The organism is Paenarthrobacter sp. OM7 (assembly GCF_029873575.1).
Taxonomy (GTDB): domain Bacteria; phylum Actinomycetota; class Actinomycetes; order Actinomycetales; family Micrococcaceae; genus Arthrobacter.
Window position 1 is genome coordinate 2805176 of the sequence record NZ_CP123579.1, and the last position, 230686, is coordinate 3035861.

Genomic DNA, 230686 nt, shown 5'->3' on the forward strand with positions numbered 1-230686 from the left:
ACTGAGCTGCGCCCGTCTCCCCCACAGCAACCACCCCGCACACGGCACCGCGGAGTCCTCAGATACCCCGTCGTGCGGCAACTGGCCCGCTTCGCCGGAGTCGGAGTGGTGTGCACGGCAAGCTCGCTGGCCATTTACGCGTTGTTGCGTCCATGGATTGACCCTCAGCTGGCCAACGCCGTGGCACTGATTGTGACGTCCCTGATGAATACTGCGCTGAACCGCCGGCTCACGTTCAAGATCACGGGAAAGAACAAACGCACCCGGGACCACCTCAGTGGCGTCATAGTGATCGCCATTGCCTTGGTCATCACGGGAGGCAGCCTGGGCGTCCTGCACCTCATCAGGCCGGAAGCCACAGTCACCGAAGAATTGTGGACTACTACGTTGTCCGGCTTCGTGGCCACAGCGGTTCGGTTTACCCTGCTGAGGCACTGGATTTTCCGGCGCGCCCGGCACGTGTAACCCGTCGTACTGCGGCAACCGGCCACAGTGCAGCTATCCCGCTTGCGGGGATGCCAGGTTCCGGACGCGTCCGACGGCGGTTTCCACGGCGTCGGCGGCCTGCTCCAGTTCTGTTTCGGTGACAGTCGAGGTGAAGCTGAAGCGCACGGCCGTCTGTGCCGTTTCAGGTGCGATGCCCAGGGCCACCAAGACAGGTGACGGAGCATCGGATCCCGCAGCGCAGGCCGAGCCGCTGGAACACACTACGCCAAGGCGCTCAAGCTCCAGCAACACCGATTCTCCACTGGTGCCCGGGAAACAGAAGGACGCCACCGATGGCAACCGCTGCAGCCGGTGGCCAGTGACCACAGTGCCCGCGACACCAGCCCGGATCCGTTCAATGAACTGATCCCTCAAGCCTGAGACTCGAGCGGACTGCTCTGGTTGCTCCGCGCTGGCCAACGACAACGCGGTGGCCAATGCCACGGCGCCAGCCACGTTCTCCGTACCCGAGCGCTTACCCCGTTCCTGGCCCCCACCGTGAACCAAGGGCTCCACCCGGAGCCGCCCTTTGGTGAAAAGCACACCGGATCCTTTGGGGGCACCAAGTTTGTGTCCGGACATGCTCAGGGCATCCACCCCGAGCGCCTTGACGTCCAAGGTCAACCACCCGGCAGCCTGGACGGCATCGGTGTGGAAGGGGACGCCGTGTTCCCGCGCCACTGCTGCCAGGGCTGGAATCGGCTGGACCGTTCCGATCTCGTTGTTCGCGTACATGATGCTGACCAATGCCGTTTCGGGCCGCACCACGGCCCTCAGCCCCTCAACCGACACCAGGCCCTCAGCGTCCACCGGCAGCACATCCACGATGAAGCCGTGCACCCGCTCCAAGTACCTCGCCGATTCCTCCACTGCAGGATGTTCGATCGCGCTGATGACCACCCTGTTCAGTGTCGGATCAGCCGACCGCCGGGCCAGCGCGATGCCTTTGACGGCCAGGTTGTCTGCCTCAGTGCCTCCGGAAGTGAAAGTGACCTCCCCCGCACGGCAATTGAGGATCTTCGCGACGCCGGCACGCGCCCCGGCGAGCGCTGCTGCTGCCGCTTCACCCAGGGTGTGGTGGCTGGAGGGGTTGCCGAACTCACCGCTCAAGTACGGCCACATGGCCTCAAGTGCCTCGCGGCGTACGGGGGTGGTGGCTGCGGCGTCGAGGAAGATCATGGGACCGTCAGGCTGTCTCTAGGACAACGTCGAGGCCGAGATCGAGGGCGCTCACGCTGTGGGTCAGGCCCCCAATGGAGATCACGTCCACGCCGGCCGCGGCTATTTCGGTGACGGTGGTGACATTGACGTTGCCGCTGGCTTCCACCATGGCCCTGCCGTCCACCTGCTTGACCCCGGCCCTGAGTTCCTCGATGGAGAAGTTGTCCAGCATGATGGTGTCCACGCCGGCCGCCAGCACGGGTTCGATCTGCTCAGCGCGGTCCACTTCAACTTCGAAGTGCGTGGTGTGGCCCAGCTGGGCTTTGGCAGCAACCAACAGCTCAGTGAGCTTGGTGGAGTCGCCGCCGGTCATGACGGCCAGGTGGTTGTCCTTGGCCAGCACGGCATCGGACAGGCTGTAGCGGTGGTTCGCTCCCCCACCACAGCGCACAGCGTAGCGTTCAAGGACCCTCAGGCCGGGCGTGGTCTTACGGGTGTCCGTAATCCTGGCGCGGGTACCTTCCACGAGCCGGACAAATTCGGCGGTCTTCGTAGCAATGGCACTCATCCGCTGCACCAGGTTGAGCCCAACGCGTTCAGCGAGGAGCACGGAGCGGGCGCTGCCGCTGACCCGCGCAAGGTGCGTGCCGGCGTCGAACGCTTCACCATCGGCGAGCAGCAGTTCCACGTCGGTATCAGGGTCCACAAGCTTCATGGCATCGCGGAACACGGTTCCGCCGCTGAAGACACCGGGAACCCGCGCGTTCAGCACGGCGGTTGCCCGGGCGTCAGCGGGGATCAGCAACTGGGAGGTAATGTCCCCGCTGGGTGCGTCCTCCGCGAATGCCCGCTCCAGGATGTCCCGGACAGGGGCTGCGGGGAGGGTCAGGTTAGTCATGGACGAGGCTCACTTTCCGGCTCATGGTGTAACGCTTGTCAAAATCGTCGACGGCGGCTGGTTCCCCCACGCTGTCGCTGCGGTAATGCGCCCCCAAGGACTCCCGCCGTTCCCGGGCCGCCCGCACGAGCAACTGGGCAGCCAGCAGAAGGTTGGAGTCCTCATGTTCCCGGACATCGAATGAATCAGGAACATCCAAGGGCAGAACCTCACCCTCCCAAGACCCAAGAGTTTCCGCGGCCTCAGCCAACAACTGACCATCACGCAACACGCCCGCTTTGGCTGTCATGAGGAGCCGCAGCGCATGGCGTGAGAACCCACTGGAGGAGGCAGGGTGGGCGAACGGATGACCCTCCAACAATTCCAGCGGTGCCGGAGGCCTCGACAGCGCCGTTGTCGCGTGAGCGCCCGAACCGGCCGCCGAGCTTGCGAGGCGATCGCCGGTTCGAGGCGCGAGCGCAGGCGCCAAGGGGCCGGCGGTGCCGTCAGGCGACTCACCAGAGAGAAAAACGTCAACAGCCCGCCGCCCAAACACCAGCCCCTCAAGCAGGGAGTTACTTGCCAAGCGATTGGCCCCTTGCACACCGGTACAAGCCACTTCGCCTGCAGCCAAGAGCCCAGGAACAGAGGTGCGGCCGTAGAGGTCGGTCACCACCCCACCCATCCAGTAGTGGGCCGCCGGCGCCACGGGGACCAGTTCCCGGGTCCAGTCGACGCCTGCTTGGCGGGTCCTCTTGCTGAGGGTGGGGAAGCGCTTGGCCAGGAAGCCGCTGCCCCTCTGCTCTTCGATCACGGTGGCGTCGAGGAACACATGGCCGTTGGGATCGCCGAGTTTTGCCAGATGCAGGGCGATGCTGCGGGAGACGACGTCCCGGGGTGCGAGTTCGGCGTCCGGGTGGTAGCCGGGCATGAACCGGTGACCCTGGGCGTCCACGAGGACGGCACCTTCCCCGCGGACGGCCTCGGAAATCAGCAGGGGGTCGTTGTTGCCTTCCACCTCCCGGGCTTCGGCCGGAAGGACCATGCAGGTGGGGTGGAACTGGAAGAATTCAAGGTCGGCTACGGCCGCGCCGACGCGCCAGGCGAGCGCCAGGCCATCCGCTGTGGCGACGGAGGGGTTGGTGGTCTGGGCGAAAAGTTGTCCGGCGCCCCCGGTGGCCAGCAACACGGAGTCGCCATGGACGCCGAGGTGGCGCCCTTCGTGGAGGAAATTGGCCCCCACCACACGGCCACCATGCTGTCCGCCCAGCGAGAGCGACGTGACGTGGGCGTGCCCGATGACCTGGATCTTGCCGGCTGCCTGAAAGTCCAGGACAGTGCGGATCAGTGCGGCCGCCACCCCGGCGCCGGTGGCATCGCCGCCGGCGTGCAGGATCCGTGGAGCGGAGTGGGCGGCTTCAAGACCCAAGGCGGGGTCGCCGTCGTCGTCAAGGTCGAACTCGACGCCGAACCGCCCCAGCCCGGCGATGTCCAGCCGCGCCTCGGTGCACAACACCCGCACTGCCTCTTCATTGCAGTGCCCAGCACCGGCTGTGAGGGTATCGGCAATGTGGGCGGCAACAGTGTCTCCGGGAGCAGGCTCGTCCAGCACAGCCGAGATGCCACCTTGGGCGTAGTAGGTGTTGCTGTCTGCAAGGGCTCCCTTGGTCAGCAACACCACTTCCGCCCCGGCTTCCGCGGCCAGCAGGGCTGAGTACAGTCCTGCGATGCCGCTTCCGACGACGATCAGCCGCTGGGGCCCGGGGCCGCGAGCAAGGCTCTCTGTAGTCATATGGGGCTCGATTCGGCTAGTCCGTTGGGGTATGCCCGACCGTTAGGCAGGCTTGGCTGCCAGCATGCGCTCCAGCGCAATCTTGGCGTTGTCCTGCACGGAGTCGTCCACGGTAATGCGGTTGACCACTCGTCCTTCCACCAGCTCCTCAAGGACCCAGGCGAGGTAGCCCGGGTGGATGCGGTACATGGTGGAGCACGGGCAGATGACCGGATCCAGGCAGAAGATGGTGTGCTGCGGGTTTTCCGCAGCGAGCCGGTTCACCATGTTGATCTCGGTGCCGATGGCGAAAGTGGTGGGTTCCGTGGCAGCTGCTATGGCCTTCTTGATGAAGTCCGTGGATCCGGCGGAGTCGGCTGCGTCCACTACCTCCATAGGGCATTCGGGGTGGACGATCACGTTGACGCCGGGGAAGTCCTGGCGGGCTTTTTCGATCTGGCCCACGTTGAAGCGCTTGTGGACCGAGCAGAAGCCATGCCACAGGATCACCCTGGAGTCGAGCAGTTGCTGTTCATCGTTGCCGCCCAGTTCCTTACGCGGGTTCCACATGGGCATCTGTTCCAGCGGGACTCCAAGCGCCTTGGCAGTGTTGCGGCCCAGGTGCTGGTCGGGGAAGAACAGGACGCGCTGACCACGCTCGAAGGCCCATTCAAGGACCACCTTGGCGTTGGAGGAGGTGCAGACGATGCCACCGTTGCGGCCACAGAAAGCCTTCAGCGCAGCAGAAGAGTTCATGTAGGTGACGGGGATGACCGGCACGCGGCCTGATGCGTCCGGCTCGGTGCCGAAGATCTCCTCCAGCTGTTCCCAGCACTCCTCCACGGAGTCTTCGTCCGCCATATCGGCCATGGAGCAACCCGCTGCGAGGTTGGGCAGGATGACAGCTTGCTCCGGCGTGGAAAGGATGTCGGCGGTTTCCGCCATGAAGTGCACGCCGCAGAAGATGATGGCTTCGGCGTCCGGCCTGGTGAGGGCCGCATTGGCAAGCTGGAAGGAATCGCCGACGAAGTCGGCATACTGAATGACCTCATCGCGCTGGTAGAAGTGCCCCAGGATGACGGCGCGGTCCCCGAGTGTTGCCTTGGCGGCCCGAATCCGGGCGTCCAGTTCGGCGTCGGAGGCTTTTTTGTACTCCTCCGGCAACTGGCCCTGGCGTGGCGTGGCCTTGGGGGCGACGTCGCTGCTGGAGGCACCGGGCCCATACGCGGGCTCGCCGGCGAGGGCTTCGGCAAGGTCGTATTCCCATGGGCCCCTGGCCAAGGCCGGGCTGCACGTGGACCCTGCGCGGGAAAGTCCCTTCTCGGCTTCCTCGCGAGTGATCAGCTGGACGGCAGTGTTGACGCTGCTCATGGTGTACTCCTGTTATCTGGCCCGAGGCCGGGCGTGCCGGTGAAGCGGTAGAGGCGGGGTGGGCGGTGTTTGCCGCCTTGAAGGTATTCACCGGTTTCTTCGATTTCCGGTGTTGCCTTGACGTGTCGGCGGAAGTTTGCGGGATCGAGCTGACGGTCCAGAACGGCCTCATAGACTTCGCGGACCTGGGCGAGGGTAAAGAATTCGCCCAGCAGGTGGTAGGCGATGGACCCATAGGCCATCTTGTTGCGGAGCCGCCATAAGGCGTAGTCCACGATTGCGTTGTGATCGAAGGCGAGTTCACCGAGCCGGTCGGCCCGGAACCACCGCACATTCTCTGACTCGTCGGCCAAAGCAGCTTCGGTGGGTTGCACCAAAGCCCAGTACACGATGGAGACAACACGCTGGGTGGGCGACCTGTGAAGACCACCGAAAGCGTAAAGCTGCTCAAGGTACTGCGGGGTCAGCCCGGTGGTCTCACGGAGGTTTCGCGACGCCGCGTCCTGGAGGGACTCGTCGTGGGCCAACGGGCCGCCCGGGAGGGCCCACATGTCCTTGTAGGGCTCGCGGATGCGCCGGACCAACGGCAGCCACAGCGTAGGGCGGCCGGACTTCTCGCTGGGGCGAAGGGCGAAAATCACCGTAGAAATAGCCAACGACGGCGGTGCAAGCCGCCTTTCGGCGACGTTCGCTGAGTTGGTGTTCACGGCGTTCACCTCGCTTCATCGCCGCCTGGAGCGCTCCACCAGTAACTTGGAGAACTAGTTAAAGTCATGTTGACTAGAACTAATGGTACGACTCAACAGGCGCTTGGCAAAATGCCTGACGTCACACTGTCTTGGCTGCTGCCTCCATCAGCGGCAGGGTGCGGCCTTGGATGTGACTGTTGAGCACGATGACCGACGAACACCGGACCACCGACTTTGTGGCGATCATGGCATCAAGGACGCGCTGCATGTCCGGGTTGGAACGTGCCGCAATCCGCACCATGAGGTCCGAGTTCCCCGTGACGGTATGGACCTCGATGATCTCGGGAATGGCGCTTAGGCTTTCAATGATGGCGTCGTGGCCGATCTCCTGGGTGATGGTGACCGAACAGAACGCCACTACCGGAAAACCAAAATTGGCCGGGTCGGGCTGCGGTACCCACGAGCCGATGACCCCGTTCTCAATCATTCGATCAATCCGGGACTGCACGGTAGCCCTGGCAACCCTGAGCACGCGGGAGGCCTCCAGCACGGAAGATCGCGGTGAATCCGTGAAGAAACGTACAATTTTTGCATCAAGCGCATCGACCAGCATCAAAGTTCCTGTCCCCGGGGATCCATACCCATCACATCGCCACAGCAAAAAGTGATGTATCTTACAAACTGCGAGAATTATTCCACGGCTCTTGCTGCGTCGTCGACGCCCGCGTGCCAAGCCCATGAGGCCCACACGCCAAACCAGCATGCAATCCATAGAAGGTAGACACGTATGACAACGAAGTCCATCGCGGCTCCTGCCCCAACATCCGGCCTCGGCCATTCGCTCAAACCGCGCCAGCTCACCATGATGGGGCTCGGCAGTGCGATCGGAGCAGGCCTCTTCCTCGGCTCGGGCGCCGGGGTCCAAGCTGCAGGTCCGGCCGTGCTCATTTCCTACCTCGTCGCCGGCACGCTGATCATCCTGGTCATGTGGGCCCTCGGTGAGATGGCGGCTGCCAACCCCAACAGCGGCGCGTTCTCCGTGTACGCAGAGAAGGCCATGGGCAAGACCGCCGGCGGAACCATCGGCTGGCTGTGGTGGCTCCAACTGGTGGTGGTCATTGCCGCAGAAGCCATCGGCGCGGCCGGACTGTTGTTCTCGATCTGGCCCGTGATTCCCGTATGGATCCTCGCCCTGGTGTTCATGGTGGTCTTCACCGGCATCAACCTCGTGGGCGTCCGCAACTTCGGTGAGTTCGAGTTCTGGTTCGCCATCCTCAAGGTCGCCGCTATCGTCATCTTCCTGCTGATCGGCGCAGCCCTGCTCTTCGGATGGCTGCCGAACGTCCCCTCCCCCGGGCTCTCGACCTTCGGCGACTTTGCCCCCAACGGCATCGGTGGCATTGCTGCAGCACTGTTCGTCGTGATCTTCGCCTTCGGCGGAACCGAAATCGTCAGCGTTGCTGCCGCCGAAACCGAGAACCCCGCCCACAGCGTGGGCAAAGCCATTCGCACCGTGGTCTGGCGCATCCTGGTCTTCTACATTGGCTCCGTCTTTGTCATCGCAGCTGTTCTCCCGGTCGGTTCGGACGGACTGAAGTCTCCGTTCGCCGGAGTCCTGGACCTGGCCGGCATCCCGGGCGCCGGCGCTGCCATCACCCTGGTGGCCGTCGTCGCCTTGCTCTCTGCACTGAACGCCAACCTGTACGGCGCTTCCCGGATGATCTTCTCCCTCTCCGAACGCGGGGAAGCTCCCCGGTTCCTGTCCCGCCTGAGCGCTTCCAAGGTTCCGGTCGCCGCCGTCGGAATTTCCGTCGCTTTTGGCTTCATCGCAACGGTCCTGGAACTGCTGTTCCCCGAGAAAATCCTGCCCGCGCTGCTGAACCTCGTGGGCTCGACCTGCCTGGTGGTCTGGGGCACCGCCTTGGTGTCGCAGCTCATCCTGCGCCGCAGGGCTGACAGGGAAGGCACAGAACTGCCGCTGCGCATGAAGGGCTTCCCCGTACTCACCATCATTGGCCTCATCCTGCTCGGCATCATTCTGGTGGTGGGCTTCGCCAACCCGGAAAGTGCCGGACAACTGATCGGAACGTTCATCCTGATCCTGGTCATCGCCGCCGGCTGCTTCATCAACGCCAAGTCCAAGGCCGCCAAGCAGCCCACACTCGTGGAGTAAACCGACTGTTCATCACCATCAAGAAGCCCTGCACAGTTTGTACTATGCAGGGCTTCTTTATGTACCCAAATTGTGCAAAGTGTTTCCTATCAGCTGTGCTGTTTGCGCACAGCTCTACTGGGTGACTAGGGTCACAGCATGACGACCAAATCTGTGCTGGCCGCCGTCGATGACGACGCGGCCCCGCTCACCCACCATCAACTCCGTGAGCTGTACACGCTGATGGCAGCAGTCCGGCACCTGGACACCTCAGCCGTGGCCTGGCAGCGCCAAGGCATCATTCCCGGTTATGCCCCCGGGCTCGGCCAGGAAGCCGCGCAGGTAGGCAGCGGCTACGCCGTGGACCGGACCCGCGATTTTGTGTTCCCCACCTACCGCGAAATGGGCGTAGCCCGGGCCATGGGCCTGGACATGGTGGGCTACATGGCCACCCACAAAGCCACCTGGCATGGCGGCATGTACAACCCCTTGGAGTCCAGGTTCGCTCCCATCCAGGCTGTCGTGGCAGGCTCCGTCCTGCATGCTGTGGGATGGGCGCACGGCCAAACCCTCGCCGGCAACGCAGAGGGTGACCTGGGCGTCGCCATGACGTACTTCGGCGACGGCGCCTCCTCACAGGGTGACGTCCACGAAGCCATGAACTTCGCCGCCGTCATGAAGGCCCCCGTAGTGTTCTTCATCCAGAACAACGGCTGGGCCATCTCAGTCCCCACGGAACGCCAGGTGGCCGGCGGCTCCGTCGCGGCGCGCGCGGCCGGATACGGCATTCCGTCCCTGCAGGTGGACGGCAACGACGTGGTGGCTGTCTTCGAAGCGACCCGTTCTGCCTTCGCGCACTGCCGGGCAGGAAAGGGCCCCGTTGTGATTGAAGCCATGACCTACCGGCGCGGCCCTCATTCCACCGCTGATGACCCGGGACGGTACCGCACGCTGGAGGAAGAACGCCTGGACGCCGGCGAAGATCCGCTGGAGCGGTTCAAACAGCGGCTGCTCACGGACGGCGTGGCCGACGAGGCCTTCTTCGCGGACGCGCAGCGATTGGCCGCAGAAGAAGAAGAGGCCGTCCGGGCGGGCATAGCGGACCTGGGTCCAAGGCCCGGCGCCGAAATGTTCAGCCTGGTCTTCCAGGAACCAACGCCAGCCCTTCAATCCCAGGCCACCGCGTGGCGCGAGGAGTCAGAACATGCCTGAGACCATCACCGATCTGCGACTAAAAGACAACAGCACGGAAACGGCTGCAGCCGGCGTACAGCAAGTGTCCATGCAGCAGGCGCTGAACCGTGCACTGGATGAGATCCTGGCCGAGAACCCCAAGGCCGTCATCTTTGGCGAGGACTGCGGACGGTTGGGCGGCGTGTTCCGCATCACCGATGGGCTGCAGGCCAAGCACGGCGAAGCACGCGTCTTCGACACTCCCTTGGCTGAGTCCGGCATCCTGGGCATGTCGGTTGGCCTCGCCATGGCCGGCTTCCACCCCATCCCCGAGGTCCAGTTCGATGGCTTCGCCTACCCGGCCATCAACCAGATCGTGTGCCAGATCGCCCGGATGAACTACCGGAGCCGTGGGACCCTGCCGATGCCCATCACGCTGCGCGTCCCCAGCTTCGGTGGCATCCGCGCACCCGAGCACCATGGTGAAAGCCTGGAAGCCCTGTTCGCCCATGTACCCGGCCTCAAGGTGGTCTCCCCTTCCACCCCGCACGACGCGTACCACTTGCTCAAGTACGCTGCCACGCGTCCGGACCCGGTGATCTTCATGGAGCCGAAATCCCGTTACTGGCAAAAAGGGCCTGTGGACGTCACCAACCCCACCCCAGGCACAGCAGCGCACGTCGACGGCGGCCTCACCGGCGCCCGCGTGGCCAGGGAGGGCCGGCACCTGACACTCATAGCGTGGGGTGCCATGGTTTCGCGGTGCCTGCAGGTTGCTGAACTGGCAGCAGAGGACGGCATCGACGTCGAGGTCCTGGACCTGCGCTGGTTGAAACCGATTGACGCCGAAGCACTGGCGCGGTCCGTCGGGAAGACACGGCGCGCCGTCGTCGTTCATGAAGCGCCACTGACTTCCGGCCTCGGCGCAGAAGTTGCCCAGCTCATCACGCAGAGCTGTTTCGCAACACTCAAGGCGCCGGTGGAACGGGTCACCGGCTTCGACGTCCCCTACCCCTCCGGCGACCTCGAAGACGAGCACATTCCGAACATCAATCGCATCCTCTTTGGGATCCAACGCGTACTGGAGTACCGCCGTGGCTGAAATTTCCTTCCCGCTTCCCGATTTGGGCGAAGGCCTCATCGAAGCGACCGTGCTGGACTGGCTGGTGGAACCGGGCCAGCAGGTGGAACGCAACCAGCCCATCGTGGAGCTGGAAACCACCAAGTCCGCCCTCGAATTACCCAGCCCACAGGCGGGTAAAGTGGTGCGTATTCACGGTGCGCCAGGTGACACGATCAACGTTGGCGAACCGCTGATCGTGTTCGAGGTCCCGGACGACACCGCCGGGATCGTGGGCACTGTTCCGAAGGACGAAGCACCCAAGCGCCGGGTCCGCCTGAGCGCCGTACTCGATGAGGACTGACACCATGACCGGCAGGCACACCGTGGAACAGCAGCGGCACACAGTGGAGGGCACCGATCCCGGACTGTTCGTCGAAGTCCATGAGCCGGCTGCCGATGCCGGGCTGCGGCCTGTCCTGTTGATCCACGGTTTCTCCTCGTCCAGCAAACTCAACTGGCAGGACAGCGGCTGGATCACCACGCTCCAGGACGCCGGCCGCCGGGTCATCACCGTGGACTTGCCGGGCCATGGGCGGAGCCACTCCCCCGAGGACCTGGACTCCTACACGCCCAGCCGCATCCGCGCGGATCTCCTCCAAATCGTCACCGACGCCGGAGCGCGGCCGTTGCGCGATGGCGACCCTTCAACGGGACTGGATGTGATCGGATACTCGCTGGGCTCGCGGCTTGCGTGGGAATTCGGAGCCACCCAGCCAGACCTGGTGCACAGGATCGTCCTGGGCGGACCAAGCTCCGCCGATCCCTTGGCAGCTTTCGACCTCGTTGCCGCACAACGCTACCTGGCCGACGGCACACCCATCGAGGACTCCTCCACGGCCGGACTGTTGAAGATGGCGCAGATGCTGCCCAGCAACAACCTGTTCGCCATGTTGTCCCTCATTGAGGCCATCAAGGGAGAACCTTTCGATCCCGCCGAGGCTGCCCCGCACATGCCCCTGTTGCTGGTTGCCGGCGAGAGGGACGAGCGCGCGGCGAGCATGCCGGAACTGGCCTCCATTGCCGGCAAGCGTGGCGGCATGGTGGAAACCTTGGTCATTCCCGGACGGACGCATACGAATGTCATCACCAGCCGGGCCTTCAAGGACGCTGCGCTGGAGTTCCTTGGCGTCTAGTGCTGCAGCCCGCGGCGGCTGGTCCGGCTGACAGCAGTCAGCGGGCCAGCCGCTCCGCGTTAAGGCTCATGCGCTCCAGTACGCTGAGGGCCATTGCGTACTCGTCAATGCCAATCCCCATGGACAGGTCCTGCCGCGCTGCTTCCACCAACCGCTGGGCTTCGTGGTATTTTTCCCGTCCCCGGTCACTCAGGACCAGCCGGTCATCGACCATGGTGATCATCCCCCGACCAACCAGTGCCGCGAGTTCCCTCTCCCGCATCCGGATATCGTTACCCCACAACGGGTGCAGGGATTCCTCCAGTTGGTCCGGAAGCATGGCGCCCTCGGACAGGACACTGAGGGTCTGCCATTGACGGCGGCTGAGCTTAATCCTGGCCAGGATGCTGTCCAGTTGGGCTTCCAGCGCGGCATCCAGCCTCTTGATCCAATATCCGATGGGCTTGTTCACAAGCCCATGCTTTCAGCGGAGACCCTGCCGGGCAAGGTCTGGACGGTAGGCTTGGAACTGCAACGGATTTCGTGGAAGTGGAGCAGATGGGCATGCGTTTCAAGGACCGCGCGGAAGCCGGTCGACGCCTGGCTGAAGCCCTCCCCCAGCTAAGGGAGCAGCCGGACACCATCGTGTTGGGCCTTGCCCGCGGTGGAGTTCCCGTGGCCGCAGCAGCAGCAGCAGAGCTGTACCTGCCTTTCGGCGCTGTCCTGGTACGCAAGCTCGGCATCCCGGGCCGCGACGAAACCGCCTTCGGTGCCTTGGCCTGGTCGCAGGGGGATGTCCTCCGTATCGTCAACAAACCGTTGAGGGAACTCATCCTCACCCACGGAATCTCCCAGTCCGCGCTTGATGCTGTGGAAGCCCATGAACGCGCCGAGCTTCTCCGGCGGGCGCAGGAATACCCTGGCACTGGCCACGACCTTCGCGGAAAGACTGTGGTCCTGGCCGATGACGGACTCGCCACAGGTGCAACCATGCGGGCGGCTGTGGAAGCGGTTCGTTCTGCAGGGGCGCGCACTGTCATAGCCGCAGTGCCGGTTGCATCGCTGGAGGCCTCTACGTCGTTGGCGCGGGTGTGTGACGCGGTGATAGTCCTTCACACGCCCGGTAAATTCCATGCTGTCGGCGCTTTCTATGAGCGGTTCGAACAACTCTCCGACCCTGATGTGGTGGGCCAGTTGGCAGGTGCTGCCGCTGGCGGCCGCAAGTAGCCGGCGTCGCACCTCACGCAAAAGCGGGTGCGGTCCGCTATGGACCGCACCCGCTTTTTCTTGTTGCAGCTTCTAGTGGTGAACGCTGTAACCCAGCGGCCGTCCACGGGTTTCCTTGGCGAGGATCACGCCAATTGCAGAGATGACGCACAGAACCATGATGTAGATGCCCACCGAGCCGGACCATTTGGTGGTGTCCAGGAGTGCCTGGGCGATGAGCGGGGCAAAGGCACCACCCAGGATGGCCCCCAGTGCGTATCCAATGGAGATTCCGGAGTAGCGGACCTGGGCCGGGAACATTTCTGCGTACATGGCGGACATCGGACCGTAGGACAGTCCCAAGCCGATGGTCAGGACGAACAAAGCGGTTCCGTAGAGCACGATGTCCTTGGAATCGATCAGCACGAACATGGGGATCATCCAGGCAAAGACCAAACCATAACCGATCAAGAACGTCTTGACGCGTCCGATCTTGTCCGACAACCAACCGCCCACCATGGTGAAGATCAGCCAGCCGAACGAGGCGATGGTGGTGGCAAGCAGGACCTGCGGAGTGGGCATCTTCAATGTACGCGTGGCGTAGGAGATGAAGAAGGCGATCAGCAGATACCCGGCGGCATTGTTGGCGATGAAGATCAACGCAGCAAGGAGAACTTCCTTTTTGTTCTTGCGGAAGAGTTCGCCCAAGGGCGCCTTGCTTTCGGCCTTGCGCTGGGCGATTTCCTTGAAGACAGGGCTTTCACCCACGGCCCGGCGGATGAGGTAGCCCACCACAATCAGGACCACCGACAACAGGAATGGCACGCGCCATCCCCATGAGGCGAAATCTTCCTTGGACATTCCCGACTGGAGCAGGAACAACAGGCCGGTGGCCAGGATCATGCCGATGGGAACACCGATCTGTGGGTAGGCGCCGAAGAGCCCGCGCTTCTTGAGCGGCGCATGCTCCACAGCCATGAGTGCAGCACCGCCCCACTCACCACCGGCGGAGAACCCTTGGACTACGCGCAAGGTAATCAGCAGGATGGGAGCCCAGACGCCGATGGTTGCGTAGGTGGGCAGCATGCCGATCAGCGCAGTAGCTGCACCCATCATGACCAGCGTCATGACCAGGACGGCCTTGCGGCCCATCCTGTCGCCGAGGTGCCCGGCAACGAAAGCCCCCAGGGGACGGAAGAGGAAGCTGATGCCGATCGTGGCGAAGGACAAAAGCTGGGCGACTCCCGGGTTGGACTTCTCCAAAGGAGAGAGGAACAGCGGCGCCAGAAGGGTCGCCGTGAGCTGGGCGAAGATAAAGAAGTCGTACCACTCAATGGTGGTGCCCACCAGTGTCCCGGCCAGAACCCGGCGCTCTTCGCGCTTGCTGCTGGGTCCTGACGGAGAGTCGACAGTGGAAGTTGCGGTCATTGGAACTCCATGGGGGTGAGGGTGACTGGTCGGTGCTTGACTTGCATTAACCGACAGAACGGTCAGTTAGGAAAGAATACTACAGTCTGTGACCCAAAGCACAGCCCCCTGGAAGTTCGCGCCAACATAGGATGGGTCGCATGAATCCCCGCAGCGATGTCCACCCTCCAACGGAAGCGGCGATACCAGCTCCGCCGTCTCAAACCCTCTCCCGGGGAATCCGCGCCCTCGAGATCCTCGCTGCGGCAGACAAGCCGCTCAGTATTGCCGAACTCACCGAAGCTCTGGGCGTTCACCGCTCCGTGGCCTACAGAATCCTCCGGACGCTGGAAGACCATTCCCTGCTGGTACGCGACGACTCAGGACGGCTGCAGCCCGGACCCGGATTGGCCGTCCTGGCCAGCGGCGTCTCACGGAACCTTCAAACCGCGGCACTGCCCGAACTGACCCAACTCGCCAACGCCTTTCACATGACAGCCTTCGTCGCCGTATGGGACCACCAGGAATGCGTCACCCTGGTCACCGTTGAGCCACGACACTCAGGCGCTGCGCTCGCCCAACACCCCGGAAGCCGCCATCCGGTCAGCACAGGAGCTCCCGGAATAGCCATCCAATCCACCATGACCGAGGAACGCTGGCAGCAAGTCGGCTCAGGGAACCCCTACCGCCCCGAAGCCCATGAGGCGCGCCGACTCGGCTACGCCACCAGCCATGACGAGGTCATCGCCGGCCTGTCCTCCATCGCCGCCCCCATCCAGGTTCCGGGTGGACGGCCGGCCGCGATCGCCGTCGTCTACATCCGGCTCGATCAGGACGCCGACGCCGTCGGTAAAGCGCTCGCAGCCAGTGCGGCCCGGATAGAAAGCCAGCTGGCCTGAACTTTTCCCCAGGGCTGAACCTTTCTTTGCAGGTCAAGTGACGTGCCCCACAGCACAAGACGATGGCCGCGACGAAGCGAATACTCGAAAGAAGGACCGGACACGCCGTCCGGTCCTTCATTCGAGTCCAAGAAGGAACCCATGAGCCTGAATCTCCTCGACACCTCCAACTGGCTGCCACTGGACGGACTGGCCCCCGGCTTCGACGCCTACAAGGCACCCACAGTGCAGGACCTGGCAGGAAAACAGTTCTCCGTCCGCAATGACGGCGGCCCCATGACGTTCAGCTTCGACGACGAAGAGGTCCAATGGGCTGCGGCCGGCCACTCAGGAACCGCCCCTTATGAGGCCTTCCTCGTAGCCGAGGGCCTGTTCTACGCCCAATGGCAGAGTCAGGACGCTCCCGATCTCGCCGTTTCCCTGGTCCTGGACCTGCTGCATGGCAGGGCGCTCTACATTGGCGCCGCACTCGGCAGGGCAACAGCCTCCAGCGTCGCCGTCCACCACGATTTCCGCCCAGGAACGCTCGACGGACACGACACCACGGGGGCGGCAATCTCAGAAAGCAACGCCCTCATTGGTCGCCGCGTTGAATGGGCGTACAGCGAATCCCACGCTTATGAGCACATCTACCTCAGCCCCACTTGGTACACATGGCAGTGCCTGGCCGGACCGGAGCGCGGATTGGCAGACACGGATTCCAACACCGTGCTACAGATCCGCCCGGGAATTTTTGTGTTCACCTGGCGCGAGAAAGTCATACCGTGCGGCTCGGTCACCATCGCCGACCACCGCGATCCCCACGCCATCAGGTCCCACGGCAGCCTCTTCGGGTGGGACGAGGCAGGCACGGAACCCGTGCACTTCACCTTCGGCGCCCGCGGACGCCTGATCAGCATCAGCCGCCACAGCCCGGAACTCGACCCTGCTGCGGAGATGTAGCCCACCGGAACAGAACATCAACGGAAGACACGGAAGCCCCGGCGAGAGGAACACTCGCCGGGGCTTCCGTAAGTTTCGCCGGGATTCAGTCCTCGGCGCCGTGGCCAATCCGGGCGTACAGTGCCGGCTGCGAGCGCCGCAGGCGCAAGCCCCAGATGACACCAACAACTCCGGGCAGCAACACCAGCATCGGAAGGACAAACGTAGCGGCCGTGGACTCGGCCTGTCCCAGCAAGACGTTGAAGTTGGTCATGATGAGCACGAAGACGATGGACAGAAGCACGAACCCCAGCCCAGGAGCGATCACCCTGACCCACAAGCTTGCCCCGTGCTGCTGCCGGCGGAAGAAGCCGATCACAGCCACCGACACTACGGTCATCAGCAGGACGAGGCCCATCGCGCCGCTGTTGGTGAGCCAGGTGAACATGGTCAAGACGGGGTACAGCCCGCCCAGTTCGGACCCTGCGCCGGCAATGGCGAAAGCGATGGTCACGACGACGGCAATCACCGTCTGCGCCAGCGAACCGGCGAAGGGCGCCCCGCTTTCTGTCCGCACCTTGGCCAGCACCGGCGGCAGGACACGCTCGCGGCCGAGGGAGAAGAAATAGCGGGCTACTGCGTTGTGGAAGCTGACGAGTGCTGCGAAGAGGCTGGTCACGAAGAGGACCTGGGCGATGTCGCTGAGCAGTACGCCTCCGTTGGCACCAAGGAACGCGAACATCATGTCCGGCCCGCTGGCCGCCGCTGATTCGACCACAGCAGAGGGGCCGGCGCCCACGGTCATGGCCCAGGCTGATACGGCGTAGAACACTGCGATGATTCCCACGGCTGCGAACGTCGCCCTGGCAACGGTGCGCTTGGGGTCCTTGGATTCCTCACCGTAAATGGCAGCGGACTCGAAGCCCATGAAGGCAGCGATACCGAAGGACAGGACTGCTCCGATCCCGGGAACGAACAGGCTTTCGGGGCTGAACGTTGCTGCACTCATGCCTTCGGGGGCCACAGCAAGGCTGATGACGTCATACACAATGACCACCAGGAACTCCAAGGCCACCAGAACGCCAAGCACCTTGGCGGACAGGTCTACCCGGTTGACTCCCAGCCACCCAACAATGGCGATGCAGACCAGCACAGGGATCCACCAAGGAACACTGATGCCAAGCCGCGCAGACAGGAGCGAGGACACGGTGAAACCGAACAAGCCATAGATACCCACTTGCATGAGGTTGTAAGCCATGAGGGCCATCAGTGATGCTCCCACGCCGGCCGGCCTTGAGATGCCCTGCGCAATGTAGGCGTAGAACGCCCCAGCGTTGGTGACGTACCGGCTCATGGCGGCATACCCCACAGCGAAAAGCGCCAAAATTCCACCCAGAATCAGGAAAGACAGTGGCACCCCGGTGACACCGGTGACCGCGAAAGTGGTGGTGACGCCGCCTGCGAGCACGGTCAGCGGCGCCGAGGCCGCGATGATCATGAAAGTTACTGCTGGTACGCCGAGCCGCCTTTTGGTGCCTACGGCTCCGGCCGCCCTGCCCTTGACGGGGTTGTCCACGCTCATAGTGTGCTCCTGCCTCGGTGCCGCGGGAGAATGCGCGGCACGATGTCTGTCATTCCGCAATCTTCCACCGCAGAAGCATGGCGTGACTTGTCTCACACGGCAGGGTGTTTGTCGGTCCACGCATGCACGGTCCCGGCCTGGTCCCCGGTGTAGAATCGTGGGCAAGCTCACGTCCGCCCAACCGACATTCCCGCCCCAGTGGCAGCGGCGCCGCGGGCCACTGAAAGGGAGTTTGATGACCGTCGCGGCTGATACGGGCCCCGCAACCGTGGAAACCATCGTGGCGGAGTCGTTCCAGGAGTGGAGCAAGGCAATCTCCACCTCATTCGTGCCCTTGTTGGCAACGGGTCCCACCAATTCGTCCTTCCAAGGCTCAGCCTTCCACGGCACTATGCGTGCACGCGTGCTGGGGCAGATCTCCGTGGTGGAGGTTACCGCCGGACCCCACACCGTCCAGCGCACACCCGAGCTGATTGCCAGGTCCACGGGCCGCTTCTTCAAACTCAGCATCCAGCTCGCTGGATCGGGCCGCCTGGTTCAGGACGAACGCGAGGCCGTGCTGCACCCTGGTGATCTCTCCATTTATGACACCTCCCGCCCTTATCAATTGACGTTCGACGACGACTTCCGCACCTTGGTGCTGATGTTCCCGCACGTTTTGCTGGACCTGCCGGCCGAGGCCATGGGCCATGTCACTGCCTTGCGCATTCCGGGCGATGAGGGCCTAGGCCAACTCATCAGCCCCTTCCTGGTAAGACTGGCCGACAATCTTGAAGCCCTGTCGGGCACCAATGGTCTCCGGCTGGTGCATAACGCGCTGGACCTCGTGACCACACTCTTCAATGGCGAGCTTGACCAGCTGATCGAGACCGGACGGGATCCGCATCTGCTGCTGCTGGGGCGTATCCACGACTACATCGAGGCGAACCTCGGTGATCCCGAACTCTCGCCCGGAACCATTGCCGCTGCCCATTACATCTCGACCCGGCACTTGCACGATCTCTTCCAGGAAATCGGTACCACCGTGGCCTCTTCCATCCGGCAACGGCGGCTCGAACGGTGCCGGCGCGACCTGAGGGACCCTGTGCTGACCGATCGCCCCGTCACCGCCATCGCAGCACGGTGGGGGTTTACCGACGCCGCCCATTTCAGCCGCATCTTCCGGGCAGCCTTCGGGAACTCCCCCACCGGCTACCGCAACGAGGCCGTGTAGCAACTACGACTGAGGCCGGCGCTTCATCACCAGGGACGTCACAACGCCCAGCAGCAGCAGGCCAGCCGCGGCGGCCATGGAAACGACGAAGGCTGCACCCGGCCCCTGCGTCTCGGCCAGTTGCCCAGCCAGGTACGCGCCCAGTGCCGTACCAGCGACAATTCCGCTGGCGAGGGCTGTCATGACCGTTGCCATACGGCCGGCCGGTGCCACGACGCCGCCAATGCTGAAGACCGTGACCATCACAGGCCCCACCGGAATACCCAAAATCAGCAAGACAAAGACCATCGGCCAAATACCGCCGGGCAAGAGCAGCAAAAGCGACAAGGCCGACATCGCCAGCGCGGCCGCAACCCAGCGGGAGGCCAGGCTGAACCGCTGTGGCCAGAACGCGACCGACAACGCAGCCACCGCAGAGCTCAAGCCCATCACCGCGTAGAGGATCCCCGCGATTTCGGCGGTGGCGTACTGGGCAGAGAATGCACTCAACGCATTTTGCGTCGCCCCAAAGAAGGTACCCATGCAGACCATTGCCAGCACAGGTACGGCAACCACAGCACCGGCCCAACGATTGCGGCGCTGCGGACCAGCCTGCGCGGGCTGCTCCTCGGAAGGCACGACGCCGGAAGCCGCCTTGCGAGGCGCTGGAACCACAGCATGCTGGCTGGGGTGGACGGCGAAAGCCGGCACCAACGTGATGGTCATGACCGCAGCCAGGGCAAGCGGCAACCATGGGGCCACCATGCTGGCCAGGACACCCACCAGCGCCGGGCCAAGGACAAAGGTGACCTCGTCCGCGGTGCCCTCGTAGGACAGCGCGGTATCGAGGTCTGCGCGGTTTGCTGCCACGCTCCTGCTGCCGTTGGCTGCCGAGGGGGCAAGGTTCCGGGTAGTCAAAGCCATCCACCGCACCCGGGCCATCGGGCCGACTTGCGGGCAGCTGGCACCGGCAAGGAATGACGCGATGAGGACACCGACAGCGTCGCTTGCGGAACCGTAGGCCGGCGTCAGGTAGGCCGCCGCAAGAAGTCCGGCGACCGCCAAAGCGTTCATGACAGCGGCGACCAGGAGCACGATCCGCTGCCCTGCGCGGTCGGCCAGGGAGCCGAGGACAGGGGCACCCAGGGCCGAACCAATGCCTACAGCTCCGGCAGCCATGCCACCGATGGCGTAGGACTGGCTGACGGCCGTGACGAGGGTGAGGGTTCCGACGGTGAGCATGGCCAGCGGAAGGCGGGCGAAGAGGCCCAAGGGCAGGAACCCGGGCCCTGCAAGTTCCGGGAGCCGCGCAAAACGGCCGGGCAGGCGGGAGGGGCGTGATGGTGCAGAAGACAGAGGCTGGGAAGCCACAGAAGATTTTTCCATTAATCCGGGTTCGCTAAAGGATGCGCATCGTCCCTCCTCCCGATGCGCGCGACCCGGTGTAACGGGTTAAGTCTATCGGATATGTTCCCAGCAGGAACTATGGCCTAGGCAGGAACCAATTCGGCGATTCGCACGGTGGATCCGTGGCGGCCCTTTACCACCTGCACCTGGCTGGTGATCCGTTGTTTCATCTCGGCAACATGGCTGACCAAGCCAACTACCCTGCCGCCGTCGCGCAGTCCTTCCAGAGCATCCATCACTTGCTCCAGTGCTTGCTCGTCGAGACTTCCAAAACCCTCGTCGACGAACAGTGTCTCGATGTCCACGCCACCAGCCTCTTGCTGGACAACATCGGCCAGGCCAAGCGCCAGGGACAACGAGGCCATGAAGGATTCGCCACCGGACAAGGTGGAGGTATCCCGGCGCTGGCCGGTCCACTCGTCCACCACTTCCAGCCCCAGCCCCGACTTTGCACCCCGCGCTGCCTTGGCATCCGTATGCTGCAAGGTATAGCGGCCATCACTCATGGCAACGAGCCGCTCGGAGGCGGCTATGGCTACCTGTTCCAGCCGGCCGGCCAAAACGTACGTGTTCAGGCTCATCCGGTAACTGTTATCACCGGATCCCCTCACGGTGTCCGCCAACTCTGCCAGAAGCCGTGCCTTGTTCCGCGGCTCCTTGCCGGCGTCAGCGAGTTCAATGTAGGCCTTCCGAAAACGAGACACAGCTTCGGACGACTTTCCAGCCAGGCCCGCAGCCAGAGCTGCGGCACGGGCCTTGTCCGCAGCATCCGCTGCCAGCAGTTTTACCCCGGCAAGTTCGGTATCCGGCAGCGGAAGCTCGCCAATACTCACTTCCTTGGCTGCCAGAACCAGGTCCTCGCCGGCAAACAGTTCATCGAGGCGGGAAGATTCAGCGTCGAAATCGGCCAGGTCCTTCTCAAGACCTACAACATCGGCGGGCGGCAGGAGTTCACGACGCGCTTCTTCGGCAGATCCGAATCCGGATTCCGGCAGGACCCGGCCGAGAGAGGCGATGGCATCTTCCTGTGCCTGCACGGCACTATCGACGTTGCGTTCGGCATCAGTTGCTGACTGCAGCAGTGTGCGCTCGGCGGACAAGGCGTCCAACCTTTCACGCAGGCTCGGAAAGCCGCCCCTCAAACCAGCCAGTTCCTTCTCCAGGTCAGCATGCTGTTCCTCCAGCAGGGACACCTCCGAAGACGCCTGGGCTGCATTGGCCAGGGACCCGGACAGTTCTTCCTCCACGAGGTCGATGCGTTGGGCAAGGGATTGCTGCCGGCTGCGCAGCGTCTCCAAGGACGCTGCTGCCTTGCGGGCCGCAGAGAGAGCCTGCTGGGCATCCGCACGCTTGGACTCAGCCTCAGCCGCATCCGCAGACCCTCCTTGGGCCTTCAGCCCGGCGAGAACCTGGGCCGCCTCGGAGACTTGCCCTGCGAGCTCTCCCACGGCTCTCTCAGTGGCGTCGAAACGCTCCTTCAGCTCTTCCTCTTCCTGGGCAAGGGAGAGGGCTGATCGTACTGCGGCAGCTGGATTCGGGTGGTCTTCGCTGCCACACACCGCACACGGTACGCCGTCTTCCAAGGCCGCAGCCAGTTCCCCAGCTGCATTGGCGAGGCGCAGCTCCCGGATGTCGAGCCACTGCTGGCGGACGTCCTGCGACGCCGACCGTGCTTGGAGATGCTTTCCGGTGATGTCCTCCAGGTCATCGGCGGCAGCCGCATACCGACCCACGATCCCTACCAACTCGGTGGCCGCGGCAGCCTCCCTTTCAAGCTCCGACAGCTTCTCAGCAACGGGTTCCAGGGGCCCGATGTGCGACTCCACTGTGGCAACCTCTTCACGGAGCTTTTCCAACGCGGAGCGCGCCGCTTCCGATGCTGCGGCATGTTCAGCCGACTCGGCGCGTTTGGCCACCATGCGTGTTGCCAATCCGTCCAATCGCTGCTCATCGGGAAGACGGGCCTCCAGCACAGCGCAGCTTGCCTTGACGACCTCCAGGGAAGCGGTGGGGTTCACAGGGTTCACGCCTGCTTCGTCCATTGTCGAGCGAATCCCGGCTGCGAGGGCTGTAGCGGCCTGGAGCTTGCGCGCTGCGGCATCAACGGCTTCCAGTTGGCCGCTGAGCACGGCGGCGCGGCGATGCCGGCTGAGCCTCTCCCTGTTCTCATGTGCACGGGGGGCAGCCAACTCCAGCAGGATCCGCCGCTGCATTGCGGCGCCAAGACGCCCGTGACGCAACGCTTTCTCCTGGGCTTCCTGGAATTTCCCGGCGAGTCGGGCCGCCGCGGACTCCGCTTCCGTGGCCTCGTCCTGACGACGCTGCCACACGGCAACTACCTCGGCTTCCGCCTCGGCAAGCCATTCCTCGGGCTCTTGTCCTGCCGTGATGGTGGCCGCGGTGCCTGCTGAATCCCCTGGTGCGGCTTGGTGATCGTCCAGTTGTTGACGCTCCGCGGCAACCCTGTCCAGCAGCATGGTCAGTTCCGCCGTATTCTCCTGCACTGCGCCGGCCGCGACGGCAGCTTGCTGGGCGAGGTGGCGTTCGACGGATTCGAAACGTTGCGTGCCGAAGAGTTTCTGCAGGAGTTCCAGGCGGTCGCTTGCCTTGGATCTGAGGAAGGCGGCAAAGTCACCCTGTGGCAGCATAACCACCCTTGTGAATTGCTCCCGGTCCATTCCCAGGACGTCGGAAAGTTCAGCTCCTACCTCGTCATTCCTGGAGGACTTCTCTTCCCAGGTTCCATTCACCCGTTCCCGGAGGAGGGTCTTGGCCTGCTGCGTGGTGAAGCCATTGCGCCCACGGGCACTGGGACGATCCCATGCGGGCGAGCGCGTCACTTCGAAACGACGTCCCCGGGCAGAGAACTCGCACACCACACGTGGTTCAGCACCGGGCGCCGCGTGATCGCTGCGGAGTCGTTTGCCTTCCTGACGGGCGCCTGGAACGGACCCGTACAGGGCAAAGCAGATGGCATCCAGGATGCTGGTCTTCCCGGCCCCGGTGGCGCCGTTGAGGAGGAACAATCCCTGCGCACTGAGTTGGTCGAAGTCGATGTGCTGGGGCGTGGCGAACGGGCCAAACGCTTCGATATCCAAGCGGTGGATTCTCACAGCTCCGCCTCTTCCAACCGGACAGCTTCAAGGGCCTCTTTCAATGCGGCTTCTTCTGCATCTCCGGAACCGCGGCCCCGGACATGTTCCAGGAAGCCGCAGCAAACGTCGAGGTCATCTTCGGCCTCGGCGAGCCGGCTGCTGTAGCTCGTCCCGGCCCGGGACTCACCGCCTTCGGGGTCGAAGGCAAGGACCAGTGTGTCGGGGAAGCGGCTGCGCACCCTGTCCATCGCCTGGGCAGGCCGCACGGCATCCGTCAACGTGATCTGGCAGTAGGCACCTTCCGCCCAGGCATGTTCCCCGGATGCCAGCAGTTCCTCCAGCGGGCCGCGCAGCATGGCCAGTGGTTTGGGCGACCCCCACAGGACCTCTTCGACTCCGACGGCGCCGCCTGGGCCGATGTCCACGAGCCAGGCACCCTTATGGTGCTTGGCTTCGGAGAAGGAATAGGCCAGCGGCGAGCCGGAGTAGCGGACGTTGGGAGCCAGCTCCTGGCGCCCGTGGAGGTGGCCCAATGCGGTGTAGGCGAAGTCCTCGAAGAGATCCAACGGCACGGCTCCCAGTCCACCGATACTGAGGTCTCTCTCACTGTCCGAGGAAATGCCTCCGCTGGCGAAAGTGTGCGCAAGGACTACTGGGTAAACAGGTCCGGCTTCCCGACGGTGCCCGACATCGCGCCGAATCCGTTCCACAGCCGCCAAAGTGACGTCGAAGTGGTTGGCGGTATCGACGCCCATGCGCTCGGCCACCAGCCGGGGCTCAAGATAGGGAATGCCGTAGATGGCGACATCCCCATGGCTGCGGTCCGATCCCAGCGGAAAAACCACAGGTTCGTCCAGGTCCTCCACCCGGGTCCGTAAGTGCACTCCCCCGCGCTCCAACAGCCGGGAGGCAAAGCCCAGCCGGATGGCGGAGTCGTGGTTGCCGCTGGTCAAGACAACGGCGGCGCCTGCCTGGGTGATCCGGACAAGCGCATCATCGAGGAGTTTCACCACGTCCAAACCCGGCAAAGCGCGGTCATACACGTCGCCGGCTATCAGGACGACGTCAACGGACCTGGCTTCGACAACCGATACCAACTGGTCCACGAAATCGCGCTGGGCTTCGAGCATGCCTACGCCGTGAAATGATCGGCCAAGGTGCCAATCCGAAGTGTGAAGTAACCGCATATTCCCAAGTTAACCGGGTGTACCGACAATAAAGCGCAGGCAAGCCGACCGCCGTCGATCCTGTCTGGTTGCTAGCCCTTTTTGCCGTCGAAGAAGTCGCGGGCGTCATCGTCGGCGGCCGCAGCAGGTGCTGGTGCAGGGTTGACGGTGTCCTTCTTCGCAGAAGCCTGCTGCTCCTTGGCGCCACTGGTTCCGGCGCCGACCTCAGTGAGGTCGTGATCGGCGTCGAAGGCAGCATTGACGTCGTCATCATGGGCGGCCTGGAAGTCCGCCGACCCGGCACCGTTGCCTTCCGCAAGACCCTGGAAGCCACGGAAGACCAGCCCGGCCAGCGCAGCGCCCAACAGCGGTGCCACCCAGAAGAGCCACAGTCCTTCGATGGCCCAGGAAGAGCTGAAGAATGCCTGTGCCGTTGCCCGCGCAGGGTTGAAGGGAAGGTTGCCCAGAACCTGGCCGAACTGAAGCAGCACAACCATGGCCAGGCCCACAGCGAAGGGAGCCAGGGCGGGAACCGCCCTGCGGCCGGCCGTCGCCCCCAGGAAGACTGCAACGAGCAGGGCAGCACCAAGGATTTCAACCATCAGGACACCAGCCATCTGCGTTTGGGCTGCAGCATGTTCACCGTAGCCCGGCGCCACAACGTCAAAGGCCGCGCGGGCGTCCTTCAGCACGGGGACTGTGGTAACCACAAAGTAGATCAGCGCGGCACCAACAACGCTGCCGATGAGCTGCGCCGCCAGGTAGGCCACGGCGGCTACTGCCCGGATCCGACCGGCAATCAGGTTGCCCAGGGTGATGGCCGGGTTGAAGTGCCCACCGGACACATGCCCGAACGCCAGCATGGCCACTGTCACGGTGAGCCCGGCGGCGAGGGCCACGGGTACGGGCGCCCCGCTGGGGTTGGAGAAAATCCCGACACCCACCGCCACGACCACAATGAACATCGATCCCAAAGCTTCAGCCGACAACCGGGCAGTGAGCCCCGGCTGGTGTTCGGGTGTGGCCTGTACAGGAGAGGTCATGTCGAAGGTGTCCTTACGGTTGATCTGGATGCTGGCCTTGCTGGCCCCGCAGCGTGCTGCAGGCTCTGATGTACTGCTGACGGCTGCCCGGAGCGTCAAGGGCGTTGGCAAGCCTGGCCGGAAGCCGATGGCCCTTGAGCATTGTCCCAGCCGAGTCTGGGCAGTTGCTGAATCCCGCCTCCGAGCTTATCCGCCCAAGGCTATGGCCGCGATCGCCGTACCGCCAAGGCCCATCACGGCCACGGTGCTGACCAGTACCAGCCGCGCGGAAGCAGCGTTGGTTCCGGCCTGGAGCTGGCGTGAGCGAACCCACACCGCCGAGGCCAGGACGATGGTGGCGGCGGCCGCCACGAGGGCGCAGATGCCTTGGTAGTCAAGTCCCGGGAGCCCGGCGGCGGCGCTGGCGGTGGATGGCTCGGACGTCAGCCAACTCCGCCAAATGAACAGGTCAACGACCACCAACGAAATCAAGGTCCTGCGCCAGGCCAGGGTTGTTCGCTCCGGTTGGAGACCGGGATCGCGGACTTCCACACTCACAAGATGTCCTTATTCACCGGGCAACCAGGATCAGCACCGCGAAGGCGAAGGCTGCCAAAGCCACCACGATGGTCATGAACATCATCACGCGGGAGAACGGAAGGGCTTGGTCGTTGCGCATTGCCGCTTCCATCTGCCCCCACCTGCGGTAGGACAAGGCGGCCAAACCCGCTCCAACCAGCGCCAGCAAGACGCAGAGGACCAGTCGAACGGGGGTCGGCGCGATGTTGGGAGCCAACTGGTCAACAGCCACCGCCCCGGCAAGCAGGGCCAGGGAGGTGCGGATCCACGCAAGGAAGGTACGTTCGTTGGCAAGCGAGAACCTATAATCAGGTGTCTTGCCGGTCCGTCGCCAAGCAGGTTCACGCACGCAGTCTCTCCAGGGTTTCATCGGTGCCGGGCAGCTTCCCCACCATACCAGCGGGCGTTCGCGGGCACGGTAAGTTACTGGCATGAGTGTTGAACCTTCTTCCCCTGTTGCGCCATCCTTCGAATCCCGTGTCCACGGCTCACTTTTGGGTGGAGCACTGGGCGATTCCCTTGGTTACGCCGTGGAGTTCGATTCCATCGCAGCGATCCGCGCGCACTATGGTGCTGCCGGGCTGACCGGGTTTGGCCAGCTCGGGGACGCGAGCCACTTTTCAGACGACACCCAGATGACGCTGTACACCGTTGACGGTCTGGTGGAAGCTCTCGAATGGGCGAACGACGGTGTGGCAGCTGACGAGATCGCCTGCCTGTGGCTCGCCTACCTGCGGTGGCTCAAAACCCAGGACGTCGCTGTCGCCTCTTCCGCCCCTGTACCCCAGCCCCGGTGGATCGACGCCCAGGAAGTGCTCCGGCACCGCAGGGCACCGGGAAACGCGTGCCTGAGCGGCCTGGCAACCGGTCAGATGGGCACGGTCGCTCGCCCGGTCAATCCCGACTCCAAGGGATGCGGTACGGTGATGCGCTCGGCTCCCTTCGGACTGATTCCGCACATCTCACGGGAGGCCGTCTACAAGCTGAGCTCCGATGCCGCGTCCCTGACGCATGGGCACCCTTCGGCCCGCCTCAGTGCGGCGGCTTTCAGTTTGCTGATCCATCACATCGTGGCCGGACACGACGTCCGCAGCGCTGCCAACGAGGCACTCGCCTACGTGAACGGTGTTCCCACCAAGGCCCCGGAACTCGGCGAAAGGCTGGAAGCCGCCTTGCAGTTGTCTCAGCAGTCCAACGCCCTGAGCCCTGAAGACCTGACCGCAGCGCTCGGCGAGGGCTGGATCGCAGAGGAGGCACTCGCCGTCGGGCTCTACTCCGTTTTGGCCACGAGCGGCAGTTCGCCGGCGGACCATTTCCGCAACGCGATCGCAGTTGCCGTCAACCACAGCGGCGACAGTGACTCCACTGGATCCATCGCCGGCAACATCCTGGGTGCCTTCTACGGTGAAGAATGCCTCCCAGGCGCCTGGCTGGAGGCTTTGGAAGCACCCGAGGTCATCCGCGGCATGGCGGGAAGGCTCCTCGCCGTCACCACTGGCTGACGGGTACTACGTGGTGCTGCGCAGCGTGATGTTGTTGCAGGCCTCGCAAATTTCGGCCGGAATGAGGCCACGGCGCTGCAGTAAGCCGAAGATCGCGCAGCCGAGGCAAAATCCGACGAACGCTTCCAAGGACGCCGCTACGATCAGAAGCGCCAGAAGGAGCCACGCGGCCGGCTGGTAGCCGATGAAGAAGAGAACGACGGCGGCACTCGTCAAAGCGGCACCGATGCCTTGCGCGAAACGCTTGGGCGGACCGGCCACCAGCTTGGCGTGTCCGATCCGTGGTGCCAGAACCTTGACAGACAGCAGCGCCAACGGAGAGATCCGGGGACCAAACAGGACGCGGAGCCAGAAGCCGGCGGCAATAATCACCAAACCCCAGCCCCAGCCGGTCAGCAGGGTTGCGACGGCCAGGACCACTACCAACCCGGCCGTGATGCGGGCGGCGTATTCGTTCACGGGGTTGGGAAACGCGAAAACAGCCCGCCAAGCAACCGCAGGGCGCGCAGGACGATCATGAACATCGGCTTGCTGGCGAACCGGTGCTGGAGGAAGTGCGGGCTTGGCCATGCCCCAAGGCTAGGAGCGCATCTCCCCCAGCGGGAAGCATTGTTGCGCAGTATGACCCTTTGCGGGTCAGGCACCGCCCACCATTTGCAGGAACTCGCCCTCGGACACAACCTCGATCTGCTGGCCTTTGGCATGCAGTTCCAGGACCCGCTTGGCTTTGCCAGTGAGTCGTCCGGCGCGAAGGTCGCCTGCCACAAAGCCATCGCCAACTATGAGCACGGTGGTCCTTGCCGTCACCCGGCTTTCGGGGCGTGCTCCCATGTCCGCGGCCCGCGATTTGGCTTCCGGCCGCGTGATCGCGAGATCACCTGTGAAAACCACTGTCTGCCCGAACAAAGGATGCCCCGGCTCCGCGGCGGGATTGGGCAGGGGGTTGGGCCCTTCCTCAGGCCAGGCCGACCATCCACTGGGGCCGCCAACGGCTCGTTCCAGGGCACCCTCTGCCGCACCTCGCGTTGTGGCCGCGAGCGCGGAGAGGGTCGCTTTGGAAAGGCCCTGCGCTGGGTCGAACGCCGGCTGCTGGGGGAGGTTAAGACCCAGGGAAAGGTAGAGCTCGGCGATGCTGTTGGCGTTGTTCCGCCGGGCGATGTCCACCAGGATACCGGCGCAGGCCCGGGCGTCCTCGGCGGCATCGTGATGGTTGACCAGGGGCACGCCGGCCTCCTCCGCGGCATACGGTAAGGAGTTTGACACCAGCGAGTAGCAGCGCCGGGACAGCATCACCGTGCAGACGTAGTCATAGGCCGGTCCGGCCAGGCCTGATACTTCAAGACCGGAACGTATGACCCCGAGGTCGAAGGCTGCGTTGTGCGCGGCCAGGACGTCACCACCTATGAAGGCGCCGATTTCCGGGAAGAGTTCACCGAACCGCGGGCGGCCGGCAACGTCCTCGGCGCGGATGCCGTGGATGCGGGTGTTGTGGAACTCGAAGTGGTCGTGGTTCTCCGGTGGGCGCATCAGCCAGGACGCTTCCTCCACTACAACCCCGCCACGGACTTTGCTGAGGCCTACCGAACAGGGCGATCCCCGGAAGCCGTTGGCTGTTTCAAAGTCGATCGCCGTAAAGTCCAATGCCACTGGACAAGGTTACAGCCGAAAAAGGCCGCCCTTCCCGATTTCCGCGGTGGGGCGGCCCTTCCGGCCTGCATTGTGGTCAACGCTACATTCGGTGCCTACGGAGTGGCCCTGCGCAGGGTTGTGTAGGAACCTGCCGCGAGGACGACGCACAGGAGCGCAGCCCATCCGCTGATGGTGAGCGGCGTCTGCTGGGCGAACCAGTTTCCTATCACTCCCCACCACTGAAGCAAGGTGGACAAGGCGGCTATACCAATCAGGACCAGCCCGGTTCCGAGGGTTGAGATCAAGGTCCCGGTTGTCCCCCAGCGCTTGAAGATGGTGGCGAACCAGAATCCGATGATGAACATGAACATCATCACTATGAAGAAGAACGCTGCGGTGGAGTACCACGGCCCGTCCGTAACCCACGGGATCTTGAAGAAGTATCCGTACACACCCCAACCGTTGGTGGCCGCTTCAATGACGCCGCCCAGAAGGTACAGCCCTGTCATCCCGAGGGCAATGAGGGAAAAGAGCCCCAACGTTCCCAGGTAGAAGGCCTTGCGGCTGATGCTCAGGCCCTGGGAGAAGGGGAACACCAAGGTCATGCTTTGGATCCCCAGGACCAGGAAGTACCACAGCGGGGCCTGGCTTCCCCCGCCGTACTTGCCTTCCTGGACCGGGATCAGGGCAAAGATGGCCAGCGACATCAGGAAGGAGGCCGCAAGGATCGTCAGCGGCCAGCCGATATACGTCCACTTATTGATCAGCTGCATCCGGGCAACTGCTGCTGTCCTGCTCATCGCCTTGCCTCCATCGTGTTATCGGCGAAGTCTGCACTGCCTGTTCCTGTTGCTCCCGCCCCGGCCATGGTCTTGCGGACCACCAGTTGCTGCAGGGAAACGGGCGACAGTTCCAGGCCCAACTCCTGCGCTTCGGTTCGCTCGCGGCTGCTGAGGGCCTCATCCACCGTCACGGAAGCCAGGGACCCCAGCGTCTCGCGGTGCAGGATCCTGCGGCCGGCCAAAAATGCGTCCACCTTGTCCGCGGATCCCGAAACGGTGACGGCCGAACCACGGATCTCGTCGGCATCTGCGTCCATGATGATCCGGCCCCGGTCGATGACCACCACATGCTCCAGCAGGTTGGCCACCTCGTCGATCAGGTGGGAGGACAGGATGATGGTGCGCGGGTGCTCTGCGTAGTCCTCCACCAGGCGGTCGTAGAACAACTGGCGGGCGACGGCGTCGAGCCCCAGGTATGGCTCGTCGAAGAACGTCAGTTCCGCGCGCGATGCCAGGCCTATGATGACGCCGACGGCGGACAACTGACCCCGCGAGAGCTTCTTGATCCGACGCTTGACGGGAAGTTGGAAGTCCCCGGCCAACCGGTCGGCGAAGTCCTGGTCCCAGTTCTTGTAAAACAGGGCTGCGGATCGGAAGGCGTGCTGGGGCTGGAAGTCATCCGGATATTTCTGTGACTCCCGGATGAAACAGAGCCGGGACAGCACGGCATCGTTCTCATACGCGCTGGCCCCAAAGACCAACGCTTCGCCTGAGGTCGCGAAAGCCTGGGCGGTGAGGATGGACATCAATGTGGTCTTGCCCGCGCCGTTGCGTCCGAGCAATCCGTAGATGCGGTTTGCGGAGAGTCGGAGGTTGACGTTGTCCAGCGCGTTGAGGTCTTTGTAGTGCTTGATCAGGTTACGGGCCTCGACGATGGTGTCGTTCACAGGGCCGCGCTCCTTTCCTTGTCTGTCCCGGATTCCGGGGCAAGCCCGGAACTGCGTTCAATCATGGTGTTCAGCTGCTCCGCCGAAATGCCCAACTTCCGGGCTTCCAGCACCAGCGGCTTGACGTACTGCTCCACAAACTCTTCGGTGCGGCGCGCGATCAACTGGGCGCGGGCTCCCGTGGCAACAAACATCCCTATCCCCCTGCGTTTGTAGAGAATTCCTGAATCCACCAGCACATTGACACCCTTGGCAGCGGTAGCCGGGTTGATGCGATGGAAAGCGGCAAACTCATTGGTGGAGGGCACCTGGGATTCCTCGGCCATGGTGCCGTCCACGATTCCGTTCTCGATGAGTTCGGCGATCTGCAGGAAGATCGGCTTGGTGTCATCGATCACGAGCACCTCCGCCTCACTGGTTCATTACTCATGTAACTAACCATACAAGCAGCGAAGCAAGAGTCAAGGGTTCTCCCCCGAAAATCACGACGACGGCCGTCAAGTAGGCTTGATGGGTGATCTTTTCTGCGATAAACGACCTTGCCGTATCCACTTTCGGGGGCGCGGGACCGGTTCAGCCCTCCATGGCTTCGTTCCTGCCGGACTGGTTGAACCCCGACGTGTTCCTCCGCGACTCACCGCTGGGACCGTGGGTGGTCCTCCTGGTCTGCGCCATTGTTTTTGCAGAAACAGGCCTCCTGGTGGGCTTCTTTCTGCCGGGTGATTCGATGCTGTTCACGGCGGGACTGCTGGTCTCCACCGGCGCCGTCGAATTCAACCTGTGGGCCATGTGCGGCATGATCATCGTTGCTGCCATCATTGGCAACCAGACCGGCTATCTCATTGGATCGAAGGCCGGCCCGGCCATCTTCAACAAGCCGGATTCACGGCTTTTCAAGAAGGAAAATGTGGAGAGCGCCCATGCGTTCTTCGAAAAGCACGGTGGCAAGGCGCTGATCCTCGCGCGCTTCGTTCCCATCATCCGCACTTTCGTGCCGGTGATCGTGGGCGTTGCACAGATGGATAAGCGCAAGTTCTTCCTCTTCAACGTCATCGGTGCCGTCCTCTGGGGCGGCGGCGTTACACTGCTCGGCGCATGGCTTGGCCAGTTCGAGTGGGTCGGAAACAACATCGACATCATCTTCATTGTCATCGTCCTGATCTCGGTCATCCCGATCTTCATTGAAATCGGGCGTGGATTCGTGGCCAAGCGCAAGGCGGCAGCAGCAGGCACCGACCCCGTGGAAGAGTTCATCGAGGAACACGAGGGCGGCAAGCACGGCGAGCACTGAGGCTCACCGCTCAAGTACTGCAAAAGGCACCCCGCATCGCGGGGTGCCTTTTGCGTCAGGAAAACACTAGTTTGAGCCGGACTCGGACAACGCCTCCACAATTGCGGGAAGCAAAGCACGGAATGCCTGTCCGCGGTGGCTGATGGCGTTCTTCTCCCCAGAGCTCAGCTCGGCACAGCTGCGGTCCATCCCGGCCGGCTGCAGTACGGGGTCGTAGCCGAAGCCGCCTTCGCCGCGGGGTTCACGAAGGAGCGTGCCCTCCAGCTGGCCATACTCCACGGTCTCGCGGGCGATGCCATCGGGACCCGGCACAGCCAAAGCGGCAGCACAGACGAAGGCCGCTCCCCTGAACGAATCAGGAACATCGGAGAGCTGGGCCAGGAGCAGGTTCAGGTTGGCGGCATCGTCCCCGTGGGTTCCGGACCATCGGGCCGAGAAAATACCGGGAGCGCCGCCCAGGACAGCAACAGCCAGCCCGGAATCATCGGCAATGGCTATCAGACCTGTCGCCTCAGCCACGGCCCGGGCCTTGAGGAGTGAGTTCTCGGCAAACGTGACGCCGGTTTCCGCAACATCCGGGGCACCAGCCGCAGCAGCGTCCACCACCTGGGTATCGACGTCGAGCCCTGGAACCTGGCCCCTCAGCAGTTCGCGGAGTTCCTTCAGCTTGCCCTTGTTGTGGGTTGCCAGGACAAGCCGGGGCTCCGCCGAGGACCCTGTGGCGCTCACGGGGCCTCAGCCAGGGTTTCGCGCTGGATGGCGGACAGTTGCGTGGTGCCCAGCAAGGCGAGGTCAAGCAATGCGTTGAGCTCGTCGCGATCGAAGGGAGCACCTTCAGCCGTACCCTGGACTTCAACGAACTTCCCTGATCCGGTGACCACCACGTTCATGTCGGTCTCAGCGCGGACGTCCTCCACATAGGGCAGGTCAAGCATGGGAACGCCGTCGATGATCCCCACGGACACAGCTGCAATAGTGTCCACCAGCGGCTCGGCGTTGCGGGCGATGAGCTTGTTCTCGCGGGCGAAACGTATGGCTTCTGCGAGGGCAACGTAGGCGCCGGTGATCGCAGCGGTGCGGGTTCCACCGTCGGCCTGCAGGACGTCACAGTCCAGGACGATGGTGTTTTCGCCGAGCGCCTTGGTGTCAATGATGGAGCGAAGGGAACGGCCGATCAGGCGTGAAATCTCATGGGTGCGTCCGCCGATCTTGCCCTTGACGGACTCACGGTCCGAGCGGGTGTTCGTGGCACGGGGAAGCATGGCGTACTCTGCGGTGACCCAGCCGCGGCCTTCACCCTTGAGCCAACGCGGCACGCCCTCCGTCAGCGAAGCTGTGCACAGGACCCGGGTGTTGCCGAACTCGATCAGTGCCGAACCTTCGGCCTGCTTGGACCAGCCGCGGGTGATGCTGATGGGACGCAGTTGGTCAGGTGTCCGGCCATCGGCGCGGATGACGGGTGTGGCTGTAGCTTCAGAAGTCATGGTTCAAGCTTAGCCAAGCCGGGGACACCTCCCGACGCCGCTCACGTGCTAGATCGTGTAGTGGACTCCAGCGACGGCGACGGCCACGTCACCGGCAAACACGGGTTTTGCTTCGGACAGCACTTTAGTTTGGGACGTCCACACGGGAATGTGGGTGAGAAGCAGCCTCTTGGCGGCCGCGTTGGTTGCTGCCTCGCCTGCCCGCTTGCCGGTGAGGTGGACGTCCTTGATGTCGTCGTCCCGGCCTTCCTCGAACGCTGCTTCACACAGGAACAGATCCGAGCCTTGGGCAGCATCTTCCAGCCCCTGGCACGAGTCGGTGTCACCGGAGTACGTCAGGATTTTGGTCACGGAGACGCCGTCCTTGCCAGGTTCGGTGGCCGTCACGCGCAACGCGTACGCCTCTTCCACCGGATGGTTGACGGCATACGGTGTCACCGTGAAAGGACCCACAGTGACAGGCCGGCGCTCGGCCCAGTGAGTGAAGTCGAATTCCTCATGCATGCCGGGATCCAGGTCCAGGCCATATGCCGTAGCCATCCGGTCCGCCGTAGCAGCAGGCCCCCACACCGGCAACCGGTCCCGTCCCCATCCGCCGGGCTTCCACCGGACAGCTACGTGGAGTCCGCAAAGGTCCATGCAATGGTCCGGATGAAGGTGGGTGAGGAATATCGCGTCGATGTCCTCAAGGTCGGTGTACCGCTGGATCGCTCCCAGTGCTCCACTGCCGAGGTCCATGACGATCTTCCACTCGCGTTCGCCGTCGTGCGCCGTCACCAAATAGCACGACGCCGGCGAGCCGGGACCGGGGAAGGAACCAGTGCAGCCCACGATGGTCAGCTTCACAGTCCACGCCCCAGGGGTGTGCTTGCAGTGCCGTTAAGGGCGCGGTCCGGTTGTACGAAATACGAGCGACGGGACAACCCTGTCCCTGACCGTGCGGCTTCCAGCATCTCGGGCGTGATGCGGGCCAGGCTGCCTGTGGGGTACTGCGCCGCTACATGGTCCACATGCTTCACGGAGAGCACTTCCGGCCCCAGGAAACGCCGGGCCAATGTCTCGAATTGGGCGGCATCCCCGGTGGCAATGAACTCGTGGCTCGGCGTGGTGGACTCCGTGCGCTGGATGCCATGGGTAGCCAAGGCGCGATAAACGTCCTTGGCGGTCTCCTCGGCGCTGGAGACCAAGGTGACGTCCTCACCCATCACATAGGAGATGACACCGGTCAGCAGCGGGTAGTGGGTACATCCCAGAACCACGGTGTCCACGCCGGCGTCCTTGAGCGGTTCCAAGTATTCGTTGGCGGCGGCGAGCAGGTCAGGGCCGGTGGTGATCCCGGCCTCCACAAAGTTCACGAACGCCGGGCATGCCACTGAAGTGATGGTGAGGTCCGGGGCTGCAGCAAAAGTGTCCTCGTAGGCACGCGATCCCACGGTGGCCGAGGTTCCGATGACACCGATCCGGCCTGAACGCGTAGCCGAGACAGCCCGCCGTACTGCAGGCTGGATCACCTCGATGACCGGAATGCCATAGCGGGCCGTGTAGCGTTCCCGCGCGTCCCGCAGCACCGCCGCCGATGCTGAATTGCACGCGATGGTCAGCAACTTCACACCCGAGTCCACCAATTCATCCATGACGCCCAGGGCGTTGGCACGCACCTCGGCGATGGGAAGTGGACCATAGGGTCCGTTGGCCGTGTCACCGACGTAAAGGATCGATTCATTGGGGAGCTGATCGATGATGGACCGCGCGACGGTCAACCCGCCCACTCCTGAGTCGAAAATGCCGATCGGGCGCGTCCCGACAAGTTCCCCCGTAGTGATGGGGGCGTCACTGCCCAGGGCGCCGTTTGGTGAACCCGATGCTGAAGTCATAATTATTCGAGAATAAGGCTTCCCTTGGTGTGCGGCCATTACCTGTGGCCTCCGCCTCGTGTCTGATGTGTCACAAGGCGGGAGCAAGGCCCGGCCGTCCGGATCAGGATTTCGCCTGCCTTGCAGCCATCATGGCCTGCACCAGGGACTCCTGCAGCCACGTAGTGAAGTTGTAGACCAAGGCCAAGTAGCTCTCGACGTCCTCGGCCTGGCTCCAGTCCTGCATGCTGTGGATGTGTTCCGCGTCCGCTTCGTCCCGAATGTCCAGGCGTTCGGCCAGGACCAGGCGGACATCGTTCAACGCCATGGACCATCGGGTGGCGTCTTCCGGGGTCAGGACCAGCTCGTCTCTGTCCAGCCCCATGGCCGCGGCCCTGAGGGCGCCGATCTTGTTCTCCCGCACAGAGCGTTCGGTGAGTTGCCGGAACTCCAGCGAGCCGCCGTCGTCGTCCTTCATGACGTTGGGCAGAAGCCGCAGCAGGGCGCGGTCGCTGGGCTGTTTGACGTCCATGTCCAGCCCGATAAGTGCCGCCAACGGGTCTTCGTTCTGGCGTACGTCCTGCTCCAGCATGGAAATGACGTCGTCCAGCAATCCGCGCAGGAGGTCCCGCTCGGCGGGCTCGAGGAATCCGGTGATGCCCTTGAGCCCGTACTTGAATGCCTTAGCCACGCTGTCGGCCGCCCTTTCCGGGTGTTTCGTTGCCGCTCGCAGCCTTCTCCACCGTGGCCCACAGACCAAAACCGTGCATGGCCACCGCGTGCTGCTCCACTTGTTCCTTGCTGCCGTGGGCCACGATGGACCGGCCCTTCTTGTGGACCTCCATCATGAGCTTGTGGGCTTTGGACTCGGAATAGCCGAAGTAACTCTGGAAAACAAAGCTCACGTAGCTCATCAGATTCACGGGATCATTCCAGATCACAAGGTTCCACGGGATATCAGGGGCTGTCAGGACATCGGTGGCGGACTGCTCTGCAGCTTTGGTCCGCTCATCAATGTCCGTGCCATACGCAACGCTAGGGCTCATCTGTCCATTCTATGGCGGCTCGCACTAGAGTGAATTCGTGAGTAGAGCCACGTCCTGGGATCATCCCGCAACTTCCTTGTACACAGACCACTACGAACTGACGATGCTTCAGGCCGCTTTGCATTCAGGCGCCGCGCATCGCCGTTCAGTCTTCGAAGCCTTCGCCCGGCGGCTGCCGGACGGACGGCGCTATGGCGTGGTGGGCGGCACCGGCCGCCTGCTGGAGGGGATCGCCGACTTCCGCTTCGGCGACGCCGAGCTCGCATTCCTTGAGCAGAACAAGGTGGTCAACCAGGAAACCCTGGACTATCTGGCCGACTACAAGTTCAGCGGCGACATCTGGGGTTACGCCGAAGGTGACGCCTACTTCCCCAACTCCCCCATCCTGATCGTGGAATCCACCTTCGCAGAAGCCTGCATCCTGGAGACCTACATCCTGTCCGTCCTCAACCACGACAGCGCCATTGCATCCGCCGCTTCACGCATGACCTCGGCTGCGGGCACCCGCCCGTGCATCGAGATGGGCTCCCGGCGGACCCAGGAGGAATCGGCGACGGCGGCCGCCCGCGCCGCTGTGATAGCCGGCTTCGCCAGCACCTCCAACCTGGAAGCCGGGCGACGCTACGGCATCAAGACCGTGGGTACCGCGGCGCACTCCTTCACCCTCCTGCACGACACCGAGCGGGAGGCCTTCGAAGCGCAGATTGCGGCTTTCGGCCCCGGGACCTCATTGTTGGTGGACACCTACGACGTCGAGGCAGCGGTCCGCACTGCGGTGGAACTCGCCGGCGACAAACTCGGCGCCGTGCGCCTGGACTCGGGTGACCTGATTGCACAGGCCCAGTGGGTACGGCAGTTGCTCGACGACCTCGGCAACGTCAACACCAGGATCGTGGTGACTTCGGACCTCGACGAGTTCGCCATAGCCGCACTGCAGTCCGCCCCAGTGGACTCCTACGGCGTCGGCACCTCGTTGGTGACAGGCTCCGGCGCCCCCACGGCCAGCATGGTCTACAAGCTGGTCAGCCGCACCAACGATTCCGGTGATTTCATCTCCGTGGCCAAGGCGGCCAAGAACAAAACCAGCGTGGGCGGACGTAAATACGCCCTCCGCAAGCTCAATGAGCGAGGCCGCGCCACCCAGGAGGTCGTCGGCATCGGACACCGCCCCGAAGACGACGGCAACGACCGCGTGCTGCTTCACCAATTTGTCAAGAACGGCGAGGTATTGCCGGGCTGGACCGGCCCGGAGGGCGTCATTCGTGCCAAGGAACAGCACGCCGCCACCATGGCCGAACTGCCCGCCGTCGTGAACCGCCTCCAGCGCGGCGAGGCCGCCATCCCCACCGTCTACGAGGAGAACTGATGTCCCGCGCCCTGATCATCGTCGATGTCCAGAACGACTTCTGCGAGGGCGGCACGCTGGCCGTCGAAGGCGGTGCCGCCGTCGCCGGAGCCATCACCGAATACGTGGACGCCAACCAGCAGCACTTCGACCACATCGTGGCCACCCAGGATTGGCATATTGAACCGGGCGACCACTTCTCCGATGACCCCGACATGGTGGAGTCCTGGCCTCCGCACTGCCGTGCCCGGACCAAAGGTGCGGAGCTTCACGAAGACCTGGACCCCGAGTACATCCAGGCCTATTTCCGCAAAGGGCAGTACACGGCGGCCTACTCCGGCTTTGAAGGTGTCCTCGCCCCCGAAGACGACGTTCCTACCGGAGACCTGAAAGCCGGGGCGGCCGTTGCCGAAGTCCTCGACGAGGATGCCATCGGCCTCGATGACTGGCTGCAAAGCCACGACGTCGAAGACGTGGTGGTGGTGGGCCTTGCCACCGACTACTGCGTCAAGTCAACAGCGCTCGACGCTGTGCAGGCCGGCTACAACACCACCGTCATCGCCGGGCTTACCGCCGGAATAGCCGACGACCTCACCGAGGCGCTGGACGAAATGGAAGCAGCCGGCGTCGACGTCGAACGTGACTGAAACTGACCTCACAGCGTGACAGCAGAAAGCCAGGGGGCGCCGCAACCGCGGCGCCCCCTGGCTTTTCTGCAGATGATGGTCCGCCTATTTCCTGCCGATGAACCAATCCTGGAGCTTGCGCAGGCGGGCCTGCAACTGCTCCTCATTGGCCTGCGCCACCGCCGGGCCACCACACACCTCACGAAGTTTGGTGTGCACTACTCCGTGCGGGGTCCCGGTACGGGCAGCCCACGCAGCGACGTTCTTGGCCAACTCGTTCCGGAGATCCATGAGCATCCGGTGGTCAGGCACAGCGGGTGCAGCCGCAGCCGCCAGCGGTGACTGGCGTTTCTTACGCGACTGCTGATCGTGCTGGCGTTGACGCAGAAGTGTTCCCACTTGCTCGGCGTCGAGGAGCCCGGGAATACCCAGGAAGTCCAATTCATCATCGGAACCGATATCCGCTCCAGTGCCGAACTCGCCGCCATCGAAGAGGACGCGGTCAAACGACGCCTGGGAGTCCAGTGCTTCGAACTTGCCCTTGGTGAGCTCGTCTGATGCTTTGTCCTCACGGTTGGCCTCGGCCATGAGGTTCTCTTCGGGATTGAAGAGACCGTCCTCGTCCTTCTCCGGGCGGTCCAAAGCGTGATCACGCTCTGCCTCCATGGTGTTGGCGAGGATCATCAGCGGCGGCACGGACGGAAGGAAAACCGACGCCGTCTCGCCCCTCTTGCGGGCACGCACAAAACGTCCCACGGCCTGCGCGAAGAACAACGGCGTGGAGGTGGAGGTGGCGTAGACGCCGACCGACAGGCGCGGGACGTCAACGCCTTCGGACACCATGCGGACGGCCACCATCCAGCGCTGTTCTCCTGCGGAGAATTCCTCGATCTTGCTGGAGGCTTTGGAGTCATCCGAGAGAATCACCGTGGGCGACTGACCCGTGATTTTCTTGAGTTGGCCCGCGTAGGCGCGTGCGTCGTCGTGGTCCGTCGCGATGACCAGGCCGCCGGCGTCCGGCACCGTCCGCCTGACTTCGCTGAGGCGTTTGTCAGCAGCAGCCAGGACGGCGGGGATCCATTCACCGGTAGGGTTCAACGCCGTGCGCCATGCCTGCGACGTGATGTCCTTGGTGACCGCCGCTTCACCCAGCGAGGCCGCCATTTCGTCGCCGGCACTGGTGCGCCACCGCATCTGGCCCGAGTAGGCCATGAAGAGCACGGGGCGGACCACGTGGTCCCGCAGGGCATTGCCGTAGCCGTAGGTGTAATCGGCCTTGGAACGCCGGATGCCGTCCCTGTCCTCAGCGTATTCAACAAACGGAATGGGTGAGGTATCCGAGCGGAACGGAGTACCTGTCAGTGACAGGCGCCTTGCGGCCGGATCAAATGCCTCACGGAGGCCGTCGCCCCAAGAGAGCGCTTCACCGCCGTGGTGGATCTCGTCCAGGATCACCAACGTGCGCGCCGCTTCAGTCTTGGCCCGGTGCAGCATGGGCTTGCTCGCCACTTGCGCGTACGTGACGGCCACGCCAACGAAACCGCGACCGTGCTGGCCGTCGGAGTTCTTGAAGTTGGGATCGATCGCAATGCCCACCTTGGCGGCGGCATCAGCCCACTGCCGCTTCAAATGGTCCGTCGGGGCAACGATCGTGATCCGGTTGACCACGCCGCTGTCCAGCAGTGTGGTGGCAATGCGCAACGCGAAGGTGGTCTTACCGGCACCGGGCGTCGCCACGGCGAGGAAGTCCTTGGGGTTCCGGGTCATGTAGAGGTCAAGGGCCTCCTGCTGCCAGGCACGGAGCTTGGGCGCAGTTCCCCAGGCGGCCCGTTCCGGGTACGCCGGAGGAAGGGATGGACCGCCGAAAAGTGTTTCTGTCATGCTGGCTCCCCCGGCCTGATGGCAAAGACCATTACCTCCAGCCCGGCGGGAACGCCGGGCTGGAGGACACGGTAACGATCAGAAGGGACCTGTGTTCGCTTCCCACCCACTACTTGGAGTTGCCCGGGCCGCCGTTTTTTCCACCGTCGTTGCCGGGGCGGAGACCTTCATAGATTTCCTTGCACTCCGGGCAGACCGGGAACTTCTGGGGGTCCCGTCCGGGCGTCCAAACCTTGCCGCACAAGGCAATGACCGGCTCGCCGGTCAACGCCGACTCCATGATCTTTTCCTTGCGGACATAGTGGGAAAAACGCTCGCGGTCGCCGGGTTCCACTTCCTGGCGCGTTTCCTCGCGCTCAATGGTGGCAGTGGACGTTCCGGCTCCGGAAAGCTCGCGCATGGGGTCGTTTTCGAATGGATCCGGAGGAAGCGTAGTCATGCCAAACATCTTACCGTCTAGATCCCCTGCCACTCCGGCTTGTTGTCGTACGTGTGCCGATAGTAATCAGCCAACTTCAACGATGACGCGGCAGCCTCATCCACCAGGATTGTTGCGTGGGGGTGCATCTGGAGGATGGACGCGGCACAAATCGCGGCCACGGGTCCTTCCACGAAATCACGCACCGCCTGTGCCTTTTGGGCACCGGTTGCGACCAGCACCACATGCCGGGCATCCATAATGGTCCCCAGCCCCTGGGTCACTACGTGGTGGGGAACATCATCGATGCTGTCGAAGAAGCGGGCGTTGTCCTTCCGGGTCTGCTCAATCAGTGTTTTGATCCGGGTCCGGGAGGCCAAGGATGATCCCGGCTCGTTGAAACCGATGTGACCGTCGGTGCCAACGCCCAGGATCTGGAGGTCCACACCCCCAACGGCCTTGATGGCATCCTCGTAGTCCTGGCAGGCTGCCTCCAGATCTTTGGCGGCACCGTCCGGACCGTGCACGTTCTCCGGCTTGATGTTCACCCGGTTGGTGAATTCGCGCCGGATCACCTCGCGATAGGACTCGGGGTGTCCGGCCTCGAGGCCAACATACTCGTCCAACGCGAACCCGTGAGCCTGGCTGAAGTCCAGCCCTCCGGCATCGTAGCGGCGCGCAAGTTCGTCATAGACAGGCAGCGGTGAGGACCCAGTAGCCAGGCCCAGCACAGCATTCGGCTTACGACGGACCAATGCTTCAATGGCATCGGCTGCAAGCGCACCGATCTGCTTGGTGCCAGGGAGAATGACAACTTCCATCGTCACGGCCTTTCTTGGTAAGGGACTTTGAGCTATCTGACAGAGACGTTATCCCATGTCCCATCTATGGGCATGGTTGTTACGCGGCTAACGGTTCACACTGAGCTGCGCGAACATTTCCGGACCCCGCGCGTCCAACCATTTTCCACCGAGGCGGATGCCCACGATGAAAAGGATGACACCCAGAACAGGACCTGCCACCAAATTGATCCAGCCAGCCTCCGGCCCGCCGGTGAAAGCCTGGACTGCCACCAGCGCAAGTTCCGGAACCAGCAGGAGGGCCAGAAGGCCCATCCCCACCGCTTGGACGGCCAAAGTCTGGGCAACGTTTCCCGGCGGCTTCTTGAACGGGCTGTCGCCCGGCAAGGGAACGGCAATGTTGTAGCGGGCCGAAATGACTGAAGAAAGCCCCAGGCCGGTGAAGAGAGTCCCGAGGGACAATCCCAGGAGGTTGGGCAGCCACTGCCAATCCCCCGTCACGAAGAGCGGCCCCACAGTGAAGAGCAGAACTATCGGAAGCGATATGGCCAGACAGGCCAAAGCCCGCCCCAGCCTGTCGTCGACTCCCCTGACGCCCGACGCGAGGTGGAGGGCAAAAGCAGTGTTGTCGTAAGAGACATCAGCGCAGATGGACCATGCCATAACGAAAGCGGTCAGCGGACCCAGAATCATGAGCAAGCCATAACTGCCGCTCTGTGCGCCGCCGAAGTAGAACAACACAGGAAACATGGGAACAATCACCAGGGAAGCCGCATACCTCGGATCCTTCAACCAGTAGATCAGCGCCCTGGCAGCAACCGCGCCCGCCGGCGTCCCCGGGAGCAGGCCGAACAAGCCCAGCTTTCCGCCCTTCCTTGCAGTGCCTCCCGAGTATGCCGGCGTCACCAGCGCACGCTTCAGGAGCACATGCCAGCAAAGGAGCAGCACGGCAATGGTGGCCGCCGCGATCAGGAACTTCAGTCCAGCCGCAGCGGGATTACCAGAGTCGATGTCGCCGCCAAGGGACCAGGCCGCACCCAGGGGCGTCCACGACACCGTTCGGGCGAGCACCGGAAGGTAGTCGGCGCTCCCGCGGACACCATCCACCAAGCCCACCATCATGGGGCCCAACAGGATTAAGGGGATGAAGACAATGATGCTGCTGACGTCCTTGAAACGCCTCGAAGCCGCCAGGCCGGCTGTCGCCGTCGTGACCACTTTGGACAGCACGATGCACGTCAGCGCACCGAGGACGGCCCCCAGCAGGGCGCCGGTGACCGCCGGAACACTGCGCCACCAGGTTCCGACGGTTCCCAGAGCAGCAATCAAGGTAGCCAGGCCGGGAATGCCAATGAAGCCCGCAAGGGCAAGGCCCGTCAACAGTTGTTTGGAAGGTATGGCGAAGGTGGTGAACCGCGCGGGGTCCAGGGTCATGTCCGCCGCCGAAGCAACAAGCGGGATGATGGCCCACCCAAGGATTGTCGCCGCTCCACCCAATACCACTACGGTGTGGGCGATCTCCGGATCAGCCAACCGCAGTGCTATGAGGCCTCCAACCAGGAGGACCAGCAATCCCAACGCATACAGGAGCCCCAGGGCCATGCCCACCAGCTGCCACGGGCTGCGCTTGAACCCATTAAGGAGCAGGCGCCACTTGAGGCTTAGAAGGTGCGCAACCATTCCAGGCCCTCCGTCCGGTGTCCGCCGCCCACCAACTGGACGAAGCGTTCCTCCAACGTCGAGCCATCGCGGACCTCGTCCACGGAGCCCGCTGCCAGAACGCGTCCACCAGCCACCACTGCAACGTGGCTGCACATGCGCTGCACGAGGTCCATCACATGGCTGGAAACAATAACCGTACCTCCGGAGGCGACGTATCCCTCCAGGATGCCGCGGATGTTGGCAGCCGACACAGGGTCCACCGACTCAAACGGCTCGTCAAGGACAAGGAGACGCGGTGCATGGATGAGAGCGGAGGCCAAGGCGATCTTCTTGGTCATGCCGGCGGAGTAATCCACCACCAGCGAACCGGCGTCGGCTTCAAGGTCAAGGGCCGCCAGCAACTCGGGAACCCGTGCACTAACAACGTCGCGGTCCATGCCGCGAAGGAGACCGGAATACGTCACCAGTTGCTCGCCCGTCAGCCTGTCAAAAAGGCGCACACCATCAGGCAGGACCCCCATGAGCTTCTTGGCCTCCAACGGGCGGGCCCATACGTCGACCCCATGGATCAAGGCTGTGCCAAAATCCGGCCTCAGCAGACCGGTGGCCATGGACAACGTGGTGGTCTTGCCTGCACCGTTGGGACCGACCATCCCGTAAAAGGATCCGGCAGGTACTTCCAGGCTGACCCCATCCACGGCGATCTTGTCACCGAAGCGCTTGGCCAGGCCACGGATGGACAAGGCAGCCCGGGGCGCTGAAGCATTAGGCGCGCCGGAGGCCTGGGTTGCGGGGGTCTGTCCAGGGACCTGTGGCGGTGCGGGGAATTGTGGAGTCGGGGCATCCTGAGGTGGAGCGGACGTGGGCGTGGGTTCATGGCGTGGTTCCGTCATGTGACCAGCCTAACCTCGTCGCAGCGGAGCCGGATCCGGTTCTAGAAGCCGTGGCGGGGGACGGCCCGCTGGTATTGCGGAACCCAGGGGATGTCATGGCCGAGTTCGTACGCAGCCCTCAGCCACCAATGGGGATCGCGCAGGGCCGCCCGTGCCATGAACACGGCATCCGCCCTGCCGTTGGCAACGATGTCCTCGGCCTGTGCAGCACTGGTGAGGAGCCCCACCGCACCAGTGGGGACACCGGCGTCGCGCCTTATCTGTTCGGCGAACCCGGCCTGGTAGCCAGGCACGGCCCTGATTTTCTGGTGCGCCACAGCGCCGCCGGAAGAGACATCCACGAGGTCGACGCCGCGACCGGCAGCAGCGCGGGCCAGGCGGACTGATGCCTCAGCGTCCACTCCCCCGTCAGCCCAATCGGTAGCGGAGATCCTCAACAGGAGCGGCATGGAGTCCGGGATGACGTCGCGGACCGCGTCCACCACAGTGAGCATGAGCTTGTTCCGCCCCTCCTCGTTTCCACCCCACCTGTCCGTCCGGGTGTTGATGAGGGGGCTTTGGAACTGGTGCAACAGATATCCGTGGGCGCCGTGGATCTCCACGGTGTCGAAACCGGCAGCAACGGCCCGTGAGGCCGCGGCGGCAAAGTCGTCCACCACGGCAAGGATGTCCTCTTCGCTCATGGCAGCCGGCGCGGCATAGCCGTCAAACGGCTGGGTGGCAGGTCCAACGGTGCCCCACCCGCCGTCGGACGACGGCACGGAACCTGACTGATGAGCGAACGGCCAGTACGTCGAAGCCTTGCGCCCTGCATGGGCCAGCTGCGCGCCGATCCGGCACTCCACTGCGCCATGCCGGTGGACAAAATCGACAATGCGTTCCCAGCCCGCAGCCTGCTCATCGGAGTAAAGTCCGGCGTCCAACGGGCTGATCCTGCCCACAGCGTTCACCGCCGCGGCCTCACTCATGATCAAGGCGGCTCCACCTGCGGCGAAAGAACCGAGGTGCATCAAATGCCAGTCGTTGGGGACGCCTTCTCCGGTCCCGGGATGACAGCTGTACTGGCACATGGGCGAGACCCATCCCCGGTGCGGGATGGTCAGTGAACGCAGTTGCAGCGGGGAAAACAGCGCGGAAGGCACTAGAAAAGAACCCTCGCGAGTCCCTGACGGGCCTTGGCTACCCTCTCGTCCGATGTTCCGACGACCTCGAAAAGCTCGAGGAGCCGTACGCGCGCGGTCTCGCGTTCAGGACCGAAATTCCTGCCGATGAACGTAATGATGCGGCTGAAGGCGTCCTCGATGTGTCCCCCGGAAACGTCAAGGTCTGCAACGCCCAACTGGGCGTCAAGGTTGTCCGGTTCCCGGGCGGCAAGGTCACGGAGGCTCTCTGCCTCCGGAGCGGAAAGGTTCTCCAACCGGGCCATGAGTTCAACCTGGGCAAGTCCGGCTTTGGCGTCAGCGTCGGCCGGCTGTTCAAGGAGGGCTTGCTTGTAGGACGCAGCTGCTCCGGCGTAGTCACCGGCCTCGATCGCGTCGATGGCGGCCTGGTGCAGGGGCGGGAGGGGCTCAGGCCCGGCGTCTTCACCCTGGGCTGCGGCGTCCCCGATGCTACCGGTGACCCCGTTGGCGGCAGCTACCTTGAGGAGTTCGTCCACCAGGTCCTTGATCTGCGCGTCATCGGCAGGACCTTGGAAAAGAGGAACCGGCTGGCCTTTCACCACGGCCACCGCCGTGGGGACAGCCTGCACCTGGAAAGCCTGGGCCAGCTGCGGGAAGGCGTCGACGTCGGCCGCGGCAAGAACCAACCGCCCGGCGTAACTCGCCACCACGCGCTCAGCGGAGTCAAGGACAGCGGGTGATTCCGGTGCATAGCGCGACCAGAGAAGGAAGAGAACAGGAACCTGCGCAGACAGCTGCACCAGATCCTGGAAGTTTGTTTCGGTGGCATCCACGCGAAGGGGTGCCCTGCCGGCGCCACCATTGGTTTCATCACCGTTGGGGGTGCCGCCGTCGCGCGCAGCACCGTCCGCGGAAGCGGAGGCTGGCGGCGCGGGAGGTGCGGCCGGGCGGCGCAGTGACGAGAGGTCAACGGCGCCGCGAAGGTTGAGCTGGCTGGCAGCGGCTGGAGTGGGTCGGTATCCGGGCGAACTCATACCATCCACTCTAGCCGCTGCCCTGCAGCGGAATTGCCTATTTGAAGCTTGCCCCTACCAAGCCACGGGTGGCAGCTACGAGCTTCATGGGGTCGGCAGATCCTGCCGGCGGAATGTACACCGCCACGGACTCGGCGAAGTTCAGCACCATGCCGGTAGTAGTCTCCTTACCCCCGGCAAAGACGGCGGAATCGTCTTCAAGCAGGAGTTTGTCTCCTGCCGCCTTGGGCGTGCCCTCGAAGGCGAAGTCCAGGCGACCCACCACCAGCGCACCGCCGTCGGCAGTGCGCAGCACTACGGTCTGGTTGGGCACGGGTGTGTGGGTGAACTTGAAGTTGGCGCTGGTCCCGTTCTTCACGGTGTCTGCCTGGTAGGCAAGGGCACCGGCGATGTACGGGGACGCCTGGCCGTCGGCCAGCTTGCTCCGGTTCGGGGAATCAGGCGTGGTCAGCATTTCAGCCAGAATGCCCAAGGCCTCGTTGCCGCTGTACGCCAAGCCGGTCTTGTCGGCGGCAGGCACAGGTTCGGTTCCTTCACGGGGAACCGGGAACGACGGGAAGTTGGTGCCCGGCTGGAGCGGGGCACTGCCCCAGAGCTTGTAGTTTTCGCGCGGCGAGAGCTGAACCAGCGTCAGGACCTGCGGCACAACGTTGCCCTCGCCCTGGGTCAGGGCAAAGACTGTACGCGGCCACTCGCGCTTGGTGCTGATGACGCTGCTCTGGAGCTTGGTGGCCCGGACGGGCATACGGGCTTCGTAAGCCGACACAGCGGTGCGGACCTTGTAGTTCTGCGTACGGATCTGCAGTTCCATCTTGTCAACGCGGGGAGCCAGCTTGGCTGCATCCTTGGCAGCGTCAGCAGCATCAACCGTGCTGGCAACCTGTTCCAGGATCCGCTGCAACTGGGATTCCAGCAGCACGGGGGTGCCGCCTTCACCTTCGGCAGGAGCTGCGGCAGAAGAGGTGGGGGTCGCCTCAGGCGTGGTGGTTGCCTGGGCGGCGACAGCCGTGCCGCCTACCATGACCGCGGCCAAAGCGGCAGCAATGGCGGTCACCCGGAGCGCAGGGCCCTCGGTCTCCGGACCACGACGACGGCCGGCGTCACCTGACGTCGACTGGACGGGCAGCGTGGTAGTCTCCCCGCCATCATGCGGCTCGTCGTCCTGGCCGTCCTTGCGGCGGTTGGACAGGGCTTTGGCGATGAAGGGCAAAGCCGCTCCCACCAGGATGATGATGATGCCCAGTACGATCAGCGGCACGGCCCAAGGGGTGGTGGCGTTGTTCGGGAAGGTCATGGAAATCGACGACGGCGCAGGCTGGGTTCCGTCTGCGGCTACCAGCAGGGACCACTCGCCATCAGCAGGAGGGTTCCAGGTGTAGTCCAGCTCTCCGCTGGCGTCTTCGGTGCTGACCCACAGATCGGATCCCGCCGGGGAGGGGGCCGTTGCTTCGCCGTCCACCGAGGAGGCTTCCAATGACTTCTGGTCTGCTGACACGCCGGTCAGCGTGGTGTGGGCAGTCCCACCCACCCAGGCTTCAACGTCGTCCGGACGTCCGGTGGCGACCATGAAATTGCCTTCGCCCTGGATCTTGATCTTCACTGGCCCCTCATGAAGGGCAATCAACTTGGGGTCGATCACCGTCAACGGGGCAGCTTTGGTATCGCTGGGAACCGAGGCGGTTACGGTCTCGGAGGGGGCCCAGAAAGTCAGCTGGCCAATGCCGGCCAGCATCGTCAGCAGGCCCAGCAGCACCAGCAAGGCTGCAGTCTTCAAACGCACAGGATCACCTATCATCAGCGGTCGTTGAACTTCAAGGGTAACCGTTTTGTTATCAGAGAGTCAGATCGGGGTGATCTCCCCAACATCGGGAAAACCCCGCCATCGCGCCGCCCCCGCGGCATTCCGAGCTCCTGATAGTGTGGCGATGATCATGATAAACGGGCCTTTCAGCGCCTGAATCAGCCCTTTACCACTAATGAAAAGGCAGCAAAACCGCGTGAAAGACCACTTGGAGCCCCGTCCCACCGATGAGCCCGGGTCAAGTGCGGTGGATGCTTCCTCGGACGGCACCGCCGCAACGGTTCCGGTCCGCACCGGACGCCTCGCCGCCCTCGGGCGCAGGTTGAAGCAGCCCATTCCCGGAGCCCGCAACCGCGTACGGTTCGAAATGCCCCCCGAAGACGAAACAGATGAGGGGGCAGGCAGCCTCCGGCCCGAGGACGACCACGGCTTCGGAGCCCCGGGGCCTCGGATGTCATCCCAGCATCCCCTCTATGTGGGCTTCATGGGGACCGCCGGCGTCGGCATTGCCCTTGCAGTCTTCTACATCGCCAGCAACACCACCCAGCTCATCCTGTGGATCGTCGCCGCACTCTTCATAGCTCTGGGCCTGGACCCCGTAGTCCGCTGGCTGGAGTCCCGAAGGGTCCCCCGGCCCGCCGGCATCCTGATCTCCGTTTCAGCCCTCGTCCTGGCCGTGGCAGGGTTCTTCGCAACCCTGATCCCCACCATCGTTGAACAGGTTTCGGAAATCGTTCGCCAGGCCCCCGAATGGATCCGGGGCTTCCTCGACTCGGACTTCTTCCGCACCGCCGACAGCCAGTTCGGCGTCCGTGACCGGATCACCACCGAGCTGGATAAATTCGTCAAGGATCCCGAGGCCATGGGCGGCATCTTCGGCGGCGTGGTCGGCTTCGGCTCCACTGTTGCCAACGGCCTGTTCGGCTCGCTGATCGTGCTGGTCCTGAGCCTCTACTTCCTGGCGGCCCTGCCGTCCATGAAGAAGTGGGCCTACCGCCTCGCTCCCCGGTCCCGCCGACCCCGTGTTGAAGCTCTTTCAGAGGCGATCACCGATTCCGTGGGCAACTACGTGATCGGCCAGGCCTGCGTTGCTCTCCTGAATGCGATCTTCGCTTTCATTGTGATGACCATCCTGGGCATCCCCTTCAGCGTCCTGCTTGCCTTTGTGGTGGCCCTGCTCGCCTTCATTCCGCTGGTGGGCGGCATGATCGCCGCCGTGGTGGTCATCCTGGTAGCCCTCACCGCCGGGTGGCAGACCGCCGTTGTCTACGCGATCGCCTACTTCGCCTATCTGCAGTTCGAGGCGTACTTCATCTCGCCACGCATCATGCAACGTGCCGTGGCCGTTCCGGGCGCCGTGGCTGTGATCTCGGTGATCGCCGGTGGCAGCCTGCTCGGCGTCCTGGGCGCGCTGATCGCCATTCCCACGGCGGCCGCCATCATGCTGCTCATCAAGGAAGTGTTCATCATCCGCCAAGACCGGCACTGACCTCGTCCCCTGCCTGGTTCTTGTACAGATAATGCCCCCCAACCGCGAGGTTGGGGGGCATTATCCGTACAAGAACTCTTCGCTGCAGCGGCCGGACTCACCGTTCGCTACCGGACTACCCGTTCGCTACCGGACTACCCGTTCGCTACCGGCCCCGCCCACTCGCGGGGCAGTCCGTCAACGCCGGCACCTGCGGGAGTGACGTCGTCGACGATTTCGTTCAAGACCCGCGCCGCGTACTTCTCGCCCACCCACAGGTGCTTGGCGCCATCGACGCCGACAATCCGGGCCTGCGGCACCAAGCTGAACCGCTGTGCTGCTTCGGCAGGCTGCAGGTAGTCATCGTGCTCCGGTACCAGGACCGTGAGCGGCTTGCCGGAGACGGCCCATTCCTTGAGGTGGACATCGGTTGCGCGGTGCAAGGGCGGGGAAAGCAGCACTGCACCTTCGATCTCCGGGGCCACCGGCTCCACAGCGCCATACATCAAGGCAAGTTCGGTGCCGAAGGACCAACCGACGAGCCAACGGTTAGGCAATCCCCTCTCGACAGCAAAGCCAACTGCCGCTTCTACGTCGTAACGCTCTCCGATACCTTCTTCGAAGTGGCCATCGCTGGTACCGCGCGGCGACTGGGTGCCGCGCGTGTTGAACCTGAGCACAGCCACACCGGCCAGCGCCGGGAGCCTGTATGAGGCCTTCCGGTAGACGTGGGAATCCATGAATCCACCGTGCGTGGGCAGCGGGTGGAGGGTAATCAACGTCGCGGTGACCTCCCCTGATTCCGGCAACGCCAGCTCGCCCAGCAGCACCTTGCCGTCCTCTGTGGTGAACTCCACATTCTCGCGGCGGGCGGGAAGGACCGTGGAAGCGCGGATCTCCGAGGGGGCAGCCTGCGGGGTAAACACGAACGAGGCGGGGTCGAAAGTCATGGTTCCCAGCCTAGCGAATCAGCGGTAGCGGTACGTCCTGCCCGTCCAACAATTGGTGTGCCAGTGCCTGCGTTCGGCCAACCCGGCCGCTTGCCCGAACAGGTGGCTGTCGGACCACACCACCAGATGCGCGATGCCGGGAACGATGGCCGTGGAGCATCCGGGGCAGATGTACTGCTTCTCCGCTTTTTTGGCTGTCATGGTCCGGACCATCCAGTCACCATCCGGAGCACTTTCCCGCCGGGCAATTCCACCCCGTGCCCTTTCAAGGTCAAGCTCAGGTACCGGCTCGGCCCATTTGCCGCCGGCATTGCCGGAGCGTGTGCTGGACGCGTTGCGACGAGGGCGGTTGGAGCGGGGCATGCTTCCATTCTGCCCCAGCCACACTGTTGCAGATGCTGAGACGGTAATGTGGGGCGGGTGCGACTCGTCATAGCCCGTTGTTCTGTTGATTACGTTGGCCGCCTCAAGGCCCACCTCCCCCTCGCCACCCGGCTTCTGCTGGTCAAGGCCGACGGCTCGGTATTGGTGCACTCGGACGGCGGCTCCTACAAGCCGCTGAACTGGATGAGCCCGCCAGCCACACTCCGGGTGACCACGCCGGAGGAGACGGACGTGGAGGAAGGCGTAGTGGAACAGTGGACTGTCCAGTCTGCCAAGACCGATGACCGCCTGATCATCAACATCTACGAGCAACTGCATGACACCTCGCACGAGCTCGGTACCGACCCCGGCCTGATCAAGGATGGGGTGGAAGCGGATCTTCAGCGGCTCCTTGCGGAGCAGATCGAGACCCTCGGGACCGGCTTCTCCCTGATCCGACGCGAATACTTCACCGCAATCGGTCCGGTAGACATCCTGGCCCGGGATGCCGACGGCGCTACAGTGGCCGTTGAACTCAAACGCCGCGGCGACATTGACGGCGTCGAACAGCTGACACGGTACCTTGAGCTGCTCAACCGCGATCCCCTCCTGGCACCAGTGCGCGGCATCTTCGCCGCGCAACAGATCAAGCCCCAGGCAAAGGTCCTGGCCAACGATCGCGGGATCGCCTGCGTGACGCTGGATTATGACGCCATGCGGGGCGTGGATGACAGCGAGTCCCGGCTCTTCTAGCACTTCCCCGGGCTCATGTGCCGCAGGCCACTAGAATCGACATCATGACTGCCGCAGATCGTTTGTCCACTTCTTCCGCGCCAAGCCACCAGATCATCAAAGGCACGATTGTCAGTGACGGCGAGGTGGTGGAGGACGGCCTTGTTGCCATCGAAGGCGACAGAATCGCCTACGCCGGAGCTGCGGGTGGCTTTGATCCGGAATCATTTGAAGGTTTCCAGAGCGCTGTCCGTTTGGGAGTCCCCAGCGGCAGCTACCTGATTCCCGGACTGGTGGATGTTCACTGCCACGGTGGCAATGGCGGCGACTTCCCTGGCGGTGAAGAGGCATCGGCGCGCAAAGCCGTCGACTTCCTGCACCGTTCGGGAACAACAACGTTCCTGGCCAGCATGGTGACCGCTCCCCCGGAGGACCTCCTCCGTGGCATCCAGCTGTATGTAAAGCTCGCGGATGAAGGCCTCGTAGCCGGAATCCACCTTGAAGGCCCGTTCCTGTCCCATGCCCGCTGCGGAGCCCAGAACCCGGACTACTTGCTGGAACCGGACCTGGACCTCATGGAGGAGCTCGTTGGCGCTGCCGCCGGCAAGCTGGCCACCATGACCTATGCCCCCGAGCTTCCGGGCGCAGCCGCGCTGGTGGACCTGATGACCTCCCACGGCGTCACTCCTTCGCTGGGCCACACCGATTGCGATGACGCCACGGCAACGGCGTCACTGGCCGCCGCCCGTGAAGGGCTGGAATCAGCAGGGTTCGACGGCGTCAGCTCACTTCCCACCGTGACCCACCTTTTTAATGGGATGCCTCCACTGCACCACCGCGCGCCGGGTCCCGTTGCTGCCTGCCTGCGGATGGCGCAGGAAGGAAAGGCTGTGGTGGAGCTCATCGCCGACGGCACACATCTGGATCCCAGCACGGTAGCCACGGTCTTCCAACTTGTAGGAGCTGCCAATATTGTCCTGGTGACGGACTCCATGGCCGCCGCAGGGCTTTCGGACGGCAGCTACATGCTGGGCCCCTCCCCTGTGACCGTCAGTGATGGTGTCGCCACGCTCGATGCCACGGGGTCAATCGCAGGCGGCACCGCCACCCTCCTGGAGGTTGTCCGCAAAACCGTAGCTGCCGGCGTCGATCTTCCCGACGCCATTTGTTCCGCGACGGCGGTACCTGCGGCTGTCCTTGGACTTTCCGACGAAATAGGCGGACTGCGCCGTGGCCTGCGTGCCGACATCGTTGTTACTAACGAAGATCTTGAACTCACTGGCGTGATGCGAAACGGCCAGTGGCTGTCACAGCGCTAATTGAATGAGCCGCGTTACCTTCTTTTTACCGAAAATTTTCCAGAATTGCCCAAAAGACCGTTGACCTCCGGCAGGGCACATGAAAGTGTTGTAGCAGTCTTTGTGTAGGTGGTTTTCATGCTCGCAAGACGAGTTGCGAGCGTGAAGCTCCTGCGAATCCAACCGGCATCCCCGGACGGAATCCAAGATCTTCTCGCGGAGTAACAAAGCCGGTACGAGGTGTATCGGACTGAAGTTCCATAATGAGGAGAAATACATGGCACTGGGAACCGTCAAGTGGTTCAACGCTGAAAAGGGCTTCGGCTTTATCACCCCGGATGACTCGGATGGGGACGTTTTTGTTCACTACTCCGAGATCCAGACCGGTGGCTTCAAGACCCTCGATGAGAACCAGCGCGTTCAGTTCGAGATCGGTCAGGGCGCCAAGGGCCCCCAGGCAACCGGCGTTACCGTCGTCTAGCCTTACCTGCTGAATTCTGCTGGTTGCAGATTCAACAAACACATTGACCCCGGCTTTCGCGTCGGGGTCAATGTGTTTAAGGGGCCAATAATGTCTGATATTTCGACAACATCAGTTACTAACCATGAAGAAAGACGAACTGGCCCCGGTGAATGGGGTTGACTATTCAAGCAACGAGGGTCCGGAGCAGCCGGGCTGAATGCCGTACCGACAATCCGGGCAGATAGGCGCGGCTTAGTGCCCGCCCCATTGCCGGAAGGTGCAACGGGTCTTGGTAATACATGTACAACGTTCGGTACTCGGGCTGGAACCTCGACTTAAAAGAAGCCAATGACCTGAATCCATAAACCGGTTCCAGTGCCTGCCCGACGGCATCCAGAATTCCCGCCAGGCCCTCAGCCTGCTGTTCGATCTCGCCCTTCTCCCTGGCCAAGGGAGAACCTGACAATGAGATGACCTCTACGGAGCCACGCAGGTGCAGGATGGCCGAGGCAATCAGGAATTCCATGACTCCCGGGAAGGTGTCCCCGCGTCGCCTCATGAAGTCCAACGTCCAACTGACAACCTGGCCCTCCTCGTAGACCGGAAGCCAACTGGTGACCCCGTAGACGAACCCCGCCTCATCAACGGCAACGCAGCACAGCACGTCGTCGTCCTCCAACTCGTCCAAGCCGCCCAGAGTGAAGCCCATCTCAGGAATTTTCTTCTGGGCCGCCCACTCCTCCGAGACCTCAGTGACTTGGGCGCGCACGGCGTGCGATAGCTCCGAGTAGCGGCCCCAGCTGGCTGTTATCCCCAGTTTTTTGGCACGGTTCAGCGATGTCCTGACGTTCTGCCACTCCTTACCCCGGAATTCCAGGTCCCTGATCCGCAGGCGGGTTTCCTGGGCAACAGCCACCCGACGGAAACCCCGCGCTTGAAGCATGGGCCACAGCTCATCCGTGCAGGAGTAGAAGCACGGTATCAACGCCTGCTGGGTGCAGAACTCGAGGAAGCCCCTGGCCGTTTCCAGACGGTATCGGGCAGACCCAAACGGGCCAGCCAACGTCAAGGCCACGTGACCATGGTGTTGGTAGGCCACTCCCCCAGTGCCGTCAACGTTGAACCAATACTTGTTGGGTTCCCAGAGCGCCATCCAAGACAACGAGTCACCCCCGGATTTGACCAGGGTGCGGGCTCTCTGGCGGGCCTGGTGGTCGAGTCCGCCGGAATGGTGTCCACGGATGAGCAGGATCCATACGCCCACCAACGCCACCAACCAGAACACCGTTCCGGAATACGAGAAGAGGAACACCTCCACGACATCACGTTCGGCGAAGACCTTCCGGTAAACGCCCGGCAGTGGAACGGGAAGATACTGCCTGGCCAATTCTGCAGCCAACCCCAGCAAGCCGCCGTCGCGGTCCATGCCGCCGGACGCAAACCACACCGCGGTGTAAGCGAGGCTAAGGCCCGCCCCGGTCAGGCCTACCAACCAGAAGATTCTGCGCCGGAGTCGATCCGACGACACCACCCGGAAGTGGCCACGGTAGACAAAAAGCAGCACAGCCAGCACCAGCGGCACCAAGACGAGCGGTATCAGGTGCACCACTGCCGAGTTCAGCATGGGGATGTGGGGACGCCCCTGCAGCCTGGGCATGCCGGCAAAGAGGCTAAGGTAAATCGTTGACAACGCCACCACTACCAGTTGGACCCCGATCGCGATCCCCAAGGCCAGCCGGCGTCCACGTCTCATGCCATCGGCACAAATGAGCAGCAGGACAACGGGTACCACTGCCAGCGCCAAACCGAACGGGCCCGTGTAGCCTTGGCGCCCCACCTCCAAACAGGCAACATCAATGGTTCCCCCGCAGTTGCTTTCCAACTGGCTGAGAGTGGGCAAAGGATTCAGGATGACGTCCCGCAGCAATGCGAGGGGACCGGACGGACTCTTCGCTGCAGCAGTAACGATGGGACCCACCGCGAAGATTGCCATCGTCAAGGACAGAAGGTTCCGTACTTCCCTGCCCGTCGAGCGGTGCAGATGGAGATGTCCCTGGCTGCTTTGCATCCACCACCCTGCGGCCAATCCGATCAGGGCCCCCAGGAAACCCACCACCGTCTCAGCGTGCCCAACGTAGAGAACCAGGAGCAAGGAAACCGAAAGGGCCACCGTGCGCAGGCGCCGTTGCCACAGCGTAGGGAGCAGGGCGCTGGCTGCCAACGCAGTAGCCATCGCTGCCCCGTAGGGCCCAATCAGCCGGCTATCCACCATTCGCGACAGCCAGCCGTCATCTGAGTACTGCGCCACTTGGGTGACCAGGAGGAATGCCGACACGCACGCGAACTGGGCGCCCAAGAAGACACAAGCAGTCTTGAGTGACCCCAGGTGCCGCTCGGCAAGGCCCAGAAGGAACACGATCATCAGGATCGCTGTGGCATAAGCCAAGGGATTGGTGGTGAAGAACAGCGACGTCCAAATGGACCACCATTCTCCAGACCGCAGACCATCAAGTGACACGCCGGCGAAAGCAAGCCACGGCTCCGGCGGACCGGACAGGAAACTGTCCGAAACCACGGACAACAACACAAACAAGCCCAGTACCAGCAGGGTGAACGGCGTGGCCCGCACGTGCCTGCCCGCCTGCAGCACGGCCGGCTTGATCACACCCTTGAGGGCACGGCTCACCGGGACAGCTCCCAGCGGTCGGCAAGGAAACCCAAGGCTCCGGGCATTCCCCGGACAACAGCGTCCCAAGAGTGTCCTGCGTGCTGGATGGTATGTTCTTCTGCTGCGAAGCCTGCGCGCCGGGCAGCGTCAGCGAGCTCATGCATGTAGTCGATGAATTCGTGGTCAGTTTCGCCGGCCGTGAAGTAGGCAGCGCTTCCCGCATAAGTGCGTTGCTGCATCAAGGCCAAAGGCGTCCTCGACTCGAAAGCCGCTGTGTCGCCGTCGAACGAGTCCTGAATGGTCTTGTTTCGATCCTTGGCCAACGCAGGTTCCCGTTCCGCCGCGAACGCCAGCACGGTGGGGAAGAGCTCCGGGTGGGCTGTGCCCATCTGCATGGCACATGTACCCCCAAACGAGAAACCGCCCACGGCCCACAGCCGGGGGTCATCCGAGACGTCCAGCGTGGAGGTGATCCAGGCCGGAACATCCCTGGAGAGATATGTGTCCGCAGGGGCAATCATGCTGTCCATGCACATGGTGTTGGCGCCGCTTGAGCCGTTCGGATCCACCACCACCGTCACCGGAGCCACTCCGTGGTGGGCTTCGGCGAAGCGGTCGAGTTGGGAGCGGAGCTGGCCGCCCGTCAACCAGTCGGCCGGGCCACCGGGCTGTCCTGAGAAGAGCACCAGCACAGGCAGTTTGGGGCGGGGTTCGGTTTGATATGCGGGGGGAAGATAAATGTACGCTTCCCGTGCAGTGAAACCGGAAGTGGTGCCGGGGATGTCGGCCTTGCGCAGAATTCCGTGCGCCGGCATGGCCGCGGGGGCTTTCCACTCCGGGAGGGCGGGGCCGGGCTTACTACTGTCCGGACTCCGTTGAAGGCCGGCCTCCAGCGGCTGAATGCGGGCCACTGCAGTACCCAGCAAATCTCCTACCGAGTTGTTGAGCCCGAAGTAGAGATTCACTTGGACAGCACTCAGAAGGACGACTCCCAGCATCGCCAGGACGCTGAGGGAGCGGCCTTTACCGGAGTTGCGTGGAAGGCGGGCCGCGCAGAGAAGGACAGCTGCAACCGCCGGCACAGACCATGCCAGCGTCTCAAAGGGCAGGTTCTCTGAAAAAGTGGCCATGAGATCCACCAGGATCCAGTGGATCAACGCCACGATGCCGGCAGAAACGGCGAGAGAGCCCACAACGACCAGGGGCCAGGAACGTCGTCGTCGCCAGAGCAGGTACATTCCACCGGCAGCACCGCAAGCAATGCTGAACCAGAGGAACGGACCACCAACCAGGCTGACGTCGGAAAGAAAATCCATAACGCCTAGCGCCAGGTACCGACGCCGATGACCGGACCGGCCTCCAACCAGGAGGACAACCCTGCGTAAGCGTCGAAATTCATGGCGAGCATGAACTTTTGGCCTTCGTACTGCAATTCAACAACCACAACGCCGGGCTGCACCCTGACGAGTTCATCTTCCGTGGGTTGGCGGCGGCCCAGCAGTTCGAGCGAACTGCGCGTAAATCTGTGCTTGGGGATCACGCTCAAGGACATCAAGCGGAACCACTCCAGCTCATTGTCCTGATAACGACAAACCCCCATCTGCCAGCTGTTTCCAGCCGTGCAAATGGAGGCGTCTACCGTGCCCAGGGCACGCCGCAGGTTGAAGCGGCGCACCCCGAACAGGCACAGTGAAATGATCAGCAACGTAAACGCTGTTGCCAGGGCGATGAACGGAATAAGGGAATCGTCCATCAAGGTCGTGCTATCGGATCCCCGCTGTAGCCGCTTCGCCCAATTTGGCGTTGTCAGCAACAATGACCACGCGATCGTTGTCAACGGAGAAGAATCCGCCGTCGACCACTACCGCAATACGGTCACCGGAAACCGGCTGGATTGCCAGCTCGCCCTCAGCCAGGATGGCCAGAAGGGGCGAGTGGCCCGGCAGGATTCCGATTTCACCATCGCTGGTGCGGGCCTTCACCATCTTGGCCGCGCCGGACCACACGAAGTGGTCCGCTGCGACAATCTCAACCTCGAGCTCAGCCATACTACTTGGTCTGTTCCTGGATCTTGGCCCACTGACGCTCGACGTCATCCAGGCCACCGACGTTGAAGAACGCCTGCTCTGCAATGTGGTCCAGCTCGCCGTCGCAGATGGCCGTGAAGCCTTCCACGGTGTCCTTGATGGACACGGTGGAACCCTCGACGCCGGTGAACTGCTTGGCGGTGTAGGTGTTCTGGGAGAGGAACTGCTGGATACGACGTGCACGCGACACGACGATCTTGTCCTCTTCAGACAGTTCGTCAACACCAAGGATGGCGATGATGTCCTGAAGTTCCTTGTTCTTCTGCAGGATCTGCTTAACACGGACAGCCGTGTTGTAGTGGTCCTTGCCGATGTACTGGGGATCCAGGATGCGGGAAGTCGACGTCAGCGGGTCAACGGCCGGGTACAGACCACGGGATGCGATTTCACGGGAAAGTTCCGTGGTTGCGTCGAGGTGTGCGAAGGTCGTGGCCGGGGCCGGGTCGGTGTAGTCATCAGCCGGCACGTAGATGGCCTGCATCGACGTGATGGAGTGACCCTTGGTGGAGGTGATGCGCTCCTGGAGGAGGCCCATCTCGTCAGCAAGGTTGGGCTGGTAGCCCACAGCGGACGGCATACGGCCGAGCAGCGTGGAAACTTCCGAGCCTGCCTGGGTGAAGCGGAAGATGTTGTCGATGAAGAGCAACACGTCCTGGTTCTGGACATCGCGGAAGTACTCCGCCATGGTCAGGGCCGACAGGGCCACGCGCAGACGCGTTCCCGGCGGCTCATCCATCTGGCCGAACACAAGAGCGGTGTCCTTGAGGACGCCTGCCTCTTCCATTTCAACCCAGAGGTCGTTACCTTCACGGGTACGCTCGCCGACACCGGCGAATACGGAAGTACCACCGAAGTTGCGGGCAACACGGGTGATCATTTCCTGGATCAGAACGGTCTTGCCAACACCGGCGCCACCGAACAGGCCGATCTTTCCACCCTTGATGTACGGGGTGAGAAGGTCGATGACCTTGATACCGGTCTCGAGCATCTCCGTGGAGCCCTCGAGGGATGCGAAGGCCGGAGCCTTTCGGTGGATCGGCCAGTAGGCGTCAGCCTTGATCTCGGACTCTTCGACGTCCAACGGCTTGCCGAGAACGTTGAAGATGTGGCCCTTGACGCCGTCGCCGACGGGCACCGAGATCGGAGCGCCGGAGTCCTGCACGGTGGTGCCGCGGACAAGTCCGTCGGTTGCCTGCAGGGAGATGGCGCGGACGAGGTTGTCACCCAGGTGCTGGGAGGTCTCGAACGTGATGGTCTTCGTCTGGCCGTTGAGAGTGATCTCAGTGGTCAGAGCGTTGTAAATCGAGGGGATTGCGTCAGCCGGGAATTCGACGTCGACAACCGGACCAATAACACGGGCAATGCGGCCGGTGGCACCGGCCGTTGCTACGTGTTCGGTAGCAGTGGCAGTCATCTCTCTCACTTCACTCAGTAGATGGCGTGGGGTTAAGTTTATCTGTTTATTGCAGGTGCGGCTTGGAACCGAATCCGGTGCAGGCTAAGACGCGAGGGCGTCGGCGCCGGCAACGATTTCGGAAAGCTCCTGCGTAATCTCGGCCTGGCGGGCCGTGTTGCGAAGGCGCGTGTACTTCTTGATCAAATCCGTAGCGTTGTCACCGGCCGACTTCATGGCACGCTGGCGGGCTGCGAGCTCGGAAGCAGCGGCCTGCAGCATGGCTGCGAAGATGCGGGACTCGATGTAACGCGGAAGCAGTGCGTCAAGCACCTGCTCTGTTTCCGGTTCAAACTCGTACAACGGCAACAGCTCGGATTCCGAGGTTGCTTCCTCTTCGACGACCTCCAGCGGAAGCAAACGGATAACCGTAGGCTCCTGCGTCACCATCGACTTGAAGCGGGTGTAGACGACGTGGATCTCATCCACGCCACCCTCTTCGAAGTCAGTGGAGAAGTCTTCGAGAAGTGCAGCTCCGACTTCCTGTGCTGTTTCGAATTCCGGCGCGTCCGTGCCACCGGTCCATACGCGGGCGTATGCCCGGTTGCGGAAATCGAAGTACGCCTGCGCCTTGCGGCCAACCAGGTACGCCTTGACTTCCTTGCCTTCTGCATGAAGAAGCTCGGTGAGACCTTCAGCCTGCTTGAGCACGCTCGCGGAGTACGATCCTGCAAGGCCACGGTCCGATGTAATGATCAGGACTGCGGCACGGCGGATCTGCTCCGGCTCGGTGGTCAGCGGGTGGTCGATTTCGCTCTGAGTTGCGACAGCAGAAACGGCGCGGGTAATCGCGTTCGCGTAGGGCAGTGAAGCTGCTACGCGGGCGCGGGCCTTACCGATGCGCGAGGTAGCGATCAGTTCCATCGCCTTGAAGATCTTGCGCATCGACGTCGTCGAGCTGATCTTCTGACGGTAGACCCGAATCTGGGCTCCCATACTTATCCTTTCCTAAGTTCCCGATGTGCTGCCCTGCCGGGGCCCTTGCGGACCCCGGCAGGGCAGGTGATCGGAACTAGCGCTTCTGCTTGACGATCTTTTCCTGGTCGACGTCGCCGCCGGAGATCGCTGCGTGCTCTTCGTGGCCGGCGCCAACCAGGTGGTTGTCGCCTTCTCCGAAGAAGCCCTTCTTGAAGGAAACGATCGCTTCCTCCAAGGCTGCAGCGGTGTCGTCATCCAGGACGTTGGTCTGCGCCAGCGTGGTCAGGATGGAGGACTTGTGCGTGAGGTGCTCCAGGAACTCGGACTCGAAGCGGCTGATGTCCTCAACCGGAACGTCGTCCAGGTGACCCTTGGTGCCGGCCCAGATGGAAACAACCTGGTTCTCAACCGGGAACGGTGAGTACTGGCCCTGCTTCAGCAGTTCCATCAGGCGTGCACCACGGGTCAGCTGCTGACGGGATGCAGCATCCAGGTCCGAGGCGAACATGGCGAATGCCTGCATGTCGCGGTACTGGGCCAGGTCCAGCTTCAAGGTACCGGAGACCTTCTTCATGGACTTGACCTGTGCAGCGCCACCAACGCGGGAGACGGACACACCGACGTCAACAGCGGGGCGCTGGTTGGCGTTGAAGAGATCCGACTGGAGGAAGATCTGGCCATCAGTGATGGAGATCACGTTGGTCGGGATGTACGCGGAGACGTCGTTTGCCTTGGTCTCGACGATCGGAAGACCGGTCATCGAACCTGCACCGAGCTCGTCGGAGAGCTTGGCACAACGCTCCAGCAGGCGGGAGTGCAAGTAGAACACGTCACCCGGGTATGCTTCGCGTCCCGGCGGACGGCGCAGCAGAAGGGACACGGCGCGGTAGGCTTCAGCCTGCTTGGACAGGTCATCGAAGATCACCAGAACGTGCTTGCCGCCGTACATCCAGTGCTGGCCGATGGCCGAACCTGCATACGGTGCCAGGTACTTGAAGCCAGCGGGGTCAGATGCCGGGGAGGCCACGATGGTGGTGTACTCCAGTGCGCCGTGGTCCTCAAGGGTCTGGCGGACGGCTGCGATGGTGGAAGCCTTCTGGCCAACACCAACGTACACGCAGCGAACCTGCTTGGTGACATCTCCCGAAGCCCAGTTGGCCTTCTGGTTGATGATGGTGTCCACGGCGATGGCGGTCTTGCCGGTCTGGCGGTCACCAATGATCAGCTGACGCTGGCCGCGGCCGATCGGGATCATGGCGTCGATAGCCTTGAGGCCGGTCTGCATCGGTTCGTGAACCGACTTGCGTTCGGTAACGCCCGGAGCCTGGAGTTCCAGTGCGCGGGTGCCTTCGGCCTTGATTTCGCCAAGGTCATCAATCGGCTGGCCCAGCGGGTCGACAACGCGACCCAGGAAGGCGTCGCCAACCGGAACGGACAGGATCTCACCGGTGCGGTGAACTTCCTGGCCTTCTTCAATACCGGTGAAGTCACCGAGGATAATGACACCGATCTCGCGGACGTCAAGGTTCTGGGCCAGGCCCAGCGTGCCATCTTCGAAGCGAAGCAGCTCGTTCGCCATGACCGAGGGAAGACCCTCAACACGGGCGATGCCGTCACTTGCGGTGGTCACACGACCAACCTCTACGCGCTCTGCGTTACCGGGTTCGTAGGACGCCGCGAACTCGTTCAACGCATTACGGACGTCGTCGGCGTTGATGGTCAATTCGGCCATCTGCAGTCCCTGCTCTCCTGTTTTCGTGATCATCGTTGCTCACGATGACCGGGTTTTATATCAGTTAAGTTGTGCTTTGTCTTCGCTAGCCAGCAAGCTGACGGCGGAGTTCGCTGAGGCGGGCAACTACCGAAGCGTCGAGCACTTCGTCACCCACCTGGACACGGATTCCACCGATCAGTGCGGGGTCAACATTGACGTTGACCTTCAGTTCGCGGCCGTACAGGGCATCCAGCCCGGCCTGCAGACGGCTGGCCTGCGTTTCCGTCAACGGACGGGTAACGCTGACAGTTGCAATCCAGCGCTGCTGGCGCTTGGCGGCAAGCTTTGCGAAAGAATCGACGAGCTTGCTCGGCTTGACGCCGCGCGGCTGCGTCACTGCCTGGCTGATGAGAACCTTGGCTTCCTCGCTGCTGCCAGGAACAAGCTTCTCGGCCAGTGCAATCTTTGCCGCGGGCGACGCCTGCGGCTCAGACAGAGCACGTTGTACTTCGTGGCTGGAGGCGACGGCCTGATTGAAAGCAAACAGATCGTTTTCCAGCTCTTCCAGCCCCGTGATACCGGAGGCAGAAACGGCCGACTTGTTTTCAGCTACGGCAATGACCACCGTGGCGGCAAGCGTCTCGAGTGCATCGCCGATATCGCGAGCCGATGCCCAGCGTGAGCTGGCCAGTCCGCCCGCAATTTCAGCAGCATCAGCGGAGACTTTTCCGCCAACCAGCTGCTTGACCAGCGCCGACTTTTCGTCTCCATTACGGGACGGGTCAGTCAGGGCGCGGCGCAAGCCAGCCGAGCTGTCCACCGTTCCCAGGATTCCGAAGAGGTCCTTAGCCAACTGCAGCGAGGCAAAGGGAAGCTTGGCTTCCAACTGCGCCAGCGCTGTGGTCAGCGATTCGCTCGATATACCTGCCATTACTTAGCTGCACCTGCGCTCTGGGTCTCCAGATCTGCAAGGAAGCGGTCCACAACGCGTGCGGCGCGCTGATCGTCAGTGAGTGACTCACCAACAATGCGGCCGGCCAGCGTGGTGGCCAGGGTGCCAACCTCGGAACGAAGCGAGACAACAGCTGCCTGGCGCTCCGATTCGATGGCAGCGTGTGCCTGCTCGGTGATCCGTGCGGACTCCGCAGCTGCTTTGGCCTTCAGGTCCGCGAGGATCTGGGCGCCTTCGGCGCGTGCTTCTTCGCGGATGCGGTTGGCCTCGGCGCGGGCGTCGGTGAGCTGCTGCTTGTACTCTTCAAGAGCTGCAGAAGCTTCCGCCTGGGCCGCTTCGGCCTTTGCAATGCCACCTTCAATTGCTTCGGCGCGCTCTGCGAAGGTCTTCTCGAACATCGGGACAATGAACTTGACCACGATGTACAGGAGGACAGCAAAGCCGACGAGGACGACACCCATTTCCCAAACATTGGGAACGAGAGGGTTGGTCTCGCCTTCAGTGGCGGCTGAGATGATCAGCTGATTCATATTTCACCCGTCCTATCTACTCGGTTGCGGAATTCGCTTGGTTCTGAAGCCGAAGACTAGAGAACGAAGGCGAAAACGAGGCCGAGGATGGCGAGAGCTTCGGTCAGTGCCAGACCAAGGAACGCGATCGGCTGCAGCACACGCTGAGCTTCCGGCTGACGAGCAACACCGTTGATGTAAGCCGCGAATACGAGACCCACACCGATACCACCGCCGATTGCGGACAGACCGTAACCTACGAGGTTGAGATTGCCTTCCATTTTTTTCCTTTCAAGATGCCACCCATGTGGCAGGTTGTTTGGTTTACTTCAATCCCCACAAGGGGAAGTTTTGGAGCCTAGTGGCTGTCGGCGTGCAGGGCGCCTTCAATGTAGATCGCGGTCAACAGCGTGAACACGTAGGCCTGCAGGGCCATGATCAGTGCTTCGAGCATGTACATGGCGATGGCGCCGACCAGTACCAGGACGGAGGTGCCCTTGAGGAGGACGTTCTCCTGCATGACCAGGTACTCGATGCCGGAGCCGGCGAGCATCACGATCAGGTGGCCGGCCAGCATGGTCGCGAACAAACGGAGGCTGTGCGTGACGGGGCGGACCAGGAAGTTGGAGATGATTTCGATCGGAACAACGATCGGCAGGATGTACCAGGGCACGCCCGAAGGAACGGTCGCGAGCTTGAAGTACTTCAGGCCGTTCTTCTTGATGCCGATGATGATCCAGGTGAAGTACACGATGCCTGCGAGGACATAGGCTCCACCAACGTGCGAGAAGCTGGGGAGCTGGATGACCGGAATGGCACCGTAGATGTTGTTCACCAGAATGAAGAAGAACAAGCTGAACAGCAGCGGGACGTATTTGATAAAGTCCTTGCCGCCGATGATGTCCTTGGCAATGCTGTTCCGGACGAAGCCGTAAGCCATCTCGCCTGCGAACTGCAGCTTGCCGGGAACCAGCTGCTGCTTACGTGCAGCGAGGATGAAGAATGTAGCGATAATGACGACCGAAAGGATCACCAGCAGCATCTGCTTGGAGAATCCGTCGTGCGCACCCCAAGGCAGGATTGCCGGCAGGTGCATTTCGTCGATTCCGGGTGGGGTGAAGGACCCCGAATCCTGGGCGGGGAGCGCAAGCGCGATCAACGCGTTTCCTCTCTGCTGTGTCCATCATTGGGCATTGGTTGGAATCCGGAAGCGTTGGACGCATCCACAATCCATGTGAAATTATTTGGCATTACTGTCCCCGTCCGTGGACGGACCGCTGTCTGCGTTGCTCTCGCCAGCAGAGGAGCTTTGCCTGGTGAGGCCGTGCATATGGGAAAGATAGAACCCTCCTGCGGCTCCCAGCAGAGCGCCAAGGAGCACAATCCAGCGGGTCCCCCACAGATTATCCAGACCCCAGCCTATCAAACTCCAGACAATGATCCCGCCAATGATGTAGCTGAAGACGGCGATGCCGGCGTTGTATCCGCCGTCGTTTCCGGCTTCTGCGGCTTCATTGGCTTTTCCACGTTGCTGGGCTGGTGCGGCCGGGCGTGAATATCGCTTACGCGGAGACATCCGGGCCACCCTTCTTCTCTTCAACAGGATCGTTGTAGATCTGGAAGCGGGCCTTGCTGAAACCGTAGATTTCCGCAGCTTGCCAGACCACCACGGTGACCACGGCCCCGATGATGAACCAGCGGTCATTCAGCCAGTCCGGCGCGCCGATCACGAACAGCACAACGGCAAATCCGACAACCTTGATGAAATATGAGGCAACAAAGAGTCCCACTGCACCGGAGGGGTTGTTCCGGCCGACGAAGTGGCCGATGAGAAGGCTGATGCTGAAAAAGAGCATGACCACGGCAGCACCGAACGCTACTGAAAGCGCTCCTTGTCCGCCATCCATGAAGGCCGCGATGATGCAGGTGACCACAACTGCGGCCACTGCTGCTGCAGCGCTAAGAGAGAGCAGCCGGAGCCAGAGATTCGATGTCTCACTGGAAACTCCAACACCACGTTTACCGGACGGGCGTCCGGTTTCGGCGTTGGATGTCATGGGGATACCAATCCTCGTGGCACAGGTGCCATATTCTCAAAGTGGGGTTACGGGCGAGTGACTGTCCGCAGAAAGAATTCTACATGAGATAGAACTGTGACGATAACCAGCCGCCACAACTACTCCCCCGGCCGCGTCGAGTTCCGGGTGAAGTAGGGCCACGCAGTCACGGCGGCCATGACGAGAGCCGCGACCACAACCACGATGAGCACAATCTGCCATGGGAAGACGGCGAAAGCGACGCCACCGAACGCCAGGATGCACGTCCAGACATAGAGCATGACGACGGCGGCACGGTGCGAGTAGCCGAGGTCCACCAGCTTATGGTGGAGGTGTCCACGGTCAGCCGACCACGGCGACTGACCCCTCGCAGTCCTGCGGACTACGGCCATCCCCAGATCCAGGAGGGGCAGGGACAGAACCGCAAAGGGCAGCAAAATTGGAACGATCGTGGGGATGCCGTTGGCACGGTCATAAAGGCCCGAGCCGATCTGTCCCGTGGCTACGACACCGGCTGACGCCATGAGCAGGCCGATGAGCATGGCCCCCGAGTCACCCATGAAGATTTTTGCCGGGAACCAGTTGTGCGGCAGGAACCCGATGCAACTACCCACGAGGATGGCCATCAGGAGTGTGGCAAGGTCTGAGTTGTCGGTGGACGGATTGTTCCTGTGGACCCAATAAGCCGTGAGGAAGAAGGCGCCGCCACCAATGATGGCCACTCCCGCTGCCAAACCGTCCAGTCCGTCAATGAAGTTGACGGCGTTCATGGTGGTGACAATGAGTCCCGCCGTAAGCACAATCTGAAGGATCTCAGACTCGAGGAATATCGGCTCCGGGATGAAGGGCACCACCGACATCCGGACGCCCCACAGTGCCACGATGAGAGCGGCAGCGCCCTGGCCCAGCAGCTTGATCCACCATCGGATGTCCAGGATGTCATCTGCCACCCCCACGGCGACGATCACCACAGCACCGGCCAGGATCCCCCAGGGCGCATCGTTGTGCCTGAAAATGTCCTTCACGAAGAATGAGTTGCTGGCAACTACCAGGGCGACGAAGAAACCCGCAAAGATGCCCAGCCCGCCGAGCTTGGAAATCAGGGCAGAGTGCATGTCGCGGCTGCGGATGGGACGGTACAGGCGCAGTTTGTTTCCGGCCACGCGGGCACCCCACGTTCCCGCGTAGGACACCACTGCAGCCGTGAGTGCCATCAGCAGATACATGATCATGATGCGGCTCCCGGGAGCAGCCCGCCCACTGTTCCGGAAATGGCAATGTACTGACGCTGCCGACGCGTCGGGTGAAAGCCGGTGGTTTCCGGGCACCTTGAGGTGTGGAATTCTGTGTGTGGATAAATGGAACTACTCCGTCGCCATGCCTGCACCGGCTGTGCCGAATGTTGCGGGATTTCTGTGGACTCTAGTCACGATACTAATGCCAATGGACGTGACCACCCTGTGACGCAGCCGCAAGACCCACGCCTGTTTGACCGGGTTTTAGCTGCGCCGCTGTCAGCTGGCAGGCTCTTGGACGTTCCGCAACGCATAGATTCCCTCAAGCACCTGCGCATTGGAACGCGGTGCTTTGAGGCTGTGGCGCAGGCCCTTGAGAAGCCCGCCCAGCAGTACTTTGCGGTTGGGCGATGCAGCAATGGTGCGGGTCCAGTTGCGCAACGACGCACCGGTAAAAAGTACCTTTTCCCACGGCGCCAAGGCACTGGAACGGGTGTAGACCCACAGCTTGTTCCGAACCTCGTAGTAGAAGCGCGGTCCGGGGTCAGCACCGGCGTCACCAAAGACCTTGGTGTGGTGATTGGCCACCGATGCTTCCGTGGTCAGTGCTGTTCCCCTGCGCGAAACCCTGGCAGTGTACTCAAGGTCGTCGTTCCAGATGAAATAGTCCGCGATGGGAAGGCCGTATTTCCTGATTTCTTCGGCTCGGATCAGGACTGACACGAAGGAAGCGCTGCGGATCTGCGTGGCACCCACACGCGCAGCAGCATTGCGTGCGTTTTCGCTGGCACCCATCCGGGGCCGCATGCGGTTCATGGGGTGGTCACGGCCATCGGTCCAGACAACGCGGCTGGCGATGAAGGCCGGCGTATCTCCTGTTTCCTGCTGATACGCCGTGGAAACATCCAGTGCTTCGGCAAGCGCGCCTGGTTGCGGCTCGGTGTCGTCGTCCATGATCCAGACGTGGTCCGCGCCGTGATCCAGCAGGGCGCGCTCCATGCCGACCACAAATCCACCTGCACCGCCCACATTGGCGGTGAGCGTGACGACGTCCGTAGCCAGCGGCCCTTCATACTCCCGCAGGTACTCTGCGGTCCCATCAGTGGAAGCGTTGTCCACCACGACGACGACGTCCGGAACCCGGGTGCCGGCTGCGATGCCCGCCAGTGTGGTCTGGAGGAGTTCACGCCGGTTATAAGTCACCACGACGGCGACCACAACAGCTTGGGACGTCATTTACTTGCCTTTGGTCTTGGGTGATTGAAAACGGCGCCGGACCAGCAGGCCGGCAAGCTTCCACGGCTCAATGAAAACTCTGTAGGCAACCCGGCCCGGGTGGAGGACCAGACGCCAGGCCCATTCGAGCCCCAGGCGCCCCAGCCAGCGCGGTGCCAGTTTCTGGATACCGGCAACCTGCTCGATCGCGCCTCCAACGGCGCAGTAGGCGGCCGGCGGCAGTTCCCCCAGCCTGCGATGCAGGACATGCTCCTGGAGCGGCATCCCCAGACCCAACAGCACCAGTTGCGGCCGGAACGTGTTCAGCCAGCCCACTACGGCGTCTTCAAGGGCGTCATCCCAACCTTCGCCGGGCATGCCGTCCACCGTGGCGCCGGGAATGATGGACCGCAGGCGGGCCACCGCTTCGGTATTGGCCTCCCTGCCGGCTCCGACCACAGCGACCCGCTGCAATCCGGGAACCTTGCCGAGTTCAGGGATCCAGTCCATGGAACCCAGACGGTACGCCATGGCCCCTTCACCCAAGGGCAGACCTTGCCGCTTCCGGGAAACTCCCCACAGCAACGTGGCGGGGGCTCCATCCAGAAGGACTATGGAGCTTGCTTCGTACAGGGCGCGGACATCCGGACATGAATGAAAAAGCGTGATGCTGTGCAGGTTGTGGCCGAGCACAGTGCTTGTGGTCCCGGCAGCAATCAGCCCGCCCACGGCGTCAATGAGTTCATGGACGCGCAACGGAGTAGCGTCGACGTCGAGGACGGGGACGCGCTGGCGGTCCGGAATCATTCGGACTTGGCTTCTCGTGGGGCCGGCGGCTCCACATGGTCGTCAGGCACCGATTGCTCATCAGGCGTGGCTTCGACGTCGACGACGGCGGCCTCGGTCACCTCAACCGGCGCGTCATCCGCCGTGGGGGTCGCTGCGACAGCAACTGCCTCTTCAGGTTCTTCAACAGCGGCGGGAACAGACTCGCCAAAGCCGAGGAGGGTCGGAACGATCGCACGGAGGCTTTCCAAGGAGATGGCCCCTTGGCGCACTACCCGGAACGGGGTGGCAGTTGCGTCCACGATCGTGGACGGCAGCGCGGCAGTACCTTCCACGGGCCGGAATCCGCCCTCAAGGTACACCTCTACGGATTCGGCCAGTTGCATGCGCGCTTCCGCAGCGGTCTGGGCTGCTTCCTGGCCGGTGCGGTTGGCCGATGATACGGCCAGCGGGCCCGTGAGGCCGAGGAGTTCCAAGGCAATCTGGTCATCGGGCATACGCAGGGCAACGGTGCCCTTTGTCTCGCCCAAATCCCAGTCCAACGACGGCTGGGCATGGAGGATCAGGGTCAGCCCACCGGGCCAAAATGCCTGCGCCAGCGCGCGGGCGTCGGCCGGTACGTCCGTGGCCAGGCCATCAAGGGCGTTGATCCGGGGAATCAGCACCGGAGGCGGCATCTGCCGGCTGCGTCCCTTGGAAGCCAGCAACATCGTCACAGCCAGGGGCGAAAAGGCATCCGCGGCAATGCCGTACACAGTGTCCGTCGGCAGCACGATGCACTTCTTTTCGCTGATGGCACGCTGGGCGTGCTGAAGTCCTTCGGCACGCTGGTCATCGGAAGTGCAGTTGTAGGTTGTGGTCACAGCGCTATTCTTTCACTCATCAGGGTCAGTGCTTGCCAGCACCGCGCTGGTGGCACGTTCCTTGCCGTTCAGGTCACAATGCGTGGTGACGTTGTTCCAACGTCCGGAGCGTCGCAGCATCCCGGCGATCCAGCCGGCCTGGACTTCGGCGTGTTCCATTACGAAGTAGCCGCCGGGCTTCAGGAGCCGGGCCGCGGAGGCCGCTGCCGCCGTCGGGAGTTCCATGCCGTCCGCTCCCCCACCGTACAGTGCCTCGGGAGGATCGTGGAGCGCGACTTCAGGTTCTGTGGGTATCGCCTCAGCCGGGATATACGGCGGGTTGGAGACGACGACGTCGAAGGTTCCGTTATGTTCGGGAAGCGCGTCCCTAAGGTCGCCCTGGATGAGGGTGACGCCCAGCGGCTCCAGGTTTTTCGCAGCCCAGGCATGCGCGAAAGTACTGTATTCCACGGCGTGGACGTCAGAGCCCGGTACTTCGTGGGCGATCGAGCCGGCGATCGCACCAGATCCGGTGCCAAGATCCACCACTTTGGGGTTCGGGATTCCTGCCACGTGGTCAATCACCAACTGGACTACCGATTCCGTTTCCGGCCGGGGTATGAAGACACCCGGACCCACACGCAACTCCAAGTACCGGAAATAGGCGACGCCGGTGATGTGCTGCAGGGGAACGCGGCCGGCCCGCTCCTGCACCAGTTCCCCATAACCATCAGGTGCGGGAGTATCGCCCAACAGCATGGCCCGCAAGCGTCCCAGCCCCACACCCAGCAGGTGTTCGGCCAGCAACTCCGCGTCCACGCGCGGCGAGGGGACACCGGCGTCGGTGAGAACGGCAGTAGCCTCGCGAACCGCGTCCGCGAGGCTCTGGCCTGGGTAAAACGTCATGGATCTACTCTGCTGTTGATATGCGGCAGGGTGCTATTCGCCGATGGCATCCAGGCGTGCTTGCTCGTCCGCCTCAATGGCCGACTGGATCACGGGCTCCAAGTCGCCGTTCATGACGGCGTCAAGGTTGTACGCCTTGTACCCTGTGCGGTGGTCCGCAATGCGGTTTTCAGGGAAGTTGTACGTGCGGATGCGCTCCGAACGATCCATAGTGCGGATCTGTGACTTCCGCTGCTCCGAGTTGGCGGCGTCGATCTGTTCCTGCTGGTGGGCCAGGAGGCGGGCACGGAGAACCCGCATGCCGGCTTCGCGGTTCTGCAGCTGGGACTTCTCGTTCTGCATGGCCACCACGATGCCCGTGGGCAAGTGGGTGATGCGCACAGCGGAGTCGGTGGTGTTCACGGACTGTCCACCCGGACCAGAGGAACGGTAAACGTCGATCTTGAGATCGTTCTGGTTGATCTCAAGCTCTTCGGGCTCGTCCACTTCAGGGAGTACCAGCACGCCGGCAGCCGAGGTGTGGATGCGGCCCTGGGATTCGGTCACGGGCACGCGCTGCACACGGTGCACCCCACCTTCGAATTTCAACCGCGCGAAGACTCCCTGCGCAGGGTCGTTCGAGTTGCCCTTGATGGCCACGGCAACGTCCTTGTAGCCACCAAGATCGGATTCGGTGGCCGAAATCATTTCGGTCTTCCATCCCCGCGACTCGGCGTAGCGCATGTACATTCGCAGAAGGTCACCGGCGAACAAGGCAGCTTCGTCACCACCTTCGCCACCCTTGACTTCAAGGATGACGTTGCGGGCATCGTCAGGATCACGAGGGATCAGCAGACGGCGCAGGCGCTCCTGCGCCGCGGGAATCTGCTCCTCCAACTGCACAACCTCGGCAGCGAATTCAGGATCCTCATCAGCCATCTCTTTGGCCGCTTCCAGATCATCATTGAGCCCGCGCCACTTGTTGTACGCCTCCACAATGCCCTGGAGCTGGGCAGACCGCCGCCCCAACTTCCGGGCCGCGGACTGATCGGCATAAACAGCAGGATCACTCAACTGCGCCTGAATAGCAGCGTGCTCATCAAGCAATCCCTGTACGGACTCAAACATTTTCAAACCTCTTTCGACTTCTACAAGTCTAATAACTGCACAGTGGGGTCACGCACAGCCCATCTGGGGCCCGCTGGGCCGTTTCTGACCTCACGTGGTGTCGGGCCAAGGATTCCTTAAACAAAGACCGCTCAAAATATGCCGGCCAGGGAGTGGCTTCGGGCCTGCCGGAGCCGGGTAGCTTCCGATCGTAGATCGGAAGCTACCCGGCGTAGGGGCGGGGCCGGCATATTTTGAGCGGTTAGAGCACAGCTATTTGTCGTTGTCCGACTTCGCTCCGAGTGTCGTCTTCTGAACCTGCATGAGGAACTCGACGTTGCTCTGCGTCTCCCGGATCTTGTTGGTCAGCAGCTCAAGGCTCTGCTGCTGCTCCAGGCCGGAAAGGACGCGGCGCAGCTTCCACATGATCTTGACTTCTTCAGGCGAGAGGAGGTTCTCTTCGCGGCGTGTGCCGGACGCGTTGACGTCCACGGCCGGGAAGATGCGCTTGTCTGCCAGCTGGCGGGACAGGCGGAGCTCCATGTTGCCGGTGCCCTTGAACTCTTCGAAGATGACTTCATCCATCTTGGAGCCGGTCTCCACGAGGGCCGTTGCCAGGATGGTCAGCGAACCGCCGTTTTCGATGTTGCGGGCAGCACCGAAGAAGCGCTTGGGCGGGTACAGGGCTGCGGAGTCCACACCACCGGACAGGATACGGCCGGAGGCCGGTGCTGCCAGGTTGTAGGCGCGGCCCAGGCGGGTCATGGAGTCCAGGAGGACTACAACGTCCATACCCATTTCCACGAGGCGCTTGGCGCGTTCGATGGAAAGTTCGGCAACCGTGGTGTGGTCGTCGGCGGGACGGTCGAAGGTTGAGGCAATGACCTCACCCTTGACGGTGCGCTGCATGTCCGTAACTTCTTCGGGACGTTCGTCAACCAGCACCATCATGAGGTGGACCTCAGGGTTGTTGGTGGTGATTGCATTCGCGATGGACTGCAGGATGAGCGTCTTGCCGGCCTTCGGCGGCGACACGATCAGGCCACGCTGGCCCTTGCCGATCGGGGCCACGAGGTCAATGACACGCGGGCCGATCTTCTTGGGATCAGTCTCAAGGCGGAGGCGCTCGGACGGGTACAGCGGTACGAGCTTGGCGAACTCGACGCGGTCCTTGAGCTCTTCCGGAGTCTTGCCGTTGACGGAAGTGACGCGAACCAACGCGTTGAACTTCTGTCGGGCCGACTGCTGGCTGCGGTCTTCGCCGTCACGCGGTGCACGGATGGCGCCGACAACGGCGTCGCCCTTGCGGAGGTTGTACTTCTTGACCTGTGCCAGGGAGACGTAAACGTCGTTCGCCCCGGGGAGGTAGCCGGACGTACGGATGAACGCGTAGTTCTCCAGGACGTCCAGAATGCCGGCTACGGGAAGCAGGACGTCGTCCTCGGTGACCTCGACGTCGTCGACGTCCGGTCCCTGGGCGCGGCCGCGACGACGTTCGTTGCGGTCGCGGAAGCGGTCGCTGCGGGTGTTTCCGTCACGGCTGTCCTGACCTCCCCGACGGTCGCTGCGGTCGTTCTGGTCGTTGCGGTCACGACGGTTGCGGCGGTTGCGGCGGTTGCCGGTGTCATCGCCATCGTTGGTGTCTTCACGGCGGCCGCGGGTGTTGTCACGGCGTTCGCGCTGCTCGCCCGAATCCGACTGTTCACGCTGCTCACGCTGTTCGTTGCGGTCGGCGCGCTGCTCACGCTGCTCGGTGCGGTCGGCACGCTGCTCACGCTGTTCCGTGCGGTCAGCACGCTGCTCCGTGCGGTCAGCGCGCTGCTCACGCTGCTCGGCCGCGGGGGCTTCTGCCGCTTCAGCAGGTGCTGCAGCAGCTTCGCCACGGCGGCGGTTGCGGGTGCGCGGCTGGCGACGCTCGGTACCGGACTCAGCCGCTTCAGATGCTGCCGGTGCTTCAGCAACCGGCGCAACTGCGGTTTCAGCGGGCGCAGCAGCGGCCTCAACAGCAGCTACTACACCATCACTGGTGGCGCGGCGGCTACGGCCACGGCCTCGACCGCGGGGGGCTTCCTGGGCCGGAGCCTCGGAGGCAGCATCGGCAACAGCACCGTTTTCGGCAGCCTTACCCTGGCTCTCCCCTGCAGCCTTGGCATCCACGGCCGGAGCTTCCTTGGCCACAGCAGTGGTTCCCTTTGCCGGGGCACTGGCCTTGGCGGGTGCCTTGGTAGTGGAGGTGCCGGCGCGATGGGCGGAAATGGCGGTCACCAGATCCCCCTTACGCATACGCGATCCCCCGGAGATGCCCAACTGGCTCGCGAGAGCCTGAAGCTGGGCGAGCTTAAGGCCTGCAAGGCCGCTGCTCTTGGTGGTTGCTGCTGTTGACGACTCAGCAGCAGAAGATGTTGTGTCCACAGCTGAAGCCAGCTCAGTGGTTTCTGTCACGAAGGATCCTTCCCCCTCGACGGCGTCCAGAGCGAGAGCTGGACGCGATGATTTGTTCTGGGCTGCAGTTCAGATCTGCAGCCGGTGATTTGGGCCGTGCCTGATGGATTGTGGCCAACAGGGCCGGATACTGATCGTCATCACTGGATCCGGTTGCCCGGACTGCCGGCTGTAGGTTCAGGGAACAGAGAGATCTCGGCACCTGAGACTGGCCGGAAAGAGACGACACCACCAACGTTGGCACAGTTGACGAAAGGTACGGCGAAACACCGAGATCCGAAATCAGGGAACTGCCCGCGGCTTTACCGGCGGTGCACTTCCACTCTAGCACCTTGAACGTCCACAGCCAGTGTCATCACACGCCAGCCAATGTCTGGTGTGTTGGACGCCGTGTAGGACTCAATGAAATCCGCAACAGTGGAGGCTTCACGTTCCCCGTTGGCCAGCACCATCACAGTGGGGCCCGCACCGGAAACAACGGCCGCGTGGCCTGCGGACCGAAGCGCCGCGATGAGGTCGGCGCTGGGAAGCATAGCCTGTGCACGGTAGCTCTGGTGGAGGTAGTCCTCGGTAGCGGGCAACAGGAAGGCCGGCTGCGCCGTGAGGGCGTGGATCAGCAGGGCGGCGCGTCCGGAATTCATGGCCGCCGCATGATGGCCCACGGAAGCAGGGAGCAAACCGCGTGCCGTCTCCGTGGACAACTCGAAGTCCGGGACGGCGACTACCGGAATGACTGAAGGCGCAACGTCTGCCCTGGTACTGCTGTACTGCTCGCTGTCCTGCCAGGACAGCGCCAGTCCGCCGAAAATGGCCGGTGCGACGTTGTCCGGGTGGCCCTCCATCTCGCTGGTCAGCTGCAGGATCCAATCGCGATCCTTCCGCGATTCCTCCGGTACCAAGGCATTGGCTGCGGTCACCGCTGCCACCACGGCAGAAGCTGAGGATCCGAGGCCACGTCCGTGCGGATTGACGTTGTCCGCAGTAATTTTCAGCCCGGAGTGCTGGTAGCCAAGGCGATCCAGCGCAAGATCAATGGCGCGCACCACGAGGTGGCTGGAATCCCGGGGAAGGGTTTCGGCCCCTTCACCGGAGAGCTCAAACTCGAGCTCTCCGGTGCTGAGGGTTTCCACCGTCAAGGTGTCGTAAATCGACAAGGCCAAGCCGAGGCTGTCGTAGCCGGGGCCCAGGTTGGCGCTTGTACCGGGGACCTTGACGGTCAGCCGCTGGCCTGCCGCGACGAGCGCACGATCAGTCGCGGTGGGCTGCGTTGATTCCACTCTTACTTTTCTTCCAGTCCCAGTTCTGCGGCAACGGTGACGACGTCGTTCGGCACCTTGACGGGTTGAACATCGCTGCCATCGTCAGTGCGGAGGGCCCACTGCGGGTCCTTGAGTCCGTGACCGGTAACCGTGATGACGATGGTCTTCCCGGAGGGAACCTCGCCTGCAGCGTGCTTCTTGATGAGGCCTGCGACGCCGGCAGCGGAGCCGGGTTCCACGAAGACGCCCTCCTTGGCGGACAGCCAGCGGTGGGCAGCCAGGATCTCATCATCCGTAACGGCCTCAATCAGGCCACCGGATTCGTCGCGGGCGGCAACAGCGGTGTCCCAGGACGCGGGGTTGCCGATGCGGATGGCAGTCGCGATGGTGTCCGGCTCCGTGATCGGGTGTCCTGCAACAAATGGCGCCGCCCCTGCAGCCTGGAAGCCCCACATGATGGGCGTCTTGGTGGAGACAGCCGCCAAGGTCCCGCTGGCGGTCTCGAAGGGCGCGGAATATTCCTTGTAGCCCTTCCAGTAGGCGCTGATGTTGCCGGCATTACCGACAGGCAGAACATGGATGTCTGGAGCATCGCCGAGTGAGTCGACGATTTCGAAGGCACCGGTCTTCTGGCCTTGGATACGGGCGGGGTTGACGGAGTTCACCAGGAACACCGGGTAGGACTCACCCAGTTTGCGGGCAATGTCCAGGCAGTTGTCGAAGTTGCCGTCAACCTGCAGCAAGGTGGCGCCGTGCGCGATCGCCTGGCTCAATTTGCCCATGGAGATCTTGCCTTCGGGAACCAAAACGGCACACTTCAACCCGGCCGCAGTGGCGTAGGCAGCTGCCGAGGCAGAGGTGTTACCGGTGGACGCACAGACCACGGCCTTGGCTCCGGCTTCAACTGCTGCCGTCATGGCCATGGTCATGCCACGGTCCTTGAAGGAACCCGTGGGGTTCATGCCTTCAACCTTCAGGTACACCTCTGAACCGGTGAGCTCGGAGAGCTGCCGTGCATGGACCAGGGGCGTGCCGCCCTCGCCGAGGGTAATGACCTTGGTGGCTTCCGTTACGGGCAAACGATCAGCGTATTCGCGGATTACTCCGCGCCATTGGTGAGCCACTTAGACCCCTTCTACCCGCAGTACGGATGTCACAGAATTGATGACGTCCAGGCCCTTGACGGCCTCGACGGTTGCTGCGAGTGCAGCTTCGGATGCACGGTGCGTCACGATCTTCAGCTCAGCCGATTCAACGTTCGACTCTGCGTCGCGGTGGATCGTCTGCCGCATGATTTCGATGGAGACACCGTTTTCCGCAAAGATGTGCGCAATCCGCGCCAGTACGCCGGCTTGGTCAGCTACGTCCAATCCGATGTAGTAGCTGGTGTTGGATGCGTCGATGGCCAGCGCCGGGACGTGCCCCGTGGTGGTTTCCGTGCGGCCCGGGCCACCAAGGACCAGGCGCCGCGCTGCGGAGACGAGGTCACCAAGTACGGCAGAGGCGGTAGGAGTTCCGCCTGCACCCTGCCCGTAGAACATCAGTTCGCCGGCGTTCTCCGCCTCGATGAAGACTGCGTTGAAGGCGCCGCGGACGGCGGCCAGCGGGTGTTCCCGCGGCAGCAGTGTGGGGTGGACCCGCACTGAGATGCCGCCGCCGTTTTCTGCTGAGTCGATCTTCTCGGCAATCGCCAAGAGCTTGATGACGAATCCGGCTTCCTTGGCAGAGGCGATGTCCGCCGCGCTGACCTTGGTGATGCCTTCGCAGTAGACATCGTCCAGGGAAAAGCGTGTGTGGAAGGACAGGGAGGCCAGAATGGCTGCCTTCGCCGCGGCGTCGTGTCCTTCGATGTCGGCAGTGGGATCCGCTTCGGCGTATCCGAGCCGCTGGGCTTCGGCCAGTGCGTCAGAGAACTGGGCACCGGTGGTGTCCATCTGGTCAAGGATGAAGTTGGTGGTGCCGTTGACGATGCCCAGGACCCTGGTGATGCGATCGCCGGACAGGCTGTCGCGGATGGGGCGCAGGATGGGGATGGCACCTGCTACCGCGGCTTCGTAAGACAACTGGACACCGGCTTTGTCAGCCTCTTCGTACAGGGTGGGGCCGTCCTGCGCGAGCAGGGCCTTGTTGCCGGTGACAACACATGCGCCGTTCTGGATGGCCGTAAGGATCAACGAACGTGCTGGCTCAATGCCTCCCATGAGTTCGATGACCAGGTCTGCATCCTTGACCAGGGTGTCGGCATCCGTGGTGAAAAGTTCACGCGGCAGTTCGACGTCACGCGGGGCATCGATGGTGCGTACGGCGATGCCCGAAAGTTCGAGGCGGGCGCCGCTGCGGGCGGCCAGGGCGTCGGCGTCGTCAATCAGAATCCGCGCGACCTGGGCCCCAACGTTGCCACAGCCCAGCAGGGCCACCTTCAAGGTTCGCACTTCAGACATTCGCCACTCCCATGTCGCGGTTCAAGAGATCTTCTTCGGTTTCCCCGCGGACAATCAGCCGGGCAGCTCCGTCGCGTACAGCGACAACGCCAGGCCGTGCCAGGTAGTTGTAGTTGCTGGAGAGGGCCCAGCAGTAGGCGCCGGTACCCGGTACTGCGAGCAAATCACCGGCTGCCACATCCGCGGGCAGATATACATCTCTAACAACTATGTCGCCGCTCTCGCAATGTTTGCCCACTACGCGGGACAGCTGGGGAGCCGCAGAGGAGTCACGGGAAGCCAGAATCGCCGAATAATCCGCGTCGTACAGCACCGGACGGGCGTTATCGCTCATGCCGCCGTCCACTGACACATAACGGCGTGGATACGTAACGTTCTTTTGACCGTCCTCACCATCAGGGGCGTCAACCCGCACGGTTTTGAGGGTGCCTACTTCATAAAGCGTGAACGTGGTGCTGCCTACGATCGCCCGTCCGGGTTCGATGGAGATGCGCGGCGGCGTGATGTCCAACCTGGCGCATGTGGAACGCACGACGGCGGCCATCGCCTCCGCGATCTCGGCCGGTGGGCGGGGTGTGTCCACCGGGGTGTACGCGATGCCATAGCCACCCCCGAGGTCCAGTTCCGGCAGGACAATGGAGTACTTGGTCTGCATGGCCGCGAGGAAACCCAGAAGCTTCTCCGCAGCGACGGCAAAACCATCCGGCTCAAAGATCTGCGAGCCGATGTGGCAGTGCAGGCCGAGCAGTTCGACGCTTGAGTAGGAGGTGGCTGCTGCCACAGCTTCCTCGGCTGCCGAAAGACCAGCTTCCTCGGTGGAGTCTTCCGCCATGGAGAGGCCAAATTTCTGGTCCTCGTGTGCGGTGGCGATGAACTCGTGGGTATGCGCATGCACACCAGGTGTCAGGCGCAGCATGACCTTGGCAACCTCGCCGCGGCCGGAAGCTATTTTGGCAACCCGCTCGAGCTCATCGAGGCTGTCCACCACGATCCTGCCCAGCTTCATGTCCAGGGCGCGGTTGATCTCCGCGTCCGACTTGTTGTTGCCATGCAACCCCAGATTGGAGCCGTCAATTCCCGCACGTGCAGCGACAGCTAGTTCGCCGCCGGAACAGGTATCCAGGCGCAGGCCCTCTTCTGCTACCCAGCTTGCCACGGCGGTGCACAGGAAGGACTTCCCTGCGTAGTAGACGTCCACTCCCCCGCAAATATCGGCGAAGGCGGCGTCGAAGGCATCCTTGAATGCCCTGGCGCGGGAGCGGAAGTCCGATTCGCTCATAACAAACAGTGGAGTTCCGAACTGTTCTTTGAGCTCACTGACGGAAAACCCGTCAACTGTGACCTCACCGGCGTCGTTCTTTCCAACTCCGGCGGCCCACAGGGGTTCCTGCAGTGCGTTGAGGTCCTCAGGTACGGCCAACCATTCAGGGGCGAGCGGAGAAGCGTGATCAGCTGCTGTGTTCATTGCCCTACATCCGTTCCGGCGCCGAAACGCCCAGCAGTTCGAGTCCGTTGGCAAGTACCTGGCTGGTGGCGTCATTGAGCCACAGGCGCGTGCGGTTCACATCAAGGACGGGATCGTCACCCTGCGGCGACACCCGGCAGGCGTCATACCAGCGGTGGTAGGCTCCGGCAATGACTTCAAGGTGGCGCGCCACACGGTGCGGCTCGCGCAGCTCAGCAGCCTTGGCCACGATGGACGGGTAGCTGCCCAGATAGGACAGCAGCTCGTTTTCCGTGGCATGGTCCAGGAGCGATGCGTCGAATGCATCCACTCCATCAACCTGGCGTTCTACACCGGCTTCGGCAGCGTTGCGTGCCGTGCCGCGGGACCGCGCGTGGGCATACTGCACGTAAAATACCGGGTTCTCGTTGCTGTGCTTCTTCAGCAACTCCGGATCCAGCGTCAGCGGCGAGTCGGCCGGGAAACGGGCCAGGGAGTAGCGCACGGCATCCTTGCCCAGCCAGGAAATAAGGTCCTTGAGCTCAATGATGTTGCCCGCACGCTTGGACAGCTTTGCGCCGTTTACCGAGACCAGTTGGCCGATGAGAACCTCGATGTTGGCCTCGGGATCATCGCCCGCGCAGGCCGCAATGGCCTTCAGGCGGTTGATGTAGCCGTGATGGTCGGCGCCGAGCAGGTAGATCTTCTCAGTGAAACCACGGTCCTTCTTGGAAAGGTAGTAGGCAGCGTCCGCGGCGAAGTAGGTCGGTTCGCCATTGGCGCGGATCATCACGCGGTCTTTGTCGTCACCGAAGTCGGTGGTGCGCAGCCACACGGCACCCCCGTCGTCAAAGACGTGGCCCTGCTCGCGAAGGCGGGCAACAGCGGATTCGATCGCACCGGCGTCGTGCAGTTCCTTCTCCGAGAAGAAGACGTCGAACTCCACGCCGAAGTCCGCCAGGGTCGTTTTGATGTCCGCCATCTGTGCCTCATAGGCAGCCGAACGGATCACAGGGAGGGCGGCCTCGTCCGTCAGTTCCCGGATGCCGGGGTGGGCCTTCAGGACTTCGTCGCCGAGCTCTCGGATGTATTCACCCGGATAGCCGCCCTCAGGGACGCCGCGGCCGTGCAGCCGGGAAAGGACAGAGTTGGCGAAGACATTCATCTGCGAGCCGGCGTCGTTGATGTAGTACTCAGCGGTGACGTTTGCACCGGAGGCGCGCAGGACCCTGGCGATCGCATCGCCCAAGGCTGCCCAACGGGTGTGCCCAATGTGCAACGGTCCTGTGGGGTTCGCGGACACGAATTCCATGTTGACCACGCGTCCCGCGAGCGCCTGGTTGGTGCCGTAGCTGGATCCGGCCTCAACGATGGCCTTTGCCAGGGCACCGGCGGTGGCGGCGTCCACTGTGATGTTCAGGAAGCCGGGACCGGCTATTTCCACCCCTGTGACACCGGGGATGCCCTGGAGGTGGTTGCTGAGGATCCCGGCAAATTCGCGCGGATTCATCCCGGCCTGCTTGGAGAGTTGCAGCGCGATGTTGGTGGCCCAGTCTCCATGATCCCGGTTCTTTGGTCGCTCCACTCGCACGGAATCGGGCACGGCAGATTCCGTCAAGGTAATTTCGCCGGTAGAGACGGCGTCCTTAAGGCAGGCGGATATGGCAGCAGAGAGTTCTTCGGGAGTCACGCATCTAGCCTACCGGGGGCCCGCAAAGTCGCGGAATTGAGGGTCGCTTATGTGGACAATGTGGACACAGCCAACGCACAGGAACGTATATCGGGCGCCACAGACTGAACCATTACGCTGAATTCAACGTTGTGAAGACGTAGGAGGTGGCCTCGTCCGTCATCCCGCGAGTACCAATCCCATGACCATTTCTTGTCCAGTTGAAACGAGCAGAACCATGACTACGCCACTCCGCAAGAGCATTTACTCCGGAATTGCCGGCCTTTCACTCATTGGTGCCGTGGCGGGCTGCGCGCCGTCTGCGCAGTCCCCGTCCGCTGAATCCACGCCGGCTGCCGAAAATGGCGGCCAGGCCAGCACGTCCAGCCCCACCTCTTCCTCTACCGCGTCCGGCTCCACTGCCGCGGGCGCTTCGGTATACAAGGACGGAACCTACAGCGCCGACGGCACGTACACCTCGCCCAATGGCCAGGAGACCGTGGGCGTGGAATTGACGCTTGCCGGTGACAGGGTGTCCGCGGTCAACATCACCACGCACCCTTCGAACCCCAACACCAAGAAGTTCCAAGGCGAGTTCGCCAGCGGCATTTCGGCGCAGATTGTTGGCAAGAACATCGACGAACTCAATGTCTCCAAGGTGGCTGGTTCCTCCTTGACGTCCGGCGGGTTCAACGATGCCGTGAAGCAGATCAAGTCCCAGGCCAAGTAGCACCATGCCGCACGCGGACTGGAGCTCCTTCAGTTTTGACGGCATCGGGACGCGGTGGGAGATTTCGACGCCGGAGGCGCTGGCACCCGCGGTGCGGCACCAACTGCTGGAAACAGTCGGTGACTATGACGCGACGTATTCGCGGTTCAGGCCGGACTCCCTGGTGTCAGGCCTGTCCCGCGAACCCGGCAGGATTACCTTGCCCGGGCATGCCGTAGCCCTCCATGAGGTCTACGCCGCCCTGTATCGGCTCAGCGGGGGCGCCATGACCCCCCTCATCGGCAGCAGTCTGGAAAGGCTTGGCTACGATCCGGGTTACACGTTGGCCCCCTCCGGAGATCCCCTGGCCCCGCCACGCTGGGAAGACGTCCTTGAGTGGACGGATACGGCACTGACCGTCACCGAAGCAGTGGCCCTGGACATTGGGGCTGCAGGGAAGGGGCAGTTGGTGGACCTGCTGGGCGGGATCCTGCAGTCAACCGGCCATTCTGAATTCCTGGTGGATGGGAGCGGCGACATGCTCCATGCGGGCACCCACCCTGTGATGGTCGCCTTGGAACATCCCTATAATCCCGGCCAGGCCATAGGCACTGTTGAGCTCCATAATTCAGCCCTCTGCGCTTCGGCTTCCAACCGGCGCGCCTGGGGCGATGGCCTGCACCACGTCCTGGACGGGACTACAGGCCGGCCCATCCACACCATGGTGGCTACCTGGACCATGGCTGCGAGCGCATTGGTGGCGGATGCGTTGGCCACTGCCTTGTTCATGCTTGAACCGGCCCAGTTGCAGGAGGAGTTCGATTTCTCCTGGCTCAGGGTGTCCTCCAGTGGTGCCGCCACATTTTCGCACCGTTTCGAGGGGAGACTGTTCACATGATTGCCGCTAAGTCCCGCGTAGACACCTGGTTGGGCCGCTTCACGATGTACCGCTTGATTCTGTGGGTGCTGGGTGCGCTCGTGGCCTACAGCATGCTCCTCAACATTCTGGGCTGGCTGACGTTCGGCCTCCCCGAGATGCTGGTGCATCTGGCGCTCTGCCTGACGGTAACGTACGCGTCCAACCGACTGCTGGCGTTGATCTTCCGCCTCCAGCCGCACACGGAGTCCTCCCTGATTACGGGATTGCTGCTCTATTTCCTGTTCTGGCCCGCCTTCGGAGTCACTGACATGACAGGCGTGGCTCTGGCCTGCGTGGTGGCCAGCGTCTCCAAATATGCGCTGGCCTTCCGTGGGCGTCACATCTTTAATCCGGCCGCGGCCGGGGCGTTCGTCACTGGCCTGACCGGGTTGAACATCGCCACGTGGTGGGCTGCGACCCCGGCAATGCTGTGGCTCCTGGTTCCCGGCGTGCTGGTTGTTCTGTACCGCACGCGAAAAATGTTGATGGCGACAGTCTTCCTGGTGGTGGCTGCCGGCATCATCACCCTGGAGCTCCTGAGCCGCAGCATGAGCTTCGGACAGGCACTATGGCAGTCTTTGGCACAGAGGCCTCTGCTGTTTTTCGTGGGCTTCATGCTCTCGGAGCCGCTCACCCTCCCTCCCCGCCGCTGGCAGCAGTTGGCGCTTGCCGGTGTGGTGGGTGTTGTGTTTGCGGTTCCATATAACTTCGGCTTCGTTGCCAACTCCCCCGAACTCGCTTTGTTGCTGGGCAACCTCCTGGCCTTCTTCCTGGGCCAGCGTGGCGGGGTGGAACTGACGTTCAAAGGTTCGCGTGCCCTGACCCCGGGCAGCACGGAGTTCAGGTTTGAGCCACAGCGCCCGGTGCGGTTTGCTGCAGGCCAGTACATGGAGCTCAACCTGCCGCACCGGGCTTCCGACGGCAAGGGCCGCCGGCGGGTCTTCAGTATCACCAGCGCCCCGGGCGCCCCGGAAGTGACCTTTGGAGTTGGCACGGCCGAGCCGCTGTCCACGGCAAAGAAGGCGTTGCTGGCTTTGAAACCCGGCGACAAACTCTCTGCCACGGCCGTAGGCGGGGACTTTGTTCTACCGCACGACGCCGGAAAACCGGTCCTGCTGATCGCTGCAGGAATCGGCATTACGCCGTTCCTCTCGCACCTGTCCGCTGACGCCGAGCCCCGCGACACCGTGGTGATGTACCTCGCCAAAGGTCGCGATGAGTTGGCCGGCGTGGAGCAGCTGGAAGCCTCCGGGGCCAGGGTGATCGCCAGGCTGGCGGACGGTTCCGCTCCCCCGGCGTTCATGGTCGACGCCGGTGCCGCCAGAATCGACGCGGAACGCCTCAAGGAGTTGGTCCCCGACATTGCCGATCGCGAAGTTTTCGTTTCCGGCTCACCAGCGAGCGTTGATTCGCTGCGTGCCGCTGCCCGCACTGCAGGGGCGCGCCGTATCCACGTCGATTCGTTCGCCGGGTACTGATGCGAAGGGCCGGTCCGGTGGTCCAGTGCGGGGATTGCCGCCGGTGGGTCGGGTTTTCATTTGCGGCGCAGTGACTGCTAAGCTCTAGGACGTCCCACCGGCAACGGAGGGAACCCTGGATGCCCTCGTAGCTCAGGGGATAGAGCGTCTGCCTCCGGAGCAGAAGGCCGTAGGTTCGAATCCTATCGAGGGCACAACGAATACCCCGCCAGTGAACTGGCGGGGTATTTTTGTGTTCCGGTGCCGGCTATCAGTTCGGGGCTTGCCGGACGTTCACCGCGATATTGTCGGAGCCTGCTTTTAGGCTGAATCCAGTTGGTCTTTCCGATAGCCAAAGGGGTTTGCCGTGATGTGTTCGATCGTTCCTCCGTACATGCTTCGCAGGATTGCCGCCCAGAGCGAGCCACGGCTGCGGGCCGTGGCCAGGGCAGCAAAGGAGTCGCTGCTGCACATCAAAGACCTGCAGGCCATCCGCACAGCGCCCATCCCTGCGGCGCCGCCCAGTGCCCGCCAGGCAAAGCCGGGCCCGCCCAAGCGGACTATTTTCGATGCCGAATCCACGGAGACCTTGCCCGGCCGTGTTGTCCGTAAGGAAGGCGCCGGGCCTGTCGGGGACATGGCGGCGGATGAGGCCTACGACGGCCTTGGCAGCACACACCGCCTGTATGGGGAAATCTTCGGCAGGGACTCCATCGATGATGCGGGCCTCGCCCTCGATGCCACTGTCCACTACGGAAAGCTCTACGACAACGCCTTTTGGGACGGATCGCAAATGGTCTTTGGCGATGGCGACGGCCAGATCTTCCAACGCTTCACCAAGTCCGTCAGTGTCATCGGCCACGAACTCGCCCACGGGGTGACCCAATACACGGCCAATCTTGCCTACCGGAACCAGGCCGGTGCACTCAACGAGTCCATGTCTGACGTCTTCGGTGTCCTCGTGGAGCAGTACCTGAAGCAGGAGACTGCGTCGAAAGCCAGCTGGCTCATCGGTGAGGGTCTCTTCACGGACCAGGTCCAAGGCGCTGCCCTGCGCTCCATGAAGGCGCCGGGCACCGCTTACGACGACGACGTCCTCGGCAAGGATCCCCAGCCGGACTCCATGGACACTTACGTGCGCACCAGCGCGGACAACGGTGGGGTGCACATCAACTCCGGCATCCCCAACAAGGCTTTCTACGTGGTGGCCTCGGAACTCGGTGGCAATGCGTGGGAGGCGCCCGGCCAGATTTGGTACGGTACATTGACCAGCGGCTCCCTCCCCGCGACCTGCACTTTTGGAAAGTTCGCGAAGACCACCGTGGCCACCGCCGGGGAACTTTTCGGATCCGGTTCCGCGGAGCATGACGCCGTCCTCAAGGCGTGGGAGACTGTGAAGGTCAAGGTTTAGTCGGTCGGCGGACCGGACAGCTTGGTGCGGTCCCGCTGGCTGGCTGACGAGGAAACGTCGAACGAGAAGCAGCCGGCCATGAAGATCACCGTCCAACGCAGTGGGGGAATTGCAGCGATGACGCGCGTCTGGAGCGTGGACGCAGTCTCCCCCGATGACAAGGAACGGTGGGTTCCCATGGTTGAGGCTTGCCCATGGGAGGAAGCCAAGAGCCAGTCACGGGCGGCAAACCAACCGGACAGGTTCATGTACTCCATCAGGGCAGGCCAACGCCGGGCCACCCTCCCGGACCGCGCCGTCACCGGGCCTTGGCAGGAACTGGTGGAATGTGCCAAAGCCGAGGGCTCTGAGTCCCGCGGCCGGCTGGGAGGCAGACGCTGACAGCCAAGGGCGTAGAACGCAGCGCGTCCCTAAATAGCCTCCGCCAACTGCCCACGGAAAGCACGGCGATAACTCTGCGGGCTGGTATCCAGCACCTTGGTGAAATGGTGGCGGAGCAGCACAGAATGTCCGAACCCCGCTTCCCTGGCAATTTCGTCGATGTTCAGCTCTGTGGTCTCCAGGAGTTCCTGGGCCCTGAGCACCCGCTGCGAGTTCAGCCAGGCAGCCGGAGTAGTTCCCGTCTCTGCCCTGAAGCGGCGGGCGAAGGTCCTCGGTGACATGTGGAGGCGGGCCGCCAACTCGTTCACGCTGTGTTCCTCGTCGAGGTGCTCAACCATCCACCGGAGGAGTTCCTCCATGGGCGCGGATCCGCATCGCGGCATGGGCCGGTCAATGAACTGGGCCTGGCCGCCATCGCGGTGCGGCGGAACCACCATGTCCCGGGCAATGGCGGCAGCTACGTTGGCTCCCAACTCGACCCGAACCAAGTGGAGGCAGGCGTCGATGCCGGCCGCCGTGCCTGCGCTGGTGATGATGGTTCCATCCTGCACATAAAGGACGTTCTCGTCCACGATGGCCCCGGGGTATCGGCTGGACAGATCCTGTGAATAGTGCCAATGCGTGGTGCACCGACGCCCTTCCAGCAATCCAGCACGGGCCAGGGCGTAGGCCCCGGAGCAGATGGACATCACCCATGCGCCCCGTGCGTGGGCTGCCCGCAGAGCGTCCAGGACCGATTCGGGGACGTCCCGGTCCCGGCCGAACGGCGCCATGATAACGAGGTCCGCATCGGCGGCTGCTTCCAAGCCCAGGTTGACGTGGAGGGACAGCCCGGACTTCATGCGGATATCCCCCGGCTCCGGCGCGCATACCCGGAAGTCGAAGGCCGGAACTCCGACGCCCCGATCCGATCTGTCAATGCCGAAAACTTCGAAAGCCGTGCCAAATTCGAAGATCGAGAAGTCGGGAACAACGATCACCGCCACTGATTTCAACATATCTCCAGTGTGGCAGAAAATTATCTAAATGGGGCATTTCTGCCACTGTTTCTTGACCTTCCACAGGAGCAGGCTGGAGGCATGGAAATCTTCGGAATCATCCTCTTCATAGTCCTCATCACCGCCGTCGCGGCCACTGTTTCAGCCTTGCTGAAGGATGGCCGCGGCCATAACCCGCCCATCCAGTCCAAGGAGCCCTGGAGCGCTTTCGACGCTCCCAGCACCCCGTACTGGAACCCCCGCATCTACTAGGACATGCAGGCTCACTGCACACCTTCGTCAAAACCAACCCCACCAGCCAACGCCGGCAACCCACATTGTCCACCCGACGCCCGCCCGTTCACGGAATTTTGCGCAGATTCCCCGAACGGCGGGCGTCTTTCTGCCTGCCACAGGTAGTGGAACCGTCGTCCGTGCCGAAGCGACATGGACTAGATTCACTTGCATGATCCAAACCTCTGCCCGCCTCCTCCAGCTGTTGTCACTGTTGCAGGTGCGCCGGGAATGGACAGGTCCGGCTCTGGCGGACCGCATGGGCGTCACCGAACGGACCGTGCGCCGCGATGTCGACAAGCTCCGTAACCTGGGATACCCCATCCATGCGTCCCCGGGGATCGCAGGCGGTTACCAACTGGGGGCCGGTGCGCAGCTGCCGCCCCTGCTGCTGGACGACAACGAAGCCCTGGCAGTTGCACTGGGGTTGAACTCCGTAGCTGCGGGACCCGTCGCCGGCATTGGCGAGGCCTCCGTTCGTGCCCTGGCAAAACTGGAACAAGTATTGCCTTCCCGGCTGCGCCCGAAGTTCGCCATGCTGAAAGCAGCAGTCACCACCCTTCCCAGCAACGCGGCCACGGTTGACCCGCAACAGCTGACGGTGGTTTCAGCCGCGATATCGGACAGGCGCCAGATCTCTTTTGATTACGTCAAGTCCGACGGTGAATCGGCACGCCGCCTCGTGGAACCCTACCGGCTGGTGGACACCGGCCGTCGTTGGTACCTGGTCGCCTGGGATGTGGAACGGGACGACTGGCGGACCTTCCGCGCGGATCGTTTTGCTTCCCTGCCGTCCGAACGCAAAAAGTACCTGCCCCGCCCCTTGCCTGCCGAAGACCTTGCAGCCTACGTGCAGCAGTCCATCACCCGTTCCCCCTACAGGTTCGACGTCGTGGTGCGGCTCCGCGCGCCGCTCGCGGAGGTGGCCGCCGTCGTCAGTTCACAGTACGCGACGCTGGCCGCTGACGGTCCGGCAGCGACCATCCTCCGTTCCGGGTGGGACAACCTTGCTGCACCGGCCGCTTACCTTGCCGCACTGGACATGGACTTCGAGATCCTGGAACCGGAGGAGTTCAGGTCATTCGCCCGCCATCTCTCCCACCGGCTCACCGCGGCGGCGGGGACTGTGACGGACACAGCGGACGGGGAACCGCGGCCACAGTAGACTGGCAGCAGCCATGACACTTCATATTTCCTACCCCGCTGAGCTGCCCGTATCCGAGCGCCGCGAGGATCTGATGGCGGCCATTGCCGCAAACCAGGTGACCATCATCGCCGGCGAGACCGGTTCCGGTAAGACCACCCAGATCCCCAAGATGTGCCTCGAACTTGGCCTTGGAGACAAGGGCCTGATCGGGCATACCCAGCCGCGCCGCCTGGCAGCCCGTACTGTCGCAGAACGCATTGCCTCGGAACTGGACGTTGAGATCGGCCAGGAGGTGGGCTTCCAGGTCCGCTTCACCGGTGAGGTCAGTGCGTCAACCAAGATCAAGCTGATGACCGACGGCATCCTCCTCGCGGAGATCCAAAGGGACAAGCTGCTGCGCAAATACAGCACCATCATCATCGACGAAGCCCATGAGCGCAGCCTCAACATCGACTTCATCCTGGGTTACATCAAGCGCATCCTCCCCCAGCGCCCGGACCTCAAGATCATCATCACCTCGGCCACCATCGATCCCCAGCGCTTTGCCAAGCACTTCGGGAGTGAGGAAGCCCCAGCGCCCATCATTGAAGTTTCCGGCCGGACGTATCCGGTGGAGATCCGCTACCGGCCGCTGTCCCAGCCTGCCGGTGGGGATGAGGACACCTCTGACGATGAACTCGAAGAAGACCGGGATCCCCTGGATGCGGTGTGCGACGCAGTGGACGAGCTCGCCAAGGAAGCTCCCGGCGACATCCTGATCTTCTTCTCCGGTGAACGCGAAATCCGCGACGCCGCCGAGGCCATTAACGGCCGCATCCAGAGCAACCGCCGCCTCGCCGGGACCGAAGTACTGCCGCTTTTTGCGCGGCTGAGCCTGCAGGAGCAGCACCGGGTCTTCAATCCGGGGGGCAAACGGCGCATCATCCTGGCTACCAACGTTGCTGAGACGTCGCTGACCGTCCCGGGCATCAAGTACGTGATCGACACCGGCACCGCACGTATTTCGCGCTACTCCCACCGGACCAAAGTCCAGCGCCTGCCGATCGAGCGCGTCTCCCAAGCGTCGGCCAACCAACGCTCAGGCCGTTGCGGGCGCGTGTCCGAAGGCATCGCCATCCGTTTGTACTCAGAGGAGGACTTTGAGTCGCGTCCGCTGTTTACGGACCCGGAAATCCTTCGAACCAACCTCGCCGCGGTCATCCTTCAGATGACCGCCATGGGCGTTGCCCGCAGTCCCAAGGACGTGGAGAACTTCCCCTTTGTGGAGCCACCGGATTCCAGGGCAATCAACGACGGCGTGACGCTCCTGCGCGAACTCGGTGCCTTGAGTTCGCCCAAGTCAGGAGACGCAGGAGCCGGTGGCCGCGGCGGCAGCGGCCTCACCGCCGTGGGACAGAAACTGGCCCAACTGCCCGTTGATCCCCGGCTTGGCCGCATGATCGTTGAGGCAGGCAAGCGTGGCTGCGTCCGCGAAGTCATGATCCTGGCCGCTGCGCTCACCATCCAGGACCCCCGCGAAAGGCCGACGGACAAGCAGCAGCTGGCCTCGGAAAAGCACGCACGCTTCCGCGATGAGATCTCGGATTTTACGGGCTTCCTCAACCTGTGGAACTACATCCAGGAAAAGCAACGCGAGCTGTCCTCCACCCAGTTCCGCAAGCTCTGCCGCAACGAGTTCATCAACTATCTGCGGGTCCGCGAGTGGCAGGACCTCTTCACCCAGCTCCGGCAGCTGGCCAAGCCACTGGGCATCGCGCTGGACAACAAGCGTGAAGCCGATCCTGTGGGCAACTACGAGGGCATCCACATCAGCCTGCTCTCGGGGTTGCTGAGCCACATTGGGCTCCTCGATGAGCGCAAGCGCGAATACGCCGGTGCGCGTGGCAGCCGCTTCGCCATCTTCCCCGGTTCGGCCTTGTTCAAGAAGTCTCCGGCTTTTGTCATGGCAGCGGAACTGGTGGAAACCAGCCGCCTGTGGGCCAGGGTCGCCGCCAAGTTCGATCCCCTGTGGGCTGAACAGGTAGCTCCCGACCTGGTGAAGCGGTCCTACAGCGAACCTCACTGGTCCTCACGGCAAGGCGCCGTCATGGCCCACGAGAAGGTCACCCTTTACGGCGTCCCGATCATTCCCAACCGCAGGGTCAACTACGGACGGGTTGATCCGGAGCTCTCCCGCGAACTGTTTATCCGGCACGCGCTGGTGGAGGGCGAGTGGAAGACCCATCACAAGTTCTTCCACCGCAACCGTGCCCTGCTCCAGGAAATCGAAGAGCTCGAGACCCGCATGCGGCGCCGCGACATCCTGGTGGACGACCAAACGCTCTTCGAGTTCTACGACGCACGCGTGGGCAAGGAAGTGGTCTCCGAGAGGCACTTTGATAAGTGGTGGAAGGACGCCCGTCAGGCCGATCCCACGCTGTTGGACTTCGACCAATCCCTGCTGATGAGCGAAGATGCAGATGGCTTGGACGACTCCGCCTATCCGAAGACCTGGGTGCACAAGGGCTTCGAGCTCCCCTTGAGCTACGAGTTCCATCCCGTGGCGCCAGGGTCGGCGCCCGACCCATCGGACGGCGTCACTGCCGAGGTTCCCGTGTTGTTCCTCAACCAGCTGGACGACGCCCCGTTCCGTTGGCAGATTCCGGGCCAGCGGGTAGAGCTTGTCACTGCCCTGATCAAGTCGCTGCCCAAACAGGTGCGGAAGAACTTCGTCCCGGCCCCGGATGTGGCCCGGCAGGCAACCGCGGCACTGGAAACGGACTTCGACCCCGCAACCGATGAGCTGGAGCCTTCCTTGGAACTGGTGCTCCGCCGGCTCCGCGGACACGTCATACCGCCCGGTTCCTGGAACTGGAATGCCGTACCGCCGCACCTGCGCGTGAGTTTCAAGGTGGTGGACAGCAAGGGCAAAATCCTGGACGAAGGCAAGGACCTCGCTGAACTCCAGGAAAAGCTTGCCCCCGCCACTCGCCGCGCCATCGCCGAATCGCTCGGCGCCACCCCAGCCACCACGGCACCGGCCAAGGCCGGTAAGGGAGCGGGAGCCTCTGCCCTGGTGAACGGTCAAGGGGCTGCGGCCAAGGCTTCGTCCACCGGCAATCCCGACGGCGTAGTAGCCGAACGCAGCGGAATCACTGAGTGGGACTTCGGCACCGTGGAACGGCAGGTAACACGTACCGTCAAGGGCCACGCCGTCACCGGCTTCCCGGCGGTGGTCGATGAAGGCAAGTCCGTGGCCCTTCGGGTCTTCCAGACCAAGGCCGAACAGGAGGCCGCCATGCGTGGCGGCGTCATCAGGCTTCTGGCACTGCGGATTCCGCCTCCTGACCGCTACGTGCTGGAGCATCTCAGCAATATGGAAAAGCTGACCTTCAGCCAGAATCCGCACGGATCTGTCAGTGCCCTGATCGCGGACTGCGCCCTGGCCGCCATCGACAAACTGACGCCCCAGGACCTGCCGTGGGACAGGAAGTCCTTCGATGCGTTGTATGAAGTAGTCCGTGCGGAATTGATCGACACCGTGTTTACGGTGACTGCCGTCGTCGAACGCGTTCTGGCAAGTACGCGGCGCATCCAAAAGGCGCTGAAGTCCAACGCCAGCCTGCCGCTGATCAGCGCCCTCAACGACATGAAGTCCCAGCTGGAGCAGTTGGTCTTTCCTGGCTTTGTGGCACAGACGGGCTACGCACAGCTCAGCCAGTTGCCGCGATACTTGCAGGCGATCGAAAAGCGGCTCGAAAAGCTCCCCGGCAACGTGCAGCGGGACAGCTTGAACATGGCGATCGTGCAAGCGCTGGAGGATGACTATGACGATGCGGTGTCCGCCCTTCTGCCCGGACGACGCGCAGGCACTGAGTTAACCCGGGTGCGCTGGATGATCGAAGAACTGCGGGTCAGCCTCTTCGCCGTAGAACTCGGAACCGCCTACTCAGTCTCGGAGAAACGCATCCGTACGGTGCTGAACCAGGCGCTCGCCCCGGCCTAGCATCGGTCAAAAACCCGGCGGCGCTGATTCAGCACCGCCGGGTTAACTTTGTCGAAGGTCTCAGTCCTGCGGGACGGCATCCCCATGCCCGGCCGAACGCAAGGCAGCACGAAGCTTCACGGCCGTGGCATCCATGATGGCGGGATCCGGATTGTGGTCCACGTTGTGGATCTCGAAGTCTGCAGTGGAATAAGCCGGCCACACGTGGACATGCAAGTGGTCCACCTCAAAGCCTTCCATCAGAACGCCTACTCTTTTGGCGTCAAACAGGTCCTCCTGGACCTTTCCGATGCTTTGCGCAACATCCATGACCTTGGCCAGCAGCTCGGGACGCGCGTGGGTCCATGAATCAACTTCTTCACGCGGCACCACCAGCGTGTGCCCTTGCGTCAGCGGTGCAATAGTCAGGAAAGCCACCACTTCGGCGTCCTTCCAGACGAAGCGGCCCGGAATCTCCCCGTTGATGATCTTGGTGAACAGTGTGCTCATGCGTCTGCCCTTTCGGATGGGTCCTGGAGTGTTGAGGTGTCCAGCACGAAACGGTACTTCACATCACCGGCCACCATGCGGTCGTAGGCCTCGTTCAGCTGGTCGGCCCGTACCATTTCGATGTCGCTGGCAACACCGTGTTCCGCACAGAAGTCCAGCATTTCCTGAGTTTCCTCGATGCCGCCAATCAACGAGCCTGCATAGGCGAGCCGGCGGCGGATGAGCAGTCCGGGGCTGACCGGAGGCATCTCATCCGCGGGAAGGCCCAGCTGGAAGAGCGCCCCGTCCAGGCGAAGCGTGCGGAAGTAGGGGTTGAGATCGTGCGGTGCAGCAACAGTGTCAATAATGACGTCGATGCTCCTGTTGGCCGCTTCCATGGCATCGGCATCCTTGGACAGGACCACGTGGTCGGCGCCCAGCTCCCGGGCAGCGTCAAACTTGGATTCAGAGGTGGTAAAAACTGTCACTTCCGCCCCCATGGCCTTGGCAATCTTCACAGCCATATGTCCCAGGCCACCCAAGCCCACCACGCCCACGGCGTCGCCTTCTTCCACATCGAAATACCGCAGCGGAGAGTATGTGGTGATCCCGGCACACAGCAAAGGGGCTGCCGCTGCCGGATCAAGGGCTTCGGGAACACGCAGCACGAAGCGACGGTCCACCACTACCGACGTCGAGTAGCCGCCTTGGGTGATGGCGTCACCGTGCCGGGGGTCTGCGGCCCCATAGGTACCGATGTTGCCCCGCTCGCAGTATTGCTCCAGGCCGTCAAGGCAGCTCTCGCATTCACGGCAGGAGTCCACCAGACAGCCGACGCCGACGTAGTCGCCCGGCGTGAACTCCTTTACGTCGGAGCCCACGCGGGTTACCCGGCCCACAATTTCATGGCCGGGAACCAGAGGGTATGGAGGAACCCGCCATTCTCCGCGCGTCGCATGGACGTCGGAGTGGCACAGTCCGCAAAACTCAATCGCGATCTCTACGTCATCTGCGGTGGGTGCCCTCCTCGCAAGGGTCAGGGGCACCAAGCCGCTGTCCGGGGACGTGGCACCGTACGCAGCAGCCAGGGTGGTGCTTCCGGTGTCACCGGTGTCCAGGGTGATGGGTTTGGCAAGGGGCGGGGGAACGGGGCGTCCTGGAGTCATGCTCCGACGCTACTCCCGGCAGCTGTGCTTCTGCCACTCGGCCCCACGCCGTCCCCGGAGCCTTCCTTCAACGGCTCACTGCCCACGGCCACCGGGTTGCCGGGGTTGTTGGACCACTGCGAGAAGGATCCCGGGTACAGGGCGGCTTTGTATCCGGCGATGTGCAGTGCCACGATTTCATGGCTCGCTGTGACGCCGGATCCGCAATAGACCGCCACAGGGGACGAGCCATCCACGCCCAATGCTTCGAAACGACGGCGGAGCTCTTGGGCCGGCAGGAATGTTCCGTCGGGTGCGAGGTTCCCTGTGGTGGGGGCGCTCACGGCGCCGGGGATGTGCCCTGCCCGCGGATCAATCGGCTCTACTTCGCCCCGGTAGCGCTCCCCCGCCCGGGCATCGAGCAGGACTCCGCTCCGGTGCCACTGCGCGGCCTCGGCTTCGTTGATGACCGGCAGGCGTCCTTCGCCGAGGGAAACACTTCCGGCCACGGGCCTTGCCTCACCTGTCTCCTCCGGGTGACCGCCGGCGCGCCAGGCGGCGAGGCCGCCGTCGAGCAGGTAGACAGATTCCAAGCCCGCATTTCGCAGCATCCACCAAACGCGGGCCGCGGCCATGCTTCCGCTGTTGTCGTAAGCAACCACGGTATCGCCGTCGTTGATGCCCCATTGCCGCGCGGCATCCTGGAACTGTTCGGTCGATGGCAACGGATGCCGGCCACGGCCTGGCTGCGCATGGTCGGCAAGCTCTGTGGGGAGGTCCACGAACACGGCGCCGGGCAGGTGCCCGGCCAGGTACTCGCTGTGCCCGTCCGTCCGGCCGAGCACCCAGCGGACATCCAGAAGCACGGTCCGCTCCCCTGAATCGAGGCGATAGCGCAGTTCGGGGGGACTTATCAGCGTGGACATCTTTTCTCCTTCATTCCTGCGGCACGGGCTCCGTTGCTGCCGGCGCCCGATTTCCAGCCTAGGCTTATCCGGTGAGCAATTCGTGCATTCAGGACAGGGCATGGGCCAGCGAGGCCATCCGCAAAATCGAGGCCGAGAACAACCGATCAGCGGACACGCACCTTTATGCAGTCCCCCTCCCGGACCATTGGGGCGTCCAGCTGTACCTGAAGGACGAATCAACGCACCGCTCCGGCAGCCTCAAGCACCGTCTTGCCCGGTCCTTGTTCCTCTACGGATTGGTCAACGGCTGGATCACCGAGGGCACCACCATTGTTGAGGCCTCGAGCGGCAGCACGGCAGTCTCCGAGGCCTATTTTGCCCGGCTCATCGGACTGCCTTTCATCGCGGTGATGACAAAAACCACCAGCCCGGAAAAGATCGCCCTCATCGAGGAATTCGGCGGTGCGTGCCTGCTGGTGGACCACGCCTCCGAGGTGTACGCGGTGGCCGAAGAGACCGCGAAAACCTCCGGCGGCTACTACATGGACCAATTCACGCACGCAGAACGCGCCACGGACTGGCGCGGCAACAACAACATCGCCGAGTCGATTTTCGACCAACTCGCGCTTGAGGAACACCCTGTCCCGGAGTGGATCGTCGTGGGAGCGGGCACCGGCGGTACCAGCGCCACCATAGGCCGCTATCTTCGGTACAACCGCTACTCCACCCGCCTCGCCGTGGTGGACCCGGAAAACTCGGCCTTCTACCCCGCATGGCGCGACGGAGACGCCGCCACGGCAACGGGCCAGCCATCCAGGATCGAAGGCATTGGCCGGCCACGATCCGAGCCGAGTTTCGTGCCCGCGGTTATCGACCACATGATCCAAGTGCCGGACGCCGCCTCGGTGGCAGCCATGCGCCACCTCCGGAAACTCACGGGCCTGCATGCCGGTCCCTCCACGGGGACCAACCTGTGGGGCGTGTGGCAGTTGGTGGCCGGGATGGTCGCCGAGGGTCGACGGGGCAGCATCGTGTCGCTGATGTGTGACGGTGGGGACCGCTACGAGGGCAGCTACTACGACGCCGGATGGCTTGCGGCGAAGGGACTGGACCCCGCACCGCACGAGGCAGTACTGGAGCGGTTCCACCGCACAGGGGTGTGGACCGGCTAGACCTCTACAGAGTCGCGTAGGGCAAGACGCCGGTAGCTGGTCCCGTAGCGGGCACCGATACGGGTCACGTGGCCTTCAACAATGCCCCGCCCCAGTTCGTTAAGCAGGGCGTCGTGCACCGGGAACGCCCGGGGAGCACGGACCGAGATGACAAAATCGACAACCTCCCCCACCTTGGACCATGGAGCATGGATGGGCACCAGGAGGGTCTTGACGTCAATTCCGTCCGGGACCACGAAAGAGTCCCCAGGGTGAAACACGTTGTCATCGATCAGGTACCCGATGTTGGCCACCACCGGGATCTGGGCGTGGATCACTGCATGCTGGCCGCCGAACGTGCGCACGCTGAACCCTGCGGCGTCGAAACCGGAGCCCGGCTCAGCCGTGTGGACGCGGACTGCGACGTCGGATTCCTCACGCAGGGCTGCGGCAACCCCGGCTGGAGCATGGACCTCAAGTCCTGCGTTGCTCCGGAGCGCGGACACCAGGGCGGGCCGGTCAAAATGGTCATTGTGCTCGTGCGTAATAAGGACGGCGTGGGCGCCGGTCAACGCTTCCCCGGACTCGGAGAAGGTCCCGGGATCGATGACCAGAACGTTCCCGTCCTTCTCCAACCGGACACAGGCGTGGGTGTATTTGGTGAGCAACATGACCAAAGCCTAGGACCACCGGCTGAGAGTTTCCAAGCCTGCCCTGCTGGTAAAATTGGGGTTTGCCAGCATCCCCAGGGAAGTGAGTCCTTCAATGCCACACGGCACCAATTCCGCCACGACCGGCCCCTCGGCGCCGGCCACCAGCGGCGTCAAGGAGCAGCGCGTTACCAAGCAGCGCTTGGCCGTCAGCGCCGCACTGGACGAATTGGATGACTTCGTCAGCACCCAGGAGCTGTACCGCCTGCTGCAAAACAAGGGCATTTCAGTGTCCCTGGCCACTGCATACCGCATCCTTCAGTCGTTGGCCGACGACGGACTCATTGATGTCCTCCGCAACGGTGAAGGCGAAGCGGTTTACCGACGCTGCAACGTCACCGGCCACCACCACCACCTGCTGTGCCGCAACTGCGGCAAGGCAGTTGAAGTGGAGGCACCCGCCGTCGAGACCTGGGCAGCACGGACGGCTGCGGAACATGGCTTTACTGAAGTGGCCCACACCGTGGAAATCTTCGGCCTGTGCCCTGAGTGCACTGCCAAGAAGGCAGCCGGGACTCTCTAGAGGGCGCCTGCCGGCTGGTCCCGCGACACCCGTCCGTTGAGGCCCCTGTTGGCCCTGACCCGTCCGATCACCCTGCACACCACGTAGATCAGGAACGACAGCGTGGTGACGTACGGGCTGATGGGAATCCGGCTGCCGAGTGCCAGCAGGATTCCGCCAACGGTAGCCGTCATCGCGAAAACCACGCTCAGTACTACCACCAACCTGGGTGAGGTGGTCACCCGAAGCGCAGCTGCTGCCGGCGTAATCAGCAACGCGAGGACCAGCAGGGCGCCAACGATCTGGATGGACAGCGCCACACTGACACCCAGCAGCACCATGAAGCCAATGGCCAGGCCGCGAACAGGAACCCCCCTGGCTTCCGCCATTTCGGGGTCTACGCTGGCAAAGCTCAGCGGCCGCCAGATTGCCGCCAAGGCGATCATCACCACCACTGCAGTTCCTGCAAGAACCTGCAGCTGCACGGTGTCCACGGAAACAATCTGACCGGTGAGCAGTCCGAACTTGTTGGCCGCGCGGCCCTCATAGAGGGCCAGGAAAAGGATGCCCAGCCCCAGGCCGAACGGCATGATGACACCGATGATCGAGTTCTTGTCCCGCGCCCGGACGCCCATGAAGCCCAGCAGCACAGCGGCCGCCACTGAGCCGACCAAGGAGCCAAAGATGATGTCCGCACCGATCAGCAAGGCAAACGCAGCTCCGGCGAAGGACAATTCCGAAATGCCGTGGACAGCGAAAGCCAGGTCCCGCTTCATCACGAACGTGCCCACCAACCCGCCCAGCAGACCCAGTACGGCTCCAGCCCAAATGGAGTTCTGGACGAGGACCAGCAACTCGCCGTAGTTCTCGAAGTTGAAAATGGTCTGCAGAATCGTGTCGAGGTCCATCTAGAACTCCTCCCCGGCGGTTGCATGGGCATCGTCATGGAAGTGCGTGGTTGCGTCAGGGAGACCGACGACGACGATCCTTCCGTTGGCGTGGATGACCTCCACATGGCTGTTGTACAGCTCCGAAAGGACTTCCGTGGTCATGACTTCCTGGGGCGTTCCCACACGGAACTGGCCGCCGGCAAGGTAGAGGACCCGGTCAACATAGTCGATCACCGGGTTGATCTCGTGGGTCACGAAAACCACTGCACTGTTCCGCTCGTGGCATTGCTTGTTGATCAGCGAGCTGACGCCCTGCTGGTGGTGCAGATCCAGGGAAAGGAGCGGCTCGTCGCACAGCAGCACCTGCGGCTCCGTGGCCAGTGCTTGTGCCACCCTGAGCCGTTGCTGCTCACCCCCGGAGAGTTGCCCCACGGGCACCTTCGCATAGTCGGAAGCCCCCACCAGCTCGAGTAATTCATCTATCCTCGGGTTGACCTTACCGGCCGAGAACCGCATGCCCCACCTGTGCCCGTCGATTCCCAAGCCCACCAGGTCCCGTGCGCGCAGGGGTGTGTCTGGAGCAAACGACTTTTGCTGCGGGATGTAGCCGATCCGCTTGCTGCCTCGTTCCACCGGATGGCCGCCCAGGGAGACAGTCCCTGAATGCAGTTCCTGCAGCCCAAGGAGAACCTTCAGGAAGCTGGTCTTGCCGCTGCCGTTGGGACCCAGCACAGCGAAGAACTCGCCGGGATTGATGTCGAGGTCGAGATCCCGCCAGAGCGCCCTCTTGCCGAACTGAAGGCTCGCTCCGCGGAGGCTCACTACCGGTGTCAAAAGTTGTCCTCGATCCATGCGTCGCTGGGAACGCAGTCAGTGGTGCCGCTGGCATTCGCGGCCGTGCTGGTGGCAGGCAAAAGGCCCCGCAGCCATCCTGAATATCTTAGGACGTTGGCAGGGCCCTTCACCGCATAGCGGGTGTCGGGAAATGCTACTTCTTGAGTGCGGAGGAGACCGATTCCACGTTGTCGGACATCCACTGGAGGTAATCCTTGCCATCGGGCAGCGTCTCGGTGAAGTTCACCACTGGCACGCCCGCAGCTTCCGCGGCCCGCTTGACGGATTCAGTCTGCGGTCCTTCGGTCTGCTCGTTGTACGCCAGGAACCGCACGGATTTGGCAGAGACCAGGTCCGTGGTTTCCTTCAATACCGCGGCCGGGACATCTGTTTCCTCTTCAATGGCAGCGCTGTAAGCCTCCGGAGTCTTGTTTTCCAGGCCGGCAGCTTCAAGGAGGTACAGGGGCACGGGCTCGGTGACAGCTACCGGCGCATGGTCGTTTGCGGCCTTGACGGCGGCGAGCTTTCCGGTGAGGTCGGCGAGTTTGGTTTTGAAGGCTTCGGCATTGGCTGTGAAGGTCGCGGCCGATCCCGCATCCAGGCTGCCGAGCTTGGCAGCAACTGCATCGGCGAGCTTGCCCATGGTGTCCAAGCTGTACCAGACGTGCTCATTGAACTCGCCGTGGTTGTGGGTGTGGCCTTCTTCGCTGTGGGATTCCCCGCTGTGGGCTTCTTCTTCCGGGGCGAGCCCGGAGATTTCCACGGCGCTGATCATGTTTTCATGGCCGACTTTGGTCTCATCAGCAATTTTGTGGAGGAACTCGTCATAGCCTCCGCCGTTCTCCACCACGAGCTTGGCCTTGGAGATGACCAGCTTGTCCTGGGCACTTGCCTCATAGGAGTGCGGGTCCTGGCTGGTCTTGGTGATGATGGCGTTCACGTTGACTTTGTCCCCGCCAATGGCCTTCACAACATCCCCGTAGACATTCGTCGAGGTGACTACTTCAATGGCACCTAGCGACGATGAATCGCTTGCCCCTGCTGTCCCCGCGCAGGAAGAGAGAAACAGGGCGGCAAGGGCTGCGGAAGCGGCCATGGACAGGCGGGCGGCGGAACGACGCACGAGAACCTCGGATCTACTCAAAATGAGAATCAAACACAATTACTGGCAGATTCAAGTGTAACTCTAAATGGGAATGATTCCTATTTAGAGCCAGCCGGCGCCGATCGGGGTACGATCGGCGCCGGCCTTTTCCGTGGTGCTACTTGACCTGTTGATCTCCATAGCGGCGGATACCGGTCGCCTGGGTGGCGTCGCGGATCTCACCAACCAACTGTTCAATGACGTCCTCCAGGAAGAGGACACCCTGGGTCTCTCCGTCGGCGCCGATGACACGGGCCAGGTGCGATCCCGTCCGCTGCATGACGGACATGGCCTGCTCGATTTCGTCGTCCGGCGCAAGGTTTGCAAAGGAACGGATGCGCCCCTCGGCGATGGGATGCCGCCGGCCCTCGTCCGGGATGGACAGGATGTCCTTCACGTGCAGGTATCCGGCGAGTTCGCCGTCGTCGTCCACCATGGGGAAACGGGAGAATCCCGTGCGGCTGACCGCCTTTTCCAGGTCCACCGGAGTAGAGGCAGTCTTAAGCACCACCAATTTGTCCAAGGGAACCATGATGTGCGAAGCCGTATGCTCCGAGAACTCCAGTGCACCGCTCAACAAGCCAGTTTCGTCGTCCACCAAACCATGGCGTGTGGACTCCTGGACGATCGACTGCACTTCCTCCAGGGTGAACGAGGAGGACACCTCGTCCTTAGGCTCAATCTTCATCAGCCGCAGGATGTGGTTGGCCAGCCAGTTCAGGGTCCAGATGATGGGGTTCACCAGGCGTGCAATGAACATCAACGGCGGGGCCAACAACAGTGCGGCCTTGTCGGCTACGGAAACCGAGATGTTCTTCGGAACCATCTCGCCGAAGGTGACATGCAGGAACGTGACGAACAGCAAGGCGATCGCAAAGGCGATGATGTCCGCCAGTTCAACCGGAACGCCCACCAGCTCAAGGGGCTCGGCCAACAAGTGGTGGATGGCCGGTTCGGCAACCTGAAGGATCAACAGGGAACAGACGGTGATGCCCAGTTGTGCACAGGCAAGCATCAACGACACGTTTTCCATGGCGCGCAGTGTTGTCTGCGCGCGCTTTGATCCGGCTTCGGCCAAGGGCTCGATCTGGCTGCGGCGTGCAGACATGACGGCAAACTCGGCACCGACGAAGAAGGCGTTGCCGATCAGGAGAACAACGAGCCAGACAATTCCTACCCAGTCGCTCATACGGCCCCCGCTTCATGACGCGGATTCTCTGCGCTCTCCGGAGTGGACTCATCCGACTCCACATGATGGAAACAGATCCGGTCTATCCTTCGGCCATCCATCCTGGTCACCGTGAGCGTCCCGCCGCCCGTGTCCACCACGTCTCCCGTCCTGGCAATACGACCAAGCTGGCTCATGACATAGCCGCCCACAGTCTCATACGCGGACTCGTCGGGCACTGTGAGGTTGGGTATCTGCTCGGAAACCTCATCCGGCCGCAAGAGCCCCGGGAAGTACCAATCGCCGGACGCGCTCTGCAGCACTCCGGGGCGGACCTTATCGTGCTCGTCAGCGACCTCACCGACGATCTCTTCCACCAGGTCTTCCAGGGTGGTGATTCCTGCGGTTCCGCCGTACTCGTCCAGTACAACGGCCAACTGCAGGTTACCCTCGCGCAATTCGGACAGCAGTGCATCCAGGTGGATGGTTTCGGGAACCTGCAGGACATCGGTCATGATCGCACCGGCCTCAAGCTTGGCCCGGCGCTCTGCCGGGACAGCCACGGCTTTCTTGACGTGCACCACGCCGCGGATATCGTCCGTGGAATCACCAATAACAGGGAAACGTGAATATCCGGTGCGCCGTGCGGCGTCGAGGATGTCGGACACAGGCTGGTCGGCGTCGATGGTTTCCATGCGGATGCGCGGTGTCATGACATCTGCCGCCGTACGCCCGGAGAAGTTCAGGGTGCGGGCAACAAAGTTGGCGGTCCCGGCGTCCAAAGTCCCCAGCTCAGCGGAGCGCCTCACCAAGGAGGCCAGCTCTGCGGGGGTCCTTGCCCCGGAGATCTCTTCCTTGGCTTCAAGGCCGAACAGATTCAGCACCTTGTTCGAGAACCCGTTAAGAACCACGATGGCCGGCTTGAAAACGGCCGTGAACATCAGCTGCGGGCGGGCAAGGCGCTTACCCAAAGGGAACGCAAGGGCGATGGCCATGTTCTTGGGAACCAGTTCGCCGATCAACATCGACAAGAGGGTGGCGACAGCCATCGCCAGGATCAAGGCCACTGAATGCGCTGCCTCCGGACCAAGCCCCAGGGACGCAAGCGGACCCCCAAGAAGTTGCCCCAAGGACGGTTCCATGACGAAGCCGGTCAGCAGCGTGGTCAGGGTGATCCCGAGCTGGCAACTGGAAAGCTGCGTGGACAGCGATTTGAGGCACTTCAGCAGCGGCGCAGCACCATGATCGCCGTTATCAACCGCACGCTGAACGCTGGCTTGGTCCAACGCAACCAGGGAAAACTCAACTGCTACAAAGAAGCCGGTACCCAGGATCAAGGCAAAGCCGGCGAGGAGAAGAATCCATTCCACTTAGCGCATCACTCCATGAGTGGGCGCGTGCAGTGGGGAGGGCGCCTTCAGCGGGGGGATTCGCCCCGGCGGAGGCTGGTCGGGTCCCACGGACGCATGGTCCGGAGAACCACCGGCTGTGGGCGCCGGCGCGTGATGGGCATGTGAACGGGTATTGCCGGCTCGACGGGCACGCTGTGCGGAGTTGCCAGATTGGCTCCCCCGACAGTTCCCAGGCCGGCACCTAGATTTACTGTCCATAAGACTTTCAGTCTACAGTCCAGCCGCCGGGCACCTCCAACAGCAGGCCTGGCTCCGCGACAAAAAAGGAGTGTCACCCTACTAAGTCAGCCGCAACATGATTTAGGTCACCACTATTGGCAGTTAACCAACGATCCTAACTAGACTGTCAGGGGTCTGAGTTCGCGGGACCCGGACCCTGTCCCATCGTTGCGGAAAAGCAACTTTGGCCAGCGGGAAAACAACACTCATGGAAGAGGCGTATTTCAAGTGCCAGAGCAGCCCAGCCACCGTCTACCAGAGGAATTTGGCGGAAACGAGTGGCTCGTTGACGAACTGTACGAGCGGTACCAACAGGACAAGAATTCGGTCGACACCAAGTGGTGGCCGCTCTTTGAATCCTTTGCTTCTGCTGACGGCACTTCTTCCAACGGAAACTCCGCAGCTCCTTCAGCTGCCAATCCACCCACCCAAGTACTTCCCGTGGTAGCCCCGGCTGCAGCGGCTCCGGCACCGGCGCCGGCCGCTCCTGCCGCTGCCGCGGAACCGGCTGCACCGGCGGCACCCGCCCCGGCGAAAAAAGCACCGGCCACCGTTGCCCGGGACGGAGCAAAGAAGCCCGCAGCCGGAACCACGGCACAGCCCATTCCTGCCCAGCTGCCCAAGAGCACCAAGGCGCCGACGGCACCTGAGGAAGATGTCGTTTCCGTCCTCCGGGGTCCGGCCAAGGCCATCGCCACCAACATGGTGACGAGCCTTGAAGTACCTACCGCCACGAGTGTCCGCGCAGTTCCCGCCAAGCTGCTCATCGACAACCGGGTGGTCATCAACTCCAACCTTGCCCGTGCCCGCGGTGGCAAGGTCTCCTTTACGCATCTCATCGGCTACGCCGTTGTCCGGGCGTTGTCCCAGTTCCCGTCGATGAACGTCTACTACGACGAAATCGACGGCAAGCCCAGTGCTGTGCAGCCCGCACACGTCAACTTCGGCATCGCCATTGACATGCCCAAGCCCGATGGCACCCGCCTCCTGATGGTTCCCAACATCAAGAAGGCCGAGACCATGGACTTCGCTGAGTTCTGGCACACCTATGAGGACCTGATCAAGCGCGCCCGTAACGGCAAGCTGACGGCAGACGACCACGCCGGCACCACGGTCTCCTTGACCAACCCCGGTGGCATCGGCACCGTGCACTCCGTGCCACGCCTCTCCAAGGGCCAGGCCGCCATCATCGGCGTCGGTGCCCTTGACTACCCCGCGGAGTTCCAGGGCGCCAGCGAGAAGATTATCGCCCAGAACGCCATCAGCAAGATCCTCACGCTGACGTCCACCTATGACCACCGTGTCATCCAGGGCGCCGGCAGCGGCGAGTTCCTCAAGCTTGTCCACCAGCTCCTGCTCGGTGCGCAGAACTTCTATGACGAGATCTTTGAAGCCCTGCGTATTCCCTACGAACCCGTCCGCTGGAGCCCGGACCTCCAGGTGGATCCTGCCGACGAGATCAACAAGGTTGCCCGCATCCAGCAGCTGATCCACTCCTACCGCGTCCGCGGTCACCTGATGGCGGACACCGATCCCCTGGAGTACGTCCAGCGCAAGCACCCGGACCTTGACGTCCTCACCTACGGCCTCACGCTGTGGGACCTGGACCGCGAATGGCCCACCGGCGGGTTCGGCGGCAAGCCGCAGCTCAAGTTCCGCGACATCCTCGGGGTCCTGCGTGACGCCTACTGCCGCACCACGGGCATCGAGTACATGCACATCCAGGAACCTGCAGAACGCAAGTGGTTCCAGGACCAGCTGGAGCACCCCTACTCCAAGCCGAGCCGTGAAGAGCAGCTGCGCATCGTTTCCAAGCTCAACGCAGCAGAAGCTTTCGAAACGTTCCTGCAGACCAAGTTCGTTGGTCAGAAGCGCTTCTCCCTGGAGGGTGGCGAGTCGCTGATTCCGTTGCTCGACGCCGTGATCTCGGACGCTGCCGACGACGGCCTGGACGAGGTTGCCATCGGCATGGCCCACCGCGGCCGCCTCAACGTGCTGACCAACATCGCCGGCAAGACCTACGCACAGGTCTTCCGCGAATTCGAAGGCACCCAGGACCCCCGCTCCGTGCAGGGCTCCGGTGACGTCAAGTACCACCTCGGCACGGAAGGCACCTTCACCTCGGACAACGGCAAGCAGACCAAGGTCTACCTCGCCGCCAACCCGTCCCACCTCGAAGCTGTGGACTCCGTCCTCGAAGGCATTGTCCGCGCCAAGCAGGACAGGCTGGATCAGGGCGAGTCGTTCCCCGTCCTGCCCATCATGGTCCACGGTGACGCCGCATTCGCCGGCCAGGGTGTTGTGGCTGAAACCCTCAACCTCTCGCAGCTGCGTGGTTACCGCACCGGCGGCACCATCCACGTGATCGTCAACAACCAGGTTGGCTTCACCACGGCGCCGTCGTCATCGCGCTCGTCCACGTACTCCACGGACGTTGCCAAGATGATCCAGGCACCGGTCTTCCACGTGAACGGCGACGACCCCGAGGCCGTGGTGCGTGTTGCCCAACTGGCCTACGAGTTCCGTCAGCGTTTCCACAAGGACGTTGTCATCGACATGGTCTGCTACCGCCGTCGCGGCCACAACGAGGGCGACGACCCCTCGATGACGCAGCCGCTCATGTACAACCTGATCGAAGCCAAGCGCTCCGTCCGCAAGCTGTACACCGAGTCGCTCATCGGCCGTGGTGATATCACCGAGGAAGAAGCAGAGCAGTTGCTCCGCGACTACCAGGAGCGCCTGGAGCGTGTCTTCGCTGAGACACACGCAGCGCAGACCTCGCCGATTCCGATCATCACGGCGGATTCCGCAGCTGTCTCGGACATCGAGCGTCCCATCGCTCAGCAGGCCGACTTCGGGACCAACTCCCCGGCGTCCACCGCCATTTCCGCTGACACCCTTGCCCGCATCGGCAAGGCCCACCTGGAAATTCCGGATGGCTTCACGGTCCACTCCAAGCTGAAGCAGCTGCTGGAGAAGCGTGAGCAGATGTCCCGTGAAGGCGGCATCGACTGGGGCTTCGGCGAGATCGCGGCCTTTGGCTCGCTGATCATGGAGGGCGTGCCGGTCCGGTTGGCCGGACAGGACTCCCGCCGCGGTACGTTCGTGCAGCGTCACGCCGTCTTCCACGACCGCGCCAACGGCAACGAGTGGCTGCCGCTGGGCAACCTTTCCGATGACCAGGCCAAGCTGTGGATCTACGACTCCCTGCTGTCCGAATACGCAGCCATGGGCTTCGAATACGGCTACTCGGTGGAGCGCCCTGATGCCCTGGTCCTGTGGGAAGCGCAGTTCGGTGACTTCGTCAACGGCGCCCAGACCATCATTGACGAGTTCATTTCCTCGGCTGAACAGAAGTGGGGCCAGCGCTCATCGCTGGTGCTCATGCTTCCGCATGGATATGAAGGCCAGGGTCCGGACCACTCCTCTGCACGCATTGAGCGTTTCCTGCAGATGTGCGCCGAGGACAACATGATCGTGGCCAACCCCACCACCGCTGCCTCGCACTTCCACCTGTTGCGTCGCCAGGCCTACAGCCGTCCGCGCAAGCCGTTGATCATCTTCACGCCGAAACAGCTGCTCCGCCTCAAGGGCGCCGCATCTGCCGTCGAAGACTTCACTACGGGTGGCTTCCGGCCGGTCATTGCCGATCCCGAGGTTCAGCCGGCCAACGTGGACCGCGTCATCCTGGTCTCGGGCCGGTTGTACTACGACCTCCTGTCCAACCGGCAGAAGTCCGGCGATACCTCCACTGCCATCATCCGCGTTGAGCAGCTTTACCCGCTGCCCAAGGCTGAGATTGACGCAGAATTGGCCAAGTACCCGAACGCCGACATCGTTTGGGCACAGGACGAACCTGCCAACCAGGGTCCGTGGCCGTTCATGGGCCTGAACCTGGCACCGGACCTGGACCGCAAGCTCCGCTTGGTCTCGCGTCCGGCCTCGGCCTCCACGGCTGCCGGTTCCATGAAGCGCCACGCCGCTGAGCAGGATGCCCTGATCAAGCAGGCGTTCGAACGCAAGTAAAGCGAAACTGCCCGGTCTGAGGAGTGAATGCGCCCCTCAGGCCGGGCAGTTCTGTTTAATGGGACAGGTATCCGGTTCCGGAACCGGCCGATGATCCGGCAAACCGTGCAAGGACCGTAACGAGTGTGAAGAGGTAACCGTGGAAGACAGGAAGCTGCGTATCGCAGCTGTAGGAGATGAACTGCTCGCGGGCCTGGGGGATCCCCGCGCCTTGGGCTGGCTCGGACGAGTCCTGGCCCGAACGCCCCAGGACGCCGTCGTAGTGGAGAGTTTCCCGCTCCCCTGCCCCATGGAAGGCACTGAGGGCTTGGCCGCCCGGTGGCAGGATGAAGCCGGAAGGCGCTTCAGCGACACCCACGAGAACCGCCTGGTGATCGGACTTTCGGGCCGCGACCTCGAGTTCGGCCTGTCCACGGCGCGCAGTCGATTGAACCTGGCCAACATCCTCGACGGAGCCTCGCACAGCAGCGTGGAGGTCTTCGTGGTGGGACCCCCGCCTACGCTGGACCCGGCACGAAACAAACGGCTCGCGGAACTCAACACAGCTTTCGCCGATGTCACCACGCGGCGCAACCACCACTACGTTGACACGTTCTCTCCCTTGCTCAATCATGAGCAGTGGAGGACGGACCTTGCAGCCAATGGGGGAACACCGGGCCAGGCCGGCTACGGATTGATTGCGTGGCTCGTCCTGCACCGCGGCTGGTTCCAATGGCTTAACATCGCTCAACCGGAGTAGCCACGACAGCAGACCATTGCCTCCAGGCTATTCGCGATATATCGTGATTTTATCAAACGCGATATATCGCAATTTGGAGGGATTATGTCTGAGGAACTATGGACCGTCACCGGCCCTCAAACCATTGATGTGGACGATGTCCGCTCTCTGAAACTGGGAATCGTCAAGGGCCGCTTTGACGTTATGACCCACGACCAGCCTTCTGTCCGCGTTGAAATCAGCGAAATCACCGGCGACCCCCTCACGGTAACGCTCGTGGACGGCCGTTTGGAAGTCCGTCACCAACTGCAAGGGCCGCAAGGGTGGTTTCGCAACCTGATGGGCACCGTCAACAACACCAGTACCAACTCAGTGGTTGTCGGCATCGCCCTTCCGCCCGGTGTGGATGTCGAGGCGGGAACGGTCAGCGGCGACGGACTGGTGTCCGGAATCAGCGGACGGACACGCCTGAACACCGTCTCAGGCTCCGTTATGGCAGATGGAACCAGCGGCGAGTTGCACGTGAACACCGTCAGCGGCGAGGTCATCGTCAGGAACCACGACGGCGTCCTGACCGCCAAGAGCGTCTCAGGCGAAGTGACCGCTTCGGGCAAGTTCAAGAACGTCCGGGCCAGCACTGTCAGCGGTGACCTCAGCTTCGATCTCCAGGACTATACCAACGACCTCGGGGCGAACTCCGTCTCCGGCGACCTGACCATCAGGCTTCCCCACGACGTCGGCCTGGACATTGTGGCCAAGTCAGCCAGCGGAACCGTAGTGATCGACGACCAGATGTATGCCCAACCCGGCAGCAACGTGCACACGATTGTAGGCCCGGACGAAAAGCTCATGCTGGTGCGCACCAACACGGTCTCCGGCAAGACCTACATCATGCACGGGTCAGCACCGGCACAGGACAACAACCACCCGATCCCCGGGGAAGCGGGCCTCTGATGCCTCCCGTCTTTGCACACGGAGCCCTGCGCCTGTACCTGTTGGCGTTGCTCGAAGCAGGCCCCAAGCACGGCTATGAATTGATCAAGGCCTTAGGCGACCGGTTTGGCGGGACGTACTCCCCCAGCGCAGGGACCATCTATCCGCGCCTGGGCAAGCTGGAGGAAGAGGGCTTGGTAGCCACCGAGACCGAGGGCCGCCGCACCAAATACTTCATCACCGACGCGGGCCTCGCCGAACTTGATGGCCGCAGGGACGAGTTGGCCGACGTCGAAAACACCATTTCCGCCTCCGTCAGGCGGCTCGCCGACAACTTGCGCGAAGATATCCGCACCAATATGCGGGGCCTGCGGGCGGACCTTGCGGCCACTGCTGAAGCGGCCCGCACCACCGCAACCTCAGCACCTTTCCGGAGCCGGCCCGGCGGCTACACCCCTGAGGGCCAGCGCCTGGTGAAGGAAGCCGAGCTCATGGTCCAGTCGTTCAGGGACGATATCCGGGTGGAGCTGCGCCTGCACGGTGCCTCACAACCGCTGACGCCTTTGGCACTGGAAACAGTGCGTACGGTACTGGACCAGGCGCGCATCTCGATCAGGAACTCGCTGCGCAATTGACGTGGAGTTGGCTTCTTCCGGCGCAACAACGTTCCCGGTTCGCGACCCGGCACCCGGATGTGCGAAACTGGAGGGCAGCTCTATTGAGTATCAATCATTGAAGGAGGCCAGCTATGAGCAAGCGTGCACGTAAGCGTCGTGACCGTAAGCGCGGCGGCGCGAACCACGGCAAGCGTCCCAACACCTAAGCCAGCGGCTTAGTGTCACAGGCTTAAGAGCGAGGGCCCCGGAAACCATGCGGTTTCCGGGGCCCTTGGCGTTTGCGTCCGCTGGGATCAGGCTTCTACCGGCTTGATGGAGTGAATCCTGTCCAGAATCGAGTTCTTAAGGTTCTCCGGGGCTGACTCGGTGCACGACCGTTTGACCATGGTACGGATGAGGCACTCGAGGTCATACTGCTCGGAGCACTCCTCACAGGTGTCCAGGTGCTGCTTGATCTCAGTGAGGTCCTCGCGGGTCAACGCGCCGTCGAGGTATTCGTAGATCCGCTGCATTCGCGTATCGTCGCAATCGCCCAATCCCTGGCAGTCGCTCATTTCTCTTTCTCCTGATTGTTGCTTCCGGCCGCGGCCTGGTCTTCGGTGTGGGCCCTGAAGCCCCGTTCGGTGGCGTAGTCCGCCAGCATGTCCCGCAGCATCTTCCTGCCGCGGTGCAACCGTGACATGACCGTGCCGATGGGAGTGTTCATAATTTCAGATATCTGCTTGTACGCGTAGCCCTCGACGTCCGCGAAGTAAACAGCCAGCCGGAATTCCTCCGGGATGGATTGCAATGCGTTCTTGACGTCGGAGTCCGGCAAGTGGTCCAGCGCCTCAGTTTCCGCAGACCTCAACCCCGCAGAAGTATGCGACTCAGCTTTGGCCAACTGCCAGTCCTCGATCGTGTCCGAGTTGGACTGCAGCGGCTCACGCTGCCGCTTCCGGTAGAGGTTGATATAGGTGTTGGTCAGGATGCGGTACAGCCACGCTTTGAGGTTGGTCCCTGGCTTGTACTGGTGGAAAGCCGAAAATGCCTTGGTATAGGCCTCCTGAACCAGATCCTCCGCATCCGAAGGGTTTCGTGCCATCCTCATGGCTGCCGAATACAACTGGTCCACATACTGCATGGCGTCGCGCTCGAAACGCGCACGCCGCTGCTCGGGAGTCTCCGAAGCGACATCGACGTCGGGTGCGGCCACTGCGTCTTCCGCGCCGGCCGCCTGGTACATGGCCGCTGCGGCCGGTTCCGTGGTGCTCATCGTTGCCAAGTCTACTGTCAGCTGCGGGGAATCCGGCTGTGTGCCGTACCCGCGCTCCGGTAGAACCACACGGTCCTTAACCAAAGTCAAAAAATCAACTCCGTTCACCAAGGCGGCAACACCGTGCCGCAGTCCGGTCTCCACCGCACCACTAGTTCACAACGGCCGCCGGTGGGTAAATATTCCGCAAAGGTGCAAGACTAGAGCAGACTGCACCCCTTGAACACAAGACCCATTGACATAGTGTGGCAAGCCATCCAGGAGGCAAGACATGTCTGTTATCCGTTTTCTCGCGCGGCCCATGCTCGCGTCCAGCTTCGTCGTCGCAGGCCTTGACAAGCTCAGGAACGCAGACGATACCGCCAAGCAGCTCTCGCCCGTCCTTCGACGGGCCTCGGAATCGCTGCCCTTCAAAGCCGATGAGAAGACCCTCGCGCGCGTCCTTGGAGGCGCCCAGTTGGGGGCCGGCGCATTGCTCGGGCTTGGGAAGCTCACCCGTTTTGCCGCAACGGTGCTGGCTGTCACATCGGCGTTGAACTCCTACGTCGAATGGCGATCAGCGGATATCAGCACCAAGGAAGGGCGGAGCGCACGCAAGGCCCAGTTGCTGAAGAATATTTCCCTGACAGGCGGGGTCCTTCTTGCCTCGGTTGATACCGAGGGACGCCCCAGCATTGCCTGGCGCGCTGAGCACTTGGCTGCCGACGCCAAAAAGGTGACGGGCAAGCAGATCAAGCGGGCAGACAAAGCAGTACGCAAGGCCGTAGACAACGCAGTTGGAGCATAAGGAAGCATGACGGGGACCACCGCCGCAAATACCGGACCAAGCAAAGCCGCTGCGCTGCCTCTCTGGCCGGCGCCCTACGCCAAAGGGCCCGTGGATGCCACGGTGACGGTACCTGGTTCAAAGTCGTTGACCAACCGCTTCCTGGTGTTGGCGGCTTTGGCGGATGGTCCCTCACGGCTGCGGGCTCCGCTGCATTCCCGTGATTCCGCACTCATGATCCAGGCTTTGCGGCAGTTGGGGGCCACGGTCACGGAGGTTCCCGGCGACGGCGACTACGGCCCTGACCTTGAGATCACCCCGATGGATCCCGCCGCCCCAAGCGCCGGGACAGCCATTGACTGCGGCCTCGCCGGCACGGTCATGCGGTTCGTACCTCCGCTGGCGGCCCTGCGCAAGGGAACTACCGTCTTCGACGGCGACCCCCACGCCCGCAACAGGCCGATGGGCACCATCATCGAGGCGTTGACCGCCCTCGGCGTTTCCGTGGCAGCCGAAGGCGGCAGGACGCCGTCGGCCCTTCCCTTCATGGTGGACGGCACCGGCGAAGTCCGGGGCGGCCACTTAGTGATCGATGCCAGCGCGTCATCGCAGTTTGTGTCCGCCCTGCTGTTGGTCGGCGCCCGTTTTACCGATGGCCTCCACTTGGAGCACGTCGGCAAGCCTGTGCCCAGCCTGGACCACATCACCATGACCGTGGAGGTCCTCCGCAGCGTGGGCGTCACCGTGGACGACTCCGTACCCAACCACTGGCGGGTCTCCCCCGGGCCCATCCACGCCTTTGACCAGAGGATCGAGCAGGACCTTTCCAACGCCGGCCCCTTCCTGGCCGCAGCCTTGGCAACACAGGGCACAGTACGGGTCACCAATTGGCCGGAAGGCACCACCCAGGTTGGCGATATGTGGCGGACCATCCTGGCCACCATGGGAGCCAGCGTCACCATGGAGGACGGAACCCTCACCGTGACCGGCGGAACGGTCATCAAGGGCGCCGACTTCGACGAAACCAGCGAACTCGCGCCCACCGTTGCCGCCTTGTGCGCTCTGGCTGCCGGCCCCTCGCGGTTGACGGGGATTGCCCATCTCCGTGGCCATGAAACGGACCGGCTTGCGGCACTCGTTGCTGAAATCAACTCCCTGGGCGGTGACGCCGAAGAGACCGCCGATGGCCTCATCATCCGCCCCGCGGCTCTGCACGCCGGAGTGGTCCACAGCTATGCCGACCACCGCATGGCCACTGCCGGCGCCATCCTGGGCCTCGCCGTGGAAGGCGTCCAAGTGGAAGACATCGCCACCACGTCCAAGACCATGCCGGAGTTCCCGGAAATGTGGACCCGAATGGTGGGGACCATCTCCAGCACGGATGGGGCACAAAACTGACCATGGGCCGCGATGCACGCTCCTGGGACGAATCCGACGTCCGGATCCGACCCAACAAAAAAGGGTCCAGGCCACGGACCAAGGACAGGCCCAGCCATGACGACGCCGTCATCGGGCGGATCATCACCGTTGACCGCGGGCGGTACAGGGCGATTGTGGACGAGGATTCCGCGAACGCACGCGTCGTCGTCGCTGCGCGCGCCCGCGAACTGCGGCGTAACCCGGTAGTACCCGGGGACTTCGTCGCTTTAGTGGGGGACGTCTCCGGTTCGCCGGACACGCTGGCGCGGCTGGTCCGGGTGGAAGAACGACGAACCCTCCTGCGACGCAGCGCGGACGACACCGACCCCATCGAACGCGTCGTGGTGGCCAACGCCCACCAGTTGGTCATTGTTGTTGCAGCCGCCAACCCTGAACCGCGCACCGGATTCATCGACCGCGCCTTGGTGGCAGCCTACGACGCCGGCATTGAGCCGTTGCTGCTCATCACCAAGGCGGACGTCAAGGATCCGGCAGAATTGCTTGCCAACTACCTCAGCCTGGACTTCCCCGTCATCATCAGCCGCACGGCGGACTCCGAAGCAGGCGGCATCGACGCCCGCTCCGATGACGGCCTGTCCGCACGGTTGGACCGCGACGCCGTAGCCCAGTTGCGCTCCCACCTCGGCGGCAAGGTCACCGTGATGCTCGGCCACTCGGGCGTGGGCAAGTCCACCATGGTCAATGCGCTGACAGGGGCGGAGAGGGCCACCGGCGGCGTTAACGCCGTGACAGGCCGGGGCCGTCATACGTCCTCCTCCGCTTTGGCCCTGAAACTCGCCGACGCCCCGGCCGGCAGTTGGATCATCGATACCCCGGGCATCCGGTCCTTTGGCCTGGCCCATGTGGACCCTGACCGGATTCTGCATTCCTTCCCGGATCTTGAACCCGGAACTGAAGCCTGTGAGCGGGGATGCAAGCACGATGCCACGGCCATCAACTGCGGACTGGATCCGTGGGTTAACAACGGCCATGCAGGACCTTCAGGAGCAGCGCGGTTGGCCTCGTTGCGCCGGTTGCTCGGTGCCGACCCCCGGATGGAAGCAAAAGAGACCAAGGAACTGGGCACCGTCAACTAATCGTTGCGGCTTCACGTCCCCGCTGCAGCGAGCGTTTCAGGATAGTTTGGTGGCATGACCCATCCCGTTTCCACCTACAACGATGACCTGCGCCTTGCCCACGTCCTCGCTGACTCAGTCGATGCCCAGACCATGGACCGCTTCAAGGCCCTGGACCTGAAGATCGAAACCAAGCCAGACCTCACACCTGTCACTGACGCCGACAAAGCAGCGGAGGAAGCCATCCGGGGTCAGCTCTCCCGGTCCCGCCCCCGGGATGCTGTCCTTGGCGAGGAGTTTGGCAGCAGCGGACACGGTTCACGGCGTTGGATCATTGATCCCATCGACGGGACCAAGAATTTTGTCCGGGGCGTACCGGTGTGGGCAACATTGATCGCATTGGTTGATGAGGGTGAACCCGTGGTTGGCGTCGTCAGTGCACCCGCCTTGGGAAAACGCTGGTGGGCTGCCAAGGACATGGGTGCCTACATGGGCCGGTCCCTTGCCGCGGCCACCCGTTTGAAGGTCTCCAACGTTTCCCGCCTCTCCGATGCCTCCTTGTCCTACTCAAGCCTGTCCGGGTGGAAGGACCGCGGAAACCTGGATGAGTTTCTGGGGCTCACAGAGGATGTATGGCGAACCCGGGCCTACGGCGATTTTTGGTCATACTGCCTGGTGGCCGAGGGTGCAGTGGACATCGCGTGCGAGCCTGAGCTGAACCTGTACGACATGGCAGCCCTCGTCCCGATCGTTACGGAGGCCGGTGGCCGTTTCACCTCCCTGGAAGGCGACGACGGTCCGTTCGGCGGCAACGCGCTGGCCACCAACTCCATCCTTCACTCGGAAGTCCTCAAGCGGCTCAACCCGGGCCTGGACGACCTGCTCTAGGCAGGTTCGTTTCAGGGCACGCACGCTGCTTTTCACCGAATATTCGACGGCGGACGCCTCCTTTTGGAGGCGTCCGCCGTTTTTTCTTCGCCAGATCGGCGATTTACAACCCGGCGTAACAAAGTGCTTAACAAAGCGAAGTGACTTTGGAGGGGCCACTGGAGGTGCCCTAACCTTTTTTACAGGTCACGAGTGCCAGCGCTAAACCCCGGTTTGCTGGCCGGCAACCCTCCATTCGCGGCGGGGTGCCCCGGGTGACGACCCGGCCGGTCCGGAACGGATGCGGCAAGCGCGGATCCCCCTCCGGGGATCCCTCTTGAGTGAGGTCCCATGAGCACAGTTACGTTCGACTCAAACATCATTCCGTCTTTCGCCGGTGAAACCCCGTCTCAGGCAGCTCCCGCTGCACGGCCACTCGCCGCCGTCACTGGCGCTGAGCTGCAGGCACCGCTGATCCAGGGCGGCCACGTCCGCTATGCCAATCTGGACTACGGCGCATCGGCTCCGGCCCTGACCATCGTCTCGGCCTACCTCAACGAGGTCCTTCCTTACTACGCCAGCGTTCACCGCGGCGCGGGCTTTGCGTCCCAGATCAGCACCTCGGTCTATGAGAATTCGCGCAGTATTGTCCGTGAGTTCGTCGGCGGGCGTCCCGACGATTCCGTGATTTTCACGCGAAACACCACAGACTCCCTGAATCTCCTGGCAGGCTGCCTTCCGCAGATTGACGGCCGTTTCTCCGGGGAAGTCCTTTATCTGGACATCGAACACCATGCCAACCTTCTTCCTTGGCAGGGTGTCCCGCACCGCAGCGTCGTAGCGGCCTCCACGTTGACCGCCACGGTGGACAAGCTCCGCGATGAATTGGCCCAAGGCGGGGTCAGCCTGCTCGCCGTCACTGGCGCCTCCAACGTGACAGGTGAAATCCTGCCGATCGCAGAACTCGCTGCACTGGCGCACGAATACGGTGCCAGGATTGTTGTGGATGCCGCCCAATTGGCACCCCACCGCCGGATCAACATCACCGAGGACGACGTTGACTACGTGGTGTTCTCCGGTCACAAGCTGTATGCCCCCTTCGGCGCAGGCGTCGTAGTGGGCCGCCCGGACTGGCTCGACGCCGGGATCCCCCACCTGGCTGGTGGCGGCGCCGTCCGTGAAGCCCGCCTCGACTCGGTGAGCTGGGCAACGGGCCCTGCCCGCCACGAAGGCGGCTCCCCCAATGTCCTGGGTGCCGCAACCCTCGCCCGGGCCACCCAGGTCCTCGCCGGGCTGGACCAGGAGGCGTGGCACGCCCATGAAGCCGCCATCCGCAGATACCTGGTGGATGGCTTGGAGGCCATCGACGGCGTGACCGTGCACCAGATCTTCACTGACTCCGATGACACCATCGGTGTGGTCAACTTCTCCGTGGAAGGATTCGACGCCGGACTGGTGGCGGCGTATCTGGCCGCCGAGCACGGAGTTGGCCTCCGGGATGGACGCTTCTGCGCCCACCCACTGCTCAAGCGACTCGGGCTTCCCTCAGGCTCCTTGCGTGCCAGCTTTGGCGTCGGCTCCCGGTTGGAGGACGCCACGAGGCTGCTCGCAGGAATCGAAGGGCTTAAGCGCAACGGGTTGGGCTGGGACTACGTGGTGGACGAGGGCCGCTGGGTACCTGCCAACGACCACCGGACCTACCCGGAATGGGCGCCCAACACGCCCGGCACTGCAGGCGCTGCTCCTTGCACTGTTGACTAAACGCGCTTTACCGCGGCTGCGGTAAATTCGTAGGGTATCTTTTGGCGACCCTGTGAAGGAGTTTTTGGTGGCATTGCCGTCTCCGGCCGCCTCCAGCGGACGGCCCGGCGTTCCCGGACCCGCCGGACCGCGTGGTCCCAAGCTCCACGCTGACCGTCGGAACGAGTTCGGCCAGAGCTTCCAGGACGGTGGCGAGCACTACGATCGAGTGCGGCCCGGTTATCCCCGGGAGTCCGTCGAATGGCTTGTTCCCCAGGGGGCCACGACTGCTGCGGATCTCGGAGCGGGTACTGGCAAGTTCACGGCCCTCCTCGTGGAGCGCGGACTGGACGTTGCCGCCGTCGACCCTTCCACCGACATGCTGGAGCAGCTGCGCAAGTCCCAGCCGCACGTCACCGCGCTGGAGGGAACAGCTGAAGCAACAGGACTGACGGACTCAGCATTCGACGTCGTCAGTGTTGCCCAGGCCTGGCATTGGTGCGACCCACTGGCCGCGAGCACCGAGATAGCCCGTATCCTCCGGCCGCACGGGACCTTGGGACTGGTCTGGAACCAGCTGGATACCGACGTGCCCTGGGTTCATCGGCTCTCGCGCATCATGCATGCCGGAGACGTCCACAAGCCAGGTTTCCGTCCACTGATCGGCCCGGAATTTTCCGGCGTGGAAAGCCACTTCACCCGCTGGTCGGATGCCTTGACGCCCGAAGACATCATGGAGCTGACCAAGTCGCGGAGCTATTATCTCCGCGCCAACGACGCCACCAGGGCGAAAGTCATGGGCAACCTGGAGTGGTACCTCTACGAGCATCTGGGGCACGCACCGGGAGACAGCGTTCCACTGCCGTACGTGACGCAGACTTGGCGGGCGTTCAAGATACGCGCTGCGCGGCCACGGTAGGCTTGAGGTGTGAAGACCAGTACGCCCTCCTCCTCGATTGAGGACTACGTCAAGGTCATCTACTCGTACACAGAGTGGCAAGACAAGCCGATAACGTCCTCCCAGCTTGCCCAGCGCCTGGGTGTGGCTAATTCCTCCGTGTCTGAAATGGTCCGCAAGCTCAAGGACCAGGGACTGGTGGACCACCAGCCCTACAGCGCCATTCGCCTGACACCGGCGGGCATGCGCCTGGCATTGGCCATGGTGCGCCGGCATCGCCTCATTGAGACCTATCTGGTGGAAGAACTCGGGTACAGCTGGGATGAGGTCCACGATGAAGCTGAGATGCTGGAGCATGCAGTGTCGGATACCTTCATCGAGCGCATGTCCGACAAACTTGGCCACCCCGTCAGGGACCCGCACGGTGATCCGATCCCTTCGGCGGATGGCTCCGTTGAACTGCCGCACGCCTACCGCATGATTGAACTGGACCAAGGCCACTCCGGGCGTATCACCAGGATCAGCGACGAAAACCCGGATCTCCTCAGATACCTGGCTGCGGAAGAGATCACCCTCGACGCCCCGGTTGAAGTGGTCGGCCGCAAACCTTTCGGCGGAGCACTGGTGGTGCGGATTGGGAGCGGCACCTCAGGCCGCGAGTTCGATCTCGCCGACGAAGTCACGTCCGCACTCTGGGTCCAGAGCGCTGAAGCCCACGAGGGCTGCGTCCTTCCCGCCCGCTGACCCAACCCCGGCGGGAGCTCAGCCGGGATGCCCGGCCGCCCCGCCGTCGTCGGACGTTGCATCAGGTTGGCTGTCAGCGGCAATCGCCGCCCCCTTGGGCGGATTTCTTATCCCGACGGCGGAAGCTACTGCCCCGGTCAGGAACAGTGCCGCTGTGACCAACAGGGCGTTGTACAAACCATCGCGGCTGAAGATCGGCCCCACGATCAGTCCCGCGAAGGCAATGGTGATCAAGCCGGCAATGCGGGCAACGGCGTTGTTGACCGCCGAACCAATTCCCGCCTCCTCGGGCGGGACAGCACCAAGAATGGCGGCTGTCAGGGGCGCCACCAAGGTAGCCAATCCCACTCCGAAAACAATCTGGCCCGGCAGTACCTGTGTCCAATAATTCAACGGCTCCTGGACCGACAACGACATCAGGAAGCCCACACCACACAGCAGCGGACCCACGGTCATGAACCATCGGGGCCCGTACTTCCCTGCCAAGCCACCAAAATACGAGGCACACAGCATGAGGATGACGGTGCCAGGCAGCAGGGCGATGCCCGCCATAGTGGCAGCCATCCCCCCAACTTGCTGAAGATAGATGCCCAAAACAAAGAACCCCAGGGAAATTCCACCGTAAATGGCCAGCGTTGCCAGGTTGCCCCACCCAAAGTTGCGGATCGCGAAGAGCCTGAGTGGCAGCATGGGCTCGGCAGTCCTTGCCTCATGGAGCAGGAAAAGCACCATGGCTGCGATGCCGGCCACCAGAGGCAACCACACCTGCACGCTCCCCCAGCCCATGCGGCTCTGTTCGATGAACGCAAACACCGGGCCACCGAGGCCCACCATGGCCAGGACGGCTCCGAGGTAGTCAATATGTTTGCTCTTGTCCCTCGCGGCGTCGGATGCCCGGAGACCTGCGAGCATGGGCCAAATGGCAACGGCGGGTATGACATTGATGAAGAAGATGACCCGCCAGGAAAGCAGGTCCACCGCCATGCCGCCAATCACCGGACCCACGATGGCCGCAGCGCTGGTCCAGCCGGACCACTGGCCGATTGCTTTGGATTGGGCCGGACCGGTGAACGAGGTAATAATCATGGCCAGCGAACTGGGGACCAGGAGGGCCCCTGCAATACCCTGCAGTGCCCGCGACACCACCAGGACTTCGCCGGACCACGCCAGCCCACACAAGACCGAGGTCACCGCGAAACCCGCCAGGCCCCATTCGAGGATTCGCGCCCTGCCGAAATGGTCGGACAACGAGCCGGCCACCAGGATCAACGCACCCAAGGTCAGCAGGTACGCGTCTACTACCCATTGTTGGATGACCAGGCCGCCACCGAGCTCCCTGCCGATGGCAGGCAGTGCGAGATTGACCACAAAACCATCGAGGATGGCGATGAACGACGCCACGATCGCCACCACCAGCACGCGTTTCTGTAGCGGAGTACTCGGCAGAAGCGCGGCAGCGTCAGTCATGAGCACAGCCTACGCCCGTGAAGTCCCGTATCGTTGAGTGGTGATCAGCAGACGTGATGCCGCATTGGCCCTTGATATTTCGATGGAAATGGCACAGCGCCACGGTATTCCGTCCAGGCTTTCCGAAGCCGAACTCCGCGACATGCAAGACAATCCCCCCGCTTGGTTGGTGCAGTCGCGCGCCAACCGTACCGGCAAACGCCCCGTCTGGGTCCATCTGACCTGTGCCGTGTGCGGCTATTCCGAGGCCATTAGGCCCAAAAAGTGGTGGCCGGACTTTTCCTTCGTCTATTGCGGTACCCACCGGAGCAGTGACCTTCCCAAGCTCTTCCTCGGGGAAGTACGCAGCGAATACGAGGGGGTCGGCAGCCGCTTCGTGGGCGTCGTCGATGTTCCGGAGAGCAAGGCCTAGCCTCCGTTCACGGCTGGACCATCTCGGAGGGCACCGCAAGAATCTGCACTGGTTTCCCCTCCCGCAGCACGGTCAGGGGGAAGGGTTGGCCAATGGCCTCTTCGAACAACAACTTCTGCAGGCTCTCGGCACTGGACACAGCCCGTCCCTGGGCGCGGAGCACGATGTCCCCGGGTTGAAGTCCGGACAGCTCCGCTGGAGACTGTGGAATCACCTCTACCACCCGCAAGCCTTCCTTCTGCCCCGTCCGTACAACGGCACTGGCATCCAGGGGAATTGGCGTGCTCACCAAGCCCAAATACGCACGGTGCACCCGGCCATCCCTCAGCAGGGACGCGATAATGCGCTGAGTGGTGGTGTTGATGGGCACGGCCAAACCCAGGCCCAATCCTGCTACTGCGGTGTTGATGCCCACGATGCGGCCGCGGGTATCGGCCAAGGCTCCGCCGGAATTCCCCGGATTCAGGGCAGCGTCGGTTTGGATCACATCCTCGATGACCCGCTGGTGTTCGCCCGCCCTGACGGGAATGGACCTGCCCAACCCACTGACGACGCCCGCAGTCACCGAGCCGGCCAGACCCAGCGGGTTTCCCACGGCGATCACCAACTGGCCCACCTTCAGGATTTCGGCATTGCCCAGCACTGCCGGAGGCGGCGTGGACTTCACGCCACGGACCACGGCGAGATCGGATAAAGGATCCGCGCCCACCAACTCCACGTCCGTGTGTCTCCCGTCGGCGAACACAGCCCGGCCGGACCGGATACCAGCCACTACATGGGCGTTCGTCAGCATGTATCCATCGCCGGTGAAGACCACGGCCGAGCCACTGCCCTTGCGGATCTGGCCCCTCCGGCCGGTGCTGGTCATCTCGATGGCGGCGACGTGGGGTGTCACAGATTCCGCAACCCGGACCACGATCTTCGAGTACGCATCCATTGCCTGCTCGTCGTCGTCAGGGTCTTGCAGTTCGAAGTCCGGTTCAGTGCTCATCACATGCCTCCTGCCACCGCTCCGCCGTGGTTCGGCGCTTATCCAGTTCAACCGCCGGCCCTTGGCTGATAGTCCTGCGGACAGTACGCCGTGGGTGAACGTGGAAGTGTCCTGCCTTGGTGCGTTCGGGCATGGAAAAACCCCCGGATCACGATGATCCGAGGGCTTTCCGTGGGTGGAGATGGGGGGAATTGAACCCCCGTCCGATGTCGTTTTGTCAGGGCTTCTCCGGGCGCAGTTCGCGTCGGATTTTCTCGGCCCCAGCCATCCTGCGAACAGGTGGCTGATCCGGGCCCAGTCATCTAAAAGTCCCGTTTACCTCAATGACGAAGGCAAACAGCAGTGGCTATCTAAATGACGCCAGGAACCGGGGCGATAGCAACCCCGGGCTGACGGACTGTCTTACTGCTTAGGCAGCGAGAGCGAAGTCAGTGCGCTTAGATTCGGCACTTATTGGTTTGCAGACAGCGTTTACGAGATAATTCTGCATCCTCGGCCCGCTTCACCTGTCGCGACTAACATCGTCGAAACCGATCATCCCCGTATTTTGTTACCAAACCCGACTGGAACATCGACCTTGTCGAATTCCCTTCGGACTACTCATCATAACGCATGCATCCGGTGGAACATTCCACGGGCGCGGTGGGCGTGGCGCTACCGGCGGTTGCGCTCCCGCAACTCACGCAGCGATTCGCGCTTGTCCTGCTGCTCACGCAGCGTTTGGCGCTTGTCGTAATCCTTCTTGCCTCGGGCTATGGCGATTTCCACCTTGGCGCGGCCATCCAGGAAGTACAACTGGAGCGGCACCACGGTGAAGCCGGACTCGCGGATCTTCTGCGAGATTTTGTCCAGTTCATCGCGATGAAGCAAGAGCTTACGACGCCGGCGCGCGGCGTGGTTGGTCCAGCTCCCTTGGTGATACTCAGGGATATGGATACCTTCCATCCACAACTCGTCGTTGTAGAAGGTGCAGAAGCCGTCCACCATGGAGGCATGGCCTTCACGAAGGGACTTCACTTCTGTTCCCATGAGGGCGATGCCGGCCTCATAGGTGTCCAGGACATGGTAGTTATGCCGGGCCTTCCGATTGGTGGCCACTACCTTACGGCCACTTTCCTTGGGCACGGTAGAACTCCTTGATAGATGCGGATTTCAACTAGTGTACGCCAGTGCCGGGGGCCTCCCGAGCACTGCCCCACACACTAGAGGAGGTTCATGGGATCCACAGCGGAACCGTTCAACCACGTTTCGAAGTGCGCATGGCAACCGGTCGAGTTACCGGTGCTTCCCGAGTAGGCGATCAGTTGGCCGGCAGAAACGCGTTGGCCGTTCGACACCACAATGCTGCTGTTGTGGTAGTAGATGGTGGTCAGCGAATTGCCCTGGACTACGCCATGGGACAGCTTCACACGCCATCCACCGCCGTCGGCTGAGTTCCATCCTGAGTTGAAGACCTCGCCTGCAGCCGCCGCGTAGACCGGAGTGCCACATGCCGCGCCAAAGTCGATGCCGGTGTGCATGTAGCCACCCGTACCGTAGAAGTCGATGGTACCCGGGGGCGTTGCGCGCCAGCCGAATCCGGAGGTGATGGGAACATAACTGGCAAAGGGGTGACGCAGTCCGAAGGCGGACGGCGATCCTGCTGCCGGTGGAACGTACGGCTGCTCTGGTGGGGCCGGACGGCCTTGGGCCGCTGCTGCGGCTGCGGCCGCTGCGGCAGCCTCTTCAGCAAGACGGCGCTGCTCCGCTTCCCAGGCTTCCCTGAGTTTCCGGTCGCGCTCTACGATTTCAGCGGCCACGGTGTTCTGCTCAGCCTTGACGCGGGCCAGATTGGCTTCGATACCCGGTTTGGCAGCCTGAAGCTGCCCATTCAGGCGCGTGGTGTCTTCAATGAGCTTGTCGACTTCGGCTTTCTTGTTCGCAGCCTCGTCCCTTGCCGATTTCTCCCGGTCAAGCGCAGCGTCTGCTTTTGCTTTGAGATCTTGGATCTCTTCTTCGACGGCTACCAGCCGTGCCTGGGAATTCACGTTCGTGGCGTTCTGCTGGGTCAGCTTGGTCATGGCGGCGTTCTGGCTGCGCATGGCCTGGTCAGCCAAGTCCATGGACTCGGTCAGGTTGCCGGACTCACTGGACCCGAACAGAAGGGCGATGTTGGTGGGAACACCACCGGACTTGTAAGCCTGGGAGGCGATCTGACCGATCAGTTTCTTGGTATCAGTGATCTTCTGTTTATCACTTTCCAACTGCTCGGTGATCTTGGCCTTGTTTTGCTGGGCAAGTTCAACCCTGGCCGCCAGAGCTTCAACTTCCTTGACCGCACTCGCCACCCGGCCCTGCGCCTCAAGCAGCGCCTGCTGGGCTCCGGGAAGGCGGCCCTGGTAGATCACCAGGTCGCCGGCAGCCTTGGCGATGTTGGCATCGACAAACTCCAGGGATGCCTGAACCCTGGCGGCTTCAGCTTCAAGTGCGGCCTGCTGGTCTTCAAGGTTGTCGGCCTGGGCAGCGGGCGCGCCCGACAGGAGGCTGACAGCCAGACCCACAGCAAGCACGGCACCCATGATCCGAGCATTGCCCGACGCAAAGCGCCGGCGCAGGGAGATCGGGTCCAACGCGGTCATCAGGAGTCCTTTTCGGTTGTCAGCATGAAGGGTGATCGGGCTTGGGCGGTCATCGCTAGACCTTCAAATACTTGCGGAGGGTCAAAAGCGAGGATATCCCAGCCAAACCCGCACCCAAGGCAATCAGCACGGGCGCGATCACCAGCACCTGGGTGGAGGAAATAAAGGGGGTGTTGAGGAACTGTGTCGACAGCTCACCATTAAGCCAGAAGTGCGCCATCAACCAGAGCGTGACCGAGGCTAGGACGGCCCCCACAACGGCAGCGATAACACCCTCCAGGATGAACGGGAGTTGGATGACTGTTTTGGATGCTCCAACGAGCCGCATGATCCCGGTTTCCCGGCGTCGGCTGAAGGCAGAAAGCCGGATGGTGGTGGTAATGAGAAGCACTGCGCAGAAGATCATGACCACGGCTACGCCCATCGCAGCAACCGACGCACCGTTCATCCAGGAGAAGATGCGCTCCAAAACCTGCCGCTGGTCGCTGACCGTCTCGACTCCCGGCTGGGAGGAGAACGTCTCGCTGATGATCTGGTACTTTTCCGGGTTCTTCATGTTGATCCGGAAGGAAGCCGGCAGCTGGTCCTCGGACACCGAATCCACAATCGGTGAATTGGAGAACTGTTCCTTAAAGTGCGTGTAAGCCTCAGCCTGGGATTCGAACTGGAAATCGTTGATGTATTGCTTGACCGCCGGCGACTCAAGCATGGCCTGCAGGTTTTCCTGCTGCTCCTGGGTGGCCGGACCCGAAGCGCAGCCCACCGCCGTCGAACCGTCGTTGCAAAGGAAGACCGCCACCTGGACTTTGTCGTACCAGTAGCCCTTCATCTGGTTGATCTGCATCTGCAGCATGCCGGCCGCACCGACGAATGTCAGGGAAACGAACGTTACCAGGACCACTGAAATGACCATGGAAAGGTTCCGGCGCAAGCCACTGCCGATTTCCCCCAGGATGAACAGGAGCCTCACAGCTGCGCCCCCTGTGCACGGTTGAGTTCCTCGCCGCTGGCATCCCGCAGGCGGCGCGATTCGCCAACCACCGGAATCATCGAGGTGTAGAGCGCCTTGGCTTCGTCTCGAATAACCTTGCCGTTCTTGAGCTCCACCACCCGGCGGCGCATTTCATTGACGATGTCGTCGTCGTGGGTTGCCATGACTACTGTGGTGCCGTTCTGGTTGATCTTGTCCAGGACTCCCATGATTCCCATCGAGGTGATGGGGTCCAGGTTGCCGGTCGGTTCGTCAGCCAGCAGGATGCCGGGACGGTTTACGACGGCGCGGGCGATGGCCACACGTTGCTGCTCGCCGCCTGAAAGTTCGTGGGGCATGCGCCGCTCCTTGCCCTCCAGGCCTACAGTCTTCAGGACCTCAGGAACGGTTTCGCGGATTATTGAACGGCTCTTGCCAATCACCTGCATCGCGAAGGCAACGTTGGCGAAGACATTCTTCTGCGGGAGCAGGCGGAAGTCCTGGAACACCACGCCGATGCCGCGACGAAGCTTGGGTACACGCCAGCTCGAAATGTTGGCAACGTTCTGCCCGGCAACATACACAGACCCGGACGAGGCTTTGTCTTCCTTCAGGATCAAGCGAAGAAAAGTGGACTTGCCTGAGCCCGAAGCACCTACGAGGAAGGTGAATTCGCCGCGGTTGATCTCAAGGCTGACAGAGTCGAGCGCCGGTCGGGCATTCTGCTCGTAGACCTTGGTGACATTCTCAAATCTGATCATGGCCCTTTAGAACCCCGCCGGACATGACATAGTCGCCCAGTCCAACAGCCGGAGCGCGGGCTTTCGATGGGGGAAGTGAGAGCACCGGCCACTCGACTATACGCACGGGCAGCCCGGATTTACCGGGCTTTGGAGGGTGTGTCGCGGAATCCAGAGCGTTGGCGCGAACCGGACTCCGCCCTTCTCCGTCCTAGCCGGCTGCCGCGTTGCGGTTGCCTGTACGCCAACGGATGCCGGCGTCAATGAAGTCATCGATGTCGCCGTCCAGGACTGCTGAGGTGTTGCCTACTTCATGTTCCGTTCGCAGATCTTTGACCATCTGGTACGGGTTGAGGACGTAGGAGCGCATCTGGTCACCCCAGGACGCCTTGACGTCTCCGGCCAAGGCCTTCTTTTCTGCGTCCTCCTGTTCCTTCTTGACCAGCAGCAATCGGGACTGAAGCACGCGCATGGCAGCGGCACGGTTCTGAAGCTGTGACTTTTCGTTCTGCATCGAGACCACAATGCCCGTGGGGATGTGAGTCAGCCGCACTGCCGAGTCGGTGGTGTTGACCGACTGGCCTCCGGGCCCCGAGGAACGGAAGACGTCAACACGAATTTCGTTATCCGGAATTTCGATGGAGTCCGTCTGTTCGATCAACGGAATAACTTCCACTGCCGCAAAGGACGTCTGTCGGCGGCCTTGGTTGTCGAAGGGGCTGATGCGGACCAACCGGTGTGTTCCTGCTTCGACGCTCAACGTGCCGAACGCGTACGGCGCCTTGACCTCGAACGTGGCGGATTTCAGTCCCGCCTCCTCGGCATAGGACGTATCCATCACGGTGGTGGGGTACCCGTGGCGTTCTGCCCAGCGCAGGTACATCCGCATCAGCATCTCGGCGAAATCTGCCGCGTCAACTCCACCGGCACCCGCACGGATGGTAACCACCGCTTCGCGTTCGTCGTACTCGCCTGCCAACAGCGTGGTGATTTCGAGTTCCGCCAGAGCCTTGCGAATGGACGCCAACTCCTTGGCAGCTTCCGCCATGGAGTCTTCGTCGCCCTCGTCCTGGCCGAGTTCCACCAGGACTTCAAGGTCGTCGATCCGGGAGTCCAGCTTGGAAAGACGCTCAACTTCGGACTGCCGGTGTGACAACCGCGAAGTTATCACCTGGGCAGAAGCCGGGTCATCCCAAAGGTCCGGGGCTCCGGCTTGCTCGCTCAGTTCAGCGATCTCAGCCTTTAGTGCATCAACATCGGTAACGTTCTCGATGGAGCTGTAAGTTGCGCGAAGTGCGCGGATTTCTGCGGGAAAATCTATCTCAGCCATGGTCCTCCCAGCGTACGCTATCCGTCACGCTCCCCCGACGGCTCCGTTCTTTCCTGCCGGACCATGACCCGGACCGTTACTGCGTTAAAGATGAGCGGGCGACCGATCGGGCCTCAACCAGGATCCCGTCCGGCAGGAGGAAGCTGATGACCGGAGGATGGGCCACAGCGGTAAGGACCACTACGGCTGTGCCGCCGGGCTCGCTGCCAGTGCCGGCCGCCAAGGCAAGGCGGTCATGATGGGAAGAGGCGCCAGTGCCGGAGAGGTAGGAGGCTGCCCCGGACCGCACGCGCTCATCCACCAACGACGGTTCAGGGCGGCTCCCGGCCCCTATATCCCCCACCATGAAGGAGTCGGCAGCGGCAAGCGCTGCTCCGTCCGCCAGCGACAACAGTTTCTTGTGCTCCAAATAGACCGCCGAGACGGCCATGACCACTGTCGCCAGAAGGAGCGCAAGCACAACGAAGCCGATAATGAGAACGGCGATCTGGCCGTCTTCGCGGGTTTTTCCGTTGAGCAGCGTCGTCACAGGAAGCGCCCCACTGCTTGAGTGGCCGATGCACTCAACCTGGCGGCACTCAAGCCCACTGTGTCTCCAAAGGGCATCAGGGGCAAGGGAACATCGAGGGTGACCGTCACCGTCACCTTTGCTCCAGCCGACAGACAGTCCGCTCTGTCACACGACACCTCAACCCTGGCGTTGTCCGGGGTATGCCCGTAGTCCCCCAGGGCAAGGAAGACTGCCCGTTCCGCCGCCGCCCCGGCATCGGCAAGCTCATCCCGCGCCACAAACACCTTCGCGGCTTGGTCGGCGGCCCCGACCACCGCAAAAGACCCCCCTTGGATCTGTCCCACCGTCACCACGAAATAGACCACGGGAACCATGAGCAGTACAGCCAGGAACGTAAATTCCACTACGGCACTTCCCTGTTCGCCCCCAAGCGCCCCCGCGCCTGGCCCGAACCTCCTGGCGGGCACCCCGGCTCGATCCCCGGCGGGCACCCCAAAGGAACCGTCAGCGGGCACCCCGGCCGGCCCGGCAGAGAGGCATAGTGCCTGGTGCATCCTTTGCCTGAAGGCTTTGAGCAGGTTCAGGCGTGGCTCAGTGTGCTGCATGACCCTTCACCTCCAGCAAGCCACGGGGACCAACCAGCCCGACAACCGGCAAGGGCGCCGTCACCGTCACCTCCAAGGTGCGGGCTCCGTCCACCATGACGTCGCTGCAAAGGATGTCCCCGGAGAAGTCACTGTTCAAGGCGGAGCGAATCAACTCCGCGGTCCGTGCCCGTGCATCTGCCGGTGTGCGATCCGCCAAGGCCCCATAACGCGCACCGGAGGCCGCGGCATCAATCAGGGTGTTGCGGACGTGCAACACCAAGGTGAGCTGGATGATCGCCATGAAGAACAGCGTCAACAGCGCGCCGACCAAGACAAAGTCGACAACGGCGGACCCGCACTCGTCGGAGGCGTTCCGCCGTTGCTTGATCCGAAGCCCTGGAACAACGGCGGTGTCCGGCCGCACTCCTACTGGCCCACTTTCTCAATCGCCTGATCGAACAAGCCCTCCAAGGCAGGAGCAGCCAGGGCAAGAAGGCCAGCGACCAGGACAGCCGACATCAGAGTAATCATGACCCAGCCAGGCACATCCCCTCGATCCCGGTCCTCGGCACAGGACAGTCCCCTGAACGCGACCGCCATAACCCACGAGCTGCTGACGACGCTCAGGAAGGAGGCGGCGGACAGTCTTCTTGTAATGCGGTTCATTGTTCTCCCCAGGATGAATGGATCGGCGGACGGATATGGCGTGAAGTGATGCGGTGGATTCGGTGGACCGTGCTGCATCCATGGACTGGACTGCTTCGACGGACAAAACCTGGGCGTTCTTGACGGCTGGCTTACAGGCTGATTTCCAGCGCAGCCATGGCCGGGAAGGCAGCGAAGACGACTGTCAGCGGGAGCACCCCGAAAACAAGCGGCACCATCATGGCAATTTCTTTTCTGCCTGCGGACTCCATGAGCTCGCGTTTTGCGGCGTCGCGGACGTCCGCGGCCTGCGCCCGGAGGACATCGGCCAAGGGCGTCCCCCGTTCCACCGCGACCACCAGCCCGTCAAAAAACCTGACCAAAGGCGGCAGCTCCGACCTCATGGAGAACGCGTGGAGTGCCTCCGAAAGTGACTTGCCGGACCTGGCATCAGCGAGGACCAGACCAAACTCTGCAGAAAGTTCCCCACTGGAACTGCGGCTTACCCTGTCCATGGCGCCCATGGCGCTCTCGCCTGCAGCAACGGCGAGCGCCATCAACTCCGCGAGACTGGGAAATTCGGACAGCATCGCCGATTCCCGCTTTTTGATCCGTTGTCCCAGAACATAGTCACGGAGCATGTACCCCCCTGCTGCACCAGTGACGACACAAACAACAAGGAAAGCCGGGCTGAACTGCCCTGCGGCGGCGCTTATCACGACGACAAGTACCGCTACTACGAAACCTGCGCCGGCCCACAGGAGCTGCTCGGCCCGGAAGTCCAGGGTGGATTTGGAAGAGCCAGCACGCGCCAACCTCTTTCCCAGCGCCGCAGACCCGATATTGAACCGGGACATATACGTGATGGCGTCACCAATGATGGGACGCACTATCCTCTCCAGCGGGCCGAACGGTGTGAGGTTATAGGTTGGTGTGCGCAGGAGCCGGGATTCCAGGTTCCGTGATCTCAACTGGGCCTCTATACGGTCCGAAAAGGTGTTTCCGCGCATGAAGGGGAGCCGCACCAGGATCAGCCAGCAACCCGCCCCTAGAAGCAGCCCGTAGAGCACGGCGAACGCGGTGGTAGTGGTCATCGAAGCACCCGCTGATCCTCAGGCAACGCCCCAACCCGCAGCATCACGGAGTAGCTGACAACGGATACCAGCAGCCCACCGAGCAAGACCATGGCTCCTGTGGCCGAGTTGTAGGCCAGCATCGCTTCAGGCCGGCTGGCCATGACAACCAGGACCACCCAAGGCGCCGCTACCGCAAGCCGTGCTGCATTGATGGTCCATGACTGTCGGGCTTCAAGCTCACTTCGCGTGCGCGCGCTGTCTCTCAGGAACTCGGAAAGAGTGCCAAGCATCCGGCCGAGATCCGAACCACCAACCTCGCGGGTCATTCTGAGTGCCTCGATAATACGATCCGCCACAGGATCGGCCAGCCGTGCCTTCAGCCTGTTCAGGGCAGCCTCAAACTGTCCGCCGGATCTGTAGTCCGCCCCAAAGTCCAGGAACAGCAAGCGAAGTTCTTCCGGTCCCTTGTACCCCAATTGGATCAGCGCTTCCGGCAGGGCGAGACCGGCACGTATGGCTGAGCGTAAGTGGTCCACGATGTCCGGCCACAGGAGTCGAAGTGCGGCCCGACGTTTGCGTGCCCGCCAACGGACCGCTGCGAAAGGAACCCACGAAGCAAAGAGGGAAAAGCAGGCTGCAACCGGAGGCGATCCCGTGACGACGTAGAACACCAGCAAGGCGAAGAGACCGAAGCCTGCGCACGTGAGAAGAAGGCCTCCACCCGTGACTTTCTCGATACCGGCTGAGGTGAGCAGCAGCTCAAGGCGCCCGGGGCCTGTCTCCTTCACTTCTACCTGCGGTTGTACCCACGAGGACCACCAGATGAGGAACACCCCAAGGCCGCAGAGGATGCCAAGAAGGGGCGCCATCAGTTCAGCTCCAATAGGGCGGCGACGTCGAATCCTGCCCGGGCGAACTTCTCCGCGGCAGGCATGGAGTTGGCCCGTGGCAGCAGTTGCGCGCCGACCATGCCGAACACACCCGAGGATTCGATGATTCCGTTTTCGACCCTCCGTCCAAGGGAGAGGATCTCAGTCACCTGCCTCCTGCCCGTGGAGTGGCGGCTGCAGTGCACCACGAGGTCGATGCAGGATGCCACTGTGGGCACTACGAAAGCACTGGAAATATTTGCTCCTGCCAGAAGCGGGAGCGTGCAAATCTTGGTCACTGCGTCGTGTGCGGAATTCGCATGGACGGTGCACATGCCTGGCAAGCCGGAGTTAAGCGCAATCAGCATGTCGAGGCTCTCCGCTTCACGAACCTCCCCCACGACCAGCCTGTCCGGGCGCATCCTCAAGGCTTCCTTGACCAACCGCCGCAGCGGAATTTCGCCTCCTCCTTCCAGGTTGGGTTGCCGGCACTGAAGTCCCACGACGTCGCGCAGCGGGAGTTGCAGTTCGAAGATCTCTTCCACCGTAATGACACGTTCACGGGAACCAATGTGTGCGGCAAGGCAGTTCAACATTGTGGTCTTCCCGGCCTGGGTGGCACCCGATACGAGGATATTGAGACCGCTGGCCACAGCTGCTCCAAGGAACCGGGCCGCCTGCGGCGTAAGGCTTCCCAGCTCGACCAAATGCTCCAGGCGGCTTGCCCGGGCAATGAACTTCCGAATGTTGACGGCCCAGTGCTTCCGGGTGATGTCCGGGATGGCGACGTGCAACCGCGAACCATCAGGAAGCGCGGCATCGACGAACGGCGATGAAAGATCCAGCCTGCGCCCCGAACTCTTGAGCATTCGTTCTACAAGGTCCCTGACCTGCTGCTCGGTAAGGCTGATGCCCGTCAGTTCCGATTCACCGTTGCGGGCAACATAGATTTCGTGCGGTGCATTGATCCAGACCTCTTCAATCGCGGCATCGTCCAGGAGTGGCTGCAATGGCCCGAAGCCTGCCACCGCATCGAAGATGTGCCGCCGGGCAGTCTCAAGGTGGCCGAGGGAAGGAAGGGGGCCCAAAAGCGCACGTTCGTCGTAGTCGTTCACTGCCGCTTCCACCAGAAGCCTGACATCCGAAGCCTGCTCGAGGGGATCCAATCCTCTGCGCCGGATGAGCTCCCTGACTTCTCCCTCGACGATCCTTACAGCATCCACTTCTTCCCCCACCGCCCACGAAGTTTGATAAACGAGAGGAACATCTCGCCTCATTCACGCTAAGGGAGCCCCCACACCCCTTCAACCCAGAGGAGCGGGCATGTGGATAACTGTGGATCAGCAGTCACGTCAGCAACCCAAATCCCACTAGTCACTCCAGTTTCAGGATGTTATGGTAAAGCCCGTTAGGAGCTGGCCTTTGGTCTCATGCGCAAGCGCCCGCCCCGGAGCTTGGCCGCAAGCCACCCCATGCGCCGCTGAGCCGCGGTACAGGGCCGGATATAAAGATGAAAAGACGTTCAAGTGACCCGTCCCGCCGGACTCCGCTGGCCCGGGTCGGCCTGGCGCTGACGATCGCCCTGGCAGCGGGCAGTTGCCTTGGATCTCCCGCCTGGGCGGAAACGACCGGACCACGCCCAGCTCCTCCACCGGAGACCCAGTCAGCAACCCCAGTGCCGGAACCAGCAGGTACCGGTGCCCCGGCACCATCCCCCGGCAGCCCGACTCCCGCGGAGACCCAGGTGCCTGGGCAGCAGCAGCCGTTGCCCGCCGTCGGGCCTTCACCTGCAACAGTGCCGCTGCCGGCAGCCGGGTCAACGAACGATTCCCAAGCGCAGCCGCCCTCAACGATGGCCATGCCCGGCAACGCCCCGAACGCTGAAGCGATGAAGGCGGCTATGCTGGCAGCCATCCCGGCGGGCGGCGCAGAAATGGGCCAACGGTCTCCCCGGGTGCTGGCAGCCAAGCAGGGCAAAGACGCCTTGGGAGCGTCGGGGTCACGGGCAGTAGGAGGCACAGTCAACGCCGCCGTCCCCTTGGCCGCCGATCCGGGCCATTGGCGGCCCACTATCGGCATTGCAGGACAGGATGTCAGTGCCCACCAAGGAAACGTGAACTGGCAAAGCCAGTGGAACCAAGGATCCCGTTGGGCGTACGTCAAGGCATCCGAAGGCAATTACTACCTCAACGAGAACTACACACAGCAGTACAACGGATCCCGCAATGTGGGCATGGTGCGGGGTGCCTATCACTTCGCCATCCCCAACTGGTCATCAGGTGCTGATCAAGCACGGTACTTCGTAGCGAACGGTGGTGGCTGGACGGCTGACGGGTACACCCTCCCGCCGGTCCTGGACATCGAATACAACCCCTATGCCGGGCGAACCATCAACGGGTTCTACTTCGGGAACACCTGCTATGACATGTCCAAGGCGCAGTTGGGGCAATGGGCAGCTGACTTTGGGAACACCGTAAAGGCCCTGACCGGCCGCTTCCCGGTCATCTACAGCACCACCGATTGGTGGAACACCTGCGTTGGCAACACGACGTTCGGCAGCTATCCACTCTGGATTGCTTCCTATTGGAACAATCCCACCAACTCACCCGGCTCCATGCCGGTCAGTTGGGGCAACTACACCATGTGGCAGTACAGCAGCACCGGCCCCTTCGAAGGCGATTCAAACATCTTCAACGGCAGCTACGACCAGCTGCGGACCTTTGCCCGCGGGGTTTCATATCCTTCCAATCCGTCCATTAAGTCAGCCGCAGACATCCTGACCACCAGCGCGGCAGGACGTTTGGACGCTTTCCCGGCGAATGGGGCCGGCAGAATCACCGGCCCTGTGGCCATCGGCTCGGGATGGTCCGGCGCGAAGGCGCTCTACGTGGTGGACTGGAACCAGGACGGAGTCCAGGACATCCTCTCCCAGTGGTCCGACGGGACGCTGAAGGTCTTCCGGGGAGCTCCCGGGGGTTCTTTCTACGCGCCCATCCAAGTGGGTTCCGGCTGGCAGGAAATGTCCCTGACCGTAGGCTGGTGGAACGTCAAGGATGCCTATCCCGGAGTGATCGGCCAGGACTATCGGGGGAACCTGTACAGATACTCGAACAGTAGCGGCGGCGGACTCGGGAACGGTGTCCTGATAGGAACCGGGTTCAGCGGACACCAACTGAACCAGATCGACTTCGACGGCGACGGCAACCAGGACATTGTCACACGCACAACGGACGGCACCCTGCGGCTTTTCCGCTCCAACGGTGTGGGCAGCTTCATCAGCGAGCCGGGTCGGGTCATTGGTTCGGGCTGGGGTGGCATGACGGCAGTGAGCTCAGCAATCAACTTCAATGGAGCGGACTCGCAGGGACTCCACGCCCGGGCCTCGAACGGAGACCTCTACTATTACCCCGCCGGTTCCGGATCGTGGGGTAACCGCAGCCTTATCGGCGTGGGGTGGAACGATGCAAGCCTCATCAGCGGTGCAGCACTGGACGTGGAGTCCACCCTTGGGATTGACCAAGAGGACATCGTGGCAGTCCGCCCCGATGCCAATCTCTACCGCTACCCGGGAACCGGCACCACTGCATTGTTGCCCGAAGACCTCATTGGCACTGGCTGGGCGGGGTTGAAGGCGGGCTTCGTCACGGACTGGAACGGCGACGGCGCCTTGGACATCGTGGCGCAGTGGTCCGACGGCCGCTTGAACGTCTATCCCGGCAGGAACGGCAGCGGCTTTGGAGCCGCGATCTCACTGGGGAGCAACTGGAAAGACTGGACGCTGAGTGTCGGCACGTGGAAGAAAGCTGACGCACATCCCGGAATTGTGGGATATGACGCCACGGGCCGGTTGTACTACTTCAACAATCCCACCGGAAGAACCGTTTCCACCGGTGTATCCATTGGCGTCGGCTGGACGGGCCTGGAGATCACACAGGTGGACTTCGACAAGGATTCCAATGCCGACCTCCTCGTCAAAACGGGCACCGGCGATCTCAAGCTGTACCGATCCAACGGGTCCGGCAACTTTATCCAGGAATCCGCCGGCGTTGTGGGCACGGGCTGGAATGTAATGTCAGATTTTGCAGCGATCCGTGGTTTCGCAGGTGCCGGTTCGCTGGGCATCATCGGGAAGACCACCGTCGGGGACCTGCGATACTACCCCGTGGGCGCCAACAGGTCGTGGGGAACACCAACCAAGATTGGTACGGGCTGGAGCAACCTGACAATTCTGGCACCGGCTGCCAGGTAGCGGCCGGGGTCATAAAGTGATGGCGGGCCTGCCCAAGGATTCCTCGGGCGGGCCCGCCAACTTTCGCACACTTTAGGCAAGCAAGGCATTCATCGCATTGACAAGCGTCGTCTCCACACCATTGGTACCCGCTTTGAAATGAGCCAAATGTCCATACACCGTCATTGAGCCACCGGCAATTCCCGGGAAATCAGGCTCCCATCCACCCTCATAGCTGCCCAGCGGCATGAACGGTGGAAAGAATTCATTGCTTGGGATATAGCAGCATGATTCATTTGCATAACCTCCAACAATAATTCCGTTGTTCCCGCCATTCCTGCTCCGGAAGTAGGCTGCGTACCCGCTGACGAGCTCCCCACCAATCATGGCAATTTTTAATTGCGGGCTTCCGTTGAATTTCCATACCTGGAAGGGTGACGGCACAGCCGTTTCAATACTGTTGCTGTCGATCCGCCCGATCATGACCTGCGCATGGCGCTGGTACCACTGGGGTTGGCCGTTGGGGTTGGCGAGCCGGGCTACATAGGAAGCGCGGACTGCGGCCAGGTTTCCTGCTGTTGGGGTTATATCCAGCGGCAACTGGACCTCCTGGTACCGCGTGACCATGGGGCCGCTCAGCGCACGCCCGGCCGATTGCATGTTTGAGTGCACCGTGGCACCCAACGCGTCCCCGTGCTGATCCCGTAGTTGCCAACTGCGGACTCCACCCGGGTCCTGGTCACCGGCCGGCCCCTGAACGAACATTGCAAAACAATTCGGGTTCCGGTTCTCAATATAATTGCAGGCACCTGCGGCGAAATCACCATCAAAAAGTGTCCGAAGCCCAGCACTGATGGGGTGGCATCCATAGCTGAAAATCACTGCAGCCGGCGTACCATTGCCCCGCCTGGCCACCAGAATCGGCACGGCAGTCTCGGTGTATGGCAACCCAACCCGGTTGGCGGAAAAATTCTGGGTCGAAACTTTATAGTCGAAAGTCACCGCCGTTTCATCCGCATCCAGCGCTTCCTGGGCAAGGTTGACTATGGTGTCTTCAAGATCGGCACTGTAGGAACGCACCAAACCCAGGTCCGCGAGCCCATACGCCATGAAGGGGTGAAGGGTATCAATCAATGCGGGTCCATTATGCGTATGGGTTGCCTGGATCAGGATGTCGCTGCTGGACCACGAGGTAAGGTCAATGATCCTGTCACGGATCCTTTGATGCATGGCCCGCGGCAAAGCCAGGACGTCCAGGCTGATAATGATGTGGGGGTGGGCGTCTTCCCAGATAAGAATCGCCCGTGCATACAACGGCTCAAACGGTGAGCTGCTGGTGGCCTCGCGTCCACCGTCAGTCGAACCATATCCGGCCATGTAGGGATTGGTGCTCAGCGACGGCGTTATGTCAGCGCTTGCAGTTCCAATTCTGAACGCCATAAAAGATCACTCCTTGATTGTGCGCAACGGGTGATCTTTGTTTTCTCTGCAACAAAGTCCGTTTCCCGGATACGCTGAACAGCCAATACGTGAGACCACTTTCATTAGACCATGTGATCCCGCAATTTTGTGTGGTTGGAAGGGATGGATATCGGCCTCTATAAGTGGCGTCCCGGCCTTGTAAATCCTGCCGGGGCCCACCCATATTCAGCTTTGCAGGGGTACTGCCGTCTTCAGCCACCTGGTGAGCTGGGCAGCCTGCGGAGCCAACGGAGCCAGCGTCAAAGCGCCCTTGACTACGGGTATGCCGTACGCGGCGAGTGAAGCTGCAAGTGTCCTGTGATCCGTGCGTGTGCAGGCCCTGATAATGAGCAGGCACAAAGCGGAGTCCTGTCCAGGCGCCGCCCCGGCCGCAACAGCCGCGTTGACGGCTGCCCGTTCTTCCGGAGTCAGGAGGTGCGGGCCGTTTCCGACGTAGACCACTTGGCAGTCAGTGACGTGCATGTACCGGGTGGAAGCCCAGACTTCCTCGAGGCTCGAAAATTTGCCAATGAGACTGCCATCTGCCGCTGTACACGTGAACTGGTACCGGATCAGAGGTTCCGGACGCTCAATGGGGACCTTGTCGTCGCTCGCGATAACCGGTGCCATATCGAGTGCGGCTGGTTGGGAAGTATCTACTTTGGTTCCTGAACAACCGGCCAGGGCAAGACCTGCCACACCGAGTTGAAGAACACTGCGCCTGCGCATGTTCACCGAGGGATCCCCACTTCATTCGGATGCTCCCCAGCTCCGCATGCATTGGTTATTCGCCCCAAGCCGTTTCCGGCTGCGTCTTAGTACATCTTCCCCCAAATTCCGCATTTGTCACTAGTAAACTTCTGGCCCGGCTTCAGTTCCACTGCGTTACCCGCCTCCGCAAGGCCACCGTTGGCAACAACGGAGCCGTCCTGGCTCGTGATGGACCATGCGCAACCGCCCGTCTCGACGGCCGGTTTAATCAACTGCCATCGCCCCGGCTCTTGGTTCTCGCCCGCCACGTGGGTCCCATCTCCCACCCTGGCGCCCTCTGCCCAAGCGGCAATGATCTTTCCCTGTGGAGCGTCCGGACAGAATTCCGCCGCTGCCAGCAACGTCGCCCTACTTGCTTCGGCAAATCCGCCTGGCCCGGTTTCATCACTGATCCTTGTGCAGAGGCGAAGGATATCCAGCATGGTTTCCAACCCGTCATCAGCTGCCACGCCTTGCGGCGCAGCTGTCGAAATGGCTTCAGCTTCCCGGGGCGTGGGCTCAAACTGCCCGTCCCCCTCGAACGTGACGCCACACGAATCCATGCGGGTGTAATTCGTGGCAGCCCAAACCTCCGCCAAGCTCGACAATTGGACTTCGGGCGATGCGTCAAGGCTCGTGCAGAGGTAGGAAAAGCGGCCCGGTTCGTCGTCGCCCGCTGCCGGGGCAACGCCGCTCGGTTCGCTGCTTCCCGGAGCAGTTTCGCTGCTTCCCGGAGCGGACGACGGCGGCTGGCCGGGCCCGGCGGTGGCGCTGGCATTGCTGGTCGCCGGCGAACCGGTTCCAGCGGGTGGCTCGGACGACGGCACAGTGCAGGCGGCCAGCGCCATCACTATCGGCACCGCCATCAGGAACAGTCTGCGCATTGTGACCTCCACCTCAATCGTGCGGTGCAGCCGTTGTGCGGTCAAGACGGACGGCCCGCGGGGCCCAAGGTGGACCTCTTCCGGACTTTGGTAGTGACAAATGTGAAAATTGGTGGAAGATGGACGTAGACGCAGCCGGAAACGGCGTGGGGCGAATAACCAATGCATGCGGAGCTGGGGAGCATCCGAATGAAGTGGGGATCCCTCGGTGGACACGCGCAAACGCAGTGTTCTTCAGCTTGGTTTGGCATGTCTTGCCTTCGCCGGTCGCTCAAGAACCTTTTCCAAAACTCCCCGTCACCTTGCATCCCGCAGGGCGGCCGGCAGTCGGCAACACCACAAACTCACGGCAGTCCTGGCCACAGCCAGCCTCGCAACGGCGGCACTTACCGGTGTGCTGACTGCAGGCCCGGCTTTTGCTGATCAGGCACGTCAAACCGTGGCTACCGGTCTCACCAAAGCTGCCGGCACCGTTGTAGACCCGGACGGACGCTTATGGGTTTCCGATGCACGCGCAGGATTCTGCCGCATAACAGAGGCGTCCGGCGCCACCGCCGGTAGCCTCGAAACCAGCACTTGCCTGGGCGGGACGCTGCCCGGTCACGACAGCGGTCCGGCCCTGGCCGGTACACCCGCCATGATCGATCCGTCGCCTGCCAGCCACGGCGATGGTGATGAAATCGCCTTCATTCCGGATGCCGCCGTCGGAAGTTCCGACGTCGTACGCGCGCTCTGGAACCCTGATGGTGGTGTCTTCGAATACGACGGCGCGCTGACCATCTTCGACGGGGACCTGCGCCCGAACGCCGTCAGCGACGGCCCGGACGGCAATATCTACCTGTCGTTCGCCAACGCGCGGTCAATCGTCAAGATCGTGAATCCTACGGCACTGCACCCGAGCATCGAGTCCATCGCGTCCGTCAATTCCAGTTCCCTCAGCCTTGCGGCGACGCACCGCAACAGCGCGGGCAACGTCGTGGTGTACGTTGCCGAAACCTCTGGCCTGACAGTCTTTACCGCCCCCGACGACGGCGTCCTGACCAACTATGTCCCAGCACCCCTCTATAACGTCGGCAAGCCGACGGCCATCTACTATGACTGGCAGTCGCCCCTGGTCCTCTACACAGGAACCGGCGGCGGAACCACCACAGCCGACGTCGGCAAGGACACCATCACCCGCATCGATCTGAGCACGGACACGGTCAACAACCAGTGGGCCCTCGGCTTCAGCAAGGTCGGCGGCCTGGCCATGCGTGACGGCAAACTCCTGGTGATGGAAGATCCGGGACAACTGGATCCTGCCAAACCCGCTGAGCGAGGAAGGCTGCTCACCTTGGGTGGTGTTGTTCCCTCCATCGTCAGCGGTCCGACTGCGGCCAACGGAACCCAGGCAGCAAACCCGGCGTTCACCAACGACTCCACACCAACCTTCACTGTCGCCTCTACGCCTCCGGGCGGGGCCCTTGAATGCAGTCTTCAACTAAGCACAGCGACGCCGGTTTGGCAGGTATGTACCGGCGGAACCTTTACACCGTCAACTGCTCTGGCCAACGGCGCCTACACGTTCTCGGTGAGGGCCGCACCAACAGGCCTTCCTGTTTCACGGGCCTTCACGGTCGATGTCACCGCACCCGCCGCTCCGGTCATTACCTCACCCACGGCCGGTGCAACCGTCAACGGCTCGCCTGTCCTGGGTGTCACCTCCGACCCTGATTCGGCCCTGTCCTGCTCGGTGGATTCCACCACGACGTACACAGCCTGCACCAACGGCCAGGTGCTCACCTTGGCAACCGCAGGTCAGCACGTGCTGCGCGTCAGGGCCACGGACATGGCCGGCAACGTCAGCCCGGTGGCGTCGGTGACAGTCACCGCCGACCTGACTCCACCACAGGTCTCCATCAGTTCGCCGGCAGAGGGAGCAACGGTGGGCATCTCGCCGTCGTTCACCTTCGCGTCAACGGCCACGGATATTGCGGGGTTCCGGTGCAAGCTCGGCTCCAACGCCTACACTGCATGCACCTCGCCCAAGGCTTACACCAACGTTCCCAGTGGTCCCGTCACCTTCACGGTGGAAGCGAGGGACAACGCTGGAAACACGTCCACTGCCAGCAGGAATGTGACGGTGTTTGCTGCGGACACAGCACCACCAGTGGTTTCCGTGGACCCGGCTGGAGGCACCTATGGAGCCGGGAAGTCCATCACGTTGTCGGCCAACGAAGCAGCCACCATCTACGTCACCAAGGATGGCACAGTGCCTACGACGTCGAGTCCCGTGTACTCGGGCCCGATTCCGTTGACGTCGCTGACCCTGAAGTACTTCGCGCGGGACACTGCAGGAAATTCCTCGGCTGTGGCCACGCAGACGTACATACTCGACAACACCGCTCCAACCCTGACCGTGGCACCAGCAGCCGGAGGATATGCCTCGGGACAACTTGTCACCATGTCCTCGAGCGAACCGGGCAACATCTTCTACACTACCGATGGCACCACCCCTGCCACGGCCGCCTCGGGAAGCACCAAGGCCTACACAGCGCCCTTTGCCCTCACGGGCAACACCACCGTGAAGGCCCTTGCTGTTGACGCCTATGGAAACGCCTCTGCGGTGACCACACGGGCCTACACCCTACTGGATACGACACCTCCCGTGGTTACGGTGACCCCGCCTGCGGGCAGCTATCCCGCCAACCAGCAGATCACGCTGGCGGCGAATGAGGTTGGTGCGAGTATCTACTTCACCACCAATGGCACGAATCCGACCGCTACAGCCGCCAACAAGTACTCCACGGCCATCACCCTCACAGCAGCGATGACTCTGAAGTACTTTGCAGTGGACACATCCAACAACAGTTCGGCAATCGTCACCCAGGCCTACACCGTGACAGCGCCACCGGCGAACACCTGGAAGGACTACACCGGAGATGCAAAGAACGACGTCGTGGCGCGCGACAACGCCGGCACGCTCTGGCTGTACCCGGGGAATGGAGCCGGAGGTTGGTTGGCCCAACGCTCGCTCGGCACCGGGTGGAACTCGTTGAATGCCATTGTCCCCACCAAGGACTTCAACGGGGACGGACGCAGCGACGTCCTGGCCAGGGATACCAACGGCGTTCTGTGGCTCTACCCTGGAAATGGATCAGGAGGCCTCCAGACCCGCGTTCAAGCAGGCACAGGCTGGTCCGGCATGACGCTGATCCTGGCGCCGGGCGACTTCAACGGCGACGGGAAGGCAGACGTCCTCGCTAGGGACTCCGCCGGAATACTGTGGCTCTACCGGGGCAACGGTACTGGCGGCTTCGCCTCAAGCGCCCAGGTGGGTACCGGGTGGAACTCCATGAATGCCATCCTCAGTACCGGGGACTTCAACGGCGACAGCAAGACCGATGTCCTTGCCCGGGACACGTCAGGCATTCTCTGGCTCTACCCCGGCAACGGTACCGGAGGCTGGCTTAGCCGGGTCCAGGTGGGAAGCGGATGGAGTGGCATGACCGCCATCCTCGGGCCGGGCGACTTCAACGGCGACGGCAAAAATGACGTCCTCGCCCGTGATGCCGGCGGCAACTTGTTCCTGTATCCCGGCAACGGGACTTCTGGATGGCTCTCCCGGAGCCAGGTCGGCTGGGGCTGGGGAGGATTCACGTCCCTGCCGTAGGAAGGCAAAACAGGGAGGGGCCCGGACGCCAACGCGTCCGGGCCCCTCCCCTGTTTCAACGAATGCCTAGGTACGTTCCTTCATGGGATGCATAGTGGGCCTGTTGGGGCTCGCCTGGATATCCAATTGCAGGGATACCAGCAGCATCTGGACGCCCAGCACAAAGGGAACCACAGCGAGCATCACCGAACCCGCCGTCGGCGAACCCACGCTTGCGGCAAGTACCCAGATTCCGGCCACCAGGCCCATGACGATCAAGGCAATGCCTGCGATCAGCAGGAGGGCAACAGCGGAGAAGGACCACACCATGTACTTCCACCACACACGGCGCCAGAAGCCGCCAAAGAGCATGGCAAGAAGTTCAGGAATGACCTTGCGGAGCTTGATGCTGGAGACCTCGTTGCCGTAGACAGCTGGAATCGGCACATCAACGATCGGAACATCAAGAATGTTGAGGTGGATCAGGAGGTCGTTTTCGAAGCTGTAGCGCGCCGCCACCTTGTTCATGGGAAGACGGCGGAGGACCTCCGTGCGAATGGCGGTGTAGCCGTTCTGCGGATCGAAGATGTGCCAGTAACCGGAAGCGAGCTTCGTCATGAAGGACAACACGATGTTGCCGAAAATCCTGTAGCCGGGCATGCCCGCGAACGACTCACCCGAAAAGAAACGGTTGGCCTTGGCGAATCCGTAGCCATCGACCACCGGATCAAGAAGCTGCGGCAGGTAGTCGGGATCCATCTGGGCATCGCCAGCCATGACCACGTTGATGTCGGAGCCCAATTCCATCGCGGCTTTGTGGGCCGTGAGGACTGCGCCTCCCACGCCTTGGTTGACTTCATGGCGAATCAAGGTGACCCGGCCGTCGTCGGCCCGACGTGCTGCCCCCGACGTGTCGTCCGGGCTGCAGTCATCAACAATGACAATGTCATCAACAAAATCAGGCATCGTTTCGATGACCTGTGCGATGTGGTTTTCTTCTTTGTAGGCCGGTACTACCGCGGCAATTCGAACGCCTCGATACATCGATTATCCTTCGCTGCTGTTTGGTGTGAGTTTCTGTGTTGGCGCGTCGGTGCCCGACTGGCCATCTGACTGTTCGCTGCCGCTGGTCGGTTGCTTCTTTTGCGGGAAGACCCAGTGCTTGTAAATGAAGTAGTTCCACCCCATGGTCACAATGGTCGCAACCACCTTGCCTATCACGTAGCCGGCGCCGATGAACTGGAAAAGCTCAACGATGCCCATCACGGCAAGCGTGTTGAAAACCAAAAGCCCTGAGTAGCGAAGTACGCCACCCAAAGCTGTTCCACCGCCGTTGAACGCAAAATGCCGCTGCAGGAAGTAGTTGAAGAAAAAGCTGCCCCAGAAGCCCGCACCGGTCGCCAGCCACAGCGGCCAGCCGAAGACCTGGAAGCACAGGGCCAGCAGCCCCAGATCCAAGAGGAAGCTCAGGCCGCCGATCAGCAGGAACTTGAACAAACTGGACGCCAGGAACTTGGAGATGAATGCCTTCATGATCAGCAGATCCTTCCTAGCGGTGCTATTCCATCAGGGTTCCGGTTCTCAAGGATTCCCGATACGCCGTCGAGCTGGAGCCGGTCCTTCGCTGCGGCGTCGAATGCTTCCTTACCGCCAGGCAGTTGCGACCAGTCAATCTTGTACAACGCAGCATTACCTTCACGCACTACCAGCTGAAGATACGGAATCGAGTCAGGCTGCGTCAGCCCGGCCTTGGGTTCGTCCCACGCCCGGATCCTGCCATCAGCAATGTAGACCCATTCGATACCCAGTTCAGCAGCTGCGTCGCGGACCTCGGAGTCAGTGGCAAGCTCGGGGAGCTTTTGGAGCACCAGCAATTGGCGGTTGGTCGGAAGGATCTCGAAGTGGCGGATCATCGGCATCCGGTTACCCAGCGCGTACATCCATACTGACCCGTCGCAGGAATCGTTCAGAACCGTGGCATCCTCTGGCACATACTGATCGATTTTGCTGAGGAGTCCAACCTCGGATGCACTCAACGTAGCCCCATCCACCTTGGTATTGATGTTGATGCGTTGGGCGTTTTGCTTGAAGTACGGAATGGCCGCAATACCACTGACAAGGAGTACCGCTGCCGCGGCAACTGCGGTCACCACGTGGCTGGGCCTGCGGTCGGCTTTGATTCCGTCCGTAGTGGAGTTGGCCGAGCGGCCGCGTACCTTTGCCACCAGCCAGGCGATGGCTTCAGCCAACTGCGCCACTCCCAACCCCGCAAGGGGCACAAGGAGCATCACCAAGATTCCGAAGATACGCCACTGGTCGTCGTAGAACGGTGCCGTCAGAGTCATGAAGCGTGGGTTGTCGGTACCCATGGTGTAGACCGAGAGGAAGGCGAAAGCGAGGACAGGTCCGAAGTACCACCACATGCGGATCCTGAGGACCACAGCCAGGCAGCCAAGGGCCACAAGGGCCGTCAGGATCGGCATTGCCATTGAACCGTGGTTCAGGAAAATGATGTTCTGGATAGCGCCGTTGCGGTCAGTGTCCGCGGCCCAAACCTGTTTGGAGACGCGCTCGGATTCCTTCAGCATCTGGGCGATGATCGGCCACCCGAGGACGACTGCCAGAGCACCGGAGACCGCAAGGTAGACCGTGATGCCGAGGATCCTGCCCTTGCGGCGGATCAGGGCGGAAAGGAACCAGAAGATCAGAACTGGCAGGACAACGAAGGCAAGTGAGGGATGGACTGCTATGAGTCCGACTGCGCCAAAAGCGATGCCGGGGATCCAGAACTTCTGCCGCTCCAGGGCCCCCTTCACTGCCAGCAGGGCGAACGGCCCAACTAGCAGCATTCCGGCAAAGAAAGGAATCAGCGGGCCACGCCACAGGAGGTCGTAAGGGTAGACCGTGAACCAACCGGCAACGGCCGCCGCGGCCGCCAGAGCAATCGGGCGGCGGGTGACCAGCATGGTCAAGGCCATAGTGCTCAACGGCAGTTGAACTGCCATCATCACCAGGACAAAGACGTTCAGAAACACCGGGATGCTGACACTGCTCATCGGCCAGAACAGCGACAACACTGCGTGGAAGGCAATCGGGTAGCTCCGGATGGGAGCCTCAGGAATGGTGGTGTCGTAATAGGCAAAGTTGCCTGCGATACTCGGATCCCACTCGTGGTTGACAGAGATCAGTCGGATCATGTTGGCGTGCCAGGGAATGTCCCAGTCCTGGTTGATGCCTTGGAGACCTTCGGTGCCCACGATCCAAGAGACAGCGGCAACCGCACCGCCAGCAACCAAACCGGCCAGGAGGATCCACCACGATCCCTTAAAAAGCTGCTTGCCAAAGACAGACGGCTGGTCAACGGTTCCGAACTTGTCCGGGAAATAGCGCCGCAGAGTCAGGCGCAGGGCAAACAGGAGCGCACAAAGTACCAGCAGGACGGCAGTCACCGGGAGCAACTGCCAGCTGAGACCAAGCGCATTTCCCATGACGCCGATGACAGTCAGGACGCCCATTCCGAGCAAGGGCGCTACAACGGGCAGGAGAACCCGGCGGACGCCCAACGCTTCTCCCAGGATCCAACCCGGGCCCCACCACAACACAACGATCAGGAGTACACACAACAGCAGCGGGCCGATACCCATTCCTACGATCGCCTTTCTTAGATGCTTCCACCAGCCATCCGTTGACAGACGACTCTTTGCAATTGGATGCGGGTTAGTTGCGTTCCCGCAGCCACGCCACAGCTTGGTCAGCCGGACCCTCGAACTGGACCGTGCCCGAAGACAACACCACTCCCCGGTCGCAGATCCGCGAAATCATGTCGAGGTCGTGACTGACCACCACCAAAGTGCGGCCTTCATCAGAGAGCTGCTTGATCTTGGCCAGGCACTTCCTCTGGAAAGGCTCGTCGCCCACGGCAAGGATTTCGTCAACGAGGAAAATATCCGGTTGGGTATGGACAGCTACCGCAAACGCAAGCCTGAGGAACATACCCGAGGAATAAAACTTGACCTCGGTGTCAATGAACTGTTCGATCTCGGAGAAGGCAACGATGTCGTCGAACTTTTCCTGGATCTCCTGCTCCGTCATCCCCAGGATGGCTGCATTGAGGTAGACGTTTTCACGACCTGATAGATCCGGGTGGAAGCCTGCTCCCACCTCGATCAGGCCCGCGACCCGGCCCTTGGTGCGAACGGTCCCTTGGTCGGGCAGGATGACACCCGAGATCAGCTTCAGAAGCGTGGACTTGCCGGAGCCGTTGAAGCCCAACAATGCCACGGTCTCCCCCGGCTGGATCTCAAAACTGACGTCGTGCAGGGCGTCGAATTTCTTGGTGAGATCCCCTTTTCGCCCCTTGGCGAGCCACACCAGCGTTTCCTTCATGGAGTGCGAGTGGCGGAGGTTGAAAGTTTTCTTCAGGCCCTTGACGATTACTGCTGCACCCATTTAGACCTCCTGCGCAAAGTGGCCCTCGAGCCGTCGGAAGACGATCTGGCCAATAACAAGGAACAGTGCCGCCATGCCCAACCCGACGAAGCCGGTCACCAGGAGGTGCGGAGGCAATTCGACAGGCTGATTGACTGTTGGATACCAAAACGCCCAGTGAAACAGTTCCACCGCAACGGTAATGGGGTTGAGCTGGTAGATCGTCAATACCCAAGGCGCAGCCAGGCGGCGGATCATGGTCCAGTCGTACAAGACCGGCGAAGTCCATGTCACGATCATCATCAGCATGTCCACGATGTTCTCGGCATCCCGGAAGAACACATTGATGGCACCGGCCAACAGGCCAAGGCCTGTTGCCGTAACGGCCACAATGACAAAACCAAGAAGGGCACCGAAGAGCTGCATGATGTCCGGATGCCACCCGCTCAGCAGTGCTGCAGCCAGCAGGACAATCAATTGCGGCAGGAAGTGGACCGCAGCCACCCATACGGATGCCACTGGGAACAGCTCACGCGGAAGATAGATCTTCTTTACCAGCGCCGCATTCGAGACGATGGATCGGGTGGCATTCGAAAATGCCTCCGAGAAGAAGTTGATGACAATGACACCGGAGAACATGTAAAGCGCGTAGTTGGGAATTTGATCCCCAACCCGCAACACGATGCCCAAGGCAAAAAACAGGACCACATACTGGACCAGCGGCTTCACGTAGGACCACGCCAAACCCAGGACCGAGCCACGGTAGCGGACCCGGAGTTCCTTGCGGACAATCAGCTTAAGGAGGTACCGCCGGCGGTAGACGTCCAACAACCCGGCGCCCACCCCCGGAACAGCATACGTATCAGTGGAGTTCGACATCGCTACTTGCTGGGCTCCGACGCTTCAAAGGTTTCCCGCCAGGAGTCCATCGAAGTGATCTCTGGAAGGGCTTCCTGATACTGGGTCCGCAGGGTCTCCCAGTTCGAGAAGAGCTGGGCGTGGAGTTTTGCTGATTCCACCACAAGCTGGCGCGCCAGCTTGGGGTCGCGCAAGTGCCAGGAAGCTCCTGTGCCATCTGCATTGGAGACGACTGCACTGTCCAAGTGCGCAAGGCTCCACCATTTGCCATCCTGGTGCGCCACCTGTGCCTCGGGGTTCTCCTTGGCGGAGTCGCGCACGGGGGCAAGGGTTTGCTTCAGGACGGTCTTCACGGCCCAAGGAAGCAGACCAAGTGCACCGGGCTGCTTGTAGGACTGCGGCTTCTTGGGGGGACGCTTCCGGAAGACCTCCGGGAAGGCCCCGGGATCCGTCTTCACCTGGGAGTCCTGGAATTCCTCGCGCATTGCACGGAGCTTAGGCATGGTGGTGGGCAGCTGCTGATGCAGGTTACCCGGCCCCGCAAGGACATCCCTGAGGGCCATGATCCGCGCCTGCTCGGGGTAGTACTGCATGGACACCAAGTGCTTGACATCCGTGTTCAGGCTTTCGCGCAGGATACGTCCGCCCTTGGGGAACGGCGAGTGCAGGAGCGTGGCGATAAGCCGGTTGCGCTCATGGTAGTAGGCCTGCCAGTCAACAGAGTCGTCCTTGTCGGCCCAGGAGACGTGCCATACAGCCGCCCCGGGAAGAGTGACAGTCGGGAATCCGGCCGCACGGGCGCGAAGTGAATACTCCGCGTCATCCCACTTGATGAAGACGGGAAGGGAAAGTCCAATGGTTTCCACCACGGTCTTCGGGATAAGGCACATCCACCAACCGTTGTAGTCAGCATCCCAGCGCCTGTGCAGCTGAGGGGTGGACCGCAAGCCCGCAGAAGAGAAGTCGTGGTTGCCGAGGCCTTCCACCGGACCCCAAAGGAAGCGGTAGAAGTTGACGACCTCCGAGTAGGCATGCAGGACAGACTTGTTGTACATGTCGAACATGTGCCCGCCGACAATGGTTGGCTTGCGGCAGAGGTCAGCGAACGCCACTGCCCGCATGACGCCCTCCGTCTCAAGCTCAATGTCGTCGTCCAGCAGCATCACGTAGTCGCTCTTATCGGAAACGACCATCTCGTACATGTTGCGGGCGAAGCCGCCTGAACCGCCCAGGTTGCCCTGGTTGATGACGCGGAGCTGGTCACCCATCGATTCTGCGACTGCGTCGAATCCGGCTTCGTCGGCGACCTTTTTGTTGCCTTGGTCCACGATGATCAGCTCGGCGAGGATCTCCCTCAGGCCGGCGTCGGCGTCAATCGACTTGATGGTTTCAAGGCAGTAGTCAGCGCGGTTGAACGTCGTAACACCGAGCGTGACGCGGCCCTGGGGGCGGCCTTCATCCGGGACTGCCCAGTGGGCGCTCTTCAGCGTCATTCCGTCGCCACCTGCAATGAGGTCGAACCAGTACCAGCCACCGTCGCCGAACGGCGCCAGAGTCAACTCAAAGTCGTTGCTGGCTGCGCCTTCCACGAGAATGGAATCAACTCGCTGCGAGGCACCACGGGCGTTGGAACGGTAGACAATGACTGTTCCTTCGCCCTCAGTCTCAAGATGCAGGACTGTCTTCGTGGCAACGGTCCACTTCCGCCAGTAGCTGGCAGGAAAAGCATTGAAATAGGAACCGAAGGAAAGCCGCTCACCACGGCGAACCTGCACGGAACCGCGGTCCAGGATGTCCTCCGGGTGCAGCTTCCGTGTCATGCCAACAGCCTGCACGACGGCGCCGCTGTCGCCGTCGTCCTTTTTCACCTTGCTGGTGTCCGGGTCGACATACAGCGGAAGAGTGTCGAGGTCGCGGTTAGCGGGGAAAACCACACGCTGAACGATTCGCAGGCTTTCTTTGGCCGGTGCCAGGTCATCCGTGGTGGTCATCGCCGTCATCTGACTTTCGTTCGTAGTAGCCGTCATGCGTCCACTCCCCCGCTTTCAAGCTTGGCGCCGCCAGTGAAGTGCGGCTTGATCTTGTTATCGAACATGGACAAGGCGGAGCCAATGGCCATATGCATGTCGAGGTACTTGTAGGTTCCCAAACGCCCGCCGAAGAGGACGGACTTCTCGCCCCGGGCGAGGTCGCGGTATGCGAGCAGTTTCTGGCGGTCGTCAGAGGTGTTGACCGGGTAGTACGGCTCGTCGCCCTTTTCCGCAAAGCGCGAGAACTCACGCATGATGACCGTTGCGTCCTTGGTGTAGTCACGCTCAGGGTGGAAGTGCCGGAATTCGTGGATGCGCGTGTAGGCGGCATCGGCGTCCGGGTAGTTCATCACGGAACAGCCCTGGAAGTCCTCAATAGGAAGTACTTCTTCTTCAAGGTCGATGGTGCGCCACGACAGGTCGCCTTCGGCGTAGTCGAAGTAGCGGTCCACCGGGCCGGTGTAGATGACCGGCACCTGGCCCAGAACAGAAGACCTGCCGAACTCGCCGTCGTCGAAGAAGTCCGTATTCAGGACAACCTCGACGTTGGGGTGATCGGCCATACGCTCGATCCAGGCTGTGTAGCCGTCAACCGGAAGACCCTCGTAAGTGTCATTGAAGTACCGGTTGTCGTAGTTGTAGCGCACAGGGAGCCGGGAAATAATCTCGGCCGGCAGGTCCTTGGGATCCGTCTGCCACTGCTTGCCTGTGTAGTGCTTGATGAACGCCTCGTACAGCGGGCGGCCAATCAGCTGGATGCCTTTGTCATTGAGGTTCTGCGGATCGGTCCCGGCCAATTCACCGGCCTGTTCCGCGATGAGGGCCTTCGCTTCGGTCGGGCTCATAGCCGAACGGAAGAACTGGTTGATGGTGCCCAGGTTGATGGGCATCGGGTAAACCTCGCCCTTGTGGCTGGTGTACACCTTGTGCTGGTAGCTCGTGAACTTGGTGAAGCGGTTCACATATTCCCAAACGCGTTCATTCGACGTGTGGAAGAGGTGAGCACCGTAGCGGTGGACCTCGATTCCCGTCTGCGCTTCGTTCTCGCTGTAGGCGTTTCCTCCAATATGGTGGCGACGATCAAGCACCGCGACCTTCAGCCCCAACTCGGTAGCGGCGCGTTCTGCAATGGTCAGGCCAAAGAAACCCGAGCCGACGACGACGAGATCAGCGTTCACAAACTCTCCTGTGTATTGGCGTGCGGGCACAGAAATGCCCACGTCTACTGGTCAAGGCTACCCGACATGACGCGGGTTCCCGTATCCGGGGCGGTGCACGGCGGTGAGGTGCCACGCCAGGAAACGGCAAGGGGAGGTTGGCCAGCGGCCAACCTCCCCTTGGTGCCTTGCTTGATCTGAAGTGCTCAGAGAGTGATGACTGAGCCGGATTTCGCGGATTCCAAAACAGCCTCCGCGACCCTCAGTGTCTCGAGCCCTTCCGCCATGGTGACAATGTTCAACGACTTTCCGAGAACTGCATCACGGAAGGCCTCGTGCTCCATTTTGAGGGGTTCACGCTTCGCCAAGGCAAAGCGTGTCGATGAACCCTCCGAAACACCGCGGAACGCCGCCACGGAATCCCAGTCCGTTTGGAACGTACCGTTCTCCACGAATGTGAGGTCCGCGGAAATGGTGTCGGCAATGAACGCGCCACGTTCACCAAGAACCACGGTGGTGCGTTCCTTCATGGGCGACAACCAGTTGACAATGTGGTTCGTCACAACGCCACTCTTAAGGTGACCGATGGCCGTCACCATATCTTCATGCTCGCGGCCACTGCGCGATGTGGTGTGGGCAACGACGTTGACGAAGTTGCTCTGGGCCAGCCAGGCTGTGAGGTCGATGTCATGGGTGGCCAGGTCCTTGACCACCCCGACATCGGCGATACGGGCCGGGAAAGGCCCCTGCCGCCTCGTGCTGATCTGGTAGACATCGCCCAGGTCACCGTTCTCCAACCGGTCCCGCAGGCTCTGCAGCGAGGGATTGAACCGTTCAATGTGCCCGACGGCACCGATGAGCCCCTTGGATTCAAAGGCTTCCGCGATGCGTCGTCCCGACTCGGAATCGTTCGCGATCGGCTTCTCTACGAGGCAGTGGACACCTGCCTCTGCGAGCTGCAGCGCCACTTCCTCGTGCAGGATGGTGGGCACTGCTGCCACAGCCATGTCAATGCCCTGTGCGATGAGTTCCTCAACGGTGTTGAAAACCGTCAGGCCGTCGGCGACGTTGTGGGGGTCGCCGAAGGAATCGGCAACAGCAACAAGGTCAACACCTTCAAGTTCACGAATGACACGGGCGTGGTGACGCCCCATCATTCCCAGTCCAATGAGGCCTGCGCGCAGATTCGCCACTAGCTACCCGCCTTGGCGACAGCGTTGACGGCGGCAACAATCCGGTCAAGGTCATCCTGGCTCAATGACGGGTGCACCGGAAGGGAGAGCACGCTTGCTGCCGCCTCTTCGGTGACGGGGAGGTCATCCGAGGTCTGGAAAGGCGCAAGACGGTGGTTGGGAATCGGGTAGTAGACCCCGCAGCCAACGTTGTATTCCTCGCGCAGTGCCTTGGCAAAACCGTCACGGTCCTCAGCGATGCGGATCGTGTACTGGTGGTAAACGTGTTCGTAACCTTCAGCGACCTTAGGCGTGACAACGCCTTCGATGTTCGCGTCAAAGAAGGCAGCATTTTCCTGGCGGGTCTTGGTCCAACCGTTGACCTTGGTCAGCTGGACGCGGCCGATGGCGGCATGGATGTTGGTCATACGGCAGTTAAAGCCAACCAGTTCGTTCTCGTACTGGCGTTCCATGCCCTGGTTGCGGAGCAACCGGAGGCGGCGCTCCACGTCGGCCAGACCGGTGCTGACCATGCCACCCTCACCCGACGTCATGTTCTTGGTGGGGTAAAGGCTGAACATGGCGAAGTCGCCGAACGTGCCGACCTTGCGTCCGTTAACTGCTGCGCCATGGGCCTGGGCAGCGTCCTCGAAGACCTTGACGCCGTGCTTTGAGGCAAGCGCGCCAATTGCGTCGACGTTGAATGGGTGTCCGTAAAGGTGCACAGGCATGATGGCCGCTGTACGGTCTGTGATTTTTGCTTCGACCGAAGCCGGGTCCAGCGTGTAGTGGTCGGGATCAACGTCAGCGAAAACCGGGGTGGCACCAGTCAGTGCCACCGAGTTGGCCGTCGCCGCGAAAGTAAACGACGGAACGATGACCTCGTCTCCAGCGCCGATGCCGGCAGCCAGCAGGCCCAGGTGAAGACCCGAGGTGCCTGAGTTGACGGCGACGGCGGCCCTGCCATCGAGGAGGACCTGGGAGAATTCCTCCTCGAAAGAGGCTACCTCCGCGCCCTGGGCGAGTTGGCCGGAAGCCAACACGGCATCAACGGCCTTGCGCTCTTCATCGCCGATGATGGGTTTGGCCGGGGGAATGAATTCGGGGCTCATGCCTCTACCTCTCGAAGGGTCTCGTTCTGTTCAACATACGTTGCGCCGGTTTCCGGACACACCCAGTTCTCTCCGCTGCGCTGCAGCGGGAAACCGGCTTTGCCGACCCACCCGTGACGCTTGGCCGGAACTCCGACCATCAGGGCAAAATCCGGGACATCTTTAGCCACGACCGCGCCGGCGGCAACTGTGGCCCACCGTCCAATGGTCACGGGAGCAACGCACACGGCACGGGCACCGATTGATGCGCCTTCGCGAATGGTGACGCCAACGGGCTCCCAATCGTGAGCGCTCTTCAAGCTGCCGTCTGGGCCGACAGCACGGGGGTAGGTGTCGTTGGTCAGCACAACAGCCGGGCCAATGAACACACCGGCTTCAAGTTCCGCGGGCTCGTAAACAAGTGCGTAGTTCTGGACTTTGCAGTTGTCCCCCATCTTTACCCCGGTGCCGATATAGGCACCTCGTCCCACGATGCAATTGACGCCTAACTCGGCCTGCTCGCGGACTTGGGCAAGATGCCAAATCTTTGATCCATCACCAATTACCGCCTTGTCTGAAACATCGGCGCTCTCCGCAACCACTATCACCGGTGAAGGTCCTTCCTCATTGAGCACACGCGACAACGAGATTCATCTTAGCTGAGACACCATGCCGCGGCGTCAAGGGCCATCCGTGAAGATCGCCCGGGTTTGTCCACATACGCCTTATCCGAGGCTGCAGTACGGCGTGAACGCCTCTAGCGTCAAGGGCAGCGGCCTATCTCTGTTTGGGCAGGCGGGTGACTGATCACGGGAAGACGGAAAACCATGACTTTGGAATGCACGTTGGTGAGGGGCCCGGCGGCCGCGGAGCTCTCGGCTCCGGAGGAATTGACCATCCGGGTCCCTCCAGGCACCCCCGGAGCCCAACTTCAGTCAATTCTTGGGGAGGAGCGCGGGACTGGTCGATTGGCAGTGGATGGAAGGGATATAGCCGACCTGACGGTCGGCCGGCCTCCACTGGTGTCGGGTGCAATAATCGTCGACGGCCCCGCACCGCACCACGCCTCCGAGCCAGCGTCCCTGCCGCTCATGCTGCTTGCTCATTCTGGCCCCAGCGCCGGAGCTGTCTTCCGCATTCATCGCGGCCGCTTCCGGATAGGCCGCGGAGCCACGGAGATTTCCGTGCCGGATCCAGGCATGTCCAGGGAGCACGCCGTGCTGGATGTTTCCAGTACTGCACTGACCCTGAGTGGCGTCGCAGCCGTCAACCCGGTCCTCGTGGATGGACACCCGTCGCGGCGCACGTCCGTGACGTCGGAATCAACCATCCTGTGCGGCAACAGCGTGTTCTCTGTCTCCACGGAGAGAGGTCCGCTCCCCGAAATTTCCAACGATGCCGGACGGTCCGTGGAGGAACCACTTGAGGTGCCGCATGCCGGACGGCAGGGAAGCCGCACGGCGATCATCCTGGCCGCCGGGCTGCCGTTGATCGCAGGCGTTGGACTGGCCATTGCCACAGGAATGTGGATGTATCTGGGATTCACCGCCATCTCCGCGGTCAGTCTCCTGATCCCGTTCATCACCGGACGGAAGAGCCGCCGGGAATGTGGATTGGCTGTGGCCCGCGCTGCTCAGGAGGATCTCGGCCGCCGGCAACGTTGCTCTCCCTCCGCGGCGGAACTGGTGCTGGCTATCTGCGGCACGGCCGCCCTGCAGGTTCAGGACGAAGCACGAGGCCAAGCCGGTTCATCGTTGTCCCCATCGCCCACAAATACCCACGGGAAAACCGTAGGCGCAGATTCCGGCAGCTGGATCCGGCTGGGCACAGCCAATGCACAGGCAAACATCCGGTTGGTACCTGACGATCCGATGTTCAGCGCACCAGACATCGGATCAGCCGCAGTGACATTGGACCCTGGACTTCCTACGGTGGCACTTGACGGACCTCCTGACCACGTTGATGCCCTGCTCCGATTCATGCTGATGCAGACGGCCGGCTACCCCCGGGCTGCGGAGTCACCGGTCATTATCGTTGGGACGGTCGGAAGGCTGCCCCTAAGCGCCAGGTTCCTCGCGAAGGTAACTCTTACGACCCAGCACGAGGTGGCCGTCACTGCCATGCAGCAACTAAGCGGCAGCGCCCATGGAAGGCTGGTCATCATCGATGAACCGGCAGGTTGGGACAAGGGCGCGTTGTCGTCTCTCCTGGTTGCCGGGCGCCGGAACGGGTGGCAAGTGGTCCATTGCGGCCCATCTGCTGAACACCCCGACCCCTTTGTCGAGCTTTCCACGTCAGGGACCACCGGGACACTGACCGTGGCCGGCGAGCGCCGGTCATTCGTTCCAGACCTCGTCCCAATCAGCGTTTTCGATACGTTCTGCCGCACTATTGCTTCGCGGGCCCACCAGGAACGTGTCGACGCGCGGCAGCCCGTTCCTGAGCAGTGCACATTGGCTACCTTTCTTCCCTTCGGAACCCGAAGAGTTCTTCTTCGCTGGGAAGACACTGCACGATTGCCTGGACTAAGGGCAGTGTTGGGCCAGGGACGTCAGGGACCCGTGACTTTTGACTTTAAGCGCGACGGTCCACACCTTCTGGTGGCGGGTACCACGGGCTCAGGAAAATCCGAGCTCCTGAGGACCCTCGTCGCTTCCATGGCGTTGACGTACTCCCCCGATCACACAACATTCCTCTTTGTCGATTTTAAAGGCGGCTCAGGATTACGGCCGCTCGCCGGCTTGCCTCACTGCGTAGGCCTCTTGACCGATCTGGGTGGGCGTCAGTTGGATCGCGCACTTGCTTCGCTCCGGGGAGAAATCAGGTACCGCGAGGAATTGTTCGCTGCGGCTGACGTCACGGACCTGGGCCAATACCACCTTGCTGCGTCGAGCACGTGTCCTGTTGTTCCGCATTTGGTTTTGGTCATCGACGAGTTCCGCATGCTGATTGACGAAGCTCCCGGCGCCCTCCGCGAGCTCATGCGGGTCGCCACCATCGGCCGGTCCCTTGGTGTCCATCTGGTGATGGCAACCCAGAGGCCTCAAGGAGCATTGACCGCCGACATCCGGGCGAACGTCGCGTCGAGTATCGCCCTTCGAGTGCAGTCAGAGGCGGAGTCCGTGGATATCATCAATTCGAAGGTGGCCGCCTCCATCAGGGCAGACACTCCGGGAAGGGCCTACCTGGTCCGGGCCTCAGGCAAGCCGGAAGAATTCCAGGCCGCGTCCCTCTCGGTTTCCCGCGATGCCAGAGCTTCCGATGGCCCTGTTGATGGATCTCCTCAGCTGGTCCACTCAGCCTCCCAGATACTCAACAACGGCTCACGCCATGAGGTCCTACCGTCCCGGCCCTTGGCCGGACATCGGGATGCCCTCCCGGATGCCGGTGTCGGGCGGCTTGTTTTGGCTGTCCAGGACGCGTGGCGCCGCCAAGGGAGTTCACTCCCGCGACATCCCGTGGCGGCACCCCTGCCGTCCGCGATTGCGTGGAGTGGTGGACTTTCCCTGGCGGATGCCTCTTATGTTCCCGAAACTGCTGAAGCAGTGCCATGGTGTGTTGGGCCGCTGGCGTTGGTTGACAGACCCACACGGCAGGTTGTGGAGCCTTTGCAATGGTTGCCGGCCGAGCACGGACATCTGGCCATGATCGGAAGTGCTTCGAGCGGCATGCACGCCTGCTTCAGGGCAGTCTCGGCCATGCTGGCCATGCAAGGACCCCAGCCTTATCCCTTTGTTCTGGATGCGGCGGGAATAATGGCCGACCTCGTTGGCCAGGAACGGGTAGGTGCGCTCGTCGGTCTGCACCAACTGCCGCTTGCAGCGCGTGTGCTACAGCGTTTTGTCGAGGAAATGGACTGTCGACGCACCAGCAGCGACGCCGGGAGGACCGCCAAGCCTCTGACTTTGATCATCACGGGGTGGTGCTCATGGGCCACCGCCTTCCGGGCCGGGACCTCAGCCTGGGCAGAGAGCCTCCTGCAGGACATTGTGAGGGACGGCCGTCCTCTCGGCATCACGGTGATGATTTGTGGCGAGCGGGAATTGGTCAGTTCACGTTTCTTTGCCGCGATACAAAACCGGGCTTATTTTCCGTCAGGCTCCACGGAGGAAGCCCGGTTTCACTGGCCCCGCCTTCCAGAGGTGGAGCCAATTCCAGGGCGCGCCATCGCCACGGGCAACTTCGTCGACGGAGATACAGTGGTTACCCAGTTTCGCGAGGCTCCCGACGAGGGGCACTGGCCGTTCGCCCCTCCCCCACAAGGGAAACCGCCCTTCCGTCTGCGGTCGCTTCCCGATCGCCTGGACGAACAGGAATTTCGTGTTGGGCTCAAGTCCTCGTCTGCCGTGTTGATGACTGCCGGGCAGGATTCGGGGAACGCTCTATGGATCGGCGTTGGAGGGGACGAAGCGATGCCCGTTTCCCTGCCTCTCCGGCTGCATGGTGTCAGCATCATCCTCGGCGGCCATCGATCAGGGAAGAGCACGGCTTTGGCATCACTCCGTCGCCTGAATCCTTCAGTTGCCTGGGTTGTTCCGGCACTTGGAACATCCGCGGACTCTTTCCGGGCCTCGGCCACACAAGAAAACTGTGAGCTGGACCCGGAGAGCGTCGTGTTGGTGGACGACGCGGACTCTCTTGACACCCTGGGGCGCCAAGCCCTCACTGCGTTGGTGGGTAAAGTCCGAGGCATCGTGATGACAGCCACTCCGGGGCCCGCACTGACGCAACAACTGCCACTGGCCCGGGAAGTCCAGACCTTCCGAATGGGTGTGGTCCTGGCGCCGGGATCGCCACACGATGGCGAACTCCTGGGAGTACGGCTGGAAACAGACCGCCCAGCCCGCCCAGGGCGTGGCTATGTGGTGGACGGAGGAGAAGTGCAGCCGTTTCAAGCAGTCCTCACAACGGACTTCCCACCGATTGCCACCTATTGTTCTCCCACGGAGGCGGGCTAGAGGACTCCAGAGGTACCGCCTGTGCGCGACACGTAGGCAATCACGTCCCTATGGAAAAGAAAGACAATGGCCGCAACGGCCGGGATGATCATAGCCAGGCCCGGCAGAACCAGCCCACCGGTCATGGTGGGGAAGCCGATGGTGAGAACAAACAACTGGGCCACCAATGCAGCGGCCCGGGTCCATCGGTATCCACGGAACAAGTAATGGCCCACCGCGAACAACCACACCGAGAAGGCAAGGAGCAGCCCCAGCGTAAAAACGGCTCCCCAAAAAGTCAGGACAGGGGCGCCAGTCAGCAATTCGTACGCGTACCAGGCGGCGGCACCCATGAGCGCGAGGGCTTCCAACAGGACAACAGCAGAAATCACTGCCACACCCCTTGGCCGGCGGCTGCCGGTCGGGCCGCTCTTTTCTTGGTGCGCCTGCGCATCGGAATCTTCTCCCGGCTCCGGTCCGGAGGCGGGTTGGGCAGGGTTTACGGGAGGTCTTGACACACTGGCACACTACCGGACATAGTCATCTAGCAGTGAGGGCACTGGCGGCTGATGTGATGCATCGCTCACAGATTCCGGGCATTTCGACCACTAACACCCCTTGTTTACAAGGCGTTAACATGAAACGCTTGACTCAGACGACCAAGGGGGCCCATGCGGGCCCCTTTCCTTTGGAGCCTCTCGTGAATGTTTTCACAAAAGGCCCTATCTAGTTCTCACGAATGGAGTGACTGATCAGCATGGATTGGCGTAATCGCGCAGCCTGCCTCGACAAGGACCCGGAGCTCTTCTTCCCAGTCGGCAACACGGGACCAGCACTTCTGCAAATCGAGGAAGCCAAAAGCGTCTGCCGCCGCTGCCCCGTAGTGGACACCTGCCTGCAGTGGGCCCTGGAGTCCGGACAAGACGCCGGTGTATGGGGCGGTATGAGTGAAGACGAGCGTCGGGCTCTCAAGCGTCGCGCTGCCCGCGCGCGCCGCGCTTCCTAGACCTCAAAAATAATAAGGAAGGCCGCTGACCATTGGTCCGCGGCCTTCCTTATTTAAGCATGAATGTCGGAGCGCTCCCCAGTGTCACTGGGGAGCGCTCCGACCCCTTAAGTGCGGGCCAAATTCAACACGATCTCGACGGCGGTTCCCCCACCGTCGCGAGGGCTCCACTGGATTGATCCACCGAGTTCGCTCGTCACCAGTGTGCGCACAATCTGTAAGCCCAAGCCTTCGGTGTATTGACCGTCCGGCAGACCAACGCCGTCGTCGGCAATGGTCACGGTCAAAAATTCGTCATTTCCGTCTCCATCAGCCCGATCAGCCAAGAGCCATACCGTTCCTGTGCGCCCTTCAAGACCGTGCTCCACGGCATTGGTGACCAACTCGTTGATAACCAGGGCCAAAGGAGTCGCGAAGTCGCTGGGCAACTCGCCAAACATCCCTGAACGTTCCGTTCGTACTTGCTGGGACGGAGATGCCACCTCGGCAGACAACCGGAACTGCCGTCCGATCAACTCATCAAAATCAACGCTCTGCGTCAGCCCCTGGGACAGGGTTTCGTGGACAAGTGCGATGGTGGCCACGCGCCGCATCGCTTGCTCCAAGCCCTGCTTCGCTTCGTCACTGACCATACGGCGGGATTGCATTCGCAGCAGTGCTGCCACAGTCTGAAGATTGTTTTTCACCCGGTGATGGATTTCCCGGATGGTGGCATCTTTGGTGACGAGTTCCATTTCCCTGCGCCGCAGTTCCGAGACATCGCGGCACAGGACGAGGGCACCGAAACGGTGTTGCTCGTCGCGCAAAGGAATGGCCCGGAGGGAAAGGCTGACGCCACGCGACTCAATCTCACTGCGCCAAGGCATCCGACCAGTGACAACCAAGGGCAGTGTCTCATCCACCATCCGGCGGTCTTTGAGGAGCCCGGCAGTCACTTCCGCCAAGGACCGACCCTCCAGCGATTCAACTTCCCCGAGTCGCCTGAAGGCTGACACCCCGTTGGGGCTCGCGTACTGCACGATGCCTTCGGCGTCCAGCCTGATGAGTCCATCCCCCACACGTGGCGCCCCACGGCGGGATCCAGTGGGCGATGCGAAGTCGGGCCACAGTCCCAGAGTTCCCATGCGCAGAAGGTCATAGGCACACTGACGATACGTCAACTCCAGCCTTGAGGGCATCCGGGAGCTGGAGAGATCCATGTGGGATGTCACTACGGCCAGCGTCCTGCCGTTTCGCACCATGGGAACAGCTTCGACACGCAGTGCCATCTCGCTGCTCCAGCTCGTTTCGCTGGAACGTTCGATCGCGCGGCTGTTCCATGCCTTTTCCACCAGCGGGCGAAGATCGGAACGAATGCCCTCCCCCACGAAGTCCGCGTGAAACACCGTATGTGATGTCGACGGACGGACGTGGGCGAGGGCAATGTAACCGAACTCCGGGTGCGGGAACCACAATGCGAGGTCCGCGAATGCCAAGTCGGCGACCATCTGCCAGTCACCGACGAGGAGGTGCAGCCATTCGGCATCTCCAGGCCCGAAATCAGCGTGTTCCCTGATGGGGTCTGTAAAGATTGCCACTGCACCTCCATTTGCAACGCCGGGATTCCCCTAGCGTCGAACGATTGACCTCAAGAGCCTTAATGCTACCGACAGTGAAGCCATGTCGTCGGCTTCGAGCGCGTTGACCTCGTCAAACATGGTCTTGGCCCGGCCCAGTTGCTCGGCATTCTGTCCTTCCCACGCCTTCAGGCGATCTTCAGCCGAGTTGCCGGCCTCCGTCGACTCAAGGACCGACGTTGTCATATCCGCGACCGTTGAGTACAGGTCATCACGAAGGGCGGCCCTGGCCAACGCCTGCCAGCGGTCATCACGCGGCAGGGAACTGATCCGTTCCAACAGCGAATCGACATGGAAGCGGTTGAACACGGTGTAGTAGACGTGAGCCACGTCTTCGACACTGCCGCCACCGGTCTGGGCAATCCGCGCGATATCCAACAGTGCGTAACTCTCGAACAACTCCGCCCACCTGTGGGCAAGGTGTTCGGGCAAGTCCCAGCCACGTGCCTTCTCAAGCCACCCTGAGATGCGGGTTTTGTCCTCGCCCCGGAGGTAGTCCAGCAGCTTGGCCCGCAACGGGGCCATCATCGGCTTGAACGATTCCACCACGGTTGAGATCGGTTGGGATGCAATCCCTTGCCCAAGAACCCATCGCACAGCCCTGTCCAGCAGACGGCGGATGTCCAGGTGGACTTCACTCCAGTGTTCTGTCGGGAAGGAAGCTGGGAGCGCGTTCAACTCCGCCACCATGGGATCGAGGTCGTAAATTTCGCGCAGCGCCACAAATGCCTTGGCTACTGCTACCTCATTTGCCGATGTTTCTTCGATGGCCCGGAAGGCGAACGTGATACCACCCAGGTTGATGATGTCGTTGGCCACGACGGTGGCGATGATTTCGCGGCGCAGCGGGTGGGTGTCCAGCTCGGCGTCGAACTTCTCGCGCAATTGCTTCGGGAAGTAGTTACGGATGGTGTCCGCAAACCAGGGATCGTCAGCAAGGTTGCTGTCCCGCAGTGCTGCACCGAGTTCGATCTTGGCGTAGGCCGCCAGAACTGCCAGTTCCGGGGACGTCAAACCTTGGCCCTGCTCCAACCTTGAACGAAGCGTCTCCGTGGTGGGCAAGGCTTCGAGATCACGCTTGAGATCGGCGGACTTCTCCAACCAGTCCATCAGGCGCTCGTAGCTCGGACTCCACTCGGCAACCCGGGTCCGGTCATTCAGCAGCAGGATATTTTGGTCGATGTTGTCCTGAAGGACGAGTCGCCCCACCTCATCGGTCATATCTGCCAGGAAAGCAGCCCGTTCTTCGGCCTCAAGCTTGCCGGCGGCCACCATTCGATCCACAAAAATCTTGATGTTCACTTCATGGTCGGAGCAGTCCACCCCGGCTGAGTTGTCGATGGCATCCGTATTGAGGATGACTCCTTGCAGTGCGGCTTCAATACGCCCACGCTGCGTCAATCCAAGGTTTCCACCTTCTCCCACAACCTTGACCCGCAGGTCGCGCCCATCCACACGGATGGCGTCGTTGGCTTTGTCGCCAACGGCCGCGTGGGTCTCCGTGCTGGCCTTGACGTAGGTGCCGATGCCGCCGTTATAGAGGAGATCAGCGGGCGCCAGCAAGATCGCGCGAAGCAGCTCCGGCGGGCTCAGCTGCGTGGTGCCTTCGGGCAGGCCCAGTGCTTTTCGGACCTGGTCAGAGACGGGGATGGTCTTCGCATGGCGCGCGTAGACGCCTCCACCTTCACTGATCAGTGACCGGTCATAGTCATCCCAGGAAGACCGGGGCAGTTCAAATAGCCGCTGCCGTTCCGCGAAGGATGCCGCGGCGTCGGGTGTGGGATCAAGGAAGATATGGCGATGGTCGAATGCGGCCAGCAGACGGATGTGCCGGGACAGCAGCATCCCATTGCCGAAGACGTCGCCGGACATGTCGCCGACGCCAACTACCGTGAACTCTTCGGTCTGGGTATCCAGATCGAGTTCACTGAAGTGCCTCTTGACTGATTCCCACGCCCCGCGTGCCGTAATACCCATGGCCTTGTGGTCGTAGCCCACCGACCCGCCGGAGGCAAAGGCATCGCCCAACCAGAATCCGTACTCGGCCGCGAGTCCGTTGGCCGTGTCGGAGAAGGTGGCGGTTCCCTTGTCGGCTGCCACCACCAGGTAGGAATCATCGCCATCGTGGCGAACAACGTCCGACGGCGGGACAAGCCTTTCGCCGTCCGCTGACGTCACGAGGTTGTCGGTGATGTCCAGCAAACCCCGGATGAAGGTCTTGTAGCTCTCAATACCTTCGGCCATCCATGCTGCCCGGTCAACTGCCGGGTTGGGCAGCTTCTTCGCGAAGAACCCACCCTTGGCACCCGTAGGAACGATCACGGCGTTCTTGACTGTCTGGGCCTTCACCAAGCCCAGGATTTCCGTGCGGAAGTCTTCCCGACGGTCCGACCAGCGGAGACCGCCGCGGGCTACCTTCCCAAAGCGCAGGTGCACGCCTTCAACCCTGGGTGAGTAAACCCAGATCTCGTACATGGGGCGGGGGAAGGGCAATCCGTCGATCGACGTTGGATCCAGCTTGAAGCTGAGGTATTCCTTGTTTTGGAAGTAGTTGGTCCGCAGGGTGGACTCAATCAGGTTCACGAAGGTACGCAGCACGCGGTCAGCGTCCAGTGTTGCCACCTGTTCAATGGACTCGGCGAGGGCTACCCGTGCTGCAGCCTGGCGTTCCGGCCGAAGATCCTCCGGAACAGTGGGGTCGAAGCGCGCAGAGAAGAGTGCGTTAAGTCCGCGGGCAACGTCGGCGTTGCCCAGAAGAGTGTCCGCGATGAAACCGAACGAATTGGTGTTGCCCATTTGCCGCATGTATTTGGCGTAGGCACGGAGGACCACAACTTGGCGCCAGTGCATGCCCTCACGCAGCACCAGCCGGTCAAAGTTGTCCGACTCGACGGATCCTGTGACGGCTGCCCCAAAGGAATCACCCAGAAGTTCCCCCGTAGCGAGCGGATCGACGCCGGCGGGGTATTTAAGCCCGAGGTCGTAGAGGAAGAAGTCGCGGTGATCTGCGGTTTCGATCTCGAAGGGACGTTCATCCAGAACTTCAAGACCAAGATTGTGGAAGTAAGGGAGGATCTGGCTCAGGCTCTTGGGCTCCATGAGGTAGAGCTTGACGCGGGCGTCCTCCTCCAGAGCTTCTCCGGCACCTTCTGGAAGATACACGTGAACCCCAGGTTTGACGTGCCTGGTTGCTTCACCGGCTCGCTCGGCCTGTGCCCCATACTTTTCGAAGCGTTCGATGTCCTCCAAGGCGTCTTCAACTTCATAGTCCACCCGGTAGCCTGCGGGGAATGCCTCTGCCCACAGGGCGGACAGCACATCGGCACTTTCTGCCGGGCGGTGCTCACGGAGGACCTCGGCGACTCCTTCGCTCCAGGAGCGGGACGCCATCATCAGCCGGTGTTCTAGCTCAGCAACATTGACTTCCGCCAGCTCAGCGGTGCGTGGGAGGCGGATCCTGAAGAAGACACGTGCCAAGGCAGACTCAGTGATCCGGGCCTCGTAGTCGATGCTCTCGGCCTGGAACGTTTCCCGGAGTTCCTGTTCGATCCGAAGGCGAACGCTGGTGGTGTAACGATCACGGGGCAGGTACACCACCGCGGACATGAAGCGACCATAAATGTCAGGCCGGAGGAACAACTTTGTACGGCGACGTTCCTGCAACCGCTGGATACCCGTGGCAGTAGCAGCCAGGTCCGGAATCTCGATCTGGAACAGTTCGTCGCGCGGGTACGTCTCGAGGATACCCAGGAGGTCCTTGCCGGAGTGGGAGTCAATAGGGAACCCAGCGTTCCGCAGGACGGCGTCCACCTTGTCCCGGACAATAGGGATGTTGCGCACAGAACCGGTGTAGGCACTTGTTGCAAAAAGCCCGATGAATCGCCGTTCCCCATTGACGTTGCCCTGGGCGTCGAAGCTCTTGACGCCGATGTAGTCGAGGTAGGCAGGCCGGTGGACAGTCGATCGGGAATTGGCTTTGGTGATTACCAGTGCCCGCTTTTCCCGGGCGCGCTTCCGCCCGGCGTCCGTAAGGTGCTGGACCTGACGCGTGGTGTCCCCTGCGCGCAGAAGCCCAAGACCGCTGTCTTCACGCAGTTGAAGGACGTCCTCGCCGTCCTGGTCTACGAGGTCGTACTCGCGGTATCCGAGGAAGGTGAAGTTGCCGTTGTCCAGCCAGCGCAGAAGATCCTGTGCCTGCCGGAGTTCGGCGATCTGCTCGGGGTGGGATATGCCCCCAAGGGCTTCTGCCAGTTCCAGTGCTTTGCTGCGCATCTTGGGCCAGTCCTCGACTGCTGCCCTGACATCGCCGAGGACACGGTGCAGTCCTTCGATCAGTTCTGCACGGGCGTCGTCGTTGACACGGTCAATCTCCACCGCAATCCACGACTCCATGTGCGACGAGTTGTCGCCGTCGCCCAGGAGGTGCGCCACGCTTGGCAGGGCCGCAGTATCACCGCTGGAGATCCCGACGTTGGAAGGAACCCGGGAGATGTTACGGAGCTCCCCGGATACGCGGTCGCGGGTGATCACAAACAAGGGGTGCATGACAAGCCGGATCGCGCAGTTCTGGCGAACGAGTTCTGCATTTACCGAGTCCACGAGGAACGGCATATCGTCCGTGACGATGTACACGACGCTTCGGTCCGCTTCACCGGCGATTTCGACGACGGCGTTCCCCGGCGTCCGGGACTGCGCGACTTTCTTGTGATTCGTTGCCCGCGAGATCAGCAGCTCAGGCGAATACGCACGGGCATCCTCCTCTGCGAGGTGTTCATAGTAGTCACCGAAGAACCCTTCACGGACAACTGCTGCATCGGACCGATCCTCCACGCTGGATCCTGACGACATCTACAAACGCCTCCATCACATGTTGATTGCTGCGACTCTGCAGCCCACATTTTGAGCCTAGCGCTTAAGCAAGCGGACGGCTCTGGTACTTCGGCCAAAGGAATTTCGTTTTTGCTGGACAGGCGCACAGACCAAGTCTGCTATCGCGATCCGCAGCGCAGATTCAGGCGAAGTTTCAAGGAGGACCGAGCCGGAGAGCAAAGCGGCGTCACAGGCCACTGGATCTGCCGGGAGGTAGGCATCAATCGCCATGCCGGGCCCGTACCGGTCCCAGGCTTCCGCCAGTTGCTGCTTGGGTGCGTGCCCAACGGCCGATCTCTTCACCTTGTTCAGCACCACACGGAGGGATGCTTGTGGAACGGCTGCTTGAAGGTCCGCCAGGCCCCGGACCAGCCTCGGTACTCCGATTGCGTCGGCTGCTCCCACCGCGAACACAACGTCAGCCATTTCCAAACTCCTGAGAGTTGCTGCGTTCCGCCGCGGGGCCATGGTGTCAAAGCTCAGTTCCTCATCTGATTCGAGGCAGAATCCGGTATCAACCACCACAACATCAGATACATGTTTGGCTCGTTCAAGGACCTGCGACAGCGCAGCTGCCCTCAGTTCCGTCCATCGATCCGCGCGTGTCGTCCCAGTCAGCACCCGAAAGGAGCCCTCTTTGGTGTAGACCGGGGTCGCCACGGCCTTCAAAGCACTGGGGTCGAGCATCCCCTGGTCCGCAAGCCTGCAGGCCTGGGCCAGTCCTGCGGCTTCGTCCAACAACCCCAGCACAGCAGAAACACTGGCACCATAACTGTCAGCATCGACGAGGATGACGGATTTACCCTCTGCTGCCAATTCGGCAGCGATGTTGACCGCCAGCAATGTCCTGCCGGGTGACCCTATGGGACCCCACACAGCAAATACCAGGCCTGAACCCTCCGGGGAGTCCTCCACAGTTTCCGGAGCGGGCATCAAAAGTGGTCCGCCTCCCGCATCAGCGAAACCTGCGTCCTGGCCCGCGCCCAGGCGGCCGCGCGCGTGCTCACGACCCACAGCCTCTGATATTTTTTCCGCGAGTGCAGACGGTTCTATTCCGGAAGCCGCCACAACGACTCCGATGGAGTCCAATCGCCCTACTTCGGCCGGGTCATCCGTCAGGGCCACGATCGTAACTCCAACAGCACCAAGCCGATCCACCAAAGTCGTGGTCAATTCCTCGCAGCCCTCGGCGACGACGGCAGCCATGGCAAGGCCGCTTTGGCAGGCAGCCATCAGCTCAGCAAGCTCTGAACAACGGCGAACCACCGTTACCGGACCATGCAGGCCCTCCAGCCCGCCCACTACGGCCTCCTGGGCAGGACCCACAGTGACTACTGGAATACTCATGGGTTGAGGCCCGCAGGGTTCCACACGACGGAGATATTGGCCTTGTTTGCTTGAGCCCCCAACAATTTGGGCATCTGCTCATCCGTCACAAGAACCAGCACTTGAGTGGTCTTCGATGCCCCCAAGGCAGCGGCGCCTGAGACCACCTGGGCGATCTCCGCACCGGGCAGAAGCAGTTGCGGCTCATCGAAGGCTCTGCTCGCACCGGGCAAGGCAACCCAGACATCCACGCGCGCTCCCCCGACCGCTTGGGCAGGAAGTTCCCCTTCCACGGAAATAGCCACCGGCTTCCTGTTCAGGGCATCAGCTTTTCCCAGGCTTTCCTTTGGAACGAGCTGGTTTTTCGCCACCCGCTGCAGGGCTACCCGACCCTCAGCCAAGCCACCCTCCACAGTGACGTACCCGGACTCGACATCATCCAGGCGCACACTGACAATTGAGAGGTCGGCCACGGCGACCACCTGGCCGACTGCGATGTCTTCGCGTGCAGTGTAGACCTGCGTAGTCCTGTCAGCCGATCCAACCAAGGCGATGACGCCGGCAATGGACACAAGCACCAGCAGAATGCCGATGAGAAGCCGCGGGTCCTTCCACGATGGCTTCTTCAGTCTTGCTGCAGCGACCACTGTAACTTGAGCCATGTTTCTGCTACCCCCCGATGAGCTAAAGGCATGGTCGATGGACCCGCCCCCTCATTCTTACCGGCCGTTTCTGCGGGACAAAAGCCATCGACCTCAAAGGGGTCGAAACTGTGGATAAACACACCAAAGGGGAGCCAACGGTGGCAAAATGGTGCCATGCCCCGATTCCTGACTCTGGCGGATGTCGCCGAACAACTCCAAATCAACTCACCACAGGCCTACGCCTTGGTGCGAAGCGGCGAGTTGAAAGCCATCCAGGTAGGAGGTCGTGGACAATGGCGCATCGAGGAGACGATGCTTGAGCAGTACATCCAGGAGCGCTACGCAGAAGCAAGCCGCATGATCCAGGAAGCAAAAACCAAGGCGAACCAGCCCTAGGGGCTGCCCCGGAGGGATTATTCTCCGCCTGCCGAACAAAGGGCTGCAACAGCACTGAACGGGACGGTCATGACTGACGCCACGTTGCCAGCCCGCCGCACTTCACCGTCGCGGACCACAGCAATATCGAAGTGGTCCCTTCCGACCCTGTCGATGACGCCGTTGACCTTGACGCCGCCTCCGGCCCGCGTGCTCAAATGAACAACCACGGCGGACCTGTCCCTGGCCAATGCCCGCAGGACTGAGGCGATCCCCGGCAACTGCCGGACCGTGGACACAGGCTTAAGGGCCAGCCTCCCCAAGCCTTGGAAGGTAAGCACAGCAGCCAAGGGCACCAGCCATTGCCGCGAGCCCTCGGACAACACCAGCCACCCGGCACCCACGCGGCCCAGCACTCCGTGAATAATGTTGCCGTCAGCGAGGAAAAGCTTGAGCCCGGAGCCGGCTGCACCACGGAGGCGATCACCCAGTTCGATCCCCGCAAGCTCCATCCTGGCCCGCTCGGTGATCTCCGATTCCGCCTCCAGGGCACGCTCGGCAGAAAATTGTGCTTCCAAGTCGTCAAAGAGAGAGTCCCATCTCATGTAAGCAGACTAGGCTGCAACATGTAGGCAGGGCGAATAATGCGTGATCAGGCACCCGAATTGGACAGGAAGCCCGGGACGTGCCCACAATAGGCCTAAAGATGTCAAAACGCATCAAAATGCATCAAACGAAGCTTTGGGGGCTTTGAATGGGAAGAACGTTACGGGGCGACGCCTGCCTCGCTGCAACGATTCTGGGGCTGGGGATACTGCTCGTCCAGGTGGGTGGCATGCTCCTTGCCCAGTGGCGGTCAGCCGATCACCATCATCAGAACTTCTCATTTGAGGACCTCCTCGGTATTGTCGCGAACGGCGCCGGCATAGCGCTGGTGGCATGGTGGGTCCTTTCCTTACTGCTTGCCGTCTTCGCGTCGCTGTTGCATCGGAGCGGGCGGGAGAGAGGGGCCAACACCCTTGCCAAGTTCAGCCCTGCCTTTATGCTGCGGCTTGCTGTAGCAGTGGTGAGTGTGAATCTCCTGGGCGTCACCATGGCGCAAGCATCGCCTCCACCCGCCCCCGGCTGGGCACCTACATCTGCGGGTGTGGAAACCTCTCCCCACCCGGAGTGGAGCCCGGAGCCCGCTGCCGGGCCTGTGTCTTCATCACAGACGTCCATGGCCGACACCACAACAGGTAGGGGCGATCCGCGCTGGAAGCCTCAAGCACCCGCACCTGAACCTGGGCTTCTAAGTCGCCCTTCGTCCAGGCAAGAGATCTCCCATGACGACGCCGGCGTCGTCGTGAAGGCAGGAGACTCCCTGTGGTCGCTTGCAGCATCGCGGCTTGGTCCCTTTGCCACGGACGTGGAGGTCGCGCTGATGTGGCCTAAGTGGTATGCCGCAAACCTCACCGTCATCGGCGGCGACCCTTCCGTGTTGACTCCTGGTCAGGTCTTGCGGCCACCCGCACCTGACTGACAGTACGGGTCACCCGACCCTCCGATTTGTCGGCCCACTCAGGGGCCGTATCACCGCACCAAACCAAGTTCAGCGTCATCCCAGCAGAAGCCACCAGAACAGAGTGTCCCCACGCTCCTGTTCATGTAGTGAATGCCTGAGGTGTATGACCATGACCGTTGCGACTGCAAGCCGGCCCGCGGGCCGACAGAGCACCCAACGAACATTGTCCGGCTACGGTTCGAGCGGTTCGGACATCGATGTTCGGCTGGTTGCACGCAGTATTGCGCAGGCAGCTTTGGAAGTCCTGGCCGGAACGCGTGCTGTGAGCCAGCTTTCCCGTTCCCTTGACCCTGACTGCTATGTCGCTCTTCAACATAGGGCGGCCCTCACCCGCAAGCACGCCGCCAGAGTCCGGGGGAACCTGCAACCCCACCGCAGCCCCATGGTCCGCTCCGTTCGAGCCTGCTCCATCTCCGAGGACATTTGCGAGGCAAGCATTGTGGTTGCGGAAGAACTCAGGTGCCGGGCTGTCGCCATGAGGTTGGAACGCTTGGACGGCGTGTGGCGGGTTACGGCCCTGGAGATCGGCTAGACCTGGCGAATCCATCTGCAGACAACAAAAAGGGTGGACTCCGGACTTTTAGTCCGGAGTCCACCCTTTTGAGTTACAGATATTCGTGCCTGGCAGACCACTGAAATGGCTATCGGCCCGCCGTACGGTGTTGGGTCAGCGACGCTTCTTTTTAGCCGGCTTACGCTGCTCCTGGGCCGCTGCCTTCGCTGGGTTGCCGGATCGACCGGAAGCGCGGCCTTCGATGCGTGTTTGGGTAGCACCATCTTCGCCAGGGGCCGTGTACTGCAACTGGGCCGGCTTTTCCGGTGCCTGCAGACCCGCCGCCCGGATCTGGGGTTCATGATGTTCGGTATGCGCCCCAGCGGCGGTATCGTCGGCCACAACAACGTCTTCGGCGGGTGTTACCTCCACCTCCAGGTTGTAGAGGAAGCCGATGCTCTCTTCTCGGATGGCTTCCATCATGCTCTGGAACATCACAAAACCCTCGCGCTGGTACTCCACCAGGGGATCGCGCTGGGCCATCGCCCGGAGACCAATACCCTCCTTGAGGTAATCCATCTCATAGAGATGTTCCTGCCATTTCCGCCCCAGAACAGAAAGCACAACACGACGTTCGAGCTCGCGCATGCTCTCAGAGCCAATGGCCTCCTCGCGGGCCTGGTACACCAGCCGGGCATCCGAGAGGATCTCCTCTTTCAGGAACTCGGCAGTGACGCGTGACTTTCCGCCGGCTTCCTCAATGATTTCATCGGGCGTCACGGTTGCCGGGTACAACGTCTTCAGATTGGCCCAGAGCTGGTTGAAGTCCCAATCGTCCCCCGTTCCCTCTGCAGTGGCAGCCTCGATGAGGGCGTTGATGGTGTCTTCAAGGAAGTACTGGACCTTCTCGTGAAGGTCGTCGCCTTCAAGGATGCGACGGCGGTCGCCATAGATCGCTTCACGCTGCCGGTTAAGGACGTCGTCGTACTTGAGAACGTTCTTACGCTGTTCGGCGTTGCGCCCTTCCACCTGGCCCTGCGCCGACGCGATGGCGCGGGAGACGAGCTTGGATTCAAGGGCAACATCATCCGGGACCGAACTGTTCATGAGACGTTCGGCCGCACCTGAGTTGAACAACCTCATGAGGTCGTCCGTCAGCGACAGGTAGAAGCGCGATTCGCCCGGGTCACCCTGGCGCCCTGAACGGCCTCGCAACTGGTTGTCGATCCGGCGGGACTCGTGTCGCTCGGTACCCAGGACGTATAGCCCGCCAAGGTCCAAGACCTCTTCGTGTTCATCTTTGACCGCCTGCTTGGCTGCCGAAAGGGCCTCGGGCCAAGCGGCCTCGTACTCTTCCGAGTTCTCCTCGGGATCGAGCCCTCGCTTTGCCAGCTCTGCAATGGCGGTGAACTCGGCGTTTCCGCCAAGCATGATGTCAGTACCACGACCGGCCATGTTGGTGGCAACAGTGACGGCACCTTTTCGTCCGGCCTGCGCCACGATGGACGCTTCACGTGCGTGGTTCTTGGCGTTCAGTACTTCGTGCCGGATACCTTCCTTGGCCAGCAGCTTGGAGAGATACTCGCTCTTCTCAACGCTGGTGGTGCCGACCAGCACAGGTTGGCCCTTCTCGTGCCTTTCGGCGATGTCCTGGACCACGGCGTCGAACTTCACGACTTCGTTCTTGTAGACAAGGTCCGGCTGGTCGATGCGCTGCATGTCACGGTTGGTGGGGATCGGGACGACACCCAGCTTGTAGGTGCTCATGAATTCCGCGGCCTCAGTCTCGGCCGTGCCGGTCATGCCGGCAAGCTTCGAGTACATGCGGAAGTAGTTCTGCAAGGTCACGGTGGCGAGAGTCTGGTTCTCCGCCTTGATCTCGACATTTTCCTTGGCCTCAATGGCCTGGTGCATGCCTTCGTTGTAGCGGCGGCCGGCCAGGATACGGCCAGTGTGTTCGTCAACAATCAGCACCTCGCCGTCGAGGATGACGTAATCCTTGTCCCGCTTGAACAGTTCCTTCGCCTTAATGGCGTTGTTGAGGAAGCCGATCAAAGGCGTGTTGGCGGATTCGTAGAGGTTTTGGATTCCGAGGTAGTCCTCCACCTTTTCGATACCAGCTTCGAGAACGCCTACGGTGCGCTTCTTTTCATCCACCTCGTAGTCGACTTCGGGCTGCAGGCGGAGCACGACTTTGGCGAATTCGCTGTACCAGCGGTTGGTGTCGCCCTGGGCAGGACCGGAAATGATGAGCGGCGTACGGGCTTCATCGATCAGGATGGAGTCGACCTCATCCACGATCGCGAAATTGTGGCCGCGCTGAACCAGTTCGCTGCCATCCCAGGCCATGTTGTCGCGCAGGTAGTCGAAGCCGAATTCGTTGTTGGTTCCGTAGGTAATGTCCGCAGCGTACTGCTGTCGGCGGACCGCAGGATCCTGATTCGACAGAATGCAACCGCTGGTAAGTCCCAGGAACCTGTAAACCCGGCCCATCAGCTCGGACTGGTATTCGGCGAGGTAGTCGTTGACGGTGACGACGTGGACACCCTTGCCCGCCAGCGCGTTCAGGTACGCGGGGGCAGTAGCTACGAGGGTCTTACCCTCACCGGTTTTCATTTCTGCGATGTTGCCCAGGTGGAGTGCGGCACCGCCCATCAGCTGGACATCGAAATGGCGCATGCCCAAGGTGCGGGAGGAGGCTTCCCGGACAGCGGCGAATGCTTCCGGGAGGAGAGCTTCCAGAGTCTCGCCGTCCTGGTGACGGGACCGGAGATGGTCCGTCTCCTCACGGAGTTCGGCGTCCGTGAAGGACTTGAAGGAGTCTTCCAGGGCATTGATGGAATCGGCATAGTTCCGCAATTGCTTGAGTGTCTTTTTGTCACCCGTGCGGAGAAGTTTTTCGATTAGTGATGCCACGTGAAATTGCTCCCAGTCTCATGCTGCCGAATTCTGGCTGTTTCAGTCTACGGGAGAGACCAGCGCCACGTGGCCGCGTTCCCCTCTGAGCGGACTGTCCGCATGCAGCGGCCCGCCCCGGCCATCAGCGCGGTCCGCGACAGCTTGGGTAAGAACGCCGGCGAGGTCCCCCACGGGCCACACCACTACCTCCTGCAGCCTGAGCCAGGCGCACATGAGTTCCAGTTCGGCAGCAAGCTCGACGGCGGTATCCGCCGGAGCGCCAACCTCCGCGAACGCCGAACGCACCAGGAGCTGGCCGGACGCACGGTCAGCCTTCAAGTCCACTCTTGCCACGACACCATCCCTGAGGAGGAATGGGAGAACGTAGTAGCCGAACTGACGCTTGGCCGCGGGGGTGTAGATCTCAATCCGGTAGTGGAAGCCGAACAGTTCCTCAAGACGCCGTCGCTCAAAGACCAGCGAGTCGAACGGGCTCAGCAGTGCACGCCCGACGGCCCTGCGTGGAATCCTGGCATTGACGTGTTTGTAGGTTTCCCTGTCCCAACCACGCACAGAGACCGGATGAAGGCGCCCTGCACGGACCAATCGCTGGACCGAGTCCGCTCCGGCTTTCAGGGGCGTACGGAAGTAGTCGGAAAAGCAGCGTACAGTGCCGATGCCATGTGCTTGGGCGGCCGCGTCCATCAGGCGGTCGAGCGCTTCTTCGGGAGTGCCCCCGGGCTGTGCCATGGCAGGAACAACCTTGGAGGTCAGGGTGTACTTGCGTTCGAATTGCTGTGTGCGTGAGGCGGCAGAAATCCGTCCCTGTTCAAACAGATGTTCAAGGACCCGCTTAACGATGTTCCAATTCCATCCCCAGTTGCCACGGTCAGCTTCCTCATTGTGTCCGAGCTCGGCCGTCAGTTCCGAGGCCGTCATGGGTCGTCCGGCTGTGAGTGCAGCAAGAATACGGCCTTCCATGTCCTGACGGACAAGGGGCTCAAGGTTGTGGGCGCCCACCCAGCCCCGCTTTTGCCACACCAGGAGGTCATGAAAGTGCTCCGGGCGGATAAAGCTTGCCTCGTGTGCCCAGTACTCCATCATCCTGCGGGGTTTCCGCCCGGCCATGGCATGGAGGATGCGGGGGTCGTAGTCACCCAGACGGGAGAAGAACGGCAGGTAGTGGCTTCGTGCCACCACGTTCACGGAGTCGATTTGGACAAGCTGGAGTTGGGCAAAGGTCCGGCCCACCGCCCGTGATGTCACGGGGCCGGCGGGCCGGGTCTTTGCCAATCCTTGAGCTGCCAATGCGATCCGCCGTGCCTGTGACAGGCTCAGCGAAGCGGTCATGGAAGTCCCTTCATGCAGGAAAAGTGGGCCTACTTGGCGGTGGAAGCCTCATCATCGGAACGGTAAGCGTGGATCTTCTCTTCCACAGCCTCCTCGCCCGGTTCGCAGGTGGAGTCGAGGGTGATTACTCCGTAGGTCCAGCCATTGCGCCTGTAGACAACCGACGGCGCGTTGGTTTCCTTGTCCAGGAAAAGGTAGAAGTTGTGGCCAACGAGTTCCATATTGTCCACAGCGTCATCCAGTGTCAGGGAAGCTGCGGGGAAGACTTTCCGGCGGATCAGCACGGGTGAATCGCCTGCCGGAATATCGTTCTCGATCTCATAAGGAGAACGCTCGTCTGCGGTGGGAACGGATTCCTGGTGGTTGCTCGCCTCGACGTAGAGTGGTTCGCTCGCGCTCGCTGGCTCGAGTGTTGCGGTGGCCTCCCGCACGGCTTTCGGCGTGTGGCGTCCGTGGTGCACCTTTTTCCGGTCTTTCGCACGGCGAAGCCTCTCAAGAAGCTTGTTGTACGCGAGATCGAAGGCAGCGAATTTGTCAGCGGCTGTCGCCTCGGCACGGATGACGGGGCCGCGGCCCAGGACTGTCACTTCTACGGTGAGCTGGCCTGGCGTCTGGCGCGGGTTGGTTTCCTTGGAAACCTTTGCGTCGACTCGCTGGACCTTATCCCCCAGCGATTCAATCTTTGAGATTTTCTCGCCGGCGTATTCGCGAAAGCGGTCAGAAACTGTGAGATTTCGTCCGCTGATCATGAACTCCATGGTGCCCTCCAAATAACTCAGGTGACACGACAACGACGCTGGTGGGGGCTAGTCTGACGGACAGTCGAGCCCCTTTCCGAGCCGCTATCGACAGGTACATCTGTTCTTGGTACCCACAACCGACGTTAGTTCATCGCCACGCGTTATTCATCCTTTAGTCACTTATTTTTTGATTGAGTCTTAAGGACTTAACAGGGATCGCGCCTTGCACTGTTGAAAGCATAGGCTGGTGGCCTCGTGGCCGCGAGGACAACAGCCCCGCAGACCACTCCCCCCGCGGTTTCCACCGCCCTCATCGCTTCTGCAAGGGTGGCCCCGGTAGTGAGGACATCGTCCACGAGAATGCATCTCCTGCCCCTGATCTCTTTGCGGAATCGGCTTCTCACGCGCATGGATCCGCGGACCCTGCTGGCCCGCGCACCTCGTCCCAGTCCTTTTTGCCCTGCGCCGGAGCCCCCTGTCCCCTTACCGGCGAGAGAATCGGCGGCCCGGGCAAGCAGGGTCTTGATGGAATCCCTGCTGATGTAGGCTGCCGGCGAACCGCGCCTCTTCTCAAGCGCGTCAAAGCTTGGGCATTCCGGCACCATGCCCCGCATCCGCAGGCAGAAAAGCAACAGGTGCAGCGGACTGAATCCCCGCATGCGGTACGCCCGGCCGCTGGTAGGAATTGGTACAAGGCATAATCCGGATTTGCCTCCGATGGCCCGTTCGACCGCTTTGCCCAGACATGGCGCCAAGACCCCGGCCAAGCGCCACTGGCCGAAGCGTTTAAAGGACAGGAGGCACTGTGCCAGCTCATCACGGTATGGGCCCGCGGCCACCACCCCGATCCTCGCTGTGCCATCCGTCTCCACCAATGCGGGCGATTCCCGTTCTGCGCGGAAGGGTTGGCTGCAGAGTTGGCGGACGCGCTTGGCGCAGCCGCCACATAACACGGTGTCCTCCGCTGAACAGCAGACACAATCCACCGGGACCAGCAGTCCCAGCAGATCGACAGCCGTACCCTGGAGCACCACCAGCAACCGGCCGAGCCCCCGTCGGTCCGGACCACGACGACGGGCCCGTACGGGATCCACCGGGTGGAGGTCCGGGTCGCGTACCCGCAGAGGCGGCCGCCCGCGTGTCCCTATATTGGGTTGGGGAGCAGCACCCTGGTCAGAGCCTCTCCCGACGACGGCGCCTGCCCCAACGACAGAGTCAGTCCCAGTCCCAATGCCTGGCGCTGTCCCCGTATCTGCTCTGATCATGTTGCAAGCCTGCGCGGACGCAGGCCAGGCTGGAAGCCACGTTGCACCCTATGTGGACATCCGGCACGATTTGACGGCAGCCTATCCGGGGAAGGCGGGTTCCGTGGGCCCTTTGAGTTGGAGCTCCCATCCGTTCCCGACCCGTTGGAACACCCCGGCCTCGGACTGCCCATAAATCTGCTCGGAGCCGTTCCCGGCACTGAGACTGGTCAGGCCGTCCCAAGGGGCCAATTGCTGCGGCTCGCCCGATTCGAGCGAAAGCAGCTCAGGAACCACGGTTCCTGTCGCCGATCCGGACATCACAGCCACTGTGGAACTGTTGACCCAAACTCCCTGGTCAGCGGATCCGGTGCTGACCAATGTGATGGGCGATGTGAGGTCCTTGGGGACGCCGTCGGCATTCCGGACTATTCCGGTGATCTGCACCGTTGACTTTCCGTTTGCTGCAGAAATGACCAGCGCCCTGGTCCCTTCCCTGGAAACCCTGAAGTCCTTCACGGTCCGCCCGGACAGCCAGGCAGGGGTGATGGTGACATTGGGAACGGCCATGCCAGGTGCAATGCCCGTCGGTTTGAAGGCCACCACTTCGGCAGCCCCGTTGGCGCCCGGCCCTGCGGTCCATACCCAGTCGTGTGGGCTGAATGATGGCCCCGTGAGCGTGCTCCTGGTAGTCAGCTGGCGCGCGGGCTGCCCGGGTTCGATTGCATACAGAGTTGTCTTGTCACCATTGAGGAACGCGGCCGTTTGGGACACGGGGGACTCAGCCGGCGAGTGGGGACCCAATCCGGACACGGGTTGTATGTCCGGAAGCGGAGTCATCCGGTTGTTCTCATACCGCACCAAGTCGCCGTTGCTCACGGCAATCTGGCGTGCCGGAACGCTCTTGTCCACTACGGGAGGCAACACGGTGCCGTTGTCCTCAACCCGTACCAGGTCCTGATCCGCCCGCAGTTGGACGTTGATGACATCGGGCTGGTCACGGAAAGTCAATGCCAATTGGTTCTGCATCCTTTGGCGGTCCTCCGCCGAGGCATCAAACAGTTCTTTGGCAGAGAGGTCCACCTGTGCAGATCCGGACACGACCGGAACGGATTCCCGTGCGAGTTTCATGCCGGAAGGAAAGGCGCTGACAACTGCCCCCCGGAGGTACGGAGCAGGGCCGGCCAGCACGGCAGAAGTCATGGACTTGACCGTGTTCTTCTTGATGAACCAACGGTAGTCGGGCACGGCGTAGGTAAATGTGGGGTCGTAGAAGTAGATGGGGAAGGCCCCATAAATCACCTTGAACGTCTCTTCCGGTATGGCCGTCCCGTCGGGCACCTTGGAAATCCGCCATTGGCCTTCCACCTGCTCAAGAGTCAGCGGAATGGTCTCCTTGGTACCCGGCGGGAATTGCGTTGCCACGCCATCGGCATCCACCGAATAGGCGAGGTCCAATTCGTAGAGGTACTCGTTCTCCCCCGCTGCCTTGACTACCTGCGCCTCGCGAAAAACGATGGCTCGCTTGTCTGGTTTCCAGGTGACGGACTGTGCCTGCGTCAGGTACTGGCGGGCAACAGGGTAATCGTCCTCATAACCGCTGCCTGCCATGTAGAAGTCCTCGATCACAGTCTCCGGACTCGAACCCGCGCGCGGGGCCGCCGGAAAGAAGACCGGCGCATTGGGATTGCCTGCTCCCTCATCCTTGCTCTTGCCTACAGGACCGGACCGTGGAATCTGCGCACAGGAAGCCAGCAACACCATCAGCACCGCCAGCACTGCCACAACCGCCCGTGAACGCCGGAGACTTACCATGTTCAGTCCCCCTCCCCGAATGAGCCGTCATCAGCCGCAGCTTTTCCTGCAGCGGAGTGGGACGATTGCGGGGCACTTCCGGACTCTGTACCCAGGATGAGCATGTGCCGCTCACTTGCGGTGCCGGGGAATTCGATGTCAGCAGGTTCAAGCTGAAGCGGTGATTTCACGATGGTGCCACCTTGGCGAAGGGGCAGGGTCAACCGGAAATTGGAACCGGCCCCCTTGCGCCCCCAAGCCTGAAGCCAGCCGTTGTGCAGTTTGGTGTCCTCGGCGGCGATGGAGAGGCCCAAGCCGCTGCCGCCGGTGGTCCGGGCGCGTGCAGGATCTGCACGCCAGAATCGGTCGAAAACCCTTGCAGCCTCTGCCTGGGTCATTCCGATGCCGTGGTCCCTCACGGAGACTGCCACAGCGTCGTGGTTGGCCGCCACGGATATGTGAATCGGTTTGCCTTCTCCATGTTCCAGGGCGTTGAGCAGCAAATTACGGAGGATCCGGTCAATCCTCCGGGAGTCCATTTCCACCACGATGCTCTTTTGCCGGGCGTTCAGCCTAACCTCTGAGCCGTACTCTGCGGCGACAGGCGCGGCGCCGTCCATGACGTGGGAGATGACTTGGAAAATGTCCTGGGGTTCTGCATCCAAAACAGCTGCCCCGGCGTCGAAGCGGGAAATCTCCAGCAGGTCGGAAAGCAACGACTGAAAGCGCTCAACCTGGTGGTAAAGCAGCTCAGCAGACCGTTTGTTCATGGGGTCAAAGTCGTCACGGGCGTCGAAGAGGACCTCGGCAGCCATTCGGACAGTGGTGAGCGGCGTCCGCAGTTCATGCGAGACATCGGAAACAAACCGCTGCTGCATCTGCGACAAAGTGGCCAGTTGGGTGATCTGCTCTTGGAGGCTGGCAGCCATATGGTTGAACGAGGCGCCCAATCTCGCGACCTCGTCCTCGCCCTTGACCACCATGCGCTCCTGGAGCTGTCCTGCCGCAAGCTTTTCGGAGACCACGGCGGCGTGGCTGACAGGACTGACCACATTGCGTGTGACGTACCAGGCGATCGCCCCGATCATGAGGACCAGCGCTGCCCCGCCTGCCCAGAGGACGTTCTGGATTTCGTCCAACGTCTGCTGGGCGGTATTGAGGTCGTAGATGAGGTACAGCTCATAGGACGTGCCATTGAACGTCACCATGTTTCCGACCGCTATGCCGGGGCGGTCCTCATTACCGACGGGGAACTGGGTGGAGGCCCAGAACTGCTGCTTGCCGCCTTCCTGGACGGCCTTCCGCAACTCCGGCGGGATAACCCGGACCGTCAGTTGATCGGATGCACGTGACTCGACCCAGCGGTTGCGGGGCTTGGTCTGTTCAGGTTTCGCTTCGAAGACGTAGCGGCGTTGGATGACCGAACCGCGACCTTCAACGGCGGTCAAGGTGTCGTAAACCAGGGTGATGACGCTGGACTGATCGGTGACCTGCGCGCCGTCGAACGTGTCTTGAACCTGCTTGACGTTGTAGCGCGACTCGGATTCCGCTTGGGCCAGACGTTCCTGGAAAAGGTTGTTCGCGATCTGGTTGGACAGGTAGGCGCCCACGATTGCGAAGGATGTCACCGCCAGCAGCAAGGTGGTGAGGACTGTCCGGAACTCCAGTGAGCGCCGCCAGCGCCGGAGCACTGAGCGCCAGAGGTAGCGAATTCCCGGCCTGATCTGCCGGATGCCGAGGGATACCAGCCGGGAAACCCGAAGAACCAGGATGAGTCCGCGCCGCGTCCAGATCCTCGCCCGGGTAATAATCCACGGAAGGGTCCGCATGCTCCGTACCGGTGGCCCGGAGGACGCCGTTTGCTCCGGGGACCGTGAGGCGGACTCCCCACCGGACGGATCGGGGGACGGGGCAAGCGCCGGTTCGGAGGTCGTTGACTCAGCCGGTGTCATCTGGTGGACACCGGCCCCGTCCTGCCCCTGAGTATCAGGGCCCTCTCCTGCCGCGCCGGTCTTGCCGACCGGGGACTCAGGAACCTGCTTTATATCCGACACCACGCACCGTCAAAACGACCTCGGGCGCCTCCGGGTCGCGTTCAATCTTGGAGCGCAGACGCTGGACGTGGACATTGACCAACCGCGTGTCCGCGGCATGGCGGTAGCCCCAAACCTGCTCAAGGAGGAGTTCGCGGGTAAAGACCTGCCAAGGCTTCCGCGCCAGTGCCACCAGGAGATCGAACTCCAGGGGAGTCAGGGAAATCCGCTCGCCGCCGCGGGTGACCAAGTGGCCGGCGACGTCGATGGTCACGTCGGCAATGCGCAGGGTTTCGGGGGCCTTCTGATCACCCGGGCGGAGCCGCGCACGAACACGCGCCACAAGCTCGGCGGGCTTAAAGGGCTTGGGCACGTAATCGTCGGCACCGGATTCAAGCCCCCGGACCACGTCGGAAGTATCGGACTTTGCCGTGAGCATAACGATGGGGACGTCGGACTCGCCGCGGATTTGCCGGCACACCTCGATGCCGTCGGAGCCCGGCAGCATGAGGTCCAGGAGCACCAAGTCCGGCTTGGAAGAACGGAAGACCTCCAGGGCCTGGCCGCCATCTGCGCAGAACACCGGCTCGAAGCCATCATTGCGCAAGACGATGCCAATCATCTCTGCGAGCGCTTCGTCGTCGTCAACTACCAGAATGCGTGCCTTCATAGTTATATATTCCCTTATCACCAAGTCTTTGTCCCGTTGGGCACGGCGCACGGCATGGCGCCCCAAGGGCAACTTCCACCGTACTGCACAACAGTGGCGGCCCATCTGCCATGGCTGGCCGGGCGTCAGGCTATGAGGGACGACGGCGGGACTATAGGCTGGGTGCCAAGGTCCGTATGGGGGACGTCGGATGCCGGCGCGCCGGGTCTTATGGGGAGGATATCGTGTCACAGCCAGAGCATGGCCACCATCCATCGCCGGGCAATCAGCCCGGGTGGGGCAACCAGCCGCAGTGGGGCAACCAGCCGCAGTGGGGCGGTCCCCCGGCATGGGCAGCTCCCCAGAGCGGTGGACCATATGGCCAGGGTCAACCGGCACCCGGTTGGCCACCGGTGCCTCCTTATGGACAACCCCTCTACGTCGCTCCCCCCAAGCCGGGCATAATTCCCTTGCGTCCACTGCAATTCGGCGAGATCCTGGATGGTTCGTTCCAGACAATCCGTCGCAATGCCGCTTCCATGTTTGGATCAGCACTGATCGTACAAGCACTCGGTGCGGTGTTCATCGGGATCGTCACAGTGGGCATGTTCCAGCTGTCAATGTCCTTTGAATCCGTCAGCACTGAGGCGGAATTCACCGAAGCCATGGGTCCCTTCTTGGCCATCATGGCCGGCACTTTGGGTGTCTCGGTCCTGATCGGTTTCCTTGGTTCGGTCCTTCAAGGTGTCCTGGTGGTGCCGGTGGCGCGCTCGGTCCTCAACCGGCGCACAGGCTTCAAGCAGATGTGGAAACTTGCCGGCCGAAAGATCTGGCCGCTGCTGGGCGTTGCACTCCTGCTGACACTCGGCGGGCTTTTGGCAGCAACTGCGGTGGTGGGGATTGCGGTGCTGTTGTTCACTGCCATGGGTCCCGGAGCCCTGCTCCTTGTCTTGCCTCTGGGCCTTGGATCGGTAGTGGCCTTCGTCTGGATCGGACTGAAGGTGATGCTGGCCCCCGCCGCGATCGTGGTTGAGCGGACAGGTGTCTACGGCGGACTTCTCAGGTCCTGGCAGCTGACCAGGAACAACTGGTGGCGGATCTTCGGCATCACCCTTGTGGTCGCCATCATGGTGGGCGTCATCGCCCAGATTGTCCAGATCCCGGCTTCCCTGGCAGCGGCGGCCATTGGCGAGGTGGTTACTCCCCACCCGGACGCTGAGTCGGTTGCTTCCACCCTGGTGATCACCACTGTGATTTCTTCAGCGATCGGCGCTCTGGTGGGGTCCGTGACGTTCGCTTTCCAAGCCTCGGTGTTCGCCTTGATCTATATGGATCTGCGGATGCGCCGGGATGGTTTGGACGTTGAGCTGATGCAACTGATGGAAACCGGCGCCGATCCTGATGGCGTGCCGGGCGGCCCGCCAGCCCAAGCCGGAAATTCGGCGCAACCCGCAAACCCGGCGCAACCCGGATACCCGTCGGCCACCCTCCAAAATCCGCCGACCCAGCCCCAAGCCCCCATGTGGCCGCCGAACGGCGGGCAGTTCCCGTCTGCGCCTCCGTCCGGGCCACGGCCGCCGGCATGACCCTGAGGCTGTTGGATGCATCCACCACCGTGGCTGCCATGGAACCGCCCGTAACGCCGGACCGCGAGGAAGGTCGGCGCTGGGCGGCCGAAGAACTCTCCAAACCCCAATACCCGGACGCCCAACCTCCTTGGCTGGAGCAGTTGTGGCGCGATTTCCTCGACTGGTTGTCGTCTTTGGATGGCGACGGCATGGGCCAGGGACCAGACCTAGCTGTTCCACTGATGATCGCTGTGGCGATTGCGATCATCATCGCTGCGGTTGTTGTGGTCCGGCCCAGGTTGAATGCTCGCCGAAAAGCCGCTGCAGTGGACATCTATGGGGATGACGACAGTGTGGATTCGGAAGGCTACCGGAGGCGTGCGGCAACCGCGGCCGACCACGGCAACTGGCCGGCCGCCGTCGTCGACCAGTTCCGGGCGCTGGTCCGTTCCGCGGAGGAGCGTGACATCATTGACCCGCGCGCCGGGCGGACAGCTGACGAAGCGGCAGGCCAGCTTGGACAGGTGTTCGGCGCCGCGCAGTTCCGGCTGGATGCAGCCGCCCGCCTTTTTGACGCTGTGCGCTATGGCGAGCAGGGTGCAACAGCGACTGACTACGAGGATGTTCGCGGACTCGATGCCGACCTGCTGGAGATGAAGCCAGACTTTTCCGGACAGGCACACACCGGATTCGCGGTGCCGAAATGACCACATCCATGGCGAAGGACACCATGGTCCAAGGCGAAGCCGCTGCCCTCCAGCAGCCCGCCGGCAAAGGTTTTCGCGTCTGGTTCCGGAAACATCTGGCATGGATCCTCATTGGCGCACTCTTGGCCGGCTTAGTGACCTACTTGGTCGTCTCGAGTGTCTCGGGCGCCAAGGATCCGCGGCCGCTGTCCTCCCGGAATCCGGCCCCGGATGGCGCCATGGCCTTGGCCGAAATACTGGGGCGCCACGGCGTGGCAGTGACAGCTACGGACACCCTGGCGGAGACCATGGATGCCTTGGCCGACCGGGATAACGCCACGGTCCTCCTCTACGACCCCCGCGGCTTCCTCGACCGGGCACAGTTGGAAGGCATCACCGATGCCGCGGACCACGTGGTGCTGGTCAGTCCGCGCCTCAGGACCCTCAACGCACTGGAGCAGGACTTCAGGCCCGGCGGCGTGGTTCCTGAATCAGCGAAGAGTCTCGAACCCCGCTGCGACCAGGACGATGCCGCAGCGGCGGGCACGGTCTCGGCCCAGGGCTTCATCTATTCAGGACCCGTAGTTTGCTACCCAGCCGCGGGGACGGCCTCGGGTCTCTATGCGGCATCCGGCGACGGCCGGGTGGTGGTCCTTGGCAGTACGGATGTGGTTGACAACCAGCACCTCGCCTCAGAGGGCAACGCAGCCCTCGCGCTCCGCACCTTGGGCAAGGATCAAAACCTTGTCTGGTACTTGCCCGGAGTTGGTGACCTCAGCGCGACGGATTCAACACCTACCCTGAACGAGTTGGCGCCCCGGTGGTTGGCGTTTGTGGGGCCGTGGCTGGGAATCGTGGCGCTCCTAGCCATCGTTTGGCGGGGTCGACGCCTTGGCCCGCTGGTTTTTGAGCCGCTTCCCGTTGTGGTGAAGGCTGCTGAGACCGCAGAAGGCAGGGCGCGTCTCTATCAGGACTCACGGGCAGTGGGGCGCGCGGCCGAGAACCTCCGGGCGGGCACGTTGGCCCGCTTGGCGCGGCACTTCAACCTCGGGGCGGATGCCACCCCGGAGGCAATTGTGGACGCCTCAGCCAGACATGTGGAGCGGCCCGCTTCAGAAGTCAGGTCGGTGCTGCTCGATATCCGGCCGGAGAACGAAGGACAACTGGTGCAATGGGCACAACAGATCGAACGAATCGAACAGGAGGCGACCGCCCGATGAGCAGCCAGCCGAACAGCTACACAGACAGCAACAGCCAACCCACCGGTGGTGTCCCGCCCCAGCAGGATGTCCGCCACCAGGATGTGCCCCACCAGGGCTTGCCGCAGCAGGCTGTGCCGCAAGGAGGCGATCCCTCAGGGAACGGGCACCGCTCTGCGCCGGAGGACCCCGCCCGGCAGTCGCTGCTGAACGTCCGCGCCGAAGTGGGCAAAGCCGTAGTAGGCCAGGATCCTACCGTCACCGGTATGCTCATTGCGCTGCTCTGCGGGGGCCACGTCCTCTTGGAGGGTGTCCCAGGCGTGGCCAAGACCCTGTTGGTGAGGGCGTTGTCCACGGCTTTGAGCCTGGATACCAAACGTGTCCAGTTCACCCCCGACCTCATGCCGGGTGACGTCACAGGATCGTTGGTCTATGATTCCCACACGTCGGAGTTCACTTTCCGCGAAGGCCCCGTCTTCACCAACATCATGCTCGCGGATGAAATCAACCGCACCCCTCCGAAGACCCAGGCGTCCCTCCTGGAAGCCATGGAAGAGCGCCAGGTTTCCGTGGATGGCGTCTCCCGCCCGCTACCGAGCCCGTTCATCGTGGCGGCGACGCAGAACCCCGTGGAGTATGAAGGCACATATCCCCTCCCCGAGGCTCAACTTGACCGGTTCCTCCTCAAACTGACCATGCCTTTGCCCGGAAGGGCCGAGGAAATCGAGGTCATCCGGCGCCACGCAAGCGGCTTCGATCCGAGGAACCTTGCCGCAGCCGGTGTGCGTCCGGTGGCCGGCGCTGCTGAGCTTTCCGCCGCCCAGGCCGCAGTAGCCCACGTAGCAGTGGCCCCGGAAATCCTGGCGTACATCGTTGACGTTGTCCGTGCCACCAGGTCCGCGCCGTCCTTCCACCTCGGGGTCTCCCCCCGTGGTGCCACAGCGCTGCTCAATACGTCCAAGGCCTGGGCCTGGTTGTCCGGTCGGACTTTTGTCACCCCGGACGACGTCAAGGCTTTGTCTTTGCCATGCCTGCGGCACCGCGTTGGCCTTCGACCGGAAGCCCAGATGGACGGCATCCAGGTGGATGATGTCCTCGGCAGCATCCTGGCGTCCGTTCCGGTGCCGCGGTGAGTTCGGGCTTGCAGGTGGGTTCGGGCGCACGGATGACTTCCGACGCGGGCTTGACCGAGGCGGCCTGAATGGCCATTACGGGTCGATTCGTGGTCATTGCCTTGGCCGGCCTCATTCCGCTGGTGCTGTTTCCGACTTGGAGCACAGTCCTGTTCGTTACCGTGGGTTTGTTGCTGTTGCTGGTCCTTGACCTGCTCCTGGCTGCGTCACCGGCACGTCTCGGCTTGGAGCGCCAGCACCCGGGAAACGTGACGCTGCAGGGCCAGGTGGAGACTGTGGTGACAGTTGCCAACCCCACCCGGCGGACGCTGCGGGCGAAAGTCAGGGATGCATGGCAGCCTTCTGCCGGCGCCATCGACAATGTTCAATCCGTGGTTGTCCCCCCGGGCGAGCGGCGACGCATGAGGGTGGCCTTGGTTCCCCGGCGCCGCGGTGACCTGGACAGCCCTCATGTCACCATCAGGTCCCAAGGGCCACTCGGCCTGGCAGCCAGGCAGCGCACGCGTGTGCTTCCCGGACATCTGAGGGTCCTGCCCCCTTTCCACTCCAAGCGCCATCTGCCGTCCAAGCTCCGAAAGCTCCGGGAACTGGACGGCAGGGCCGCCGTACAGATCCGTGGAGCCGGAACGGAATTCGATTCCCTTCGCGATTACGTGCGCGGTGATGACGTCCGCTCCATCGACTGGCGGGCTACAGCGCGCCGCACCTCCGTGGTGGTGCGCACCTGGCGCCCCGAACGCGACAGGCGTGTGGTCATTGTCCTGGATACATCCCGCACCGCTGCCGCCCGAATCGAGGACGAACCCCGCCTCGATACCGGCATTGAAGCGGCGTTGCTCCTTTCCGTGCTGGCCGAACGCGGAGGGGACCGCGTTGACTTCCTCGCGTACGACCGCAGGTTGCGTGCCAGGGTCGAGTCGGCATCCAAAAGCAACTTGCTGGGCCAGCTGGTCCAGGCCATGGCCCCGTTGGAGGCAGAACTGATCGAGCTGGACTGGCAGCAGATTCCTGGACAGGTGAGGGCGGTCTCGGCGCACCGATCGCTGGTGGTGCTGTTGACAGCGCTCGACGGCGGCGCCCCCGAAGAGGGCCTCCTCCCCACGGTGGCGCAATTGTCCCGCCAACATGTGGTGGTGGTGGCATCGGTCAGGGATCCCCTGCTCGCGGCCATGAAGGAGGAAAGGACTACGGCAAGCCAGGTATTCCGGGCCGCGGCGGCTGAACGCGCCCTGTTGGAACGTGCTGCGGTCACGGCCCAGCTCCGGCAGCTGGGCGCCGAAGTGGTGGATGCCGAACCACTTGACGTCCCACCCCTGCTTGCTGACACCTATATCCGGCTCAAAGCGGCCGGCAGACTCTAGTTCCCACCTCCAGAAAGGATTGCCATGAATGCGCCCATTTACCAGCTGGCACTCGGCGATGACTTCACCAAGCTGGCTCCCGAGCTTCAGGATTACTTTTCGCTGGCAGCAGGTTCCGGCTTCTACGGGATAGGCGAAGGCGTCTTTGATGTGGTGGGCTGCCGGCAAAAATGGTTGCGGCCCCTGCTTGCCCTCACGGGCAGTGAGGAAGCATTCTTTCCTGAATACGGCGAAGGCATCCGGTTCCGGATCGAGAACCACGCTCATGTGGATCCCTTTGGACGCCCAGCCCTTACAGCACGGCGGGAGATCTACTTCCCCTCAAAGACGCGGCTGTTCCACGATACGACGAGTGCCATAGTGTCCGGTCCCGGACAGGGCAGCAGCAAGCAGCGGGCCCGCCTGGTGGACCACGTGGGACGGTATCGGCGGCTGGTGACGGATCTGGATGTCGGCGTCACCGCCGAGGGCAGGCTTCGTGGTGTTTCCAAAGCGAGCCGACTGCTTCTGGGGCCTTTGCGGATTCCATTGCCGGCTGCCTTGGACGCACGTGCTTACGCCGAGCAATGGTGGGACAGCTCCGAGGGCAAACACCGTATCCAGGTCAAGGTCATCCAGCCGCAGATTGGGTTGGTACTGGTCTATGCCGGACGCTTCAATTACCGGTTGGCTCCGTATCTGCCGGGAGCCGCCCCTGGTACGACCCTCCCGCGCTACGCAGAACCGGAGCGCTGGCAACAGCGGATCTGACGGGCCGCCCAGCGCCGGGCGGCCCCTCAGGCCTCTGCCAAGTGATGCCCGTCAGCCTTGCGCCAATTGGTCCAGTCCGTCGGCCACTTGGGTGAGTTTCGTCAATACGTCCATGGCCGCCGGAGGCGTGTAACCGGCAAGTCCCGTGGACGGGGTGACGCGCAGTCCAGCCAGGCCCGCTGCGGGCAGGCCAAGCTGGCGCCACGGCTTCCAGATACTCTCCACGATGTCCGAAGTCCGCGGCAGCTGGGCCTGCGGATCGTGGGTGGGCAGCGCACCGGCCCAAACACGCTTGCCGCTTTCCACGGCGGCGGCCAACTGTTCCCACTGGCGCATGGTCAGCGCCCTCAGGGGGACGGCCAGGCCGTCTGCTCCAGCAGCCAGAATCCGTTCGATCGGCGCTTCGATCTCCGGCACGGACACCACGGCCTCGACGACGCCAGCCGCCTTAAGTGCCTCGATCACCAACCGCCAGGCCCCTGTGACCTCTTCACCGGAAACCGACCGCAGCGTTCTGTAACCGCTTGCAGTGGGGATGGTCCCGGCCATGACAGAGGCGATGTCCGGCTCGTCCACCTGGACCACAATGCCTGCGCCCGGCACTGCTCCGGAGACCCGGCGGATGTGCTCTCCCACGCCGGCGGCCAGGGACTCAGCAATGTCGCGGCGGGCGCCATAGTCAAGCAGCGCGCGTTCTCCATTGTGCAGGTACAGATTGGCAGCAAGTGTCAGGGGACCCAATATCCGGATCTTGAACTCAGACGCGGAGACGTCCTCGGCTCCGGCTACGTCGGCCAGGATATTGATGTCCGTGGACAGTGCAGATCGTGCACGCTGGGCGTCCTTCCCGGGCCGGTCCACAAGCCGCCACCCGTGTGGCTGGACGTCGAGGGCCAGGTCCAGCAGCAGGGAGCCCGAACGGCCCACGGCGTCCGAGCCTACTCCGCGGTCCGGAAGTTCGGGCAGGAATGGAAGGTGGGGGTCACCGAGCTCGCCGCGGATGATCCGGCTTGCCTCGGCGGGATCGGTGCCTGGCCACGGCCCCAGAGCAGTTGCGCTGGCGCGCAGGTCATTCACTGACGCCATGGATCAAGCCTGCCGGCTGGAAATCTGGTGATCCTCGGCAATTGCCTCGTGGTGGCGGATCACTTCGCTGATGATGAAGTTCAGGAATTTCTCTGCGAACGCTGGATCCAGGTGGGCATCTTCGGCGAGACGGCGGAGGCGGGCAATCTGTGCCGACTCCCGGCCCGGGTCTCCGGCTGGAAGCTTGTGCGTTGCTTTGAGGATGCCTACCTTTTGGGTGGCTTTGAAACGCTCAGCGAGCAGGAAGACAAGGGTGGCGTCGATGTTGTCGATGCTGGACCGGATGGACAGCAACTCATCCATGACGGCGCGGTCCACTTGGCCGGCCAGGGAACTCGCTGCCGGGTTGAAGGAATCGGCGTCATCGGGAAGGGCATTGTTCTGCTCGGTCATGCACCCCAGTCTATGGTGCTTACCGGTAGCGCCGCGGGTGTTACCTTCCCGTCCGGACACCAGGAAAGGCACGCCCCTGGCCACGGAACGTGCCTTTCCTTCCTTCCGGAATTCAGTTGCCTGGCCTAGCCGCCCAGCAGCGCCCGGTGGGCTTCCCGCCGTCGTGCTTGTTCGTCCGGGTCCGGCACCGGCAGGGACGCGATGAGCCTCTTGGTGTAATCGTGCTGCGGTGATCCCATCACGTGGTTGCCGATCCCCTGTTCCACCAGTTGGCCCTTGTAGAGCACGCCGACCCAGTGCGACAACATATCCACGACGGCGAGGTCGTGGCTGATGAAGAGCGCCGCGAAGCCGAACTGCTCCTGGATGTCCTTGAACAGGTCCAGGACTTTCGCCTGCACCGAAACGTCCAGGGCGGACGTCGGTTCGTCGGCGATCAGGAGACGCGGGTTCAGCGCCAGCGACCTCGCCAGGGAAGCGCGCTGCCGCTGTCCGCCGGACAGCTCGTGCGGATAGCGTTGCGCGTACGACGCCGGCAGCTGGACTGACTCGAGCAGCTCGCCGACCTTTTTCCTCGCCTCAGCCGCGCTCGGTTTGGTGTGGATCATCAAGGGCTCGGCGACGCACTCACCGATGGTGAGATGTGGGTTGAACGAGGCAGCCGGGTCCTGGAAGACGAAGCCGATCTCTTTTCGGAGAGGGCGGAAGGAGCGTTCCTTGAAGTCCAGCATCTCGTAGCCAAGTACCTTCAAGCTGCCACCCGTCACGCGGTTCAGGCCCGCAATGGCCCGGCCGATGGTGGACTTGCCGGAACCGGATTCGCCTACCAGGCCAAAGACCTCGTTCTCCGAGACCGTAAAGCTGACGTTGTCCACTGCCTTGAATCCATGCCTGCCGAAACGGCCGGGATACTCGATGGTGAGGTTCTTCGCCTCCACCAGGACCTTGCCGTCCTGATGAAGCCGGGCCCGGGCACCTTCGGAGGCTGAATGGCGTCCCAGATGCGGAACGGCGGCCAGCAGCTTCTTGGTGTAGTCCTCCCGTGGTTCCGCAAAGAGGACCCTGGAAGGGGCCTCCTCCACTACGTCTCCCTGGTACATGACCACGACCCGGTCCGCCAGGTCGGCCACCACGCCCATGTTGTGGGTGATCAGGACAATCGAGGTGCCATAGTTGTCCCGCAACTCCCGGAGGAGTTGCAGGATTTCCGCCTGCACGGTGACGTCCAGGGCAGTGGTCGGCTCGTCGGCCACGATCAGGCCCGGGTTTAGGGCAAGCGCGGCCGCGATGACAACACGTTGTTTCTGGCCGCCGGAGAACTGATGCGGATAATAGTTGACCCGTGTTTCAGGGTCCGGGATGCCCACCTTGCGCAAGGCCTCGGTGGCCCGCTGTTTGGCCTCCTTGGCCGTGACGTGTTTACCGTCCGTCGCGTGTGCCCGGATGCCTTCGGCGATCTGCCAGCCGACAGTAAAGACCGGATTCAACGCGGTGGACGGCTCCTGGAACACCATGGCCACATCGCGGCCACGGATCTTGCGAAGCGTGGATTTGCTGACGCTGATTACATTGTTGCCGTTGATCAGCACAGCCCCGGAACTGATGGCCGTTTCAGGAAGCAGGCCCAGTATGGTCTTGGCGGTCACGGTCTTGCCGGATCCCGACTCCCCCACGATCGCAACTACCTCGCCGGCTTTCACGTCAAGGCTGACATCCTTGACGGCGTGGACGTCCCCACCGTCGGTGGCGAAGGTGACCTGGAGCCGGTCGATGGTGAGGACGGGCTGGCCGCTGCCGGCCTGGTCCGAAACGTGTCCAAGGTTGGTTGTCATGGCTTACCTGTTTCTGCCGGCGCAGACGCCGCTGTTGGTGCTGCGGGGGTTGCCGGGGTTGGTGCTGCCGGCGTCCCGCCCGCACGCTTGCGTCCACGGATCCGGGGGTCGTTGAGGTCGTTAATGCTTTCGCCAACCAACGTCAGGCCCAAGACGGTGAGCACAATGGCGATGCCCGGGAAGACACCGGTCCACCAAATCCCGGACGAGGTATCAGCCAGCGCCTTATTCAGGTCAAATCCCCATTCAGCAGCAGAGGTTGGTTCAATGCCGAAGCCCAGGAAGCCCAGCCCCGCGAGGGTGAGGATCGCCTCGGATGCGTTGAGGGTGAACATGAGCGGCAGGGTCCGCGTGGCGTTCTTGAAGATGTGACGCCCGATGATGCGCATGCTGGAAGCTCCCAGCACCTTGGCCGACTCGACGAACGGTTCAGCTTTCAGACGGATGGTCTCAGCCCGGATCACCCTGAAGTATTGCGGCACGAAGACCACCGTGATGGAGAAAGCGCAGGAGAAGATGCCACCCCAGAAGCTGGACTGGCCCCGGCTGATGACGATCGAGATGACGATGGCAAGGAGCAAGGTGGGGAACGCATAGATGGCATCTGCCACCACCACCAGGATCCGGTCCAGCCAGCCGCCGAAGTAGCCGCTGAGCAAGCCCAGGGCAACGCCGAGGAAAATCGACATGGCGACTGACACAACAATGACTGTGACAGCGGTCTGGGATCCCCAGACAACACGGGACAGGACGTCATAGCCGCTGACGGTGGTCCCGAGCAGGTGCTTGGCTCCTGGAGCTTCCTGGGTGGGGAAGGAACCGGAAGCATCGCTGAGCTGCGAGTAGCCGTAGGGGGCAAGCAGTGGCGCGAAGATACTGGTGAAGATCAGTAGTCCGGTCAGGACGAGGCCCACTATCAACATGCCGCGTTGGAGGCCAACGCTCTTCTTGAAATGGGACACGACGGGCAGCCTGGAGAAGAACGGCTGCTTGGGTGCGGTCAGTGCAGGAATGCTCATGGTCAGTACCTCACTCGGGGGTCGATGAGCGCGGCAATGATGTCCACGATGAAGTTGGTGACGGCCACAATGATGGCCAACAGCACAACTATTCCCTGGACGGCCACAAAGTCGCGGGCATTGAGGTACTGCACCAACTGGTACCCCAGCCCCTTCCATTCAAAGGTGGTTTCCGTCAGGATGGCGCCGCCCAGCATGAGGGCAATCTGCAGGCCCATCACGGTAATGATGGGAATCAACGCCGGCTTGTAAGCGTGCTTGGTCACCAACCGGAACTCGCTGACACCCCTGGAACGCCCGGCCTCGACGTAGTCCTTACCCAGTGTGCCGATGACGTTGGTGCGTACCAGGCGCAGGAAGACGCCTGCGGTGAGCAGGCCGAGGGCAAGGGCAGGGAGGACCGCATGGGAAGCGATGTCGCCCAGGGCCGTGAAGTTGCCGCTGCGGAGCGCGTCCAGCCAGTAGATACCTGATGGTGCGGCCAGGCCGCTCATGGTCAATTCCGTTCGGGTGGAGGCACGGCCTGCCACCGGGAACCATCCGAGCCACACTGAGAACGTGAGTTTGAGGAGCAGGCCGGCGAAAAAGACCGGCGTGGCATAACAAAGGATCGCAAAGAACCTCAGCAGCGCATCCGGAGTCTTATCCCGGTGCTGGGCCGCGATAAGACCGAGGGGGATACCCACCAGGAGCGCGACGATCAATGCGTTGATGGAAAGTTCAAGGGTGGCTGCCCCGAAAGTGGTCAATACTTCCACCACTGGACGCCGGTCCGTAATGGTGGTGCCGAAATTGCCCGTGAGGAGTTGGCCGATGTATTCGAAGTACTGGATCAGAATGGGGCGGTCGTAGCCGGCATCGTGGATGCGCTGGGCCAGGACATCCGGAGGAAGCCGGCCACCTTGTGATGCCGTGATGGGATCTCCAATGACCCTCATCAGGAAGAACACCAGTGTCACGAGGATGAAGACAGTGGGGATGATCAGGAAGAACCGGATCACGATGTACCTGCCCAGCCCTCCCCCGGCTTTCGACTTGCTCTTCGGAGCGACGATCCCGGGATCGGCCTCGGGTACTTCAATAAGTGTTGTCATTATTACCTGTATTTCCTGCCCGTGGATTGCGCGGGATTGGCTCATGCGTGCCGGCCAAGGTGGTGGTCAGCAAAGGAGGCGGGACACCGGATCAGTGTCCCGCCTGCCTTCTGGTCTCAGTGGTGCAGTTACTTGGAAATGACACCCAGACGGAACTTGAAGGACGGATCCAGCGTCTTGTCGACGCCGTTCACGCCACTTCCGACCACAGCCACCTGTGCACCCTGGAGCAGGGGCAGCGTGGAAATGTCCTTGGCGAGCGCATTCTGGACTTCCTTGATGGTCGACTCGCGGCTGGTCTTGTCCGCATCAGTGAGCTGCTTGCTGATCAGTTCGTTCACCGTGGCGTTGTTGTAGTGGTTCTTCAAAAAGCCACCCTCAGGGAAGAACGGCGTCAGGTAGTTATCGGCATCGCTGAAGTCCGGGAACCAGCCGAATTGGAACAACGGGTATTCATCGGCACGGCTGGCCTTGCTGTAGGTGACCCACTCGGTGGACTGCAGGTTCACTGTGAAGAGGCCGGACTTCTCCAACTGCTCCTTGACCATGGCGTACTCGTCACCTGAGGATCCGCCGTAGTGGTCCGGGTTGTACTGGAGGTTCAGGGCCACGGGTTCGGTGATCCCGGCATCGGCCAGGACTTTCTTGGCCTTGTCCAGGCTGGGCTTGCCGGCATCACCATAAGCGTCCTTGAACGACTCGTTGGCACCGAGGAATCCACTCGGAACGTTGGAGTACAACGGCAGGTAGGTGCCCTTGTAAACCTGGTCGGCAATGGCCTGGCGGTCAACGAGGTTGGCCACGGCCTGGCGTACTGCGAGCGCCTTGGCCGGGTCCGCCCCCGCAGCCTTGGTTCCGTACGGCATGGTGTCGAAGTTGAACGTGATGTAGCGGATTTCGCCACCCGGGCCCGTGAGTACCTTGACCTTGGAGTCCTTGCGGAGATCGTCGATGTCCGTCGCGCTCAGGCTGCGGAAGGCAACGTCAATGGCTCCCTGTTGGATTTCCAGCTTCAGGTTGGTGGGGCTTGCGTAGTACTTGATGGTGGCTGCGTCGTTTGCGGGCTTGCCCAGGACGCCTTGGTAGTCGGCGAAGGCCTTGAAACTGACGAGCTCATTCTTCTTGTAGCTGTCAATGGTGTACTGGCCGTGGAACGCGTTGGCCTTGATGATCTCGTCGTCAGAAAGCACTTTGTCCGCCGGGAAGACTTCGTCGTCGACGATCGGCGCGGCAGGGCTGCTGAGGATCTGGCTGAACGTTTGGTCGTTGGCGTTCTTGAGCTTGAACACCACGGTGGTGGCGTCGGGCGCCGTGACGCTCTCGATGTTGGTCAGCAACGACGCCGGACCAGCGGGGTCATTGATCGCCACCTGGCGGTCAAACGAGAACTTGACGTCCTTGGAGTCCAAGGTGTGGCCATTGGCCCACTTCAATCCGGACTTGAGCTTGACCGTGTACTCGGACGGCGTCGTGAACGACGACGATTCCGCGAGGTCGGGCACGGGTTCCGCGCCGCCGGGCTTGGAATTCAAGAGGAAGGAATAGATCTGGTTCATCACCATGAACGAACCGTTGTCATAGGATCCAGCGGGGTCCAGTGACGTGACCTTGTCTGTGGTGCCGTAGGCGATGGGGCCTGCTGCAGCCGGTGCGGACGATGAGCCGCCGCCGGAGGGTCCCGTGCATGCCGTCAGGGCGAGCGCGGAAATGCCCGCCAGCGCGATAGCGCCGTGCAGGGCCTTCTTATTCAGTGCCATCTGATGAACCTTCTGTTCGATGGATTCGGCGCGCCGCCGTGGGATATTTGTGACGGCGCACACTCTTAGTGCCTCGATTCAACCAGACTTCGCAGGCCGCGAACCGTCATTTTAGTGATTTGAGACACAAAATTTACTTTCCAGTAGCTTTCTTCGAACGCCTCCCGGCCATTGCTCCGACGGATGCGCCGGAATATCGTAGGTTCCGAGTCCCCACTCACTGAAAGACCGCCCGAAGGACACGCACATGAGCAAGGCAGCACTTTGTGTAGGGATCAACAAGTTCAAATTTCTGCCCCAGGCCAGCTGGCTCAACGGCTGCGTCAACGATGCCGAAGACCTCGCAGCGATGCTCGAAAAAAACTATGGCTTCGAAGGTTCCAACATCACTGTCCTGCGGGACGCCAAAGCGGTGAAAAAGTCAGTCATGGCTGCTCTCAATGCCTTGGTGGACGCTGCCGTGGCGGGTACCGTGACCCACATTGTGTTCACCTTTTCAAGCCATGGAACCCAAGTGCCGGACACCAGCGGCGATGAAAGCGACCGCTTGGATGAGGCCTTTGCGTGCTACGACATCAACAACTCCGGTGATCGCTGGGATCCCGGCACGGTGATCACCGACGACGAACTCGCATCCTTGTTTGCCCGGCTGCCGAAGGGAGTCCTGATGGATGTTGTGCTTGATACCTGCCACAGCGGAACGGGCCTGAAGTCATTGGACCTCCTCCCCGGACGCCGTCCCCGTTTCCTGCCGGCGCCCAGCCCCCGGGCAGCCATCGCCAATGAATCCAAGGACACCCGCAGCTTGCGGGACATGGTCAAGGCGGCCAAGCTCTCCGCACCGGTTCTGATGGCAGCCTGCCGCTCAGACCAGACTGCAGCCGACGCCTTCATAGAGGGCCGGTACAACGGCGCCTTTACCTACAACTTTGTGAAGGCCCTCATGGGTGACGGTACCGTGGCGCGGGCCGACATCCTGAAGCAGGTCAGCAAGGGCCTCAAGTCCGGCGGCTTCGATCAGATCGCCCAACTGGAAGGCTCGACGGCGGCACGCAGGGCCGCGTGGGGCGCCTGACTTGGGTGCCTGGGGAAGTCCGCCGGCTGCCGAAAGCTTAGTCCCCGGTGCCATGGAACTTGTCCCGGACCCCCGATGAGGCGGCCTCCTCAGCGTCGTGGTGCTGGTCCGAACCGAACATCTGCCCATGGCGTTCCCTGTCCATCACTGGTTTGAGGGCCGCATACACCAGCCGGCCACCGGCGTCGAAACGCAACAGCCCTCCCCCGCGGATGTCCACGAAGTCCCTCCGGGTTTTCAACCCGAGGCGGACGTATGCTTCCCGCCGGCTCATCCGGACCGTCTGGATGAACGAGGCTCCTATCTCGGAAATAATGAATCCATCCGGGGACACACGCTCAGAGGTACGTACGCGCGTGGAACTGAGGGGTGTACGCCGCTCAAGCCGCGCCGCCTCCAGGAGTCGGGGATTTTCCCAGACAAAGCGCTGCACCTCCTGGGGGTCGGAGCCGAGGGCCGAAAGCCTGATGGGGTAGCGGAGGCCCTGGTAGTTGTCCACGCCGCTGATGTTGTTCAAGGAGACCCGACGTATTCCGATGGCGGAGAACTCGTTTTGGATCGCCTCGCGGTATCCGTGATTGTCTTCGGGAACCATGTCGAGGTCGGCTGCAATGATGCCGCGGAGGAGATCCCGCCACGAGACGTCCACAGGTGGCATGTAGGAGAGTCCGCGGATCACCATCCGCAGGACCCGGGTGGCCACAATCGAGCCTGATTCGGCTTTCTGTTGCAGACCTTGGCTGTCCCCGAACCGCGCGTTCCGCTCCGACCACAGACGTTGGACGGCCCGGAGCACCGCCCCCACCACCACGGCACCCCGTGCATGCGGCTCCAGCAGTGACTGCCAACCTTCGGGCACAGCGCCAACGAAGGGCTCGCGCAGTGGCCCGCGGGCGAAGAGGTCACGCGCAAAATCAAAAAGGGAACGCATCAGGATGGCATCATCAACTGCTTGCCCGGCCTCAAACCCACCGCCGGCCGCTTCAAGCTGCCGCGCCACCACGTCGCGGGAAGAAAAGACGGAAAGGATGGCCACGATGTCGGCCAAGGCCTCGTGCATGGCCAGCTGCTCCGTGGTGGCCATGTGGTCGGCCCACGCCGGCCGGAACCCGTCCAGGATGGCTGTTTCACTTCGTGGGCGACGATGTCCCGGTAGAGGGCTGTGGGGACTTTGTATCCCATCCGATCCACCGAACCGAAGCGGATGATGTTGGTTCCCCGTTCGTAGCCGGTGTCAGTGGCAGTGATCAGATCCCGCGCTTTGAGAACCACACGCCCTTCCGGGTTCCAGGGCATGCGCCTGCCGAGCGTCGTTTCGAAGATATCCAAGGTACTCATGGCCACACCGTAGACGTGCTGTGCCAGGAAACGTGTGTCATCCAGGAGTTCACGCAAACCCGCTGCCGGAGGTTCCGAGATCAGCTGCCAGGGATCACCTTGCTGCGTCAGCGTCACCGGGGACACAGTGGTTCCACGCCACTTCCTGATATGGACGGCGTAGCGGTGGCCGGTGGGACCACGCCTGAGGCGTTCAACCGGGATACGGACCTGTGCCGTCAGTGGAGGTGCTCCCGGGGCGCCGATAGGCCCCTCGGCCAGGACCGTCACCGAGACCATCTGCCCGGCTTTGATGTCCCCCGGGCTCTTTTTTGGATATGCCACAGTCATCGCCGTCCCGAATGCGGACCCCAAACACCGCAGCGGAAGCGCTGCTTAGCCCAGTATGGAGGCGCCCCATGGCGGAGGCAATGGGTGTGGCGGGCTAGAGCTCCTAGAGGGCCACGCGCTGAAGGGAACGGGCGGCATCGATGGTTGCCTGCCCCAAAACCCGGCTGCCCTGGTAAAGGACAACTGTTTGCCCAGGAGCCACACCACGGAGCGGATCGGTCAAGGTGACAACGAGTTCGGCCCGCTGAACCCCTGAATCGTCGACAACGGTTTCCACGTGTGCTTTCGCCGGAACGGGATCCCCGTGCGCCCGTACCTGGGCATGGCAGTCGAACTCCGCACCCGTCGCAACTTCGGCGATGGGCAAGCCTGCCCACGAAACCTTGATTCCACGGATCTCGTCGATGGCAAGCAAAGCTTCGGGTCCCACCACCACTTTGTTTTCCTTGGGACGGATCTCCAGGACAAACCGGGGCTTGCCATCAGCGGCCGGAGTTCCCAGCTTCAATCCGCGGCGCTGTCCCACTGTGAAGGCGTTGGCACCAGGATGTTCGCCTACTTTGACCCCGGTCTCGTCAACGATGTCGCCGGTGGTCATGTCAATCTTTTCGGCCAGCCAGCCACGGGTGTCGCCGTCGGAGATGAAGCAGATGTCGTGGCTGTCCGGCTTGTTGGCCACGGACAGGCCCCGCCGCTCAGCTTCCGCGCGCACTTCTGCCTTGGACGGCGTGTCCGCCAGCGGGAACATGGAGTGCTTAAGCTGCTCATGGGTCAGGACACCCAGGACGTAGCTCTGGTCCTTGGCCCAATCCGCCGCGCGGTGGAGTTCCCGGTTGCCGTCGGCGTCTTCGATCACCTTGGCGTAGTGCCCGGTGCATACGGCGTCGAAGCCCAGCGCAATGGCCTTCTCCAGCAGGGCAGCAAACTTGATGCGTTCGTTGCAGCGCATGCACGGGTTTGGCGTCCGCCCTGCAGCATATTCGTCAATGAAGTCCTGGACGACGTCTTCCTTGAAGCGCTCCGAGAAATCCCACACGTAGTAAGGGATCCCCAGGACGTCGCAGGCACGCCAGGCGTCACGGGAGTCCTCGATGGTGCAGCATCCCCGGCTTCCGGTGCGCAGGGTGCCGGGCATGCGCGACAACGCGAGGTGGACTCCGACGACGTCGTGTCCTGCCTCGACGGCGCGGGCGGCGGCCACGGCAGAGTCAACTCCGCCGCTCATTGCTGCAAGTACTCGCATGCTGGCTTTCTGTGTTGGGGGCTGTGGCAACTGTTCCGGCTCAGACCAGCCGGCGTGCCCGTCCATTCTAGCTTGCAATACCACGACTGCACTAAATTCCTTGGCCCCTCCCCACCAAGGCCACCGTTACAAGGACGTTGGCGATCCCTGCCGCGCCACTGTTGCAGCCGTCTGGATGCTGGACTCGTGGCCTGCCATTCCTGCCTGCCGCGCCCGTGAGCATGCCTCGGGAAGAGCCTTCAGCAGCGCATCCACATCCGCTTCCGTAGAGCTGTGGCCCAGAGTGAAGCGCTGGGCGCCGCGGGCAGTATCCTCGTCGAGGCCCATGGCCAACAGCACGTGCGACGGGCGCGGGACTCCTGCCGTGCAGGCAGAGCCAGTAGACGATTCAACGCCTGCCAGGTCCAGGAGGAAGAGGAGCGAATCGCCTTCACACCCCGGGAACGTGAAATGGGCATTGCCCGGCAGCCGCCGCTCTCCCGCGGCACCCCGCAGCACTGCGTCGGGCACGGCAGCGCCGACGCCATCGATCAGACGGTCGCGCAACGCGCTGAGCCGTTCCCGCTCTTCCGCGAGATTCCCAGTGACTGCTTCAGCCGCGGCGGCGAAGGCTGCAATGGCCGGGGTGTCCAGGGTTCCCGAGCGGACATCACGTTCCTGGCCGCCACCGTGCTGTACCGGTGTCAATTTCACAGCCCTCCCCAGGAAGAGCGCGCCAACGCCCACTGGGCCGCCCAGCTTGTGCCCCGACACCGACATCGCGGCTAGGCCGCTTGCCCGGAAATCCACGGGGACCGAACCGAAGGCCTGCACAGCGTCGGAGTGGACCGGGATTCCATGGGGCTTTGCGAGGTCAACGATCTCCGCGACTGGTTGGATGGTGCCCACTTCATTGTTGGCCCACATGACAGTGACGAGCGCAATGGATCCGGGATCCCGCTCGATCTCCCGTTGAAGGACCTCGAGCCGCACGGTGCCGGACTCATCGACAGGTAGCCACACAACGTCCGCACCTTCATGCCGCTCGAGCCACTCCACAGTGTCAAGGACCGCATGATGTTCGACGGCGGAGCACAAGACCCGCGTCCGGCGGGGGTCCTCGTCCCGGCGGGCCCAGAACAAGCCCTTGACGGCCAAGTTGTCTGCTTCGGTTCCTCCCGAGGTGAAAATGACCTCCGAAGGATGGGCGCCAGCTGCTGCGGCCAACATTTCACGGGCATCCTCGACGGCGCGCCGGGCGCGTCGACCCGCTCCGTGCAGCGAGGACGGATTGCCGGTTCGCGCCAACTCCCGCGTCATGACGGCGAGCGCTTCTGCCGACAGGGGCGTGGTGGCAGCGTGATCGAGGTATACAGGCACCTTGCCATTCTACCGATGGGACCTGGGACGCAGTGGTCTCTTCCGCGGCCACGACCGTGCAAGACAGGCAGCAACCTGGCGGGACCCAGCTTAACCTGGCGGGACCACCACAAGCTGGGCCGCCGCTTCAGCACGCGCCTTGTCCAAGGAACCGTCATCCGGGCAAGCCACCGAAATATACACCGACGACGCCGGAACACTGAACAACCGGGCCATCACTACAGCGGCGTTCCCGCCCGTTGCGGCTGACGATTCCAAAGCAAGGAACTCCACGTTGTGCTGCGGCTCATCCGAGTCCTGTCCCCACCGCAGCGACACCGGCTTCAGGCTTTCCACCGCAATGCCGGGATCAAGGTAACGGAAGAGTTCCTTGGTGGAGGCTGCGTCATCATCCGCGACGGTCAAGGGACCCTGGTTGACGCTGACGCGGGCTGCCAGGGTGCAGCCATCAGTCTTCCGATACCGGACTTCGCCTTGGAGGCCGGAATGCACCACAGTCCACCCCGGAACTTCTTCCAGCCGCGTAGATACCGTCACCGGATCCCCCGGAGCCAACGTGTTCCCAGCTCCCAACGGCAAGTCCTTCGCCGCAACCGCTGCCGCATCATGCCCGGGCGTGATGCGCGGCGTTGCCAGCGTGGACTCCGACGGCGACGGTTTCGGCGCCGCTGGATCCGGAACGTTAACGGTGCAGCCCGCCATCACGGCGCCAGCGGCTGCCAAGGCAGCAATCCCAGCCACCCGTCGTCGAACGTTTCGCGCCACCATCGCTCCTTATCCCCCTGCCATGCCGGAGGGCATGGCATCTGCCGCGATCGAGTCTAGCCGTCAGGCCCGCCTAGGCGAGGACCCGTAGAGCACCTGGAACAATATCGACCTCCACAGGCAACGCGCCGATGCGTTCGCCGTCCGCATATGCCACCACACCCTTCGCGTCCAACCGCACCTTCCGGACACGCCTGGTCTCCACAGCGGGGTGGCTGACGTGCCTGCCGGCAAATACTTTGGGGAAGACTGCGAGGAATCGGAGCCGTGACAATGGTTTGACCACAAAGAGGTCCAAGAAGCCGTCATCGGGCGAAGCCTCGGGGGTGATCCGCATGCCGCCGCCGATGTACTGCCCGTTAGCCACCGAAATCAGCAACGCCGGCTGGCGCCAGGTCACGTCATCGGCAGTCACCGTATAGTCGATCCGTCGGAACGAACCCAGCTCCATGAGCATCGCCAGGTTGTAGCGGCTCTTTCCGCGCGGCCACCGCCACGAGTTGGCCCGTTCGTTGACTGCGGCATCGAACCCGGCCGAGAGAACCCCGGCAAAATAGACGGTCCGGCCATCCGCAGCGACCCGTCCGGCATCGATGGTCCGCCCGCCTGAAACCATTGCGGCCAGGATCCGGCGGCAGGCAGCGGGTGTGTCATGCAGCGGCAACCCAGGAGCCGGGCAACATCGTTACCTGTCCCGCTGGGAACAATACCCAGGGCAACGTCCCCTCCGGTAAGCGCGTTGACCCCCAGATGGACCATGCCGTCGCCTCCCACCACCACCAGGGCGTCTACTGCAGGGCCGGAAAGGGTTCGGGCTACAAGCCGCTGCAGGGCGTCGTAACTATCCGCTTCGAGCACGACGACGTCCCGTCCGGCGGCGCGGAACTGCGCTGCAGCGTGGTCCCCGGCATTGCGGGTCCGGCCAAAGGACGCCGCAGGATTTATCGCCACGGCGATCGTCCCCGCCTTGCTGGAGGGGTTTATGGCTGCCGGTGGGGTCACAGCGTGAATTATGCCAGTCGGGAACCACACGCCCCGATACCAACGTTCACATAGTGGCTGGATAAACTGGCCACTACCGCGCCTCCCTGGAGCGCACCACCTTGAGAGAAGGGCCCGTGCTTGGCCGAGGGCAGCAGTTCGCACTATCAGGTTCTCCGTGTGTCCGTCACAGCTACGGACAAGGAGATCAAGGTCGCCTACCGCAAGGCTGCCCGAAAGGCGCACCCCGACCATGGCGGAGAAGCAGAGATGTTCCGGCGCGTGACTCTCGCCTACGAAACCCTGATCGACCCGCAGCGAAGGGCTGAGTACGATCGCAGGTACGCCAGCGGCTCCCCGGGCCGCGGCCAGCCGCAGCCCGGGGACTACACGGGCGCCACGGCGCCGGGGCCTTTCGCCACAGGCAGCGTCAGGCGACCCCAGGCCCAGCGCAACACCGCCGGTGATCCCCCTGTCTACGTCCCGGCCTTCGACGATCCCCATGAAGTGCCGCTCATTTCTGCTGCGGACGCAGCACAGCAGGTCCATGGGTTACCGCGCAAGCGCGGCATCTTTGGTGCCGAAGCGCGGATTCAACGGGAAATGCGTACCGTCCAGCTCATCAGCAGGCAGGTCCTGCCTGCCATTCCTGCGGCCCGGCTCATAAATGGTCTTCGCTCGCCGTCGGACAACAACCACATCGACCACGCTGTCCTGTCCGGATACCGGCTGGCCCTGGTGGGTTCCATGCTCCTTCCCAAGGGTGCCTACGCTTGGGATGGCCACTCACTGCGGCACGGTGGCCGATCCGTCGCTCCCCCACAGCTTGCCCATATTGTCCGGCATATGCAGGACATCTTCCCCGAACTCAACGTCACAGGATGGGTTGTCCTGCACAGTCCCGATGGCAACCTGCACGAACCGGTGATCGACCAGTATGGCAAGGGCCAGTCCAGCAACAGTGCCGTGGAAGTAGTCAACGCGGCAGGGCTGGTCAGAGGCCTGAAGCAGTTCCTGGGCTCGGGGCCGGCGCCCAACACCGTGGTGGTTCCGGTTCTGGCGCGGCTGCTGCGCGGGATGCACTAGGCGATCGTGCCGCGGGAGGCTGGTTTGGGCTGGCTAAGATGGAACAGTGTTCCGCATCCTCTTCCACACCCCTGAAATCCCGGGCAACACGGGCAACGCCATCCGCCTGGCCGCCATCACGGGAGCCGAGCTCCATTTGGTGGAGCCCCTCGGCTTCGACTTTTCCGATGCCAAGCTTCGTCGCGCCGGCCTGGATTACCACGACCTTGCGGTGGTCACCGTCCATAAGGACATCGACGCCGCGTGGGAGGCACTGCACCCCGAACGCGTCTTCGCGTACACGTCCGACGGCGAAACGTCCTATACGGATATCAGCTACCGTGAGGGCGACGTCCTGATGTTCGGGCCGGAGTCGGTTGGCCTGCCGGACTGGCTGAAACAGGACCCGCACGTCACGGCTCGAGTCCGCCTGCCCATGAAGCCCTCACTCCGTTCGCTCAACTTGGCCAACGCTGCCTCCATCGCTGTGTTCGAGGCCTGGCGCCAGAACGGGTTCGCAGGCGCCAAGGTGTAGCCCATCCAAGCGCGCCACGGCACCGAATACCTTATGCAGGCACAGTTCCTGCATCAGGACATTCGTTGAGGGAGTATTCGTGAGCGCGCTGCAGACCAGGGTGACAACGGTAGTCCGCTGTGCCGCCACGCCCGCAACACCATATGGCCGTGCTGCCGGTTTCAAACGGGACGACATATGCTGGACAGTAATGGACATCCCCAACAACCCCGGCCCCCCGGTCTTCGAGGACACAGGCACTGCAACTGACTTGAATACGCAGTTGACTGCCTTGCTCGAGCTCGTGGCTGCCGGTGATCAGCCGGCTTTTGCCGAGTTCTACCGCCTGACCTCACGGCGCGTGTTTGGCATGGCCAAGCGCGTCCTGATCGACCCGGACCTGAGCGAGGATGCCACCCAGGAAGTTTTCCTCCAGGTGTGGCAGGGCGCAAGCAAATTCGATCGCGCGGCCGGAACCCCGCTGGCGTGGCTTATGACCATCGCCCATCGCCGCGCCATCGACCGCGTCCGTGCCGTGCAGGCCGCCACCGACCGCGAGGCCAGATACGGCGCAGCGAGCCAGGACCCCGATCGGGACCTGGTGGCAGAGGAAGCCGACACCAACCTCGAAGCTGAAGCAGTCAGCCGATGCCTCGGCACGTTGACAGACACCCAGCGCGAATCCGTCCGCCTTGCTTACTACGGCGGCCTGACGTACCGGGAAGTCGCCGAGCACCTGGGCGCCGCCGTCCCCACCATCAAGTCCCGCATCCGTGACGGTTTGCTGCGCCTCAAGACCTGCTTGGGGGTGGCTTGATATGACTGAGAACACCAGTGGAGGCTTTATCCGCAGAATGTTTGCCAATGACATCGCTACCGACCTCGCCGAGGGACGCGTCCTCGAGCTGGCTGAGATCTATGCCTTGGACGCCGTCAGTGACGATGAACGGGCCATGATCGATGACTACGTCAAGGATGCTCCCGAAGGTCCCGAATTCCTGGAGCGGGTCCGCGAAGCCCGCGAGACCCTCGCAGTCAGCTTTGCCCCGGAGGAAGCGCCACCAGCCAGGCTCTTCGATAACATCATGGAACGCATCACCACGGATGCTGCCGCCCAAGCGCCTTCTGAGCCAGTGGCGCCGCCTGCCCTGCGTCCCGCCGTCGACGACCTCGCGGCCGCCAGGGCCAAGCGCGAGGAACGCCAGCGCACCGGTGGCGCACGCAGATGGATCATCGGTGCGGCCGCAGCGGCCGTGATCGCGCTTGGAGGCATCGGTGTGGGCGCCTACGTCTCGGTGCAGAACGACCCCGTAAACCAGGTGCTGCAGGCACAGGATGTCCAGCAGAAGTCCGCGCCCGTTCCCGGCGGCGGTACGGCAACCATCTCCGCGTCCTCGGCCAAGGACTCCTTCGTGGTTCTGATGGATGGCGTTGCACCCGCCCCGGAGGGCAAGGTCTACCAGCTGTGGACCCTGCCCAAGGACGGCTCCGCCCCGGTGCCACAAGGCACCATGGACGCCCAAACACTCTCCAAGCCAGCCGTTGTCAAGGGACTGTCCTCAGCTTCGTCCGTTGCCATCACCGTGGAACCCACGGGCGGATCAAGCGCCCCCACCACAGACCCTGTCCTGGTGGTCGCGTTGAGCGCCTGACCCTGAACGGGAATTAACACACGACGGCGGCCGTCCCACCATGGGGACGGCCGCCGTCGAGCTTTATGGAGTCGCTTTCGCAGCTATAGCACGAGCGACAGAAGCATCACGAAGCCGAAGCCGACCACGGAAATCAGTGTCTCCATGACGGACCACGTCTTGAACGTCTGCCCAACGGTGAGCCCGAACAGTTCTTTGACCAACCAGAATCCGGCGTCGTTGACGTGGGACAGGAACAGCGAGCCTGCCCCGATGGCCAGGGCCAGCAAGGCCGCGTGCGTCGGGCTCAGGCTGCTGGCAAGGGGTGCCACGATGCCGGCGGCCGTTACAGTGGCAACCGTCGCAGACCCTGTGGCGAGGCGGAGCGCCACAGCAACGATGAAGCCGAGGACCAAGACCGACATATTGGCGCCCTCCGCCCATTTCTTGACGGAGTCCCCCACGCCGGCGCCGATCAAGGTCTGCTTGAAACCGCCACCGGCACCGACAATGAGGAGGATCGCCGCGATGGGACCCAGGCTCTCGCCGAGCTTGGCCGTGATCCTGCTGCCAGTGAAGCCCACGGCGTAGCCGAAGGTAACTATGGCCAGCAGCACGGCCAGTGTCATGGCCACCAAAGGCTGGCCCACAAAGTCAAAGAAGATCCGAATGGCAGGTGCCGTCTCAGGGTTCGGCCAGATGATGCCGCCCAAAGCCTTCAGCAGCATCAGCACCACCGGGAAGATGATGGTCAGCAGCGTTACCAGGAACGATGGCTGGCGCTTGACCTCACTCAGGTCAGCCGCGTGCTGGGTGTCGATGCCACCGGCTACGGCCGGCGCGTCAACAGGCACCCACCGCGCTGCGAGTCGGGAGAAGAGCGGACCACAGATGATGACGGTGGGAATCGCCACGAGGATGCCAAGGCCGAGTGTTGTTCCCAGCTCGGCCTTAACGGCGCTGATGGCAATCAGCGGCCCCGGGTGCGGCGGTACCAGTCCGTGCAGTACGGACAAGCCGGCCAGCGCAGGGATGGCGATGCGCATCAGCTTCATCTTGGACCGCTGGGTGACCAGGACGATCACCGGAAGCAGCAGCACGAGTCCGATTTCGAAGAACATGGGCAAGCCAATGATCACGGCTACCAGGGTGATCATCCAGACCAGCTTGTTGCCGCTGGCTTTGGCCAACAAGGTGTCCACCACACGGTTGGCGCCACCGGAATCGGCCAGCAGCTTGCCGAGCATGGCTCCGAGCGCGATCAGCAGCCCGACTTCCTTGAGGACACTGCCAACCCCGTCTTCGAAGTTGGTGATGACCTTGCCCAGTTCCACTCCGGAGGCCAGGCCCACGAAGGCAGATCCCAGGACAAGCGCCAGGAACGGGTGGAGCTTCAATTTCGCGATCAGTACGACGATCAGCGCAATGCCCAGTGCAGCGACCACAAGGAGTTGGGTGTCGTGCCCGCTCCATTCCTGCACTTGCATCGCGGTATCCAGGACCTTCACGAGACGGTCGATTCGGTACCGGCACCAGCAGGCCGAAGACCCAGCCGGTCAATGACCTCGTCGGCTTCTTCGGCCGGCGATGCGGAGACGCACAGCGAGATGTGGTTCTCGTCTTCCGTCGGCTCCTCCAGGGCGTCGAATTGGGATTCAAGGAGCGACGGCGGCATGAAGTGTCCATGCCTGGACGCCAGGCGATCAGAGATCTTGTCTTTGCTCCCCTGCAGGAAGACGAACACTACGCCTTCTCCGCGGAGAACATCACGATACTTTTTCTTCAGCGCCGAGCACGTGATAATGGCCGGCGTTCCAGCCTCCACGTGTTCCCGGATCCAGTCCGAAATGATACCCAGCCACGGCCAGCGGTCCTCATCACTGAGGGCTTGACCAGCCTGCATTTTTGCCACGTTCGCTGCGGGATGAAGGTCGTCGCCCTCGGCCAGGTCCCATCCCAATTTGCCGGCCAGAACGCCGGCTACGGTCGATTTCCCGGAACCGGAGACTCCCATAATCACCAGTACGGGTTGTTGCGCAGTCTTCGCCATCAAAGTCTGCCTTCCTCGAATAAATATGATTTAACCGAGATCAAGCATATGACACGGGTAACACCACGGCAACGTCAGAAGCCGGCGATGGTGCTCGATCCGTTGACTGACACCACGTGGAAGCCCTCAGCGCTGGTCCCGGCAGGCAGCCCGGCACGTTCTCCATTGGCCAGCATCAAGTCCCTGACAACACGCTCCATGCCGTCAATATCGGGATGCTGGCTGGCATGGACGCGGATGGCTTCCAGCTTGGCATCGACCTGGCTTGAGACATCCACAAAGTGGTTCTCCCGGGCCTCCGGACTGGAAATAAACCACAACCACGGCAACTTGTACGCGCCCAGGCCGGCCTCGGCCAGTTCCGGGTAGGCAAAGGGATTCTCCACCGCAGGATAAACAGCCCGGGTGACGGCCTCGCCGGCCGCGAGGTGGTCCGGATGGCTCTTCTGGAGCCGATCCCAGTTACGTTCCGGGTGCATGGTCAGCACGATGTCCGGACGGATTTCCCGGATCAGTTTCACCACCTGCTTGATGACGCCATGCGTCGGTTCAAGATAGCCATCACGCTCGTGCAGATAGTGGATGTCGCTGACGCCCACCAGGGCGGCTGCCTGCTTCTGCTCCTCCGCGCGGAGCTCGATGATCCGTTCCCTGTCCACAGGATCAAAGCCTCCGGCGTCGCCGTCAGTCATGATGCAGTAGCTGACCTCGACGCCGGCCGCCGTCCATGCCGCAATGGTGCCGGCGGCCCCGAAGTCGATGTCGTCAGGATGGGCAGTAAAACAAAGCACCCGCTCAACGCGCTCCAAGGAGGCGTCGAACGGGCTCTTTGCTGACGAAACGCCAGGAGACAAAGGGATCAGCCTTTCCGCTTCTTGATCTCGGCTGTAGCCTGCGGGAGAACCTTGAAGAGGTCGCCGATGATGCCGTAGTCGGCAATTTCGAAGACCGGCGATTCTGCGTCCTTGTTGATGGCCACAATGACCTTGGAGGTCTGCATGCCGGCCTTCTGCTGGATGGCTCCGGAGATGCCGGCCGAGATGTACAGCTGGGGCGAAACCGTGACACCGGTCTGGCCCACCTGGGCATCGTGCGCGATCCAGCCGGCGTCGGTAGCAGCGCGGGATGCACCCACTGCAGCACCCAATGCATCTGCAAGCTCTTCCACCGGACCGAAGTCGCCGTCAACGCCGCGGCCGCCGGCCACGACGATCCGGGCTTCGCTGAGGTCCGGACGGCCACTGACCGGTTTTTCGGACCGCGCCGCGATGCGGGCAGAGTTCGCCAAGGCGTCCGCCGGGACATCAACCGTGACAGATGCGGGAATTCCCGCTGCGCCGGCCGGTGCAGGCTCAACGTTGTTGGCCTTGACCGAAAGAACCGTCACCGAGGTGGTGGCCTTTGCCGTGGTGTTGTAAGAGCCTGCGAGAACCGACTTATGCGCGGTGCCGTCAGCCTCCACGCCCACAACGTCGGTGATAACGCCGGCGTTGAGCTTGATACCAAGCCTGCCCGCGATTTCCTTGCCCTCCGGCGAGTTGTCCAGGAGAACTGCTGTTGCTCCCGAAGCGTGCACTGCAGCGGCAAGGTAAGCGGCCTTCGGGCCCACCAGGTAGTTGTCGAGGTCGTCCGCCGACGGCTGGTAAACGGTGGCGACGCCATAGGCACCCAGGGTGGCGGCGACGTCGTCGTGCAGCTCACCGGAGAACGCGACGGCGGTCTCGCCCAGCGAACGGGCGATGGTCAGGAGTTCCAGGCTGCTCTTCTTAAGAGCTGCTCCCGGGTTATCAATGAAAACAAGTGCATTTGCCATGGTTGCGATCCCCTTTAGAGCAGCTTCTGTGCGGCGAGGAAGTCGACCAGCTTGATGCCGGCGTCGCCGTCGTCGGTGATGATGGTGCCGGCTGTCCGCGGCGGGCGGGCCTCCGCAGACTCCACCACGGTCCAGGAGCCAGCCAAGCCCACCTGCGAGGCGTCCACACCGATGTCGGCAAGCGACAGGGAGGCAATTTTCTTCTTCTTGGCCGCAAGGATGCCCTTGAAGTTGGGATAGCGCGGCTCGTTGATCTGGTCCGTCACCGAAACAACGGCAGGAAGCTGCGCTTCAACGGTCTCAGAGAAGGCGCCGGCATCACGGCGGGCCGTGACCTGGCTGCCGGCAACGTCCAGGCTGGAAGCAAAGGTGACCTGCGGGAACTGCAAGCGCTCGGCCAGCTGGGCCGGGATCAGCGACGTCTCACCATCAGTGGATGCCATGCCGGTCAGGACCAGGTCCACTGGGCGGCCGTCGGCCGAAAGGTAGCGGATGGCGGCCGCGAGGGCCAGTGAGGTGGCCGCGGCATCCGATCCGGCCAAAGCGTCATCGCTCAGGTGCACGCCCGAGTACGCACCGATCTGGAGCGACTTCTTCACCGCGTTAACGGCGCCGGACGGACCCATGCTCAAGGCGATGACCTCATTGCCGGCCTTCGGTCCGCCACGTTCCTCGGCCAACTGCAGGGCTGCCTCAAGTGCGTACTCATCCAGCTCGGACAAGATGCTCTCGTCACGGTCGGTTGTGTTGCCAGGTCCGGTGATGTGCCGGTCGAACTGCGCGTCCGGGACGTGCTTGACCAGAACGACAATCTTCAATGTCTCTTCCACTGTCTTCGAAGCAGCCTTCCATGCTTGTGGACGGCCAACCGCAGCAGCGTGGCCGTGAATAGCCCAGCGCGTGGGCTCGTCCTAGCTAAGCATATTGCCCGCAGAAAACCACTCCCAGCGTTAACCCCTGTTTCAGATTCCTTTGGCCGACGTTGTCGTGTGAGTGTCGGGAACGCCACGACGGCGGGCGCCACCCGTCAGGTGACGCCCATCGTCGTACGCTGTTCCTGCCGCCTATTGCTGGGCGGCGTCGAGGGTGACCTCGACCTCCTGGGACTGTCCACCGCGCTGAATGGTGACCTTGACCTTGGCACCGGCCGGCTGCTCGCGCACAGCGGCGGTCAGCTGGTTCGGGTCGCTGACCGTGTAATCTCCGAACTTGGTCACGACGTCGCCAACCTTGATACCGGCCTTCGCTGCGGCCGAACCAGTGGTCACCGCGGCGACCTCTGCACCCACGGAGAACCCGGAATCGCTGCCCGTAGACGACTTGGAGCGAACCGACACGCCGAACTGTCCGTGGCTGGCCTTGCCGGACTCGATGATTTCCTGGGCCACGCGCTTGGCGTGATTGATCGGCACGCTGAAGCCAACGCCGATGTTGCCGGTAGAGGAATCGGAGGTTCCGCTGCCCGCGGAGGCGATGGCAACGTTGACACCAATGACTTCGCCCTTGTTGTTCACAAGCGCACCACCGGAGTTGCCCGGGTTGATGGCAGCATCAGTCTGGATGACATTGATGGCAATGGATCCTTCATTGGCCGAGCGCTGGCTCTGGCCGCCGTTGGGAGGCGCGAACTGGAAGCCCTCGTCGTCACCTTGGCTCTCGTCAGGCGTTCCCTCCGGCACTGCCGACGAAGCGACACTGATGGTCCGGTTGAGCGTAGAGACAATGCCATCCGTCACCGTACCGGTGAGGCCCAGCGGCGAACCGATGGCGACGGCGGTGTCCCCCACGTTGATCTTGGACGAGTCACCGAGTGTTGCCGGAACCAGCCCGGAAGCGTCGCTGACTTTGATCACGGCGAGGTCTGACAACGGGTCAGTGCCCACCACGGTGGCCTTGAGAACCTTGCCGTCGTTGGTCCGTACCTCAATTGCTGCGTTGGCCGTTGCGCCATCGAGCGTCACGACGTGTGTGTTCGTCAGGATGTGGCCCTGATCATCAAGGATGATGCCGGAACCTGTTCCGCCCTCGTTGCCGCTGGTCGCCTTGATGGTAACGACACTGGGTGAGGCCTTGGCGGCCGCTGCGGTGATGACGTTGACGTCATCCTTGTTGTTCACGATGACAGTGCTCGACTGTCCGCTGCTTGACGCTGCCGGGGCCGGTTGGTCCCACAGCACGTTGCTTCCGGCCACGACGCCGCCACCGATCAAGCCCGCCGCCAGCATGCTTGCCACGAGGGTGCCGACGCCGAACGCCGGCTTGCGCTTGGTAGCGCCATTGGCGTTGGCGGGAGCGTGCGGCATTCCAGGACCATGCTGGCCCTGAGGGCTGGCTCCTCCGCCGTAGAACGGCTGGTGCTGGGGGTAGCTGGGGCGGTGGGCCGGGTCCTGCTGTGGCACGCCGTAGTACTGCGGCTGCTGCGTGTTGGCGTTGGGCTGGGCGGACGGCTGGGCCGGGGCCGCGTGCTGGCTGGCGTGCTGCCCTCCGTGCTGTGCGGTGTACTGCTGGGGTGAGTGCTGGGCCGGGGCCGCGTGCTGGCTGGCGTGCGGCGCCGCGGCGCTCTCCTGGCCGGGCTGAGCCTGTTGTCCGGGCTGGCGCTCCTGACCTGGTTGGGACTCCGGGGCGGCATTCGACTTGAAGGCCGGCAGCGGCGTAGTGGGCTGTGCAGAGTTCTCCGCAACTGCCCCTTGTCCTGACGTCCAGGCAGGCTGCTGCTGGGTTGCGGTGGCATCACTGTGGCCGCTGGTGGTGTCCCGCGGCTCTGATGGCTCGCGATCCTCCGGTGCTGTGCCCTGCGCTGGGTTCTCCGTCATGGGTCTTCCTTTCGTCCTTGTCTCCAACAACTATGGACCCTGTAACTGGATCAAAAGCGGACGTTCGCTGGGAGCTTCCTGAAAGGCCCTCACCGCCTCTCGGAACTCCTGCTGGATTACTCTCAACGGCTGGACAATCCAGCTCAATTCTATATTTCGCTGGTGGCATATTCACTCCTGTGGACGGGCCATGGGGTGCACCATAGAATCAAGAGGAATTGCCACAGCGACCTGCGGCTTTACACCATGCGTGGGGGCGCTGAGCATTCTGTGACGATTGGTACGCCTTGTTCCAGTCGCAGACGTGCTGAAGGGTTGCACATGCGGTCAATAGTTAAACGCGTACTCGCCGTGATCGGCCTGGCTGGAATGTTGGCCTTCCCGGCCACAGCTGCCTGGGCCGAGAGTCCGGTGACGCTCGATCCCACAACCAAGATTGTGGACTCGGCCGGCGTTCTCGGCGGAGACAAAGCCAAGGTCCAAGAGGCCATCCAGAAGCTGGGTACAGACCACGCCATGACGCTGCACGCTGTGTTCGTCAAGCGCTTTGAGAATCCTACGGACCGGGTTGCATGGGCTGCCGAGGTCGCAGAAAAAGCGCAGCTCGGGCCCAACGCCCTTGTTCTCGCCGTCGCAACCGAAACGCGTCAGTACCAGCTGAGCAAACCCAGTAACAGCAAGATCACCAATGCCCAGCGGGACACGATTACCAGTAAGGCAATCGACCCGCAGTTGCGTGCAGGCAATTATGCCCAGGCTGCCATCGACGCAGCTGCCGCAATCGGAGATGCCGCTGGTGGCGGCAGCGGAACAGTGCCAAACGGTAATGCGGGAGTCGGCGTGCTCGTCGGGGTGGGCGTTGTAGCGGCTGGCGGCGCTGGTACGTACCTCTACCTGCGGAACCGACGCAAGAAGGGCGGCACCAAGGCCGTCAGCGCCAGCTATGGACCGCAAGGTGAACAGCTTGATCCGCTCGCCGGATTGAGTATCCCGGAACTGCGGCAGAAGAGCGGCTCGCTGTTGATCGAGGCGGATGACGCCATCAAGTCCAGTGAGCAGGAACTCGGATTTGCCCAGGCACAGTACGGGGACTCCGCCATCGGCAACTTCACCAAGGCTTTGGAAGAAGCCAAGGCCCACATGACGGAGTCCTTCAAACTCCAGCAGCAACTGGATGACCACATCCCTGACACCGAAGAACAGCAGCGGAGTTGGCTCGGGGAGATCATCCGCCGGTCGGAAGCAGCGCTGGCTTCACTGCGTGATCAGAAAGCTGATTTCGACTCCTTGCGGGAGCTCGAGAAAAACGCCCCCCAGGCCCTTGCAGCGGTGTCCGCAGGAGCCAAGGACGCGGACTCGAGAATCGCCAGCGCCGAGCAATCGCTTGAGGGGTTGCGCGCCAAATACGCTGAGTCGGCGTTGACCCAGGTCTCCGACAACATCCTGCAGGCTAAAGAGCGTCTTGCGTTCGTGCAGAATGCCGTCACCGCAGCACAGGAGAAGTTGTCCGCCGGTGAGAGCAGCCTTGCGGCCGTGGCTGTTCGTGCTGCCGAGGAAAGCCTGCACCAGACCACCGTGTTGATCGATGCCATCTCCAAGACGGCCGGAAGCCTCGATGAGGCCCGCGCTTCACTGGAAGGCGCAGTGGCTGAAACCAGCCAGGACCTTGCCCAAGCCCGGGCCATGATCCAATCCGGCGAACATCCGGAACTTGCCGGCCCTGTGGCTGGTGTGGAAGCCGCACTAGCGCAGGTCAAAACGGAGATTCAGGGCGGAAAAATCGACCCCATTGCCACCCTTGGCCGCGTGGAGTCCGCCCATCAGGCACTGGACCAGTCCCTCTCCGGGATTCGTAACCAGCAGGAGCAGGCCCGCCGCGCACAAGCATCGCTGCAGCAGACCATCATGGCTGCCCAGGCCCAGATCAGCGCGACGTCCGATTACATCACGGCCCGTCGCGGTGGCGTGGGTACGGAGGCACGGACCCGGTTGGCCGAAGCTCAGCGCAACCTCGACTACGCCCTGTCCATTTCACGCAATGACCCCGTAACAGCTCTGACCTACGCACAGCAGGCCCATTCACTCGCTGCCCAGGCTGCCCAGCTCGCACAGTCCGACGTAGACCAGTTTGGCTACGCAGACCAGGGGCAAGGATACGGACGCGGTGGCATGTTCGGCGGCGGTGGCGGCGGCGGCCTCGGCGGCGCCATCCTCGGCGGCATTCTCATCAACTCCATCCTCAACGGCGGCGGCGGCGGCTGGGGCGGCGGGAATGACGGCGGCGGCGACGGCGGCATCTTCGGTGGCGGCGATTCCGGTGGTGGATTCGACGGCGGCGGCTGGGGCGGCGACGGCGGCGGTGGAGGCGACTTCTAGCCCGACAGACTAGGTGGGGTCCATGCCCCGCATAGAAGCGGTACAACAACTGATCACTGATTTCAGTGGCACCACTGAGCAGGACGAAAGGCAACACCATGGTTAAGCAGTCCATTTTCGGTCGGATCTCACAGCTCGCCAAGGCAAACATCAATGCTTTGCTGGACCAGGCTGAGGACCCGCAGAAGATGCTGGACCAAATGGTCCGCGACTACACGAACAACATTGCCGAGGCCGAATCAGCCGTGGCCCAGACCATCGGTAATCTCCGGATGTTGCAGGCGGACTACAACGAGGACATCAAGAACGCCCAAGACTGGGGCAACAAGGCCCTTGCGGCATCCCGGAAGGCCGACGAGTACCGCGCCGCCGGCGACACCGTGGATGCCCAGAAGTTCGACAACCTTGCCAAGGTGGCCATCCAGCGCCAGATGACCGCGGAGTCCGAGGCCAAGGCAGCTGAGCCGAGCATCGCATCCCAGACTGAGGTAGTGGACAAGCTCAAGACCGGGCTCGACCAGATGAAGGGCAAGCTGAACCAGCTCACTGCCAAGCGCAACGAGCTTGTGGCACGCTCCAAGACCGCAGCCGCGCAGTCCCAGGTTCACGATGCCCTCAAGAGCATTGACATCATGGATCCCACCAGCGAGGTAGGCCGCTTCGAAGAGAAGATCCGCCGCGAAGAGGCCAAGGTCCTGGGCCAGCAGGAGCTCGCCAGCTCCAGCCTCGACGCCCAGTTCAACCAGCTGGAAGACCTTGGAGAGCAGACGGAGATCGAGGCTCGCCTTGCAGCATTGAAGTCCGGCGGTTCCAAGCCGGCCATCGGCGCCGGTGCTGCCGCTACAACTGGCTCCACCGTCGACGAAGCTGACTTCGACAAGCTCTAGCTCGCATCGGGCACGTGCCCGTGATGTACTGCTGAACCAAGCCAATGGGCCGGATCCTCCAAAGGATCCGGCCCATTTTCTCTGATGGCATTTACCTAACCCGCCGCAGTTTGAACCACGGAATCCTGCCCAGGACTTACGTCGGTAGCCACTTCAGCACGGATCTCGAACCCTTTCGGGTGGAAGTAGGTCACCGTGCATTCCAGCACCTCGCCGTGTGGGCCCAACGTGGTCCGCTCCAGTCGGGGCACCATGGGGAAGCCACGGACGTTGAGCGCGTCTGCGAGGTGCTCCGGGGGCTCATGCATGGTCACGGTGATTTCCGCCCGCTGGAGCGGCTTCAGTGTCCTGTCCTGAATAACCTGATAGATGGAATTTCGTTCGGCATCCGCAAGGCTGATATGGCGCCCGATGTGCGAAGGGATGAAGATCTCCGCAATGGCATACGGCCAGCCGGCGCTTGAATACGATCGGCGGATCACCAGGACAAGGTTGTCATCAGAAACCAGCTTTGCCGGCACTGACTTGTCCTTTTCCATCCATTTGTATTCGATAAGACCTTTGACGGTCTTCATCCCCGCCGCCGTGAACGTCTCCATGAAAGGAGCCAGGCGGTTCAGCATTTTTACCGGGCGTTGGGCCATTACGAACGTTCCCTTGCCCTGCCTGCGAACCAACAGTCCTTTGACCACGAGCGTTTCTATCGCCTTCCGGACTGTGGTGCGGCTGATGCCGTACTCGTCCATCAGGGACTCTTCCGTAGGTATCCGGGATCCTGGCTCCAGCCGGCTGACTTGGTCGACCAAAACGTCAGCCACCTGCTGGTAGACAGCAACGGGACTGTCCCTCTGAAGGACTTCACGGGTGAGGCCCGGCTTGACGTCTTCATTGACCATTGGGTCCGTCCCATCCCCTTTCCTGCCTCAGCAAATCCGGATCTGATGCTAGCACCCGTCATCACGCACTTCGCTTAAACAAAAGATCCGGATCAGTAAAAACTGATCCGGATCTTTTCTCCAGTTGCGGGGACAGGATTTGAACCTGTGACCTCTGGGTTATGAGCCCAGCGAGCTACCGAACTGCTCCACCCCGCGTCGCAAGATCAACTCTACCGCACCCTTCAGGGTGCCTCTGACCATATGGCGGCAATGGTGCCGCAGATCACTTCCGCGCCTTAGGGCTCCAGTCGATCTGCGTTGACCACCGCTACCCCTCCCAGAGGACACGTCGGCACAGTGGATTTCACAGGACTCCGGGGAAAACAAAAAGGTCCGGATCAGTAAGTACTGATCCGGACCTTTTCTCCAGTTGCGGGGACAGGATTTGAACCTGTGACCTCTGGGTTATGAGCCCAGCGAGCTACCGAACTGCTCCACCCCGCGTCGCAAGAACAACATTACCGTCCGGTGAATGGGAGACCAAATCCTGGCTGCGTGATGTGCGTCTCCCCAAACTGAAAGGGCCGGTGACCGCTCCGAAAGGAGCGGGCACCGGCCCATATCAGTCGCCTTTTTCGCCAGGCCTAGCTGCTCGGAGAAGGCGACGGTGTGGCACTGGGGCTGGCTTCCGGTGTTGCCGAAGGAGTCGCCGTGGCGCCCAGACGGGTTTCCGCATCCAGGGCCTTCTTCAGTGCCTCGGACAGCTTGGTCTGCTGGGCGCCGTAAGCGGCAAAGTCGCCCTTCGCCAAGGCGGCCTGGCCGTCCGCGATCGCCTTATTGGCTTCGTCCAGCGCTGCCTTGAGGTCAGCCTTGGCATCAGTGGGACCAGCCGGCGGCGTCGTGGTGCCCGGAGGTGAGGTGGGCGTTTGGCCGTTGTTGTCGGCATCGCCGGCGGTAGCGCCGGAGTTGCCACCGAACAGTTGGTCCAAGGCCTCGTCCAAGGTTGGCGCAAAGCCGATCTTGTCACCGAAAGCCACCAGCACGCGCTGCAACGTCGGGTAAGACGTCTCACCGGTGGACTTCAGGTAGACGGGCTGCACGTACAGCAGACCGCCACCCACGGGCAGCGTCAACAGGTTGCCGTTCAGAACGTCCGAGGCCCCCTGCCGCAGGAGGTTCAGCGCCTGTGACACGGTGGGATCGGAGTTGAACTTGTTCTGTGCCTGGCCGGGCCCAGGGACTTGGGTATCGGTAGGGAGCTCCAGGAGCCGCAGTTTTCCGTAGCTCTCCCCCTTGACGCCCTTGACGTTTCCGGCATCAGAGTCCGCAGCAAGGAAGCCGTACAGGATGTTCCTCGCGCTGCCGTTGACCGTCTGTGGAATAAAGGACGATGTCAGCTGGAAGGCAGGCTTCTCCTGGTCAGGCATCTGCAGCGACATGTAGAACGGCGGCTGCTTGACGGCTTCGGAAACAGTGGGATCGTTCGGAACGCTCCAAGCATCATTGTTCTGGTAGAAGCTGTCCGGATCCGTCACGTGGTACCGGCCGAGAAGCTCACGCTGGACCTTGAAGAGATCCTCCGGGTACCGAACGTGGCTCATGAGGTCGCCCGACATCTCCGAGTAGGGCTTGATAACGGTCGGGAAGACCTTCTGCCAAGCCTTCAGGATGGGGTCCTGATCATCCCATGCATAGAGGTTTACTGAACCGTCGTAGGCATCCACAGTGGCCTTGACCGAGTTGCGGATGTAGTTGACCGAGCTGTTCGGCAAGGCAACCGTGCGGCCAGCGCTGGTCTGCGAGTCGGCAGTGGCGTTCTGCAACTGCTGCGGCTGCGAATACGGGAAGTACTGGCTGGTGGTGTAACCGTCAACAATCCACTTCACTCGACCATCGACAACGGCCGGGTACGCATTGCCGTCAACAGTCAGGTACGGGGCGAGCTTCTCGACACGTTCACGGGGATTGCGTTCGTACAGGATCTGGGACTCAGCGTTGACACCATCGGACAGCAACAGGTCCGAAGACTGGAACTTGATGGAGTAGAGGATCCGATTGAGCCAGTTTCCAACGTTGGGACCGCCATTGCCGCTGAAGGTGTACTGGGTCTCTCCCCCGCCTTCCCTGCCTGCCGGCCGGTCCTGCTCACGGTTCGGCGCACCATCAGGCGCTCCCACGATGGAGTACTCGGGAGAGTTCTCGCCAAAGTAGATGCGGGGCTCGTAGGTGGTGTCATTGCCGAGGACACCATTTGACGGAATGCCGGACTGCAGGAACTCCGGCTTTCCATCAGCGGTGAACTTGTTGCCCTTGGCAGCCACAACACCATAACCATGGGTGTACACAATGTGCCTGTTGACCCACGTCTGCTGGTTGGCGCTCAGGCCATCCGGGTTCAGCTCGCGAACTGCGATGACTGTGTCCTGAACCTTGCCGTCAACCATGTAGCGGTCAACATTCAAGGTCTGGGGGAACTGGTAGTACGGGCGGTACTGTTCCAGCTGCGCGAACGCTGAAGAAATGAGGTTCGGGTCCAGAAGGCGGATGTTCGCAGTGGTTTGCGCATCTGCAGCGAGCGCGCCAGTCGTGGCTGTGGTGGTGGCGTTATAGGCCGAGACATCAATCTGGTCCAGGCCATACGCGGCCCGGGTCATCTTGATGTTTCGGTCTATGAATTCCTTCTCCAACGTGTTTTCCGAGGGACGTACTTGGAACTGCTGGATAACCCACGGATAGACACCGCCGGCCAGGATGGCTGTGATGACCAACATGGCGGTACCGATGACCGGCAGGCGCCAGCGTCCGATGACCGCGGCGATGATGAACAGAATGGCCACAAGTCCCGCGGCAACCGCGAGGATCGCTTTGGTGGGAACTACCGCATTGACATCCGTGTACAGTGCACCGGCCCAGCGGCCGGAATTGCTCTGCACCGTGGTGTAACGGTCCAACCAAAAGTTGACACCCAGCAGGATCAGGAAAAGTGCACCGGTCACAGCGATGTGGATCTGGGCTGCGCGGCTGGTGAAAATACCGCGCTCCATCAGGCGGATGCTGCCGTAAAGGTAGTGGGTCAGGATTCCGGCGACACCGGCCACTACGGCGATGCTGATCAAGAAGCCCGTGACGAAGCCCAGGAAGGGAAGCGACATCAGGTAGAAGCTGATGTCGAGGTTGAACAGCGGATCTGTCTGCCCGAATGGCTCCTGGTTGAAGAACAGCAAGGCCTTCTGCCACTGGCTGGCCGCCGCGCTGCCGGCAAACAGGCCAAACAGGATGGGCAGGCCGATCATGACAACCCGGCGTACAGGCTCAAGCTGGGCCTGGTAGCGGTTGAGGTTATCCCGCGACTCGGCATCCGGGGCATAAACGGGGCGGGAGCGGTACGCGATCCTGATGGCGAAGAACACAGCAGCGAACATCATGGCGAAACCGATCAGGAACGTGATGATCCTGGCCAGGTTTTCGCGTATGTACACTTCGAAGAAACCAAGCTGCTGGTACCAGAGGACGTCGGTCCACACATTGGCGAAGAAAATGAACCCGACGACGGCCACTGCCACGACAATGAGCGTCGGCGTCAGGGCACCTCGTCTCAGCGGTGATCTTCCGGGCGGGTTGGAGCTGGCGGGACGGGACAAACTCTGTACCTCATTGGTGTCAGTGAACAGTCGGTATGCGAGTGGTTGACATTCTCTGCCGCTGGGATATGGCGGAGGCCGTCATATATGCCACGAGTGGCGGTGGAGCTAAGTTCCACCGCCAGTCTAGTTGTTTGTGCAGGTGGGAAGGCCCGTCGTGTCGTCTCCCGAACCGAGCCGTTCCACAGCGGCGGTGGCATCGGCCAGGGTTTCGACCTTGACCACCTGCAAACCATCGGGAACATGGCCCACGACGTCAGCACAATTGGCGGCCGGAGCCAGGAACATGGTGGCCCCCTGCTGCCGTGCTCCGATCATCTTCTGGGCTATCCCACCGATGGGACCCACGGCGCCATCGGCTGTGATGGTTCCGGTGCCGGCGACGTGTTTGCCGCCAGTCAGGTCGCCCGGGGCGAGGTTGTCGATGATTCCCAAGGCAAACATCATTCCGGCGCTTGGTCCACCCACGTTCTCCAAGGAAATACTGACATCGAACGGGAATGTGAAGTCACTGGCCAGGAGCACACCCAGGACATAGCGGTCGGCCGAATTCCTGGTGGGCGTAATGGTTTCCGTCACCAGAGCCCCCTTCCGCTCGACCACCACCTCGGCCGGCGCCCCTGCACCAGCAGCCAACTCGGCCTGGATCACGCTCATGGACGTAATGGCTTTGCCGTTGATGGACTTCAGGAGGTCGCCCTCCTGGATTTTCCCGGCTGAGGGTGAAGCTTCCGAGAGTCCCGCGACATTCAGCCGTTGCTCAAACGGGATATCCAGCTCCCGCAATGCGGCGGCGAACGCATTCTCCTGGGAGGTCTCCATGGCGATCTCACCCTCTTGAACCGTTTGCTCAGCGGTGGTGCCCTTGGGGTAGATCAGTTCCTCGGGATAAATGGCTTTGGAACTGTCCAACCAAGCACGGAACACGTCAAAGATAGTGGCCGGGCTCTTTGGACCGCCGGTCATGACCACGGTGGTGAGATCCAGGTTGCCATTGGCGGGAAAGGATTCGCGTCCGGAGATCTTGATAACGGGTTTATCGCCGTCTTTGCCCAAAGTGTTGAACGTAGGCCCCGCTGACTCAATCACGTAAGGAACCGGCAGGGCGGCAGCGCCAATGCCGAGTCCCAGTGCCAAAAGGCCTGAGATCACCATGATCATGTACCTGGTGTCGCGGGGCGGTGCCGAAGGCACTGAGGAGGGATCGGCGTCGGACGTTTGACGCGGATCCAATGAGCCCTCGGGGCTGGGCGAAGTTAGCATTGAGGCCTCTCTATGCCGGCATTGCGTGACCGGTTACATGGCTGTTGCCACCGAAGACGGCAGCTGCACATACCAAACATCAACACTACGCGGTCCGGCGTTGGCGGGCTGCTTTGCCTACAGCGAACGACGCCGCATCCGGGCAGACAGCGCTACGGCCGCGGGGTACGGTGAAAGAGATCACCAGCCAGTTCGACGATCGGCGGCACCATGACATCCAACCCCAACAACCCGTCCAACGACGACGACACTCCCAAGGATCCGTTGGCAGAAATGCTGCAGAACCTGATGGGCGGCCAGGGCATGGGCAACATCGATCCCGCCGAGCTTGCCAAGGCAGCCGGCCTGCCCAACGATCCCCAACTGCTCCAGCAGATGTTTGCGCAAGTCCAGGCCATGATGAGCTCCACCTCCGAGGGCCCCGTGAACTGGCAGCTTGCCCATGAGAATGCGCGACGGGTTGCAGCGGCAAGCACCGATCCCTCAGTGAACGCCGTGCAGGCCCGTGAGATCGACGAAGCCCTCAGGCTTGCGGAACTCTGGCTGGACCCCGTGACCGATCTTTCAGCAACCGGCCTGATCGGCCGCGCGTGGTCGCGGGCAGAGTGGGTGGAGGCGACTCTCGGTACGTGGAAGCGCCTGACCGAACCCGTTGCCAACAGCGTCGCCAACGCCCTGTCCACTGCCCTCACCCAGCAAATGCCCGAGGAAATGAAGTCCATGATGGGCGGTGCCTCGTCGATGCTGCAGAACATGGGTGGCGCAATCTTCGGCATGCAGCTGGGGCAGGCCATCGGTGCGCTCTCGGCCGAGGTTGTCAGCTCCACCGATATCGGTGTTCCTCTGGCTGACCTGGAAATGGCGCTGTTGCCAGCCAACGTCGCCAAATTCGGTGAAGGCCTCAGCCTCCCGGAGAACGACGTCCGTCTGTTCCTTGCCGTCCGTGAAGCGGCGCACGCCAGGCTTTTCGTCCAGGTTCCGTGGTTGCGTGGCCACCTTCTGGGCGCCATTGAGGCTTACGCCCGAGGGATCCACATAGATATGTCCCGTATTGAAGACCTCGCCCGCGACCTTGATCCCAGCAACCCTGAGGGAATCCAGGAAGCGCTCTCGCAGGGTGTATTCACCCCGGAACGGACCCCGGTGCAGACGGCCGCCCTGGAGAAGCTCGAAACCGCCCTCGCCTTGGTTGAAGGCTGGGTGGACGAGCTCACCGCGGAGGCCACGGACAAGGTCCTTCCTTCTGCCACCGCCCTCCGCGAGACCGTACGTCGTCGTCGCGCCACGGGTGGCCCGGCCGAACACGCGTTCTCATCCCTTGTTGGCCTGGAGCTGCGTCCCCGCAGGCTCAGGGAGGCCGCCACGCTGTGGGCAACGCTGAAGGAAGAACGCGGCATTGCCGGCCGTGACGCTATCTGGCACCACCCGGATCTGCTGCCCACCGGTGAAGACCTGGACGATCCCAAGGGCTTCTCCGAACGCCGCCGTTTGGCCGAAGCCAGCGACAGCGAAGTTGACGATGCCCTTCAGAAGCTGCTCAGCGGCGGCTATGACACCAACGAGGCCGGGGATGCTGATGCCCCGGAAAAGGGCGATGCTGCGGGGAAGACCCCTGGCAAGGAAACCGAAGAAGATGACACGGACACTGAGGGCCCAGCCAAGTAGGCGAGCCCCCGGGAGCTTTACGTAGCAACGGCCGCCACCTACCTGGTGGCCGTTGCCGCGTTAAGCCCCTGAATCCGGTGCCGGGTTCGAATACGGCGGAAGACCCCTTGAGGTGGCAAAGGCAACACCTTCCAGAAAGGCCTTTGCGCGCTGCGTCTCGGGGTACGACTCCACCAGCTTCCAGAAGTCGGCGTTGTGCCCCGCTACCAGCAAGTGCGCGAGCTCGTGCACCAGAACGTAGTCGATAACCCACTGCGGCATGGACTGAAGCTTGTTGGAAAGCCTGATGGTGCCGTCCGCCGGAGTGGCAGAACCCCATCGCGAATTCTGGTTGCTGACCCAACGAACGGACGTCGGGACGGCCCGCCCGCCCAAATAGGTCCGCGAAAGATGCGCGGCATGCTCCGCGAGGACTTCGTCTGTCGCCGGGCGACGACTGCCCTGGCCTGACCGTCGCTCGCCCTGCTTCTTCAGCTTGGCCAGCATGCGGTGGACCCACTCCCGTTCCTGGGATTTGGTGAAGCTGGCCGGGATGGCAACAACGGCTTTGCCATCCTCCCAAAAAGCAGCGACCGTCCTGCGCCTCCTGGCTGATCGGCGCACGACCACGGGAGCGCCGTCGTCGGTGACCAGGGGAACGTCAGCATCCGCAGCCGATCGGCGCACCATCAGAGCTCGGTGCTCTCGGTCAGGACCGCCAGGACCGCTTCGCCGTAGCGTTCGAGTTTGGACGGCCCAATTCCTGCCAAACCGGCCAACTCCTCCAAGGACGATGGCTTGGCCTCGGCGATGGCAGTGAGAGTTGCATCAGTGAAAACAACATAGGCAGGGACATCGGCGGACTTCGCTTCATCCTTGCGCCATTGCCTGAGCGCATCAAAGGTTTGTTCCTCATAGGACGGCGGGCACTGGTTGCAACGTCCCACCTTACGTTCGGCACCGCTGGCGAGCATGGTTCCGCACACCCTGCACGACGCCGGTGCGGCGGCTTTCCGGCGAGTGGGACCTGTCTTGCTGCGGGCGTTTGCGGACGCCACTGAGTTGGGGCGAAGTCCGTCAAGGAACCTCGATGGCTTGCGGTTGGCACGGCCACCCGGTGTGCGGGCCGTTGACCAGGACAAGTTCAGATGTTCCCGTGCCCGGGTGATACCGACATAGAGCAGTCGTCGCTCCTCATCAACGTCTTCCGGGGTGTCTGCGAAGGAGATGGGCATAAGTCCTTCGCTGAGGCCCACCAGGAACACGGCATCCCATTCCAGTCCCTTGGCGGCGTGAAGGGATGCAAGGGTAACCCCTTGGACTGTGGGTGCGTGCTGGGCTACCGAGCGTTCCTGGAGTTCGTTGACGAATTCGGCCAGCGTGAAAGCCTCGCCACGGCTGACGGCCAGTTCATCTGCCAAAGCGACCAATGCTGCCAAGGATTCCCATCGTTCACGGAGCGCACCTCCGTTGTGCGGCGCGGCGTCGGTATAACCGAGCGACGCGACGATGTCCCGAACGATCTGCCCCAGCGGCTCCTGCGGCCCCTCGGCGACGGCCCGGGTTGCGGCGCGCAGTTGGAGGATGGCATGGCGGACTTCCTTGCGTGCGAAGAATCGCTCTCCGCCACGAAGCTGGTATCCGATGCCGGCTGAAGCGAGTGCTTGTTCATACGCTTCGGACTGGCCGTTGGTGCGGAACAGAATCGCGATCTCGCTGGCCTTGATTCCGGTATCAAGCAGTTCCTGGATCCGGCCGGCCACCACTGCAGCCTCAGCCTCGTCATCCGGGCATTCCATGAAGCGCGGTTCGGGACCGGCCGGCCTCTGGGCCACAAGTTTAAGCGGCGGCGCCCAGGCAGCATCCGCGACGGGCCCACCGCTTCGCCGGGACCCGAGGAGGTCGTTGGCCAACTTCACCACTTGCGGGGTGGACCGGTAGTCGCGGATCAGCTTAACGACAGTAGCGTCCGGGAATTGCGCTTTGAACCCCAACAAGTGCTTGGGTGAGGCACCCGTGAAGGAGTAGATAGTCTGGCTGGCATCGCCCACCACGCATAACTCGTTCCGGCCTCCGAGCCACAGGTCCAGGAGTCGCTGTTGCAGCGGGGAGACGTCCTGGTATTCGTCCACTACGAAGTGGCGGTACTGTTCCCGGACCGTTGCCGCCACTTTTGGATCCTCTTGGAGGATACCTACTGTGATCAGGAGGACGTCTTCGAAGTCGATGACGTTCCGGTCAGTCTTGATGTCCTCGTATGCCTGGAAAACCCTGGATACCGCCGTCAGGTCAAAACCGCCGGGCGTTCCGCGGTCCTGGGCGTTTTCAAGGTAGTTGGCGGGAGTGAGCATGGACACTTTGGCCCACTCGATTTCTGCGGCCAGATCCCTGATGGTTGCGCGGTCGGTGCTGAGCCGAAGCCTGCGGGAAGCCTCCGCGATCATATTGGCCTTGTGGTCCAACAGATTCGGCAACGTACCGCCAATGGCCTGGGGCCAGAAGAACTGCAACTGCCTCAGTGCGGCTGCGTGGAACGTGCGGGCTTGGACATTCGCCACACCAAGGTCCCGAAGCCTGCTGCGCATCTCCGCAGCGGCACGCGCTGTAAAAGTTACGGCGAGCAACCGCTGCGGACTGTAAACGCCGGAGTGGACCCCGTACGCGATGCGGTGGGTGATGGCACGCGTCTTACCTGTGCCCGCTCCCGCGAGAACGCACAGGGGCCCCGTTAAGGTACTTGCTACTTCGCGCTGTTCTTCATCCAAGCCACCGAGGATGCGTTCCTCCAGTGAACCACCGGCGTCGAAAACGTCTTCGGTCACGGCTGGAGGTCTTCGATAATGCCGCCATACCAATGTTCAATCAGTGAACGCGCAATGGAGAGGCGCGAGGAAATGGTGATCTCTCCGCTGGAAACGGCTGCCTGCAGCTCTTCACGGCTGAACCAGCGCGCCCTGGTGACTTCAATGCCATCCGGCCGGGCCACCGAGTCTTCAGTGGTGGCGGTGAAGCCCAGCATCAGCGATGCGGGAAATGGCCAGGACTGTGAACCGAGGTATTGGCATGCCGACACGCGCACACCTACTTCTTCCCCGATTTCCCGGACAACCGCCTGCTCCAGCGATTCTCCAGGTTCCACGAAGCCCGCGAGCGTCGAGTAATTCCTGGCGTCTGTGGGGCCCCCACCGCCTAGGAGAAGGCGGCCGTCCGGACCCACTACCGTGACAATAATCGCGGGATCCGTCCGGGGGTAATGCTCTGAATTGTCCTTGGGGCACCGACGTACCCATCCGCCGGCCTCGATGTCCGTGGGATGGCCACATTGCGGGCAGTGCGTGTGCGTCGCGTGCCAGTTGGAGATTGCGCTGGCCTCGATGAACAACGCAGTATCGCTGGCGTCCAATCGGCCGGCGACTTCCCTGAAACCCGCCCATTGGGCATCCGCGGGCACCGTAGCGGTGCCCGGCACCGGTGGTTCCGCCACCGTGAACAACAGGACAGGCGTTCCTTCAGGCAAGGAAGACGATTCCAACGTGATGCCCAGGTAAACAGCCGCGGTGGAACCGGGATTTGCTCCCTTGAGGGCATTCCACAGGGACGTGGCGTCCCCGAACCACAGTCCATCAGCGGTCACGAGTGCCTTGCGCTGGGAAATAACCATGGCTTGGGCCGCGCCGGAAGCCAGGAGGTCCTCCACCATGCCGGGCTTAACCCGGACCCCGGAGCCACGATCCACCATGGCAGGACGCACTGGAAGAACGGTCTCCATCAGGTGGTTGGCCAGCGCCGGTGACTCCGTATAGCTCATGTATCTACCGTACTGATTCGTACCGACAAATAACATTTGGGAGGGTCCCCCCTTGTGGATGCACCCCGCCGGGCGTCCATCGCCTGCAAAAATGCCCTGTTTTACGGCGGATCTGAAGACTCGCCGCACTGCATCATGGCCACAGGCCCCACTCAATCTACCGTTGAGAAGGTGAGAAGAACACCGCTCGAACTGGCCGCTATAGCAACCGCGGCGGTGCCTGGCCTGGCGCCGACGGCTACAGCCTTTTCCCCCGACGACGACGCCGACTTCGACTCGGCGTTGCTGCTCGACGCGGATGGCAAACGCTGGCGCGTCCGTTCACCGCGCCATCCGGAGGCCAGCACCCGGCTGGAAACCGAATTCATGGTGCTGCGCGCCTTCGCTCCGTCCATTCGCGCAGAGTTGCCCTTCCACGTGCCAACCATTGCCGGCACTGTGCGCCAGGGCGACCTCACCACTTTTGTCTACACCCACCTGCACGGTGCGATGCTCTCCATTGACGAGCTATCTGCCGGCAGTCCCGCCCTTGCCAGGGAGATCGGCTCAGCGCTGGCTGCCATCCATGACCTCCCGTTGACCTTGGTGACCAACGCGGACCTGCCGAGCTACTCTGCCAACGAGTTCCGGCAGCGGAAGCTCAATGAACTGGACCAGGCGGCAACCACTGGCAAGATTCCTGCCACCCTGCTCCGGCGCTGGGAGCACGCCCTGGAAGACGTTGCACTGTGGCGGTTCAGTACCTCGGTGGTCCACGGTGACCTCCACGAAGACAACCTCATGGTGCAGGATGACTCCGTGACTGCCCTGACGGGGTGGACCGATCTCCGGATTGGTGATCCCGCCGACGACTTCGCATGGCTGGTGGCATCGAACGAAGCGTCGTTCGTTGAGGCCGTCCTGAACCACTACACCCAGGCACGCCGTGAGAAGCCCGACGTTCATTTGCTCCGGCGGGCAGCTTTGTTGGCCGAATTCGCCTTGGCCCAGTACCTGGTCAAGGCTATGGCTGCCGGGCACCAGAGCATGACGGCGGAGGCAGAGTCAATGCTTCAGACACTCTCCGCTGACATTGACGAGCAAGCGCGGCGTGACGAAGAAGCAGCGCAGGCCGCCGAGAATGAGGCCGCTGAAATCCTGGCTGCCGATGCGCAGGCTGCCGCCACTTCAGCAGGCCAAAACCCTCCCGTCAGTGTCGTAGCGATTCCCAACGCCGAACCAACGGTTACGGTGGCAGCCATCCCCGGGACGTCTGCCACGTCCCCGGAGCGGTCTCTGGAGTCGGCGCAGGCGGGAACAACTGCCCCGGGATCAACTGCCGACGCAGAGGAAACGGAGAAGCCCGTCCAGGCCGGGGCCGGCGATTCCAACGGCACCAACGATCCGGACGACACATCCACTGCCGCCATCAGCGTGGTCAAGGTGACGCCGCTCCATACAGCAAACCGGTCCTAGCACCAATTGGCCCCAGCACCGGTCGGCCCTAGCGTCCTTGGCCGCCGGCTTCCAACGCCTTGGCAACGATTTGTTCCAGTTCGTCGGCGGTTCCCAGATCGTGTGGCCGGACCACTGAGTCATCCGCCACGTAATAGAACGCCGCGCTGACCTCTTCCAGGGGCACACCCTTGAGCCTGGCCCAGGCCAACCGGTAAACGGCCAACTGCACGGCACGTGTTGCCAACTGTTGACCCGCTGGTCGTCGGCCGGTTTTCCAGTCGATCAACTGCCAGCGGCCGTCCGCGTCGCGGAAGACGGCATCGATGCGTCCCCGGACTACGACGTCGCCAATCCGTGTCTCCACCGGCACCTCGACGAAGGCAGGCGCGCGTTGGGCCCACTCGGACTTTTTGAACGCCGCCACCATCTCGTCCAAGCCGTATGCCTCGTCGATGTGCGAATCCGAACCCGGAGCCTCATCGAGGTCAAGCATGCCCGTCGTCCCGAAGTACTCTTCAACCCACGCATGGAAGGCCGTGCCTTTACGTGCCGAAATACCCGGTTCGCGTGGCACCGGCCTGCGGAGCTGCGAAAGCACAGCAGCCGGGTCCGCGCCAAGATCCACGAAGAGTGAGGCAGAGATGTGGCTCGGGAGATGGACATCCTGGGTGGTCTTGCGTTGCTGTTGACGGTCAAGGAGCAGGTCCGCCTCCTGGGCCCATTTCGCCGCCGGGCCCGTGAGCTCAGGGGCCGGAGTTTGGTACGGTGCGCCGGCGATGAACGCGCGGACGTTGGCCGCGGCCTGGTCCATGGCTAGCCTGCGTCCAGGAGCCAGCCTAAGACGGGCGCCAGTCCTGGGATCAGACGGACCTTCCAGGGGGTCGTAAGGGAACCCGGCAACTTCAAGGGTGGTGGTCAGTGGGCTTTCCTCCGGGAGTGTTTCCTCAGCCACGGATTCGGGATGAACCACCGCTGAGCCTGTCCGGCCTGCAGGCATCCCAGTACCGTCGCCTGTGGCAACACCCGGAACTCCAGCAAGAGGCGCCAAGTCGGAGAGAAAGGCGGACATACCGGCCATTCCGGAGCGCGAACCGTTCCAGGCAGCACTGGACGCCCATAAGACGAACTTTGCCCGGGTGTAGGCCACATAGGCCAGCCGCCGCTCCTCGGCCTCACCGTGATGCTGGACCTCGGCCTTGAAAACCTTCTCCGCGTCCAGCCACCCCTTTTGGTCTGGCTGGTCCAGGTCCCACTGAGGAAGGTCGGCGCGGTCGCCACGCAACGGCCAAGGCAGCGCCGCAGCCCCACTGCTCCATCGTGAATCCCTGGTGCTGGGGAATGATCCGGCATTGAGGCCAGGGACGAAGACGACATCCCACTCCAGCCCCTTCGAGGCGTGAACCGTCAGCAACTGCACAGCTTCCCGGTTGGTCTCCACAGGGGCCAGATCCAATCCGCCTTCTTCGGAGGCCGCTGCCTCCAACCACGACAAGAAGGCCAGCAGATCAATCCGTTGGGACGTCTGCAGGAATCCGGCCGCGGCATCCTGGAACGCATCAAGGTTCCGGCGGGCCTGGTGGATGCTGATTCCAGGCTTGGCGGCCACCTCGATATCCAGGAGCATGGCGCGTTCAACCTCACCAAGGAGCGTGGTGAGATCATCCCCGATGTAGCTCCGGAGGGAACGAAGTTCCGAGGCAAGGCGGGTCAGTCGTTCCAGGGCAGCGGGACTAAGGGTGCGACCATGCCCCGACGTCCAGCCGGGCTTGGGTAGGAAATCAAGGGCCTCCACCAGGCTGGAGGCATCGGTAATGTCACTTTCAACCACCACTGCGGCCGGTTCCTCGTTGTCATCCATGGGTTCGGAAGCGGTGCCCGGATTTGCCCGGCGGCGAGCCAGGAAACGCGACCAGTCGTTGAACGCCATCAAGTCTGCCGGGCCAATACGCCATCGCGCCCCGGCCAGCAGCCTCATCAGGGCATCGGAACGCCCGGGATCAGCCAACACCCGCAAGGTGGCCACCAGATCCACGATTTCCGGGGTGTCCAACAGGCCGCCAAGACCCACGATCTCGTAGGCGATTCCCTGCAGCTCGAATTCCCGGCGGAGGCATTCCATCTGCGCCCGCCTCCGGCACAGGACAGCCATGGTCGGTTTGACCGGCGTCCCGTCCTTCTCTTCCTCGAAGACTGTCCGTTTGTAGCGCCGGATATCACGGGCAATGACTGCAGCTTCGTCCTCATCGGTGCTGAAACGACCGATTACCACACTTCCGTCCACGGCGGCCGGGCTCGGGGCCAGCGCCGGGACTGAGACATTGCCGGCTGTATCCCTGCCCCCTGCCGGGCCGTCCATGGCCGCAGCCTTGTTCAACGGCGCGGCAATGGTGTTGGCTGCCTCAAGGATGTTCCTGCCGTTCCGCCAAGCGGTGGTCAGGTATGAGGTCGGAGCCACTGAATACGTCTCTGCGCCGCCTATGGTGTCCGTGTGCCGGACAGGGAACTCCTGAACAAAATGGAAGAGCTGCCCGGCAGAGGCACCCCTGAATCCATAAATCGACTGGTTGGGGTCCCCTACGGCTGTCACTGCGTGACCTTGCCCGAAGAGGCGGGAGAAGAGCACCAACTGGGCATGGGAGGTGTCCTGGAATTCGTCCAGGAGTACCACCTTGTACCGTGCCCGCTCCGTGGACGCTGCGAGCGGGATGTCGCTGGCGATCCGGGCAGCAAGGGCCACGAGGTCCCCAAAATCAAGGACTCCGCGTTGCCGCTTTGCTTCCTGGTAGCGCACCACCATGTCTGCCACGCTGGCGCGGGTCCGGAGCATGGCTGCCAATGATGCTGCTGCCTGGGTGGGGTTTTTGCTGGCACCAGCTACATAGGGAAGCTGCTCGAACGTCTCCACGCGCTCCAGCACCCAGTTGCGTACTGAACCCGGGTCCTGAAGGTGCTCGGCGCACTCCCCCGCCAACTGTATGACGGCGTTGACCAACGTGGACTTGGCCGCCGTGAAATGCTCGTAGTCGCCGTCGTAGGCCTCTACTACTTCGCTGGCCAGCTGCCAGGACTGTGCCCCACCCAGCAGGACGACATCGCGCTCAATGCCCAGCCGGAGCCCATAATCGGTCACAATGCCACTTGCATAGGAGTGGTAGGTGGAAACCTTGGGTTCGAGGTCGTCAGCCCCCAGGAGCCCTTCGGGGAACCCAATGCTGCCGTCATCCTCTGCCGCGATGCGCTGGAGGGTGGCCAGTTTGCTTCGGATCCGGCTGGCCAGTTCGCCGGCAGCTTTACGCGTGAACGTCACGCCAAGCACTTCCTCCGGACGGACCCACCCATTGGCAACGAGCCACACCACCCTGTCCGCCATGGTGGCTGTCTTGCCGGAGCCAGCCCCGGCGATCACCAGCCGGGGTGACAGTGAAGAGGCAATGATGTCCGACTGTTCGGCAGTGGGCAGGTTCTTCTCGCCAAGGATGCCGGCCAGCTCAGACGGAGAGAACCTGGGTTCGGGAACATGTATGCCGTCACGGGTGCCGGGCAGGGCGCCGGCAAATCCGTCCAGGAGCTCTGTTGTCATTCGGTGACCTGCTTTCCTCTGGCGCACAACGGGCAAACATCCGGGAGGCGGCACCCGTGGCCGCCATGCCCGCTCTTGCCGGGATCGTGCCGTGCTTCGAATGAGGCTCCTGCCATGAGCGCAGCAGCGTCGTTGACCAGCTCCTCCGCCCAGTTCACTGAAGGATCCAGGGGATCCTGCTGCTGCACGGCCGGCGTCTTCGTCTTGGTTCCAAGGTGGGCCAGCACCGCGCCGCCAGGTGCGAAACCACCAGCACCGGTGCGGGACCCGGCGTCGAGCGCTTCTTCGCCGGTTCCAGCGTCCCGGAAGGCACCTTTGAGCACCGCCGCCTGGTAAGCACCCAATTGCGGGTGCCTGGCAACTTCGGCCTTGCCCGGTTGACGCTTGCCGGTCTTGAGGTCCACCACCACAAGCCGGCCTTGCGAATCAACCTCCAGGCGGTCCACCTGGCCCCGGAGCACTGCCTGCCGGGTGGCAACCGCTTCGGGATCTGCCGGATCCGAGGCATCGAGGCTGACGT

The 230686-nt window shown here is 62.4% G+C and carries 200 protein-coding genes, 3 tRNA genes, 1 other RNA gene, 1 pseudogene and 1 riboswitch (2 of these 206 cut by a window edge); of the genes and pseudogenes, 63 read left to right on the top strand and 142 right to left on the bottom strand.

Features of this window, described 5'->3' with window-relative positions; genetic code table 11:
• Positions 1 to 465, top strand: the 3' portion of a protein-coding gene (locus tag QEH68_RS12935) for a GtrA family protein (protein ID WP_280623053.1). 21 nt of this gene lie to the left of the window's left edge; the window shows 465 of its 486 coding nt (coding positions 22-486); its start codon lies beyond the left edge, outside the window; it ends in the stop codon at positions 463 to 465.
• A 33-nt stretch (positions 466 to 498) separates the two neighbouring features.
• Here QEH68_RS12935 and QEH68_RS12940 read toward each other — a convergent pair whose 3' ends face one another.
• From QEH68_RS12940 to QEH68_RS12965, 6 genes are all read right to left on the bottom strand, one after another.
• A complete protein-coding gene (locus QEH68_RS12940) occupies positions 499 to 1665 on the bottom strand; it encodes a cysteine desulfurase family protein (protein WP_280623055.1) in 1167 nt (388 codons plus the stop codon).
• A 7-nt stretch (positions 1666 to 1672) separates the two neighbouring features.
• Positions 1673 to 2545, bottom strand: coding sequence for a carboxylating nicotinate-nucleotide diphosphorylase (gene nadC / locus QEH68_RS12945; protein WP_207593853.1), 873 nt, complete (start codon positions 2543 to 2545; stop codon positions 1673 to 1675).
• On the bottom strand, positions 2538 to 4316 hold the full coding sequence (locus QEH68_RS12950) for an FAD-binding protein (RefSeq protein WP_280623056.1): 1779 nt from the start codon (positions 4314 to 4316) through the stop codon (positions 2538 to 2540). The genes nadC and QEH68_RS12950 overlap by 8 nt, the downstream gene beginning before the upstream one ends.
• A gap of 42 nt (positions 4317 to 4358) precedes the next feature.
• Entirely contained in the window at positions 4359 to 5666 is a 1308-nt protein-coding gene (gene nadA / locus QEH68_RS12955) for a quinolinate synthase NadA (protein WP_207593855.1), read from the bottom strand.
• Positions 5663 to 6382, bottom strand: a complete 720-nt coding sequence (locus tag QEH68_RS12960) for an NUDIX domain-containing protein (RefSeq protein WP_280623057.1) — start codon at positions 6380 to 6382, stop codon at positions 5663 to 5665. The genes nadA and QEH68_RS12960 overlap by 4 nt, the downstream gene beginning before the upstream one ends.
• Before the next feature lie 112 nt (positions 6383 to 6494).
• Complete coding sequence (locus QEH68_RS12965) at positions 6495 to 6968, bottom strand: Lrp/AsnC ligand binding domain-containing protein (RefSeq protein WP_207593857.1); 474 nt, start codon at positions 6966 to 6968, stop codon at positions 6495 to 6497.
• 174 nt (positions 6969 to 7142) lie between these two features.
• Here QEH68_RS12965 and QEH68_RS12970 point away from each other — a divergent pair, with 174 nt between their 5' ends.
• The 5 genes from QEH68_RS12970 (at position 7143) to QEH68_RS12990 (ending at position 11936) form a co-directional block, all read left to right on the top strand.
• A complete protein-coding gene (locus QEH68_RS12970) occupies positions 7143 to 8528 on the top strand; it encodes an amino acid permease (protein ID WP_280623058.1) in 1386 nt (461 codons plus the stop codon).
• A gap of 138 nt (positions 8529 to 8666) precedes the next feature.
• Complete coding sequence (locus QEH68_RS12975; protein ID WP_280623059.1) at positions 8667 to 9719, top strand: thiamine pyrophosphate-dependent enzyme; 1053 nt, start codon at positions 8667 to 8669, stop codon at positions 9717 to 9719.
• Positions 9712 to 10782 carry an alpha-ketoacid dehydrogenase subunit beta gene (locus QEH68_RS12980; protein ID WP_280623060.1) on the top strand — a complete coding sequence of 357 codons (1071 nt, stop codon included), beginning with the start codon at positions 9712 to 9714 and terminating at the stop codon, positions 10780 to 10782. The genes QEH68_RS12975 and QEH68_RS12980 overlap by 8 nt, the downstream gene beginning before the upstream one ends.
• Positions 10775 to 11104 (top strand): biotin/lipoyl-containing protein, encoded by a 330-nt coding sequence (locus QEH68_RS12985; RefSeq protein ID WP_017200407.1) that lies wholly within the window; start codon positions 10775 to 10777, stop codon positions 11102 to 11104. The genes QEH68_RS12980 and QEH68_RS12985 overlap by 8 nt, the downstream gene beginning before the upstream one ends.
• A 4-nt stretch (positions 11105 to 11108) precedes the next feature.
• Positions 11109 to 11936, top strand: a complete 828-nt coding sequence (locus QEH68_RS12990; protein ID WP_207593861.1) for an alpha/beta fold hydrolase — start codon at positions 11109 to 11111, stop codon at positions 11934 to 11936.
• 37 nt (positions 11937 to 11973) lie between these two features.
• Here QEH68_RS12990 and QEH68_RS12995 read toward each other — a convergent pair whose 3' ends face one another.
• On the bottom strand, positions 11974 to 12387 hold the full coding sequence (locus QEH68_RS12995; RefSeq protein ID WP_207593862.1) for a MarR family transcriptional regulator: 414 nt from the start codon (positions 12385 to 12387) through the stop codon (positions 11974 to 11976).
• 86 nt (positions 12388 to 12473) lie between these two features.
• Here QEH68_RS12995 and QEH68_RS13000 point away from each other — a divergent pair, with 86 nt between their 5' ends.
• Positions 12474 to 13142, top strand: coding sequence for a phosphoribosyltransferase family protein (locus tag QEH68_RS13000; protein ID WP_280628011.1), 669 nt, complete (start codon positions 12474 to 12476; stop codon positions 13140 to 13142).
• Between the two features lie 72 nt (positions 13143 to 13214).
• Here QEH68_RS13000 and QEH68_RS13005 read toward each other — a convergent pair whose 3' ends face one another.
• Positions 13215 to 14549 (bottom strand): MFS transporter, encoded by a 1335-nt coding sequence (locus QEH68_RS13005; protein WP_172326041.1) that lies wholly within the window; start codon positions 14547 to 14549, stop codon positions 13215 to 13217.
• Between the two features lie 140 nt (positions 14550 to 14689).
• Here QEH68_RS13005 and QEH68_RS13010 point away from each other — a divergent pair, with 140 nt between their 5' ends.
• Together QEH68_RS13010 and QEH68_RS13015 are read left to right on the top strand one after the other, a co-directional pair.
• On the top strand, positions 14690 to 15427 hold the full coding sequence (locus tag QEH68_RS13010) for a helix-turn-helix domain-containing protein (RefSeq protein WP_280623061.1): 738 nt from the start codon (positions 14690 to 14692) through the stop codon (positions 15425 to 15427).
• A gap of 141 nt (positions 15428 to 15568) precedes the next feature.
• Positions 15569 to 16369: a MoaF C-terminal domain-containing protein gene (locus QEH68_RS13015; protein WP_280623062.1), complete on the top strand. Its 801-nt coding sequence runs from the start codon at positions 15569 to 15571 to the stop codon at positions 16367 to 16369.
• An 85-nt stretch (positions 16370 to 16454) separates the two neighbouring features.
• On the opposite strand, the gene QEH68_RS13020 is transcribed toward QEH68_RS13015, so the two are convergent.
• Positions 16455 to 17930: an APC family permease gene (locus QEH68_RS13020; protein WP_280623063.1), complete on the bottom strand. Its 1476-nt coding sequence runs from the start codon at positions 17928 to 17930 to the stop codon at positions 16455 to 16457.
• A 235-nt stretch (positions 17931 to 18165) separates the two neighbouring features.
• Here QEH68_RS13020 and QEH68_RS13025 point away from each other — a divergent pair, with 235 nt between their 5' ends.
• A complete protein-coding gene (locus QEH68_RS13025; RefSeq protein ID WP_280623064.1) occupies positions 18166 to 19143 on the top strand; it encodes a helix-turn-helix domain-containing protein in 978 nt (325 codons plus the stop codon).
• Positions 19144 to 19146: 3 nt separating this feature from the next.
• Here the strand turns inward: QEH68_RS13025 and QEH68_RS13030 are convergent, their stop codons facing one another.
• From QEH68_RS13030 to QEH68_RS13055, 6 genes are all read right to left on the bottom strand, one after another.
• Positions 19147 to 20508 (bottom strand): MFS transporter, encoded by a 1362-nt coding sequence (locus QEH68_RS13030; protein ID WP_280623065.1) that lies wholly within the window; start codon positions 20506 to 20508, stop codon positions 19147 to 19149.
• Between the two features lie 104 nt (positions 20509 to 20612).
• On the bottom strand, positions 20613 to 23642 hold the full coding sequence (locus QEH68_RS13035; RefSeq protein WP_280623066.1) for an SMC family ATPase: 3030 nt from the start codon (positions 23640 to 23642) through the stop codon (positions 20613 to 20615).
• Entirely contained in the window at positions 23639 to 24811 is a 1173-nt protein-coding gene (locus QEH68_RS13040; RefSeq protein WP_280623067.1) for an exonuclease SbcCD subunit D, read from the bottom strand. Before QEH68_RS13040 ends, QEH68_RS13035 begins: the two co-directional genes overlap by 4 nt.
• A 71-nt stretch (positions 24812 to 24882) precedes the next feature.
• Entirely contained in the window at positions 24883 to 25932 is a 1050-nt protein-coding gene (locus tag QEH68_RS13045) for an aquaporin (protein ID WP_242703333.1), read from the bottom strand.
• 87 nt (positions 25933 to 26019) lie between these two features.
• Positions 26020 to 26370, bottom strand: a complete 351-nt coding sequence (locus QEH68_RS13050) for a DUF202 domain-containing protein (protein WP_242703334.1) — start codon at positions 26368 to 26370, stop codon at positions 26020 to 26022.
• 13 nt (positions 26371 to 26383) lie between these two features.
• Positions 26384 to 26740, bottom strand: coding sequence for a DUF202 domain-containing protein (locus tag QEH68_RS13055; RefSeq protein WP_207593876.1), 357 nt, complete (start codon positions 26738 to 26740; stop codon positions 26384 to 26386).
• Between the two features lie 82 nt (positions 26741 to 26822).
• On the opposite strand from QEH68_RS13055, the gene QEH68_RS13060 reads away from it, so the two are divergent.
• Positions 26823 to 27893, top strand: a complete 1071-nt coding sequence (locus QEH68_RS13060) for an ADP-ribosylglycohydrolase family protein (protein ID WP_280623069.1) — start codon at positions 26823 to 26825, stop codon at positions 27891 to 27893.
• Between the two features lie 6 nt (positions 27894 to 27899).
• Here QEH68_RS13060 and QEH68_RS13065 read toward each other — a convergent pair whose 3' ends face one another.
• From QEH68_RS13065 to QEH68_RS13085, 5 genes are all read right to left on the bottom strand, one after another.
• Positions 27900 to 28463, bottom strand: coding sequence for a DUF4395 domain-containing protein (locus QEH68_RS13065; protein WP_280623070.1), 564 nt, complete (start codon positions 28461 to 28463; stop codon positions 27900 to 27902).
• 66 nt (positions 28464 to 28529) lie between these two features.
• Entirely contained in the window at positions 28530 to 29540 is a 1011-nt protein-coding gene (locus QEH68_RS13070) for an exonuclease domain-containing protein (protein ID WP_207593879.1), read from the bottom strand.
• Positions 29541 to 29635: 95 nt separating this feature from the next.
• The gene (locus QEH68_RS13075) at positions 29636 to 30322 is read right to left on the bottom strand and encodes a hypothetical protein (RefSeq protein WP_207593880.1); all 687 of its coding nucleotides are present in this window, start codon (positions 30320 to 30322) and stop codon (positions 29636 to 29638) included.
• Positions 30319 to 31251, bottom strand: coding sequence for an ABC transporter ATP-binding protein (locus QEH68_RS13080; RefSeq protein WP_280623071.1), 933 nt, complete (start codon positions 31249 to 31251; stop codon positions 30319 to 30321). The genes QEH68_RS13075 and QEH68_RS13080 overlap by 4 nt, the downstream gene beginning before the upstream one ends.
• Positions 31248 to 31649 carry a GntR family transcriptional regulator gene (locus QEH68_RS13085; protein WP_207593882.1) on the bottom strand — a complete coding sequence of 134 codons (402 nt, stop codon included), beginning with the start codon at positions 31647 to 31649 and terminating at the stop codon, positions 31248 to 31250. Before QEH68_RS13085 ends, QEH68_RS13080 begins: the two co-directional genes overlap by 4 nt.
• A gap of 131 nt (positions 31650 to 31780) precedes the next feature.
• Here QEH68_RS13085 and QEH68_RS13090 point away from each other — a divergent pair, with 131 nt between their 5' ends.
• On the top strand, positions 31781 to 32542 hold the full coding sequence (locus QEH68_RS13090; RefSeq protein WP_280628012.1) for a VTT domain-containing protein: 762 nt from the start codon (positions 31781 to 31783) through the stop codon (positions 32540 to 32542).
• Between the two features lie 66 nt (positions 32543 to 32608).
• Here the strand turns inward: QEH68_RS13090 and rdgB are convergent, their stop codons facing one another.
• From rdgB to clpS, 6 genes are all read right to left on the bottom strand, one after another.
• A complete protein-coding gene (gene rdgB, locus QEH68_RS13095; RefSeq protein WP_280623072.1) occupies positions 32609 to 33271 on the bottom strand; it encodes an RdgB/HAM1 family non-canonical purine NTP pyrophosphatase in 663 nt (220 codons plus the stop codon).
• Complete coding sequence (gene rph / locus QEH68_RS13100; protein ID WP_011775233.1) at positions 33268 to 34026, bottom strand: ribonuclease PH; 759 nt, start codon at positions 34024 to 34026, stop codon at positions 33268 to 33270. The genes rdgB and rph overlap by 4 nt, the downstream gene beginning before the upstream one ends.
• 48 nt (positions 34027 to 34074) lie before the next feature.
• The gene (locus tag QEH68_RS13105) at positions 34075 to 34872 is read right to left on the bottom strand and encodes an MBL fold metallo-hydrolase (RefSeq protein ID WP_207593884.1); all 798 of its coding nucleotides are present in this window, start codon (positions 34870 to 34872) and stop codon (positions 34075 to 34077) included.
• Positions 34869 to 35939, bottom strand: a complete 1071-nt coding sequence (murI, locus tag QEH68_RS13110; RefSeq protein ID WP_280623073.1) for a glutamate racemase — start codon at positions 35937 to 35939, stop codon at positions 34869 to 34871. Before murI ends, QEH68_RS13105 begins: the two co-directional genes overlap by 4 nt.
• Before the next feature lie 64 nt (positions 35940 to 36003).
• The gene (locus tag QEH68_RS13115) at positions 36004 to 36570 is read right to left on the bottom strand and encodes a DUF2017 domain-containing protein (RefSeq protein WP_207593886.1); all 567 of its coding nucleotides are present in this window, start codon (positions 36568 to 36570) and stop codon (positions 36004 to 36006) included.
• Positions 36563 to 36925, bottom strand: a complete 363-nt coding sequence (gene clpS / locus QEH68_RS13120; RefSeq protein WP_026540162.1) for an ATP-dependent Clp protease adapter ClpS — start codon at positions 36923 to 36925, stop codon at positions 36563 to 36565. Before clpS ends, QEH68_RS13115 begins: the two co-directional genes overlap by 8 nt.
• 37 nt (positions 36926 to 36962) lie before the next feature.
• Between clpS and QEH68_RS13125 the strand changes: the two genes are divergently transcribed.
• Positions 36963 to 38291, top strand: coding sequence for a nicotinate phosphoribosyltransferase (locus QEH68_RS13125; protein WP_207593888.1), 1329 nt, complete (start codon positions 36963 to 36965; stop codon positions 38289 to 38291).
• Entirely contained in the window at positions 38291 to 38917 is a 627-nt protein-coding gene (locus QEH68_RS13130; RefSeq protein WP_207593889.1) for an isochorismatase family protein, read from the top strand. The genes QEH68_RS13125 and QEH68_RS13130 overlap by 1 nt, the downstream gene beginning before the upstream one ends.
• An 84-nt stretch (positions 38918 to 39001) precedes the next feature.
• Here QEH68_RS13130 and QEH68_RS13135 read toward each other — a convergent pair whose 3' ends face one another.
• The 8 genes from QEH68_RS13135 to QEH68_RS13170 all read right to left on the bottom strand — a co-directional run bounded on the left by QEH68_RS13135 (position 39002) and on the right by QEH68_RS13170 (position 48500).
• Positions 39002 to 40777, bottom strand: a complete 1776-nt coding sequence (locus tag QEH68_RS13135; RefSeq protein WP_089595518.1) for a DEAD/DEAH box helicase — start codon at positions 40775 to 40777, stop codon at positions 39002 to 39004.
• 109 nt (positions 40778 to 40886) lie between these two features.
• On the bottom strand, positions 40887 to 41225 hold the full coding sequence (locus QEH68_RS13140) for a DUF3039 domain-containing protein (RefSeq protein ID WP_089595519.1): 339 nt from the start codon (positions 41223 to 41225) through the stop codon (positions 40887 to 40889).
• A gap of 8 nt (positions 41226 to 41233) precedes the next feature.
• Positions 41234 to 42016, bottom strand: coding sequence for a glucosamine-6-phosphate deaminase (gene nagB / locus QEH68_RS13145; protein WP_089595520.1), 783 nt, complete (start codon positions 42014 to 42016; stop codon positions 41234 to 41236).
• 87 nt (positions 42017 to 42103) lie between these two features.
• Positions 42104 to 43675: a transporter gene (locus QEH68_RS13150; RefSeq protein WP_280623074.1), complete on the bottom strand. Its 1572-nt coding sequence runs from the start codon at positions 43673 to 43675 to the stop codon at positions 42104 to 42106.
• Entirely contained in the window at positions 43657 to 44550 is an 894-nt protein-coding gene (locus QEH68_RS13155) for an ABC transporter ATP-binding protein (protein WP_280623075.1), read from the bottom strand. Before QEH68_RS13155 ends, QEH68_RS13150 begins: the two co-directional genes overlap by 19 nt.
• Positions 44551 to 44591: 41 nt before the next feature.
• On the bottom strand, positions 44592 to 45692 hold the full coding sequence (locus tag QEH68_RS13160) for an NADH:flavin oxidoreductase/NADH oxidase (protein WP_280623076.1): 1101 nt from the start codon (positions 45690 to 45692) through the stop codon (positions 44592 to 44594).
• Positions 45692 to 46705 (bottom strand): tetratricopeptide repeat protein, encoded by a 1014-nt coding sequence (locus tag QEH68_RS13165; RefSeq protein WP_280623077.1) that lies wholly within the window; start codon positions 46703 to 46705, stop codon positions 45692 to 45694. The genes QEH68_RS13160 and QEH68_RS13165 overlap by 1 nt, the downstream gene beginning before the upstream one ends.
• A 37-nt stretch (positions 46706 to 46742) precedes the next feature.
• Complete coding sequence (locus QEH68_RS13170) at positions 46743 to 48500, bottom strand: hypothetical protein (protein ID WP_207593894.1); 1758 nt, start codon at positions 48498 to 48500, stop codon at positions 46743 to 46745.
• A 202-nt stretch (positions 48501 to 48702) separates the two neighbouring features.
• Between QEH68_RS13170 and QEH68_RS13175 the strand changes: the two genes are divergently transcribed.
• Positions 48703 to 49995 carry an AI-2E family transporter gene (locus QEH68_RS13175; protein WP_280623078.1) on the top strand — a complete coding sequence of 431 codons (1293 nt, stop codon included), beginning with the start codon at positions 48703 to 48705 and terminating at the stop codon, positions 49993 to 49995.
• Positions 49996 to 50129: 134 nt separating this feature from the next.
• On the opposite strand, the gene QEH68_RS13180 is transcribed toward QEH68_RS13175, so the two are convergent.
• The gene (locus QEH68_RS13180) at positions 50130 to 50924 is read right to left on the bottom strand and encodes an alpha/beta hydrolase (protein ID WP_280623079.1); all 795 of its coding nucleotides are present in this window, start codon (positions 50922 to 50924) and stop codon (positions 50130 to 50132) included.
• 18 nt (positions 50925 to 50942) lie between these two features.
• Positions 50943 to 51287 (bottom strand): ATP/GTP-binding protein, encoded by a 345-nt coding sequence (locus tag QEH68_RS13185; RefSeq protein WP_207593897.1) that lies wholly within the window; start codon positions 51285 to 51287, stop codon positions 50943 to 50945.
• 57 nt (positions 51288 to 51344) lie between these two features.
• On the opposite strand from QEH68_RS13185, the gene nucS reads away from it, so the two are divergent.
• From nucS to QEH68_RS13200, 3 genes are all read left to right on the top strand, one after another.
• Positions 51345 to 52040: an endonuclease NucS gene (gene nucS / locus QEH68_RS13190; protein WP_280623080.1), complete on the top strand. Its 696-nt coding sequence runs from the start codon at positions 51345 to 51347 to the stop codon at positions 52038 to 52040.
• A 44-nt stretch (positions 52041 to 52084) separates the two neighbouring features.
• Positions 52085 to 53338, top strand: coding sequence for an N-acetylglucosamine-6-phosphate deacetylase (gene nagA, locus QEH68_RS13195; protein WP_207593898.1), 1254 nt, complete (start codon positions 52085 to 52087; stop codon positions 53336 to 53338).
• Positions 53339 to 53594: 256 nt separating this feature from the next.
• Positions 53595 to 53798 carry a cold-shock protein gene (locus QEH68_RS13200; protein WP_018776337.1) on the top strand — a complete coding sequence of 68 codons (204 nt, stop codon included), beginning with the start codon at positions 53595 to 53597 and terminating at the stop codon, positions 53796 to 53798.
• Positions 53799 to 53964: 166 nt separating this feature from the next.
• Here the strand turns inward: QEH68_RS13200 and QEH68_RS13205 are convergent, their stop codons facing one another.
• The 25 genes from QEH68_RS13205 to QEH68_RS13325 all read right to left on the bottom strand — a co-directional run bounded on the left by QEH68_RS13205 (position 53965) and on the right by QEH68_RS13325 (position 81484).
• Complete coding sequence (locus tag QEH68_RS13205) at positions 53965 to 56481, bottom strand: DUF2156 domain-containing protein (protein ID WP_280628013.1); 2517 nt, start codon at positions 56479 to 56481, stop codon at positions 53965 to 53967.
• A complete protein-coding gene (locus tag QEH68_RS13210; protein WP_280623081.1) occupies positions 56463 to 57764 on the bottom strand; it encodes an alpha/beta hydrolase-fold protein in 1302 nt (433 codons plus the stop codon). The genes QEH68_RS13205 and QEH68_RS13210 overlap by 19 nt, the downstream gene beginning before the upstream one ends.
• A gap of 5 nt (positions 57765 to 57769) precedes the next feature.
• Entirely contained in the window at positions 57770 to 58201 is a 432-nt protein-coding gene (locus QEH68_RS13215; protein ID WP_207593900.1) for a DUF2550 domain-containing protein, read from the bottom strand.
• 10 nt (positions 58202 to 58211) lie between these two features.
• Positions 58212 to 58496, bottom strand: a complete 285-nt coding sequence (locus tag QEH68_RS13220) for a F0F1 ATP synthase subunit epsilon (protein ID WP_026540143.1) — start codon at positions 58494 to 58496, stop codon at positions 58212 to 58214.
• A gap of 1 nt (position 58497) precedes the next feature.
• Entirely contained in the window at positions 58498 to 59949 is a 1452-nt protein-coding gene (gene atpD, locus QEH68_RS13225; RefSeq protein WP_089595532.1) for a F0F1 ATP synthase subunit beta, read from the bottom strand.
• Positions 59950 to 60033: 84 nt separating this feature from the next.
• Positions 60034 to 60924 carry a F0F1 ATP synthase subunit gamma gene (locus QEH68_RS13230; protein WP_207593901.1) on the bottom strand — a complete coding sequence of 297 codons (891 nt, stop codon included), beginning with the start codon at positions 60922 to 60924 and terminating at the stop codon, positions 60034 to 60036.
• A 76-nt stretch (positions 60925 to 61000) separates the two neighbouring features.
• Entirely contained in the window at positions 61001 to 62638 is a 1638-nt protein-coding gene (atpA, locus tag QEH68_RS13235) for a F0F1 ATP synthase subunit alpha (protein WP_207597589.1), read from the bottom strand.
• Between the two features lie 85 nt (positions 62639 to 62723).
• Positions 62724 to 63551 (bottom strand): F0F1 ATP synthase subunit delta, encoded by an 828-nt coding sequence (locus QEH68_RS13240; RefSeq protein ID WP_280623082.1) that lies wholly within the window; start codon positions 63549 to 63551, stop codon positions 62724 to 62726.
• Positions 63551 to 64102 carry a F0F1 ATP synthase subunit B gene (locus tag QEH68_RS13245; RefSeq protein WP_280623083.1) on the bottom strand — a complete coding sequence of 184 codons (552 nt, stop codon included), beginning with the start codon at positions 64100 to 64102 and terminating at the stop codon, positions 63551 to 63553. The genes QEH68_RS13240 and QEH68_RS13245 overlap by 1 nt, the downstream gene beginning before the upstream one ends.
• 56 nt (positions 64103 to 64158) lie before the next feature.
• Positions 64159 to 64362, bottom strand: coding sequence for an ATP synthase F0 subunit C (atpE, locus tag QEH68_RS13250; RefSeq protein ID WP_009356484.1), 204 nt, complete (start codon positions 64360 to 64362; stop codon positions 64159 to 64161).
• Between the two features lie 77 nt (positions 64363 to 64439).
• A complete protein-coding gene (atpB, locus tag QEH68_RS13255) occupies positions 64440 to 65240 on the bottom strand; it encodes a F0F1 ATP synthase subunit A (protein WP_017199729.1) in 801 nt (266 codons plus the stop codon).
• Between the two features lie 81 nt (positions 65241 to 65321).
• Positions 65322 to 65657, bottom strand: coding sequence for a hypothetical protein (locus QEH68_RS13260; RefSeq protein WP_207593903.1), 336 nt, complete (start codon positions 65655 to 65657; stop codon positions 65322 to 65324).
• On the bottom strand, positions 65644 to 66138 hold the full coding sequence (locus QEH68_RS13265; RefSeq protein WP_280623084.1) for a hypothetical protein: 495 nt from the start codon (positions 66136 to 66138) through the stop codon (positions 65644 to 65646). The genes QEH68_RS13260 and QEH68_RS13265 overlap by 14 nt, the downstream gene beginning before the upstream one ends.
• A gap of 119 nt (positions 66139 to 66257) precedes the next feature.
• Complete coding sequence (locus QEH68_RS13270; RefSeq protein ID WP_089595539.1) at positions 66258 to 67370, bottom strand: MraY family glycosyltransferase; 1113 nt, start codon at positions 67368 to 67370, stop codon at positions 66258 to 66260.
• A 282-nt stretch (positions 67371 to 67652) separates the two neighbouring features.
• Positions 67653 to 68609 (bottom strand): glycosyltransferase, encoded by a 957-nt coding sequence (locus QEH68_RS13275; protein ID WP_280623085.1) that lies wholly within the window; start codon positions 68607 to 68609, stop codon positions 67653 to 67655.
• On the bottom strand, positions 68610 to 69395 hold the full coding sequence (locus QEH68_RS13280) for a WecB/TagA/CpsF family glycosyltransferase (RefSeq protein ID WP_280623086.1): 786 nt from the start codon (positions 69393 to 69395) through the stop codon (positions 68610 to 68612).
• A complete protein-coding gene (locus QEH68_RS13285) occupies positions 69392 to 70237 on the bottom strand; it encodes an L-threonylcarbamoyladenylate synthase (RefSeq protein WP_280623087.1) in 846 nt (281 codons plus the stop codon). The genes QEH68_RS13280 and QEH68_RS13285 overlap by 4 nt, the downstream gene beginning before the upstream one ends.
• 12 nt (positions 70238 to 70249) lie before the next feature.
• Positions 70250 to 71122: a peptide chain release factor N(5)-glutamine methyltransferase gene (gene prmC, locus QEH68_RS13290; RefSeq protein ID WP_280623088.1), complete on the bottom strand. Its 873-nt coding sequence runs from the start codon at positions 71120 to 71122 to the stop codon at positions 70250 to 70252.
• Between the two features lie 33 nt (positions 71123 to 71155).
• Positions 71156 to 72229, bottom strand: a complete 1074-nt coding sequence (prfA, locus tag QEH68_RS13295; protein WP_014922181.1) for a peptide chain release factor 1 — start codon at positions 72227 to 72229, stop codon at positions 71156 to 71158.
• A 252-nt stretch (positions 72230 to 72481) separates the two neighbouring features.
• On the bottom strand, positions 72482 to 74650 hold the full coding sequence (gene rho, locus QEH68_RS13300) for a transcription termination factor Rho (protein ID WP_280623089.1): 2169 nt from the start codon (positions 74648 to 74650) through the stop codon (positions 72482 to 72484).
• A 302-nt stretch (positions 74651 to 74952) separates the two neighbouring features.
• On the bottom strand, positions 74953 to 75927 hold the full coding sequence (gene thrB / locus QEH68_RS13305; protein WP_280623090.1) for a homoserine kinase: 975 nt from the start codon (positions 75925 to 75927) through the stop codon (positions 74953 to 74955).
• A gap of 2 nt (positions 75928 to 75929) precedes the next feature.
• Entirely contained in the window at positions 75930 to 77033 is a 1104-nt protein-coding gene (gene thrC, locus QEH68_RS13310; protein WP_280623091.1) for a threonine synthase, read from the bottom strand.
• The gene (locus QEH68_RS13315) at positions 77034 to 78350 is read right to left on the bottom strand and encodes a homoserine dehydrogenase (RefSeq protein ID WP_207593912.1); all 1317 of its coding nucleotides are present in this window, start codon (positions 78348 to 78350) and stop codon (positions 77034 to 77036) included.
• On the bottom strand, positions 78343 to 79815 hold the full coding sequence (gene lysA / locus QEH68_RS13320) for a diaminopimelate decarboxylase (RefSeq protein ID WP_280623092.1): 1473 nt from the start codon (positions 79813 to 79815) through the stop codon (positions 78343 to 78345). Before lysA ends, QEH68_RS13315 begins: the two co-directional genes overlap by 8 nt.
• 4 nt (positions 79816 to 79819) lie before the next feature.
• A complete protein-coding gene (locus QEH68_RS13325) occupies positions 79820 to 81484 on the bottom strand; it encodes an arginine--tRNA ligase (protein ID WP_280623094.1) in 1665 nt (554 codons plus the stop codon).
• A 217-nt stretch (positions 81485 to 81701) separates the two neighbouring features.
• Here QEH68_RS13325 and QEH68_RS13330 point away from each other — a divergent pair, with 217 nt between their 5' ends.
• The 6 genes from QEH68_RS13330 to QEH68_RS13355 all read left to right on the top strand — a co-directional run bounded on the left by QEH68_RS13330 (position 81702) and on the right by QEH68_RS13355 (position 86340).
• Entirely contained in the window at positions 81702 to 82193 is a 492-nt protein-coding gene (locus QEH68_RS13330) for a hypothetical protein (RefSeq protein ID WP_280623095.1), read from the top strand.
• Between the two features lie 4 nt (positions 82194 to 82197).
• Entirely contained in the window at positions 82198 to 83070 is an 873-nt protein-coding gene (locus QEH68_RS13335; RefSeq protein WP_280623096.1) for an FAD:protein FMN transferase, read from the top strand.
• A complete protein-coding gene (locus QEH68_RS13340; protein WP_280623097.1) occupies positions 83067 to 84569 on the top strand; it encodes an oxidoreductase in 1503 nt (500 codons plus the stop codon). Before QEH68_RS13335 ends, QEH68_RS13340 begins: the two co-directional genes overlap by 4 nt.
• Positions 84570 to 84690: 121 nt before the next feature.
• Positions 84691 to 84763: transfer RNA gene (locus tag QEH68_RS13345), tRNA-Arg, on the top strand.
• 155 nt (positions 84764 to 84918) lie between these two features.
• Positions 84919 to 85959, top strand: a complete 1041-nt coding sequence (locus tag QEH68_RS13350) for a M4 family metallopeptidase (RefSeq protein WP_242703335.1) — start codon at positions 84919 to 84921, stop codon at positions 85957 to 85959.
• 78 nt (positions 85960 to 86037) lie between these two features.
• A complete protein-coding gene (locus QEH68_RS13355) occupies positions 86038 to 86340 on the top strand; it encodes a protealysin inhibitor emfourin (RefSeq protein ID WP_207593918.1) in 303 nt (100 codons plus the stop codon).
• A gap of 29 nt (positions 86341 to 86369) precedes the next feature.
• Here QEH68_RS13355 and QEH68_RS13360 read toward each other — a convergent pair whose 3' ends face one another.
• Positions 86370 to 87338: a helix-turn-helix domain-containing protein gene (locus tag QEH68_RS13360; protein ID WP_207593919.1), complete on the bottom strand. Its 969-nt coding sequence runs from the start codon at positions 87336 to 87338 to the stop codon at positions 86370 to 86372.
• A gap of 81 nt (positions 87339 to 87419) precedes the next feature.
• Between QEH68_RS13360 and QEH68_RS13365 the strand changes: the two genes are divergently transcribed.
• From QEH68_RS13365 to hrpA, 3 genes are all read left to right on the top strand, one after another.
• Positions 87420 to 87590 carry a hypothetical protein gene (locus tag QEH68_RS13365; RefSeq protein WP_198318235.1) on the top strand — a complete coding sequence of 57 codons (171 nt, stop codon included), beginning with the start codon at positions 87420 to 87422 and terminating at the stop codon, positions 87588 to 87590.
• A 193-nt stretch (positions 87591 to 87783) separates the two neighbouring features.
• Positions 87784 to 88776 (top strand): WYL domain-containing protein, encoded by a 993-nt coding sequence (locus QEH68_RS13370; RefSeq protein WP_207593920.1) that lies wholly within the window; start codon positions 87784 to 87786, stop codon positions 88774 to 88776.
• 13 nt (positions 88777 to 88789) lie between these two features.
• Entirely contained in the window at positions 88790 to 92743 is a 3954-nt protein-coding gene (gene hrpA, locus QEH68_RS13375) for an ATP-dependent RNA helicase HrpA (RefSeq protein ID WP_280623098.1), read from the top strand.
• A gap of 60 nt (positions 92744 to 92803) precedes the next feature.
• On the opposite strand, the gene QEH68_RS13380 is transcribed toward hrpA, so the two are convergent.
• From QEH68_RS13380 to QEH68_RS13390, 3 genes are read right to left on the bottom strand one after another with little or no spacing between them, the layout of a single operon-like run.
• Positions 92804 to 93232 carry an HIT family protein gene (locus QEH68_RS13380; protein WP_280623099.1) on the bottom strand — a complete coding sequence of 143 codons (429 nt, stop codon included), beginning with the start codon at positions 93230 to 93232 and terminating at the stop codon, positions 92804 to 92806.
• Positions 93229 to 94377 (bottom strand): NAD(P)-dependent alcohol dehydrogenase, encoded by a 1149-nt coding sequence (locus QEH68_RS13385; protein WP_280623100.1) that lies wholly within the window; start codon positions 94375 to 94377, stop codon positions 93229 to 93231. The genes QEH68_RS13380 and QEH68_RS13385 overlap by 4 nt, the downstream gene beginning before the upstream one ends.
• The gene (locus QEH68_RS13390) at positions 94374 to 95282 is read right to left on the bottom strand and encodes a sulfurtransferase (protein ID WP_280623101.1); all 909 of its coding nucleotides are present in this window, start codon (positions 95280 to 95282) and stop codon (positions 94374 to 94376) included. Before QEH68_RS13390 ends, QEH68_RS13385 begins: the two co-directional genes overlap by 4 nt.
• A gap of 71 nt (positions 95283 to 95353) precedes the next feature.
• On the opposite strand from QEH68_RS13390, the gene QEH68_RS13395 reads away from it, so the two are divergent.
• Complete coding sequence (locus QEH68_RS13395) at positions 95354 to 96436, top strand: PLP-dependent cysteine synthase family protein (RefSeq protein ID WP_280623102.1); 1083 nt, start codon at positions 95354 to 95356, stop codon at positions 96434 to 96436.
• On the opposite strand, the gene QEH68_RS13400 is transcribed toward QEH68_RS13395, so the two are convergent.
• Positions 96433 to 97086: an MBL fold metallo-hydrolase gene (locus QEH68_RS13400; RefSeq protein ID WP_280623103.1), complete on the bottom strand. Its 654-nt coding sequence runs from the start codon at positions 97084 to 97086 to the stop codon at positions 96433 to 96435. The two genes, QEH68_RS13395 and QEH68_RS13400, sit on opposite strands and share 4 nt — an antisense overlap.
• Positions 97087 to 97180: 94 nt before the next feature.
• On the opposite strand from QEH68_RS13400, the gene QEH68_RS13405 reads away from it, so the two are divergent.
• Positions 97181 to 97648: a Fur family transcriptional regulator gene (locus QEH68_RS13405; RefSeq protein WP_207593926.1), complete on the top strand. Its 468-nt coding sequence runs from the start codon at positions 97181 to 97183 to the stop codon at positions 97646 to 97648.
• Here the strand turns inward: QEH68_RS13405 and QEH68_RS13410 are convergent.
• The 5 genes from QEH68_RS13410 to QEH68_RS13430 all read right to left on the bottom strand — a co-directional run bounded on the left by QEH68_RS13410 (position 97645) and on the right by QEH68_RS13430 (position 103033).
• Positions 97645 to 98535 carry a metal ABC transporter permease gene (locus tag QEH68_RS13410; protein WP_089595564.1) on the bottom strand — a complete coding sequence of 297 codons (891 nt, stop codon included), beginning with the start codon at positions 98533 to 98535 and terminating at the stop codon, positions 97645 to 97647. The two genes, QEH68_RS13405 and QEH68_RS13410, sit on opposite strands and share 4 nt — an antisense overlap.
• Positions 98536 to 99351 carry a metal ABC transporter ATP-binding protein gene (locus QEH68_RS13415; RefSeq protein WP_280623104.1) on the bottom strand — a complete coding sequence of 272 codons (816 nt, stop codon included), beginning with the start codon at positions 99349 to 99351 and terminating at the stop codon, positions 98536 to 98538.
• A gap of 154 nt (positions 99352 to 99505) precedes the next feature.
• Positions 99506 to 100474 carry a zinc ABC transporter substrate-binding protein gene (locus tag QEH68_RS13420; protein ID WP_280623105.1) on the bottom strand — a complete coding sequence of 323 codons (969 nt, stop codon included), beginning with the start codon at positions 100472 to 100474 and terminating at the stop codon, positions 99506 to 99508.
• A gap of 139 nt (positions 100475 to 100613) precedes the next feature.
• Complete coding sequence (locus tag QEH68_RS13425; RefSeq protein WP_089595567.1) at positions 100614 to 101684, bottom strand: hemolysin family protein; 1071 nt, start codon at positions 101682 to 101684, stop codon at positions 100614 to 100616.
• Complete coding sequence (locus QEH68_RS13430) at positions 101681 to 103033, bottom strand: hemolysin family protein (RefSeq protein ID WP_207593930.1); 1353 nt, start codon at positions 103031 to 103033, stop codon at positions 101681 to 101683. Before QEH68_RS13430 ends, QEH68_RS13425 begins: the two co-directional genes overlap by 4 nt.
• A gap of 489 nt (positions 103034 to 103522) precedes the next feature.
• On the opposite strand from QEH68_RS13430, the gene QEH68_RS13435 reads away from it, so the two are divergent.
• The 4 genes from QEH68_RS13435 to QEH68_RS13450 all read left to right on the top strand — a co-directional run bounded on the left by QEH68_RS13435 (position 103523) and on the right by QEH68_RS13450 (position 109606).
• Positions 103523 to 107320, top strand: coding sequence for a multifunctional oxoglutarate decarboxylase/oxoglutarate dehydrogenase thiamine pyrophosphate-binding subunit/dihydrolipoyllysine-residue succinyltransferase subunit (locus QEH68_RS13435; protein WP_280623106.1), 3798 nt, complete (start codon positions 103523 to 103525; stop codon positions 107318 to 107320).
• 139 nt (positions 107321 to 107459) lie between these two features.
• On the top strand, positions 107460 to 108059 hold the full coding sequence (locus QEH68_RS13440; RefSeq protein WP_207593932.1) for a GDSL-type esterase/lipase family protein: 600 nt from the start codon (positions 107460 to 107462) through the stop codon (positions 108057 to 108059).
• 84 nt (positions 108060 to 108143) lie between these two features.
• Positions 108144 to 108992 carry a DUF4097 family beta strand repeat-containing protein gene (locus tag QEH68_RS13445; RefSeq protein ID WP_280623108.1) on the top strand — a complete coding sequence of 283 codons (849 nt, stop codon included), beginning with the start codon at positions 108144 to 108146 and terminating at the stop codon, positions 108990 to 108992.
• On the top strand, positions 108992 to 109606 hold the full coding sequence (locus QEH68_RS13450; RefSeq protein ID WP_207593934.1) for a PadR family transcriptional regulator: 615 nt from the start codon (positions 108992 to 108994) through the stop codon (positions 109604 to 109606). The genes QEH68_RS13445 and QEH68_RS13450 overlap by 1 nt, the downstream gene beginning before the upstream one ends.
• A 275-nt stretch (positions 109607 to 109881) precedes the next feature.
• Here the strand turns inward: QEH68_RS13450 and rsrA are convergent, their stop codons facing one another.
• Positions 109882 to 110142, bottom strand: a complete 261-nt coding sequence (gene rsrA / locus QEH68_RS13455) for a mycothiol system anti-sigma-R factor (RefSeq protein ID WP_159707456.1) — start codon at positions 110140 to 110142, stop codon at positions 109882 to 109884.
• Positions 110139 to 110843: a sigma-70 family RNA polymerase sigma factor gene (locus QEH68_RS13460; RefSeq protein WP_269768455.1), complete on the bottom strand. Its 705-nt coding sequence runs from the start codon at positions 110841 to 110843 to the stop codon at positions 110139 to 110141. The genes rsrA and QEH68_RS13460 overlap by 4 nt, the downstream gene beginning before the upstream one ends.
• 271 nt (positions 110844 to 111114) lie before the next feature.
• Here QEH68_RS13460 and QEH68_RS13465 point away from each other — a divergent pair, with 271 nt between their 5' ends.
• The 7 genes from QEH68_RS13465 to QEH68_RS13495 all read left to right on the top strand — a co-directional run bounded on the left by QEH68_RS13465 (position 111115) and on the right by QEH68_RS13495 (position 118353).
• Positions 111115 to 111630 (top strand): DoxX family membrane protein, encoded by a 516-nt coding sequence (locus QEH68_RS13465; RefSeq protein ID WP_207593935.1) that lies wholly within the window; start codon positions 111115 to 111117, stop codon positions 111628 to 111630.
• 6 nt (positions 111631 to 111636) lie between these two features.
• Entirely contained in the window at positions 111637 to 113007 is a 1371-nt protein-coding gene (gene aroA / locus QEH68_RS13470; RefSeq protein ID WP_280623110.1) for a 3-phosphoshikimate 1-carboxyvinyltransferase, read from the top strand.
• 2 nt (positions 113008 to 113009) lie between these two features.
• Entirely contained in the window at positions 113010 to 114125 is a 1116-nt protein-coding gene (locus QEH68_RS13475) for a ribosome small subunit-dependent GTPase A (RefSeq protein ID WP_280623111.1), read from the top strand.
• A 54-nt stretch (positions 114126 to 114179) separates the two neighbouring features.
• On the top strand, positions 114180 to 114992 hold the full coding sequence (gene hisN / locus QEH68_RS13480) for a histidinol-phosphatase (protein ID WP_207593938.1): 813 nt from the start codon (positions 114180 to 114182) through the stop codon (positions 114990 to 114992).
• A gap of 184 nt (positions 114993 to 115176) precedes the next feature.
• Positions 115177 to 115290, top strand: a riboswitch (SAM riboswitch).
• Positions 115291 to 115322: 32 nt separating this feature from the next.
• On the top strand, positions 115323 to 116732 hold the full coding sequence (locus QEH68_RS13485) for an aminotransferase class V-fold PLP-dependent enzyme (RefSeq protein WP_280623112.1): 1410 nt from the start codon (positions 115323 to 115325) through the stop codon (positions 116730 to 116732).
• A gap of 73 nt (positions 116733 to 116805) precedes the next feature.
• A complete protein-coding gene (locus tag QEH68_RS13490; RefSeq protein ID WP_280628014.1) occupies positions 116806 to 117630 on the top strand; it encodes a class I SAM-dependent methyltransferase in 825 nt (274 codons plus the stop codon).
• A gap of 9 nt (positions 117631 to 117639) precedes the next feature.
• The gene (locus tag QEH68_RS13495) at positions 117640 to 118353 is read left to right on the top strand and encodes a metal-dependent transcriptional regulator (protein ID WP_207593941.1); all 714 of its coding nucleotides are present in this window, start codon (positions 117640 to 117642) and stop codon (positions 118351 to 118353) included.
• A gap of 18 nt (positions 118354 to 118371) precedes the next feature.
• Here the strand turns inward: QEH68_RS13495 and QEH68_RS13500 are convergent, their stop codons facing one another.
• Positions 118372 to 119820 (bottom strand): MFS transporter, encoded by a 1449-nt coding sequence (locus QEH68_RS13500; protein ID WP_280623113.1) that lies wholly within the window; start codon positions 119818 to 119820, stop codon positions 118372 to 118374.
• An 82-nt stretch (positions 119821 to 119902) separates the two neighbouring features.
• Between QEH68_RS13500 and QEH68_RS13505 the strand changes: the two genes are divergently transcribed.
• On the top strand, positions 119903 to 120232 hold the full coding sequence (locus QEH68_RS13505; protein ID WP_280628015.1) for a hypothetical protein: 330 nt from the start codon (positions 119903 to 119905) through the stop codon (positions 120230 to 120232).
• Positions 120233 to 120239: 7 nt separating this feature from the next.
• Here the strand turns inward: QEH68_RS13505 and QEH68_RS13510 are convergent, their stop codons facing one another.
• The 14 genes from QEH68_RS13510 to QEH68_RS13575 form a co-directional block, all read right to left on the bottom strand.
• Positions 120240 to 121223: a trypsin-like peptidase domain-containing protein gene (locus QEH68_RS13510; protein ID WP_280623114.1), complete on the bottom strand. Its 984-nt coding sequence runs from the start codon at positions 121221 to 121223 to the stop codon at positions 120240 to 120242.
• 173 nt (positions 121224 to 121396) lie between these two features.
• Positions 121397 to 121765, bottom strand: a transfer-messenger RNA (tmRNA) gene (ssrA, locus tag QEH68_RS13515).
• Positions 121766 to 121877: 112 nt separating this feature from the next.
• Complete coding sequence (smpB, locus tag QEH68_RS13520) at positions 121878 to 122348, bottom strand: SsrA-binding protein SmpB (protein ID WP_017198498.1); 471 nt, start codon at positions 122346 to 122348, stop codon at positions 121878 to 121880.
• Between the two features lie 77 nt (positions 122349 to 122425).
• Positions 122426 to 123841 (bottom strand): M23 family metallopeptidase, encoded by a 1416-nt coding sequence (locus tag QEH68_RS13525; RefSeq protein WP_089595581.1) that lies wholly within the window; start codon positions 123839 to 123841, stop codon positions 122426 to 122428.
• A gap of 55 nt (positions 123842 to 123896) precedes the next feature.
• The gene (ftsX, locus tag QEH68_RS13530) at positions 123897 to 124811 is read right to left on the bottom strand and encodes a permease-like cell division protein FtsX (protein ID WP_207593944.1); all 915 of its coding nucleotides are present in this window, start codon (positions 124809 to 124811) and stop codon (positions 123897 to 123899) included.
• Positions 124808 to 125572 (bottom strand): cell division ATP-binding protein FtsE, encoded by a 765-nt coding sequence (gene ftsE, locus QEH68_RS13535; protein WP_017198501.1) that lies wholly within the window; start codon positions 125570 to 125572, stop codon positions 124808 to 124810. The genes ftsX and ftsE overlap by 4 nt, the downstream gene beginning before the upstream one ends.
• A 190-nt stretch (positions 125573 to 125762) precedes the next feature.
• Complete coding sequence (prfB, locus tag QEH68_RS13540) at positions 125763 to 126881, bottom strand: peptide chain release factor 2 (protein ID WP_207593945.1); 1119 nt, start codon at positions 126879 to 126881, stop codon at positions 125763 to 125765.
• A gap of 76 nt (positions 126882 to 126957) precedes the next feature.
• Positions 126958 to 127410: a pilus assembly protein TadG-related protein gene (locus QEH68_RS13545; protein WP_337339729.1), complete on the bottom strand. Its 453-nt coding sequence runs from the start codon at positions 127408 to 127410 to the stop codon at positions 126958 to 126960.
• Positions 127407 to 127997 carry a hypothetical protein gene (locus QEH68_RS13550; protein WP_280623116.1) on the bottom strand — a complete coding sequence of 197 codons (591 nt, stop codon included), beginning with the start codon at positions 127995 to 127997 and terminating at the stop codon, positions 127407 to 127409. The genes QEH68_RS13545 and QEH68_RS13550 overlap by 4 nt, the downstream gene beginning before the upstream one ends.
• A complete protein-coding gene (locus tag QEH68_RS13555) occupies positions 127984 to 128367 on the bottom strand; it encodes a TadE/TadG family type IV pilus assembly protein (RefSeq protein WP_280628016.1) in 384 nt (127 codons plus the stop codon). Before QEH68_RS13555 ends, QEH68_RS13550 begins: the two co-directional genes overlap by 14 nt.
• Before the next feature lie 38 nt (positions 128368 to 128405).
• A complete protein-coding gene (locus QEH68_RS13560; RefSeq protein ID WP_280628064.1) occupies positions 128406 to 128645 on the bottom strand; it encodes a hypothetical protein in 240 nt (79 codons plus the stop codon).
• A gap of 131 nt (positions 128646 to 128776) precedes the next feature.
• Positions 128777 to 129718, bottom strand: a complete 942-nt coding sequence (locus QEH68_RS13565; RefSeq protein WP_207594006.1) for a type II secretion system F family protein — start codon at positions 129716 to 129718, stop codon at positions 128777 to 128779.
• Positions 129715 to 130569: a type II secretion system F family protein gene (locus tag QEH68_RS13570; protein WP_280623117.1), complete on the bottom strand. Its 855-nt coding sequence runs from the start codon at positions 130567 to 130569 to the stop codon at positions 129715 to 129717. The genes QEH68_RS13565 and QEH68_RS13570 overlap by 4 nt, the downstream gene beginning before the upstream one ends.
• Positions 130569 to 131792 (bottom strand): ATPase, T2SS/T4P/T4SS family, encoded by a 1224-nt coding sequence (locus QEH68_RS13575; RefSeq protein WP_280628017.1) that lies wholly within the window; start codon positions 131790 to 131792, stop codon positions 130569 to 130571. The genes QEH68_RS13570 and QEH68_RS13575 overlap by 1 nt, the downstream gene beginning before the upstream one ends.
• 452 nt (positions 131793 to 132244) lie before the next feature.
• Here QEH68_RS13575 and QEH68_RS13580 point away from each other — a divergent pair, with 452 nt between their 5' ends.
• Positions 132245 to 134818, top strand: coding sequence for a GH25 family lysozyme (locus QEH68_RS13580; RefSeq protein ID WP_348537375.1), 2574 nt, complete (start codon positions 132245 to 132247; stop codon positions 134816 to 134818).
• Between the two features lie 72 nt (positions 134819 to 134890).
• Here QEH68_RS13580 and QEH68_RS13585 read toward each other — a convergent pair whose 3' ends face one another.
• From QEH68_RS13585 to QEH68_RS13595, 3 genes are all read right to left on the bottom strand, one after another.
• Entirely contained in the window at positions 134891 to 136237 is a 1347-nt protein-coding gene (locus QEH68_RS13585) for a hypothetical protein (RefSeq protein WP_280623119.1), read from the bottom strand.
• Between the two features lie 207 nt (positions 136238 to 136444).
• A complete protein-coding gene (locus tag QEH68_RS13590; protein WP_207597596.1) occupies positions 136445 to 136987 on the bottom strand; it encodes a hypothetical protein in 543 nt (180 codons plus the stop codon).
• 86 nt (positions 136988 to 137073) lie between these two features.
• Positions 137074 to 137892, bottom strand: coding sequence for a hypothetical protein (locus tag QEH68_RS13595; protein WP_280623120.1), 819 nt, complete (start codon positions 137890 to 137892; stop codon positions 137074 to 137076).
• Between the two features lie 439 nt (positions 137893 to 138331).
• On the opposite strand from QEH68_RS13595, the gene QEH68_RS13600 reads away from it, so the two are divergent.
• A complete protein-coding gene (locus QEH68_RS13600; RefSeq protein WP_280623121.1) occupies positions 138332 to 141544 on the top strand; it encodes a chitobiase/beta-hexosaminidase C-terminal domain-containing protein in 3213 nt (1070 codons plus the stop codon).
• A gap of 66 nt (positions 141545 to 141610) precedes the next feature.
• On the opposite strand, the gene QEH68_RS13605 is transcribed toward QEH68_RS13600, so the two are convergent.
• The 10 genes from QEH68_RS13605 to QEH68_RS13650 all read right to left on the bottom strand — a co-directional run bounded on the left by QEH68_RS13605 (position 141611) and on the right by QEH68_RS13650 (position 152894).
• On the bottom strand, positions 141611 to 142567 hold the full coding sequence (locus QEH68_RS13605; protein ID WP_172324334.1) for a glycosyltransferase family 2 protein: 957 nt from the start codon (positions 142565 to 142567) through the stop codon (positions 141611 to 141613).
• Between the two features lie 3 nt (positions 142568 to 142570).
• Positions 142571 to 143056, bottom strand: a complete 486-nt coding sequence (locus QEH68_RS13610) for a GtrA family protein (protein ID WP_207594012.1) — start codon at positions 143054 to 143056, stop codon at positions 142571 to 142573.
• A 2-nt stretch (positions 143057 to 143058) separates the two neighbouring features.
• Complete coding sequence (locus QEH68_RS13615) at positions 143059 to 145167, bottom strand: DUF6541 family protein (RefSeq protein WP_280623123.1); 2109 nt, start codon at positions 145165 to 145167, stop codon at positions 143059 to 143061.
• A 73-nt stretch (positions 145168 to 145240) separates the two neighbouring features.
• Entirely contained in the window at positions 145241 to 145972 is a 732-nt protein-coding gene (locus QEH68_RS13620; RefSeq protein ID WP_089595598.1) for an ABC transporter ATP-binding protein, read from the bottom strand.
• Positions 145973 to 146830 (bottom strand): ABC transporter permease, encoded by an 858-nt coding sequence (locus QEH68_RS13625; RefSeq protein WP_280623124.1) that lies wholly within the window; start codon positions 146828 to 146830, stop codon positions 145973 to 145975.
• A 2-nt stretch (positions 146831 to 146832) separates the two neighbouring features.
• Positions 146833 to 148836, bottom strand: a complete 2004-nt coding sequence (locus QEH68_RS13630) for a glycosyltransferase (protein WP_207594014.1) — start codon at positions 148834 to 148836, stop codon at positions 146833 to 146835.
• Positions 148833 to 150017 carry a UDP-galactopyranose mutase gene (gene glf / locus QEH68_RS13635; RefSeq protein ID WP_207594015.1) on the bottom strand — a complete coding sequence of 395 codons (1185 nt, stop codon included), beginning with the start codon at positions 150015 to 150017 and terminating at the stop codon, positions 148833 to 148835. Before glf ends, QEH68_RS13630 begins: the two co-directional genes overlap by 4 nt.
• A 185-nt stretch (positions 150018 to 150202) precedes the next feature.
• On the bottom strand, positions 150203 to 151189 hold the full coding sequence (locus tag QEH68_RS13640; RefSeq protein ID WP_089595601.1) for a Gfo/Idh/MocA family oxidoreductase: 987 nt from the start codon (positions 151187 to 151189) through the stop codon (positions 150203 to 150205).
• Positions 151189 to 152280, bottom strand: coding sequence for a DegT/DnrJ/EryC1/StrS family aminotransferase (locus QEH68_RS13645; protein WP_207594016.1), 1092 nt, complete (start codon positions 152278 to 152280; stop codon positions 151189 to 151191). Before QEH68_RS13645 ends, QEH68_RS13640 begins: the two co-directional genes overlap by 1 nt.
• Positions 152277 to 152894 (bottom strand): acyltransferase, encoded by a 618-nt coding sequence (locus QEH68_RS13650; protein WP_026540062.1) that lies wholly within the window; start codon positions 152892 to 152894, stop codon positions 152277 to 152279. The genes QEH68_RS13645 and QEH68_RS13650 overlap by 4 nt, the downstream gene beginning before the upstream one ends.
• Positions 152895 to 153086: 192 nt before the next feature.
• Here QEH68_RS13650 and QEH68_RS13655 point away from each other — a divergent pair, with 192 nt between their 5' ends.
• Positions 153087 to 157217, top strand: coding sequence for an FtsK/SpoIIIE domain-containing protein (locus QEH68_RS13655; RefSeq protein ID WP_280623125.1), 4131 nt, complete (start codon positions 153087 to 153089; stop codon positions 157215 to 157217).
• On the opposite strand, the gene QEH68_RS13660 is transcribed toward QEH68_RS13655, so the two are convergent.
• Positions 157214 to 157549 (bottom strand): hypothetical protein, encoded by a 336-nt coding sequence (locus QEH68_RS13660; protein WP_242703637.1) that lies wholly within the window; start codon positions 157547 to 157549, stop codon positions 157214 to 157216. The two genes, QEH68_RS13655 and QEH68_RS13660, sit on opposite strands and share 4 nt — an antisense overlap.
• Before the next feature lie 404 nt (positions 157550 to 157953).
• Between QEH68_RS13660 and QEH68_RS13665 the strand changes: the two genes are divergently transcribed.
• Positions 157954 to 158202, top strand: a complete 249-nt coding sequence (locus tag QEH68_RS13665; protein WP_003804966.1) for a WhiB family transcriptional regulator — start codon at positions 157954 to 157956, stop codon at positions 158200 to 158202.
• Between the two features lie 107 nt (positions 158203 to 158309).
• On the opposite strand, the gene QEH68_RS13670 is transcribed toward QEH68_RS13665, so the two are convergent.
• From QEH68_RS13670 to QEH68_RS13685, 4 genes are read right to left on the bottom strand one after another with little or no spacing between them, the layout of a single operon-like run.
• The gene (locus QEH68_RS13670) at positions 158310 to 159779 is read right to left on the bottom strand and encodes a PAS domain-containing sensor histidine kinase (protein ID WP_280623127.1); all 1470 of its coding nucleotides are present in this window, start codon (positions 159777 to 159779) and stop codon (positions 158310 to 158312) included.
• Between the two features lie 30 nt (positions 159780 to 159809).
• Positions 159810 to 164666, bottom strand: coding sequence for an NAD-glutamate dehydrogenase (locus QEH68_RS13675; RefSeq protein WP_280623128.1), 4857 nt, complete (start codon positions 164664 to 164666; stop codon positions 159810 to 159812).
• Positions 164667 to 164723: 57 nt separating this feature from the next.
• Positions 164724 to 166034, bottom strand: coding sequence for a chromosome partitioning protein (locus QEH68_RS13680; RefSeq protein WP_280623129.1), 1311 nt, complete (start codon positions 166032 to 166034; stop codon positions 164724 to 164726).
• Positions 166031 to 166675, bottom strand: coding sequence for an SAF domain-containing protein (locus QEH68_RS13685; protein ID WP_280623130.1), 645 nt, complete (start codon positions 166673 to 166675; stop codon positions 166031 to 166033). The genes QEH68_RS13680 and QEH68_RS13685 overlap by 4 nt, the downstream gene beginning before the upstream one ends.
• A gap of 156 nt (positions 166676 to 166831) precedes the next feature.
• Between QEH68_RS13685 and QEH68_RS13690 the strand changes: the two genes are divergently transcribed.
• The gene (locus QEH68_RS13690; RefSeq protein ID WP_207594023.1) at positions 166832 to 167053 is read left to right on the top strand and encodes a helix-turn-helix domain-containing protein; all 222 of its coding nucleotides are present in this window, start codon (positions 166832 to 166834) and stop codon (positions 167051 to 167053) included.
• Positions 167054 to 167070: 17 nt separating this feature from the next.
• Here QEH68_RS13690 and QEH68_RS13695 read toward each other — a convergent pair whose 3' ends face one another.
• Positions 167071 to 167637, bottom strand: coding sequence for a hypothetical protein (locus tag QEH68_RS13695; RefSeq protein WP_207594024.1), 567 nt, complete (start codon positions 167635 to 167637; stop codon positions 167071 to 167073).
• Positions 167638 to 167786: 149 nt separating this feature from the next.
• On the opposite strand from QEH68_RS13695, the gene QEH68_RS13700 reads away from it, so the two are divergent.
• Positions 167787 to 168554 (top strand): hypothetical protein, encoded by a 768-nt coding sequence (locus QEH68_RS13700; protein WP_207594025.1) that lies wholly within the window; start codon positions 167787 to 167789, stop codon positions 168552 to 168554.
• Positions 168555 to 168705: 151 nt separating this feature from the next.
• A complete protein-coding gene (locus QEH68_RS13705) occupies positions 168706 to 169128 on the top strand; it encodes an Rv3235 family protein (RefSeq protein WP_242703338.1) in 423 nt (140 codons plus the stop codon).
• Positions 169129 to 169263: 135 nt separating this feature from the next.
• Here the strand turns inward: QEH68_RS13705 and secA are convergent, their stop codons facing one another.
• The 7 genes from secA to mtrA all read right to left on the bottom strand — a co-directional run bounded on the left by secA (position 169264) and on the right by mtrA (position 179818).
• Positions 169264 to 172005, bottom strand: coding sequence for a preprotein translocase subunit SecA (gene secA / locus QEH68_RS13710; protein WP_207594027.1), 2742 nt, complete (start codon positions 172003 to 172005; stop codon positions 169264 to 169266).
• A gap of 42 nt (positions 172006 to 172047) precedes the next feature.
• Positions 172048 to 173337 carry a crosslink repair DNA glycosylase YcaQ family protein gene (locus QEH68_RS13715; protein WP_280623131.1) on the bottom strand — a complete coding sequence of 430 codons (1290 nt, stop codon included), beginning with the start codon at positions 173335 to 173337 and terminating at the stop codon, positions 172048 to 172050.
• A gap of 29 nt (positions 173338 to 173366) precedes the next feature.
• Positions 173367 to 174095 carry a ribosome-associated translation inhibitor RaiA gene (raiA, locus tag QEH68_RS13720; RefSeq protein ID WP_207594029.1) on the bottom strand — a complete coding sequence of 243 codons (729 nt, stop codon included), beginning with the start codon at positions 174093 to 174095 and terminating at the stop codon, positions 173367 to 173369.
• 188 nt (positions 174096 to 174283) lie between these two features.
• Positions 174284 to 175342 (bottom strand): phosphoribosyltransferase family protein, encoded by a 1059-nt coding sequence (locus QEH68_RS22535; RefSeq protein WP_348537376.1) that lies wholly within the window; start codon positions 175340 to 175342, stop codon positions 174284 to 174286.
• 81 nt (positions 175343 to 175423) lie between these two features.
• Positions 175424 to 177136: an LpqB family beta-propeller domain-containing protein gene (locus QEH68_RS13730; RefSeq protein ID WP_280623132.1), complete on the bottom strand. Its 1713-nt coding sequence runs from the start codon at positions 177134 to 177136 to the stop codon at positions 175424 to 175426.
• A 2-nt stretch (positions 177137 to 177138) separates the two neighbouring features.
• Positions 177139 to 178944 (bottom strand): MtrAB system histidine kinase MtrB, encoded by a 1806-nt coding sequence (gene mtrB / locus QEH68_RS13735; protein WP_242703639.1) that lies wholly within the window; start codon positions 178942 to 178944, stop codon positions 177139 to 177141.
• 199 nt (positions 178945 to 179143) lie between these two features.
• On the bottom strand, positions 179144 to 179818 hold the full coding sequence (mtrA, locus tag QEH68_RS13740) for an MtrAB system response regulator MtrA (protein WP_014922244.1): 675 nt from the start codon (positions 179816 to 179818) through the stop codon (positions 179144 to 179146).
• Between the two features lie 449 nt (positions 179819 to 180267).
• On the opposite strand from mtrA, the gene QEH68_RS13745 reads away from it, so the two are divergent.
• The 6 genes from QEH68_RS13745 to QEH68_RS13770 all read left to right on the top strand — a co-directional run bounded on the left by QEH68_RS13745 (position 180268) and on the right by QEH68_RS13770 (position 186494).
• Complete coding sequence (locus QEH68_RS13745; RefSeq protein WP_280623133.1) at positions 180268 to 181383, top strand: hypothetical protein; 1116 nt, start codon at positions 180268 to 180270, stop codon at positions 181381 to 181383.
• The gene (locus tag QEH68_RS13750) at positions 181380 to 182072 is read left to right on the top strand and encodes a DUF4129 domain-containing protein (RefSeq protein WP_280623134.1); all 693 of its coding nucleotides are present in this window, start codon (positions 181380 to 181382) and stop codon (positions 182070 to 182072) included. The genes QEH68_RS13745 and QEH68_RS13750 overlap by 4 nt, the downstream gene beginning before the upstream one ends.
• Positions 182069 to 183271, top strand: a complete 1203-nt coding sequence (locus QEH68_RS13755) for a DUF4350 domain-containing protein (protein ID WP_280623135.1) — start codon at positions 182069 to 182071, stop codon at positions 183269 to 183271. The genes QEH68_RS13750 and QEH68_RS13755 overlap by 4 nt, the downstream gene beginning before the upstream one ends.
• Positions 183268 to 184383, top strand: coding sequence for a MoxR family ATPase (locus tag QEH68_RS13760; RefSeq protein ID WP_280623136.1), 1116 nt, complete (start codon positions 183268 to 183270; stop codon positions 184381 to 184383). The genes QEH68_RS13755 and QEH68_RS13760 overlap by 4 nt, the downstream gene beginning before the upstream one ends.
• A gap of 68 nt (positions 184384 to 184451) precedes the next feature.
• Positions 184452 to 185744, top strand: a complete 1293-nt coding sequence (locus QEH68_RS13765) for a DUF58 domain-containing protein (protein ID WP_207594037.1) — start codon at positions 184452 to 184454, stop codon at positions 185742 to 185744.
• A 24-nt stretch (positions 185745 to 185768) separates the two neighbouring features.
• On the top strand, positions 185769 to 186494 hold the full coding sequence (locus QEH68_RS13770) for a DUF4166 domain-containing protein (protein ID WP_280623137.1): 726 nt from the start codon (positions 185769 to 185771) through the stop codon (positions 186492 to 186494).
• Between the two features lie 51 nt (positions 186495 to 186545).
• Here QEH68_RS13770 and QEH68_RS13775 read toward each other — a convergent pair whose 3' ends face one another.
• The 6 genes from QEH68_RS13775 to QEH68_RS13800 form a co-directional block, all read right to left on the bottom strand.
• Complete coding sequence (locus tag QEH68_RS13775) at positions 186546 to 187580, bottom strand: hypothetical protein (protein WP_280623138.1); 1035 nt, start codon at positions 187578 to 187580, stop codon at positions 186546 to 186548.
• Positions 187581 to 187583: 3 nt separating this feature from the next.
• Positions 187584 to 187973: a chorismate mutase gene (locus QEH68_RS13780; protein WP_207594040.1), complete on the bottom strand. Its 390-nt coding sequence runs from the start codon at positions 187971 to 187973 to the stop codon at positions 187584 to 187586.
• Positions 187974 to 188098: 125 nt separating this feature from the next.
• Positions 188099 to 189805 carry an ABC transporter ATP-binding protein gene (locus tag QEH68_RS13785; protein WP_280623139.1) on the bottom strand — a complete coding sequence of 569 codons (1707 nt, stop codon included), beginning with the start codon at positions 189803 to 189805 and terminating at the stop codon, positions 188099 to 188101.
• Entirely contained in the window at positions 189802 to 190824 is a 1023-nt protein-coding gene (locus tag QEH68_RS13790; protein WP_280623140.1) for an ABC transporter permease, read from the bottom strand. Before QEH68_RS13790 ends, QEH68_RS13785 begins: the two co-directional genes overlap by 4 nt.
• 2 nt (positions 190825 to 190826) lie before the next feature.
• Positions 190827 to 191918: an ABC transporter permease gene (locus QEH68_RS13795; protein WP_280623141.1), complete on the bottom strand. Its 1092-nt coding sequence runs from the start codon at positions 191916 to 191918 to the stop codon at positions 190827 to 190829.
• A gap of 128 nt (positions 191919 to 192046) precedes the next feature.
• Positions 192047 to 193675 carry an ABC transporter substrate-binding protein gene (locus tag QEH68_RS13800; protein WP_207594043.1) on the bottom strand — a complete coding sequence of 543 codons (1629 nt, stop codon included), beginning with the start codon at positions 193673 to 193675 and terminating at the stop codon, positions 192047 to 192049.
• A 247-nt stretch (positions 193676 to 193922) separates the two neighbouring features.
• Here QEH68_RS13800 and QEH68_RS13805 point away from each other — a divergent pair, with 247 nt between their 5' ends.
• Entirely contained in the window at positions 193923 to 194750 is an 828-nt protein-coding gene (locus QEH68_RS13805) for a caspase family protein (protein WP_207594044.1), read from the top strand.
• A 37-nt stretch (positions 194751 to 194787) separates the two neighbouring features.
• Here the strand turns inward: QEH68_RS13805 and QEH68_RS13810 are convergent, their stop codons facing one another.
• The 6 genes and pseudogenes from QEH68_RS13810 to QEH68_RS13835 form a co-directional block, all read right to left on the bottom strand.
• Positions 194788 to 195834 (bottom strand): hypothetical protein, encoded by a 1047-nt coding sequence (locus QEH68_RS13810; RefSeq protein ID WP_280623142.1) that lies wholly within the window; start codon positions 195832 to 195834, stop codon positions 194788 to 194790.
• A gap of 687 nt (positions 195835 to 196521) precedes the next feature.
• Complete coding sequence (gene mnmA, locus QEH68_RS13815; RefSeq protein ID WP_242703640.1) at positions 196522 to 197643, bottom strand: tRNA 2-thiouridine(34) synthase MnmA; 1122 nt, start codon at positions 197641 to 197643, stop codon at positions 196522 to 196524.
• Positions 197644 to 197787: 144 nt separating this feature from the next.
• Positions 197788 to 199020, bottom strand: coding sequence for a cysteine desulfurase family protein (locus QEH68_RS13820; protein WP_207594047.1), 1233 nt, complete (start codon positions 199018 to 199020; stop codon positions 197788 to 197790).
• A gap of 90 nt (positions 199021 to 199110) precedes the next feature.
• On the bottom strand, positions 199111 to 199788 hold the full coding sequence (locus QEH68_RS13825; RefSeq protein WP_242703341.1) for a hypothetical protein: 678 nt from the start codon (positions 199786 to 199788) through the stop codon (positions 199111 to 199113).
• A gap of 70 nt (positions 199789 to 199858) precedes the next feature.
• Positions 199859 to 200401: a hypothetical protein gene (locus QEH68_RS13830; protein WP_280623143.1), complete on the bottom strand. Its 543-nt coding sequence runs from the start codon at positions 200399 to 200401 to the stop codon at positions 199859 to 199861.
• A 104-nt stretch (positions 200402 to 200505) separates the two neighbouring features.
• Positions 200506 to 201021 (bottom strand): annotated as a pseudogene (locus tag QEH68_RS13835) (diacylglycerol kinase family protein); the annotation flags it as partial.
• Here QEH68_RS13835 and QEH68_RS13840 point away from each other — a divergent pair.
• The 4 genes from QEH68_RS13840 to QEH68_RS13855 all read left to right on the top strand — a co-directional run bounded on the left by QEH68_RS13840 (position 200908) and on the right by QEH68_RS13855 (position 203997).
• Positions 200908 to 201852, top strand: coding sequence for a J domain-containing protein (locus QEH68_RS13840; protein ID WP_280623144.1), 945 nt, complete (start codon positions 200908 to 200910; stop codon positions 201850 to 201852). The pseudogene QEH68_RS13835 and the gene QEH68_RS13840 sit on opposite strands and share 114 nt — an antisense overlap.
• A gap of 46 nt (positions 201853 to 201898) precedes the next feature.
• The gene (locus QEH68_RS13845) at positions 201899 to 202366 is read left to right on the top strand and encodes a tRNA (cytidine(34)-2'-O)-methyltransferase (protein WP_207594049.1); all 468 of its coding nucleotides are present in this window, start codon (positions 201899 to 201901) and stop codon (positions 202364 to 202366) included.
• A 190-nt stretch (positions 202367 to 202556) separates the two neighbouring features.
• Positions 202557 to 203162 carry an ECF RNA polymerase sigma factor SigK gene (sigK, locus tag QEH68_RS13850; protein WP_207594050.1) on the top strand — a complete coding sequence of 202 codons (606 nt, stop codon included), beginning with the start codon at positions 202557 to 202559 and terminating at the stop codon, positions 203160 to 203162.
• 1 nt (position 203163) lies between these two features.
• Positions 203164 to 203997: an anti-sigma factor gene (locus QEH68_RS13855; RefSeq protein ID WP_207594051.1), complete on the top strand. Its 834-nt coding sequence runs from the start codon at positions 203164 to 203166 to the stop codon at positions 203995 to 203997.
• An 83-nt stretch (positions 203998 to 204080) separates the two neighbouring features.
• Here QEH68_RS13855 and QEH68_RS13860 read toward each other — a convergent pair whose 3' ends face one another.
• The 6 genes from QEH68_RS13860 to QEH68_RS13885 all read right to left on the bottom strand — a co-directional run bounded on the left by QEH68_RS13860 (position 204081) and on the right by QEH68_RS13885 (position 210652).
• Positions 204081 to 205484, bottom strand: a complete 1404-nt coding sequence (locus tag QEH68_RS13860; protein WP_207594052.1) for a gluconate:H+ symporter — start codon at positions 205482 to 205484, stop codon at positions 204081 to 204083.
• Entirely contained in the window at positions 205481 to 206026 is a 546-nt protein-coding gene (locus tag QEH68_RS13865; RefSeq protein ID WP_280623145.1) for a gluconokinase, read from the bottom strand. Before QEH68_RS13865 ends, QEH68_RS13860 begins: the two co-directional genes overlap by 4 nt.
• Before the next feature lie 74 nt (positions 206027 to 206100).
• Positions 206101 to 206880 carry a PIG-L family deacetylase gene (locus tag QEH68_RS13870; RefSeq protein ID WP_280623146.1) on the bottom strand — a complete coding sequence of 260 codons (780 nt, stop codon included), beginning with the start codon at positions 206878 to 206880 and terminating at the stop codon, positions 206101 to 206103.
• A 5-nt stretch (positions 206881 to 206885) separates the two neighbouring features.
• Positions 206886 to 207839 carry an electron transfer flavoprotein subunit alpha/FixB family protein gene (locus tag QEH68_RS13875; protein WP_207594054.1) on the bottom strand — a complete coding sequence of 318 codons (954 nt, stop codon included), beginning with the start codon at positions 207837 to 207839 and terminating at the stop codon, positions 206886 to 206888.
• A gap of 14 nt (positions 207840 to 207853) precedes the next feature.
• The gene (locus tag QEH68_RS13880) at positions 207854 to 208657 is read right to left on the bottom strand and encodes an electron transfer flavoprotein subunit beta/FixA family protein (protein WP_089597514.1); all 804 of its coding nucleotides are present in this window, start codon (positions 208655 to 208657) and stop codon (positions 207854 to 207856) included.
• Between the two features lie 246 nt (positions 208658 to 208903).
• On the bottom strand, positions 208904 to 210652 hold the full coding sequence (locus QEH68_RS13885; protein ID WP_280623147.1) for a trypsin-like peptidase domain-containing protein: 1749 nt from the start codon (positions 210650 to 210652) through the stop codon (positions 208904 to 208906).
• A gap of 321 nt (positions 210653 to 210973) precedes the next feature.
• Here QEH68_RS13885 and QEH68_RS13890 point away from each other — a divergent pair, with 321 nt between their 5' ends.
• Together QEH68_RS13890 and QEH68_RS13895 are read left to right on the top strand one after the other, a co-directional pair.
• Positions 210974 to 213028, top strand: coding sequence for a TPM domain-containing protein (locus QEH68_RS13890; RefSeq protein WP_280623148.1), 2055 nt, complete (start codon positions 210974 to 210976; stop codon positions 213026 to 213028).
• 98 nt (positions 213029 to 213126) lie between these two features.
• A complete protein-coding gene (locus QEH68_RS13895) occupies positions 213127 to 213915 on the top strand; it encodes a PspA/IM30 family protein (protein WP_207594058.1) in 789 nt (262 codons plus the stop codon).
• 95 nt (positions 213916 to 214010) lie between these two features.
• Here QEH68_RS13895 and QEH68_RS13900 read toward each other — a convergent pair whose 3' ends face one another.
• From QEH68_RS13900 to QEH68_RS13920, 5 genes are all read right to left on the bottom strand, one after another.
• Complete coding sequence (locus tag QEH68_RS13900; protein ID WP_207594059.1) at positions 214011 to 214811, bottom strand: GntR family transcriptional regulator; 801 nt, start codon at positions 214809 to 214811, stop codon at positions 214011 to 214013.
• A 124-nt stretch (positions 214812 to 214935) separates the two neighbouring features.
• Positions 214936 to 215009: transfer RNA gene (locus QEH68_RS13905), tRNA-Met, on the bottom strand.
• Between the two features lie 214 nt (positions 215010 to 215223).
• Positions 215224 to 215297: transfer RNA gene (locus tag QEH68_RS13910), tRNA-Met, on the bottom strand.
• A 140-nt stretch (positions 215298 to 215437) separates the two neighbouring features.
• Positions 215438 to 218434 (bottom strand): UPF0182 family protein, encoded by a 2997-nt coding sequence (locus QEH68_RS13915; RefSeq protein WP_280623149.1) that lies wholly within the window; start codon positions 218432 to 218434, stop codon positions 215438 to 215440.
• Positions 218435 to 218560: 126 nt separating this feature from the next.
• Positions 218561 to 219697, bottom strand: coding sequence for a S16 family serine protease (locus QEH68_RS13920; protein WP_280623150.1), 1137 nt, complete (start codon positions 219695 to 219697; stop codon positions 218561 to 218563).
• A 210-nt stretch (positions 219698 to 219907) separates the two neighbouring features.
• Between QEH68_RS13920 and QEH68_RS13925 the strand changes: the two genes are divergently transcribed.
• On the top strand, positions 219908 to 221362 hold the full coding sequence (locus QEH68_RS13925; protein ID WP_280623151.1) for a zinc-dependent metalloprotease: 1455 nt from the start codon (positions 219908 to 219910) through the stop codon (positions 221360 to 221362).
• 60 nt (positions 221363 to 221422) lie between these two features.
• Here the strand turns inward: QEH68_RS13925 and QEH68_RS13930 are convergent, their stop codons facing one another.
• The 3 genes from QEH68_RS13930 to nudC are packed head-to-tail and all read right to left on the bottom strand — an operon-like array spanning position 221423 to position 225149.
• The gene (locus QEH68_RS13930; protein WP_280623153.1) at positions 221423 to 222031 is read right to left on the bottom strand and encodes a YgjP-like metallopeptidase domain-containing protein; all 609 of its coding nucleotides are present in this window, start codon (positions 222029 to 222031) and stop codon (positions 221423 to 221425) included.
• The gene (locus QEH68_RS13935) at positions 222031 to 224163 is read right to left on the bottom strand and encodes an ATP-dependent DNA helicase UvrD2 (protein WP_280623155.1); all 2133 of its coding nucleotides are present in this window, start codon (positions 224161 to 224163) and stop codon (positions 222031 to 222033) included. The genes QEH68_RS13930 and QEH68_RS13935 overlap by 1 nt, the downstream gene beginning before the upstream one ends.
• A complete protein-coding gene (nudC, locus tag QEH68_RS13940; protein ID WP_207594065.1) occupies positions 224160 to 225149 on the bottom strand; it encodes an NAD(+) diphosphatase in 990 nt (329 codons plus the stop codon). Before nudC ends, QEH68_RS13935 begins: the two co-directional genes overlap by 4 nt.
• Before the next feature lie 171 nt (positions 225150 to 225320).
• Here nudC and QEH68_RS13945 point away from each other — a divergent pair, with 171 nt between their 5' ends.
• Positions 225321 to 226604 (top strand): macrolide 2'-phosphotransferase, encoded by a 1284-nt coding sequence (locus QEH68_RS13945; protein WP_280623156.1) that lies wholly within the window; start codon positions 225321 to 225323, stop codon positions 226602 to 226604.
• 28 nt (positions 226605 to 226632) lie between these two features.
• Here the strand turns inward: QEH68_RS13945 and QEH68_RS13950 are convergent, their stop codons facing one another.
• Together QEH68_RS13950 and QEH68_RS13955 are read right to left on the bottom strand one after the other, a co-directional pair.
• Positions 226633 to 230166, bottom strand: coding sequence for an ATP-dependent DNA helicase (locus QEH68_RS13950; RefSeq protein WP_280623157.1), 3534 nt, complete (start codon positions 230164 to 230166; stop codon positions 226633 to 226635).
• Positions 230163 to 230686 carry the end of an ATP-dependent DNA helicase gene (locus QEH68_RS13955; protein WP_280623158.1) on the bottom strand. It continues 2827 nt past the right edge of the window, so the window shows 524 of its 3351 coding nt (coding positions 2828-3351); its start codon lies off the right edge, out of view; it ends in the stop codon at positions 230163 to 230165. Before QEH68_RS13955 ends, QEH68_RS13950 begins: the two co-directional genes overlap by 4 nt.

What these genes read in the sequence shown, in the direction of transcription:
- QEH68_RS13795 (WP_280623141.1), bottom strand. Translation starts at nt 191,918, where the DNA reads ATGACAACACTTATTGAAGTACCCGAGGCCGATCCCGGGATCGTCGCT.
- QEH68_RS13210 (WP_280623081.1), bottom strand. Translation starts at nt 57,764, where the DNA reads ATGGATTTTCTTTCCGACGTCAGCCTGGTTGGTGGTCCGTTCCTCTGG.
- QEH68_RS13350 (WP_242703335.1), top strand. Translation starts at nt 84,919, where the DNA reads ATGTGTTCGATCGTTCCTCCGTACATGCTTCGCAGGATTGCCGCCCAG.
- QEH68_RS13155 (WP_280623075.1), bottom strand. Translation starts at nt 44,550, where the DNA reads ATGACGGAACCACGCCATGAACCCACGCCCACGTCCGCTCCACCTCAG.
- QEH68_RS13135 (WP_089595518.1), bottom strand. Translation starts at nt 40,777, where the DNA reads ATGACAGAAACACTTTTCGGCGGTCCATCCCTTCCTCCGGCGTACCCG.
- QEH68_RS13245 (WP_280623083.1), bottom strand. Translation starts at nt 64,102, where the DNA reads ATGAATCAGCTGATCATCTCAGCCGCCACTGAAGGCGAGACCAACCCT.
- mtrB (WP_242703639.1), bottom strand. Translation starts at nt 178,944, where the DNA reads ATGCGGACCCTTCCGTGGATTATTACCCGGGCGAGGATCTGGACGCGG.
- QEH68_RS13895 (WP_207594058.1), top strand. Translation starts at nt 213,127, where the DNA reads ATGGTTAAGCAGTCCATTTTCGGTCGGATCTCACAGCTCGCCAAGGCA.
- QEH68_RS13400 (WP_280623103.1), bottom strand. Translation starts at nt 97,086, where the DNA reads ATGTTGCTCACCAAATACACCCACGCCTGTGTCCGGTTGGAGAAGGAC.
- QEH68_RS13890 (WP_280623148.1), top strand. Translation starts at nt 210,974, where the DNA reads ATGCGGTCAATAGTTAAACGCGTACTCGCCGTGATCGGCCTGGCTGGA.
- QEH68_RS13475 (WP_280623111.1), top strand. Translation starts at nt 113,010, where the DNA reads ATGGGCCGCGATGCACGCTCCTGGGACGAATCCGACGTCCGGATCCGA.
- nadA (WP_207593855.1), bottom strand. Translation starts at nt 5,666, where the DNA reads ATGAGCAGCGTCAACACTGCCGTCCAGCTGATCACTCGCGAGGAAGCC.
- QEH68_RS13855 (WP_207594051.1), top strand. Translation starts at nt 203,164, where the DNA reads ATGACTGAGAACACCAGTGGAGGCTTTATCCGCAGAATGTTTGCCAAT.
- QEH68_RS13830 (WP_280623143.1), bottom strand. Translation starts at nt 200,401, where the DNA reads ATGGTTTCAGGCGGGCGGACCATCGATGCCGGACGGGTCGCTGCGGAT.
- QEH68_RS13385 (WP_280623100.1), bottom strand. Translation starts at nt 94,377, where the DNA reads ATGACTCCAGGACGCCCCGTTCCCCCGCCCCTTGCCAAACCCATCACC.
- QEH68_RS13510 (WP_280623114.1), bottom strand. Translation starts at nt 121,223, where the DNA reads ATGAGCACTGAACCGGACTTCGAACTGCAAGACCCTGACGACGACGAG.
- QEH68_RS13610 (WP_207594012.1), bottom strand. Translation starts at nt 143,056, where the DNA reads ATGAAGGCATTCATCTCCAAGTTCCTGGCGTCCAGTTTGTTCAAGTTC.
- atpE (WP_009356484.1), bottom strand. Translation starts at nt 64,362, where the DNA reads ATGGAAGGCAATCTCAACCTCGTAGGTTACGGTCTGTCCGCAATCGGC.
- QEH68_RS13705 (WP_242703338.1), top strand. Translation starts at nt 168,706, where the DNA reads ATGACCGTTGCGACTGCAAGCCGGCCCGCGGGCCGACAGAGCACCCAA.
- QEH68_RS13620 (WP_089595598.1), bottom strand. Translation starts at nt 145,972, where the DNA reads ATGGGTGCAGCAGTAATCGTCAAGGGCCTGAAGAAAACTTTCAACCTC.
- QEH68_RS13800 (WP_207594043.1), bottom strand. Translation starts at nt 193,675, where the DNA reads ATGGCACTGAATAAGAAGGCCCTGCACGGCGCTATCGCGCTGGCGGGC.
- QEH68_RS13665 (WP_003804966.1), top strand. Translation starts at nt 157,954, where the DNA reads ATGGATTGGCGTAATCGCGCAGCCTGCCTCGACAAGGACCCGGAGCTC.
- QEH68_RS13750 (WP_280623134.1), top strand. Translation starts at nt 181,380, where the DNA reads ATGACCCTGAGGCTGTTGGATGCATCCACCACCGTGGCTGCCATGGAA.
- QEH68_RS13030 (WP_280623065.1), bottom strand. Translation starts at nt 20,508, where the DNA reads ATGGAAAAATCTTCTGTGGCTTCCCAGCCTCTGTCTTCTGCACCATCA.
- QEH68_RS13380 (WP_280623099.1), bottom strand. Translation starts at nt 93,232, where the DNA reads ATGAGCACACTGTTCACCAAGATCATCAACGGGGAGATTCCGGGCCGC.
- QEH68_RS13625 (WP_280623124.1), bottom strand. Translation starts at nt 146,830, where the DNA reads ATGTCGAACTCCACTGATACGTATGCTGTTCCGGGGGTGGGCGCCGGG.
- QEH68_RS13950 (WP_280623157.1), bottom strand. Translation starts at nt 230,166, where the DNA reads ATGACAACAGAGCTCCTGGACGGATTTGCCGGCGCCCTGCCCGGCACC.
- QEH68_RS13920 (WP_280623150.1), bottom strand. Translation starts at nt 219,697, where the DNA reads ATGCTAACTTCGCCCAGCCCCGAGGGCTCATTGGATCCGCGTCAAACG.
- QEH68_RS13390 (WP_280623101.1), bottom strand. Translation starts at nt 95,282, where the DNA reads ATGTCCACGCTGATAAGTCCCCCCGAACTGCGCTATCGCCTCGATTCA.
- QEH68_RS13565 (WP_207594006.1), bottom strand. Translation starts at nt 129,718, where the DNA reads ATGACCACTACCACCGCGTTCGCCGTGCTCTACGGGCTGCTTCTAGGG.
- QEH68_RS13015 (WP_280623062.1), top strand. Translation starts at nt 15,569, where the DNA reads ATGAGCCTGAATCTCCTCGACACCTCCAACTGGCTGCCACTGGACGGA.
- QEH68_RS13330 (WP_280623095.1), top strand. Translation starts at nt 81,702, where the DNA reads ATGACTACGCCACTCCGCAAGAGCATTTACTCCGGAATTGCCGGCCTT.
- QEH68_RS13780 (WP_207594040.1), bottom strand. Translation starts at nt 187,973, where the DNA reads ATGACCGAGCAGAACAATGCCCTTCCCGATGACGCCGATTCCTTCAAC.
- QEH68_RS13265 (WP_280623084.1), bottom strand. Translation starts at nt 66,138, where the DNA reads ATGACATCCAACGCCGAAACCGGACGCCCGTCCGGTAAACGTGGTGTT.
- QEH68_RS12980 (WP_280623060.1), top strand. Translation starts at nt 9,712, where the DNA reads ATGCCTGAGACCATCACCGATCTGCGACTAAAAGACAACAGCACGGAA.
- QEH68_RS12970 (WP_280623058.1), top strand. Translation starts at nt 7,143, where the DNA reads ATGACAACGAAGTCCATCGCGGCTCCTGCCCCAACATCCGGCCTCGGC.
- QEH68_RS13690 (WP_207594023.1), top strand. Translation starts at nt 166,832, where the DNA reads ATGCCCCGATTCCTGACTCTGGCGGATGTCGCCGAACAACTCCAAATC.
- QEH68_RS13315 (WP_207593912.1), bottom strand. Translation starts at nt 78,350, where the DNA reads ATGTCTGAAGTGCGAACCTTGAAGGTGGCCCTGCTGGGCTGTGGCAAC.
- QEH68_RS13585 (WP_280623119.1), bottom strand. Translation starts at nt 136,237, where the DNA reads ATGGCGTTCAGAATTGGAACTGCAAGCGCTGACATAACGCCGTCGCTG.
- QEH68_RS13140 (WP_089595519.1), bottom strand. Translation starts at nt 41,225, where the DNA reads ATGTTTGGCATGACTACGCTTCCTCCGGATCCATTCGAAAACGACCCC.
- QEH68_RS12990 (WP_207593861.1), top strand. Translation starts at nt 11,109, where the DNA reads ATGACCGGCAGGCACACCGTGGAACAGCAGCGGCACACAGTGGAGGGC.
- QEH68_RS12975 (WP_280623059.1), top strand. Translation starts at nt 8,667, where the DNA reads ATGACGACCAAATCTGTGCTGGCCGCCGTCGATGACGACGCGGCCCCG.
- QEH68_RS13885 (WP_280623147.1), bottom strand. Translation starts at nt 210,652, where the DNA reads ATGACGGAGAACCCAGCGCAGGGCACAGCACCGGAGGATCGCGAGCCA.
- QEH68_RS13675 (WP_280623128.1), bottom strand. Translation starts at nt 164,666, where the DNA reads ATGTCGTCAGGATCCAGCGTGGAGGATCGGTCCGATGCAGCAGTTGTC.
- QEH68_RS13595 (WP_280623120.1), bottom strand. Translation starts at nt 137,892, where the DNA reads ATGCGCAGACTGTTCCTGATGGCGGTGCCGATAGTGATGGCGCTGGCC.
- QEH68_RS13010 (WP_280623061.1), top strand. Translation starts at nt 14,690, where the DNA reads ATGAATCCCCGCAGCGATGTCCACCCTCCAACGGAAGCGGCGATACCA.
- QEH68_RS13865 (WP_280623145.1), bottom strand. Translation starts at nt 206,026, where the DNA reads ATGGCGAAGACTGCGCAACAACCCGTACTGGTGATTATGGGAGTCTCC.
- QEH68_RS13560 (WP_280628064.1), bottom strand. Translation starts at nt 128,645, where the DNA reads ATGAACCGCATTACAAGAAGACTGTCCGCCGCCTCCTTCCTGAGCGTC.
- QEH68_RS13150 (WP_280623074.1), bottom strand. Translation starts at nt 43,675, where the DNA reads ATGGTTGCGCACCTTCTAAGCCTCAAGTGGCGCCTGCTCCTTAATGGG.
- hrpA (WP_280623098.1), top strand. Translation starts at nt 88,790, where the DNA reads ATGACACTTCATATTTCCTACCCCGCTGAGCTGCCCGTATCCGAGCGC.
- QEH68_RS13550 (WP_280623116.1), bottom strand. Translation starts at nt 127,997, where the DNA reads ATGCAGCACACTGAGCCACGCCTGAACCTGCTCAAAGCCTTCAGGCAA.
- QEH68_RS13655 (WP_280623125.1), top strand. Translation starts at nt 153,087, where the DNA reads ATGACTTTGGAATGCACGTTGGTGAGGGGCCCGGCGGCCGCGGAGCTC.
- QEH68_RS13775 (WP_280623138.1), bottom strand. Translation starts at nt 187,580, where the DNA reads ATGGCGTCAGTGAATGACCTGCGCGCCAGCGCAACTGCTCTGGGGCCG.
- QEH68_RS13020 (WP_280623063.1), bottom strand. Translation starts at nt 17,930, where the DNA reads ATGAGCGTGGACAACCCCGTCAAGGGCAGGGCGGCCGGAGCCGTAGGC.
- QEH68_RS13695 (WP_207594024.1), bottom strand. Translation starts at nt 167,637, where the DNA reads ATGAGATGGGACTCTCTCTTTGACGACTTGGAAGCACAATTTTCTGCC.
- QEH68_RS13465 (WP_207593935.1), top strand. Translation starts at nt 111,115, where the DNA reads ATGTCTGTTATCCGTTTTCTCGCGCGGCCCATGCTCGCGTCCAGCTTC.
- QEH68_RS13425 (WP_089595567.1), bottom strand. Translation starts at nt 101,684, where the DNA reads ATGAGCGACTGGGTAGGAATTGTCTGGCTCGTTGTTCTCCTGATCGGC.
- prfB (WP_207593945.1), bottom strand. Translation starts at nt 126,881, where the DNA reads ATGGCTGAGATAGATTTTCCCGCAGAAATCCGCGCACTTCGCGCAACT.
- QEH68_RS12965 (WP_207593857.1), bottom strand. Translation starts at nt 6,968, where the DNA reads ATGCTGGTCGATGCGCTTGATGCAAAAATTGTACGTTTCTTCACGGAT.
- QEH68_RS13270 (WP_089595539.1), bottom strand. Translation starts at nt 67,370, where the DNA reads ATGATCATGTATCTGCTGATGGCACTCACGGCTGCAGTGGTGTCCTAC.
- QEH68_RS13930 (WP_280623153.1), bottom strand. Translation starts at nt 222,031, where the DNA reads ATGGTGCGCCGATCGGCTGCGGATGCTGACGTTCCCCTGGTCACCGAC.
- QEH68_RS13240 (WP_280623082.1), bottom strand. Translation starts at nt 63,551, where the DNA reads ATGGCAGGTATATCGAGCGAATCGCTGACCACAGCGCTGGCGCAGTTG.
- mnmA (WP_242703640.1), bottom strand. Translation starts at nt 197,643, where the DNA reads ATGAGCGGCGGAGTTGACTCTGCCGTGGCCGCCGCCCGCGCCGTCGAG.
- hisN (WP_207593938.1), top strand. Translation starts at nt 114,180, where the DNA reads ATGACCCATCCCGTTTCCACCTACAACGATGACCTGCGCCTTGCCCAC.
- mtrA (WP_014922244.1), bottom strand. Translation starts at nt 179,818, where the DNA reads ATGAAGGCACGCATTCTGGTAGTTGACGACGACGAAGCGCTCGCAGAG.
- QEH68_RS13615 (WP_280623123.1), bottom strand. Translation starts at nt 145,167, where the DNA reads ATGGGTATCGGCCCGCTGCTGTTGTGTGTACTCCTGATCGTTGTGTTG.
- QEH68_RS13065 (WP_280623070.1), bottom strand. Translation starts at nt 28,463, where the DNA reads ATGGCCAAGCCCGCACTTCCTCCAGCACCGGTTCGCCAGCAAGCCGAT.
- QEH68_RS13760 (WP_280623136.1), top strand. Translation starts at nt 183,268, where the DNA reads ATGAGCAGCCAGCCGAACAGCTACACAGACAGCAACAGCCAACCCACC.
- QEH68_RS13525 (WP_089595581.1), bottom strand. Translation starts at nt 123,841, where the DNA reads ATGACCGCGTTGGACCCGATCTCCCTGCGCCGGCGCTTTGCGTCGGGC.
- QEH68_RS13645 (WP_207594016.1), bottom strand. Translation starts at nt 152,280, where the DNA reads ATGAGCCCCGAATTCATTCCCCCGGCCAAACCCATCATCGGCGATGAA.
- QEH68_RS13770 (WP_280623137.1), top strand. Translation starts at nt 185,769, where the DNA reads ATGAATGCGCCCATTTACCAGCTGGCACTCGGCGATGACTTCACCAAG.
- QEH68_RS13765 (WP_207594037.1), top strand. Translation starts at nt 184,452, where the DNA reads ATGGCCATTACGGGTCGATTCGTGGTCATTGCCTTGGCCGGCCTCATT.
- QEH68_RS13685 (WP_280623130.1), bottom strand. Translation starts at nt 166,675, where the DNA reads ATGGCTCAAGTTACAGTGGTCGCTGCAGCAAGACTGAAGAAGCCATCG.
- QEH68_RS13875 (WP_207594054.1), bottom strand. Translation starts at nt 207,839, where the DNA reads ATGGCAAATGCACTTGTTTTCATTGATAACCCGGGAGCAGCTCTTAAG.
- QEH68_RS13220 (WP_026540143.1), bottom strand. Translation starts at nt 58,496, where the DNA reads ATGGCTGAGCTCGAGGTTGAGATTGTCGCAGCGGACCACTTCGTGTGG.
- QEH68_RS13825 (WP_242703341.1), bottom strand. Translation starts at nt 199,788, where the DNA reads ATGGTGGCGCGAAACGTTCGACGACGGGTGGCTGGGATTGCTGCCTTG.
- nudC (WP_207594065.1), bottom strand. Translation starts at nt 225,149, where the DNA reads ATGAGCTATACGGAGTCACCGGCGCTGGCCAACCACCTGATGGAGACC.
- QEH68_RS13360 (WP_207593919.1), bottom strand. Translation starts at nt 87,338, where the DNA reads ATGTTGAAATCAGTGGCGGTGATCGTTGTTCCCGACTTCTCGATCTTC.
- QEH68_RS13180 (WP_280623079.1), bottom strand. Translation starts at nt 50,924, where the DNA reads ATGACTTTCGACCCCGCCTCGTTCGTGTTTACCCCGCAGGCTGCCCCC.
- nagA (WP_207593898.1), top strand. Translation starts at nt 52,085, where the DNA reads ATGACTGCCGCAGATCGTTTGTCCACTTCTTCCGCGCCAAGCCACCAG.
- QEH68_RS13340 (WP_280623097.1), top strand. Translation starts at nt 83,067, where the DNA reads ATGATTGCCGCTAAGTCCCGCGTAGACACCTGGTTGGGCCGCTTCACG.
- sigK (WP_207594050.1), top strand. Translation starts at nt 202,557, where the DNA reads ATGGACATCCCCAACAACCCCGGCCCCCCGGTCTTCGAGGACACAGGC.
- QEH68_RS13590 (WP_207597596.1), bottom strand. Translation starts at nt 136,987, where the DNA reads ATGCGCAGGCGCAGTGTTCTTCAACTCGGTGTGGCAGGTCTTGCCCTG.
- QEH68_RS13005 (WP_172326041.1), bottom strand. Translation starts at nt 14,549, where the DNA reads ATGACCGCAACTTCCACTGTCGACTCTCCGTCAGGACCCAGCAGCAAG.
- ftsE (WP_017198501.1), bottom strand. Translation starts at nt 125,572, where the DNA reads ATGATCAGATTTGAGAATGTCACCAAGGTCTACGAGCAGAATGCCCGA.
- nadC (WP_207593853.1), bottom strand. Translation starts at nt 2,545, where the DNA reads ATGACTAACCTGACCCTCCCCGCAGCCCCTGTCCGGGACATCCTGGAG.
- atpD (WP_089595532.1), bottom strand. Translation starts at nt 59,949, where the DNA reads ATGACTGCCACTGCTACCGAACACGTAGCAACGGCCGGTGCCACCGGC.
- QEH68_RS13715 (WP_280623131.1), bottom strand. Translation starts at nt 173,337, where the DNA reads ATGACCGCTTCGCTGAGCCTGTCACAGGCACGGCGGATCGCATTGGCA.
- QEH68_RS13215 (WP_207593900.1), bottom strand. Translation starts at nt 58,201, where the DNA reads ATGGACGATTCCCTTATTCCGTTCATCGCCCTGGCAACAGCGTTTACG.
- QEH68_RS13790 (WP_280623140.1), bottom strand. Translation starts at nt 190,824, where the DNA reads ATGAGCATTCCTGCACTGACCGCACCCAAGCAGCCGTTCTTCTCCAGG.
- QEH68_RS13805 (WP_207594044.1), top strand. Translation starts at nt 193,923, where the DNA reads ATGAGCAAGGCAGCACTTTGTGTAGGGATCAACAAGTTCAAATTTCTG.
- QEH68_RS13660 (WP_242703637.1), bottom strand. Translation starts at nt 157,549, where the DNA reads ATGGGTGCCGCCGCCTGGTACGCGTACGAATTGCTGACTGGCGCCCCT.
- QEH68_RS13370 (WP_207593920.1), top strand. Translation starts at nt 87,784, where the DNA reads ATGATCCAAACCTCTGCCCGCCTCCTCCAGCTGTTGTCACTGTTGCAG.
- QEH68_RS13505 (WP_280628015.1), top strand. Translation starts at nt 119,903, where the DNA reads ATGGAAATGGCACAGCGCCACGGTATTCCGTCCAGGCTTTCCGAAGCC.
- QEH68_RS13165 (WP_280623077.1), bottom strand. Translation starts at nt 46,705, where the DNA reads ATGAGTTCGCCCGGATACCGACCCACTCCAGCCGCTGCCAGCCAGCTC.
- QEH68_RS13365 (WP_198318235.1), top strand. Translation starts at nt 87,420, where the DNA reads ATGGAAATCTTCGGAATCATCCTCTTCATAGTCCTCATCACCGCCGTC.
- QEH68_RS13170 (WP_207593894.1), bottom strand. Translation starts at nt 48,500, where the DNA reads ATGATAGGTGATCCTGTGCGTTTGAAGACTGCAGCCTTGCTGGTGCTG.
- QEH68_RS13900 (WP_207594059.1), bottom strand. Translation starts at nt 214,811, where the DNA reads ATGGTCAATGAAGACGTCAAGCCGGGCCTCACCCGTGAAGTCCTTCAG.
- QEH68_RS13680 (WP_280623129.1), bottom strand. Translation starts at nt 166,034, where the DNA reads ATGAGTATTCCAGTAGTCACTGTGGGTCCTGCCCAGGAGGCCGTAGTG.
- QEH68_RS13460 (WP_269768455.1), bottom strand. Translation starts at nt 110,843, where the DNA reads ATGAGCACCACGGAACCGGCCGCAGCGGCCATGTACCAGGCGGCCGGC.
- QEH68_RS13630 (WP_207594014.1), bottom strand. Translation starts at nt 148,836, where the DNA reads ATGACGGCTACTACGAACGAAAGTCAGATGACGGCGATGACCACCACG.
- murI (WP_280623073.1), bottom strand. Translation starts at nt 35,939, where the DNA reads ATGGCCGCACACCAAGGGAAGCCTTATTCTCGAATAATTATGACTTCA.
- nagB (WP_089595520.1), bottom strand. Translation starts at nt 42,016, where the DNA reads ATGGAAGTTGTCATTCTCCCTGGCACCAAGCAGATCGGTGCGCTTGCA.
- QEH68_RS13200 (WP_018776337.1), top strand. Translation starts at nt 53,595, where the DNA reads ATGGCACTGGGAACCGTCAAGTGGTTCAACGCTGAAAAGGGCTTCGGC.
- QEH68_RS13260 (WP_207593903.1), bottom strand. Translation starts at nt 65,657, where the DNA reads ATGTCTCCGCGTAAGCGATATTCACGCCCGGCCGCACCAGCCCAGCAA.
- aroA (WP_280623110.1), top strand. Translation starts at nt 111,637, where the DNA reads ATGACGGGGACCACCGCCGCAAATACCGGACCAAGCAAAGCCGCTGCG.
- QEH68_RS13060 (WP_280623069.1), top strand. Translation starts at nt 26,823, where the DNA reads ATGAGTGTTGAACCTTCTTCCCCTGTTGCGCCATCCTTCGAATCCCGT.
- QEH68_RS13410 (WP_089595564.1), bottom strand. Translation starts at nt 98,535, where the DNA reads ATGGACCTCGACACGATTCTGCAGACCATTTTCAACTTCGAGAACTAC.
- QEH68_RS13275 (WP_280623085.1), bottom strand. Translation starts at nt 68,609, where the DNA reads ATGACGTCCCAAGCTGTTGTGGTCGCCGTCGTGGTGACTTATAACCGG.
- QEH68_RS13450 (WP_207593934.1), top strand. Translation starts at nt 108,992, where the DNA reads ATGCCTCCCGTCTTTGCACACGGAGCCCTGCGCCTGTACCTGTTGGCG.
- QEH68_RS13405 (WP_207593926.1), top strand. Translation starts at nt 97,181, where the DNA reads ATGCCACACGGCACCAATTCCGCCACGACCGGCCCCTCGGCGCCGGCC.
- QEH68_RS13025 (WP_280623064.1), top strand. Translation starts at nt 18,166, where the DNA reads ATGACCGTCGCGGCTGATACGGGCCCCGCAACCGTGGAAACCATCGTG.
- QEH68_RS13445 (WP_280623108.1), top strand. Translation starts at nt 108,144, where the DNA reads ATGTCTGAGGAACTATGGACCGTCACCGGCCCTCAAACCATTGATGTG.
- QEH68_RS13040 (WP_280623067.1), bottom strand. Translation starts at nt 24,811, where the DNA reads ATGCGGTTACTTCACACTTCGGATTGGCACCTTGGCCGATCATTTCAC.
- prmC (WP_280623088.1), bottom strand. Translation starts at nt 71,122, where the DNA reads ATGACGTTTTACCCAGGCCAGAGCCTCGCGGACGCGGTTCGCGAGGCT.
- raiA (WP_207594029.1), bottom strand. Translation starts at nt 174,095, where the DNA reads ATGGAGTTCATGATCAGCGGACGAAATCTCACAGTTTCTGACCGCTTT.
- QEH68_RS13335 (WP_280623096.1), top strand. Translation starts at nt 82,198, where the DNA reads ATGCCGCACGCGGACTGGAGCTCCTTCAGTTTTGACGGCATCGGGACG.
- QEH68_RS13075 (WP_207593880.1), bottom strand. Translation starts at nt 30,322, where the DNA reads ATGAGCAGGACAGCAGCAGTTGCCCGGATGCAGCTGATCAATAAGTGG.
- QEH68_RS13730 (WP_280623132.1), bottom strand. Translation starts at nt 177,136, where the DNA reads ATGGTAAGTCTCCGGCGTTCACGGGCGGTTGTGGCAGTGCTGGCGGTG.
- rsrA (WP_159707456.1), bottom strand. Translation starts at nt 110,142, where the DNA reads ATGAGCGACTGCCAGGGATTGGGCGATTGCGACGATACGCGAATGCAG.
- QEH68_RS13355 (WP_207593918.1), top strand. Translation starts at nt 86,038, where the DNA reads ATGAAGATCACCGTCCAACGCAGTGGGGGAATTGCAGCGATGACGCGC.
- clpS (WP_026540162.1), bottom strand. Translation starts at nt 36,925, where the DNA reads ATGAGCCCTAGCGTTGCGTATGGCACGGACATTGATGAGCGGACCAAA.
- atpA (WP_207597589.1), bottom strand. Translation starts at nt 62,638, where the DNA reads ATGGCCGAATTGACCATCAACGCCGACGACGTCCGTAATGCGTTGAAC.
- QEH68_RS13700 (WP_207594025.1), top strand. Translation starts at nt 167,787, where the DNA reads ATGGGAAGAACGTTACGGGGCGACGCCTGCCTCGCTGCAACGATTCTG.
- rph (WP_011775233.1), bottom strand. Translation starts at nt 34,026, where the DNA reads ATGACTTCTGAAGCTACAGCCACACCCGTCATCCGCGCCGATGGCCGG.
- QEH68_RS13570 (WP_280623117.1), bottom strand. Translation starts at nt 130,569, where the DNA reads ATGGCGCCCCTTCTTGGCATCCTCTGCGGCCTTGGGGTGTTCCTCATC.
- QEH68_RS13925 (WP_280623151.1), top strand. Translation starts at nt 219,908, where the DNA reads ATGACATCCAACCCCAACAACCCGTCCAACGACGACGACACTCCCAAG.
- QEH68_RS13485 (WP_280623112.1), top strand. Translation starts at nt 115,323, where the DNA reads ATGAGCACAGTTACGTTCGACTCAAACATCATTCCGTCTTTCGCCGGT.
- QEH68_RS12940 (WP_280623055.1), bottom strand. Translation starts at nt 1,665, where the DNA reads ATGATCTTCCTCGACGCCGCAGCCACCACCCCCGTACGCCGCGAGGCA.
- QEH68_RS13280 (WP_280623086.1), bottom strand. Translation starts at nt 69,395, where the DNA reads ATGATTCCGGACCGCCAGCGCGTCCCCGTCCTCGACGTCGACGCTACT.
- QEH68_RS13500 (WP_280623113.1), bottom strand. Translation starts at nt 119,820, where the DNA reads ATGACTGACGCTGCCGCGCTTCTGCCGAGTACTCCGCTACAGAAACGC.
- QEH68_RS13130 (WP_207593889.1), top strand. Translation starts at nt 38,291, where the DNA reads ATGTCCCGCGCCCTGATCATCGTCGATGTCCAGAACGACTTCTGCGAG.
- QEH68_RS13810 (WP_280623142.1), bottom strand. Translation starts at nt 195,834, where the DNA reads ATGGCCACCACGGAGCAGCTGGCCATGCACGAGGCCTTGGCCGACATC.
- QEH68_RS22535 (WP_348537376.1), bottom strand. Translation starts at nt 175,342, where the DNA reads ATGATCAGAGCAGATACGGGGACAGCGCCAGGCATTGGGACTGGGACT.
- QEH68_RS13185 (WP_207593897.1), bottom strand. Translation starts at nt 51,287, where the DNA reads ATGCCCCGCTCCAACCGCCCTCGTCGCAACGCGTCCAGCACACGCTCC.
- QEH68_RS13785 (WP_280623139.1), bottom strand. Translation starts at nt 189,805, where the DNA reads ATGACAACCAACCTTGGACACGTTTCGGACCAGGCCGGCAGCGGCCAG.
- QEH68_RS13230 (WP_207593901.1), bottom strand. Translation starts at nt 60,924, where the DNA reads ATGGGAGCCCAGATTCGGGTCTACCGTCAGAAGATCAGCTCGACGACG.
- prfA (WP_014922181.1), bottom strand. Translation starts at nt 72,229, where the DNA reads ATGTTTGAGTCCGTACAGGGATTGCTTGATGAGCACGCTGCTATTCAG.
- QEH68_RS13000 (WP_280628011.1), top strand. Translation starts at nt 12,474, where the DNA reads ATGGGCATGCGTTTCAAGGACCGCGCGGAAGCCGGTCGACGCCTGGCT.
- QEH68_RS13755 (WP_280623135.1), top strand. Translation starts at nt 182,069, where the DNA reads ATGACCACATCCATGGCGAAGGACACCATGGTCCAAGGCGAAGCCGCT.
- lysA (WP_280623092.1), bottom strand. Translation starts at nt 79,815, where the DNA reads ATGAACACAGCAGCTGATCACGCTTCTCCGCTCGCCCCTGAATGGTTG.
- QEH68_RS13605 (WP_172324334.1), bottom strand. Translation starts at nt 142,567, where the DNA reads ATGTATCGAGGCGTTCGAATTGCCGCGGTAGTACCGGCCTACAAAGAA.
- QEH68_RS12950 (WP_280623056.1), bottom strand. Translation starts at nt 4,316, where the DNA reads ATGACTACAGAGAGCCTTGCTCGCGGCCCCGGGCCCCAGCGGCTGATC.